At 64.7% G+C, this 230,686-nt stretch carries 197 protein-coding genes, 3 tRNA genes and 7 pseudogenes (2 of these 207 cut by a window edge); 105 read left to right on the forward strand and 102 right to left on the reverse strand.

All coding sequences use genetic code 11. The annotated features are described in order from the left end of the window. The 3 genes and pseudogenes from ACW179_RS17260 to ACW179_RS17270 all read left to right on the forward strand — a co-directional run. Positions 1-600, forward strand: the 3' end of a protein-coding gene (locus ACW179_RS17260; protein WP_492060692.1) for a hypothetical protein. The gene continues 3,195 nt to the left of window position 1, outside the view; only the last 600 of its 3,795 coding nucleotides appear in the window; its start codon lies beyond the left edge, outside the window; it ends in the stop codon at positions 598-600. 139 nt (positions 601-739) lie between these two features. Beyond that, a complete protein-coding gene (locus tag ACW179_RS17265; RefSeq protein ID WP_492060693.1) occupies positions 740-1,435 on the forward strand; it encodes an IS6 family transposase in 696 nt (231 codons plus the stop codon). A gap of 54 nt (positions 1,436-1,489) precedes the next feature. Beyond that, a pseudogene (locus ACW179_RS17270) lies at positions 1,490-1,696 on the forward strand (IS6 family transposase); the annotation flags it as partial. Between the two features lie 61 nt (positions 1,697-1,757). Here the strand turns inward: ACW179_RS17270 and ACW179_RS17275 are convergent. Next, positions 1,758-7,817, reverse strand: coding sequence for a Calx-beta domain-containing protein (locus ACW179_RS17275; RefSeq protein WP_492060694.1), 6,060 nt, complete (start codon positions 7,815-7,817; stop codon positions 1,758-1,760). A gap of 414 nt (positions 7,818-8,231) precedes the next feature. Between ACW179_RS17275 and ACW179_RS17280 the strand changes: the two are divergent. Continuing rightward, positions 8,232-8,878 (forward strand): annotated as a pseudogene (locus tag ACW179_RS17280) (IS6 family transposase). Positions 8,879-8,948: 70 nt separating this feature from the next. On the opposite strand, the gene ACW179_RS17285 reads toward ACW179_RS17280, so the two are convergent. The 3 genes from ACW179_RS17285 to ACW179_RS17295 form a co-directional block, all read right to left on the reverse strand. Beyond that, positions 8,949-16,763: a hypothetical protein gene (locus ACW179_RS17285; RefSeq protein WP_492060695.1), complete on the reverse strand. Its 7,815-nt coding sequence runs from the start codon at positions 16,761-16,763 to the stop codon at positions 8,949-8,951. Between the two features lie 593 nt (positions 16,764-17,356). Further along, a complete protein-coding gene (locus ACW179_RS17290; protein WP_492060696.1) occupies positions 17,357-18,109 on the reverse strand; it encodes an SOS response-associated peptidase in 753 nt (250 codons plus the stop codon). Positions 18,110-18,112: 3 nt separating this feature from the next. Then, positions 18,113-18,610, reverse strand: a complete 498-nt coding sequence (locus ACW179_RS17295) for a hypothetical protein (protein WP_492060697.1) — start codon at positions 18,608-18,610, stop codon at positions 18,113-18,115. A gap of 55 nt (positions 18,611-18,665) precedes the next feature. Here ACW179_RS17295 and ACW179_RS17300 point away from each other — a divergent pair, with 55 nt between their 5' ends. Continuing rightward, positions 18,666-19,865: an IS256 family transposase gene (locus ACW179_RS17300; protein ID WP_492059584.1), complete on the forward strand. Its 1,200-nt coding sequence runs from the start codon at positions 18,666-18,668 to the stop codon at positions 19,863-19,865. A gap of 261 nt (positions 19,866-20,126) precedes the next feature. Here ACW179_RS17300 and ACW179_RS17305 read toward each other — a convergent pair whose 3' ends face one another. Further along, positions 20,127-20,477 carry a DUF3606 domain-containing protein gene (locus ACW179_RS17305; RefSeq protein ID WP_492060698.1) on the reverse strand — a complete coding sequence of 117 codons (351 nt, stop codon included), beginning with the start codon at positions 20,475-20,477 and terminating at the stop codon, positions 20,127-20,129. Between the two features lie 111 nt (positions 20,478-20,588). Continuing rightward, positions 20,589-20,969 (reverse strand): hypothetical protein, encoded by a 381-nt coding sequence (locus ACW179_RS17310; RefSeq protein WP_492060699.1) that lies wholly within the window; start codon positions 20,967-20,969, stop codon positions 20,589-20,591. Positions 20,970-21,734: 765 nt separating this feature from the next. On the opposite strand from ACW179_RS17310, the gene ACW179_RS17315 reads away from it, so the two are divergent. Next, positions 21,735-22,430, forward strand: coding sequence for an IS6 family transposase (locus tag ACW179_RS17315; protein WP_492060700.1), 696 nt, complete (start codon positions 21,735-21,737; stop codon positions 22,428-22,430). A 57-nt stretch (positions 22,431-22,487) separates the two neighbouring features. Beyond that, a pseudogene (locus ACW179_RS17320) lies at positions 22,488-22,643 on the forward strand (IS6 family transposase); the annotation flags it as partial. Positions 22,644-22,801: 158 nt separating this feature from the next. On the opposite strand, the gene ACW179_RS17325 reads toward ACW179_RS17320, so the two are convergent. Next, complete coding sequence (locus ACW179_RS17325; protein ID WP_492060701.1) at positions 22,802-28,519, reverse strand: beta strand repeat-containing protein; 5,718 nt, start codon at positions 28,517-28,519, stop codon at positions 22,802-22,804. Between the two features lie 194 nt (positions 28,520-28,713). Here ACW179_RS17325 and ACW179_RS17330 point away from each other — a divergent pair, with 194 nt between their 5' ends. Beyond that, positions 28,714-29,409: an IS6 family transposase gene (locus ACW179_RS17330; protein ID WP_492060702.1), complete on the forward strand. Its 696-nt coding sequence runs from the start codon at positions 28,714-28,716 to the stop codon at positions 29,407-29,409. A gap of 77 nt (positions 29,410-29,486) precedes the next feature. Here the strand turns inward: ACW179_RS17330 and ACW179_RS17335 are convergent, their stop codons facing one another. Further along, a complete protein-coding gene (locus tag ACW179_RS17335; RefSeq protein WP_492060703.1) occupies positions 29,487-35,498 on the reverse strand; it encodes a hypothetical protein in 6,012 nt (2,003 codons plus the stop codon). A 267-nt stretch (positions 35,499-35,765) separates the two neighbouring features. Between ACW179_RS17335 and ACW179_RS17340 the strand changes: the two genes are divergently transcribed. Further along, the gene (locus tag ACW179_RS17340) at positions 35,766-36,461 is read left to right on the forward strand and encodes an IS6 family transposase (protein WP_492060704.1); all 696 of its coding nucleotides are present in this window, start codon (positions 35,766-35,768) and stop codon (positions 36,459-36,461) included. Between the two features lie 93 nt (positions 36,462-36,554). Here the strand turns inward: ACW179_RS17340 and ACW179_RS17345 are convergent, their stop codons facing one another. Then, a complete protein-coding gene (locus ACW179_RS17345) occupies positions 36,555-37,529 on the reverse strand; it encodes a hypothetical protein (RefSeq protein ID WP_492060705.1) in 975 nt (324 codons plus the stop codon). Between the two features lie 118 nt (positions 37,530-37,647). Here ACW179_RS17345 and ACW179_RS17350 point away from each other — a divergent pair, with 118 nt between their 5' ends. The 4 genes from ACW179_RS17350 (at position 37,648) to ACW179_RS17365 (ending at position 41,393) form a co-directional block, all read left to right on the forward strand. Beyond that, positions 37,648-39,012 (forward strand): hypothetical protein, encoded by a 1,365-nt coding sequence (locus tag ACW179_RS17350; protein ID WP_492060706.1) that lies wholly within the window; start codon positions 37,648-37,650, stop codon positions 39,010-39,012. A 306-nt stretch (positions 39,013-39,318) separates the two neighbouring features. Then, positions 39,319-40,014, forward strand: coding sequence for an IS6 family transposase (locus ACW179_RS17355; RefSeq protein ID WP_492060707.1), 696 nt, complete (start codon positions 39,319-39,321; stop codon positions 40,012-40,014). A 47-nt stretch (positions 40,015-40,061) separates the two neighbouring features. Further along, complete coding sequence (locus ACW179_RS17360; protein WP_492060708.1) at positions 40,062-40,469, forward strand: DDE-type integrase/transposase/recombinase; 408 nt, start codon at positions 40,062-40,064, stop codon at positions 40,467-40,469. A gap of 30 nt (positions 40,470-40,499) precedes the next feature. Next, positions 40,500-41,393, forward strand: coding sequence for a TIR domain-containing protein (locus tag ACW179_RS17365; protein ID WP_492060709.1), 894 nt, complete (start codon positions 40,500-40,502; stop codon positions 41,391-41,393). An 11-nt stretch (positions 41,394-41,404) separates the two neighbouring features. On the opposite strand, the gene ACW179_RS17370 is transcribed toward ACW179_RS17365, so the two are convergent. Both ACW179_RS17370 and ACW179_RS17375 read right to left on the reverse strand, forming a co-directional pair. Further along, positions 41,405-42,118: a hypothetical protein gene (locus tag ACW179_RS17370; RefSeq protein WP_492060710.1), complete on the reverse strand. Its 714-nt coding sequence runs from the start codon at positions 42,116-42,118 to the stop codon at positions 41,405-41,407. Between the two features lie 11 nt (positions 42,119-42,129). After that, positions 42,130-45,333: a hypothetical protein gene (locus ACW179_RS17375; RefSeq protein WP_492060711.1), complete on the reverse strand. Its 3,204-nt coding sequence runs from the start codon at positions 45,331-45,333 to the stop codon at positions 42,130-42,132. Positions 45,334-45,668: 335 nt separating this feature from the next. On the opposite strand from ACW179_RS17375, the pseudogene ACW179_RS17380 reads away from it, so the two are divergent. The 3 genes and pseudogenes from ACW179_RS17380 to ACW179_RS17390 all read left to right on the forward strand — a co-directional run bounded on the left by ACW179_RS17380 (position 45,669) and on the right by ACW179_RS17390 (position 48,748). Beyond that, positions 45,669-46,252: pseudogene (locus ACW179_RS17380) on the forward strand (IS6 family transposase). A 157-nt stretch (positions 46,253-46,409) separates the two neighbouring features. Then, positions 46,410-47,924, forward strand: a complete 1,515-nt coding sequence (locus tag ACW179_RS17385; protein ID WP_492060712.1) for an AAA family ATPase — start codon at positions 46,410-46,412, stop codon at positions 47,922-47,924. 83 nt (positions 47,925-48,007) lie between these two features. Next, entirely contained in the window at positions 48,008-48,748 is a 741-nt protein-coding gene (locus ACW179_RS17390) for an HNH endonuclease (RefSeq protein ID WP_492060713.1), read from the forward strand. A 137-nt stretch (positions 48,749-48,885) separates the two neighbouring features. Here ACW179_RS17390 and ACW179_RS17395 read toward each other — a convergent pair whose 3' ends face one another. From ACW179_RS17395 to ACW179_RS17425, 7 genes are all read right to left on the reverse strand, one after another. Beyond that, positions 48,886-51,111: a hypothetical protein gene (locus ACW179_RS17395; RefSeq protein ID WP_492060714.1), complete on the reverse strand. Its 2,226-nt coding sequence runs from the start codon at positions 51,109-51,111 to the stop codon at positions 48,886-48,888. Positions 51,112-51,262: 151 nt separating this feature from the next. Next, entirely contained in the window at positions 51,263-53,176 is a 1,914-nt protein-coding gene (locus ACW179_RS17400; protein WP_492060715.1) for a hypothetical protein, read from the reverse strand. Then, entirely contained in the window at positions 53,158-55,155 is a 1,998-nt protein-coding gene (locus tag ACW179_RS17405) for a hypothetical protein (RefSeq protein ID WP_492060716.1), read from the reverse strand. The genes ACW179_RS17400 and ACW179_RS17405 overlap by 19 nt, the downstream gene beginning before the upstream one ends. Further along, positions 55,152-55,802: a hypothetical protein gene (locus ACW179_RS17410; protein WP_492060717.1), complete on the reverse strand. Its 651-nt coding sequence runs from the start codon at positions 55,800-55,802 to the stop codon at positions 55,152-55,154. The genes ACW179_RS17405 and ACW179_RS17410 overlap by 4 nt, the downstream gene beginning before the upstream one ends. Positions 55,803-56,015: 213 nt before the next feature. After that, positions 56,016-57,656 (reverse strand): phage terminase large subunit, encoded by a 1,641-nt coding sequence (gene terL / locus ACW179_RS17415; protein ID WP_492060718.1) that lies wholly within the window; start codon positions 57,654-57,656, stop codon positions 56,016-56,018. Further along, complete coding sequence (locus ACW179_RS17420; RefSeq protein ID WP_492060719.1) at positions 57,640-58,038, reverse strand: DUF5681 domain-containing protein; 399 nt, start codon at positions 58,036-58,038, stop codon at positions 57,640-57,642. The genes terL and ACW179_RS17420 overlap by 17 nt, the downstream gene beginning before the upstream one ends. Next, positions 58,035-59,402, reverse strand: a complete 1,368-nt coding sequence (locus tag ACW179_RS17425; protein WP_492060720.1) for a site-specific DNA-methyltransferase — start codon at positions 59,400-59,402, stop codon at positions 58,035-58,037. The genes ACW179_RS17420 and ACW179_RS17425 overlap by 4 nt, the downstream gene beginning before the upstream one ends. Positions 59,403-59,707: 305 nt before the next feature. On the opposite strand from ACW179_RS17425, the gene ACW179_RS17430 reads away from it, so the two are divergent. From ACW179_RS17430 to ACW179_RS17445, 4 genes are all read left to right on the forward strand, one after another. Beyond that, positions 59,708-60,058, forward strand: coding sequence for a hypothetical protein (locus ACW179_RS17430; RefSeq protein ID WP_492060721.1), 351 nt, complete (start codon positions 59,708-59,710; stop codon positions 60,056-60,058). 234 nt (positions 60,059-60,292) lie between these two features. After that, entirely contained in the window at positions 60,293-60,769 is a 477-nt protein-coding gene (locus tag ACW179_RS17435) for a DUF3489 domain-containing protein (RefSeq protein WP_492060722.1), read from the forward strand. Next, the gene (locus ACW179_RS17440; protein WP_492060723.1) at positions 60,769-61,179 is read left to right on the forward strand and encodes a DUF2924 domain-containing protein; all 411 of its coding nucleotides are present in this window, start codon (positions 60,769-60,771) and stop codon (positions 61,177-61,179) included. Before ACW179_RS17435 ends, ACW179_RS17440 begins: the two co-directional genes overlap by 1 nt. Then, positions 61,179-62,825 (forward strand): recombinase family protein, encoded by a 1,647-nt coding sequence (locus tag ACW179_RS17445; protein ID WP_492060724.1) that lies wholly within the window; start codon positions 61,179-61,181, stop codon positions 62,823-62,825. Before ACW179_RS17440 ends, ACW179_RS17445 begins: the two co-directional genes overlap by 1 nt. Before the next feature lie 385 nt (positions 62,826-63,210). On the opposite strand, the gene ACW179_RS17450 is transcribed toward ACW179_RS17445, so the two are convergent. Beyond that, positions 63,211-63,301, reverse strand: a tRNA-Ser gene (locus ACW179_RS17450). Positions 63,302-63,588: 287 nt separating this feature from the next. Between ACW179_RS17450 and hfsE the strand changes: the two genes are divergently transcribed. The 4 genes from hfsE to hfsH are packed head-to-tail and all read left to right on the forward strand — an operon-like array spanning position 63,589 to position 68,124. After that, positions 63,589-64,968, forward strand: coding sequence for a polysaccharide biosynthesis protein HfsE (gene hfsE / locus ACW179_RS17455; RefSeq protein ID WP_492060725.1), 1,380 nt, complete (start codon positions 63,589-63,591; stop codon positions 64,966-64,968). Positions 64,969-64,976: 8 nt separating this feature from the next. Beyond that, positions 64,977-66,422 carry a polysaccharide biosynthesis protein HfsF gene (gene hfsF / locus ACW179_RS17460; protein ID WP_492060726.1) on the forward strand — a complete coding sequence of 482 codons (1,446 nt, stop codon included), beginning with the start codon at positions 64,977-64,979 and terminating at the stop codon, positions 66,420-66,422. Then, complete coding sequence (hfsG, locus tag ACW179_RS17465; protein ID WP_492060727.1) at positions 66,419-67,351, forward strand: polysaccharide biosynthesis protein HfsG; 933 nt, start codon at positions 66,419-66,421, stop codon at positions 67,349-67,351. The genes hfsF and hfsG overlap by 4 nt, the downstream gene beginning before the upstream one ends. Further along, positions 67,351-68,124 (forward strand): oligosaccharide deacetylase HfsH, encoded by a 774-nt coding sequence (gene hfsH, locus ACW179_RS17470; protein ID WP_492060728.1) that lies wholly within the window; start codon positions 67,351-67,353, stop codon positions 68,122-68,124. Before hfsG ends, hfsH begins: the two co-directional genes overlap by 1 nt. Before the next feature lie 58 nt (positions 68,125-68,182). On the opposite strand, the gene ACW179_RS17475 is transcribed toward hfsH, so the two are convergent. The 3 genes from ACW179_RS17475 to ACW179_RS17485 form a co-directional block, all read right to left on the reverse strand. Next, complete coding sequence (locus ACW179_RS17475) at positions 68,183-69,421, reverse strand: O-antigen ligase family protein (RefSeq protein ID WP_492060729.1); 1,239 nt, start codon at positions 69,419-69,421, stop codon at positions 68,183-68,185. Then, entirely contained in the window at positions 69,421-70,122 is a 702-nt protein-coding gene (locus ACW179_RS17480; protein ID WP_492060730.1) for a P-loop NTPase family protein, read from the reverse strand. Before ACW179_RS17480 ends, ACW179_RS17475 begins: the two co-directional genes overlap by 1 nt. 74 nt (positions 70,123-70,196) lie before the next feature. Continuing rightward, positions 70,197-71,696 (reverse strand): GumC family protein, encoded by a 1,500-nt coding sequence (locus ACW179_RS17485; protein WP_492060731.1) that lies wholly within the window; start codon positions 71,694-71,696, stop codon positions 70,197-70,199. 84 nt (positions 71,697-71,780) lie between these two features. Between ACW179_RS17485 and ACW179_RS17490 the strand changes: the two genes are divergently transcribed. Next, entirely contained in the window at positions 71,781-72,521 is a 741-nt protein-coding gene (locus ACW179_RS17490; protein ID WP_492060732.1) for a polysaccharide biosynthesis/export family protein, read from the forward strand. A 47-nt stretch (positions 72,522-72,568) separates the two neighbouring features. Here the strand turns inward: ACW179_RS17490 and ACW179_RS17495 are convergent, their stop codons facing one another. Then, positions 72,569-72,844 (reverse strand): sel1 repeat family protein, encoded by a 276-nt coding sequence (locus ACW179_RS17495; RefSeq protein ID WP_492060733.1) that lies wholly within the window; start codon positions 72,842-72,844, stop codon positions 72,569-72,571. Between the two features lie 533 nt (positions 72,845-73,377). Here ACW179_RS17495 and ACW179_RS17500 point away from each other — a divergent pair. After that, on the forward strand, positions 73,378-73,890 hold the full coding sequence (locus tag ACW179_RS17500; protein WP_492060734.1) for an RcnB family protein: 513 nt from the start codon (positions 73,378-73,380) through the stop codon (positions 73,888-73,890). A gap of 79 nt (positions 73,891-73,969) precedes the next feature. Here the strand turns inward: ACW179_RS17500 and gatB are convergent, their stop codons facing one another. From gatB to gatC, 3 genes are read right to left on the reverse strand one after another with little or no spacing between them, the layout of a single operon-like run. Beyond that, positions 73,970-75,463 (reverse strand): Asp-tRNA(Asn)/Glu-tRNA(Gln) amidotransferase subunit GatB, encoded by a 1,494-nt coding sequence (gatB, locus tag ACW179_RS17505; protein ID WP_492060735.1) that lies wholly within the window; start codon positions 75,461-75,463, stop codon positions 73,970-73,972. 5 nt (positions 75,464-75,468) lie between these two features. Next, positions 75,469-76,941, reverse strand: a complete 1,473-nt coding sequence (gene gatA / locus ACW179_RS17510) for an Asp-tRNA(Asn)/Glu-tRNA(Gln) amidotransferase subunit GatA (protein ID WP_492060736.1) — start codon at positions 76,939-76,941, stop codon at positions 75,469-75,471. Continuing rightward, on the reverse strand, positions 76,941-77,228 hold the full coding sequence (gene gatC / locus ACW179_RS17515) for an Asp-tRNA(Asn)/Glu-tRNA(Gln) amidotransferase subunit GatC (RefSeq protein ID WP_492060737.1): 288 nt from the start codon (positions 77,226-77,228) through the stop codon (positions 76,941-76,943). The genes gatA and gatC overlap by 1 nt, the downstream gene beginning before the upstream one ends. Before the next feature lie 102 nt (positions 77,229-77,330). Between gatC and ruvX (ACW179_RS17520) the strand changes: the two genes are divergently transcribed. Next, on the forward strand, positions 77,331-77,822 hold the full coding sequence (ruvX, locus tag ACW179_RS17520) for a Holliday junction resolvase RuvX (RefSeq protein WP_492060738.1): 492 nt from the start codon (positions 77,331-77,333) through the stop codon (positions 77,820-77,822). 76 nt (positions 77,823-77,898) lie between these two features. Here ruvX (ACW179_RS17520) and ACW179_RS17525 read toward each other — a convergent pair whose 3' ends face one another. Continuing rightward, on the reverse strand, positions 77,899-78,339 hold the full coding sequence (locus tag ACW179_RS17525; RefSeq protein WP_492060739.1) for a hypothetical protein: 441 nt from the start codon (positions 78,337-78,339) through the stop codon (positions 77,899-77,901). Between the two features lie 10 nt (positions 78,340-78,349). Between ACW179_RS17525 and ruvX (ACW179_RS17530) the strand changes: the two are divergent. From ruvX (ACW179_RS17530) to pyrC, 3 genes and pseudogenes are all read left to right on the forward strand, one after another. Next, positions 78,350-78,577, forward strand: a pseudogene (gene ruvX, locus ACW179_RS17530) (Holliday junction resolvase RuvX); the annotation flags it as partial. A gap of 868 nt (positions 78,578-79,445) precedes the next feature. Further along, positions 79,446-80,441, forward strand: a complete 996-nt coding sequence (locus ACW179_RS17535; RefSeq protein WP_492060740.1) for an aspartate carbamoyltransferase catalytic subunit — start codon at positions 79,446-79,448, stop codon at positions 80,439-80,441. 178 nt (positions 80,442-80,619) lie between these two features. Next, a complete protein-coding gene (gene pyrC / locus ACW179_RS17540) occupies positions 80,620-81,921 on the forward strand; it encodes a dihydroorotase (protein ID WP_492060741.1) in 1,302 nt (433 codons plus the stop codon). 25 nt (positions 81,922-81,946) lie between these two features. On the opposite strand, the gene ACW179_RS17545 is transcribed toward pyrC, so the two are convergent. Beyond that, positions 81,947-82,321 (reverse strand): hypothetical protein, encoded by a 375-nt coding sequence (locus ACW179_RS17545; RefSeq protein WP_492060742.1) that lies wholly within the window; start codon positions 82,319-82,321, stop codon positions 81,947-81,949. Between the two features lie 67 nt (positions 82,322-82,388). On the opposite strand from ACW179_RS17545, the gene ACW179_RS17550 reads away from it, so the two are divergent. The 5 genes from ACW179_RS17550 (at position 82,389) to ACW179_RS17570 (ending at position 85,734) form a co-directional block, all read left to right on the forward strand. After that, entirely contained in the window at positions 82,389-82,658 is a 270-nt protein-coding gene (locus ACW179_RS17550) for a type II toxin-antitoxin system ParD family antitoxin (protein ID WP_492060743.1), read from the forward strand. A gap of 665 nt (positions 82,659-83,323) precedes the next feature. After that, the gene (plsY, locus tag ACW179_RS17555) at positions 83,324-83,971 is read left to right on the forward strand and encodes a glycerol-3-phosphate 1-O-acyltransferase PlsY (protein ID WP_492060744.1); all 648 of its coding nucleotides are present in this window, start codon (positions 83,324-83,326) and stop codon (positions 83,969-83,971) included. Next, positions 83,968-85,065, forward strand: coding sequence for a DNA-processing protein DprA (dprA, locus tag ACW179_RS17560; RefSeq protein ID WP_492060745.1), 1,098 nt, complete (start codon positions 83,968-83,970; stop codon positions 85,063-85,065). Before plsY ends, dprA begins: the two co-directional genes overlap by 4 nt. Positions 85,066-85,094: 29 nt before the next feature. Next, complete coding sequence (locus tag ACW179_RS17565) at positions 85,095-85,334, forward strand: DUF4160 domain-containing protein (protein WP_492060746.1); 240 nt, start codon at positions 85,095-85,097, stop codon at positions 85,332-85,334. Further along, the gene (locus ACW179_RS17570) at positions 85,327-85,734 is read left to right on the forward strand and encodes a DUF2442 domain-containing protein (RefSeq protein ID WP_492060747.1); all 408 of its coding nucleotides are present in this window, start codon (positions 85,327-85,329) and stop codon (positions 85,732-85,734) included. The genes ACW179_RS17565 and ACW179_RS17570 overlap by 8 nt, the downstream gene beginning before the upstream one ends. Here the strand turns inward: ACW179_RS17570 and ACW179_RS17575 are convergent. Next, a complete protein-coding gene (locus ACW179_RS17575; RefSeq protein ID WP_492064345.1) occupies positions 85,731-85,904 on the reverse strand; it encodes a hypothetical protein in 174 nt (57 codons plus the stop codon). The genes ACW179_RS17570 and ACW179_RS17575 overlap by 4 nt on opposite strands. Before the next feature lie 179 nt (positions 85,905-86,083). On the opposite strand from ACW179_RS17575, the gene topA reads away from it, so the two are divergent. The 3 genes from topA to ACW179_RS17590 are packed head-to-tail and all read left to right on the forward strand — an operon-like array spanning position 86,084 to position 89,418. Further along, complete coding sequence (gene topA / locus ACW179_RS17580; RefSeq protein ID WP_492060748.1) at positions 86,084-88,774, forward strand: type I DNA topoisomerase; 2,691 nt, start codon at positions 86,084-86,086, stop codon at positions 88,772-88,774. A gap of 38 nt (positions 88,775-88,812) precedes the next feature. Next, on the forward strand, positions 88,813-89,178 hold the full coding sequence (locus ACW179_RS17585) for a hypothetical protein (RefSeq protein ID WP_492060749.1): 366 nt from the start codon (positions 88,813-88,815) through the stop codon (positions 89,176-89,178). A gap of 39 nt (positions 89,179-89,217) precedes the next feature. Further along, on the forward strand, positions 89,218-89,418 hold the full coding sequence (locus ACW179_RS17590) for a hypothetical protein (RefSeq protein ID WP_492060750.1): 201 nt from the start codon (positions 89,218-89,220) through the stop codon (positions 89,416-89,418). A gap of 305 nt (positions 89,419-89,723) precedes the next feature. Here ACW179_RS17590 and ACW179_RS17595 read toward each other — a convergent pair whose 3' ends face one another. Beyond that, positions 89,724-90,149, reverse strand: a complete 426-nt coding sequence (locus tag ACW179_RS17595; protein WP_492060751.1) for a hypothetical protein — start codon at positions 90,147-90,149, stop codon at positions 89,724-89,726. A 127-nt stretch (positions 90,150-90,276) separates the two neighbouring features. Here ACW179_RS17595 and ACW179_RS17600 point away from each other — a divergent pair, with 127 nt between their 5' ends. After that, a complete protein-coding gene (locus tag ACW179_RS17600) occupies positions 90,277-90,729 on the forward strand; it encodes a MaoC family dehydratase (protein ID WP_492060752.1) in 453 nt (150 codons plus the stop codon). Between the two features lie 60 nt (positions 90,730-90,789). Then, complete coding sequence (gene rnr, locus ACW179_RS17605) at positions 90,790-93,102, forward strand: ribonuclease R (protein WP_492060753.1); 2,313 nt, start codon at positions 90,790-90,792, stop codon at positions 93,100-93,102. Between the two features lie 117 nt (positions 93,103-93,219). On the opposite strand, the gene ACW179_RS17610 is transcribed toward rnr, so the two are convergent. Beyond that, positions 93,220-94,272 carry an SGNH/GDSL hydrolase family protein gene (locus tag ACW179_RS17610; RefSeq protein ID WP_492060754.1) on the reverse strand — a complete coding sequence of 351 codons (1,053 nt, stop codon included), beginning with the start codon at positions 94,270-94,272 and terminating at the stop codon, positions 93,220-93,222. 113 nt (positions 94,273-94,385) lie between these two features. Between ACW179_RS17610 and ACW179_RS17615 the strand changes: the two genes are divergently transcribed. Next, complete coding sequence (locus ACW179_RS17615; RefSeq protein WP_492060755.1) at positions 94,386-95,528, forward strand: pyridoxal phosphate-dependent aminotransferase; 1,143 nt, start codon at positions 94,386-94,388, stop codon at positions 95,526-95,528. A 107-nt stretch (positions 95,529-95,635) separates the two neighbouring features. Here ACW179_RS17615 and ACW179_RS17620 read toward each other — a convergent pair whose 3' ends face one another. Then, positions 95,636-96,934 (reverse strand): amidohydrolase, encoded by a 1,299-nt coding sequence (locus ACW179_RS17620; RefSeq protein WP_492060756.1) that lies wholly within the window; start codon positions 96,932-96,934, stop codon positions 95,636-95,638. Positions 96,935-97,045: 111 nt separating this feature from the next. Between ACW179_RS17620 and ACW179_RS17625 the strand changes: the two genes are divergently transcribed. The 3 genes from ACW179_RS17625 (at position 97,046) to ACW179_RS17635 (ending at position 99,350) form a co-directional block, all read left to right on the forward strand. Then, entirely contained in the window at positions 97,046-97,774 is a 729-nt protein-coding gene (locus ACW179_RS17625; protein ID WP_492060757.1) for an NUDIX hydrolase, read from the forward strand. Positions 97,775-97,906: 132 nt separating this feature from the next. Further along, entirely contained in the window at positions 97,907-98,074 is a 168-nt protein-coding gene (gene rpmG, locus ACW179_RS17630) for a 50S ribosomal protein L33 (protein ID WP_007673017.1), read from the forward strand. Between the two features lie 253 nt (positions 98,075-98,327). Beyond that, positions 98,328-99,350 carry a patatin-like phospholipase family protein gene (locus ACW179_RS17635; RefSeq protein ID WP_492060758.1) on the forward strand — a complete coding sequence of 341 codons (1,023 nt, stop codon included), beginning with the start codon at positions 98,328-98,330 and terminating at the stop codon, positions 99,348-99,350. Here ACW179_RS17635 and phoY read toward each other — a convergent pair. From phoY to ACW179_RS17650, 3 genes are all read right to left on the reverse strand, one after another. Beyond that, the gene (phoY, locus tag ACW179_RS17640; protein WP_492060759.1) at positions 99,333-101,021 is read right to left on the reverse strand and encodes an alkaline phosphatase PhoY; all 1,689 of its coding nucleotides are present in this window, start codon (positions 101,019-101,021) and stop codon (positions 99,333-99,335) included. The two genes, ACW179_RS17635 and phoY, sit on opposite strands and share 18 nt — an antisense overlap. An 84-nt stretch (positions 101,022-101,105) precedes the next feature. Next, positions 101,106-102,470: a PleD family two-component system response regulator gene (locus tag ACW179_RS17645; RefSeq protein ID WP_492060760.1), complete on the reverse strand. Its 1,365-nt coding sequence runs from the start codon at positions 102,468-102,470 to the stop codon at positions 101,106-101,108. Next, positions 102,467-102,844 (reverse strand): response regulator, encoded by a 378-nt coding sequence (locus tag ACW179_RS17650; protein WP_492060761.1) that lies wholly within the window; start codon positions 102,842-102,844, stop codon positions 102,467-102,469. The genes ACW179_RS17645 and ACW179_RS17650 overlap by 4 nt, the downstream gene beginning before the upstream one ends. Before the next feature lie 121 nt (positions 102,845-102,965). Between ACW179_RS17650 and ACW179_RS17655 the strand changes: the two genes are divergently transcribed. The 7 genes from ACW179_RS17655 (at position 102,966) to ACW179_RS17685 (ending at position 109,723) form a co-directional block, all read left to right on the forward strand. Next, positions 102,966-103,613: a hypothetical protein gene (locus ACW179_RS17655; RefSeq protein WP_492060762.1), complete on the forward strand. Its 648-nt coding sequence runs from the start codon at positions 102,966-102,968 to the stop codon at positions 103,611-103,613. After that, positions 103,610-104,500 (forward strand): ROK family protein, encoded by an 891-nt coding sequence (locus ACW179_RS17660; RefSeq protein WP_492060763.1) that lies wholly within the window; start codon positions 103,610-103,612, stop codon positions 104,498-104,500. The genes ACW179_RS17655 and ACW179_RS17660 overlap by 4 nt, the downstream gene beginning before the upstream one ends. A 7-nt stretch (positions 104,501-104,507) precedes the next feature. After that, positions 104,508-105,764, forward strand: a complete 1,257-nt coding sequence (locus ACW179_RS17665; RefSeq protein ID WP_492060764.1) for a DNA polymerase IV — start codon at positions 104,508-104,510, stop codon at positions 105,762-105,764. A 53-nt stretch (positions 105,765-105,817) separates the two neighbouring features. Further along, positions 105,818-106,309 carry a DUF3224 domain-containing protein gene (locus ACW179_RS17670; RefSeq protein WP_492060765.1) on the forward strand — a complete coding sequence of 164 codons (492 nt, stop codon included), beginning with the start codon at positions 105,818-105,820 and terminating at the stop codon, positions 106,307-106,309. A gap of 245 nt (positions 106,310-106,554) precedes the next feature. After that, the gene (gene clpS / locus ACW179_RS17675; protein ID WP_419255106.1) at positions 106,555-106,884 is read left to right on the forward strand and encodes an ATP-dependent Clp protease adapter ClpS; all 330 of its coding nucleotides are present in this window, start codon (positions 106,555-106,557) and stop codon (positions 106,882-106,884) included. Positions 106,885-106,897: 13 nt separating this feature from the next. Next, positions 106,898-109,234, forward strand: a complete 2,337-nt coding sequence (gene clpA / locus ACW179_RS17680) for an ATP-dependent Clp protease ATP-binding subunit ClpA (RefSeq protein WP_492060766.1) — start codon at positions 106,898-106,900, stop codon at positions 109,232-109,234. 105 nt (positions 109,235-109,339) lie between these two features. Continuing rightward, positions 109,340-109,723, forward strand: coding sequence for a hypothetical protein (locus tag ACW179_RS17685; protein ID WP_492060767.1), 384 nt, complete (start codon positions 109,340-109,342; stop codon positions 109,721-109,723). Here the strand turns inward: ACW179_RS17685 and ACW179_RS17690 are convergent. After that, positions 109,720-110,151: an HIT family protein gene (locus tag ACW179_RS17690; RefSeq protein ID WP_492060768.1), complete on the reverse strand. Its 432-nt coding sequence runs from the start codon at positions 110,149-110,151 to the stop codon at positions 109,720-109,722. The two genes, ACW179_RS17685 and ACW179_RS17690, sit on opposite strands and share 4 nt — an antisense overlap. A 208-nt stretch (positions 110,152-110,359) precedes the next feature. Here ACW179_RS17690 and ACW179_RS17695 point away from each other — a divergent pair, with 208 nt between their 5' ends. Next, positions 110,360-110,848, forward strand: a complete 489-nt coding sequence (locus tag ACW179_RS17695) for a pyridoxamine 5'-phosphate oxidase family protein (RefSeq protein ID WP_492060769.1) — start codon at positions 110,360-110,362, stop codon at positions 110,846-110,848. Between the two features lie 7 nt (positions 110,849-110,855). On the opposite strand, the gene ACW179_RS17700 is transcribed toward ACW179_RS17695, so the two are convergent. From ACW179_RS17700 to ACW179_RS17715, 4 genes are all read right to left on the reverse strand, one after another. After that, positions 110,856-112,016, reverse strand: a complete 1,161-nt coding sequence (locus ACW179_RS17700; protein WP_492060770.1) for a GNAT family N-acetyltransferase — start codon at positions 112,014-112,016, stop codon at positions 110,856-110,858. Beyond that, a complete protein-coding gene (locus ACW179_RS17705) occupies positions 112,013-112,786 on the reverse strand; it encodes a glycerophosphodiester phosphodiesterase (protein ID WP_492060771.1) in 774 nt (257 codons plus the stop codon). Before ACW179_RS17705 ends, ACW179_RS17700 begins: the two co-directional genes overlap by 4 nt. Beyond that, positions 112,786-113,247 carry a RidA family protein gene (locus ACW179_RS17710; RefSeq protein ID WP_492060772.1) on the reverse strand — a complete coding sequence of 154 codons (462 nt, stop codon included), beginning with the start codon at positions 113,245-113,247 and terminating at the stop codon, positions 112,786-112,788. The genes ACW179_RS17705 and ACW179_RS17710 overlap by 1 nt, the downstream gene beginning before the upstream one ends. Before the next feature lie 133 nt (positions 113,248-113,380). After that, entirely contained in the window at positions 113,381-113,815 is a 435-nt protein-coding gene (locus ACW179_RS17715; protein WP_492060773.1) for a phasin family protein, read from the reverse strand. A gap of 287 nt (positions 113,816-114,102) precedes the next feature. Here ACW179_RS17715 and ACW179_RS17720 point away from each other — a divergent pair, with 287 nt between their 5' ends. After that, on the forward strand, positions 114,103-115,398 hold the full coding sequence (locus ACW179_RS17720) for a serine hydrolase (RefSeq protein WP_492060774.1): 1,296 nt from the start codon (positions 114,103-114,105) through the stop codon (positions 115,396-115,398). 512 nt (positions 115,399-115,910) lie between these two features. Here ACW179_RS17720 and ACW179_RS17725 read toward each other — a convergent pair. After that, positions 115,911-116,336, reverse strand: coding sequence for a J domain-containing protein (locus tag ACW179_RS17725; RefSeq protein ID WP_492060775.1), 426 nt, complete (start codon positions 116,334-116,336; stop codon positions 115,911-115,913). A 39-nt stretch (positions 116,337-116,375) separates the two neighbouring features. Then, positions 116,376-117,212: a division plane-positioning ATPase MipZ gene (gene mipZ, locus ACW179_RS17730; RefSeq protein ID WP_492060776.1), complete on the reverse strand. Its 837-nt coding sequence runs from the start codon at positions 117,210-117,212 to the stop codon at positions 116,376-116,378. A 214-nt stretch (positions 117,213-117,426) separates the two neighbouring features. On the opposite strand from mipZ, the gene panC reads away from it, so the two are divergent. Beyond that, on the forward strand, positions 117,427-118,287 hold the full coding sequence (panC, locus tag ACW179_RS17735; RefSeq protein ID WP_492060777.1) for a pantoate--beta-alanine ligase: 861 nt from the start codon (positions 117,427-117,429) through the stop codon (positions 118,285-118,287). A gap of 3 nt (positions 118,288-118,290) precedes the next feature. On the opposite strand, the gene ACW179_RS17740 is transcribed toward panC, so the two are convergent. The 4 genes from ACW179_RS17740 to ACW179_RS17755 form a co-directional block, all read right to left on the reverse strand. After that, on the reverse strand, positions 118,291-118,689 hold the full coding sequence (locus tag ACW179_RS17740; protein WP_492060778.1) for a DUF1489 family protein: 399 nt from the start codon (positions 118,687-118,689) through the stop codon (positions 118,291-118,293). A gap of 9 nt (positions 118,690-118,698) precedes the next feature. Beyond that, entirely contained in the window at positions 118,699-120,660 is a 1,962-nt protein-coding gene (locus tag ACW179_RS17745; protein ID WP_492060779.1) for an acetyl/propionyl/methylcrotonyl-CoA carboxylase subunit alpha, read from the reverse strand. A 128-nt stretch (positions 120,661-120,788) separates the two neighbouring features. After that, positions 120,789-121,628, reverse strand: a complete 840-nt coding sequence (locus ACW179_RS17750) for an enoyl-CoA hydratase-related protein (protein WP_492060780.1) — start codon at positions 121,626-121,628, stop codon at positions 120,789-120,791. A 13-nt stretch (positions 121,629-121,641) separates the two neighbouring features. Continuing rightward, a complete protein-coding gene (locus tag ACW179_RS17755) occupies positions 121,642-123,234 on the reverse strand; it encodes a carboxyl transferase domain-containing protein (RefSeq protein ID WP_492060781.1) in 1,593 nt (530 codons plus the stop codon). Between the two features lie 167 nt (positions 123,235-123,401). Here ACW179_RS17755 and ACW179_RS17760 point away from each other — a divergent pair, with 167 nt between their 5' ends. The 3 genes from ACW179_RS17760 to ACW179_RS17770 all read left to right on the forward strand — a co-directional run bounded on the left by ACW179_RS17760 (position 123,402) and on the right by ACW179_RS17770 (position 125,906). Continuing rightward, the gene (locus tag ACW179_RS17760; RefSeq protein ID WP_492060782.1) at positions 123,402-125,183 is read left to right on the forward strand and encodes a patatin-like phospholipase family protein; all 1,782 of its coding nucleotides are present in this window, start codon (positions 123,402-123,404) and stop codon (positions 125,181-125,183) included. Positions 125,184-125,560: 377 nt separating this feature from the next. After that, complete coding sequence (locus tag ACW179_RS17765) at positions 125,561-125,725, forward strand: hypothetical protein (RefSeq protein ID WP_492060783.1); 165 nt, start codon at positions 125,561-125,563, stop codon at positions 125,723-125,725. 94 nt (positions 125,726-125,819) lie between these two features. Then, positions 125,820-125,906, forward strand: coding sequence for a hypothetical protein (locus tag ACW179_RS17770; RefSeq protein ID WP_492064346.1), 87 nt, complete (start codon positions 125,820-125,822; stop codon positions 125,904-125,906). A gap of 99 nt (positions 125,907-126,005) precedes the next feature. Here ACW179_RS17770 and ACW179_RS17775 read toward each other — a convergent pair whose 3' ends face one another. From ACW179_RS17775 to ACW179_RS17800, 6 genes are all read right to left on the reverse strand, one after another. Beyond that, positions 126,006-127,160, reverse strand: coding sequence for an isovaleryl-CoA dehydrogenase (locus ACW179_RS17775; RefSeq protein ID WP_492060784.1), 1,155 nt, complete (start codon positions 127,158-127,160; stop codon positions 126,006-126,008). A 79-nt stretch (positions 127,161-127,239) separates the two neighbouring features. After that, positions 127,240-128,526, reverse strand: a complete 1,287-nt coding sequence (spmX, locus tag ACW179_RS17780; RefSeq protein ID WP_492060785.1) for a lysozyme-family localization factor SpmX — start codon at positions 128,524-128,526, stop codon at positions 127,240-127,242. 102 nt (positions 128,527-128,628) lie between these two features. Then, entirely contained in the window at positions 128,629-130,083 is a 1,455-nt protein-coding gene (gene mgtE / locus ACW179_RS17785; protein WP_492060786.1) for a magnesium transporter, read from the reverse strand. Between the two features lie 149 nt (positions 130,084-130,232). Further along, positions 130,233-130,319 (reverse strand) — tRNA-Leu (locus ACW179_RS17790). Between the two features lie 90 nt (positions 130,320-130,409). Then, positions 130,410-130,805 (reverse strand): hypothetical protein, encoded by a 396-nt coding sequence (locus ACW179_RS17795; RefSeq protein WP_492060787.1) that lies wholly within the window; start codon positions 130,803-130,805, stop codon positions 130,410-130,412. A 42-nt stretch (positions 130,806-130,847) separates the two neighbouring features. Then, positions 130,848-131,099, reverse strand: a complete 252-nt coding sequence (locus ACW179_RS17800; RefSeq protein ID WP_004619996.1) for a FliM/FliN family flagellar motor switch protein — start codon at positions 131,097-131,099, stop codon at positions 130,848-130,850. Positions 131,100-131,170: 71 nt separating this feature from the next. Between ACW179_RS17800 and lipB the strand changes: the two genes are divergently transcribed. Beyond that, positions 131,171-131,896 (forward strand): lipoyl(octanoyl) transferase LipB, encoded by a 726-nt coding sequence (gene lipB, locus ACW179_RS17805; protein WP_492060788.1) that lies wholly within the window; start codon positions 131,171-131,173, stop codon positions 131,894-131,896. 3 nt (positions 131,897-131,899) lie between these two features. Here the strand turns inward: lipB and ACW179_RS17810 are convergent, their stop codons facing one another. Continuing rightward, positions 131,900-132,304, reverse strand: a complete 405-nt coding sequence (locus tag ACW179_RS17810; RefSeq protein WP_492060789.1) for a DUF805 domain-containing protein — start codon at positions 132,302-132,304, stop codon at positions 131,900-131,902. An 80-nt stretch (positions 132,305-132,384) separates the two neighbouring features. Further along, entirely contained in the window at positions 132,385-132,879 is a 495-nt protein-coding gene (locus ACW179_RS17815; protein WP_492060790.1) for a DUF805 domain-containing protein, read from the reverse strand. A 142-nt stretch (positions 132,880-133,021) separates the two neighbouring features. Between ACW179_RS17815 and ACW179_RS17820 the strand changes: the two are divergent. Continuing rightward, positions 133,022-136,902 (forward strand): annotated as a pseudogene (locus tag ACW179_RS17820) (LamG-like jellyroll fold domain-containing protein). A gap of 23 nt (positions 136,903-136,925) precedes the next feature. After that, positions 136,926-137,429, forward strand: coding sequence for a GlcG/HbpS family heme-binding protein (locus ACW179_RS17825; protein ID WP_492060791.1), 504 nt, complete (start codon positions 136,926-136,928; stop codon positions 137,427-137,429). Here the strand turns inward: ACW179_RS17825 and ACW179_RS17830 are convergent. The 3 genes from ACW179_RS17830 to ACW179_RS17840 form a co-directional block, all read right to left on the reverse strand. Beyond that, entirely contained in the window at positions 137,422-138,441 is a 1,020-nt protein-coding gene (locus ACW179_RS17830) for a peptidoglycan recognition protein family protein (RefSeq protein ID WP_492060792.1), read from the reverse strand. The two genes, ACW179_RS17825 and ACW179_RS17830, sit on opposite strands and share 8 nt — an antisense overlap. A gap of 97 nt (positions 138,442-138,538) precedes the next feature. Next, positions 138,539-139,132, reverse strand: coding sequence for a DJ-1/PfpI family protein (locus ACW179_RS17835; RefSeq protein ID WP_492060793.1), 594 nt, complete (start codon positions 139,130-139,132; stop codon positions 138,539-138,541). A 10-nt stretch (positions 139,133-139,142) separates the two neighbouring features. Next, entirely contained in the window at positions 139,143-139,463 is a 321-nt protein-coding gene (locus ACW179_RS17840) for a YbjQ family protein (RefSeq protein ID WP_492060794.1), read from the reverse strand. A 69-nt stretch (positions 139,464-139,532) separates the two neighbouring features. Between ACW179_RS17840 and msrB the strand changes: the two genes are divergently transcribed. Together msrB and ACW179_RS17850 are read left to right on the forward strand one after the other, a co-directional pair. After that, the gene (gene msrB, locus ACW179_RS17845) at positions 139,533-140,015 is read left to right on the forward strand and encodes a peptide-methionine (R)-S-oxide reductase MsrB (protein WP_492060795.1); all 483 of its coding nucleotides are present in this window, start codon (positions 139,533-139,535) and stop codon (positions 140,013-140,015) included. A gap of 106 nt (positions 140,016-140,121) precedes the next feature. After that, positions 140,122-140,721 (forward strand): alpha/beta hydrolase, encoded by a 600-nt coding sequence (locus tag ACW179_RS17850; protein WP_492060796.1) that lies wholly within the window; start codon positions 140,122-140,124, stop codon positions 140,719-140,721. A gap of 21 nt (positions 140,722-140,742) precedes the next feature. Here the strand turns inward: ACW179_RS17850 and ACW179_RS17855 are convergent, their stop codons facing one another. Beyond that, positions 140,743-143,103, reverse strand: coding sequence for a TonB-dependent receptor (locus tag ACW179_RS17855; RefSeq protein ID WP_492060797.1), 2,361 nt, complete (start codon positions 143,101-143,103; stop codon positions 140,743-140,745). A 278-nt stretch (positions 143,104-143,381) separates the two neighbouring features. Next, positions 143,382-143,466 (reverse strand) — tRNA-Leu (locus ACW179_RS17860). Positions 143,467-143,570: 104 nt separating this feature from the next. On the opposite strand from ACW179_RS17860, the gene ACW179_RS17865 reads away from it, so the two are divergent. Continuing rightward, positions 143,571-144,575: a P1 family peptidase gene (locus ACW179_RS17865; protein WP_492060798.1), complete on the forward strand. Its 1,005-nt coding sequence runs from the start codon at positions 143,571-143,573 to the stop codon at positions 144,573-144,575. Here the strand turns inward: ACW179_RS17865 and ACW179_RS17870 are convergent. The 3 genes from ACW179_RS17870 to ACW179_RS17880 form a co-directional block, all read right to left on the reverse strand. Then, a complete protein-coding gene (locus ACW179_RS17870) occupies positions 144,562-145,068 on the reverse strand; it encodes a MarR family winged helix-turn-helix transcriptional regulator (protein ID WP_492060799.1) in 507 nt (168 codons plus the stop codon). The two genes, ACW179_RS17865 and ACW179_RS17870, sit on opposite strands and share 14 nt — an antisense overlap. A gap of 157 nt (positions 145,069-145,225) precedes the next feature. Beyond that, a complete protein-coding gene (locus ACW179_RS17875) occupies positions 145,226-146,086 on the reverse strand; it encodes a hypothetical protein (RefSeq protein WP_492060800.1) in 861 nt (286 codons plus the stop codon). 84 nt (positions 146,087-146,170) lie between these two features. Then, positions 146,171-146,437, reverse strand: a complete 267-nt coding sequence (locus tag ACW179_RS17880; protein ID WP_492060801.1) for a hypothetical protein — start codon at positions 146,435-146,437, stop codon at positions 146,171-146,173. A gap of 99 nt (positions 146,438-146,536) precedes the next feature. On the opposite strand from ACW179_RS17880, the gene ACW179_RS17885 reads away from it, so the two are divergent. After that, positions 146,537-146,719, forward strand: a complete 183-nt coding sequence (locus tag ACW179_RS17885) for a DUF3606 domain-containing protein (protein ID WP_492060802.1) — start codon at positions 146,537-146,539, stop codon at positions 146,717-146,719. On the opposite strand, the gene ACW179_RS17890 is transcribed toward ACW179_RS17885, so the two are convergent. Together ACW179_RS17890 and ACW179_RS17895 are read right to left on the reverse strand one after the other, a co-directional pair. Beyond that, entirely contained in the window at positions 146,716-147,138 is a 423-nt protein-coding gene (locus tag ACW179_RS17890) for a hypothetical protein (protein WP_492060803.1), read from the reverse strand. The genes ACW179_RS17885 and ACW179_RS17890 overlap by 4 nt on opposite strands. Positions 147,139-147,140: 2 nt before the next feature. Next, complete coding sequence (locus ACW179_RS17895) at positions 147,141-147,395, reverse strand: DUF3297 family protein (RefSeq protein WP_492060804.1); 255 nt, start codon at positions 147,393-147,395, stop codon at positions 147,141-147,143. Positions 147,396-147,776: 381 nt separating this feature from the next. Here ACW179_RS17895 and ACW179_RS17900 point away from each other — a divergent pair, with 381 nt between their 5' ends. The 5 genes from ACW179_RS17900 (at position 147,777) to ACW179_RS17920 (ending at position 152,053) form a co-directional block, all read left to right on the forward strand. Next, a complete protein-coding gene (locus ACW179_RS17900; protein ID WP_492060805.1) occupies positions 147,777-148,382 on the forward strand; it encodes a YqaA family protein in 606 nt (201 codons plus the stop codon). Further along, positions 148,379-149,014 (forward strand): disulfide bond formation protein B, encoded by a 636-nt coding sequence (locus ACW179_RS17905; protein ID WP_492060806.1) that lies wholly within the window; start codon positions 148,379-148,381, stop codon positions 149,012-149,014. Before ACW179_RS17900 ends, ACW179_RS17905 begins: the two co-directional genes overlap by 4 nt. Further along, positions 149,011-149,571, forward strand: coding sequence for a demethoxyubiquinone hydroxylase family protein (locus ACW179_RS17910; RefSeq protein ID WP_492060807.1), 561 nt, complete (start codon positions 149,011-149,013; stop codon positions 149,569-149,571). The genes ACW179_RS17905 and ACW179_RS17910 overlap by 4 nt, the downstream gene beginning before the upstream one ends. A gap of 73 nt (positions 149,572-149,644) precedes the next feature. Next, entirely contained in the window at positions 149,645-151,432 is a 1,788-nt protein-coding gene (locus ACW179_RS17915; protein WP_492060808.1) for a M1 family metallopeptidase, read from the forward strand. A gap of 99 nt (positions 151,433-151,531) precedes the next feature. Further along, the gene (locus ACW179_RS17920) at positions 151,532-152,053 is read left to right on the forward strand and encodes a VanZ family protein (protein WP_492060809.1); all 522 of its coding nucleotides are present in this window, start codon (positions 151,532-151,534) and stop codon (positions 152,051-152,053) included. Between the two features lie 3 nt (positions 152,054-152,056). Here the strand turns inward: ACW179_RS17920 and ACW179_RS17925 are convergent, their stop codons facing one another. Together ACW179_RS17925 and ACW179_RS17930 are read right to left on the reverse strand one after the other, a co-directional pair. Beyond that, positions 152,057-152,254: a hypothetical protein gene (locus ACW179_RS17925; protein ID WP_492060810.1), complete on the reverse strand. Its 198-nt coding sequence runs from the start codon at positions 152,252-152,254 to the stop codon at positions 152,057-152,059. Then, positions 152,255-152,473 carry a hypothetical protein gene (locus ACW179_RS17930; RefSeq protein ID WP_492060811.1) on the reverse strand — a complete coding sequence of 73 codons (219 nt, stop codon included), beginning with the start codon at positions 152,471-152,473 and terminating at the stop codon, positions 152,255-152,257. It abuts the gene before it with no gap. Positions 152,474-152,584: 111 nt separating this feature from the next. Between ACW179_RS17930 and ACW179_RS17935 the strand changes: the two genes are divergently transcribed. Continuing rightward, entirely contained in the window at positions 152,585-152,893 is a 309-nt protein-coding gene (locus ACW179_RS17935; RefSeq protein ID WP_492060812.1) for a hypothetical protein, read from the forward strand. A gap of 9 nt (positions 152,894-152,902) precedes the next feature. Here ACW179_RS17935 and ACW179_RS17940 read toward each other — a convergent pair whose 3' ends face one another. The 4 genes from ACW179_RS17940 to ACW179_RS17955 form a co-directional block, all read right to left on the reverse strand. Beyond that, complete coding sequence (locus ACW179_RS17940; RefSeq protein WP_492064347.1) at positions 152,903-153,466, reverse strand: HNH endonuclease; 564 nt, start codon at positions 153,464-153,466, stop codon at positions 152,903-152,905. Positions 153,467-153,628: 162 nt separating this feature from the next. After that, a complete protein-coding gene (locus ACW179_RS17945; RefSeq protein WP_492060813.1) occupies positions 153,629-154,297 on the reverse strand; it encodes a DNA-3-methyladenine glycosylase family protein in 669 nt (222 codons plus the stop codon). Positions 154,298-154,329: 32 nt separating this feature from the next. Beyond that, positions 154,330-154,809 carry a transcription elongation factor GreA gene (gene greA, locus ACW179_RS17950; RefSeq protein WP_492060814.1) on the reverse strand — a complete coding sequence of 160 codons (480 nt, stop codon included), beginning with the start codon at positions 154,807-154,809 and terminating at the stop codon, positions 154,330-154,332. 214 nt (positions 154,810-155,023) lie between these two features. Next, positions 155,024-155,134, reverse strand: coding sequence for a hypothetical protein (locus ACW179_RS17955; RefSeq protein WP_492060815.1), 111 nt, complete (start codon positions 155,132-155,134; stop codon positions 155,024-155,026). Positions 155,135-155,292: 158 nt separating this feature from the next. On the opposite strand from ACW179_RS17955, the gene ACW179_RS17960 reads away from it, so the two are divergent. Both ACW179_RS17960 and gluQRS read left to right on the forward strand, forming a co-directional pair. Beyond that, complete coding sequence (locus tag ACW179_RS17960; RefSeq protein ID WP_492060816.1) at positions 155,293-155,913, forward strand: TetR/AcrR family transcriptional regulator; 621 nt, start codon at positions 155,293-155,295, stop codon at positions 155,911-155,913. A 4-nt stretch (positions 155,914-155,917) separates the two neighbouring features. Then, entirely contained in the window at positions 155,918-156,757 is an 840-nt protein-coding gene (gluQRS, locus tag ACW179_RS17965) for a tRNA glutamyl-Q(34) synthetase GluQRS (RefSeq protein WP_492060817.1), read from the forward strand. On the opposite strand, the gene ACW179_RS17970 is transcribed toward gluQRS, so the two are convergent. Next, entirely contained in the window at positions 156,754-157,488 is a 735-nt protein-coding gene (locus tag ACW179_RS17970) for a GNAT family N-acetyltransferase (protein ID WP_492060818.1), read from the reverse strand. The two genes, gluQRS and ACW179_RS17970, sit on opposite strands and share 4 nt — an antisense overlap. Beyond that, a complete protein-coding gene (locus ACW179_RS17975) occupies positions 157,485-158,114 on the reverse strand; it encodes a TlpA family protein disulfide reductase (RefSeq protein ID WP_492060819.1) in 630 nt (209 codons plus the stop codon). Before ACW179_RS17975 ends, ACW179_RS17970 begins: the two co-directional genes overlap by 4 nt. Between ACW179_RS17975 and argH the strand changes: the two genes are divergently transcribed. The 6 genes from argH (at position 158,115) to ACW179_RS18005 (ending at position 164,601) form a co-directional block, all read left to right on the forward strand. Further along, positions 158,115-159,539 carry an argininosuccinate lyase gene (gene argH / locus ACW179_RS17980; protein WP_492060820.1) on the forward strand — a complete coding sequence of 475 codons (1,425 nt, stop codon included), beginning with the start codon at positions 158,115-158,117 and terminating at the stop codon, positions 159,537-159,539. Further along, positions 159,518-159,838: a hypothetical protein gene (locus ACW179_RS17985; protein WP_492060821.1), complete on the forward strand. Its 321-nt coding sequence runs from the start codon at positions 159,518-159,520 to the stop codon at positions 159,836-159,838. The genes argH and ACW179_RS17985 overlap by 22 nt, the downstream gene beginning before the upstream one ends. A gap of 164 nt (positions 159,839-160,002) precedes the next feature. Further along, the gene (gene lysA, locus ACW179_RS17990) at positions 160,003-161,268 is read left to right on the forward strand and encodes a diaminopimelate decarboxylase (protein WP_492060822.1); all 1,266 of its coding nucleotides are present in this window, start codon (positions 160,003-160,005) and stop codon (positions 161,266-161,268) included. Positions 161,269-162,554: 1,286 nt separating this feature from the next. Then, positions 162,555-162,869, forward strand: coding sequence for an EthD family reductase (locus ACW179_RS17995; protein WP_492060823.1), 315 nt, complete (start codon positions 162,555-162,557; stop codon positions 162,867-162,869). A gap of 4 nt (positions 162,870-162,873) precedes the next feature. Continuing rightward, a complete protein-coding gene (locus tag ACW179_RS18000; protein WP_492060824.1) occupies positions 162,874-163,734 on the forward strand; it encodes an alpha/beta fold hydrolase in 861 nt (286 codons plus the stop codon). A 3-nt stretch (positions 163,735-163,737) separates the two neighbouring features. Then, positions 163,738-164,601 (forward strand): sigma-70 family RNA polymerase sigma factor, encoded by an 864-nt coding sequence (locus ACW179_RS18005; RefSeq protein WP_492060825.1) that lies wholly within the window; start codon positions 163,738-163,740, stop codon positions 164,599-164,601. 309 nt (positions 164,602-164,910) lie between these two features. On the opposite strand, the gene ACW179_RS18010 is transcribed toward ACW179_RS18005, so the two are convergent. Both ACW179_RS18010 and ACW179_RS18015 read right to left on the reverse strand, forming a co-directional pair. Further along, the gene (locus ACW179_RS18010) at positions 164,911-165,498 is read right to left on the reverse strand and encodes a phosphoribosyltransferase (RefSeq protein WP_492060826.1); all 588 of its coding nucleotides are present in this window, start codon (positions 165,496-165,498) and stop codon (positions 164,911-164,913) included. Next, positions 165,434-166,381 carry an MJ0042-type zinc finger domain-containing protein gene (locus tag ACW179_RS18015; protein ID WP_492060827.1) on the reverse strand — a complete coding sequence of 316 codons (948 nt, stop codon included), beginning with the start codon at positions 166,379-166,381 and terminating at the stop codon, positions 165,434-165,436. The genes ACW179_RS18010 and ACW179_RS18015 overlap by 65 nt, the downstream gene beginning before the upstream one ends. An 83-nt stretch (positions 166,382-166,464) precedes the next feature. On the opposite strand from ACW179_RS18015, the gene ftsE reads away from it, so the two are divergent. The 6 genes from ftsE to ACW179_RS18045 all read left to right on the forward strand — a co-directional run bounded on the left by ftsE (position 166,465) and on the right by ACW179_RS18045 (position 172,050). After that, complete coding sequence (gene ftsE, locus ACW179_RS18020) at positions 166,465-167,172, forward strand: cell division ATP-binding protein FtsE (RefSeq protein WP_492064348.1); 708 nt, start codon at positions 166,465-166,467, stop codon at positions 167,170-167,172. Beyond that, complete coding sequence (locus tag ACW179_RS18025) at positions 167,169-168,062, forward strand: cell division protein FtsX (RefSeq protein WP_492060828.1); 894 nt, start codon at positions 167,169-167,171, stop codon at positions 168,060-168,062. The genes ftsE and ACW179_RS18025 overlap by 4 nt, the downstream gene beginning before the upstream one ends. Further along, the gene (locus tag ACW179_RS18030; RefSeq protein WP_492060829.1) at positions 168,059-168,679 is read left to right on the forward strand and encodes a YdcF family protein; all 621 of its coding nucleotides are present in this window, start codon (positions 168,059-168,061) and stop codon (positions 168,677-168,679) included. The genes ACW179_RS18025 and ACW179_RS18030 overlap by 4 nt, the downstream gene beginning before the upstream one ends. Next, the gene (locus tag ACW179_RS18035; RefSeq protein ID WP_492060830.1) at positions 168,676-169,386 is read left to right on the forward strand and encodes a lysophospholipid acyltransferase family protein; all 711 of its coding nucleotides are present in this window, start codon (positions 168,676-168,678) and stop codon (positions 169,384-169,386) included. Before ACW179_RS18030 ends, ACW179_RS18035 begins: the two co-directional genes overlap by 4 nt. A gap of 99 nt (positions 169,387-169,485) precedes the next feature. Next, entirely contained in the window at positions 169,486-170,610 is a 1,125-nt protein-coding gene (locus ACW179_RS18040; RefSeq protein ID WP_492060831.1) for an IS481 family transposase, read from the forward strand. Positions 170,611-171,756: 1,146 nt separating this feature from the next. Then, positions 171,757-172,050 carry a GIY-YIG nuclease family protein gene (locus ACW179_RS18045; RefSeq protein WP_492060832.1) on the forward strand — a complete coding sequence of 98 codons (294 nt, stop codon included), beginning with the start codon at positions 171,757-171,759 and terminating at the stop codon, positions 172,048-172,050. A 290-nt stretch (positions 172,051-172,340) separates the two neighbouring features. Here the strand turns inward: ACW179_RS18045 and ACW179_RS18050 are convergent, their stop codons facing one another. Continuing rightward, positions 172,341-172,889: a gamma-glutamylcyclotransferase gene (locus tag ACW179_RS18050; protein ID WP_492060833.1), complete on the reverse strand. Its 549-nt coding sequence runs from the start codon at positions 172,887-172,889 to the stop codon at positions 172,341-172,343. Between the two features lie 29 nt (positions 172,890-172,918). Here ACW179_RS18050 and ACW179_RS18055 point away from each other — a divergent pair, with 29 nt between their 5' ends. The 3 genes from ACW179_RS18055 to hisC all read left to right on the forward strand — a co-directional run bounded on the left by ACW179_RS18055 (position 172,919) and on the right by hisC (position 175,989). After that, on the forward strand, positions 172,919-173,929 hold the full coding sequence (locus tag ACW179_RS18055; protein ID WP_492060834.1) for a DUF2125 domain-containing protein: 1,011 nt from the start codon (positions 172,919-172,921) through the stop codon (positions 173,927-173,929). Between the two features lie 92 nt (positions 173,930-174,021). After that, positions 174,022-174,822 (forward strand): chorismate mutase, encoded by an 801-nt coding sequence (locus ACW179_RS18060; protein ID WP_492060835.1) that lies wholly within the window; start codon positions 174,022-174,024, stop codon positions 174,820-174,822. Positions 174,823-174,867: 45 nt separating this feature from the next. Then, positions 174,868-175,989, forward strand: a complete 1,122-nt coding sequence (hisC, locus tag ACW179_RS18065) for a histidinol-phosphate transaminase (RefSeq protein ID WP_492060836.1) — start codon at positions 174,868-174,870, stop codon at positions 175,987-175,989. 8 nt (positions 175,990-175,997) lie between these two features. Here hisC and ACW179_RS18070 read toward each other — a convergent pair whose 3' ends face one another. Beyond that, complete coding sequence (locus tag ACW179_RS18070) at positions 175,998-176,165, reverse strand: hypothetical protein (RefSeq protein WP_492060837.1); 168 nt, start codon at positions 176,163-176,165, stop codon at positions 175,998-176,000. Here ACW179_RS18070 and ACW179_RS18075 point away from each other — a divergent pair. The 6 genes from ACW179_RS18075 to ACW179_RS18100 all read left to right on the forward strand — a co-directional run bounded on the left by ACW179_RS18075 (position 176,164) and on the right by ACW179_RS18100 (position 181,953). Beyond that, positions 176,164-177,102 carry a prephenate/arogenate dehydrogenase family protein gene (locus ACW179_RS18075; protein WP_492060838.1) on the forward strand — a complete coding sequence of 313 codons (939 nt, stop codon included), beginning with the start codon at positions 176,164-176,166 and terminating at the stop codon, positions 177,100-177,102. The two genes, ACW179_RS18070 and ACW179_RS18075, sit on opposite strands and share 2 nt — an antisense overlap. 62 nt (positions 177,103-177,164) lie before the next feature. Beyond that, positions 177,165-177,515: a hypothetical protein gene (locus ACW179_RS18080; RefSeq protein WP_492060839.1), complete on the forward strand. Its 351-nt coding sequence runs from the start codon at positions 177,165-177,167 to the stop codon at positions 177,513-177,515. Next, positions 177,512-177,838, forward strand: a complete 327-nt coding sequence (locus ACW179_RS18085; protein WP_492060840.1) for a DMT family transporter — start codon at positions 177,512-177,514, stop codon at positions 177,836-177,838. Before ACW179_RS18080 ends, ACW179_RS18085 begins: the two co-directional genes overlap by 4 nt. A gap of 457 nt (positions 177,839-178,295) precedes the next feature. Next, on the forward strand, positions 178,296-179,513 hold the full coding sequence (locus ACW179_RS18090) for an RtcB family protein (RefSeq protein ID WP_492060841.1): 1,218 nt from the start codon (positions 178,296-178,298) through the stop codon (positions 179,511-179,513). A 117-nt stretch (positions 179,514-179,630) separates the two neighbouring features. Next, positions 179,631-180,008 carry a potassium channel family protein gene (locus ACW179_RS18095; protein ID WP_492060842.1) on the forward strand — a complete coding sequence of 126 codons (378 nt, stop codon included), beginning with the start codon at positions 179,631-179,633 and terminating at the stop codon, positions 180,006-180,008. 76 nt (positions 180,009-180,084) lie between these two features. Beyond that, entirely contained in the window at positions 180,085-181,953 is a 1,869-nt protein-coding gene (locus ACW179_RS18100) for a glycoside hydrolase family 9 protein (RefSeq protein WP_492060843.1), read from the forward strand. On the opposite strand, the gene ACW179_RS18105 is transcribed toward ACW179_RS18100, so the two are convergent. The 10 genes and pseudogenes from ACW179_RS18105 to ACW179_RS18150 all read right to left on the reverse strand — a co-directional run bounded on the left by ACW179_RS18105 (position 181,950) and on the right by ACW179_RS18150 (position 194,522). Continuing rightward, a complete protein-coding gene (locus ACW179_RS18105; RefSeq protein WP_492060844.1) occupies positions 181,950-183,965 on the reverse strand; it encodes a methyl-accepting chemotaxis protein in 2,016 nt (671 codons plus the stop codon). The genes ACW179_RS18100 and ACW179_RS18105 overlap by 4 nt on opposite strands. A gap of 261 nt (positions 183,966-184,226) precedes the next feature. Beyond that, positions 184,227-185,462 carry an MFS transporter gene (locus ACW179_RS18110; RefSeq protein ID WP_492060845.1) on the reverse strand — a complete coding sequence of 412 codons (1,236 nt, stop codon included), beginning with the start codon at positions 185,460-185,462 and terminating at the stop codon, positions 184,227-184,229. Next, on the reverse strand, positions 185,455-185,721 hold the full coding sequence (locus ACW179_RS18115; protein ID WP_492060846.1) for a GntR family transcriptional regulator: 267 nt from the start codon (positions 185,719-185,721) through the stop codon (positions 185,455-185,457). The genes ACW179_RS18110 and ACW179_RS18115 overlap by 8 nt, the downstream gene beginning before the upstream one ends. Further along, a complete protein-coding gene (locus ACW179_RS18120; protein WP_492060847.1) occupies positions 185,718-186,602 on the reverse strand; it encodes an ROK family protein in 885 nt (294 codons plus the stop codon). The genes ACW179_RS18115 and ACW179_RS18120 overlap by 4 nt, the downstream gene beginning before the upstream one ends. Further along, complete coding sequence (locus ACW179_RS18125) at positions 186,599-188,440, reverse strand: alpha-amylase family glycosyl hydrolase (RefSeq protein ID WP_492060848.1); 1,842 nt, start codon at positions 188,438-188,440, stop codon at positions 186,599-186,601. The genes ACW179_RS18120 and ACW179_RS18125 overlap by 4 nt, the downstream gene beginning before the upstream one ends. 67 nt (positions 188,441-188,507) lie before the next feature. Continuing rightward, positions 188,508-190,961, reverse strand: a complete 2,454-nt coding sequence (locus ACW179_RS18130) for a TonB-dependent siderophore receptor (protein ID WP_492060849.1) — start codon at positions 190,959-190,961, stop codon at positions 188,508-188,510. A gap of 184 nt (positions 190,962-191,145) precedes the next feature. Further along, positions 191,146-191,925 carry a substrate-binding domain-containing protein gene (locus ACW179_RS18135; RefSeq protein ID WP_492064349.1) on the reverse strand — a complete coding sequence of 260 codons (780 nt, stop codon included), beginning with the start codon at positions 191,923-191,925 and terminating at the stop codon, positions 191,146-191,148. A gap of 81 nt (positions 191,926-192,006) precedes the next feature. Next, positions 192,007-192,168: pseudogene (locus ACW179_RS18140) on the reverse strand (LacI family DNA-binding transcriptional regulator); the annotation flags it as partial. A 242-nt stretch (positions 192,169-192,410) separates the two neighbouring features. Beyond that, the gene (locus ACW179_RS18145) at positions 192,411-193,691 is read right to left on the reverse strand and encodes a DUF5690 family protein (RefSeq protein ID WP_492060850.1); all 1,281 of its coding nucleotides are present in this window, start codon (positions 193,689-193,691) and stop codon (positions 192,411-192,413) included. Positions 193,692-193,802: 111 nt separating this feature from the next. Then, positions 193,803-194,522, reverse strand: coding sequence for a UTRA domain-containing protein (locus ACW179_RS18150; protein WP_492060851.1), 720 nt, complete (start codon positions 194,520-194,522; stop codon positions 193,803-193,805). 223 nt (positions 194,523-194,745) lie between these two features. Between ACW179_RS18150 and ACW179_RS18155 the strand changes: the two genes are divergently transcribed. Beyond that, positions 194,746-195,321, forward strand: a complete 576-nt coding sequence (locus ACW179_RS18155) for an HD domain-containing protein (RefSeq protein ID WP_492060852.1) — start codon at positions 194,746-194,748, stop codon at positions 195,319-195,321. Between the two features lie 26 nt (positions 195,322-195,347). On the opposite strand, the gene ACW179_RS18160 is transcribed toward ACW179_RS18155, so the two are convergent. The 5 genes from ACW179_RS18160 to ACW179_RS18180 form a co-directional block, all read right to left on the reverse strand. Further along, positions 195,348-196,298 carry an aspartyl/asparaginyl beta-hydroxylase domain-containing protein gene (locus tag ACW179_RS18160; RefSeq protein ID WP_492060853.1) on the reverse strand — a complete coding sequence of 317 codons (951 nt, stop codon included), beginning with the start codon at positions 196,296-196,298 and terminating at the stop codon, positions 195,348-195,350. 3 nt (positions 196,299-196,301) lie between these two features. Then, positions 196,302-198,209: a tetratricopeptide repeat-containing sulfotransferase family protein gene (locus ACW179_RS18165; RefSeq protein WP_492060854.1), complete on the reverse strand. Its 1,908-nt coding sequence runs from the start codon at positions 198,207-198,209 to the stop codon at positions 196,302-196,304. Continuing rightward, positions 198,206-198,835, reverse strand: a complete 630-nt coding sequence (locus tag ACW179_RS18170) for an aspartyl/asparaginyl beta-hydroxylase domain-containing protein (protein ID WP_492060855.1) — start codon at positions 198,833-198,835, stop codon at positions 198,206-198,208. Before ACW179_RS18170 ends, ACW179_RS18165 begins: the two co-directional genes overlap by 4 nt. Then, the gene (locus tag ACW179_RS18175) at positions 198,832-199,470 is read right to left on the reverse strand and encodes a sulfotransferase family 2 domain-containing protein (protein WP_492060856.1); all 639 of its coding nucleotides are present in this window, start codon (positions 199,468-199,470) and stop codon (positions 198,832-198,834) included. Before ACW179_RS18175 ends, ACW179_RS18170 begins: the two co-directional genes overlap by 4 nt. 65 nt (positions 199,471-199,535) lie before the next feature. Next, positions 199,536-202,322 (reverse strand): TonB-dependent receptor, encoded by a 2,787-nt coding sequence (locus ACW179_RS18180; protein WP_492060857.1) that lies wholly within the window; start codon positions 202,320-202,322, stop codon positions 199,536-199,538. A 447-nt stretch (positions 202,323-202,769) separates the two neighbouring features. Here ACW179_RS18180 and ACW179_RS18185 point away from each other — a divergent pair, with 447 nt between their 5' ends. The 4 genes from ACW179_RS18185 (at position 202,770) to ACW179_RS18200 (ending at position 209,440) form a co-directional block, all read left to right on the forward strand. Further along, entirely contained in the window at positions 202,770-203,891 is a 1,122-nt protein-coding gene (locus ACW179_RS18185; RefSeq protein WP_492060858.1) for a TIGR03364 family FAD-dependent oxidoreductase, read from the forward strand. Further along, entirely contained in the window at positions 203,888-204,697 is an 810-nt protein-coding gene (gene phnX / locus ACW179_RS18190) for a phosphonoacetaldehyde hydrolase (RefSeq protein WP_492060859.1), read from the forward strand. Before ACW179_RS18185 ends, phnX begins: the two co-directional genes overlap by 4 nt. Then, on the forward strand, positions 204,694-206,355 hold the full coding sequence (locus ACW179_RS18195) for an alkaline phosphatase family protein (RefSeq protein WP_492060860.1): 1,662 nt from the start codon (positions 204,694-204,696) through the stop codon (positions 206,353-206,355). The genes phnX and ACW179_RS18195 overlap by 4 nt, the downstream gene beginning before the upstream one ends. A 151-nt stretch (positions 206,356-206,506) precedes the next feature. Next, the gene (locus tag ACW179_RS18200; protein WP_492060861.1) at positions 206,507-209,440 is read left to right on the forward strand and encodes a TonB-dependent receptor; all 2,934 of its coding nucleotides are present in this window, start codon (positions 206,507-206,509) and stop codon (positions 209,438-209,440) included. A 218-nt stretch (positions 209,441-209,658) separates the two neighbouring features. Here the strand turns inward: ACW179_RS18200 and ACW179_RS18205 are convergent, their stop codons facing one another. Continuing rightward, the gene (locus ACW179_RS18205; RefSeq protein WP_492060862.1) at positions 209,659-212,607 is read right to left on the reverse strand and encodes a TonB-dependent receptor domain-containing protein; all 2,949 of its coding nucleotides are present in this window, start codon (positions 212,605-212,607) and stop codon (positions 209,659-209,661) included. Between the two features lie 490 nt (positions 212,608-213,097). On the opposite strand from ACW179_RS18205, the gene ACW179_RS18210 reads away from it, so the two are divergent. The 4 genes from ACW179_RS18210 to ACW179_RS18225 all read left to right on the forward strand — a co-directional run bounded on the left by ACW179_RS18210 (position 213,098) and on the right by ACW179_RS18225 (position 217,251). Beyond that, complete coding sequence (locus tag ACW179_RS18210) at positions 213,098-213,622, forward strand: RNA polymerase sigma factor (protein WP_492060863.1); 525 nt, start codon at positions 213,098-213,100, stop codon at positions 213,620-213,622. Next, on the forward strand, positions 213,607-214,626 hold the full coding sequence (locus ACW179_RS18215; protein ID WP_492060864.1) for a FecR family protein: 1,020 nt from the start codon (positions 213,607-213,609) through the stop codon (positions 214,624-214,626). The genes ACW179_RS18210 and ACW179_RS18215 overlap by 16 nt, the downstream gene beginning before the upstream one ends. 229 nt (positions 214,627-214,855) lie before the next feature. Then, positions 214,856-215,725, forward strand: a complete 870-nt coding sequence (locus tag ACW179_RS18220; protein ID WP_492060865.1) for an endonuclease/exonuclease/phosphatase family protein — start codon at positions 214,856-214,858, stop codon at positions 215,723-215,725. Further along, positions 215,722-217,251 carry a CehA/McbA family metallohydrolase gene (locus ACW179_RS18225; RefSeq protein ID WP_492060866.1) on the forward strand — a complete coding sequence of 510 codons (1,530 nt, stop codon included), beginning with the start codon at positions 215,722-215,724 and terminating at the stop codon, positions 217,249-217,251. The genes ACW179_RS18220 and ACW179_RS18225 overlap by 4 nt, the downstream gene beginning before the upstream one ends. A gap of 117 nt (positions 217,252-217,368) precedes the next feature. On the opposite strand, the gene ACW179_RS18230 is transcribed toward ACW179_RS18225, so the two are convergent. From ACW179_RS18230 to ACW179_RS18245, 4 genes are read right to left on the reverse strand one after another with little or no spacing between them, the layout of a single operon-like run. Beyond that, the gene (locus ACW179_RS18230) at positions 217,369-218,325 is read right to left on the reverse strand and encodes a helix-turn-helix domain-containing protein (protein WP_492060867.1); all 957 of its coding nucleotides are present in this window, start codon (positions 218,323-218,325) and stop codon (positions 217,369-217,371) included. 8 nt (positions 218,326-218,333) lie between these two features. Next, positions 218,334-219,410, reverse strand: a complete 1,077-nt coding sequence (locus ACW179_RS18235) for an acetamidase/formamidase family protein (RefSeq protein ID WP_492060868.1) — start codon at positions 219,408-219,410, stop codon at positions 218,334-218,336. A gap of 15 nt (positions 219,411-219,425) precedes the next feature. Further along, positions 219,426-220,214: a 4,5-DOPA-extradiol-dioxygenase gene (gene ygiD, locus ACW179_RS18240; protein ID WP_492060869.1), complete on the reverse strand. Its 789-nt coding sequence runs from the start codon at positions 220,212-220,214 to the stop codon at positions 219,426-219,428. Further along, the gene (locus tag ACW179_RS18245) at positions 220,211-221,419 is read right to left on the reverse strand and encodes an aromatic ring-hydroxylating oxygenase subunit alpha (protein ID WP_492060870.1); all 1,209 of its coding nucleotides are present in this window, start codon (positions 221,417-221,419) and stop codon (positions 220,211-220,213) included. Before ACW179_RS18245 ends, ygiD begins: the two co-directional genes overlap by 4 nt. Before the next feature lie 267 nt (positions 221,420-221,686). On the opposite strand from ACW179_RS18245, the gene ACW179_RS18250 reads away from it, so the two are divergent. The 3 genes from ACW179_RS18250 to ACW179_RS18260 are packed head-to-tail and all read left to right on the forward strand — an operon-like array spanning position 221,687 to position 223,902. Further along, positions 221,687-222,544, forward strand: a complete 858-nt coding sequence (locus ACW179_RS18250; protein WP_492060871.1) for a TauD/TfdA dioxygenase family protein — start codon at positions 221,687-221,689, stop codon at positions 222,542-222,544. Positions 222,545-222,553: 9 nt separating this feature from the next. Continuing rightward, complete coding sequence (locus ACW179_RS18255; protein ID WP_492060872.1) at positions 222,554-223,387, forward strand: oxidoreductase; 834 nt, start codon at positions 222,554-222,556, stop codon at positions 223,385-223,387. 23 nt (positions 223,388-223,410) lie between these two features. Beyond that, the gene (locus ACW179_RS18260; RefSeq protein ID WP_492060873.1) at positions 223,411-223,902 is read left to right on the forward strand and encodes a VOC family protein; all 492 of its coding nucleotides are present in this window, start codon (positions 223,411-223,413) and stop codon (positions 223,900-223,902) included. 41 nt (positions 223,903-223,943) lie between these two features. Here the strand turns inward: ACW179_RS18260 and ACW179_RS18265 are convergent, their stop codons facing one another. From ACW179_RS18265 to ACW179_RS18290, 6 genes are all read right to left on the reverse strand, one after another. Continuing rightward, positions 223,944-224,756, reverse strand: a complete 813-nt coding sequence (locus ACW179_RS18265) for a TauD/TfdA dioxygenase family protein (protein WP_492060874.1) — start codon at positions 224,754-224,756, stop codon at positions 223,944-223,946. 37 nt (positions 224,757-224,793) lie between these two features. Next, on the reverse strand, positions 224,794-226,191 hold the full coding sequence (locus tag ACW179_RS18270; protein ID WP_492060875.1) for a zinc-binding metallopeptidase family protein: 1,398 nt from the start codon (positions 226,189-226,191) through the stop codon (positions 224,794-224,796). A gap of 2 nt (positions 226,192-226,193) precedes the next feature. Then, complete coding sequence (locus ACW179_RS18275) at positions 226,194-226,856, reverse strand: cysteine hydrolase family protein (RefSeq protein ID WP_492060876.1); 663 nt, start codon at positions 226,854-226,856, stop codon at positions 226,194-226,196. Further along, a complete protein-coding gene (locus ACW179_RS18280; RefSeq protein ID WP_492060877.1) occupies positions 226,853-227,917 on the reverse strand; it encodes an LLM class flavin-dependent oxidoreductase in 1,065 nt (354 codons plus the stop codon). The genes ACW179_RS18275 and ACW179_RS18280 overlap by 4 nt, the downstream gene beginning before the upstream one ends. A gap of 11 nt (positions 227,918-227,928) precedes the next feature. Next, positions 227,929-229,221, reverse strand: coding sequence for an MFS transporter (locus tag ACW179_RS18285; RefSeq protein WP_492060878.1), 1,293 nt, complete (start codon positions 229,219-229,221; stop codon positions 227,929-227,931). A gap of 67 nt (positions 229,222-229,288) precedes the next feature. Next, positions 229,289-230,686, reverse strand: the 3' portion of a protein-coding gene (locus ACW179_RS18290; protein ID WP_492060879.1) for a TonB-dependent siderophore receptor. It continues 1,002 nt past the right edge of the window; the window shows 1,398 of its 2,400 coding nt (coding positions 1,003-2,400); its start codon lies off the right edge, out of view; its stop codon occupies positions 229,289-229,291.

The raw sequence follows: 230,686 nt of genomic DNA on the forward strand, positions 1-230,686 counted from the left end.
TGCATGGCGGGTGACGACGGCGCCGGCGCCGGCGCCGCGCGCGATCTATGCGCGCGCCTGGTCGCCGCCCTGAACGATCAATATGTGTCTCGTTATACCGTCGGCGGTCTCATCAAGGCTCTTTTGCTGGCTCAGCCCGACATCACGCTTGACGCCCTGCTTCTCGCCGGCCTGATGAAAAACGAGTTCGTTCTCGATTTCGCAGACGCTGAACGCTCGCCGTTCAGCGCCGTACCGGCGGAGACGCTCTGCGCGTGGGCGGATCGAGACGCCATCGCCCGCTATCAGCGTTTGGGCGAGGTGCTGCCTCTGTTTTCCGACATTCCTGGCGGCGATGACAACGTGATCTCGCCCACGTTCCTGGCCGTGCTCGCACGGGCTCCGGCCAAGGATCAATTCCTAGGACGTCTCGGCGTCCGCCTTCAGCCGAGTGGCTGGAGCGGATCCCTGGCCGATCTGCTGGAGCGGCGACTGGACATTCTCGCCGACTGCGGGGTGCCGGAAATCGTGGACTGGGCCAATCAGGGCGCAAGCTCGGTGAAAACCTGGATCCAGACAGAGAGAAAGCGTGAAGCGGCTCGGGAAGAGAGCTTTGAGTAGTGAGGGGGACGCGGCATGGCCGATGTCGATCGAAGTGACGAGTTTCCGTCTTGGCGTAGCTTCTGGAAGGGTGCTGTCAGTCTAACGCTAACTTGTCTCCACTTCCGGCCTCGACGGGGCTCGAGTTCGGAGATGGTTCGTGCAGCTCTCATTCAAGCGCCACCGGTTTCCAGCGGAGGTCATTAGACACGCCGTTTGGCTGTATTTCCGTTTCACCCTGAGCTTTCGCGACGTCGAGGAGATGATGGCCCAGCGGGGCGTCGACGTCAGCTATGAGACCATCCGCTGCTGGACGATCAAGTTTGGTCCGCAAATCGCCAGGAATCTCAAGCGTAAACGCCCTGCCCCGTCGCCGCGATGGCATCTGGACGAGGTCGTCTGCTCCATCGGGGGCAAGCGGATGTACCTCTGGCGCGCCGTTGATGACGAAGGCGAGGTACTCGACGTGGTCGTCCAAAAGCGGCGCGACACCGAGGCCGCTCTGAAACTTCTAAGACGCCTCCTGCGCAACCAGCCCGTGGAACCAGAAGTGATCACCACAGACGGACTGAGGTCCTACGGCGCGGCGCTCAAGGAACTGGGCCTGGAGGGCCTTCACCGACCAGGACGACTTAGAGAAAACAACAGAGCGGAGAACTCACACCTGCCGATCCGGCGACGGGAGCGGAAGATGCAGCTCTTCAAGTCTCAGCCTTCCGCCCAACGTTTTCTCACCACCCATGCAAGCGTTTACAACACCTTCTACACCCAGCGTCACCTGATCTGCCGATCAACCCTGCGCACCTTCCGCGCCGCGGCTAATGACGCCTGGCGCGAAGCGACCGCCTCCGCGTAACGAGGGCTCGCGCAGAAACAGCTTCAGCCGTCGGCATTAAGTTGACAGTGCTGAGCAGAGAACTCCCACATGCCGATCCGCCGACGGGAGCGGAAGATGCAGCTCTTCAAGTCCCAGCCTTCAGCCCAACGGTTTCTCACCACCCGCGCGAGCGTCTACAACACCTTCTACACCCAACGTCACCTGATCAGCCGATCAACCCTGCGCACCTTCAGCGCCGCAGCGAACGACGTCTGCCGCGAAGCGACCGTCGCCGCCTGATGAAACCTAGGCCAGAGATAGCTTCAGCCGACCGCATCAAGTTGACAGTGCTATTCCATGGCTAAACCACAAACATATCCCCCAGGCTCAGGGATGGCCTGCCGGTCAGAACAGCGATCTGGACCTGGTCGCTGTTGTCGCCACCGGTGGCGTCGAACCACAGAGCCCCGGTGGCCGTGTCATAGAGGAGGGTTGGCCTGGCGTCGGCTGCTACGGGCGCAACGCCCGAGACGAAGCTGAGGTCGGCGATCGTCGTCACCCCGAAGCCCGCTGCCCGAAGCTGGATGTGATCCACACCAGAGACGAAGTCGGTGATCCGATCGACGCCCTGGCTGGCCAACCCGCTGTCGAAGTAGAACAGATCGGCTCCCCCGCCGCCGGTGAGGGTGTCGGCGCCGCCCTGACCGCCCAGGAGGTCGTTGCCCGCACCGCCGACGAGGCTGTCGGCGCCGGCGGCGCCGAACACCGACGAGCCGGCCGCATTGGCGTAGCCCTGGAAGGCGCCGCTCCCGATGAACTGCAGAACTTCGGTGTTGTCAGCCGCCCGCGCATTGGCCAGCGTGGTCAGCACCCGATCCACGCCCTGCCCCGCCAGCTCGACCACCGTGTCGGAGACATGGTCGGTGAAATAGACATCGTCGCCCAGGCCGCCGACCAGCCGGTCTGCACCGGCTTTACCGTCCAGAGTATCGTTACCGATCCCACCGGTCAGGACATTGGCCAGTCCGTTGCCGAAGCCTTGGAAGGCGCCCGAGCCCGTATAGGTGAGGTTCTCGACATTGGAGCCCAGAACATAGGCCGCGATCGCCGTTTTGACCGTGTCCAGCCCCTCTCCTGCCGCTTCGACAATCACGTCGGCCAGATTGTCGACGATGTAGGTGTCGTTGCCCGCCAAGCCGACCAGACGATCTGCCCCCGCCCCGCCGTCAAGCTGGTCGATGCCGGCCCCACCGGTGATGACGTTCGCCAGGTCATTGCCCACGCCCTTGAACGCGGCCGCGCCGGTATAGGTCAGGTTCTCGAGATGAGCGCCCAGGGTATAGACCGGCGCCGTCGTTCTGACCGTGTCGAAGCCCTCACCCGCCAGCTCGGTGATCACGTCGGCGGTGGAGTCCGCGATATAGGTGTCGTTGCCCGCCCCACCGATCAGGGTGTCGGCTCCGGCCTTGCCGTCCAGGGTGTTGATCCCCGCATTGCCGACCAGCACCTGGGCGTATTCATTGCCGGTGAGGTTCAGGTTCAGGGCGCCGCCGGCTTCCAGCCGGTCGATCGAGACGCCCGCCGCCAAGACGTAGCTGACCGTGGTGACGGCCCGGTCCGTCCCGGACCCGTTACCTTCGACGATGACATCCTGGCTGTTGTCGATCCGGTAGAGGTCGTTGCCAGCGCCGCCGACCAGGGTGTCACGACCGATGCCTCCGTCCAGGGTGTCAGCCCCGCCACCGCCGTTCAGGCTGTCATTGGTCGCAGCGCCGGTCAGGCTGTCGGCGAAGGTCGAGCCGAACAGCGCCTCGATGGAGCGCAGGGTGTCGACCCCGTCGCCGCCAGTGTCCTGCGCGGTCGTCAGCGCCAGGGACACCGTCACGCCCGCCGCCGCGCCGGCATAGGAGGCCGTGTCGATCCCGCCGCCGCCGTCGAGGCTGTCGTCGCCCAGCCCGCCCAGCAGCGTGTCATTGCCCGTACTACCGGCCAGGGTGTCGGCTCCCTCGCGGCCCGCCAGCGCGTTGGCGAGGCTGTCGCCGGTGAAATTGTCGCCCGCCGTTCCGCCGGAGAGGTTCTCAATGCCGACCTGGTTCAGTCGACCAAAGCCGATCGACTGGAACGCGCCCTTGACCCCGAGATTGACCGTCAGCGCCGTCGTGATCAGGCCCAGCTCAAGCGTATCGATCCCGGCCCCACCGTCCACCACCGTGTCAGTCGCTTCGGGAGGATCGATCTCGTGCGAGAAACCGTATTGGAAGACGTCATCGCCCTCACCGCCATAGGCCTTGTCGAACCCGACCGCGATATGCAACCGGTCATTGCCGCCGTCGCCTTCCAGAAGATCCGCCCCTTGCCCTCCTATCAGCGTGTCGGCGCCGTCACCGCCGCGCAGCGTGTCACTGCCGTCGTAGCCGGATAGCAGGTTGGCGGCGCCGTCGCCGATCAGTGTGTCCTCATATAGCGACCCCCACAAACCCTCGATACCGATCAGAGTGTCGACGCCACTTCCTGTGTTCTGAGGCTCCGTGAGACTTAGATCAACAATCACGCCGACGTTTTGGAAAATATCTGCGAGACCATCAGGGTCGGAGTAAACATATACTTCAATATGTTGGCGATAGTCAGCAATATCAAACCCCACCCCGCCATCAAGAATATCATCATAATGCTCAAAATCGGGCAGTCGCATTACGCTCAAATTGTCTGTGTAGCCGCCAACGAGCACATCATTACCTTCACCGCCGTACAGACTATCGCCACCGCCCGCGCCATCCAGAGTGTCGTTTCCACCGAGGCCGTAGATATGCGCAGAGCGATTGATCGGCGGTTCGTTAACGTCGCGGAATCCGACTAGGTCCGTAAGCAGATCGTCGGCGGAAGTTCCGTAGATGTACGGATCGTCGTCGTCGAGGATGGTGCTCTGCGCCGTAGCCTGGATAATCTGATAGCCGACTGAGGCGTTGCCCAGCGTGACAGTCATGACCTCACTGAGCTCGGCGATGCCGTCGCGTACGGTGCTGAAAATCAAGGTGAGACTGTCGACGAAGGGGGGGAACTCCAGCGTTCCGCTTGGGAAAGCTCCGATGACGTCAAACGCGCCCATCTCGAAGACAATGGCTTGTGGACTGAAGTCCGACGCCGTGACGCCCACGCCGCCGATCGAATAGTCGACTGTGGCCACCTGGCTCACATCGCCCGTCCGGGTCACCGTGAAGCGGAAAGGCGCGAAGTCATAGCCGTACTCCATATGGCCTACGGACTCGTTGATTTCGGTCTGCAGCGCGCTAATCGCGAAGGTTCCGCTCACGTCGTCGTCAACAATCGTTCCCGCGGCGCTGGCCGTCGTGATCGTCGCGCCTCCGCCAGGGTTTGAAAGCGATACCGTGAAGGCCTCGCTGCCCTCGACCAGCGTATCGCCCGCAACGTCGATCGTGAGCGTTTTGCTGGTTTCGCCCGCGGCGAAGGTGATCGTCCCATTGGGAAGACTGCCCGCCCCAAAGTCGGCGCCATTCACGGCGCCGCCGCTTACGACATAGTCGACAGTATGGACGGCTCCGATATCTCCAGATCGCGTCACGGTGAAGGAGTAGGGCGTGAGCCCCGACTGGCCCTCCTCCTTTGTCGAATCCAGCGCCACAATCGCCAGATTGGTCACCACAGGCGCTGTGTCATCGTTGAGGATCGTGCCCGCCGCAGAGGCCGTCGTCGTCGCGGCCCCGGCGCTGGGGCTCGAGAGGGTCACAGTGAAGGCTTCGGAACCTTCGACCACGGTATCGCCCGCGACGTTGATTGTGACGACTTTGCTGGTCTCGCCCGCCGCAAAGCTCACCGCCCCAGATGGCAGGACGCCGCCGACGAAATCGGCGCCGGTCACTGCCGCGCCGCTTACCGTGTAGCTGGCCGTATGGGCGACCGTGGTATCCCCAGTCCGTGCGACCGTGAAGGTGAAGGGCGTGCTTCCCGACTGCCCTTCGGGCTTGCTGGCGCTCGTGGCCGCGATGGAGAGCGCGGCGTCGTCGTTGAGTATTGTCCCCGTGGCGCTCGCTGTCGCGAGGGCCGCACCGGTGCTAGGACTCGAAAGCGCTAACGTAAAAACCTCATTGCTCTCGACAACGGCATCCCCAGCGACATTGATGGTGATGGTCTTGCTGGTTTCGCCGGCGGCGAAGCTGACCGTACCGGTGGGTAAGGCGCCGCCCACGAAGTCCGCACCGTTCACCGCTGCGCCGCTCACGGCATAGGTTGCGCTGGGCGCGGCGCCTGTGTCGCCAGTGCGGCTGACGGTGAAGGTGAACGGGGTCGCACCGGACTGTCCCTCAGCTTTGCTGGCGCTGGTGGCGGAGACCGATAGGACCGCGTCGTCGTTGACGGGGGTCAGGTCCAGGGTGGCGCTAGCCGCCGTGGCCAGAGAGCCGTCGCTGACGGCGTAGGTGAAGCTGACGGCGGTGTCGTCATTGGCCGCCGGTTGGAAGGTCCAGGTTCCATTGGCATTGGCGGTCAAGCTGCCGCTTGAGGCGGTCAGGCCGGTGATTACGAGGGTATCGCCATTGGCATCTGTGGCGTTGGACAGCAGGGCGGCGGCGTTAATGACTCGAATAGTGTCTTCGGCCAGGGGCGCAAGGCTGACCGGCCCGCTGACCACCGGGGCGGCATTGAAGAGGCTTTCAAGCGCAATCAAGCCGTCGTCGAAATTCAGGAATTCGATGTTGGTCAGGGTATCGACCCCGTCCGGGCCGGTGACGGTTACGCCGCTGGCTGTGTTCGCAAAGCTATAGGCCGACCGCAGACCGGTGAAGACGGCCGTGTCGGCCCCTGCCCCGCCGTCGAGACGGTCATTGCCTGTTTTGCCGTATAGGGTGTCGTTGCCGTCGCCGCCGGAGAGGGTGTCGTTGCCGAAGGTCAGGTCCTTAACGAATATGTCACCCGTGCCGTTGGTGTCGCCGGCCACGAGGTTACTGGCATAGCTGATGAACGCCACCTTGGTGCCGTCCGCAGAAAAGGCCGGGTAGTAGGAAAGTGCATTTCCCGCAACGCCCGCGCCGCCGCTGGAGACTAGGGTGGTGATACCCGTCGTTAGATCTTTGATGAAGATGTCAGCCGCGTCATTGGTGTCGCCGGCCACGAGGTTACTGGCATAGCTATAAAACGCCACCTTCGTGCCGTCCGCAGACAGGACCGGACCTAGGGAGTATGAATTTCCCGCAACGCCCGCGCTGCTGCTGGAGACTAGGGTAGTGACACCCGTGGTGATATCCTTGACGAAGATGTCATACGTGCCGTTGGTATCGCCGGCCACGAGGTTGCTGGCATAGCTGATGAACGCCACCCTGGTGCCGTCCGCAGACAGGACCATGCCGCTGGTGCCACCTCCATTCCCAACAACGCCCCCGCTGCTGTTGGAAACCAGGGTGGTGACACCCGTCGTCAGGTCCTTGACGAAGATGTCCCCGGTTCCGTCGGCATCGCCAGCCACCAGGTTGTTGGCATAGCTATAGAACGCCACCTTCGTGCCGTCCGCAGACAGGAGGGGCCTTTCGGACCAGCCGTCCCCCTGTACACCGGCACTGCTGGTGGAGGCCAGGGTAGTGACTCCAGTGGTCAGATCTTTGACGAAGACGTCATGCGCACTGTTGTTATCGCCGGCCACCAGATTGCTGGCAGAGCTGGAGAATGCCACCTTTTTGCCGTCCGCAGATAGGAACGGGGTGTAGGAGTTCCCATCACCCTGGATTCCTGTGCTGCTGGCTGAGACCAGGGTGGTAACGCCCGTCGTCAGGTCCTTGGCAAAGACGTCATATTGGATGACACCCGGGTTCCAGACGTTGCTGGCTTGACTAGCGAAAGCCACCGTTGCGCCATCCGCAGACAGCATAGCTTGACTGGAACCGTAGAAGCCGTTTTCCCATACAACAGCCGAACTGCTTCCGGAGACCACGGAAGTGACACCCGTCGCCAAATCCTTGACGAAGACATCTACTACCGCAACGCGGCTATAGTTGGCCACGAGTGTGTAAGCATCGAACGTCACCTTAGTGCCGTCCGCAGACAGGGCGGGGATGTATTGGCCTATGTTTGCCGCACCGTATCCGCCAAAGGAGACCAAAGTGATGGCACCCGTGGTCAGATCCTTGACGAAGACGTCATGCGCGCTGTTGTTATCGCCGGCCACCAGATTGCTGGCCAGACTGGTGAACGCCACCTTGGTTCCGTCCGCAGATAGGACGGGGCTACGAGGTTCGGCATTCCCAGCAACACCCGCACTGCTGCTGGAGACCAGGATGATCTCGCCATTGCCCCCACTCCGCCCTGTCAGCACGTCGTTATAGGCCGAGCCGACCAGTCCTTCGATTGAGACCAGGATATCGGTCCCCGCCCCGCTGGTCGCCTGGGCCGTGTTGACGCCCAAATCTACCGTCACTCCCGATCCTGCGTTGTCATAGGAAACGGAGTCGTCAGCAGTCTGGCCGACGAACGTGTCAGCGCCAGAAGTATTGACAAAGGTAGTCACTTTTCTTGCTCCCGAGGTCATTCATCGACCATGTCGCGCTTAAGCGGCACCCGATTTAACATCGCGCGTCAAGCCACTGGCCCCGCAGCGTACTTGAGGGCGGTTCAGGTGCCTTTGCATCGCGCAGCGCGGCGCTTCAGAATGAAGCGTTAACGCGATTGCAATTTTACCTACACCGGAAACACGTCGGAGTTGTGATGACTTCTGAGGGTGCTGTCAGTCTAACGCTAACTTGTCTCCACTTCCGGCCTCAACGGGGCTCGAGTTCGGAGATGGTTCGTGCAGCTCTCATTCAAGCGCCACCGGTTTCCAGCGGAGGTCATAATGCACGCGGTCTGGCTGTATTTCCGCTTCACCCTGAGCTTTCGCGACGTCGAGGAGATGATGGCCCAGCGTGGCGTCGACGTCAGCTATGAGACCATCCGCTGCTGGACGATCAAGTTTGGTCCGCAAATCGCCAGGAATCTCAAGCGCAACCGCCCTCCCCCGTCGCCGCGATGGCATCTGGACGAGGTCGTTTGCTCCATCGGGGGCAAGCGGATTTACCTCTGGCGCGCCGTCGATGACGAAGGCGAGGTACTCGACGTGGTCGTTCAGAAGCGGCGCGACACCGAGGCCGCGCTGAAACTTCTAAGACGCCTCCTGCGCAATCGCCCGTGGAGCCAGAAGCGATCACCACGGACGGACTGAGGTCGTACGGAGCCGCGCTCAAGGAACTCGGCCTGGAGAGTCTTCACCGGCCAGGCCGGCTTCGAGAAAACAACAGAGCAGAGAACTCCCACCTGCCGATCCGCCGACGGGAGCGGAAGATGCAGCTCAAGTCCCAGCCTTCAGCCCAACGGTTTCTCACCACCCGCGCGAGCGTCTACAACACCTTCTACACCCAACGTCACCTGATCAGCCGATCAACCCTGCGCACCTTCAGCGCCGCAGCGAACGACGTCTGCCGCGAAGCGACCGTCGCCGCCTGATGAAACCTAGGCCTGAGATAGCTTCAGCCGACCGCATCAAGTTGACAGTGCTGAGAGTGCTATTCCCTGGCTAGACCACTAACACATCCCCCAGGTTCAGGGACGGCCTGCCGGTGAGGACGGCGATCTGGACCTGGTCGCTGTTGTCGCCGCCCGTGGCGTCGAACCACAACGCCCCGGTGGCCGTGTCATAGAGCAGGGTCGGCCTGGCGTCGGCTGCGGCGGGCGCAACGCCCGAGACGAAGCTGAGGTCGGCGATCGTCGTCACCCCGAAGCCCGCTGCCCGAAGCTGGATGTGATCCACACCAGAGACGAAGTCGGTGATCCGATCGACGCCCTGGCTGGCCAACCCGCTGTCGAAGTAGAAAAGATCGGCTCCCCCGCCGCCGGTGAGGGTGTCGGCGCCGCCCTGACCGCCCAGGAGGTCGTTGCCCGCACCGCCGACGAGGCTGTCGGCGCCGGCGGCGCCGAACACCGACGAGCCGGCCGCATTGGCGTAGCCCTGGAAGGCGCCGCTCCCGATGAACTGCAGAACTTCGGTGTTGTCAGCCGCCCGCGCATTGGCCAGCGTGGTCAGCACCCGATCCACGCCCTGCCCCGCCAGTTCGACTACCGTGTCGGAGACATGGTCGGTGAAGTAGACGTCGTCGCCCAGACCCCCGACCAGCCGGTCCGCCCCGGCCTTGCCGTCCAGGGTATCGTTACCGATCCCACCGGTCAGGACATTGGCCAGTCCATTGCCGAAGCCTTGGAAGGCGCCCGAGCCCGTATAGGTGAGGTTCTCGACATTGGAGCCCAGGACATAGGCCGCGATCGCCGTTTTGACCGTGTCCAGCCCCTCTCCTGCCGCTTCGACAATCACGTCGGCCAGATTGTCGACGATGTAGGTGTCGTTGCCCGCCAATCCGACCAGACGATCCGCCCCCGCTCCGCCGTCAAGCTGGTCGATGCCGGCCCCACCGGTGATGACGTTCGCCAGCTCATTGCCCACGCCCTTGAACGCGGCCGCGCCGGTATAGGTCAGGTTCTCGAGATGAGCGCCCAGGGTATAGACCGGCGCCGTCGTTCTGACCGTGTCGAAGCCCTCACCCGCCAGCTCGGTGATCACGTCGGCGGTGGAGTCCGCGATATAGGTGTCGTTGCCCGCCCCGCCGATCAGGGTGTCGGCTCCGGCCTTGCCGTCCAGGGTGTTGATCCCCGCATTGCCGACCAGCACCTGGGCGTATTCGTTGCCGGTGAGGTTCAGGTTCAGGGCGCCGCTGGCTTCCAGCCGGTCGATCGAGACGCCCGCCGCCAGGACGTAGCTGACCGTGGTGACGGCCCGGTCTGTCCCGGAGCCGTTGCCTTCGACGATGACATCCTGGCTGTTGTCGATCCGGTAGAGGTCGTCGCCAGCGCCGCCGACCAGGGTGTCTCGACCGAGACCGCCGTCGAGGGTGTCAGCCCCTCCGCCGCCATTGAGGCTGTCATTGGTCGCCGCACCCGTCAGACTGTCGGCGAAGGTCGAGCCGAACAGCGCCTCGATGGAGCGCAGCGTATCGACCCCGTCACCGCCGGTGCCCTGCGCGGTCGTCAACGCCAGGGACACCGTCACGCCCGCCGCCGCGCCGGCATAAGAGGCCGTGTCGACCCCGCCGCCGCCGTCCAGACTGTCGTCACCCAGCCCGCCCAGCAGGGTGTCATCGCCCGTACTGCCGGCCAAGGTGTCGGCTCCCTCGCGGCCCGCCAGCGCGTTGGCGAGGCTGTCGCCGGTGAAATTGTCGCCCGCCGTTCCGCCGGAGAGGTTCTCAATGCCGACCTGGTTCAGTCGACCAAAGCCGATCGACTGGAACGCGCCCTTGACCCCGAGATTGACCGTCAGCGCCGTCGTAATCAGGCCCAGCTCAAGCGTATCGATCCCGGCCCCACCGTCGACCACCGTGTCGGTGATCGTCGGCAGGTCTTCGGCAAATCCAAAGCCGTACTGGATGACGTCATCACCATCGCCGCCCAGGGCCGTATCGAGACCCACGGCGACATGGAGACGATCATTGCCGGATTCTCCCAGCAGGCGGTCATTCTCCGCCCCGCCCACCAGCGTATCGAGGCCGTCGCCGCCTTTGAGGGTGTCGGCGCCCGCACCGCCCTTGAGAGTGTCATTGCCCCCCAGGCCATCGGCCTGAACGCTTTCGGCCGATACCAGGCCGGACGCATCCAGCAGATCACCTTCGCCCGCTCCGGCGTACTGGATGTCGAGCGGGGCGAAGCTGGTCCTGGAGAAATCGCCAGCAACCACTACCCGTTTGCCGTCGAGGATGAGGTTGTCGATCCCCGAAATCGTCAGATCCGTCAGGCCGTCGCCGTCAAGGTCTGCCAGGATCTGAAGACCATCTGCGCTGACCGCGAAGGCGGGTGAACCGGTAACCGGCGGAAGAGCGATTTTCAGCGTATCGACACCGCCCGCTCCGATGATCGTCGAGATCGCTGACTCCGGATCATAGATCAACTCGCCCCCGGCCTCCGGGAAGCTGAACGTGCTGCCGGGTGCTGCAATAGCCTGGTCGCTGAAGATCAGGGTCTCGAAGCCCGTCAACGTGTCGACGCCGTCGAAAGCGTTCGCCCGGATATCTCTGACTGTTATCACCCCGGTGACATCCGTCGTGACGACATAGTTCGCCAGACTACCCGTATACTGAGCCGCGTCCCGCCCGAACCCGCCGATCAGCCGGTCATTGCCGGCACCAGCCAAAACGGTGTCCGCCCCGTTGCCGCCAATCAGGGTGTCGGCGCCGCCGCCGCCCACCAGAAAGTTGCTTCCGGCGTCGCCGGTCAGATGGTCTGCGGCGGTGGTGCCCGTGAGATTCTCGATATCGAGGAGGGTGACAATACCTTCGCTGTAGCCCTGCGGGCCCTGGATTCTCAAATCAATCGCAACGGCAAGCGCGGACTGAACGAAGCTGGCCATGTCCAGGCCAATCCCCCCCGCGAGGATGTCCGTTCCGGAGCCGGAGTAGAGGAAGTCATTGCCCTCACCGCCGTCCAGACTGTCGTCTCCAGCACCGCCGTAGAGACCATCGTTGCCGGTCTCACCGATCAGCGTATCGTTGCCGGAGAGGCCGAACAGGGCGTCGGCGCCAGCGAACCCGGACATGGAGTCGTTGCCGTCATTGCCATAGAGCACGTCATTGATGGCGCCGCCGGCGAGGGTGTCGTTACCCGATCCGCCGTAAAAGGTGACCTGCTCCACACGCGTGACCGAACCGGCGGCCACGCCGCCGACGGTGATCGTGTTGAGCGCATCGGGGTCCGCGTTGGAGAAACTGATGCCAGCCGTGCGATCGGTGTAGACGATGAGCCCCCGATCGACGCCGTCACCACCGTCCATCAAGACATTGCCCACGCCGACTGTTGTGGACAGCGAGTAGCCGAAACTGCCCGTCGCAGCGTTGTAGCTGGCATTGTTGACGACGGCCCCGATCAGCAAGTCATCGCCCGCGCCACCCACAAAAGTGTCGCGACCCCGGCCGCCTGCCAGGAAGTCGTTGCCGTCGCCGCCGTTAAGGTAATCGTTTCCGCCGGCTGCGGCCGTACTGCCTGGGTCGCCGAAAAGGATATCGGCGCCGGAGCCGCCTTCAACGACATCGCTTCCAGACTCACCCAGCAGCGTATCGCTACCGCCCGCTCCCCGGAGCGTATCCGACCAGTTGGCGCCGATAAGATAGTCGGAGCCTTCGCTTCCGCTCAGATTCAGCCCGAGACCTCCCAGGCTTGCGACAACGGTGTCGGTAAAGACCACGAGATCGCTGAAATCGAAGCTTGCGGCTACGCCGTCCCGATCAACCTGAAGCACGCTGTCAGCGCCCGACTGGACCAGCCTGAAGAAGCCTGACGCGAAAGGATCTGAACTGCTGACATAGCCCGTCAGGGCCGAGGCCAGATAGCTGTTGACGTTCAGCATGTCGCCGCCGAACCCGGTACTGAAGTCCCGCAGGGTGATCACGCCGATCCCTGCGGCGCCGTAGGTGATGTTCAGGACATCGGCGCCCTGACCCAGGCTAACGTCATAGGCGCCGCCATTGGCTTCAATGGTGATGTAATCCGCACCGGCGCCGGCGACGACTGTCGTCGCGCTCGCACCGGACGCCGTAATGGTGTCGTCACCGTCAGCCCCGTCGAGCGTGACTTGGTCGAGATAGCGGCCGTTGCCGGAGAAGTTCAGGACATCTGCACCGGCGCCGCCGTCGAGAACGACGGCGGTTGCAGCGAAGGCTCCCAACCGGAAGATGGTGAGCGTATCATTTCCAGCTTCGCCCGCCAGCGTGTCATTGGCGCCGCCGTTGACGAGATCATATTCGCTGAAGGCGTAGTCGCTGAGGCTATCGCCCCCTTCCCCGCCCAGAAGCAGATCAGAGCCGACCACCCCGTTGAGATAGTCCGTACCACTTGAACCGATCAGGGTGTCCCCAAAGTTCGAGCCATTCAGGACTTCAACATTCAGCAGAGTGTCCGTACCGGCCCCGCCCGTATTCTGGGCTACCCCAGACAGCGCCAGAGACACCGACACGCCGGTGGTCGCCTCGTAATAGGTGACAACGTCGAACCCTTCCCCGCCGTCGATGAGATCATCACCGACGCCGCCCTCAAGCTGATCGTTGCCCAAGCCGCCGCGAAGAGTGTCTTGCCCCTGACCACCGGCGAGATTGTCCCCACCGTCGCCGCCAGACAGGCTGTCATGGCCTGCGTAGCCGTAAAGCTGGTCGCTGGATGAGCCCCCGGTCAGGCTGTCGTTACCTGTCCCGGCATGGAATGTGATCTGTTCGACCTGGGTTACCGAACCCGCCAGTACGCCGCCGACCGTAATGTCGGCAGGTGAGCCAGGATTGGCGTTCGAAAAGCTTATGGCGCCGGTGCGGTTTGAGTAGACGATAAACGCCCGATCAAGCCCGTCTCCGCCGTCAATCGTAACGTCACCCGCCCCGATGATCTCGTTGCCGTACCAATTGTAGATGAATGAGTCGCCGCCTGCATAGCTGGCGTACAGGACGACGCCGGCGAACAGGGTGTCATTGCCCGCGCCGCCGCTCAGCGTGTCTGCGCCTTGGCCACCGCCGAGGAAATCCGAGCCGTCCCCGCCCTCGAGACGGTCATTGCCGCCGGGGGCTGTAGAGTTCGCAGGATCACCCAGCAGGATATCGTAACCGGCGCCGCCGACGAGCGTATCTCCGCCCAGTTCGCCATACAGCGTATCGTCCCCGTCCAGCCCTGAAAGACTGTCGTGGCCGCCGCCGCCGACGAAGAGATCGCTGCCGTTCGTACCCGTCCAGACAACGCCGGAGGTACTGAAGACGCGATCACTAAACCGTAGATACTCGACGTCGGTCAGGGTGTCCCGGCCGTCGGGCGCGCCGGCCCTCAGATCCTGCACCGTCAAGACGCCCGACGAATCGGTGGTGATCGAGTACTCGGCCCACAACCCGGTGAATTGCGCCGTGTCCGCTCCGCTCCCGCCGGCCAGAATGTCATTGCCCGCGTCGCCAACAAGAGTATCGGCGCCGTCGCCGCCCGTCAGGATGTCATTTCCACCACCACCGCTCAGGGCATTTGCGAGGGCGTCGCCCGTCAATCGGTCAGCAAAGCGGGATCCATAAAGGTTCTCGATCGAAACAAGCCGATCGGTTGTCGGCCCGGTGATCTGGGGCGCACCCTGATTTAGCAGGTTTACGACGACACCCGCAGACGCCGCCGAGTAGTTTGCGGTGTCGTTACCATCACCGCCATCGGCGACCGCATTACCTTCCGCCAGCAGAAGATAGTCAGCCCCGGCGCCTCCAACGAGACTATCCACGCCTGTGCCGCCGGAAAGGGTGTCATCGCCGTCGCCGCCAAGCAGGGTGTCGTTACCGGCGCCGCCAATCAGATAGTCTGGCCCCCCCAAGCCGGAGATATGGTCGGCGCCGTCGTTGCCCTGAAGGGGCTGATCCCCGAGCAGGCTGTTAGTCCCTACGATCACGTCGTCAAGGTTCGAGCCAACAAGGCCAAATTGCTCAAAATTCTTGAAAGCGCCGCCATATCGCTGGCCGAGGAAGGCCTGGACGTCGCCGACGGCAGAAAGGTCAAGATTCAGGGGTCCAGCCGCGACGGGCGCTACGACGAGCAAATCCGTTCCTGGGCCGCCGTCCGCGACATCACCCCTTCCGACATAAACAATATCATCGCCGGCGCCACCGCTCACGACATCAACGGCCCAATCGTCGACCGAGTCATCGAAATCGGCGCCGTGGAAGATCAGGTCATCGCCATCACCGCCGGAAATCGTATCCGACAGGGCGGAGCCTGTTAGGAAGTCTCGTCCGGCCGTTCCGCTGAGGCTCAGGCCCGTTGCCCCCCCGACAAGATTGAAGGGCGCGCCGCCAGAACCTTTAAAGGTTATCAGATCCGCGAGCGCGAACACCTCCCCGCCACCATCACGGTCGACGCGCAGAACGCTGTCGTCACCGACCTCTGCCCACTGCAGATAGCCGGCGGCGAACGGATCCGTCCCGGCGACGTAGCCGCTCAGGGCGCTGGCGAGATACGCCGTCAGATCCAGCCTGTCCCCGCTGCCGCCGGCGACGAAATCAAGCACAGTGATCGAGCCGGGGGACTCTGTCTCACCGGCGGCGAAGATCAGAGCCAGAGTGTCCTGGCCGTCGCCGAGACTGATTTCGTACGTCCCGCTGGTCGCGTCCACCGTGACGTGGTCAGCGCCCGCCCCGGCTAAAACCGTAGCGGCCCCCGCGCCGGCCGCAGCGATGGAGTCGTCCCCCTCGCCTCCATCGAGCGTCACCTGGTCGAGATAGCGGGAGAAGCCGGAGAATGAGAGACCATCATTCCCCTCGCCGCCGTCTAGGAGAACCTGTGTCGCGGCATATGTCCCACTGCGATAGACCTGTAGCGCGTCATCGCCGGCCTCGCCGTACAGTTCATCGTTCGCCCCGCCGTTGTGCAGGTCCGCGCTGCTGTAGGCCGCATCACTAAGGCCGTCATTGCCGCCGCCGCCGCGGAGCGTATCGGCGCCGCCGTTGCCGACGAGAGCGTCGGCCCCGGACGACCCAGTCAGAGCGTCGCCGAACGCCGAACCGACAAGGCGTTCTATGTTGGAGAGACTGTCGTGACCGGCCCCACCCGTGTTCTGAACGATACCCGGCGCATCCAGTGAAACCGTCACGGCTCCGGTTGCGTCAAAGTAAGAGGCCGTATCCAGCCCTTCACCGCCGTCCAGGGTGTCGTCGCCCGACCCACCCAGTAGGAAATCGTCGCCGCCTCCACCGTTGAGGCTGTCCGCGCCCGCGTTTCCGCGGAAGCTGTCGTAACTCGCGCCACCGACCAGCGTGTCTCCACCACTGCCGCCGAGGAAGTCTACCTGCTCAACGCCGGTTACGGATCCGGCCAGAACGCCGCCGACTGTTATTGTATTTGTGTTTTCCGATAGGTCGTTCGAAAAACTGATCCCCGACGTTCTGTCGGAATATACAATAACCGCCCTATCCACCCCCGAGCCACCGTCAAGGACGACATTCCCGGCGCCGTAGTTCGTATAAAAAGTGTAGCTAAAACCCGTCCCCCCCCAGGTACCTGAACCGACACCAGCGATCAGGATGTCGTCGCCGGCCTCACCGATCAGAGTGTCGCGCCCCCGGCCTCCGATGAGTAGGTCATTGTCGTCCCCACCGTTCAGGCTGTCGTTGCCGCCGACGGCGTCGACGTTTGCAGGATCTCCGAGCAGGACGTCGGAGCCGCTTCCGCCCGACAGGACGTCACTTCCAAACTCGCCGCGCAGCGTGTCCTCACCGGCGACACCGGATAGAGTATCGCTCCCGGAGGAGCCGATAAGCGTATCTGATCCGTCGGTGCCGGTGCTGATCATGAACTGCTCCTCAACGAAAGCGCCCGCATCACCGGCAATCGGAATACGACAGCTTAACCATTGCTTCAGCCATGAGTAACGGCAAGCAGGCTGGGCTAGAATGCATTTCTTGCCCCGCGCGAAATTTTTCGGGTAGAGCCGCAGCCAACTTCTGCTTTCCACCCGACTTTCGCGTTCTCCGGCCCTCTGGTGCCCTAATCCGGTGGGCGCGACACCAGTGTCCAGCCCGGCAAGTTTAGATTCGACACTGCCTGTTTGCGGCTGAGGTGGAAGGCTGCTGGTAGTCTATCGCTAACTTGCTCCACTTTGGGCGAAACGCGCTGATCAAAGCGGAGACGACGTGAAACGGACGTGACCCCCATTTCTCATCCAAGCATAACGAGAGTCCTAGGTTGGATTTGAGCGTTGGTGTTGGCGGGTAGCAAGAGGGCGCTGCGCGGAGATATCAGCCAGCGCGTTCAGCCGTCGCATCTGACACGTCCAGCCCGCCGTCCTTGGCCTTCCGCTTGTAGGAGGTCGGTGAGCTGAGCCCGTAGTTGCGGCACAGGTCCGCCACCGCCACGCGCTGACAACACCCTCTGAGCATCGGCGGATCACATCAGATCGCCGCGCACACCATCGGCTTTTAGTCCCATGCCTCGCTGCACGACTTGCAGCGTGCCATCTGGCAACGGGCGCTGAAGATCTTTTGCCTCCGCCCATGGCGCCCGCAACCAGGTTTCGCGCTCTTCCTCTGTGGTTAGGATCGCCGGCATGGCTTTGGGATGAACTGCGCCAACTTCAGCGTTCGGAGCCGTTGTCAGGAAGGCATAGGCGTCGAACGTCTCCCAACCGGTCTTCATCTTTCGAACGCAGCTCCAGCCCGTCCAGATTCCTGCGAAGAAGACCAGCGGCCGGGTTTCATCCAGGGCAAACCAGACGTTTTCCCCCGGGACACCTCCGGCTTGATTGGGCTCGGCGAAGGAGGTCATCGGCACCAGGCAGCGGCTCTCAGGGCCGAGCCAACGCTTCCAGTGCGAACTTGCGGTGTTCCTGACGTTCGTTGTGCCCTTGTCGGGCTCCATCTTCACCAACTCGGCAAACGCCGCCTCGTCGACTACCCTGCCCTTCGCCCTAAGCTTGTCGGCCCGGCTTGAGGCCGCGTCGTAGAGCGCCTTTGCTGATGATGGCATCCCCCAGCGCGCCAGGACGAGTTCACGCTGGCCGTCGGCTGCGTGCCGAACAATCGGCGCTTCATTGTCAGGGAAAATACCCGGCAGGCTCGGTTGGTTTATTTTCGCCTGCATCGCCTTGACCAGAGCGACGATGGCCGCCTGCCCAGCGGTCATGCTGTAGGTGTTGCACATCGATCAGGGCCTCTTGAGCCATATCTTCGCAAACCAGCTATCAGGATGCGGACCTTCACCATCGGTCCACACGTACCAGAGCGCCTCGACGTCGGGATGAACGGCAAAGATGTCGTAGCCCGGGTTGAGATAGCCCGACAGCTCAAGGTCGCAGTCCCGTCCCTCGATCTTTTGCGGCAAGGGCAAGTCAAAGAAGTCTTCCGGCAGCGGCGGCGCGGCGGGCAGTTCACGATGGGACCAGGGAGCGTCCTCAGGCGGTGGGTCCCTATGCGAGAGCCACACCCTGGTCGCGTGCTTGCAGGACTCGGACTCCGCCAATTCAGCGCGCTCAAAGTATGGATGGCGCTCGAAGAAATCCCCGATCTCGCTGTTTGATTCTGCCAAAAGGGTCGCCCGGTCGTGTCCCGGGACGTGGTGTAGCTCGTTGGCGATAGCGTAGCCGCTCGCGACGCGCGCCTTCCCCATGGCGCCGTAGCGAGCGAGCGGCGTAGCGGTGGTCATCCACGATCTTCGGTAGGGTTGGGTTGCGAAGCTCAACCTGAACCAAGGACCGAAGATGACCGAAGACACAATCGCCCTTCGCGGGCTGATGGAGAAGAGCGGCGACAGCGATTTTCTACGCGAGATGATCGGGTTCGCCGCCCAACGCCTTATGGAGCTGGAGGTGGGCGGCCTGACTGGGGCTGCGCACGGCGAGAAGAGCCCCGAGCGGCTGGCGCAGCGCAACGGCTACCGCGATCGCGACTGGGAGACGCGGGCGGGCACGGTGGAACTGCGGATCCCAAAGCTTCGCAAGGGCTCCTACTTTCCGGGCTTCTTGGAGCCGCGGCGGCTGGCCGAGAAGGCACTGACCGCGGTGATCCAGGAGGCCTACATCCAGGGGATCTCGACCCGCTCGGTGGATGACCTGGTCAAGGCGATGGGCATGAGCGGCATCTCCAAGAGCCAGGTCTCGCGGCTCTGCGAGGAGATCGACGAGCGCGTCCAGGCCTTCCTGACCCGGCCGATCGAGGGCGACTGGCCCTACCTGTGGATCGACGCCACCTATGTGAAAGACCGCACCGCCGGGCGTATCGTGTCCAAGGCCGTCATCGTCGCCGTGGGCGTCAACGCCGATGGCCGGCGCGAGGTGCTGGGCCTGGCGGTGGGCCCTTCCGAGGCCGAGACGTTCTGGACGGACTTCCTCAGAAGCCTGGCCCGGCGCGGCCTGCGGGGCGTCAAGCTGGTGACCTCCGACGCCCACGAGGGTATCAAGGCGTCGGTCTCCAAAATCATGAACTGCACTTGGCAGCGTTGCCGCGTCCACTTCATGCGCAATGTCATGGCTCACGCCGGCAAGAGCGGTCGCGCCATGGTCTCGGCCTTCATCGGCACGGCCTTCGCCCAGGACGACGCCCAGGCCGCCAAGACCCAATGGCGCGGCGTCGCCGACCAACTGCGGCCCAAACTCCCCAAGCTGGCCGGCTTCCTCGACCAGGCCGAGACCGATGTCCTGGCCTACATGACCTTCCCCGCCGCCCACCGCACCAAGTTGCACTCCACAAACTCCCTGGAGCGGCTCAATGGCGAGATCAAACGCCGGACAGAGGTCGTAGGCATCTTCCCCAACGAGGCCGCCATCATCCGGCTCGTCGGCGCCATTCTGCTCGAGCAGAACGACGAATGGGCCGTCCAACGATGCCGCTACATGACCCTGGAAAGTGTCGCTCCCTTGAGCGATGATCCCATCGTCAGCCTGCCCATCATGGCGGCCTGACCAATCCGGCTCAGCCGGAGAGCGCGGTGATCACGCCGACGCAGTTACACCACGCGATGGGACACGACCCGGTCGCCCCGTCAGCCCAGGCGAACTCGTAGCGTGATGGCTCCCAGTTAGAATAGGTCACCCTGGCGAACTTGGCCCACACCGGAGGCATGGGCTCGCTGACTTGGTCGACATCACTCATTGGTTCGGCCCCCTTTGGAGTGGTTGAAGCGAGCATAGGACGGCCGCGACGCTCCCGCCTAGACGGCTTGATCAGTCACCTGGATGGCCAGCCAAATACTCTCGCACGGCCTCTGCGCTGCTGCCGACCTCATCGACGGCACGCTGCAGCGTGTCTGAACTGACCCCGAGCGCCTCGGTCCAATACTGCACCTCATGGCCCTCGCTCATGTTGATCAGCGCGCGATCTTGGGCACCGCGATTGGTCAGGTCATCGGACATGGCTTGCTCCTTTGGTGTTGTCCCGGAATGTCGCTGGGCCGGATGGGGTTCCTCGGTGCCGCCGGTTACCGCTTTTCGCCGGCGATTGAGACTTTCGGCGGCCCCTTCGCCCCACAAGCCGAGCATCGAAGGCTTTGCCGCAACGTCGTCGGTCGCATCCACTCTCCTGCTTTCTGCACGATGGCGGCCTGCGGCCAGGTCACTCGGTATCCGCAGGTGCAGGAGATCGTCAGCGAGGTGAGCTTCCCGGTTCGCGGGTCCAGGTCGGCCATGCTAGCGGCCCACCGAGGGCTGATAACCATACCCGTAGTCGGACGGGTTCAGGCCGGCGTCGAGGAGCGTGGTGATCACGGCATAGCGAGCCTGCTCCGCTGCTGCCCCAAGTTCGAATGTTCCCGAAAACGTCAGCGCCGGCATGTGACCGGGGCAGCGGGGGCACACCACCCTACGCTGGATCTCGACCATCGTTGAGCCCAGCAGCGGCCTGGCCCGGCCGAGAAACACATCCCGACGCCAGGTCTTGCTGGTTCCGCAAAACTGGCAGCGGAAGGTCAGGGTCCAGCCGCGCTCCAGGGCGTCGACCAGCCGACAGCGGGCAAACTGTTGGTCGAGATCCGCAGCCTTCTCGCGATCACGGGCGCTGGGCTCGGGCATCACTGAGGTTCCACCTGTCGTACGGCGCGCAAGAAGGGCCACGGCTTGGCCCTGACCTCCTCCACCTCAAACCACGCCTCGTCGCCGTCAAAGGGGGGCACGTTCGCGGGGTCGATGAAGCTGCAGCGCGCTCTGGACGAGCGGCGTTGGCCGCCTTCGAAGGTGAAGTGCAAAGTGCGCAGGCCCTCGCCGTCGGGGCAGGTCATCCGTGTGAGCTTCACGACGCGGCGACTTCCGGGCAACACACCGTCTCCGGCGCGGCTTCCCTGAGGCCGGCGCATCAGTCGTACAGCGAGGCAGCAAAGCGCAGGGGAAGGCCAGACTGCCCTCGAGGCCCTGGCCAGATTTCGAAGCGAGCGCGACGGCTGCCGCATGGGCAGCGCAGGCTGCCGGAAAACTCGATCAGCGGCTTGAACCAAAGCCCCCGCTCAAGCCAGGCAGTGGCGTCAAATTCCGCCACCGTCCCACACGTACAGAGCGTCCGAATATGTCGATCCTCAGCGGTGGCCTCCGCCAAGGTCTCGTTCTCATCGACCTCGTACGGCAGCCAAACGGGCCGATACGAGGCGTGCGGGGTCAGCCGCTGTGGGGCGGATTGAGATAGCATAGCGGTCTCCGATGTTCCGCTAATGTTCTCATTCTTGCCGCCTGAAGAGTCAACGGGACTCATCGGGATCGCGGCGAAACGTCCCGTCGGTGCTGTCAGTCTAACGCTAACTTGTCTCCACTTCCGGCCTCAACGGGGCTCGAGTTCGGAGATGGTCCGTGCAGCTCTCTTTCAAGCGCCACCGGTTTCCGGCTGAGGTGATAAGGCACGCGGTCTGGCTGTATTTCCGCTTCACCCTGAGCTTTCGCGACGTCGAGGAGATGATGGCGCAGCGTGGCGTCGACGTCAGCTATGAGACCATCCGCTGCTGGACGATCAAGTTTGGTCCGCAGATCGCCAGGAATCTCAAGCGCAAACGCCCTGCCCCGTCCCCGCGCTGGCATCTGGACGAGGTCGTCTGCTCCATCGGGGGCAAGCGGATGTATCTCTGGCGCGCCGTCGATGACGAAGGCGAAGTGCTCGACGTGGTCGTTCAGAAGCGGCGCGACACCGAGGCCGCGCTGAAACTTCTTAGACGCCTTCTGCGCAACCAGCCCGTGGAGCCAGAAGCGATCACAACGGACGGGCTGAGGTCCTACGGCGCGGCGCTCAAGGAACTGGGCCTGGAGGGCCTTCACCGGCCAGGCCGACTTCGAGAAAACAACAGAGCAGAGAACTCACACCTGCCGATCCGCCGACGGGAGCGGAAGATGCAGCTCTTCAAGTCCCAGCCTTCAGCCCAACGTTTTCTCACCACCCACGCCAGCGTCTACAACACCTTCTACACCCAACGTCACCTGATCTGCCGATCAACCCTGCGCACCTTCCGCGCCGCGGCTAACGACGCCTGGCGCGAGGCGACCGCCGCCGCGTAACGAGGGCTCGCGCAGAGACAGCTGCGGCCGCCGACGTTAAGTTGACAGTACTAGCTCTTCAAGTCTCAGCCTTCAGCGCAACGGTTTCTCACCACTCACGCGAGCGTCTACAATACCTTCTACACCCAACGTCACCTGATCAGCCGATCAACCCTGCGCGCCTTCCGCGCCGCGGCTAACGATGCCTGGCGCGAAGCGACCGCTGCCGCCTGACGAAACCTCGGCCAGACATCGCTTCAACCGACGGCATCAAGTTGACAGGGCTTCGGCCAGAGATAGATTCAGCCGACGACATCAAGTTGACAGTGCTAGACGGCGGGCATTTCCTCTTAAAACGGTGTGGGCGGACCAGCCTGCTCCGCCCTACCACTCTAGACAACAAACACATCCCCCGCTGTGAGGGTGGGCTTGCCGGTGAGGACGGCGATCTGGACCTGATCGCCTTTGTCGCCGCCGGTGGCGTCGAACCAAAGGGCTCCGGTCGCCGTGTCGTAGAGCAGGGTCGGCCGGGCGTCAGCTGCAACCGGCGCGACGCCCGAGACGAAGCCGAGATCGGCGATCGTCGTCACCCCGAACCCGGCGGCCCGAAGCTGGATGTGATCCACCCCGGAGACGAAGTCGGTGATCCGATCCACGCCTTGGCTGGCCAACCCACTGTCGAAATAGAACAGGTCGGCTCCCCCGCCGCCGGTCAAGGTGTCGGCGCCGCCTTGACCGCCCAGGAGGTCGTTCCCCGCGCCGCCGACGAGGCTGTCGGCGCCGCCCGCGCCGAACACCGACGAGCCGGCCGCATTGGCGTAGCCCTGGAAAGCGCCCGTCCCGATGAACTGCAGAACCTCAGTGTTGTCGGCCGCCCGCGCGCTGGCCAGCGTGGTCAGCACCCGATCGACGCCCTGCCCCGCCACCTCCACCACGGTGTCGGAGACATGGTCGGTGAAGTAGACATCGTCACCCAGACCGCCGACGAGCCGGTCGGCGCCGGCTTTGCCGTCTAGGGTGTCGTTGCCGGCCCCGCCAGTCACCACATTGGCTAGCACGTTACCGAAGCCCTGGAAGTTGCCCGCGCCCGTGTAGGTCAGATTCTCGACGTTGGCCCCAAGCACATAGGCCGCGATCGCCGTCTTGACCGTATCTAGCCCCTCGCCTGCCGCCTCGACGATCACGTCGGCCAAATTGTCGACGACGTAGGTGTCATTGCCCGCCTGGCCGACCAACCGGTCTGCCCCCGCCCCGCCGTCGAGCTGGTCGATCCCTACGCCGCCGGTGATCACGTTGGCCAGATCATTGCCTGTGCCCTTGAACGCGGCCGTACCCGTGTAGGTTAGGATCTCCAGGTTAGCCCCTAGGACATAGATCGGGGCTGTGGTCTTGACGGTATCGAAGCCCTCTCCGGCCAGTTCCGTGATCACGTCAGCGGTAGAGTCCGCCAAGTAGGTGTCATTGCCGGCGCCGCCGATCATGGTGTCAGCCCCTGCCTTGCCATCAAGGGTGTTGATCCCGGCATTGCCGATCAGCATTTGGGCAAATTCATTGCCCGTCAGGTTCAGGTTCAGGGTTCCGTCAGCCTCAAGTCGCTCAACCGAGACGCCCGCCGCCAGGACGTAGCTGACCGTGGTGAAGGCCCTGTCCGTCCCGGAACCGTTGCCTTCGACGATTACGTCCTGGCTGTTGTCAAGGCGGTAAAGATCGTTGCCCGCCCCGCCGACCAGGGTGTCTCGACCGACACCGCCGTCCAGGGTGTCAGCTCCACCGCCGCCGTTCAGGCTGTCATTGGTGCTCGCGCCTGTCAGGCTGTCGGCGAAGGTCGAGCCGAACAGCGCCTCGATCAAGCGCAGGGTATCGATCCCGTCGCCGCCGGTGCTCTGGGCCGTGGTCAGGGCAAGGGACACGGTCACGCCGGCCGACGCCCCCGCATAAGAAGCCGTATCGATACCGCCGCCGCCGTCCAGGCTGTCATCGCCAAGCCCGCCCAGCAGGGTGTCATCGCCCGCTCCGCCGGCCAGGGTATCGTCCCCCTCGCGGCCGGCCAGCACATTGGCCAGGCTGTCGCCGGTAAAGGTATCGGCCGCCGTGCCGCCGGAGATGTTCTCGATGCCGTCCTGGTTTAGTCGACCAAAGCCGATCGACTGGAAGCCTCCCTTTACATCCAGATTGACCGTGAGGGCCGTCGTGATCAGGCCCAGTTCCAGCGTGTCGAGACCGCTCCCGCCATCCACAAAAGTGTCAGTGATCGTGGGCAGGTCGGATCCAGCGGCATAGCCGTACTGGATGACATCATTGCCCGCCCCGCCAAACGCTCTGTCAAAGCCGTCAGCCACATACAGTTTGTCATCGCCGCCGTCGCCATAGAGCAGGTCGTCGCCTTCGCCGCCCCGCAAGCTGTCATCGCCCTCGCCGCCCCTCAGGACGTCGTCTCCCCCGCCCCCTCCAAACATCTCATTCCGACTACCGCCAGAGAATCGGTCGTCGTAGGCAGTGCCGATCAGAAGAAACTGCTCAAACCCGTAGAAGTTGGCAGCGTTTCCGTCGGGACCGCTGAGTGCGTACCAGTCCGTACCTATCTGACCGAACGTGATTCCTTTGAGGCCGGAAGCTTGCACAAAGCCGCTATAGTCGCCGCTATATAGATCGCGCCCCAAGCCGGCTGAAATAGTGTTGGTTCGGCCGTCGGTAAGGATGGTGGCGTCGATCCGGATGATATCGTTGCCGGCACCCGTGAAGACGTCGTTGACCTTTTCGACGCCACGAAGGCCTGACGTTCCGTAGAGCAGTTGTGCATCTGCGGCGGCCAGATCCAAGGTGATGTCCACTAAAGCCGAACCCAGCCTTATATCGACCGTATCATTACCAAGGCCGCCGTCGAAACTGGTGACCGCTGTGGTGAAATCTACGTAGTCGTCGTAGGCAGTGCCGATCAGAACAAACTGCTCAAACCCGTAGAAGTTGGCAGCGTTTCCGTTGGGACCGCCGAGCGCATACCAGTCCGTGTCTATCTGACCGAACGCGATTCCTTTGAGGCCGGAAGCTTGCACAAAGCCGCTATAGTCGCCGCTATATAGATCGCGCCCCAAGCCGGCTGAAATAGTGTTGGTTCGGCCGTCGGTAAGGATGGTGGCGTCGATCCGGATGATATCGTTGCCGGCACCCGCGAAGACGTCGTTGACCTTTTCGACGCCACGAAGGCCTGACGTTCCGTAGAGCAGTTGTGCATCTGCGGCGGCCAGATCCAAGGTGATGTCCACTAAAGCCGAACCCAGCCTTATATCGACCGTATCAATACCAAGGCCGCCGTCGAAACTGGTGACCGCTGTGGTGAAATCTACGTAGTCGTCGTAGGCCGTGCCGATCAGAACAAACTGCTCAAACCCGTAAAAGTTGGCAGCGTTTCCGTTGGGACCGCCGAGCGCATACCAGTCCGTGTCTATCTGACCGAACGCGATTCCTGCGAGGCCGGAAGCTTGCACAAAGCCGCTATAGTTGCCGCTATATAGATCGCGCCCCAAGCCGGCTGAAATAGTGTTGGTTCGGCCGTCGGTAAGGATGGTGGCGTCGATCCGGATTATATCGTTGCCGGAACCCGTGAAGACGTCGTTGACCTTTTCGACGCCACGAAGAACCATCGCCCCGAATAGCAACTCAGGGCCAGTGGCAGCTAAATCCAATGAGATGTCGGTCAAAGCCGAACCGAGCTGCAGATCGACTGTGTCTATACCGAGGCCCCCGTCAAACCGGATGACCTTAGTCGTGACCTCGACAAAGTCGTCGTAGGCAGTGCCGATCAGAACAAACTGCTCAAACCCGGAGAAGTTGGCAGCGTTTCCGTTGGGACCGCCGAGCGCATACCAGTCCGTGTCTATCTGACCGAACGTGATCCCCCGCAATCCCGCCGCCTGGGTGAAACCGCTATAGTCACCAACGTATCGGTCCGATCCTGCACCGCCGCTGATCCAATCCGCTGAGCCGTTCGTCAGGACACCGGCATCGAAACGGACAATGTCATCGCCGTCACCGGCGTCGATGGTGCCGAAACCACCTTCGGCATAGACAAAGTCGGCACCGCGACCGGCCATCAGGGTCGCGTTTCCGGCTACGCGGACGACGAATTCCCCCCCGTCGTTAAATGGAAGACTCTCAAGCCCGAGAACATGCGCCGCCGCAAGCGTTGCCTGCCAGTCGCCAAGTACGAAACGACGCGCATCCGCGTCTGCGATATTGATGATCTGTAGGCCGTAAAGATACGGATCCACCTTGTGCAAATCATATACGTCGGCCACGCCCAAATCGACGAAGAATTGGTCGAGCGACGGGTTGTAGCTCAATCGTGTCAGCAGACTCTTGGCGTATTCATTGCCGCCAATCAAATCCATGGTCCGCAGCTGTGCTAGCACGCCAGCGGCCAGCATTTCCTCGGCATCCAAAAAGGCAATCCGACCAGCGCCGGCGCTGTAGGTCAGTTGGTCATTGAAGTGACCATATTCGAACCGTTGAACTCCCTTTATCTCACCGCCGATGATGAGCGATGCCATCTGGATGGAGCCCATGGCCGTCTCGGCCAGGCTTTGCGACAGCGCCACTTGGCCGTGGTCATCCTCGAAAACGAATTCGGTGACGAATTCACCGGTTGCAAGATCGTATCGAACGCTGTGGAACGAACGGGGATCACCGTCGAATAGGTCCCAGACGATCCCGCCCGCGACCTGACCGAGAAAGGCCCCAATGCCTGGCGCGATGAATTGACCGATAATGCCGCCGACGGAGGAGCCAAGATTTGAAAGATTAAATGCAGTCCAATTCTCATCTAGATAGCTGAAGACTTGGTTTATAAAAAAGTTTTCGAGTCCGGCCGCTGTAACTTTTAGGAACTCTCCGCCGAGTATTGCATACTGAAAGCTTAAATCAGTGTCTAATGGCCCGACGCCAAGATAATTCTTTACATCGTCGGGATTGAGTCCGAACAATTGACGCGCATCGAGCCCACGTATAACATTGTCCGCAAGAACGTTCGCGACGGTCGTGCTGAATGTGCCCGCGATAAACTGCCCAAGCGGGCTTTCTATGTCCAGCGTCTCAATAAGAGTATCCCGCAGAATGTCTGCAGCCAGCCTTTGGATTGAACCTACGAAATTGTTGACGAAAAGATCGAGCGTTTTCGCGGCATCAATTGAATTTCCACCGAGCCCGAATAGGATCGAATCCCCCAGGTACACACCGACCGTCTTGGCGAAAGATTCAGACACGACGCGGGATGCCACATCGGTACTACCGTAATATAGCGCCAATACGGAAGCAACTTGACCGGCAACGTTTCCAATATTGGTCAGAGGTGAGTGATAACTTTCGCCGCGCTTAAACGAAAAACTTAGTACATCTTCTGCAGTTATTGATGGGCCGAAGAAGTCAAACATATCGCCTGACTCTGGCACCAACCAATCAGCCGCACTTTTCGCGTAGGCGTCAAAGGCCATCACTATTGCAGATATTTCTACGCTAGCAAATCCATAAGCCTTATAATTTAGATTTTCTTTTTCGATAATTTTCCCGTTAGAATCAAATATATCGGGATGCCGACGAGCAAATTCCGGATCCTGAGAGGCCTTAAATTCTAAAATCATATTTAATGTAGTGAAGTTGTCGTGATCAATAGTTCCGGATACAAGGTATGGATTCTCCGCGTCATAAACAACATAACTGTCCGCTCCCGTGTATCCTTGACCCGCTAACCACTCAGACCATTGAGGTAGATCACCGCCGAAAAATGCACTCAACGGGCCAATGGCAAGAAGATGATTACTGTCATTGAATCTCCCTGGAAACGCAGCTTTAGAGTTTGGCTCTTTATTTTCATTAGCAAACGAATTAAAAAATGCACTTCCTGGATCGGACGCATTGGCTCTATAAATATCATATAGCGCGTCTATATAAGCACTCGAAGCAGTGCTAAGTATCCTGTCTACGCCGTACGTCATGTCACGCCCGGCCGCCTCGACGTCAGGTAAAGCGTTGTTTCTACCCGCAACTTCAGAAAGCCACGCTCGAACATCAAGATCGTTTGTGCGCTCGGCCCATTGATTTAAGGGAACGTCAGTCACTTGTCCGCCTCGCAGTCACCAGATTGATCCCCTTTGCATACCTCACGTTTTTCGGCGGAATTCAATTGAGATGGGGCACTAAAGATTAATCGGTTGAATTTTTCTCGAGGGAATGATGCGCGCAGGTGCTGTCAGTCTAACGCTAACTTGTCTCCACTTCCGGCCTCAACGGGGCTCGAGTTCGGAGATGGTTCGTGCAGCTCTCATTCAAGCGCCACCGGTTTCCGGCTGAGGTCATAAGACACGCCGTCTGGCTGTATTTCCGCTTCACCCTGAGCTTTCGCGACGTCGAGGAGATGATGGCTCGCCGGGGCGTCGACGTCAGCTATGAGACCATCCGCTGCTGGACGATCAAGTTTGGTCCGCAGATCGCCAGAAATCTCAAGCGCAATCGCCCTGCCCCGTCGCCGCGCTGGCATCTGGACGAGGTCGTCTGCTCCATCGGGGGCAAGCGTATGTACCTCTGGCGCGCCGTCGATGACGAAGGCGAGGTACTCGACGTGGTCGTGCAGAAGCGGCGCGACACCGAGGCCGCGCTGAAACTTCTAAAACGCTTACTGCGCAACCAGCCCGTGGAGCCAGAAGCGATCACCACGGACGGACTGAGGTCCTACGGCGCGGCGCTAAAGGAACTTGGCCTGGAGGGCCTTCACCGGCCAGGCCGACTTCGAGAAAACAACAGAGCCGAGAACTCACACCTACCGATCCGCCAACGGGAGCGGAAGATGCAGCTCTTCAAGTCTCAGCCTTCCGCCCAACGTTTCCTCACCACCCACGCGAGCGTCTACAACACCTTCTACATCCAACGTCACCTGATCGGCAGATCCACCCTGCGCACCTTCCGCGCCTCGGCTAACGAAGCCTGGCGCGAGGCGACCGCCTCCGCGTGACGAAGCCTCGGCCAGAGATAGCTGCGGCCGCCGACGTTAAGTTGACAGTTCTGGCCCGCTTGCTCCGCCCTACCACTTTAGACCACAAATACATCCCCCACTGTGAGGGCGGGCTTGCCGGTGAGGATGGCGATCTGGACCTGGTCGCTATTGTCGCCGCCGCTGGCATCGAACCACAGGGCTCCGGTCGCCGTGTCGTAGAGCAGGGTCGGCCGGGCGTCGGCCGCGACCGGCGCAACGCCCGAGACGAAGCCGAGGTCGGCGATCGTCGTCACCCCGAACCCAGCGGCCCGAAGCTGGATGTGATCCACACCAGAGACGAAGTCGGTGATCCGGTCGACGCCTTGGCTGGTCAGCCCGCTATCGAAATAGAACAGATCGGCTCCCCCGCCGCCGGTCAGGATGTCGGCGCCGCCCTGCCCGCCCAGAATGTCGTTGCCCGCGCCGCCGACGAGGCTGTCGGCGCCGGCTGCGCCGAACACCGACGAGCCGGCCGCATTGGCGTAGCCCTGGAAGGCCTCGGTCCCGATGAACTGCAGAACCTCAGTGTTGTCGGCCGCCCGCGCGCTGGCCAGCGTGGTCAGCACCCGATCGACGCCCTGCCCCGCCAGCTCCACCACGGTGTCGGAGGCGTGGTCGGTGAAGTAGACATCGTCACCCAGGCCGCCGACGAGTCGGTCGGCGCCGGCCTTGCCGTCGAGGGTGTCGTTGCCGGCCCCGCCGGTCACAACATTGGCCAGCACGTTTCCGAAGCCCTGGAAGTTGCCTACGCCCGTATAGGCCAGGTTCTCGACATTGGATCCCAGCACGAAGGCCGCGATCGCCGTCTTGACCGTGTCCAGACCCTCGCCTGCCGCCTCGACGATCACGTCGGCCAAATTGTCGACGATGTAGGTGTCATTGCCCGCCAGCCCGACCATCCGGTCTGCCCCCGCCCCGCCGTCGAGCTGGTCGATCCCTACGCTGCCGGTGATCACGTTGGCCAGGTCATTGCCCGTACCCTTGAACGCAGCCGTACCGGTATAGGTCAGGATCTCGAGGTTGGCGCCTAGAACATAGACCGGCGCCGTGGTCTTGACGGTATCGAAGCCCTCTCCAACCAGTTCGGTGATCACGTCAGCGGGAGAGTCCGCGAAGTAGGTGTCATTGCCGGCGCCGCCGATCATGGTGTCAGCCCCTGCCTTGCCATCAAGGGTGTTGATCCCGGCATTGCCGACCAGCATTTGGGCAAATTCATTGCCCGTCAGGTTCAGGTTCAGGGCTCCGTCGGCCTCAAGTCGCTCAACTGAGACGCCCGCCGCCAGGACATAGCTGACCGTGGTGATGGCCCTGTCCGTCCCGGAACCGTTGCCTTCGACGATCACGTCCTGGCTATTGTCGAGGCGGTAAAGGTCGTTGCCCGCCCCACCGATCAGGGTGTCACGGCCGACGCCCCCGTCCAGGGTGTCGGCCCCTCCGCCGCCGTTCAGGCTGTCATTGGTCGCAGCCCCCGTCAGGCTGTCGGCAAACGTCGAGCCGAACAGCGCCTCGATGGAGCGCAGGGTATCGATCCCGTCACCGCCGGTGTTCTGGGCAGTCGTCAGGGCCAGGGACACGGTCACGCCGGCCGCAGCACCGGCATAGGAGGCGGTATCGATGCCGCCGCCGCCGTCCAGGCTGTCGTCGCCCAGCCCGCCCAGCAGGGTGTCATCGCCCGTACCACCTGCCAGCGTGTCTGCCCCCTCCCGGCCAGCCAGTACATTAGCCAAGCTGTCGCCGGTAAAGGTGTCGGCCGCGGTACCGCCGGAGATGTTCTCGATCCCGACCTGGTTCAGTCGACCAAAGCCGATCGACAGGAAGCTTCCCTTCACATTCAGATTGACCGTCAGCCCCGTCGTGATCAGGCCCAGTTCCAGCGTGTCGATACCGCTCCCGCCATCCACAACCGTGTCGGTGATCGTGGGTAGGTCGGATCCCGTGCCGTAGCCATACTGGATGACATCGTCGCCATCACCGCCGTAGGCCTTGTCCAGGCCGACGGCGACATGCAGGCGGTCATTGCCGGCTTCGCCATAGAGCAGGTCATCGCCGAGCCCGCCGCTCAGAGTGTCGGCGCCGTCGCCGCCCAACAAGGCGTCAGGCCCGGCGCCGCCCTTCACGAGGTCCGCACCGCCCAGACCCTTGGCGTCGATGCTCTCGATGGAAACCAGGCCCGAGGCGTCGAAAACGTCAGCGCCGCTGGTCCCGGTGTAGTGGATCGTGTGGGGCGCAAGGCCTGTGCGAGACAAGTCGCCGGCCACTGTGACGCGCGAGCCGTTCAGCACCAAGTCCTCGACCCCGGAAATGGTCAGGTCGGTGGCGCCGTCACCGTCCAGATCAACCAGGATCTTCAGACCGTCGGGGCTGACCCTGAACGCGGCAGGCGTCAGGGCCGGCTGGTTGATCTGCAACACATCAAGGCCCGCACCGCCGACCACGGTTTGCACTGGACCGGCGGGATCATGGACCACGGTTCCGCCACTGGCCCCGAAGCTGTAAATCACGCCCGGAGCAGCAATCGTCTGATCGCTGAACTTCAACCACTCGACGCTTGAAAGCGTATCGGTCCCGCTCGGCGATCCGGCCCTCAGGTCGGTGACCGTGACGATCGCGCCCACACGACTGACCGTGTAGTCGGCCCGTGCGCCGTCATAGACGGCGGTGTCGGTGCCTATTCCACCGTCTATCTGGTCATCGCCCGCCCCGCCGACAAAATCGTCGTCGCCGCCGTTGCCCGTCAGGAAGTCGCGGCCTTGACTGCCGATCACGCTATCGCTTCCCGAGACGCCCCAGTATTCGACGCGGTCAGCGGCGCCCCAATCGGCGAAACTCCAGCCGGACAGGTCCAGGTGTTGACCGGATGATCCCAGGATCTGGATAGTATCGGAGACTACAGAGCCGAAGACCGCAAGGTCATGGCTAAGGCCCGTGGCCGCCTGGGTCGCCGACAGAGTGACCCGCAGGCTCGTCTGCCCCTCAAGCTCCTCAAGGGAAAGTGCTTCGATGCTGACAACCGTTCCGGTGAACAGGTCGGCGTCGCCATTGACCGCGAGCGTGTCAAACCCTGCGCCGCCATCGGCCAGCTCGCCGCTGACAAGTTGGAATCCGAAAATCTCGATAAGGTCGTCGCCCTCGTCGCCATAGAGCTGATCCAGCCCCCCGCCGCCGTCGATGACGTCATTGCCGCCGCCGCCGTGGATCAGGTCGCCGCCGCCTGAGGCGTCTTCCTCGCCGCCGACATAGCGGTCGCCGTCGATGATGTCGTTCTGGCTGGAGCCGGTGATGGTGTCGGCGCCGATCGAGCCGAGCACCGTGATGGCGTCGCCGACCTCCTCGTCCTCGTCGAAGAATGTCCATTGGCTGAAGGTCAGGCCTGACAGGTCCAGCGCGCCCGGCGTGGACACGTCGAACGCGATGATATTGTCCTGGGTGTCGCCGGTGACGACCAAGGCGGTCGCGAGCCCCGGGCCAAGCTGGCTAGCTGAAAACAGCGCCGTGCCGCGCGCCGTGGCCTGGAAGGTCAGCGCCTCGAGGCTAGATAGGCTGCCCCCCCGGAAGTCGGAGATGAGGCCCGCCAGCAGATCAAGATCGAAGCCGAAGGGGGGCGCGTTGGTCCCGTCGGTGACCACCAGGGTGTCATATCCCGCGCCGCCGTCGTAGGTTTCCCCGGTTTCTGGCTTAGTGGCGACCAGACGGTCATTGTCCGCGCCGCCGAGCAGGGTGTCCCGGCCGGCTCCGCCGTCTACGAGGTCATCCCCGTCGCCGCCACGCAGCAGGTCGCTACCCAATCCACCAGTCAGACTGTCTTTGCCGCCGAGACCGTCGAGTATATTGTCGCCGTCCGCTCCGACGACCAGGTTCGCCAGGCCATTGCCGATTCCTCTAAAATTCGCGATGTCGGGCGTGGAGACGAGGTTCTCGACATTGGACGCAAGAGTGTAGACGGCAAGGTTCGCGCGGACGGTGTCGCTACCGCCCGCCATGTCCGCCTCGACGACCACGTCTCCGGCATGATCGACAAAATAGACGTCGTCTCCACCGCCGCCTGTGAGGGTGTCGGCGCCGGCCTTGCCATCTAAGACATCGCCCCCGGCCCCACCGGTGATGGAATTTGACCGCGAATTGCCGTTCCCAAAAAAGTTCGATGCGCCCCCGTAGAAGAGAGCCTCGACGTTCTCGGACAGGGTGTAGGTCGCGAGGCTCGTGGCAACGGTGTCAAAGCCTTCGTCGCTCGCCTCGCGGACCTCCACGCCTTCGACATGGACCACATAAATGTCCGATCCACCGCCACCGGCGACCAGTCGGACATTACTGCCGCCCGAGATGGTGTCATCTCCACTGCTGCCCACGATCTCATGGAATAGCCCGAATAGACGGTCGAGCCCGCCGTATCCGTCTGAAGCGAAGCCAGCGCCGACATCAATGTAAGCGCCGGTGGGAGAGCTTGAGTAGTCGAGAATGTTGATGCCAGCCCCGCCCTCGAGCCAATCATCGCCTGCGTCGCTGAAGAAGGTGTTTCGCTGGAAGAAGTAACCGCCGCCACCGTAGAGCCGGTCGTTCCCGGCGCCGCCATAGAACAAATCGTCACCGTCGCCGCCCGTGAGCGTGTCATCGCCGTCGTCACCCGACAGAATGTCACCGCCGAGGCCCGCGTTGAGGATGTCATCGCCTGAGCCGCCCGATAGAAAGTTGCGGCTCTTTCCACTGTCCGTGTCGAATATGTCGCCGCCGGTTAGAGTATCGTTGCCGGCGCCGCCGAATAGGGTGTCGGCTCCACCGTTGCCGTAGAGCTTGTCATTCCCTTCCTCACCGCCGAGGTTGTCCGCACCATCACCGCCGCTCAAGGAGTCAAAGCCTTCCTGGCCGTAAACCACGTCGTCGCCGGCTCCGCCGTAGAGGCTGTCGTCGCCCGCGTTCCCGTTGAGCTGGTCGTTACCGGATTCGCCGCCGAGGATGTCGCTATCAGATCCGCCGTTCAGCGTGTCGGCGTCGTCCCCGCCATAGACTCTGTCCTCGCCGGGGCCGCCATAGAGGGTGTCGGCGCCGGCGCCCCCGTGTAAATCATCATTCCCATCATCGCCGCCGATGATGTCCTCGCCGTCGCCCCCGCTGAGTGAATCATCGCCCTCCTGTCCGTAGACCACGTCGTCTCCGGCGTCGCCGTAGAGGGTGTCGTCGCCCGTGTCTCCGTATAAGTGGTCGTTGTCCTGGGCACCACGCAGAGTGTCGTCGCCCGCGCCGCCGTGGAGTGTGTCCGCGCCGCTGTCGCCATCGAGAGTGTCATTGCCGTCCTCACCGCCGAGGTCGTCCGCGCCGTCGCCGCCGCTCAGTAAATCATCGCCCTCCTGTCCGTAGACCACGTCCTCGCCGGCACCACCGTATAGGCTGTCGTCGCCCTCATTTCCATTGAGCTGGTCGTTACCAGTGTCACCGAACAAATGGTCGTTATCTTGGGCGCCGTTCAGGGTATCGGCACCGGTGCCGCCGTAGAGGGTGTCAGCACCAGCATCGCCGTAGAGCTTATCATTCCCGTCGTCGCCGCCAATGGTGTCTGCGCCCTCTCCACCACTCAGAGAGTCATCGCCCTCTTGGCCGTAGACGCCGTCGTCGCCGACACCGCCGTAAAGGTTGTCGGCGCCGTCATTGCCGTTGAGCTGATCGTTTCCGGAATCGCCGCCCAGCGTGTCACGGCCACCGCCGCCGTTCAGTGTGTCGTTGCCGTCCCCGCCAAACACTTCGTCGGCACCATCGCCCTCGCCGCCAAAGGCTAGGTCATCACCGATGTCTCCAAACAGGAAGTCGTTTCCGGCGCCGCCGTTGAGGTCGTCATCCCCCGCCCCACCATTCAGCGTGTCACGGCCGCCGTCCTCACCCCCGTAGAGAAGGTCGTCCCCGCTGGCGCCGAACAGGTTGTCGTCGCCCGTGCCGCCATTAAGCGTGTCGGAGCCGACATTGCCGTTGATCTGGTCGTTCCCACCGGCACCGAACAGGTTGTCATCGCCACCGAGGCCGTCGATCAGGTCGGTGCCCGGACCACCCGAATAGTTATTGTTACCATTATCCAGATTCACGGTGCCGCCCAATCCAAGCAAAGATGCTGTCAGTCTAACGCTAACAAGTCTCCACTAGCCAAGGAGCCGAGGCCGTTTAGGCAGGCTGAGTCTAAAGCTGCTTTCTTTGAAGCGCCACCGGTTTGAGGCGCTCATCAAACGACCGGTAGTGCCTGCTGCCCGCGACCCATACGTCGCCGGCCCGCGAATGACCCCAGTGGTGCTGTCAGTCTAACGCTAACTTGTCTCCACTCCCGGCCTTATGGGGTTCGCGTTCGGAGATGGTTCGTGCAGCTCTCATTCAAGCGCCACCGGTTTCCAGCTGAGGTCATAAGACACGCTGTCTGGCTGTATTTCCGTTTCACCCTGAGCTTTCGCGATGTCGAGGAGATGATGGCCCAGCGAGGCGTCGACGTCAGCTATGAGACCATTCGCTGCTGGACCATCAAGTTTGGTCCTCAGATCGCCAGGAATCTCAAGCGCAAACGCCCTGCCCCGTCGCCGCGCTGGCATCTGGATGAGGTCGTCTGTTTCATTGGCGGCAAGCGGATGTACCTCTGGCGTGCCGTGGATGACGAAGGCGAGGTCCTCGACGTCGTCGTTCAGAAGCGGCGCGACACCGAGGCCGCACTGAAACTTCTAAGACGCCTGCTGCGCAATCAGCCCGTGGAGCCAGAAGCGATCACCACTGACGGGCTGAGGTCTTACGGCGCAGCGCTCAAGGAACTGGGCCTGGAGGACCTTCACCGGCCAGGACGACTTCGAGAAAACAACAGAGCAGAGAACTCACACCTGCCGATCCGCCGACGGGAGCGGAAGATGCAGCTCTTCAAGTCTCAGCCTTCCGCCCAACGTTTTCTCACCACCCACGCGAGCGTCTACAACACCTTCTACACCCAACGCCACCTGATCAGCCGATCCACCCTTCGCACCTTCCGCGCCGCGGCTAACGACGCCTGGCGCGAAGCGACCGCCGCCGCCTAACCAGGGCTCGCGCAGAAACAGCTGCAGCCGCCCGCGTTAAGTTGACAGTACTCGGCAGCTCGACCGGCAGACCGATGGCTAACACGATAAACTCTAAGCAGGATTGGCCTGTAGTTCCTCGTTTAACTCATAGACTAAAGCGCGCGCGTCCGCATCAATTCCAGTGAGAGCATCCAGGTCAATGGATGAGCAAGGTGGATGGGGGCGCAATCTCATCTCGCGGATAGGCATGAACATCTCTTGGCCATTTGGCGCGATCGCGGTCACCGTGACTTGTGTCATGTACAGCACCAAGGGACGGGCGTGCTTTCCAGCAAACAGGTTGATCCAATCCTGGTCCGCCGTCCCCTCCCGCACGGAATCAATGATGCGTCCGGTCTCCGCACGCAGCGCCGCCTTAGCCGCCGCCACCGTAGGGAACGGAGACAGCGCCTCAAGGGCAAGCCGATCGACAGCATTCTTCAAGTTGATCAGAACAATGCCAGGGCGGTTTGCTCGCTCAATCTGCTTGACCGCTCCTTCAATATTCCCCCAGATCGACCTAGGCTTGTCAGTGAAGGGTGTCTTCACCGCGATTGCCCACTCCCGCCCACGATGCTCCAATAGGAGATCAGGGTTCTTGCCGTTGGCACTTGCGACAGGGTCCTCCAGTTCAACCGTCATTCCCGCGTTGATAGCAAGCGCACCGACGTACAGCTCGCTCGTCTTGTTGGCCGCTGCGTCGTCATAGGCGCTCCAGGCGTTCATACGAACGCTACCTTCCAGCATCGCGGCGATGTGAGGCTCTAGAGATCCAGATTCGGCCGCGCCTAGCGCTCGATTGAGCTTGTCGGCCATGTCGCCTAGACCAGCCAGCGCAGCGCCTGCAAGCAACGTGTCGGCCGGCGAGGTGATGGGGCGCTCAGCTACAAAGGTTGAATAGTAGAGAGCGGCGAACGCACGCGTAGAATCGGCCGAGAAAGCCGAGTCCGACGGCACCTTAAGGCCTGACTTATTCATCCGCGTTTCGAACGTCCGGAGCGCGTTATCGAAAAACGAAAACGGAACGATTTCATCTCTGGGGTGCATAGGCACATCGCTTAACGAGCCTGCCTCTTCCTGTCGAGGCTGGGAGCGGTGGCGTGCTTCCTGTGACTACAGCGTACTTCTGGATACAATTTCGCGAAAGAGCGTAGGGGGAAGAACGATGGCCGAAGCACTGAAGATTAACTGGAGCCGAGAGGAGACGCTTATCGCGCTCGACTTCTACCTTCGCCACAAAGGGAAGATTCAAAAGGAAGGACCCGACGTGCGCCGCCTCTCGCATCAATTGCGGGCGTTGGCCGTCACCAAAGGGGTCAAGCTGACGCCCAAGCATCGGAACGCCGCAGGCGTTTATATGAAGCTGATGAACCTCAGGGCGGCTGACCCAACGCTGAACGTGAAGGGCTTGCCCCATGGCGCTGCTATCGAAGAGCAGGCGTGGAGCGAATTCGGCGGCCGGCCCAAGGAGCTGTCGCGCCATGTCGATGCCATTTTGAGGGCGCTTTCATCGCGGCCGCAGCTGCCGGCGGTCGAGGGAAAGATTGCCCTACGGCAGGCCCGCAAAGACTGGGAGCGCACTTTTTCGGAAGGCACCACCCATATCGGCCAAGCCAACGGGAACGTATTCTGGTCCGAAGATCAGCATTATTGGACTAACTTTAAGAAAGAACAACCCAACGCCTCTCGATTCGTTACATTTCTTGGCGTTGTGCAATCAAGCTTCCACGAGAATACTCTGGTGGAGATCAATCTTCCCTATCAAGGAAACGAACAGAACATCCAAGGCGCGGTTGCCATCGACGATGACGGAAATCGTTGGATCTTACATCAGGGGCGGTTGCATCCGGGTGGGCGACGTATTTCCTCTGAAGAGTTCGCGCTCGTCGCTGGCGACAGCGCCCAGGTACTCGTGCAGTTTAAGAACGGCGACCAACGCCCGTATTTTCAAGTCGCCAACATCGACGCGGCACCGGCTGTTATGCGTGCTCAATTGGGCGACTTCCTGCGCCTGTGTGAGCGGATCCGTGTCCACTACACGCGCGGCAGCGCCTTGGCGGAAGCGATAGCTGATGTTGAGCGGAAGGAGCGCGGCCTCTTCCCGGAAACCAGCGGGACCTATGAACGAGCAGGTCAAGAAGCGGGAACGGGTGAGCGATCACATGGCGCGGTCTTTGCGGCTCTCGTCGCCTCCCTGCGCGCCCTGGGCATGAGCGTTGCCAATGAGCGTATCGGCCGTTACGGACCAGATCTGTATACGGATTGCGATACTCCAAAACTCTTCGAGATCAAAACAAGCCCTGCCCCTGCCGCAGTCCAACAGGGGGTGGGACAGCTCTACCTTTACGAAAAGATTCTAGGGCGTCGTCACCTCAAGATATTGGTGCTGCCAGAGCGTCCTTCGCAGACGCTCGAAAAATGCCTCGCTGACCTGGGGATAGGGCTCCTCGAATATAAGCGCCGAGCAAAAACGATCTCCTTCGATGACGACGATCTCCGTAGCGCTATCTCCGCAGCGAGCGCCGAATGATTGGTTCGAGGCTCCAATGGTCATCGAAACGCGAGAAGCGGGCGAGGGTTAGAGCCGAGAGACCGACATTTCCGCGAGGGTCACGCCGGGGGCGGCTGTCGCGGCCGCCAGAATTCGGCTGATCGTTGGCTGGCTGGCCCGGTAGAGCCGGGCCATCTGCGCGGCGGTCTTGCGACCCGAAACCACGTTCTCGACGACGTCGCCGCATTGGGCCGGCGACAGCTTTGGCCGCCATCGGTGCTGTCAGTCTAACGCTAACTTGTCTCCACTTCCGGCCTCAAGGGGGCTCGAGTTCGGAGATGGTTCGTGCAGCTCTCATTCAAGCGCCACCGGTTTCCAGCGGAGGTCATAAGGCACGCCGTTTGGCTGTATTTTCGTTTCACCCTGAGCTTTCGCGACGTCGAGGAGATGATGGCCCAGCGTGGCGTCGACGTCAGCTATGAGACCATCCGCTGCTGGACGATCAAGTTTGGTCCGCAGATCGCCAGGAATCTCAAGCGTAAACGCCCTGCCCCGTCGCCGCGATGGCATCTGGATGAGGTCGTCTGCTCCATTGGGGGCAAGCGGATGTATCTCTGGCGCGCCGTGGATGACGAAGGCGAGGTGCTCGACGTGGTCGTTCAGAAGCGGCGCGACACCGAGGCCGCGCTGAAACTTCTAAGACGCCTGCTGCGCAACCAGCCCGTGGAGCCGGAAGCGATCACCACTGACGGGCTGAGGTCCTACGGCGCGGCGCTCAAAAAACTTGGCCTGGAGGACATTCATCGGCCAGGCCGGCTTCGAGAAAACAACAGAGCCGAAAACTCCCACCTGCCGATCCGCCGACGGGAGCGGAAGATGCAGCTCTTCAAGTCCCAGCCTTCCGCCCAACGTTTTCTCACCACCCACGCCAGCGTCTACAACACCTTCTACATCCAACGTCACCTGATCGGCCGATCAACCCTGCGCATCTTCCGCGTCGCGGCTAACGACGCCTGGCGCGAAGCGACCGCCTCCGCCTGACGAGACCTCGGCCAGAGATAGCTTCAGCCGTCGGCTTTAAGTTGACAGTGCTCGACAAACTGGCGTCGTACCGCGCAGCGATGAAGGTGCTCGGGCTGCATGAGCGTCATCATCCCGGCGGGATGCGCCAGAACAATCGCGCCGAAAACTCCCATCTGGTCATCCGACGACGAGAACGAAAGCAGCAGAAGTTCAAATCCCAGGGCTCAGCCCAACGCTTCCTCGCCAGCCACGGACCAATCTACAACGCCTTCAACCTCCAGGCTCACTTGATCTCCAGGCCCGGGCTCAGAACCCTCCGGGCCAAGGCGGAGCTCGCCTGGGCGGCGGCCACCGCCGCGGCCTGGCTATCCCCTCCCCTGCGCTTCTCGCGGCCGATGACGGTTAACTTGTCAGTTCCTCGGCATCGGGTTGATGATTGGGCAAGCCGAGCTTATGAAGGTGAACAAAGATAGAATCTCCATCCGCTAGCTAAGACGAGAGACATGGCTCGATCCAGTCCGCCCGTAACCGCACCGTCAAAAAAGCTAAGCAACGATGAGATTTCAGCAGGCATAAATCGTCTAAAAAAGCGCATCGAGGAGCTTCGCGGCATCGATGTTTCGCTAATTGACGAATGGAAGCCTAGCTCACTTGTCTCACTTGAGAAATCAATTGAGCAAACTCTCGATAGAGTTTTCGGAATCAACACCAACGATTACAATCGTTACGTCGCAGCTGCGTCCCTGACTTATAGCGAATCCTTCGGATTCTTCGTTATCGGCGGTCCTCCCACGCCCCAAACGCCGATTAGTGCCGTAAGGCAGGCAATCTCCAGCTATGTTGAAAGAGCGATCACGCTGCTGACGCAAGCCGTCGAGGGCCTAGGCGAAGACCTCGCCGATTTGGCTCCCACCGCAAAGCCCCTGGCGGTGGAAAATCGGGCTGCTAAGCTCTCCATGAAAGTCTTCATCGTGCATGGACACGCAGACGGCGCACGGGAAACGGTGGCCCGCTTTCTCCAGCATATGGGCTTTCAGGCCATCATTCTTCACGAACAATCCAACAGCGGTCGCACAGTGATCGAGAAGATAGAGCACCATGGCGATGTAGGTTTCGCAGTGGTCCTACTCACGCCAGACGATATCGGCGGTAAACAAGGGGAAGATCAATTTCCCCGGGCTCGTCAAAATGTCATCCTTGAGCTTGGCTATTTCGTTGGACGACTCGGGCGTGACAAGGTTTGTGCGCTGAAGTCAGGCGAGCTAGAAGTACCCTCGGATTTCGGGGGTGTTGTTTATCAATCGATGGACAACGGTGGCGGATGGAAAATCGCGCTGGCTCGCGAGTTGAAGGCGGCAGGCTACGCGATTGACTGGGAGCGAATGGCCGACGCCTAGTGCGAGCTGGCTCACGAAGCTTGTGGTAGCTGCGCGTCGGGTAATCCGAACATCGCCCGTAGAGTACGTATGATTCCTACAACGCCGCCAAGGTCAGCGAGTACGGCATGACGCTGTACGAGCTGATGCAGTTCGCGTTTTCCTGTCTTCGTTAGCTCATGGTGCGTCCGACCGCCGCGAGTGTCTCGCCGGAGGACATCGGCAGGCCGTTGCTTAGCGAGTTCGGCCAACAAGCCCGCAGACAGAACGTCTTCGACCTCCCAATCGAGACCTCCGAACGGTAGGTTTGCCAAATTGCTAGCCGCCCGGAGCTGTTGCGGATCGGCGCCCGTAATGACAGGCATTACAGGGCGGAGTCGGACAATGTCGCGAAACTCCAATACGCCTCTATCAATATTCGCAATGTCGGTGATGACTTTGCGTCCCGCATGGTCGTCGTCGACCACACCGATCACCCGGTACATAGGATCACCGCGAGCATCGAGAATGCTCGCCGCCATGGATCGCAGAGTAATCAATTCACGACCCACGCCGAAAGTGCCACCGAGATCTCTTTCTCCCGCCGCCACGATGGAAATCTCCTGCCCAAGCAATTCGACCTGGACGCGGTTTGCAAAGTAACTCGCTAACTCGAAAAGCGCCTCGTCAGTGGAACCTTCAACGACAACTATATTGCGCTTTAGGGTCCATCCTTTCGAAGCTGCGTAAGCTGTGATCGCGTCCATCTGCCACAACCTCAGCTGCGTTTCGTGCGCGCGCCAAGCGGGCGCAAAAACGGACCGTTGTGGCCGAACGACACATGAGCTCGAAAGCGATAGCCGGGCTGCATACTGTGAACGCCGAACTCTTCAGGTCTGAACGGAGCGGTTCGATTTCCGAACTCCTGAACCCTGGCCATTTGCCTGTAGCTTTGGTCAGATCCCATCGTTGCCTGAACCGTCGCCAGCGCCTCAGCTTCGCCGTCACGCAGCCAACTGAGGGGCTCAGGGACGCGAACGAAATGCTCAGAGTTCCTCCACAGGCTTCGAAGCTGTGCAAATTGAGCATCGGCTTCCGCGGCACGACCAACCTGATAAAGCAAAAGCGCGTACTCAAGCCGGAGCTGCGGCGACGGCCGATTGTCTGTTTGCTGCAGATTCTGCAACAGTTCGACACGGCGCAAAAACTCAAACGGCCTCGCCGAACTGAGGATGCCGTAACGCAGGCGTAGAACCTGAATATCGCCACGCGCTACCGGATGCTCGAGCGCGGCTAGTACCTCATCCGCGAGATCCAGAGACAGGTGCGCAAACGACTCTTCCAGATTGGCGGGTCCGGCTCGGGACAGAATGCGCCATGCATTGATCAGGACGTCGATCTCTGTCTGCGGCTCGCTCTGACTGGCTTCCGGCGGGACATTCGCAAACAGGATGTCGAGCGCTTGCTCTGCTAGGCGCGCAAGCTGTGGCGTGCGCAGACGGTGATCTTCGCCGCGAAGGGCCTCGTACAAAGCTTGCAGGGCTTCAAGGCACGATGGAACTGCTTGATCTGGCTCCGACTTCGCGATGCTCAGCAAGTTCTTGATATGAGTTTCCACCACGAACGGGTTCGTAGGGTTCTCACCGTAAGCCCGCCGGGTGGCGTCGTTGGCCAACGCGCGCAAGCGAGCGACCTCATCGCGCGGGGCCGATGCAGCAGCCTTAACATCCGCTAAATTCAAGTATGCGTTGGCGAGAGAATTGTAGAGATTTAGATCCGGTTCATCGCCAGGGGTACGTTCAATTGACGAAATCGCATATTCTATGTCGATGATTGCCTGCTCTAAGAGTACGAGCTGGTCGGCAGGCCTTACATCATAGATTGGACTTTCAAGCAGCGCGATCCGTCGTCTTGAAATTGCAGTGTGGTGCCGGAAGAGACGGCTAGTGTCTCTTAGAGGCTTCGGCATGCTATCCAGCGCCTCTAGAACCTCACGCCATATAGTCGCAAAAGCTCTCAGGCCATGCGCCGGATCAACCTTGAAAATTACAGTCGGAAACTCGTCTGCGAGGGCGCGGTATCGTAGCTCCGCCATGGCGGGCTTTACGGCGATATCCTTCAGAGCGAGGAAACGAAGATGCTCAGCATCCCGAGCCTCTCCATACCCCAACTCAACTCTACTGTCGTGGTCATGAAACAGCGCGTTTATGAGCAGACGCCCTAAAATATCATGCGCGAGCCCCCAGTGCTGATCGCCGGCGGCTGAGACCCGAATTAGCCCCAGGGCTGCTAGGTTAGTGCGCGAGTCTTCGAGGCGAACTCCGAGAGGCCATTCGGTGTCAGATTGCGGCAAGAGCCCTTCGTTCAAAGCGAGGCGCTCCGAACTGAGAGCCGCGATTTCGACGAGAGCGCGTTTCATCGCCAACGTTCCGCCATGCTCTTGAAACGCCGCATAGATCCATTCCTGGATAGATCCGCTCAGATCTCGGCTGCTGCGAAGCCAGAAGGAAAGAGCAATCCAGAACGCAGCATTGGCGCCCATTCCTCGGACACTATGGGCGCGGTAGAAGCGCTCCCATTCTTCTGCCGACCGCTCTTTTCCGTAAGTACGCAGGAATACGTTGAGATGCCGGCCAAGGCCGACGGCATCCGACGAGTCGACGATGTGGGTAAGCGCGGCGATCTCGCGGGCGAAAGCCTCGCTGTAAAAGGCGGTTGGCTTGATCGGACCAGTGACCACCAGCACGATCGCCGGCCTACCCGACCTTTCCAGTTCGGAGAGAAACCGGCGGAGTTCACCTTCCCGGTGTTCCCAGTGAGCGCGATCAAAGACGATTACCCAAGGCGTTTCGTACAGCCGCTGGTCTTCGACATCAGGCCTATCGGCAGAGCCGGCCACTTGGTCGGCCTTGGTCAGAAAGCCCACGAGCGGCAACGCGTCGGGTGCGAAAGGCGCTGGCTTTGCCACCAGGGCCGGATAGCCAGCCCTAGCGGCTTCCCATGCGAGCTTGCGGATTAGAGTAGTGCCGCCCGCCCCCGGTTCGCTCGCGATGTAAGCAATCTTATTCTCGGCCGATCCAACTGTGTCGAGACGGCGAAGCAACCTCTCCAGCGGTCGATAGCTGTCATCGTTCCGTAGCCAAGGCACACCGGCAGCGAATGGGCGCCATGACGCCTCTCCCCCTTCGAAGAAGGCGCCAAACTCTTCCTCAGAAAGCTCTTCTGGCGAGATCGAAGCCAGATCCCGTTCTTGGATAAGGTCATAGTTTGCAAGGATCGGCCGCTCGACATTGTCCGCGTCGGTGAGGTCGACAAGTACCGTTTCCCCGCCACTGCGACGCATACGGACAAGCGTCGTCTGACTTGGATAGGCTTCAAGGTAGCGCCGCGTCAGATCTTCGACGAACGCACGGGGCTTCAGTCCGAATAGTTGTGCTGGGGGACCCTTTGTTACCGCCTCAGCCCAAGCGGTAGCGTCGGCAAACGCGTTATCATCGTCGGAGACTAGAGTGACGTACGGATGAAAACTTGCGTCGAGCAGGTTTGCCAGCTCGTTCGGCATTTCGATTCGATCGCCGGAAAGCACGAGCAGACGGCGCACATTCGACCGCCGTAATATCCCGAGCATCGCCATCCGTTTGAGCGTGGCGTCAAACCCAGAGTCTCCAGCGTCGAGGACATAGAGAGGCAGGGATCGCGGTGGAAGCGGGATAAGCGAGGGATCGCTTCTGATGATCTGGATGAAGCCCCGCTTCCGCGTCAGGTCAGCATCGCTATCGCTTGCGAGGATATTGAGAAGCGCTTCGTGTGCGTCGGTGAGGAAAACTTCGCGCCAGGGCAACCGGATAAAGGCAGCAAGGCTCTCCGCATCCAACCCGTCCGGCACTTTATGCAGCCACAGCGAAACATCGCGGCTACCCAACGCAGAGAGGAGGCCGTCAGGAACCGCATCGGTCGCGATAAGAGAGTGCATGGATTGCATGGGGCGAAGATTCTCGTTTTCCGATTAAGCTTGGCCGTCGGAGCTGCTTTAGCAAGTCAAGAATATGTAGCTGCGCTTTCTAGCCCACAATCTGGCGGTGCCGCCGCCGGGTCGCCGGATCACGATGGGCCGAGGAACACGAAATTCGGCATGCTTTTTCCGATCCGAGGGGATTCCTGTTGACGGCAAGATTGAAGCGTCCGCCACGTTCGGGCCTTACGCGATTGTCTGCACACTGGATTTTCCAGGCCCGATGCCTTGGGTGGGTGCTGTCAGTCTAACGCTAACTTGTCTCCACTTTCGGCCTCGACGGGGCTCGAGTTCGGAGATGGTTCGTGCAGCTCTCACTCAAGCGCCACAGGTTTCCCGCGGAAGTCATAAGGCACGCCGTCTGGCTGTATTTCCGCTTCACCCTGAGCTTTCGCGACGTCGAGGAATTGATGGCCGAACGCGGCGTCGAGGTCAGCCGCGAGGCCATTCGATGCTGGGTCAACAAGTTTGGCCCGTTGATCGCCTCAAATCTGCGGCGCGGCCGTTCTGCGCCAACCGGCCGATGGCATCTGGACGAGGTCGTGGCCAAGATCGGCGGGCGGCGGATGTTCATCTGGCGCGCCGTCGATGACGAGGGCGAAGTCCTCGATGTCTTGGTTCAGAAACGCCGCAACAAGAAGGCCGCTCTGAAGCTGCTATGTCGGCTCCCAGAACAACCGCGCCGAAAACTCCCATCTGGTCATCCGACGACGAGAACGAAAGCAGAAGGAAGTTCAAATCCCAGGGCTCAGCCCAACGCTTCCTCGCCAGCCACGGACCAATCTACAACGCCTTTAACCTCCAGCCCCACCTCATCTCCCGGCCGGGGCTTCGAAAGCTCCGAGCCGAGGCGGAGCTTGCCTGGACGGCGGCCACCGCCGCGGCCTAGCTATCCCCTCCCCCGCACGCCTCGCGGCCGACGGCGGTTAACTTGTCAGTTCCGGATGAAATGCTCCAACGCGGATCCTGCTTCAACCTCAGGTCCAAGATCGGACCTACTCGCGGTGCCCCTAGCTTAGCCATAGGCAGAGGGGCATAGTGCCCCGATGCAGTTTCTTGTCTACCGCGCCCGGTCGACCCCGACGCTAAAGGGTCTGACCTATCCGTATGTCAGCCTCTACCAGGACGCCTGGGACGATTTCGGCTGGAAGTGCCGGTTCATCGCTACGCTGCATCGTACCAAGGACGATGAGATCGACCTAGGCGCCGTTCGCATCGCCGTGGGCGACAAGGGATTTCGGGGCGGTGAACTGCCGGCGCTCATCGACGAACTGCCAGCCAAGGCGGCTTCGCTGGGCGAATCCATCGCCTATTACCGACGTATCGGCGAGCTTCCCGAGAGGCTGCGGAAGAGATACCTCACCGCTCTACGCGACATCGTCGCCAAACCCTCACGCCAGAAACGCATCACTGCGATTAAGCTTTGGGAGGACTCCTTCCTACGTGAGGCCTCGTCGCGGCACGCGCTCAAGCGCGGCGGCCACTACATCGACGCGCCGAGCGAGAAGATCGAACCGCCGGTCTTCAAGTTCACGATGAAGCTCAAGGGCGCCACCGGGTCACACGTCGTTGACCTGGATTTTTCGGCCCACAACGGCCTCCCCAACAGAACCATCCTGTTGGTCGGCCGTAACGGCACCGGCAAGACGCGCGCGCTTTCCAGCTTGGCGGCCACCGTCATGCCGCCCCAGGTCTTCACCGAAGTCACCCGCAAGGGCATGCCCAAGACCGAGATCATCCCGCCACCCGAAATCAGCCGGGTGATCACCATCTCCTATAACGCTTTTGACGAGTTCCCCCTACCGAGTGAACCGGCGCGGGCGCCGCGACTACTGGGGGTCTCCTACCGCTCCAGGGCCTCCTACAAGTACTGCGGTCTACGAACGGCCGATGGGACGATCAACGCCGACGAAATCGGCAAAATGCTGGGCGAGGCGCTCCAGCCTGTCGTCGAAAGCGACCGGGAAGACGTTCTCCAGCGCGTCCTGTCCACACTGCTCGACCCCGCCCGCGCCGAAGCCTTGAGCTCTGGCGACCAGGACGTTCGGGACGAGGCCGTGCGCGCCCTGAGCGCCGGACAGCGCCTTGTAGCGGCGATCTTCAGCAACATCGTCGGCTTCATCGAGGAAGGCTCTTTGCTTTTGATCGACGAGCCCGAAACCAACCTCCACCCCGGGCTGCTCACAACTGTCATCGCGGCGTTGAACCAAACGCTGGAGGAGTTCGATTCCTACGCCGTCGTAGCCACGCATTCGCCGATCCTGCTGCAGCAGATCCCCAGCCGCTATGTTCGCGTCTTCACGCGAGATGGCACCGATCGCCCGAATATTCGGACGCCCAGGTTCGAGAGCTTCGGAGAGGACCTGGGAGAACTGACCCGGCGAGTGCTGGGCCTTGCCGATCCGGAAACCGACTTCACCCATGTGCTCGACGCCCTGTTCGAGCAACATGGTAGCGCACAGGCCGTCGAGGCGCTTTTCCCCTACCCGCTGGGCGTACCCGCCCAAATGCACCTCTATGGGCTGGACGAGGCCCGTGCAGACCAGGACGGTGAGCTGTGAGGCGGCTAGGTCCCTACGCGGCGAGAGCGGTTCCCTCGTTCGCCGACCTAGTGGAAGAATCCACACCAGAACGCAAGGAAGCCATGGAACCGCTCGTGGCCGCTGTCGCAGTGGCCTGCGGCGCCTACGACGCCGCGTCGCCCAACGTCCATACGCTGGTGGCGATCACGATGAGCAAGGCTGATCGGACCAAGCTGATCGACGGCTATGACGGCCGCACCGTCGCCATGAAGCGACGGCTCGGCAAGATGATCGGGTCCTTGCCAGCCGCAGACGCCGACCTCTGTCCCTACTGCTCACTCGACACCAATCCTGACCTGGATCACTTCCTTCCCAAGGCCGTGTTCCCGGAATTCTCGCTGCACGGCCGCAACCTCGTTCCGATCTGCACGCCATGCAATCGCAAGAAGCTCAATGCAATCAAGGCTAAGGTCACCAACGCACGGCTCTTTCTGCACCCCAGCGCGGAGCCGTCCAACAACGCTCGAGTGTTGGAAGCCGACCTCAGCTTCGACGCTGGCAAGATGACGGTCACCTTTCACATCGACGACGGCGGGGCGTTGTCGGATGACGAGCGAGAGCTGGTGGAACGCCATTTTGCTCGCTTGGGTCTGGGCGATCGCTACAGTCGCCGGGCGCACAGCTACATGGCCTCGTTCAAGGCCAGCGTTAAAGGTCACCCGGCAGCGGCGGTTGCGAAAGCGCTGCATTCGAAGATCAAGAATCCCGAATTTGGCGAACCCGTAAATGGTTGGCGGCCAGCGCTCTTCCGCGCCGTGAATGTTCAACCTCAGGAAACACTCGACTGGCTGACTACGCCTTAGCTCCATCGGCTAGCTTGTAGGATGTTGAACGGGTCGAAGCACTCCTGGCGGACTTGGTCACGGGCCAGGGTAAGGCTTGATGTCGGCGGGCTGATCCTGGTTTTCCAGAGCGCTTCTGGTCCGTTCATGGGCGGACATCACATCTGGCGAGCTGATGCCTCGATCTGGCCGGCGGTCCGCATCACGCCGATGAAGTCGTAGGCGTGCCCCGTCTTCGGGAAGAACCAGTAGAGCAGCAGCAAGCTGTCCTGCCCGCCCTGCAAGCCCGCCGACCGTGAGGCGTGACCGATGTTCTTCTGAAACTGCTCTGGGGAGTTTGGGGCGCCTACCGCGAAGGCGATCGTGTGTCTGAGGTTGCGGCTCCCGAAAGTGATCCCAGTCGTAAAGAAGTGGTTCGGCTTGCGCTCCACCGCTCGCCAGCCTTGCCGCACCAGGCCCTCGAAGGTCTTCTGTCCCTTCAGGTCTGCGCACAGAAGGCGGTAGCCGAACCGCGTCCATCCGACCGGCCGAGCATCTTCCAGGGCGTGGAGCAGTCGGCTCCATAAGTTCGAGCGCGTGATGGGGAACGCCAAGGTTCCGGCGGCGCGCCGCTCGCTGTAGCCCGCCGCCAGCGGGATCGAGGCTCCGTAAAGCTCGAATGGAGTGCCGTCGAACTCGGCCTCACCGACATTGAACTGAGTTTCCAGATAGAAGGCGAGGAGATCGAGTTCGTCCGCCGTGTACCGCGCGTTCTTCTCAAAATCCGAGCGCCGGTGCAGGTAGTGACAGCGCTCAAGTTCGAGCGTCAGCACCTCGAACACGGTTTCGAGCTCAAAGACGCTCATGGTCGGGGCGATGTCGATGGTGGATGGCAATAGGCCGGCTTCGACCAGTTGCGGCCAGTGCGCCGACAGCGAGCCCAAGGAATCGAAGACCACGGTGACCCGCGTAATCCGGCGGACTGCCTGCGGGTCCAAGGTTAGGGGGCCGTCAGCTGTTGTGAAGGTAACGGGTAGGCTGGCCTCGGCGACACAGTCTCTGAATCGTTCGGACTGTTCCGAGCCATCGACGACCAGCTTCTTCAGGTCGCTCTTCAGGCGCTCGGGCGCGCCCCGGCGGGCCGGGGCGCTGAGACGTCCCGACTTGGCTTCGAACACCAGCACGGTCTTGTCGATGACGGCGACAACATCGGATTCCCATTCCTTGCCCTCGTCGTCGACCCATTTGGCCTTTGACCAGACGTCGGCATGGGGCAGACCAGCCTTCACGACCTGCTTGAGCTTGATCTCCAGCCAGTCACCTTTAGCCCGCTCCCATCGCTCTTTGAGCCTAGCGTCATCGGCGCACAGGTCTTCGATCACTTCGACCAGACCGGTACCCAGGCTGGCAGAATTGGCGGCGAAGTAGCTGTCGTCATCCAGCCGCACAAATGGCCTCAGACGGACGGGATTGGCGAGCTGGATGCGGTCCGCCGACACCTGCGCCAGATCACCGAAGCGATAGGACAGTCTGTCTAGGAAGGCCCGTAGCGCGGTCTCCTCGCCTATCCGGAAGCGCGCGTCGATGTCCTCGTATCGAAACGTAAAGACGCCGGCCAGCAGGCGCTCTGCAGTGACCCACATGAGACCGAAGAGGTGTTGCTCCGACAGCCCGGGGTGAGCCGCCTCTGCGCGGAACCGCTCAGCGGCCTCTTCCGGAAACCGGGCGCAGAACGCGTCCACCTTGTGGGCGCGCGACCCGCGCTTCCACATCCATTTCCGGCGCCAGTCCCGATCCGCATTGAAGCGCTGAGACAGAAGATCGAAGAAGCCCTCGATCAACTTGACAACCTCGTCCAAGGTGCAGCCGAACTTCCTCTTGAAGGCCACGTCGAGTGAGGGCGACACGTCTTTGAGAAACCCGAGCGTCTGGTGGATGTGCCGCGCGCCCCGGACTGCCAGTGACCATCGCTGGACCTGATCGACGAGCGCCAACCGGGCGTCTTCGGTCGGATCGTCGGCGACCCGGCCGCTGGAGCGGCCGAGAAAGGCTGTGGTATGTTCGGTGATCAGGGTCATCGCCCGCCCGGCCATGGCGGCGTGATCGGCATCCGCGTCGGTCGCGGTCCTCGGCTTGGACAGATAGAGCGCCTGCAACAGCTCCAGGTGAAACACCTGCACCGTTTGGCGCTTTTGGCGCTGCGGATCGCGGCCCAGGGAATAGAGAAGCGAGAACGCCAACCGCGCCATTACTTCAACGCCGTCGCTCTCATTTACCAGCTGTTCTAGCTCGGCCAACGTCGCCTTGAAGCTGGACTGCGCCCAAGCGCCCTCAGCGCGTGTGGCGGTAGCCTCGGTGGAGCTGAGTTTACGCAGAGGACTCATCGGACGGCGCGTCTTAGCCATGGATCCTCGCTGGAGGGTAACGACCCGGAGGCCGCCGCTCAGTCTCGTAAGCCATTTGCCCTCTATATAGGGAACCGCTATCGCACGACCGCAGTACGATTTGGTCCCTGTAGCCGAAGCTAAGTCGCCCCGCCGCGTTATTGTACCGGCGTCATTGTACCGGCGTCGTCACCTTCGACGGTGCCTGTCGGCCGCCGGGGATACGCCAGACACACACCATGCGCGGTGTACTGTCCTGAGACGTTTGCAGCGCCTCGACCCAGCAGTTGTCTTGAAGCGTAAGGGGCCACCCACGTTGGGAAACGAGATCTAAGACAATCAGAAAACCGATTCGCGGCCCAGTGAGTTCGTAGGTCGCCACTTGCCCGAGGTACTGGCGTATCGCCTGTCGGGATGCGTCCACCAGCTCGCGCTTGACTTCGATGATCATGCGAAATCCTGGTCGCACGATGGCGATGTCAGCGCGCCCGCCACCGACATCGGGCAGCTCGCGCGAGATCTGATGCTGGGGGAACCCGTTGGCTTGGAGTCGCAAGAAGTGCCAACAGGCGCGTTGCAATTCGACCTCGAGCGGCGTCGTTGCGTCCTTAGCGAACAGGAAGTCGAACGTGCCCTTGGCCATCGCTGGGGTCATGTCCAGACAATGGCTAAGGAACAGATGTAGATAGGTGATGAGACTGCGTGCATCGCCGCGCATGTCTCCCGTGTAGTCACTATGGCCTTCCAGCGCCTTGTCCATCGCCAGATAGGCGCGCTCGATGGGACCGGTGAAACTGGACGGCGTCGACAGAGCGACCATTCCGTCAAGCGGCGGCCCGGCCTGAGCGGGCGATGCGATCGCGGGAGCACGCCCGAGCGAAGACCGCCGCCGCTCATCGGCCAAAGCCGAAACGGCAGCGATCAACGCCATGGCCTCGGCGCGGTCATCAGCCGTCGTGGCGTCGTCGTCGCACCATGCGGCCAGGTGACTACGCAGGCCCTCCTCGCGAAGAAAGCTCAAGGCGACGGTTTCTGTAACGGCTTCTCGCAGCCTATCGCCGCTTGAGGTCGCCAGCGGGACCATCGTGCGACGGAGCCGCGCGATCTGTTCCAGGACGGGAACCGCGCGCAACCAACTAGGCTTGGCTAGATCAAACGAGAGCCCCTTCAGGGCCGAGGCCAACGACCACCAGGCGATCTCGGCGTCTACCCGTGGGCGAAGCCAGGTGCGCAGAGCCGCGCGATCCATCTCCATCGTCCTCGCCGCCGTCGCGGCGGTGGCCTGCGCCAACAGGATCTCCAAATCCTCGGGCTCGTCCGAGCAGAAACTCACGAGCGCCGTCAGCACCCTGGAAAGCGCGAAAGCCTCGACCAGTTCTGGTCCGGCCACGGCAGCGGCTGCAAACTGACCCGCGGCGACCTCAAGGCCGCTTAGAAGCGTCGCCTTGTCATCTGCGGTCAAGGCCCGATCTAGGGAAATCAGGGCTAGTTCGTAGAGCGCTTGCTCACCGGCTTCGGCGTCGACACTTAAACGCCGAAGAAGGTCCTCCAAGTCCGGCGATCGGTTCCACAACCAAGCCAAGCCTGCCAACAGCGCCCCTCGACGCAGCACCACTTCGGCCTCGCCCGCATGGAGGTCATCCAGGGCCGCTATGGCGGCAGGTCGTGACGCGCCCGGGAGGTCAGCCAAGAGGAAGGCGCCAGCAAGGCACTCCGACGCCATGAGCGCGGCGGGCACAGTGTCGCGCCTGCTGGCGCGCTCCAACAAACGCCGTTGCAGCAAACGCTGGTCCCGTGCGTCCAGCGGCAGCTCCAGAACGCCTTGGGCCGCCGCTGAGACTACGAAGGGGTGCGGATTATGGCCAAGAATGTCGCTGACCAGCGCGACGGCCTGCATGCTCAAGGGTTCGCTGGATCCCGCCAGCGCCGTGATCGCGCGATCGGCGTAGAGGCTTTGAGCCAGGGCGTCGGATGCGGCGACCAGGCTATCGAGCCCGCCAAGATCCGCTAGCGTGGGCACCGTGAAGTTTACGAGGCGACGCGCCAGTTCCTCCTGCGATATCGCGGTCAGAACATCGCTCCGCATTCAGCGGGCGCTTTGATGTTCTTCGGAGCGATGGCGGGCGCGAGGATGTCGTGTCTCGCCGAGGCGAGAAAGATCTGAAGGTTGAGCGTCTCGCTGGCCACCTGCCCAATCTCAGCCATCATCGCCACTAGGTCCGCATCACTCAGCTCTTCGCTGCCCGGGGAATCGATGAAGAGAACGCCTGGATGGTTGCCGAAGCCGCTGCGGGCCGCCATCCGCATCATCGCGATCACCAAGGCGATCCGCAGACGAAGCTTCTGCCCAGCGGTTTGTCTGGAAAAGCCGCTGGTCGAGCCTGAAACGGTGACCGAGATGGCGTTACCGCGGATCTGAATGGTCTGGAGCCCGCGAAAGCCAAACCGCTGGGCGATCGCGACAACTTCGCTTTCGAGATCCTGAAACAGCTCGGCGCTAGCGGACTTCATGCGCGATTCAGCGATTGCCTCGGCGATCCGCAGGATGCGTAGACGGTCGTCGCTGGGCGGCGCGGGAGGGGCATGCGCCATCAAGGCCCCCAACTGTTCCAGCTTCCCGGCTACGCGGAGTAGTTGGCCCTCCAACTCGCGCCGCGCCCGCAAGGCCGCTGCCTGGGCTTCGATCGCCTTTAGCCGCGTCACCGCCTCGGCCCGTCGGCGCTCGGTGTCTTTGGCTGACAGAGCGATCTCGTCACCCCGCTTACGCGCCGCAGCCTCGGCGTCACCAAGAGACTTCACCCGCTCCATCGCGGCGGTTAGCGCGTCATTCAATGCATCTTGGTCGTCCTTGAGCGTCTCGCGGTCACAAACAGCGCAACGTCCATCAGCCTCCTCCGTCTGCGAACGGCTATCCGGGATCGGGTCCGCGCAGCGTGGACAGCAGACCGGTTTGAGGCCGGCGAAGATGCGCTTGGAAGCTGCGCCCTCTTCGAGCCGACGCTGGGTGGCGCGTGCCTCGTTCTTCTCTTGGCGAAGCGCGGTGACGGCCCATTCAGCCTCCGCCGAGCGCGCCTGCAGTTCGCTGCCCTCCCGTGAAAGCTTGGCGTGCTCGAGCGACAGCGCGTCGATCTCGTCGAGCTTGAGCGCACCATCGCTGAGGGCTTTGAGCTTGTTCTCCAAGGCCTTGCGCTCGGACTCGACGCGCTGGAATTCCACCGACAGCGCGTCTTGTTTCGACTTGCCTTGGGTGGTGCCTTCTCGCTGGGCTTGCTCGAGTGTCACGGCGTTCCTCAGCGCCATGTGCGTGGCGGCATAGGGCATGCCGACAAAAAGGTGGAGCATGCGCCACCACAAGGCCCCTACGGTGATGTCGCCGAGAATGGCCGGGTGGGAGCCCTCGATGAACATCGACCCGGCGTAGGCGGTCCAGGAATGGAAATACTGGGAGGCCTCATCACCAGTGTGACTGACATTGGGGATCGGCTGCAGCGCAAAGCGCCGCATCATAAGGTCGCCCATCGTGTTTTCGAAGTCGTCGTCGCCTTCAAAGGTCTTCAGAATTCGGGCTGGCCCAGGGTAGACTTGGACGAGTTTTCCCCGCGGAACGGCGTCGAAGTCCATGAAGTCGACGCTGTAGCGATCAGGTCCTATCGAGAACTCAAGCTCGACGGTGTCGATCCATGATCGAACCTCGGGCTTCAGCGCCCGGGTGTCACCGCGCAACGCCCAGAGCGCGACTTCCAGGATCGTACTCTTGCCGACTTGGTTGGTGCCATTGCTCAGGGCCGCATACAACCCCACACCAAGGTCCTTCCATTCAAAGGTATAGGCACCGTCGGTATGGCCCGTATCCCTCTTCGTTCCGCTGAACATCAGGCGGCGGAGCGTCAGGTGATCGGCACGTCGGCTTGGCGCTTCCTCTTCGACCTTCAGTTCATCCAAAAGTAGGTCGACCACGGCGAGCGTGACTTTCGCCTTGTCCGCGACGGCCTCGCGAAATGGCGCGATCGGAGCTGGTGTGCCGGCCGGGGCGCCGTCCTTATGATCGATCACCGGTTTAGTCACGAGCGCCCCTCAAGATTGGCCAGCCTTGCTCGAACTTGGGCGGCGATGGACGCAATGGTCTCGCCATTGGGCGCGCTGGCGTACTCTGGTTGTTGGTATTGCATACGGGCCAGGTCCTCCCCCGAACGCCCGCTGCAAAGCTCTCCGACCAAGCAGGCGCGATCGGAGTACCACTGTGCCTCTGCCAGTTCGGCGACCATCCGGGCAGCAACCTCGGCGCCCCGCTGGAGAAGGAAGTAGCGCTGACGCCGGGTTTGTGGGTGACGCAAAGCCTGGGCAAGACCGTAACTGATCAAGGGGGCCAAACCCGTATCGATCGGCTCGAAAGCACCGTAAAGGTATTTAGCCATGGCATCCCGACGAACTTCTGGTTCCTCGGTACCCAAAATCGCCTGGGTGTGCCGCAGCCACTTGGCCTCGTTGGTATCGATGTAGACGTCGAGCAGCGCATGCGCGAGGTGATCTGGATTTCGGACCCAGAAATCCAGTTTCTGCAGACGCTTCTGAGAGCCGATGACGCGAACCGCCAGCGGAACTGGCGGGGGGTCGGCCAAAGCGTCGCCGCACTCGGCCAGAATGAAGAGCAGGCGCAGGGCGTCGCGAAACTGCCGGGTCGGCTCGTCGGTATAGACACTGGAAACGGTCAAGACGCCGGGAGCCCCCGCTCTCTGTTTGTAACAGGCTAGCCTCACAACGTACGCGCGACAACGTCGGATAGTCACGCCCCGCACTGAATGGTCGAGGTCGGCCCGAAAGGACGGAATGGTGCGGAAGATCAATCGATACTGTCCGACCGTAAGCGGACCTTCCCAAGGTCCGAGAAAAGTCATCCTTTCGCGTTCCCCGGCCCCATGATGCGCCTACTCCGGCGGGCGCGATACCAGCGTCCAGCCCGGCAGGTTCAGATTCGGCACTGCCTGTTTGCGGCTGAGGTAGAAGCAGCCATCCGGCATAGGTCGGTGCTCATACCCTTCAATGTCGTAGTGGCAATTGACGGCCGGCGGCGGCTTCAGGACCCAGACGCCCCCGTCGCGGCCTTGCAGCGCCTCGGCCTCCTGCCGGTAGTATTCCATAAGGTTCTCGCCCGGCCCGAAGCTGAAGATGTTGTCCAGGGCTTGCGAGGTCGAGTCGACCTGATCGGCATGTTTGCCATTGGGGAAGACCGTCAGCTCATGGAGGTAGTCGTCTAGCCAGGGCGCTTCCTTGGGCAGATGCACAAACCCCGCCTCAATCTTCGCCGTCTGATTGGTCATCCGGATCTTCTTGTCGGCAGTCGGCTTGATCGGCCGCAGCTTGCCAAAGCCCTCGGCGCGAAGCTCCTGATAGATCTGCGTGCCCGAGGCCTTGTCCTCGATGTAGACGACGCCGGCGTCATGCATCTGCGCTTGGCGCAGCACCGCTTTACGAAGATCGGGATAGGTCAGGCGCTTGCGGAAGACGTCGAGAAGATAGACGTGTTTGCCCTTCACGCCCCAGGTCGTGCAGACGCTGTAGTCGTGCCACTCCTCGGTCTTGTTGGCCGTGTCCCAGGACTGCACGATCCGGTCAAAGCCGGCGTGTAGATCGCCGGCATCGTAGCGCCGGAACCAGTCGACCTTGACCAGCCCCCCGCCTGCGGGCGTGGGCCGTTGCTGGTACTGCGTCGCCCACACCCCCTCCCCCATCGCCGAGCGGATATGGGCCAGCTCCTCAAGGGGCACGCGCGCTGGATGCAGAGCCTGTCCTTGCAGGCGCCGATAGGTCGGCGATCCAACGAGGGTCTTATAGGTGATGACCTCGTCTTCTTCGGCGATGGCGGGCAGGTTGATGACCGTCCAGTCGGCGCCGCCTTTGGCCTGGACGTGGGCGACAAAGTCATCGTCATGCAGTCGCTGCATGACGATGACGATGCAGGCGGTTGAAGGGTCGTTGCGTCGGCTCAGGAACGTACCTTCGTAGGCAGCGTTGGTCGCGCCGCGAACGGCGTCCGACAGCGTCTCGCCAGGCTTTTGTGGATCGTCGAAGATCAGCAGATCACAGCCCAGACCCGTGGCCGTGCCGTCGATGGAGGTTGCCCGGCGCACGCCCCCCTCCCCGGTGGTCAGAAGATTGGCCTGCTGGCGATCCCTGGTCAGAACCGGACCGAAGAGGTCCAGGAAGGCCGAGCTCTTCATCAGGGTCTGAGTGTCCTGACTAAACTTGCGAGCCAGATCCTGGCCGTAGCTGACGCACAGCACCTGCTTGCCGGGATAATGCGCCAGGTAATAGGCCGGCAGGGCGACCGAGACGCAGAAGGACTTCAGGTGCCGGGGCGGCATGGTGATGATCAGATGCCGCATAGTACCGTGCGCCACAGCCTCCAGATGACCGCAGACCAGATCCAGATACGGCGCCCAGACCAGGTCCACCTCAGGCTGGACGGCCCTGAAAGCGAGCTGGGTGAAGCTCGAGAAATCAGTCCGGTTGAGGGCGGCGATGGCGTCTGTCAGCTCCAGATCTTCCAGCTCAGTTCGCGTCTTCATAGTCGCCCCCCTTGAGCCGAGCCGCGAAGACTTTAAGCGTCTTCAGATCGCTCGCCCGCCGGGCCTGGGCGGTTTCCTTGTCCGGGGTTGCATCGGCCGGATTGTAGGCGTTGAGCAGATCCATGATCAGCCGCATGGCCTTGCCGTCGCCGGCAGCGGCCTTGTTGGCCTGCTGCATGAAGGCCGCCTCCATTTTGCTGACCTTGCGCCGCTTGCCGTTCTCGTTGATCACCACCGAGCTCTCCAGAGCGGCGCTGATGAGCGAGCCCACATTGCGAGACCCCCTCGGGCGCCCGCGGGGATTACCGGACTGTCCCTTGCGGAACCGAGTGGCGATGGGCGGCCGGCCGTAGCCGACGTCAGCCTTGTCAGAGCCGCTCATTGGGCCGCCTCCGTGGAGACCGTGGCTTTGTCCGCCAGATCGTTGAACGTGGCGCCGTCGGCCCTGACCGCCACATCGCCGGTCAGCCGCTGCCACCGGCGGATCGCCAGATCGACATAGGCTGGATCAAGCTCCACGCCTCGGGCGCGGCGGCAAATACGCTCTGCGGCGATGAGGGTCGAACCTGATCCCAGGAAGTTGTCGAGCACCACGTCGCCGCGCGCCGTGACGTCGAGCAGGGCGTCGGCCACCAGCGCTACGGGTTTGGGGGTCGGATGCTGGGTTAGGAGATCGCCCTCCTCAGACGAACGCACAAAGCTGTTGGCCCCAGGATAGGACCAGACATTGGTGCGAGAGCGCCCAAACCGGCCAAGCTGCACGTTATTGCGATGCTGAGTTCGGCCATGTCGGAAGACGGCCACCAGCTCGTGGGCCGAGCGGTATAGCGAGCCCATGCCGCCGTTGTTCTTAGCCCAAACGCAGATGTTGAGCAGACCGTCATAGGCGCGATCCCCGGCCGCCAGCAGCTCAAAAGCGTGGCGCCAGTCGATGCAGACGAAGTGCACCGATCCGTCCTGGCTGGCCGCCGCCGCCCGCTCCAGCGCCTTGGCCAGGAACAGTGTAAACTCCACGCTCGACATCTCGCCCGTCGCCATCGCGAACTCACGGTGCCGGTTCTTGCCCTTGCCCGTGACATGGCCGTCGATGCGGACGTTGTAGGGGGGATCCATGAACACCGCCGCGGCGAGATCCTCACCCATCAGCTTTTCATAGGTCGCCGCCTCCAAGGCGTCGCCACATAGGATGCGGTGCGGGCCCAGGGTCCAGAGGTCGCCGGGTCGACAGACCGCAGGGCCAGCAGCGGGCGATTCATCATCAGGATCGCCGGCCTTGGCGGCGCCATCGTCCAGCCCTTCGATCCGAAGATCGATCTCGCCCATCGAGAACCCGATCACCTCCAGATCGAAGGTGAGGTCGGCGGCGGCCAGGTCCTTCAGGTGAACCGCCAACGTCGCGTCGTTCCAGGTCGAAAGCTCGGTCAGACGATTGTCAGCGATGGCGAAGGCGCGGGCTTGATCGGGGGTGAGGTGATCCACGCGGATCACGGGTATCAGCTCATGGCCCAGGGACTTGCAGGCTAGCCAGCGGCCGTGGCCTGCGAGGATCTTTTGGTCGCTGTCGATCAAGAGAGGGCAGTTGAACCCAAACGTCTCGATGCTTTGGGCTAGCTGGCGGATCTGGAGTTTGCCGTGGTCGCGAGCGTTCTGAGGATTGGGCGTTAGGGCGTCGATTGGAAGGTGTTCGACGTGGAGCCTGCGCTCGGTGGGTGTCGCATCGGGCTTGGCTTTTGGGCGGGCGGGCATTTGGGTCTCCTCACGATCTGAGGAGACCCATTGAGTGCACGTCGACGTCGCAAACTAGGGGCAGTTTTTCGTTTGAACTAGATTCTGAACCTAATCAGCTCCGCCTCAGTCACGGGCAGATCGCTCCGGTCCACAATCGCTTCTAACCGCTGGGACTCCGCGATCAGCGCATTCGCAAAAGGCAAGTCTGTCGCAATCCGCAGCAAGTCGTCTTGGCATAACCCCTGCAGTCTTCGTCGGCCCAACAAGCCTGACCAAGCTGATGCAATATGGATGACGGGCCTGCTAGGGATCACGACCCTTCTATGGAAATCCCGTTCATGCATCCCGTGTTGATGGGCGGCGGCACGAACAGCAGAACTTTGGTTCCAGCGCCGACCTCTGCGCCGCAGAGGCAGCTCGCCGCGTTCGGCCGCCAAGATTGGTTGAAGCGCCAGATAGCCCGCGTCCAACTTTTTGCGCAGCACCCGCTGAAGGACCTTCTGCCCCCCATCGATGAATTCGAAATTTCGAGACTCGGTCTGGACAAGTTGGGGGAGGATTGCGCGCAACTCGTCGGACATGAGCCCAAAGCGCCTAAGGCTCAGACGAAAGAAAGTCTTTTGCCGGATTTCGCCTTCGTCCAACCCTGGAAACGCCAACGTCGCGAGGACTAAAGCGGACCTTAATCCAGGGCCCAACGCGCTGAGATCAACGATGTCGCGTTCAATGATTTTACGGTGATTTGCCATACAGTTTTCGTCCTCGAAAGGTTCAAAACACGCTGGCGACGGCTGGACTTCACCTGAAAACGGAGCGTTCGTCTAGTCGTCCTTTTTCGACGCCCGGCCCGCTCCGGGCTCGCTCTGGTAGAGGCCGCAGCCTGCGAGCCTCTCGCCAACGAGGATGTCATGACCAAGCTCAGCCCCACCCACCGCGATCTTCTGGCGGCGATCGCCGCTAACCCGACGGGCGCAGCACCGGCGCCAGAGGGAGCCCGAAACGCCGTCAGAGCCCTGATCAAACGAGGCCTTCTAATGGCGCCGCCCGAAACGAGCGGTGGCGACCAGATTATGATCACCGAGGCTGGTCGCGCGGCGGTTGGCCGAGCGGCCGAGGCGCCGGACGAACACGCCCCAGCCCCGTCACCAGCTTCGACGCCTGGCGCCCCGGCAAACCCGACCGGTAAGATCGGCGCGCTCGTCGACCTGCTTCGCCGGGCCGAAGGCGCGCGGATCGAAGAGATGATGGCGGCCACAGGCTGGCAAACCCATTCGGTCCGAGGAGCGATCTCTGGCTCGATCAAGAAGCGCCTGGGCCTGACGGTATCGTCCAACAAGATCGACGGCGCCCGGGTCTATCGGATCGTCGAACAGGCTGGCGCGTAATGGCCGCCTCGGACCTGGCCGAAGAGGTCAGGAGCCTGGAGGCTTTAGACCTCGAGGGCCTTCGCATGGCCTGGCGGCAGCGATACGGGCCGCCGCCTAAGACCAGGTCGCCGGAGTTTCTTCGCCTGTCGCTGGCCTGGAGGCTTCAAGCAGCGGCGCTTGGCGGGCTGGACGCGGCAACCCGCCGACGCTTGCGGGAGATTGGCGCCGGAACACGCGATCATGTCAGCCAGGGCCTGACCATCACCAAACGCTGGCGTGGTGACCTCCACGAAGTCCGGCGGGTCGCCGACGGCTATGATTGGCAAGGCAGGGTCTATTCCAGCCTTTCAGCCGTCGCTCTGGCCATGACCGGGGTAAAGCGAAACGGTCCGAGGTTCTTTGGGCTTCGAGAGGAGGCGGGCGCCTGATGGCCGCCCTCCTCCGCTGCGCGATCTACACCCGCAAGAGCTCTGAGGAGGGCCTCGATCAGAGTTTCAACAGCCTGCACGCGCAGCGAGAGGCTTGCGAGGCCTACGTCCTTTCCCAGATCGGCGAGGGCTGGCGGGCGCTGCCCGCTATCTATGACGATGGAGGCTTTTCCGGCGGCTCGATGGAGCGGCCGGGGTTGAAGCAGCTTCTGGCAGACATCGCCCAGGGCCGGATCGATGTGGTGGTGGTCTATAAGGTTGACCGATTGACACGGTCGCTTACCGACTTTGCCCGGATTGTTGAAGCTTTCGATGCCAAGGGCGTCTCGTTCGTATCCGTGACCCAGGCCTTCAACACCACCACCAGCATGGGTCGGCTGACACTCAACGTCCTGCTGTCCTTTGCCCAATTCGAGCGCGAGGTCACAGGCGAGCGCATCCGCGACAAGATTGCCGCCTCCAAGAAGAAGGGCATGTGGATGGGGGGCAATCCGCCGCTTGGATATGACAAGCCGTCCGATCCGCTGACGCGCGCCCTTGTGGTCAACAGTGAAGAAGCTACCCGCGTCATCCAGATCTTCGAGCGCTACCTGGCCCTGGGTTCGGTCCATGCTCTTTGCGAGGCGCTCCGCCGTGAAGGCGCAAAGACGAAGGTCATCGTGTCCGCCAAGGGCGCCTCGCGAGGCGGGGTCGCGTTCAGTCGGGGTGCGGTCTTCGCGCTGCTGAAGAACCGGGTTTATCTGGGCGAGATCGTCCATCGCGGCGTCACGGCGGCGGTCGGCGCTCATCCGCCGATCATCACGCCAGAGCTTTTCAACCAGGTTCAAAAGCTCATGGCCGGCCATGCGCATCGCCACACTGATCGCCGGACCAGCGTTACGACCATGCCCCTGAAGGGCCTGACGTTCGATGCGGACGGGGCGCCGATGTCTCCGGTCTACAGCAAGCGGCGCGAGGGGCGGGTCTACCGCTACTATGTGTCCACCTCCCGTCTGACCGGCCTACCCGAGACGGACCACGACGTTGTCCGGCGCGTCCCGGCAAACAAGATCGAGTCTCTAGCAATGTCCCTGGTGGCGAGACTCACCAAGGACATTGGAAGCCCGCTGCGACCGGCCTTAAAGCGCATAGAGGTGCATCCCGAACACCTGCAGATTTTGCTCGATAAGTCCCATCTCCTGAGGCGCTGCGGAGACCCAGCCGCCGACCTTAAGACCCTGAGCCAACGGCTTATTCCTGGTGAGCAGCTCGCCGCTGAGATTGGAGATCTAGATCTCGTCAGAGTGATCGTGCCCTGCCGCCTTAGGGCGCAAAATGGACGCGTCTGGGTCAGCGACCACTCCGGCCAGATTTTGGACCGTGTGCCCCGGGCCGATGCGACCTTGATCCGTGGACTGCAAGCCGGACACAAGCTTGTCGCCACGGCCGGCGACAGTCCTTTTGGTCGACCCGAGCTGGTCAGTTTTCAGAAGAGCCTACCGAGCCCTTATTTCCGCGCCCTGATGCGGTTGAGCTTTTTGGCTCCGGACCTCCAGGCGATGATTTTGGAAGGTCGTCAGCCAGCGACCCTGTCCCTGGCCCTTCTCTTGGCCGGGGACATTCCGATTCTCTGGGAAGATCAGCGGCGCATGTTCGCCATCGTCTGAAACGGCCTTAACTCGCGTACAGCCATTCCCTGATTGGAAATCGATGCGGCCTGTTCCCGAATCTATTTTCCCTGTTCGGCTGAGAAATTGGGAGGTCTCTTTAGAGACCTTAAGTCCCCATGGTGATTGGCTTTTTCCAAGCGGGTCACTGCTAGAAACGGCCCAAACTGGCGGGCAATTCAAACCATTCCCTGTAGATTTCCCTGTTCGCAGGGAAACTCACCTGGATCACAGCGGCGCGGAGATATGCCGCGCCTTCTGGCCCGGTCAAAGGGCTGTTCGAAGGGGAAACGGCGACCGTGCTGAGCGATTGTCGTCGAAAAGACGCGCGTTCTCGGTCGCTTAGGAGCGTCGAGGGCCGTTTGAGAGAAATTACCGGGGTGGTTGGCGGAGACGGAGGGATTCGAACCCTCGATACCCTTTTGGGGTATGCCGCTTTAGCAAAGCGGTGCCTTCAGCCTCTCGGCCACGTCTCCTCCTGAGAGGGAGCGGCTGGATAGCCTGTTCGCAGCGACATGACAATCACGCGTTGTCGGAATTTGCCGGTGTTAACGTGAAGCTCAGAGGACGGCGGTAGTTTGAACCTCGTTTTTCCGGTTCGGACCCGATGCCGCCCGCCATCACCCGCGATACAGACGCCCCGAAGGCCGAGAGCCCGGCGGCCCTCCATGAACACAAGGCGCCCCCGCCTGCGGCTCATGCAAGGGCTGCGCGTCCTTCGCTGTCGAGCGCACAGCGTGGGCCGTTTCGCCCAGGCCAGCTGGTGCCGGCCCGGGCCCGGATCGAGGCCCGAACCCTGGCGCGCGCTTTTCGCAGCCTGGACAACCTGGCCATCGCCCTCTCCTGCCTGGCCATATTCGGCATGGTCCCGACCCTGGCGACGGGCGCGGCCCTGACCGTTGGCGGCGGCGTGCTGCTGCTGGCCCTCAGGACCCTGGACGCCTATGTCTTCGCCCGTCGCGAGCGGTTGGGACGCCACCTGATGCGAGTGATCGCCGCCAGCGGCGGCGCGGCGGCGGCTGTGCTGTTCGTCAGCCTGATTCTTCCGGTGGCCCCGACGACCCTTTGGACCTTTCCCGGGCTGGCCGCGATCCTGGCGGCCTTGCACGGCCTGTGGTGGGGTCTCGTGGCCCATGGCCGCAAGCAGGGTCACCTGACGCCCAATGTCGTGATTGTCGGGGCGACAGCCAACGCCCAGCGCCTGATCGAGGCGGCCATGCGCACCGGCGAGGTCAATGTGCTGGGCATCTTCGACGACCGCCTGGACCGCGCGCCCGAAAACATCCTGGGCGTGCCGGTGCTGGGCGATACGACCGCCCTGATCGACCACCGGGTCATGCCCTATGTCGACCGCGTGGTCATCACTGTCACCTCGGCCGCGCAAGGCCGGGTGCGACAGCTGGTCGACCGGCTGGACGTCCTGCCCAACCCCATCAGCCTGTTCGTCGATGTGGGCCGCGACGCCGACAGCGAGGCGGCCTTGTCACGCATCGCCGACGCCGCCCTGGCCGACCTGTCGGGTGCGCCGACCGACGCTCGCAAAGCCGCAGTCAAACGCGTCCAGGACCTGGTCCTGGGCAGCCTCGGCCTGGTCGTCGCCGCGCCTATCATGGCGATCATCGCGGTGGCCGTGCGCCTGGACAGCCCCGGCCCGATCTTCTTTCGCCAGCGTCGTCACGGATTCAACAACGAAGAGATCCTCGTCTGGAAGTTCCGCTCAATGCGGCACGACTTGACCGACGCCACCGCCGCCCAGCAGATTCAGGCCAATGACGCCCGCGTCACGCGCGTGGGTGGCTTCATCCGCCTGACCAGCCTGGACGAGCTTCCGCAGCTGTTCAATGTTCTGAAGGGCGAGATGTCGATCGTCGGCCCGCGCCCCCATGCCGTGGGCATGAAGACCGGCGACGTCGAGTCAGCAAAGCTGGTCGCACAGTACGCACATCGCCATCGCATGAAGCCTGGCGTCACGGGCTGGGCCGCCATCAAGGGCTCGCGCGGCCCCGTCGATACGCCCGAACTGGTGCGCGAGCGCATCGCTCTCGACGTCGACTACATCGAGCGCCACTCGTTCTGGCTGGACCTCTACATCATCGCCATGACCCTCCCCTGCCTGCTCGGGGATCGGTCGGTGGTGCGTTGAGGTCCGGCATGTTCTGGCGCGGCGTCCTCGGCTATCTGCCGGTCAATATCGCACAGGGCGTGGTTGGCCTTCTGACCATCGTGCTGTTCACGCGGGTGCTTAGCCCGCAGGCCTATGGAACCTACGCCCTGGCCTTCTCGGCCCTGAGCCTGACCCAGACGATCCTGCTGACCTGGACCGAAGCGGCCATGGCCCGGTTCCAGGCGGCGCGCGAGGCCGATGGCCGTTTGCCCGACCATTTCGCCACCCTCTATCGCCTGTGGGGCGCAGCAGCCCTGGCGACCCCGGTGGTCGCGGCCCTTGTGCTGCGCTTCGCTCCCCTCGACGCCCCGATGAAAGTGGCCCTGGCGGCCGCCTTCGCGACGGTAGTCATCAAGAGCCTGACCAAGCTGTCGCAGGAGCGCCGCCGTGCGGCGGGCGACGTCTCGGGTGCGGCCCTGCTGGATATCGTCCAGACGGTGGGTGGATTTGGGCTGGGCCTGATCCTGGCCCTGATCGGCCTGGGCGGCGCGGCCCCGATCCTGGGCATGGGCGCGATCTCGCTGCTGTGCCTGGTCTTCATCTTGCCTGCCGAACTGGCGCGCATGGTCGGTGGCCGGTTCGACAAGGCTATGGCGCGTGACTACGCCGCCTATGGCCTGCCCGTGTCGCTGTCGCTGATCCTGGCGCTGGTGCTGTCCACAACCGATCGCTTCCTGCTCGCCGCCTACCTCGACGAGGCTACGGTGGGCGTCTATCACGCCGGCTATTCGCTGGGCAGCCGTACCCTGGATGTGGTGTTCATCTGGCTGGGCATGGCCGGCGCCCCTGCCCTGATTGCCGCGCTAGAACGCGGCGGACCGGCAGCCCTGAAGGACGCCGCCCGCGAGCAGGCTTCGTTCATGGTCCTGCTGACCCTGCCGGCTGCAACGGGCCTGGCCCTGGTGGCCTCGCCCTTGGTCGAGTTGATGATCGGCGAGTCGCTGCGCTCAGGTGCGGCGCACGTCACCCCCTGGATCGCCGCAAGCGGCTGGCTGTCGGGCGTGACCACCTACTATCTGCTTCAAGCCTTCACCCTGGGCCGGCGCACACCGATGCTGATCGCCAGCATGGCGGTTCCGGCGGCGGCCAACCTGATCCTGAACCTGTTGTTGATCCCGCGCTTTGGCCTGAACGGCGCCCTGTGGGCCACCACCGCCAGCTATGCGCTCGGCGCCGTCGCGGCCTGGGTTCTGGGCCAGAGCGCCCAGCCCTTGCCTGTGCCCTGGAGCACCCTGGTCAAGGCTGGTGGCGGCTGCGCCGTGATGGCCGGTGCCGTGCTGCTCCTGCCCTCGCCCGGCGGACTGTTTGAACTGATCCTCAAGGCCGGTGTCGGCGCGCTCGTCTATGGCGCAGTCGTCCTGGCGCTGGATGTTGACGGCCTGCGCGCGCGTATCGCCGCCCTAATCGCGAGCCGGAAGGTGCGCCCCGCATGACCTCCCCCGCCACCGAGACCCTGACCGACAACGCCGCCTGGGCCAGCGCCCAGCCGCGCCTGTCGGTGCTGATCCCCACCTATCGCGATGACCCCTCCGCCCTGCTCAAGGCGCTGGATGATCCCAGCGCCCGCGCCGAGATCATCGTCCTGGACGACGGCGGCGGCGACGCGGACCTGGTCGAACGGATCGCCAGGCGCGTTGAGCGCCTGCGTGTCCCAGCACGTCTGATCCGCCTCTCCCATAATGAGGGCCGCGCTCGGGGGCGAAATCGCCTCGCCAGCCACGCCCGCGCTGGACACTTTCTGTTTCTGGACAGCGACATGCTGCCCGACCCGCAAGATTTCCTGGCCCGCTGGAGCGCCTTGGTCGAAGGCGAGAACACACCCGTTGCCTTTGGCGGCTTTACCCTGGACCAGACCCCGCAAAGGCCCGAGCACGCCCTGCACCGGGCTATGGCACTTAAAAGCGACTGTACCCCGGCGCCTGAACGCGCCCGGGAGCCGGAAAAGCATGTCTTCACGTCCAATCTTCTGGTCCGCCGAGATGTCTTCGAAACCGTCGGTTTCGACGAGGGCTTCGCCGGCTGGGGCTGGGAGGATGTGGAATGGGCCATGCGGGTGGGGCGCCAGCACCCGATCCTGCATGTGGACAATTCGGCCAGCCATCTGGGCCTCGACACCGCTCCGGCCATGGCGGCCAAATACGAGCAGTCGGCCGCCAATTTTGCGCGGGTCGTCGCTGCCCACCCCGACATCGTCAGTGGCTATCCCAGCTACAAGGTGGCCAAGGTCCTAAGGTCGCTGCCCCTGCGCGGGGTCTGGCGACCGTGGCTGAAGGCCTTCGCCCTGATGGAGGCCGCGCCCTTGCCGCTGCGCGCCTTCGCCCTGCGGCTCTATCGCGCCGCCCTCTATGCCGAGGCTGTCTGATGCAGGTTTCCCACGACAAGGTCGACGCCTACGAACCCGACCGCACCCTGAAAGGCAAACTGCGCCGCCGGCTGATCCGCCTCGCCCATCGCCGCCCGGCGCGGGTAAGACTGGAGCGGCCGATGGTGTCGTTCAGCTTCGACGACGCCCCGGCCACGGCCTGTGAGACGGGCGCGGCGATCCTGGAAGCCCGCGGCCTGCGCGGCACCTACTATTTCGCCGCCGGCCTGACTGGGCGGGACGGCCCGATGGGCCGGTTCGCGACGGGACAGGACGCCGCGCGACTGCACGCCGCCGGCCACGAAATCGGCTGCCATACCTTCTCGCACCTGGATTGCGGACAGGCCTCGCGAGAGACGACCCTGGCCGATATCGACCAGAACGCACAGGCTCTGACCGACTGGGGCGCGGGCCAGCCCGTCAGCTTCGCCTATCCCTACGGCGACGTCGGCGCGCCGGCCAAGACCCTGCTGGCGACGCGATTCAAGACTGTTCGCGCCCTTCACCACGGGCTGATCGCCAATGGCGCAGACCTCAACCAGGCCCCCGCCGTCGGCGTCGAGGGTGAGGACGGTGAGGCGGTGGCGCTCAAATGGCTGGACCGGGCCCATGCTCGCAAGGCCTGGCTGATCCTCTATACCCACGACGTCAGCGAAACCCCCTCGCAGTGGGGCTGCTCGACGGGCGCGCTGGAGCGGCTGGTGGACGGGGCGATCAATGCCGGGTTCGATGTCGTCACCGTCGCCGAAGGCGCTCGGCGGATCGGCCTCTAAACTCCCGGTCTCGCATCGCTATCGCGGAAAACCGGTTCCCACTTTTCCGCACGATGCTTTAGCGCGCCAGTTCGCGGTCCGGAAAGGCCAGCTTGGCTGCGAAGGCCACGAACAGCACCCAGCGGAAATCATTGTAGCCGACGGCGATGCTCTCGGTCAGCGACACCAGGCTGAACACGACGAGGAACGGGAAGACCAGCAGAGCCCCACGGTCACGGAACACCGAGATGATCGCGAGGGTCATCGTCTGGATATAGAACAAACCCCAGGCGGCCAGCCCCAGCAAGCCCATGCCCAGCCACTGCTCCAGCCAGGAATTATGCGCGTGCTGGGCCTGAAAGCCGGCGTCCTTGCTAATCCAGGCAAAGGGACCCCAGCCGCTCTTGTCGTCCCACACGGCGGCATAGCCATAGCCGAGCCAGGGTTTTTCCTCGATCTGACGCATGGCTGCGGCCCAGATCTTGGTGCGACCGGTCAGGGTGGCGTCCTTGCCCAGTATGGCGAAGAAGACGTCTGACGCGACCAGCAGGAAGGCGACCAGCAGGACGACGCCTGTCACGCCGGTCCAGGTCACCGCTGCACCGGCCGCCGGATTGCGTTGCGCCGCCAGCACGAAACCCAGCGCGCCGAAGCCCAGCATCAGCGAGACCAGCGAGGTTTTCGACGTCGACATCAGCACCAGCACCACCGCCAGGCCTGCAAACGGCCACCACAGCCTGGCCCGCCTGGGATTGAGCAGGGCGGCGGCAGCCAGGATGCAAAATCCGAAGGCCATCACGCCGCCGAGTGCGTTTTTCTCCATCCACAGGCCGCGCCAGGCGCCCGGAAACAGCTCTGTCATCACGCCGATCGACGGAACCGCCAGGCAGACGCCAAAACAAAGCACGATCAGGATCGCGAAGGTCGCAGCCACCACCTCGGCCAGTTGCGCCCAGGTAAACCGCGCGGCCAGGACAAGTCCACCGAGCGTGGTGCAGATGACTGCGAATGCCCGGCGCGAGGTAACGTCGGGCGCGATGGACCACAGTACCGATCCTGCCACCACCACCATCAGGAAGACCAGGAACGGTTGCCGTAGCGTGGCGCGGATCAGGTTGCGTGGATCCAGGGCGATCAGGGCGAATCCGGCGGCATAGGCCGGCAGATAGGCCACGCGCATGAAACCCGAGGCCGAGACGCTGGCGGTTTCGCCAAACAGGGGCAGCTCCCATCCCCGGCTATAGATCAGCAGCAGGAACACGGCAGCCGAGACAGTGGCGATCTGGGGCAGGAGGAGCCGGGCCCTCCCGGGAGACATCACGGCAGGATCGCTTTCAGGAAGCCGGGAGGCTGCACCGAGACCTGGTTGAAGAACACGCCGGCGCAGCGACCTCCGGCCGCCGCCAGGGCGTCGCGAAGCTGGGCGGGCGGCTTGACGTCAGGCTGCTGGGCCGAGACCACCAGCACCGTCTGGTCCATATGCTGGGCTATGGCCAACCCGGCTTGAGAGCGGTCAGCCGAGGGGCTGTCGATGATCACTACCTCGGCATGCTGGCGAAGGGCGGCCCAGTATTCCGCGCCGGGGATGACATGGACCTTCTGCGGGCCGCGCAGGGCCTCACGGTTGAAGCGCGTCACCCAGAAGCGCGAACCGCCCACCCCGTAGGCGGACAGATAGCGTGCATCGGGCCAGACGCCGCCGTCGGGACGCGGCGCAGGCGGCTGGACGGTGAAAAAGGCTGACCCGTCTGGTGAAGCAGCGACCGGCGGCCCCAACGCGCCATAGCGCTCCGCGTCGCTTGAGATCGCCTGATACTGGGCGGCTGTTCCCAGGTCCATGTCGACCAGCCAGGTCTTGCGAGCCGCCCGACGGGCGGTGAACAGCGCCAGTTCACGAGCAACGGTCGAAGCCCCCTCGCCGCGACGCGCCGAGATGACCTGGAGCACATAGGGGCGACCGGGCGGGGGCGCACCCAGGGAACCCCACAACTCCGCCATTTCGGCGTTCAAATCCACCATTCGTCGAATCGCCGCGCGTTCAGGGCTTACAGGCTAACGTTATTCGCCCAAGGCGCGAAAGGCGACCAAAGCACTCACCGCTTAACCCCGGCCGTTGCCAGCACCGGGAGGCCCAGGGTGCGCGAGGCGGAGGCCGCCGTCTGCAGGCCCGGCCGCAGGAACATTCGCACCAAACCGGCGCAGGCGGCGGTGAAGGCTGCAAACAACAGGGTCAGGGCCAGGATCGGCTTCTTCAGGCTCTTGCCTTCTGAGGGCGCGACGGCGCGCTGAACGATGCGGATATTGTCGCTACCCTCCGACGACATTCGCCGCTGGGCCTCGTCCTGCTGCTCTTTGACGGTGTACTCCCGCACATTGGACGACAACACGTCGCGGTCCCGGGTGAGTTGGTTGAACTGGGGCTCCAGCTCTGACAGGCGCAGCAAGCGCTGGTTCACATCCAGAACCTGCTGGCCATAGGTGTTTAGCGACTCGCGCAGGGCGGCCACTTCGGCGCGCAGGTCGTTGCGGGAGGTCTGAAGGGTCTGCCAGATCGGATTGGGTCCGCTGCGACGGGCGCTTTCGCCCGTGGTGCGCCCCGCCGCCACGCCCTGTTCCAGCTGGGCGATCTGGGCCTCAAGATCGCGGACCGGCTGGGCGTCGGGCCGATAGCGCGACAACAGCCCCTCGCGATCCAGGCGCATCTGCGCCAGTCGCGATGACGCCGAGGTGTCGGTGTCGCGATAGAGCACCGTCTCGGCCGGGGTGCGGGCCAGTTCCGACTCGATGGCGTTCAGCCGTCCAAGACGGTCCTGAAGCTGGGCCTCGATGGCGTACTTCTGCTGTTCCGCCTGAGACTGCAATTGGTTGAGCGTGGACTTCTGGGCGGTGAAATCGCCAATATCATTGGTCGACAGGAAGGCCTGATAGCTGGCGTCGGTCTCGGCCAGCTTGCGCTCGAACAGGTCTCGCTGGCGTTCCACCACGCGGTCGTCAGCACCGATCAGCAGGCTGCGGCGATAGATCAGGTACTCTTCCAGAAGGGTGTTGAGCACCTTCTCGGCCATCTCGGGGTTTTCGTGCTGGTAAGACAGGCGAATGATCGAGTTATCGGGCGCGGTCTCGATCTTCAGGTTACGGGCGATATTGTCCCGGCCCTTGGCGATCAGGCGGCGCTTACCCTCAGGCGTCGCGGTCACATATTGATGGCCAAGGCTGGGAAACAGCGCCGCAAAGCCGATCTTGCGGATTGCCCGTTCGCGCAGTTCACCGCTGCCCAGGATCTCGGCCTCGGACTGGATCACCTGATCGACATCAGGCACCGCGCCCCGCGCGGCATCACCGGCCAGGGGCTCATAGACATATTCCTGGCCCAGGCGAACGAACAGGCTGGACTGGGCGGTGTAGCTTTTCTTCAGCGTCATGGAAAAAGCGACGCCCAGCGCCACGATCACCAGGAAAACCACCAGCATCAGATAGCGCTCGCGCCACAGTAAAGTGACGAAGTCGGTAGGCGCATAGTGGGCGCGCGTCGCCCAGTCGCGGCGCGACGGCGGGTCATGCGGCACACTGGTCCAGGCGCTCGTCGTCGACATGCGAATCCGAAGGGTTCAATCTCACCTTCAAACTGGCCACCCGGCCTTAAGGCTTCGTTACCCATTCCTGTTAAGACTTGTCGCATGCAAAGGCGCACGCACATCTCAACGGCTTTGGCCCTCCTGCTCCTGGCGGGCGGCGCAACCGCTTGCGGCCACGTGGACAGCGAGCCCCTGACCCCTGCCCCGCGCCCGACGGCAAATTTCCCCAACATCGGTTATGCTGACTGGTCTGAAGCCGAGCCGGCCTATCGCTTCTATCCGGGCGACGAGGTCGAGGTGACGGTGCCGTCGGCGGCCGAGTTGAACAAGTCGGTGGTGGTGCAGCCTGACGGCCGAATCGCCCTCCCCCTGATCGCACCGGTCATGGCGGCCGACCGCACAATCGGCGAGCTTCAGGGCGCGATAACCCAGGCCTACTCCGGCCAGCTTCTGCGGCCGCAGGTGCAGGTTTCGGTCAAGGCTGCGACGCCGCTCAAGATCTTTGTCGGCGGCGAGGTGGGCAATCCCGGCGTCTATGACATGGCCGGCGACGGCGACGCCCTGCGCGCCATCATCCAGGCCGGCGGCTTTAAAAGCACGTCCCGGCGCAATCAGGTCGTTATCATTCGCCGCGGCCCTGACGGTCGCGCCATGATGCGCACGGCTGATCTGCTCAAGGGCCTGAGTCGCCCTGGCGAAGCCGATCTGGTGCCGCTTCGCCGGTTTGACGTCGTCTATGTCCCGCGCAGCGGCGTGGCCGAGGGCGGATTGTTCATGCAGCAGTATTTCCGTGACCTGCTGCCGGTCAGCTTCAGCTACGCCATCAACGGCTTCGGCGGCTAGGCCGGGGCATCGTCAACAGCGCCCAGCGCTGAACCCGAAAGCCGGGTTCAGCCGTGGGCCAGCCATTCCCGCGCAGCGCGCTGGGCTTCAGCGACATCTTCGCTGGCCATCTCCTGCGAGATTTCCTTGCGATAGATCTTGGCTTCAAGCGACCCGCGCATGGCGGCGAGGTTGAACAGCATGTGCGCCGACACATAGTCCAGCGGCGCGCCGCCCTGACCGGTCGAATACAGCAGGCCCATGCGGAACAGCTCGTCACCCGACGACTCGGCGGACGGCAGCGGCAAGGCGTGGGCGGCGGGGGGTTCGATGCTCATCATCATGACTTCATCTCCTGTCAGGCCCCTCCAGCGTTCTGCCAGATCCCGAGCCTGAAAGCAGGAAAGTCCATCGCCACTGAATATATAGTTAAATGGCGAAACATCATGAACTAGAGACCGAATACACACCTTATTCACGGACGTTACTAACCGTAAATCGCGGTATACAGCGCATTAACGCGCATGCAGGCCAAACGCCCTTCAACGACCCTATTGGCGGCTTTTCCCGCGCCTTGAAGGGATTTAGGCCGCGATCCCGGGGGGCGCTTCCGCTTTAGAACCACCAGGCCACGGATCTCAGTGCCTCGAAGGATGCTCCGGTTGCTCGAGGGCGCAAGCCAGAGCCTGCTGCCGAAACGACCAATGGACAATTGGCCGCACATTAAAGGGACAGCGCCGGGGACGACGGCACGCCCGGAGGGGCCCAGCCTGACAGCCTCATTCAGGCGCGGTTCAGCCGGCCGGCGCGAGGATCGTCTCCAAGGTCGAGGGACATGGCGGGGTCAAAGCCGCACGACCAGGAAGGAGACGAGAAGATGAAACGTCTTTTGCTCACCATCGCTGCCATCGCTTCGGTGGCCGGCCCCATGGCTGCCATGGCCACGGATGCGTCTGCGCAGGATCGCGGGCGCTGGGACCGCCGGGAAGATCACTGGGACCGCCGCGAGGATCGCCGCGACGCCCGTCATGACGGCGGACGCTGGGATCGCCGCGAAGATCGCTGGGATCGCCGCGAGGACCGTTGGGATGCCCGCAGCCGCTGGGATGGTGGCCGCCACAACGGCTACTATTACAACGAGCGCTTCCACTACGGCGCGCCGCCGGCTCACTACTATGGCCGTCCGGGCTATCGCCCCGGCTATGAGTCGTGGCGTCGAGGCGGCTATCTGCCGAGCTACTATCGCGGCGGCGGCTATGTGGTGCGTGACTATCGCTACTATCGCCTGCGCCCGCCGCCCCGGGGCTACTACTGGTACCGCACCGGCAATGACTACGTGCTGGCCGCCATCGCCACGGGGCTGATCTTCGACGTTATCGCCAATCACTAGATCTGGCGACCTGGGTGCATAGCGAAAAGGCCCGCCGCGAATGCGACGGGCCTTTTGTCTGTTCAGAGCCACAAGGCCCTTACAGGCCCAGCTTGGCCTTCAGCAGGTCGTTGACGGTGGCCGGATTGGCCTTGCCGCCCGTCTCCTTCATCACCTGGCCGACGAACCAGCCGATGGCCTGGGGCTTTTCCTTCACGGCCGAGGCCTTTTCAGGATTGGCCGCGATCAGCTTGTCGATGGCCGCCTCGATGGCGCCGGTGTCGTTGATCTGCACGAGGCCGCGCGCCTCGACGATCTCCGCCGGACGCCCCTCACCGGCCCACATGTGTTCGAAGACCTCCTTGGCGATCTTGGAGCTGATGGTGCCGTTCTCGATCAGCTCGACCAGCTGGGCGATGTCCGACGACGGCAGCGGCGAGTTGGCGATCTCGTGGCCGCCCGCAGACAGCTTCGAGAGCAGCTCATTGGTCACCCAGTTGGAGACCAGCTTGGCGTCACGCCCCTTGGCGGCGGCCTCGAAGTAATCCGCCCGGTCACTCTCGATGATCAGCACGCCGGCGTCGTAGGCCGACAGGCCATACTGGCTCTGCAGGCGCGCCTTCTTGGCGTCCGGCAGTTCCGGCAGGGTCTCTTCGATGCGCTTGACCCAGGCCGCGTCGAGGATCAGCGGCAGCAGGTCGGGATCGGGGAAGTAGCGATAGTCGTGCGCTTCTTCCTTGGACCGCATCGAGCGGGTCTCGAGCTTGGTCGGATCGAACAGGCGGGTCTCCTGGTCGATCTTGCCGCCGTCTTCCAGGATCTCGATCTGGCGACGGGCCTCGTACTCGATCGCCTGCTGGATGTAGCGATACGAGTTGACGTTCTTGATCTCGCAGCGGGTGCCCAGGTGGCTGAAGCTGCCGGTCTCGCGGAACTTCTCGTAGTCGCCTGGGCGGCAGACCGAGACGTTGACGTCGGCGCGAAGGTTGCCCTTCTCCATATCGCCGTCGCAGGTGCCCAGATAGACGAGGATCGTGCGGATCTTCTTCACATAGGCCGCTGCCTCCGCCGAGGTGCGCATGTCGGGCTTGGAGACGATCTCCATCAGCGCCGTGCCTGCACGGTTCAGGTCGACATAGGTGGCGTTCGGGTCCTGGTCGTGCAGCGACTTGCCGGCGTCCTGTTCGAGGTGCAGGCGCTCGATCCGCACCTCGAAGGTCGAGCCGTCGTCGTGCTCGACGCTGATCACGCCCTCGCCGACGATAGGCTGGTCGAACTGGCTGATCTGATAGCCCTGCGGCAGGTCGGGATAGAAGTAGTTCTTGCGATCAAAGCGGCTCTTCAGATTGATCTTGGCGTTCAGGCCCAGACCCGTCTTGACCGCCTGCTCGACGCAAAAACCGTTCAGCACCGGCAGCATGCCGGGCATGGCGGCGTCGACGAGGCTGACCTGCTCGTTGGGACCGGCGCCAAAACCCACGGCGGCGCCGGAGAATAGCTTGGACTTGCTGGCCACCTGGGCGTGGATCTCGAGGCCCAGAACGATTTCCCAGGGGCCGGTGCGGCCTTGAATGGTTTTGGATTGATCGGTCATCGCGCTCACCACCACTTCGCGGCCTTGGCCTTGAAGCCGGCCGCTTTTTCCAGCGCCCCGGCCACCGAAAATACCGTGCCCTCATCCAGCGGCTTACCGATGATCTGCAGCCCCAGAGGCAGACCGTTGGCGTCGAGACCCGCAGGCAGCGACAGCCCCGGCAGACCCGCCAGGTTGGTCGTCACCGTGAAGACGTCGTTCAGATACATAGCGATCGGGTCATTGCTGTTCTCGCCCAGACCGAACGCCGCCGAGGGCGCGGTCGGGGTGAGGATGGCGTCGCAGCGCTCCCAGGCCTTGTCGAAGTCCTCGGCGATGCGGCGACGCACCTTGAGGGCCTTCAGGTAGTAGGCGTCGTAATAGCCGGCCGACAGCACATAGGTGCCGATCAGGATGCGGCGCTTGACCTCGTCGCCAAAGCCTTCGGCGCGGGTGTTCTCATAGATCTCGGTCAGGTTGCCGCCCTCGGCACGCAGGCCGTAGCGCATGCCGTCATAGCGGGCCAGGTTCGACGAAGCCTCGGCCGGAGCCACGATATAATAGGCCGGCAGGGCGTATTTGGTGTGCGGCAGGCTGATCTCGACGATCTCGCAGCCGGCGTCCTTCAGCCAGGCGATGCCGTCGGCCCACAGCTTTTCGATCTCGGCGGGCATGCCGTCGACGCGGTATTCAGCCGGAACACCGATCCGCAGACCCTTGACCGACTTGCCCACGAACTGGGTGAAGTCGGGCACCGGCACGTCGAGGCTGGTCGAGTCCTTGGGGTCATGGCCGCACATAGAGGTCAGCAGCAGGGCCGCGTCCTCGACGGTCTTGGCGATGGGCCCGGCCTGGTCCAGCGAACTGGCGAAGGCCACGACGCCCCAGCGCGAGCAGCGGCCATAGGTCGGCTTGATGCCCACGGTGCCGGTGAAGGCGGCCGGCTGGCGGATCGAACCGCCGGTGTCGGTGGCGGTGGCGCCCAGGCACAGGTCAGCGGCCACGGCCGCAGCCGACCCCCCCGACGAGCCGCCCGGGGTCAGGGCCTTGTTGCTGGCGGTCGAGCGCCAGGGATTGGTCACCGGGCCGAAATAGGAGGTCTCGTTCGACGAGCCCATGGCGAACTGGTCAAGGTTCAGCTTGCCCAGCATCACCGCCCCGTCGCGCCACAGCTGGCTGGTGACGGTCGACTCGTATTCCGGAACAAAGCCTTCGAGGATCTTCGAGCAGGCCGTGGTCTGCACGCCCTTGGTGCAGAACAGGTCCTTGATGCCCAGCGGCGCGCCGTCCAGCGGGCCGGCCACGCCGAGGGCGCGACGGGCGTCGGAGGCCGCGGCCATCGACAGCGCCTGCTCGGGCGTCTCGACGATGAAGGCATTCAGGGCGCGCGCGGCCTCGATGGCTTCGATATGGGCCGTGGTCAGTTCGACCGAGGTGAACTCGCCCTTCTCAAGACCGTCAACGGCGGCCTTCAGGGTCAGGGAGGTAAGGGCGCTCATTATTCGACCACCTTGGGCACGACGAAGAAGCCGTCGACGGACTTGGGCGCGTTGGAGGTGATCACCGAGGCGTCGCCGCCCATGGTCACAACGTCGTCACGCAGCGGCGCGCCGGCCCCGACCACGCTGGTCAGGGGCTCGACGCCGTCGGTATCGACCTGCGCCAACTGCTCGATCCACGCCATGATGCCGTTCAGTTCCTGGGCCAGGGGCTCCAGGCGATCTTCGGGTGTGGCGATCCGCGCGAGCCGCGCGACCTTGCGCACTGTGGCGACGTCAATGGCCATTGGGGGCCTCCTGAATTCCAAGCGGGTGGGTTAGCCGCCGAAGGGGCGCTTTGACAAGGGTTCCCTTGTTGGGAGGGCGCTTCCCCGTGTTATGACGCGTTCATGCCTGTTCTCGACATCGAAGATTTCGCCGCCGCCATTCCCGATTACCTGCCCATCGTGGGTCTCGATCCCGGCGAGAAGACCATCGGCGTGGCCGTGTCCGACGTCACCCTCACCGTCGCCAGTCCCCTGGCCCTGATCAAAAAGACCAAGTTCAGCGAGGACGCGCAGACGCTGTTCAAGCTGATGAGCAGCCGCAAGGCGGCCGGCATCGTCATCGGCCTGCCGATGAACATGGACGGCACCGAGGGCGTCCGCTGCCAGTCCAACCGCGCCCTGGGCCGCAACCTGCTGCGCCTGCAACCCCATGTGCCGATCACCTTCTGGGACGAGCGCCTCTCAACCGCCGCCGTCACCCGGGTGCTGATCGAGGAGCACGACGTCAACCGCAAGCGCCGCGCCGAGGTGGTCGACAAGATGGCCGCCGGCTGGATTTTGCAGGGGGCGCTGGAGCGGATGCGGGGGATACGGGAAGCGGCGGGCAAGGTTTAGGTGGGAAGTAAGGTGATACGGCACCGCACTGCACAATCCGCCCAAACACGAATTGTCGATTACTATTGTGTATTCATCAGGGGCGTTTGTTCTGATCAACCCCGTCCCAGTGTTCCGGCTTAATCAGATATTGAAACGGCCATACTCCCTTACGTGATCTACCGCATCGAGGGCAATTCTTGTCGGGCACATATTCTAGCCCATAGCCTAGCGAGCCTTTGCTACGAACACCTAATCTACAGCGGGGACATTTTACGCTATTGGCAATTAATATTGCCATAAATGTAACAACAAAAGGAATGAACGTTTTGATATTATTCGCATCAAAAGCGCCAATTCCAATTATAAATGAAAACGCTGCAAGCATCATAAACAATAAAATGAATATCTGCACCACCTTTAATCCCCCACCACCATCTGAGTAAATATTTATCTCAACCAGCATTTGCGACCAAATACTTTGGAACAATATTAATTGCACACTTAATATCGTTTCCATATGGGAAATATTCGCCAAAACTGCTTTAGCAAGACGCGCCCTGGGCCGCAACCTGCTGCGCCTGCAACCCCATGTGCCGATCACCTTCTGGGACGAGCGGCTCTCCACCGCCGCCGTGACCCGGGTGCTGATCGAGGAGCACGACGTCAACCGCAAGCGCCGCGCCGAGGTGGTCGACAAGATGGCCGCCGGCTGGATCCTGCAGGGGGCCCTGGAGCGGATGCGGGGAATGCGCGAAGCGGCGGGCAAGGTATGATCGGCTGAAATCCTCTCCCTGAAGGGGGAGGTGGTCGCGTAGCGACCGGAGGGGGTAGTCGGCTGAGCCCGCATCACTCCCCTCTCCGTCGGCTTCGCCGACACCTCTCCCTTCAGGGAGAGGATTTAAATACGCGCGGCACCGCGACCTCACGCGACATCTCGCTGAGCTATGGGAAGGGCTACGGAGCGTCCGAGCCTCGCCCGGATGAGAGATAGAGAATACCGTTTCGACGAAGATCAGACGCTCCGAGCAGTCGTTCTTTCAGAGGCGTGCGGCGCTTGAACCCTGTTCGGGCCTCGCCGCCTTTAAGCCTCCGACGGGCGGACCGGGGCGCGACCCCGTTCCGGACTGCCGGTTCTCCCGAACCGGCCTGCTGCTCGCCCGACCCCTGACGTGACGTCGTTTTAGTGTTCCACGGCCGACCGCCGCCAGACACGAAAGGGTTGGCAGCCCAGAGCACAAGGCACTCGTCCCGCCATCGTTTGAGCTTCCCGCTCGACCACCCCGAACAGCCGCAACGGTCGCTGGCCTTGCGCCCTTCCCGTGCTGTCCGGTGAAGTCATTATGCGGGGCGTTTTGAGCGCGTCTGACGGCGCGGTACGAGATTTTTGCAGGGCGTTGATTGGGTTGAGTTTTGTGGGTGATCCGCCGGGGATGGAGGGCGCTGTATCCCCGCACTTGCCCCCTACGGGTCACTTCGCGACCGTCTTCCCCCAGAGGGGGAAGATGATCTCATCCGCCCCCTTTGGGGGAGGACGACCTGCGCAGCAGGTCAGGAGGGGGCCTGCGGCGACGGCCGGTTATCCCCCATCGCACGCACCCGCCGCCTTCCCTCGCCCGGCAAAGCCGCCTATGACACCGTTTCATGACGGCCAAGCCCCATGATCCCGCCCGCGTCGCCCTCGACGCGATCCGCAAGCGCGCCTTTGCGTTTCCCAGACGCCATTTCCTGTCCGCCGGCGACCTGAACGCCCCCCAGGCGGCCGACCTGCTGGACCTGGCCGAGGCGTTCGTCGCCTTCAACCGCCAGACCACCAAGTCGCTGGACCTGCTCAAGGGCCGGACGCTGATGAACCTGTTCTTCGAGAACAGCACCCGCACCCAGTCCAGCTTCGAGATCGCCGGCAAACGTCTGGGCGCCGACGTCGTCAATATGAGCCCGCGCACCTCGTCGATCACCAAGGGCGAGACCCTGATCGACACCGCCGTGACCCTGAACGCCATGCGGCCCGACCTGCTGGTGGTGCGCCACGCCTCGTCCGGCGCGGCCTCCTTGCTCAGCCAGAAGGTCAGCGGCCACGTGATCAATGCCGGCGATGGCCAGCATGAGCATCCTACGCAAGCCGTGCTGGACGCCCTGTCGATCCGCCGCGCCTTTGGCCGCGTCTCGGGCCTGACCGTGGCGATCTGCGGCGATGTTCTGCACAGCCGCGTGGCGCGCTCGAACGTTTCCCTGCTCCACACCCTGGGCGCCAGCGTGCGTCTGGTCGGACCGCCCACCCTGATGCCGGCCCAGGCCGAGCGCTGGGGCGTGACCGTGCACCACGACATGAAGTCGGGCCTGGCCGGGGCCGATGTGGTGATGATGCTGCGCCTGCAGCTGGAGCGGATGCAGGGCGGCTTCGTGCCCTCAACCCGCGAATATTTCCGCTTCTATGGCCTGGACCGCGAAAAGCTGTCCCGCGCCGCGCCGGGGGCCAAGGTCATGCACCCGGGCCCCATGAACCGGGGCGTCGAGATCGACAGCGACGTGGCGGATGATCCGGCCGTCAGCCTGATCCAGGATCAGGTGGAAATGGGCGTCGCCGCCCGGATGGCGGTGCTGACCAGCCTCGCAGCCCGGCTGGAGGCCGACCAATGAACGCGCGAAACGAGCCCTCCCCCTCGATGGGGGAGGGTTGGGTGGGGGTGTTGGCACAGCGTTCGGGCGCTTGGCACCCCAGGGCTCCGAGCCTCTCGGACCCCTACCGTCACCGCCTCGCCAACACCCCCATCCCCGGCCCTTCCCCCATCGAGGGGGAAGGGAGAGGACATAGACCATGAACGCGCCCCAGCCTTTCGCCTTCGTGAATGCCCGCCTGGTCGATCCCGAGAGCGGCTATGACGGCCCCGGCGGGGTCATCGTCTCCGAGGGCGTGATCGCCGACGTGGCCAAGGGCCGCGAGTTTGGCAAGCTGGGCAAGGGTGTGCGCGTTGTAGATTGCGGCGGGGCGCTGCTAGCGCCCGGCCTGATCGACCTGCGGGTCAAGACCGGCGAGCCCGGGGCCGAGACCAAGGAAACCCTGGCCAGCGCAGCCCGCGCCGCTGCGGCCGGAGGCGTGACCAGCATCGTCGTGCAGCCCGACACCGATCCGGCCATCGACGATCCCAGCGTGGTCGACTTCATCCTGCGCCGCTCGCGCGACATCGACAGCGCCCGCATCCTGTGCGCCGGTGCGGCGACCAAGGGGCTGCGCGGCGAGCAGATGGCCGAGATCGGCCTGATGCGCGAGGCCGGCTGCGTCTACATCACCGATGCCGACCGCCCGATCGTCGACAGCAAGGTGATGCAGCGCATCCTGACCTACGCCAAGGGCTTCGACACCCTGCTGGCCCATCGCCCGCTGGACATGTGGCTGGCCAAGGGGGGCGCGGCGATCGGCGGCGAATTTGCCGGCCGCATGGGCCTGCCCTCGATCTCGCCGATGGCCGAGCGGATCATGCTGGAGCGTGACATCGCCCTGCTGGAAGCCACCGGCGGGCGGCTGCTGGTTGACCAGATCACCAGCGCCGGCGCGCTGGAAACCCTGGCGCGCGGCAAGGCCAAGGGCCTGCGCCTGCATGCCAGCGTATCGATCAACCACCTGTCGTTCAACGAACTGGACATCGGCGACTATCGCAGCTTCGCCAAGGTCACCCCGCCCCTGCGTGGCGAGGACGACCGTCAGGCCCTGATCGAGGCCCTGGCGTCCGGCCTGATCGACATCGTCGTTTCCGCCCACGCCCCGGCCCCGGCCGAGGACAAGCGCCTGCCGTTCGACGAGGCCGCCCCCGGGGCCATCGGCCTGGAAACCCTGCTGCCGGCCCTGCTGTCGCTGTATCACGATGAGCGCCTGCCGCTGGTGGATTTGATCCGCACGGTGACCCTGGCCCCGGCCGAACTGCTGGGCCTGCGCGGCGGCCGCATCGCGCCGGGGGCGCCGGCCGATCTGGTGCTCTGCGACATCGACGCGCCGATCATCGTCGATGCGGGAAAGCTGCTGTCCAAGTCGAAAAACTCACCGTTCGACGGGCGCAGGCTGCAGGGCCAGGTGCTGATGACGCTGGTCGATGGACGGGTGGTGCATCGGGCGGAGGGGTGAGGCCCGTGTCGGACAGTCGACCGCGCTACCCAAAGTTCGGCGGATAGAGAGACATCAAAACGTAAAAGGCACCAATTGCTCCGACCGCGAAGCACACCGTCTGCCCCAGCAACGCCAAGGCGTTCGCGGTGAATGACGGCCTGACCTCGCGACGATTACGCCATAGCCAGGTAAACAGTCCGAGCAGTCCCAGGTTAGAGAGCCCAATCAGGTATGGATGGCTGATATCGATGTAGAAGCGCAGCGCTGGGATTACGCAGGCGGAAGCAACAAATACGCCCAGCACGAAGGCCGCGATCAGCCATGGCGCGGCCCTGTTTCCGTTAGAAGTGGGCATTCTTGTCATCAGGCCTTCTTTAGCAAAACCGCAGCGACCGCGCACGGATTGGTGCGAGGACAAGCGGAGCGCCCGACGCGCTGAAGCGAAGCCGTCCATCCCCGTCAAAAATTGACAATTTTTGCCAAAAATGCCTCAATCACATGAGAGGTACATGATGGCGACCATGAATGTTTCCCTGCCCGACGCCATGAAAGACTGGGTTGAAGGGCGCGCCGAGACCGGGCGGTACAGCAACGCCAGCGACTATGTGCGCGACCTGATCCGCCGCGACCAGGAACGCGCGGAAAAGATCGCCGCCATGCAACGCCTGATCGACGAAGCCGAGGACAGCGGCGTCAGTTCCAGCTCGATGGACGACATCCTAGCGGTGGCCGGCCGCCGGATCCGGGCCTTATGACGCCTGAGTTGGCCGACCAGATAAGATCTGGACGGTGGCCATCGCCCCTGACGAAGATGTGGGTGATTTTCCTGATTGGTGGCTCAATAGCTGCAACGGTAGTTTTGTGGATTTTCAGCCACGGCTATGCACTTGTCGCAAAGCAAATACCGCCGGGCATGTTTGACGTAGCTTGGGCTTTCTGGCTGCACCCTCTCGGTCTGACTTTAGCGCTTCTCTATCCGCCATATTGGGTGACTTTCTTCTTTCTTCCCGCGCTAGCAGTAGGCCTGGTCGCAACACGCCCCATGGTTCTGAGGTCATCGACGCCAGTATATCTCGCCTCCTGCATGGGTGTTGGATTGCTAGCCGCTGCAGCGCTTTACAGCATCGATTGGGAGCTGAGCGATCTTGCAGCTACTCAGGTTCGAGAGGCCTCTTTTATACCCGCCGTTGCTGGCTTGGTCGGCGGATGCTCCGGTATGGTCTGCGGCCTTCTTACAATGCGGCTTCGTCGCTCCCTCGGGTGATTTTATCTGTTGGCGGACAAACTTGCTCGTATCGAGGCAAGGCTGTTCTCACCCTTCTCCCCTTTTGCCCCCGCCCCGAGTCTGCTGCTACACCTGCGCCAACCAAACCTTTGCGTAGCGGTTGAAATCGCGCGCAACTCGCCTTAGGGTCGAAACGTGCAAGATCTCGCTCAAGCCGTCTATCTCACGCTCGCGATCGCCGTCGTCGGAGGCTACCTCCTCGGCTCGATCCCGTTCGGGCTGATCGCCACCCGCCTCGGCGGGGCCGGCGACATCCGCCAGATCGGCTCGGGCAATATCGGCGCGACCAATGTGCTGCGCTCGGGCCGCAAGGATCTGGCGGCGATCACCCTGCTGGGCGACGCCGGCAAGGGCGTGGTCGCCGTGCTGCTGGCCCGCTGGCTGACCCACGACAGCGCCGCCATCGTGGCCCTGGCCGGCGGGGCGGCCTTCCTGGGCCACCTGTTCCCGGTCTGGCTGAAGTTCAAGGGCGGCAAGGGCGTGGCCACCTTCTATGGCGTGCTGCTGGCCGCCTGCTGGCCGGTGGGGGCGCTGGCCGCCATCACCTGGATCGCCATGGCGGCGATCTTCCGGATCAGCTCCCTGGCCGCCCTGACCGCCGCCGCCCTCGCCGCGCCGTTCGCCTTGGCTACCGACCAGCCCTATCCGATGCTGGTCCTCGCCCTGTTCATGGCGGTGCTGATCTTCATCCGCCACCGCGAGAACATCGCCCGCCTACTGAAGGGCGAAGAGCCGAAGATCGGCAAGAAGAAGACGGCGGAGACGCCGCCTCCAGCCGCGTGATTTCGGGCCGCCTCTCGGACATCCAGCGCCTGGCCTGGCTTAGGCTGGCACGCACCGAGACGGTCGGCCCCGTCGCTTTCGAACATCTGTTGACCCGCTACGGCACCCCCGAGCGGGCCCTGAGCGCCCTGCCCGACCTGTCGCGGCGCGGCGGTCGGCCCACGCCCCTCACCGCCCCGCCCCGCGAGGCGATCGAGCGCGAGCTTGAAGCCGGCGCACGGATCGGCGCGCGGCTGCTGTGCGTGTGCGAGCCCGACTTTCCCGCCCGCCTGGCCGCGCTCGACCCGCCGCCGCCGGTGCTGTGGGCACTGGGCCGGGCCGAGCTGCTGCCCCAGTCCAGCGTCGCCATCGTCGGAGCGCGGATCGCCTCGGCCGGCGGCCAGCGCTTTGCCCGCCAACTGGCGGCCGAACTGGGCCAGGCCGGTCACGTCATCGTCTCGGGCCTGGCGCGCGGCGTCGACGGCGCAGCACACGAGGGCTCGCTGCGCACCGGTACGGTGGCGGTGCTGGGCGGCGGGGTCGGTGACATCTATCCCCCCGAGCATGCGGCCCTGCACGCCCGCATCGCCGCCGAGGGCTGCGTGGTTTCCGAAAGCGCCCCCGACCGCCGGGCCCAGGCCAAGGACTTCCCGCGCCGTAACCGCATCATCTCGGGCCTGTCGCTGGGCGTGGTGGTGGTCGAAGCCGAACTGAAGTCAGGCTCGCTGATCACCGCGCGCCTGGCCGCCGAGCAGGGCCGCGACGTCTTCGCCGTGCCCGGCTCGCCGCTGGACCCGCGCGCCAGGGGAACCAACGACCTGATCCGCCAGGGCGCGATCCTGTGTGAGGGCGCCGAGGACGTCCTGCGCAACCTGTCGGGCCAGGCCCATCTGCGCGAGCGCGAGCGCTCCTATGATCAGGGGCCCGAGGCCGACCACGACCTGGACGCCCTGCGCGAACAGCTGGCCGCCCTGCTCTCGCCCACCGCCGTCTCGCGCGACGAGCTGGTCAGGGCGACGGGCGCGCCGACCTCGGCGGTGATGGCAGCCCTGGTGGAACTGGCCCTGGCCGACCGGGCCGAACTTCTGGCGGGCGGGATGGTGGCGGGGGTTTGAAAAACCCATCACGATAGGTTATTCTGACGATGGTCACCGTCTATCGCGCCTACGGCCTGCGCGTCGTCATCTTTACCAACGATCACGAGCCGGCCCATGTTCACGTGTTCGGCGACGGCGAGGCGAAGATCAATCTGGCCGGGCCCGATGGCTCGCCGGAACTGGTATGGGCGGTCGATATGACCCGGGGCGAAATCCGCCGCGCCTTCTCGATTGTGGTGGAACAGCGCGACGCCTTGCTCGCGCACTGGAGCGCTATCCATGGCTGAACTGACCGACGCCCAGATCGACGCCGCCCTGGTCCGTGGCGCCCGGACACAGCAGGAAGAGCCCCGTGCGCTGTCGGCGCTCTACGCGCCGGCTGACGGACAGGTCACCGTGACCCTGACAAACGGGGCGAGTTTCGCCTTTCCTGCCGGCCTGCTCCACGAACTTCAGGGCGCGAGCGCCGCGCAGTTGTCTGACGTGGCGGTTCTGGGGCACGGCTATGGCCTTCGCTGGGAAGCTCTGGATGTCGATCTGACGGTTCCGGGCCTGCTGGCGGACATCTTCGGAATGCGGTCGCACATGGCGCGAAGGGCTGGACAGGCGACGTCTGAGGCTAAGGCTGCGGCGGCCAGGGCCAATGGCGCGCGGGGCGGAAGGCCTCGCACCGCGAAAAGCGCCTAAACCGAAAGGTCTACCAAAACACCCATGCCCTGGGCCGGGGCGGCGCGCACGGCTTCACGCAGGCGGTCGGCGATCTGCGCGCGTTCCGCGTTGGAGGTCACCGGCTTGACGGGCTGGATCGGCGAGACATAGGCCTCGGTGGCGATCCGATTGAAGCTCGAGACTTGCATATTGGCCAAGGAGGCAGGGGTTTCAGGCTCGCATCTTGCCCGTCGAGCCTTAACAACCACCTACCAAATCAGGCAAACGGCTCCGTCAGACACAGCCCGCGTTGACATTGCCCCCGTCCCGCCCCCACTTTCCGGCGCTCGCCTCCCGGGCGACCCTTTCCCCTGATCCAAGAGTCGTAATGAACGTCGTCGTCGTCGAGAGCCCGGCCAAGGCCAAGACCATCAACAAGTATCTCGGGTCCGACTACACGGTTCTCGCCTCCTATGGTCACATCCGTGACCTGCCATCGAAGGACGGCTCGGTGGAACCGGACAACGATTTCGCGATGAGCTGGGAGATCGACGCCAAGTCGTCCAAGCGCGTCTCCGACATCATCGACGCGATGAAGGGGGCCGATCGCCTGATCCTGGCCACCGACCCCGACCGCGAAGGGGAAGCGATCAGCTGGCACATCCTGGAGGTGCTGAACAAGAAGAAGGCGGTCAAGGGGATGACCGTTCAGCGGGTCACCTTCAACGCCATCACCAAGTCGTCCGTGCTGGAGGCCATGGCCAATCCGCGCGACATCGACATGGAACTGGTCGAGGCCTATCTGGCCCGCCGGGCGCTTGACTACCTGGTCGGCTTCACCCTCTCGCCCGTCCTGTGGCGCAAGCTGCCGGGAAGCCGGTCAGCCGGCCGGGTGCAATCGGTCTGCCTGCGGCTGATCGTCGAGCGCGAGATGGAGATCGAGCGCTTCAAGACCCAGGAGTACTGGAGCGTCGATGCCGACATCTCGGCCGGCGCCGATCCGTTCCTGGCCCGCTTGGTCAAGCACGACGGCAAGAAGCTCACCAAGTTCGACCTGAACAACGAAGGCTCGGCCCTGGCTGCCAAGGCGGCGGTCGAAAAGGCGGTGTTCAAGATCGCGGCGGTCGAGAAGAAGCCCGGCAAGCGCTCGCCCGCCCCGCCCTTCACCACCTCGACCCTGCAGCAGGAAGCCTCGCGCAAGCTGGGCTTCTCGGCCCAGCGCACCATGCAGGCGGCCCAGAAGCTGTATGAAGGCATCGACATCGGCGGCGAGACCGTCGGCCTGATCACCTATATGCGAACCGACGGTGTGTCGGTCGGCCCCGAGGGCATCGCCGAGGCCCGCGACGTGATCGGCAAAGTCTATGGCAAGGACTACGTTCCCGAGACGCCGCGCTACTACAAGGTCAAGGCCAAGAACGCGCAAGAGGCCCACGAAGCCATCCGCCCGACCAGCCTTTCCCGCAACCCCGGCTCGCTGCGCCTGGAGCCGGATCTGGGCCGCCTGTACGAGCTGATCTGGAAGCGGATGATCGCCTCGCAGATGGAAAGCGCCCGTATCGAGCGCACCACGGTCGACATCGAAAGCCACGACGGCCTGACCGGCCTGCGCGCCACCGGCCAGGTGGTGCTCTTCCCCGGCTACCTGACGGTGTACGAAGAAGGCCGCGACGATGACGGCGATGAGGACAGCGCCCGCCTGCCGATGATCACCGAAGGCGCAGCCGCCAAGGTGATCGACGCCCGCGCCGACCAGCACTTCACCGAACCGCCCCCGCGCTATTCGGAAGCCAGCCTGGTCAAGAAGATGGAAGAGCTGGGGATCGGCCGTCCGTCGACCTATGCCTCGGTCCTGACCGTGCTGCGCGACCGCGAATATGTGAAGATGGAGAAGAACCGCTTCATCCCGGAAGACAAGGGCCGCCTGGTCACCGCCTTCCTGGAGCAGTTCTTCCGCCGCTATGTCGAGTATGACTTCACTGCCGGCCTCGAAGAGCAGCTGGACCTGGTGTCGGACGGCAAGCTGGACTGGAAACAGTTCCTGCGCGACTTCTGGAAGGACTTCGCCGCCGCTGTCGGCGAGATCGCCGAACTGCGCGTCACCAACGTGCTGGACGCCCTGAACGACGCCCTGGGTCCGCACATCTTCCCTGACAAGGGCGATGGCACCAACCCGCGTATCTGCCCGACCTGCGGCACCGGCCAGCTGTCGCTGAAGGTCGGCAAGTTCGGGGCCTTTATCGGCTGCTCAAACTATCCCGAATGCCGGTTCACCCGTCAGCTCGCCACGTCGTCCGATGGCGAGGGCGAGGCGGAAACCGCCGACAAGGAGCTGGGCATCAACCCGGAAACCGGTCGCGCGGTGTGGCTGAAGAACGGCCGCTTTGGTCCCTATGTCGAAGAGCCGGCGGCCGCCGACAGCGGCGACAAGCCCAAGCGATCCAGCCTGCCCAAGGGCTGGACCCCGGCCGGGCTTGATCTGGAAAAGGCCCTGCGCCTGCTGTCCCTGCCCCGCGAGGTCGGTCTGCACCCCGACGACGGCAAGAAGATCACCGCCGGCCTTGGCCGCTTTGGGCCCTTCGTGCTGCACGAGGGCACCTATGCCAATCTGGAGACCGCCGAAGAGGTATTCGACATCGGCCTGAACCGCGCCGTCGCGGTGCTGGCCGACAAGCGAGCCGGTGGCGGGCGTCCGCAACGTGGTCAGGCCGCGGCCCTGGCCGAGCTGGGCAATCACCCCGAGGACGGCAAGCCGGTCAAGGTGCTCTCGGGCCGCTTTGGCCCCTACATCAAGCACGGCGACACCAATGCCAACGTCCCCAAGGGTGCCGATCCGGCGGCCCTGACCCTGGAAGAAGCCGTGGTCCTGCTGGCCGAACGCGTCGCCAAGGGCGGCGGCAAGAAGCCGGTCAAGAAGGCTGCCGCCAAGAAGGCCCCCGCCAAGGCCACCACCAAGGCGAAAGCCGCCACTGACGGCGAGGCTCCGGCCAAGAAGGCAGCCGCGAAAAAACCGGCGGCCAAGAAACCTGCCGCCAAGAAGGCCGCGCCCAAGAAGACCGCCGCTAAGGCCGAGAGCTGAGGCTACCCATGACGGCGATCCAGGATTAGATTGCGCCCATGACGTCGCTTGAACGGCCCCTGCCCCTGCCTGTCGTGGTCGCTGGACTGATCCTGATCAGCGTCGGCGGCTTCGCCCTGGGCCTGACCAACGCCATGAAGGGCGGCGGCTCCAACGCCAGCGCCTCCACCGCGCCCCTGGCCGAGGTCTCGGGCGTGGCGATCAAGGACGCCACGGCCGCGCCCCTCTACGTGCCGACCCCGCCTGAAAAGCCCAAGCCCAAGGTCGTGGAAGAGGTCCTGACCGAGGAAGCCGAGGCACCCCCGGTCGTCGAAGCCCCGCCGGTCGACACCACCGCACCCCCCGAAAAGAAGCCCGACACCCCGCCCCCGGCCCCGCCGACGCGGATCGAGGATTTATACTAGCGACGCTGGGCGCCCTCGCGCCGCGCCTCTTAGGTTTAGATGAAGGCTCACCTCTGCCTGTCGGCTCTGCTGCCGCTGGCCGCCGCCCCGGCCCTGCCCCAGGATCCTGAGCCGGCCAAGGTTCCCGCTGCGCTGCGCGCCCTGGAAGGGCGCAGGCGTGGGGACGGCGGCGTGAAGGAACAGGCCTTCGCCCGCTATGATCTGGTGCGGACGGCATGCTGGAGCGGCGGGGCGCGCTAAGTGCAGCGAGCGGACCTTTCCAAGGTCTGCTTGGGGTGGTTCTCGGACGTTCGATCCGATAGGGGTTCAAAATGGCTCTTATAATGCGCTGGTCGGCCCTGATCGCCGGGCTTCTATTGATCGCAATATTCGCGACGGTGTTTGTAACGTTCGCTGTCGTTATGGCACCTTTTGGTGGCATTCCTTATAGCTGGAACCTTCTCTTTATCAATATTCACTGGATCATCATGCTCGCGGCGGGCGTGCTGCTTGTCATAAGCGCGGCAGCCATGTTCCGACGCGCCAAAAGCCGCACCCCCATCCCGTCAGCCGGCGCCGACCACCAGCATGCTCACCAGCACGATGCCCAGACCGCCGGCGATGCTGGTCGTCAGGCCCGTGCCTCTGGACCGGGACCATCCTACTAGGGCCAGGCTAGACAGCAGGGCGTAGAGCCCCAGGATAAAGCTGAGGGTCATAAATGCTCGCGCCCCTCCTGAAGCGGCGGCCTGCACCGAGGCCGGGGCCTGCGGGTGCGTCGCCGCCACCAGAGTGGTCGAGGCCACCACAGCAACGATGAAGGCCACAGAGGAGCAAACGGCGAATCCGATGGCGACAGACGCGGTTTTGCCGCGCACCCCCATCGCCAGCATCGTGCCCAGGAACGTCGCTGCAAACCCGCCCAGAAAGGCACTCAGGGCCGCAAGCTGGGACGCTATGGCGGAAAGGTAGGCTGGCGAAAGCGTTTGCATGGGGCGAGGTTAGCGCAGAACGCCGGGCGGGCAACCGAGTCGGTCAATCAGGGCACGGATCACGGACCACCGCCCCGGCCCTGCCTTTTCACTAGCCATGGCGGCCCATCACGGCTAACCGCGCAGCATGATCCAACCTCACGCCTCGGGCGGCTATATCCTCGACGAACTGGTCGTCGGGATGGTCGCTGAAAAGCACGTCACCGTCACCGAAGAGCGCATCGGCCAGTTCGCCGAGGCTTCGGACGACTTCAACCCCGTTCACATGGACGAGGCGTTCGCCTCGCGCACAGCCTATCGCGGCCGGATCGCGCACGGCCTGTTGTCGGCCTCGTTCGGCTCGGCCGTGGTCGGCACCATCCTGCCCGGCGCCGGGGCCATCTATCTGAGCCAGACCCTGGCCTTTCACCGCCCGGTGCGGATCGGCGACGTCGTGATCGCTCGCGTCACCGTGGCCTCCATCGACGAAACCAGCGCCCGGGTGGTGCTGCGCTGCGAGGCCCTGATCGGTGACGAGATGGTCATGGACGGCGAGGCCACGGTCCGGGTTCCGCGTCGCCGGCGCCCTGCCAGGGGCTGAAACAGCCACCACGCCGCCTTTCCCTTGGCCATTAGACCCGTCTCCGGGTTATGGCAGGACATGGCCAAACCGCGCACGCCCAAGTCGTCCAAGTTCCCTGCTGCTCCCAAGCCGCCCGCCGGCCTGCCGGATCGCGAAACCCTGCTGGCTTTCCTGCGCAGCGCCGGCGAATCCGGCAAGGCCGACATCGCTCGCCATTTCGGCCTCAAGGGCGCTGATCGCCGGGCCCTGCGCGAGATGCTGCGAGAGCTGGAAGCCTCGGGTGCCCTGGGCAAGCGCGGTCGCAAGGGCTTTGCCGAGGCCGGCTCCCTGCCGCCGGTGGGCGTGGCCGATGTGGTCGAGCGCGACACGGACGGCGACATGTTCGTGCGCCTGACCAAGTCTGAAGATACCCCGCTGGTACGGCTGTCGCCGTCGCGCAATGCCGACGCCGGCGGCGCGCCGGGCATGGGCGACCGCCTGCTGGTGCGCTTCGAGCGCCTCGAAAACGGCGAGATGGAAGCCCGGCTGATCAAAAAGCTGGGCCAGAGCGCCCACAAAATCCTGGGCGTGATCCGCAAGCATCGCCGCGAGACGCGGGTGGAGCCTGTGGACCGCAAGTCCAAGGAAAGCCTGATCCTCAATGAGCAGGAAGCCAAGGACCTGAAGGACGGCGATCTCGTTCTGGCCCAGGTCGGTTCGGCCTCCGGCCGCTACGGCCCCAAGATGGGCAAGGTGCTGGAAGTGGTGGGTCGCGAGGACCATCCGCGCGCCGCATCCTTGATCGCCATCCACAGCCACGGCATCCCGGTAGGCTTCTCCGAAGAGGCCGAAGCCGAGGCGGCCGCCGCCAAGCCGCCGACGCTGGAAGGCCGCGATGACCTGCGCGACCTGCCGTTCGTGACCATCGACCCGGTGGACGCCCGCGACCACGACGACGCCGTCTATGCCCATCCTGATCCCGACGCCGGCAATCCGGACGGCTGGATTGTCTGGGTGGCCATCGCTGACGTCGCCGCCTATGTGCGGCCGGGCTCGGCCCTGGACCGCGAGGCCCGCGAGAAGGGCAACAGCGTCTATTTCCCGGACCGGGTCGAGCCGATGCTGCCAGAGGTGCTGTCCAACGGCCTGTGCAGTCTGCGCGAAGGCGAGAACCGCGCGACTCTGGCCGTGCGGATGGTGTTCGACAGCGCCGGCCGCAAGAAGAGTCACCGGTTCGTGCGTGGCCTGATGCGCAGCGCCGCCAAGCTCTCCTACGAGCAGGCCCAGGCCGCCATTGACGGCGTCATCCCGCCCGACGGCCAGGACGGCGACAAGGCCCCGCCGCTGCTGGATCCGATCCTGAAGCCCCTGTGGGCCGCCTTCCGCCTGATGGGCAAGGGCCGCGAGATCCGCTCGCCCCTGGCCATCGAGAGCGACGAGCGCAAGATCGTCATCACCAAGGACGGCGAGATCGCCTCGATCAATCGTCGCGCCAGCCTCGAGGCTCACAAGCTGATCGAGGAGATGATGATCCAGGCCAATGTCTCAGCTGCCGAGAGCCTGGAAGCCAAGCGCACGCCGCTGATCTATCGCGTCCACGACACGCCCAGCCAGGAGAAGGTGCAGAACCTGGCCGAGTTCCTGGCGACGCTGGAGATCAAGTGGAACAAGGGCGAGGCCCCGCAGACCTCGCGCTTCAACAAGCTGCTGGACGAGACCCGCGAGGGGCCGCACGCCGCCATCATCAACGAGGTGGTGCTGCGCACCCAGATGCAGGCCCATTACAGCGCCGACAATCTGGGCCATTTCGGCCTGAACCTGGCCAAGTACGCCCACTTCACCAGCCCGATCCGCCGCTATGCCGACCTGATCGTTCACCGGGCCCTGATCCGGGCGCTGGGGCTGGGCAGCGACGGCCTGACCGACCAGGACATCAGCCAGATCAAGGACACGGCCGAGACCATCACCTATGCCGAGCGCCGGGCCATGGCGGCCGAGCGCGACGCCACCGACCGCTACATCGCCGCCTTCCTGTCAGACCGGGTGGGGGCGACGTTCAATGGCCGCATCACCGGCGTCACCCGCTTTGGCCTGTTCATCAAGCTGGACGACACGGGTGCCGACGGCCTGATCCCGATCTCGTCGCTGGGGGCCGAGTTCTTCGTTCACGACGAGCGCATGCACGCCCTGGTCGGCGAGCGCACCGGCAAGCGCTGGCCGCTGGGCCTGCAGGTCGAGGTCAAGCTGGTGGAAGCCACACCCGTCACCGGCGGCCTGCTGTTCGAGATGCTGACTGAGCCCCTGCCGGCCGATCCCAGAGCGCCCCTGCCCCGGCTTGGCGCGCGGCGTCAGGCGGCGGTAAAGCCGCGCGGCGGCCTGCCCAAGGGCGTCCGGCGCGGCAAGCGGCGATAGAAGAGACGCTGCTCCCCCTCTGGGGGAGCTGTCCCAGAGGGACTGAGGGGGCCTCCTCGGCATGGGCCGCGCTGCCCCCTCCGGCGCTTCGCGCCACCTCCCCCAAGAGGGGACGACCTAGTTCAGCGTCTTGATCGCCGCTTCCAACGCGTCGGCCATCAGCAGCTGATCCGCCACCGACGGGTGAGCATGGCAGGCCGTCTGGACCATGCCGGTGATCCGCACCGGCGTGGCCAGACCCGGCACAGCGGCATTGACGCGTTTGGCCACCTGCGCGACATCATCGGCGAACAGGTCGCCTGCGATCAGCAGGAACCGCGCCTGCGGCTGTCGCTGCGCCAGCCGATTGACGAAGGTTACATAGCCGTCGCGATAGGCCTCGTGTAGCGCCGCCTCACTGGCCCAGGCCTCGCCCGGATTGACCGGGGTCGAGAAATCGTTGGTGCCCAGGCCGACGACGATCAGCTGCGGCTTCCAGCTGTCATCGCCTGCGAGACGCGGTTCCGCATCACCCGGGATCATGCGGTCATAGAGCGCCGGAAGCGGCTCGCCCGCTGCCATGCCTGAATAGTTGCGCACCACGCCCCGGCCCGAGAAGGCGACGATGCGATAGTCGGCCTCAAGGCGCCTGGCCAGCACCGGGCCAAAGGCCAGACTGGTATCGGTCAGGTCATGCACCTGCTGCTGGCTGCAGTCACGCGAGGTCCCACGCACGCCGTAACCAACAGTGTGGGAGTCGCCGATAAATTCGATGCGCCGCTCACGCTGCACCTCGGGCATGAGACGGCTGCCCTTGCCGGCAAAAAGGCCCACGACCTTCGCCGAACCGGACTGGCTCTCGGTGAGCTTGTCGATGCGGATGACGTGCGGGCCGTCTGACAGCCCTTCGAAGCTGAGCCGGGCCAGGCCCGCCTTGGTCAGCTCGGCGCGGCGCTGGCCGTCAATCGAGACCGCCAGATGCTCCTGGCCGGTCTCGACCGCAACCTCGACGGCCGGGCCCGAGAAGCGACCCTCGACATAGACGCCGGGCCAGCCGAAGCGCAGCGCGCCGCCAGACTCGGTGACGACCCGGCCGCCGACATGCAGCGGCAGGGGCTCGCCGGCGAGGCCCGGGGTCGCGCCCAGCATCAGGGCAGCGACAGACGCGACTAAAGCCAAACGTACACGCACAGACCGACTCCCCCGGCAGAATTCCGAAACGTGTTTTTGTCATGCCAGGGCCTGCCGCGCCAGCCGGGCGGCCCTGCTTGGGTGCGGCCCCGAATATCGCTAACAGAGATCGCATGCGCCCAGACCTCGACCCGTTCCACGCCATCGCCATCAGCCGCCTGGCCCATCAGCTAAAGGCCGAGGGGCGCTCGGTGATCCATATGGAGTTTGGCCAGCCCTCTACGGGCGCGCCGGCTGCCGCCATTGCCCGGGCCCACGAGGTCCTCGACAGCGATCCGATGGGCTATTGGGAGAGCCCTGCCCTTAAGGACCGGATCGCCCGCCACTATGCCGACCAGTACGGGATCACCATCGAGCCCGAACAGCTGATCCTGACCTGCGGCGCCTCGCCGGCCCTGGTCATGGCCCTGGCCTCCAGCTTCAACGCCGGCGACCACGTGGCCCTGGCCCGCCCGGGCTACGTCGCCTATCGCAATACCCTGAAGGCCCTGAACCTCGTGCCCGTCGAGATCGCCTGCGGGCCGGAGGATCGCTACCAGCTGACGGCCGCGCATCTGGCGGCTCTGGAGCCGGCTCCGGCCGGGGTCATCGTGGCCAGTCCCGCCAATCCGACGGGCACGATCATCGAAGCTGACGAACTGGCCGCCATCGCCGCCGTCTGCCGGGAGCGGGGCATCCGGATCATCAGCGACGAGATCTATCACGGCCTGTCCTATGTCGGCCCGGCCCGCTCGATGCTGGAGTTCGCGCCCGACGCCCTGATCGTCAACAGCTTCTCCAAATACTTCAGCATGGTCGGCTGGCGGCTGGGCTGGCTGCTGTCACCCGCCGACCACGTGCATCGCGCTCGCGCCTATATGGGCAACCTGTTCCTGACCGCGCCGTCGCTGAGCCAGCATGCGGGGCTGGTGGCGATGGATTGCCGCGACGAACTGGAAGGCCATGTCGAGGTCTATCGCACCAACCGCCAGCTGCTGCTGGACGCCCTGCCCGCCCTCGGCCTGGCCCGCATCGCGCCGCCCGACGGAGCCTTCTATATCTGGGCCGATATCGGCCACCTGACCGACGACTCGATGAGCTTCTGCCAGCAACTGCTGCGCGACACCGGCGTGGCCACCGCCCCGGGCATCGACTTCGACCCCGTCGACGGCCACCGCTTCATGCGCTTCTCCTTCGCCGCCTCGACGGCGGAGATCGAGGAGGCGGTGAAGCGGCTGGTTCCGTGGTTTGCGGGGCGGGCGAAATCCTCTCCCTGAAGGGAGAGGTGTCGGCCGAAGGACGACGGAGAGGGTGGTTTCATCCCCCCTCCGGTCGCTTCGCGACCACCTCCCCCTTCAGGGGGAGGATCTGTGGCCGGCTCCCCCTACTTCTTCTCCAGATAATCCAGGGCCATGAACACCTCGGCCTTCACGCCGGTCTCGAACACGGCTTCGTCGACGTCGAAATAGGGCGAGTGATTGGCCGGGGCTCCGGCGGCGGGGACGCTGGCCTTGCGGCCGCCCAGTTGCACGAACACCCCGGGCACCTTTTCCGCATACATCGAGAAGTCCTCGGCCCCGGTCACCAGGGCGCCGTTGTCATCGACCTTGCCGGGCGAAGCCTTGAGCAGGCTGGCCTTCACCCACTTGGACAGTTCGGGATTGTTGTAGGTCACCGGATAGGGCTGGGTAAACACCGCCTCGGCCTTGGCCCCGTAGCGGTCGCCGATGGCGGCGACGCTCTTCTGGACCTTGTCGATCAGGTCGGCGCGGCGCTCGGTCGAGAACGTCCGCATGGTGCCGCCCATCACCAGATCCTCGGGGATGATGTTCTGGCGCATGCCCATGTGAATCGTTGCAATGGTGAGCACCGAGGGCGAGGCCCCGACATCCACCTGACGGGCGGCGATCTGGTTCATGGCCTGGACGATGTCGGCAGACACACTGGCCATGTCGATGCCCGCCCAGGGGCGTGCGCCGTGGGTCTGCTTGCCCTTGACGGTGATCGTCAGACGGTCGGAGCTGGCATAGAAGCCCATCGGCCGATAGTTGAGCAAATGCCCGTCCAGCGGGCCGATATGCAGGCCGAAAATGGCGTCGACTTTGGGCTGGTCCAGCGCGCCGTCGCGGATCATCAGCTTGGCACCGCCTTCCTCGCCGGCCTGCGGGCCTTCCTCGGCCGGCTGGAAGATCAGGACGACCGTGCCCTTGATGTCGGCCTTCATGCCAGCAAGCACCGTGGCGGTTCCCAGTAGCATGGCCACATGGGTGTCATGGCCGCAGGCGTGCATCACGGGAACGGTCTTGCCCTCCCACGTCGCCGTGGCCTTGGAGGCGAAGGGCAGCCCGGTCTTCTCCTCGACCGGCAGGGCATCCATGTCGGCGCGCAGGGCCACCACCTTGCCGGGCTTGCCGCCCTTGAGGATGCCAACGACGCCGGTCTTGCCCACGCCTTCGCGCACTTCGAAGCCCAGGGCCTTCAGTTCCTTGGCAACGATGGCGGCGGTGCGGACCTCCTGGTTGCCCAGTTCGGGATGCTCGTGGAAATCGCGGCGCCAGGCGATGACCTTGGGCTGCACCGCCTTGGCAGCGGCCTCAATCTGGGCTTGGGACGGCGCGGCCAGGGCCGGGGCGCCGAAAGCCAGACCCGCCGTGATCGCCAGCATCGAAACCCGTCCAAGCATCGTCTTCTTCCTTCCAGAAATGCGGGCGGAGAGTGGAGTGCTTGCAGCAAGGCGGTCAAGCTGACTTAAGGGGCGGCTTTGCGAATGGCGCGATCGGACTAAGCTTGGGCCATGGACGAGCCCATCGACGCCAAATTCGACACGATCAATGACGCCGCCGTGCGCGAGCCGGGCACAGGCGTTCTGAAGCCGCGCCACGCCGCCACCCTGATTATCGTGCGCACCGATACCGGCAAACCGCAGCTGCTGATGGGCCGGCGCAATCGCGGCCATGCCTTCATGCCCGACAAGTGGGTGTTCCCCGGCGGCCGGGTGGATCGCGGCGACTATACCGCGCCCTCGGCGACCGAGCTGGCTCCAGAGGTCACGGCGCGCCTGACCCATCAGCCGCGTCATCCCAATCCGCCGTCCCTATCCCGCGCCCTGGCCCTGGCGGCGGTGCGCGAGACTTTCGAGGAGACAGGCCTGCTGCTGGCCCGCCCGGCCCCTCCACGCCCCGGCGCAGGGGCCTGGCGGCCGTTCCTGGCTCAGGGTGCCCTGCCCGACCTGGCCCCCCTGGCCTTTGTCGCCCGGGCGATCACCCCGCCCTACCGCACCCGCCGCTTCGACGCCCGGTTCTTCATGGCCCCCGCCGAGGCCCTGCTGAGCCTGGATCGCCAGCCTGACTGCGGCGAACTGGACGAGATCGCCTGGGTCGATTTCAAGGAGGCCATGGCGCTGGACCTGCCCAATATCACCCGCTTCGTGGTCAGCGAGATCGGCCAGAGGCTGAAAGACCCGACGCGCCCGGCGCCGTTCATGCGATTCCTCAACGGGGCGCGGAATCTGACCTATGTCTGACCCCGAAGCCCTTGTGGGAACGGAGTAAAATCGCGGCCCTGACCGCAATTGACTTTGCGCCGTTCATGAGTATGTTCCGCGCCTCTTATTTCCAACGCGCGGGAACCTGCGCGACACCGCAGGGATTCGACTATGGCCAAACCGGCTTCAATCAAGATCCGCCTGAATTCGACGGCGGATACCGGCTTCTTCTACGTCACCAAGAAGAACGCCCGCACCAAGACCGAGAAGATGGTGCTGAAGAAGTACGACCCGGTCATCCGCAAGCACGTCGAATTCAAGGAAGGCAAGATCAAGTAGATCTGCCTTTCCGAGACGACCGATCAGAACGCCCGGCCAGCGATGGCCGGGCGTTCTTGCTTTGCGGGCTGCTGACGACGCCCGCATCCTGGCATCCCCTGCGTCTGCTTGAGGCGCCCGCACGGCCACCGGGCGGTAAAAGACTTGCCGGGCGCCTATCGGCTCCTCAGGGAACGTCGTTCGCTGTAATGTGCGCCTGGGTTGATCCCTCGCGAACCCCTCGCGCTGGTGCTCGCCCCAGCGGGAGGCCGAGATGACCCAGAACGCAAAGCGTACGCATGGGCTGGTGCTGCAAGGCGGCGGCGCACTGGGCTCGTTCGAACTGGGCGTGGCCCGCGCGCTGGGTGCGCCCGCCTGCCGCTTCAGGCCCGATGTGATCTCCGGCGTCTCGATCGGCGCGATCAATGCGGTGCTGATGGGTCGTCCGCGTACGGGAACCGGGCTTGAGACCCTGGAGCGGTTCTGGAGCGAGGTACAGGTCAAGGGCTGGCTGGCGAACGTTCTGGGCGGTGGCGCATCGGTCTGGGGCGTTCCGGGCTTCTATAGCCTCGACCTGCCGTGGAGTCCGTTCAGCACCAGCCTGTATGACGTAGGGCCTTTGCGAAAGACGCTGGAAGACCTGGTCGACACCGACGCCCTGGCTCGGCAGGGCTTGCGGCCACAGTTGCTGTTCACCGCACTGGACGTCCGCGAAGGCAAGCTGGCCCGCTTCGACAGCGACGCCCAGCCCCTCACCCTGGACCACGTTCTGGCCAGCGGCAGCTTGCCGCCGAGTTTTCCGCCCACCGCCATCGGCGGAACCCACTATTGGGACGGCGGGGTGTTCGACAACACGCCGCTGGGCGAGGTGATCGCCAATCTCGACGGCGACGATCCAGCCGTGATGGTGGTCAACCTGTTTCCCAACCAGAACCCCCTGCCCCGCAGCCTGGCCGAGGTGTCGCAGGTGTTCACCAACGTCCTGTTCTCCAACAAGACCGACAGCGACATCCACCTCATGGAGCGGTTCACCACAGTGGCCGCCTTCATGAAGCAACTGGACGCGGATCTGGACGAAAACTCGCCGATCCGCGCCTATCCGCAGTTTGGAGCGCTGCTCAAGTACAGGCCCATGCCGACGACGATGAACGTCAATCGCGTCGCCACGACCTCGGCGATGGAGGGCTCGGACTTTTCCGCCAGGGGCATCGAGGCGCGCGCCGCAGAGGGCGAGCGGCTGACCCGCGAGGCGCTGGCGATGGCCGGCCTGATGGCCCGGTCAGCAGTCGTGGCCTGACCCCAACGGCCGGCAGCGGCCGTCGATGTCGGTCGGCGGCTTGACGCCCGTGACCGCCGCGATAGTCGGCGCGATGTCCACGGTGTCGAGCGGCAGGATGCGCTCGCGCGGCGTCCCCTCCTTCCACCAGAAGATGATCGGCACCCGGCGGTCATAGTCCCACGGGCTGCCGTGGGTGGAGACATAGGTCGGCCCGGCGCTGGCGGGCACGAGGTCGGGCTTGAAGGCGACGGCGATATCGCCCGAGCGGCCGGGATAGGCGCTGAGGCGCATGCGTTCCTTCACCGAGTATTCCTCGGGCGAGGTGTCGGCCGGCGGAGGCTGGGCCACCAGCAGGCCGGCGACATCAAAGGCCTCGACCACCTCGGGCTGGCGCGAGACCAGGGCCAGGGCAGCAGCCTTGATCCGCAGATATTCAATCAGCGGCAGGGCCTTCTTGTCGGGCCCCACGATGTCGATTGTGTTGATGCCGCCATCGGCGATCAGGGGATCGAAGTCCAGATCCAGGTCCTTGCGCAGCGTCGCGTTCAGATTGGCCAGCCAGGCGCGGGTGTTGATACGTCCGGCATCATAGCCCTCGTCGTGCAGGCGCTCGGGCATGTCAGCGCCGCCATGGTCGGCGGCCAGCACCACCAGCACCCCGCCCTTGGCCTTGCCGATCCGGTCCAGAAACTGGCCCAGCCCGGCGTCGAGACGGGCGATCTGGTCGCACATCTCGGGGCCGCGTGTGCCGTAGCGGTGACCGATATAGTCGGTGGCCGACAGGCTGACGGTCAGCACGTCAACCTGCGGACCATCGCCCAGGCCATAGCTGTCGCGCAGCTCGGCGGCCAGATCCAGGGTGGCCTTGTCGGTGAAAGGGCTGGCGGACAGATCACGCAGCTTGTCGGCCTCGCTGGTTGCGGCGGGGATCGGCAGGGCCGCGCGCCATTTGCGGCCGCCGGTCTCGTAGTCGGCCTCGAGCGCCTTGCAGCGCTTGGCGGACTTTTCGGCATAGGTCCAGGTGAAGGGGTGCTTCTTCAGATCGGCTGCCAGCCGGGCGTTGAACGCCGCCACGGGCTTGAGCCGCGCCTCGGCGCTGTCGCCGGGCGAGACGAAGGTGGTGAAGCCAAAGCCCGGCTGGAACCAGAAGGCGCCGTCAGCGTGGTGGCCCGACATGGTGATCGCGCCGCGATCCTTGCCCGAAACGCCAAACACCCGGCTGGCGGGCGACACGGCCTTCAACCAGTCGCCATAGGTGGTGGCCACTAGGTTCCTGGGGCTGACCGGACGGCCCTTGGGATCATGGGCCAGGGTGACGCTATCGTCACTGAGACAATAGACCTGCTTGCCCAGGCCGGCGTCGTACCAGTCGTTGGCGCTTATGCCCGTCTTGTTGGGATGCTTGCCCGTCAGCAGGGTGGAATGCCCCGGGCAGGTCTCGGTCATGGCGTGCGACTGGTAGCCGTTGGGATAGACCACGCCCTGGCTGGCCAGCGTGCCCAGGCCACCGGTGAACTCCGCGCGATGCTGGGCGAACAGGTTGGCGCTGAACTGGTCGATCGAGATCACGACCACCAGTTTCGGGTCTGGCCGGGCGATCGGCTTGCCGATGGGCTGGGCCAGCGCGGCTGTAGTCAGGGTCAGCGACAGGCCGGTCGCAGCGGTCAGGGAAGTTAGAATACGCTTCATTGCGGCAAATTGCCTGAACCCGGCGTAGGCGCAAGTTCCGAAGATCGTCAGGCTGCGGAGAAAACGCTGACGCCGCGAAAACCGTCAGGCGGCGCGACCGACCACAGTGTTCCGGCCCGAAGCCTTGGCTTCATAGACACCCTCGTCGGCCCGCTTGAGCAGGGCCTCGGGCGTGTCGTCGGCACCGAGGGTGGCTGAGACGCCGACCGAGATCGTCACCGTCAGCAGTTCCTTGCCGCCCGCCACCCGGAAGGGCGAGCCGGCCACGTGCATGCGGATCCGCTCGGCGATGCGCATCGCGTCGGCCAGCTGCGTATCGGGCATGATCACCGTGAACTCCTCGCCGCCATAGCGGCAAGGCAGGTCAATGGCCCGGACGTTGGAGGCCAGCCGCAGGCCAAATTCGCGCAACACCTCGTCACCCACATCGTGGCCGAAGGTGTCGTTGATCTTCTTGAAGTGGTCGATGTCGATCAACAGGGCCGCGACCGGGTCGCCGCCCAGGGCCGCGCGCTTGGCCAGAGAGTCGAGCTGGCCGGTCATGTAGCGACGGTTGTGCAGGCCCGTCAGCTGGTCGGTGACGGCCAGTTCCAGGCTGTGGTCGAGATTGTTGCGCAGATAGTCGGTGTAACGCTTGCGCTGGATCTGGGTCTTGACCCGTGCCGCCAGCTCCTGGGGGTCGACGGGTCGGGGCAGGATGTCGTTGACGCCGATTTCCAGCGCCTTGACCATACGGGGCCGCTCGTCGGGATCGACCAGGGCCAGGATCGGCAGGTGACGGCTGCGCTCGTCCGACCGCAACGAGGCGGCGAAACGCAGGCCATCAAAGCCCCGCGCGGCGGCGTTGATGATCACAAGATCCACCGGGCCACAGGCGCTGATCCGGGCCTTTTCAGGATCGGACTCGACGACCGGGCGATGCTCGATGGCCAGTTCGGTGGCCAGGCGCTGGGCCTGGCGCTCATTGTCGTCGACGATCAGAACCCGGCCACCCAGGCCGTCCAGGCGGGTGGCGGCGCCGGCGATCACACCGATGCGACGGCCCGAGGCCTCGCGCTGGCGCAGTTCGTCGATCACCAGCTTCAACCGGGTCAGGCTGCGCACGCGGGCCAGCAGCATGACGTCGTCGATGGGCTTGGTCAGAAAGTCGGAGGCACCCGCCTCCAGCCCCTGGATGCGGTCGGCGCGACCGTCGAGAGCCGTGACCAGCACCACGGGAATGTGGCGGGTGACGGCGTCTTCCTTCAGCTTCCGGCATACGGTGAAACCGTCCATGCCGGGCATCATCACGTCCAGCAGGATAATGTCGGGCAGGTCATTGGCGGCCATGGCCAGGGCGGTCGGACCGTCGTGGGCGCAGGTGACCTGATAATACTCGGCAGAAAGCTTGGCCTCGAGCAGGCGAACATTGGCCTCGATGTCGTCGACGACGAGGATGCGCGCGCTCATGCCGGCGTCTTTTCCAGCAGACGCCTGATGGTCTCAAGGAAGTGGGCAACCGAGATGGGCTTGGAGATATAGGCCTCGCAACCGCCCTCGCGGATACGCTCCTCGTCACCCTTCATGGCGAAGGCGGTGACGGCGACCACGGGGATGTGTGCCAGGTCCTCGTCTTCCTTCAGCCACTTGGTGACCTCCAGCCCGGAAATCTCCGGCAGCTGGATATCCATGAGGATAAGGTCGGGACGATTGTCGCGGGCGATGGATAGCGCTTGCAGACCCTCGCGGGTCTGCAGGGTTTCGTAACCCTGGGCTTCGAGCAGATCATGAAAGAGCTTCATGTTCAGCTCATTATCCTCCACGATGAGGACCTTCTTCGTCATCCTGACCCCGACCATACGGTCCGTGGCGACGCCAAAGAGATTCGCGTCGTCTTCTTCGTCCAGATCGCACGAATATCCTTAAGCCCGCGCTAATCGCATCAACACCGGCCGATCGCAGATCATGGAACTTCGTTACACTGACCTTCAGGCCTGCACCGTCGCCCCGGACAGACCCCTCGTGATCGTCGATGTCGACGAGGTGCTGGCCCAGTTCATGCACGGTTTCGGGGCCTTTGTCGGCCGCCACGGCTTTGAGCTGCGGGTCGACCGCTTCGCCCTGTTCCAGAACATCTATCGGCCGGGAGAGACCCAGCACGTGGACATGATCGCCGGCAAAGCGCTGTTCGACGACTTCTTCCGCGATGGCGGCGATGACCTGGCACCCGCCGAAGGTGCCGCCGACGCCCTGGCCAGCCTGTCGACCCGGGCTGGCATCGTGATTCTGACCAATGCCCCCGAGCATGGCCGCCAGACCCGGGCCCGCTGGCTCAAGACCCACGGCTTCGACTACCCCCTGGTGATCAACAGCGGCCCCAAGGGCCCGCCCGCCGCCGAACTGGCCGGACGCACGACCGGGCCTTCGGTGTTCATCGACGACCTGTTGCCACAACTGGAGTCGGTGGCCGCCAGCGCGCCGGGCGTCACCCGTTTCCAGATGGTCAGCGATGAGCGCCTGCGCCCGCTGGCCCCCAGCGCGCCCGACCGCCATGAACGGATCGACCTTTGGCCTGACCTCCAGACCGCCATCGAGGGACGCCTGTTCGCATGATCCGTTTCGGCGTCGATTTCGGCGGCACCAAGATCGAGGCCGCCGCCCTGGACCGCGACGGCCGCTGCATCGCCCGGGTGCGCAAGCCCAATCCGGGAAACTATGACGACGCCCTGACCGTGGTCGCCGACCTGCTGGCCGACGCCGAGACCATGGCCGGCGCGAAGGCGCAACGGCTGGGCATGGGCATTCCGGGCTCGATCTCGCCGCGCTCGGGCCTGATCCGCAACGCCAACAGCGTCTATCTGAACGGCCGGCCTTTTCAGGAAGACCTGGCTGCGCGGCTCGAACGGCCGGTCAGACTGGCCAATGACGCCAACTGCCTGGCCTTGTCGGAAGCCGTTGACGGCGCTGGCGCGGGGGCCGGTGTGGTCTTCGCCCCCATCCTGGGCACCGGCTGCGGCGGCGGGCTGGTGGTGGAGGGCCGGATTATCGAGGGCCGCAACGGCATCGGCGGCGAGTGGGGCCACACCTCCCTGCCCTGGCCCCGCCCGGAAGAGTATCCCGGCCCCGCCTGCTGGTGCGGTCGCAAGGGTTGCCTGGAAACCTGGATCGCCGGTCCGGCCTTTGCCCGTGATGCAGGCCACCCCACCGGCCAGGCAGCCATGGCCGCCGTCGAAGCCGGCGACGCCTCGGCCATTGCGGCGCTGGACCGCTATGTGGATCGTCTGGGACGTGCCCTGGCGGCGCTATGCGACATCGTCGATCCCGACGTCATTGTGCTGGGCGGTGGCATGTCGAACATCGAGGCCCTCTATGAACGCCTGCCGGCGGCCATGGCCCCGCACGTCTTCTCCGACGCCTTCGAGACCCCTGTCCGCAAGGCCGTGCACGGCGACAGCTCGGGCGTAAGGGGCGCGGCCTGGCTGTGGCCGGCGGAAGACTGATACGGCCATGAAGGCCCTGTGCCGCGACTGCTCCTGGACCGGCGAAACGCGCGCGGCGCGCTGCCCGGCCTGCGGCTCGCCCCGTACTGTCTTTCATGAGGAGTTGGGTGCCCTGTCGATGGCGCACCTGGACTGCGACGCCTTCTACGCCTCGGTCGAGAAGCGCGACGATCCTTCGATCCGCGACCAGCCGGTGATCATCGGCGGCGGCAAGCGCGGGGTGGTCACCACCGCCTGCTACATCGCCCGGATGAGCGGCGCCCGCTCGGCCATGCCGATGTACAAGGCCCTGAAGCTTTGCCCGCAGGCCGTGGTCATCAAGCCCAACTTCGCCAAGTACAAGGCCGCCAGCCGCCATATCATGAGCAAGCTGGAGGCCCTGACACCACTGGTCCAGCCCCTGTCGCTGGATGAGGCCTGGGTAGACCTGTCGGGCACCGAACGGCTGCACGGTGCGCCGCCGGCCGTGATGCTGGCGCGCTTGCAGTCCCAGATCGAGGCCGAGATCAGCCTGACCGTCTCCATCGGCCTGGCGCCCAACAAGTTCCTGGCCAAGATCGCGTCGGAACTGGACAAGCCGCGCGGCTTCTCGGCCATCGGCGCGGCCGAGGCCCAGAGCTTCCTGTCGACCAGGCCAGTCTCGATCCTGCCGGGCGTTGGGCCCGCGACCGTCTCATCCCTGGAGGATGCAGGCCTGCGCACCGTGGGCGACATCGCCGCCGCCGACCTCAAGATGCTCGTCGCCACGCTGGGCGCAGGCGGCCTGCGCCTGCATCACCTGGCCCATGGCCGTGACACGCGCGCGGTCGATCCCGATCAGGTGCGCAAGACGATCAGCGCCGAGACCACGTTCAACGACGACCTGTTCCGCCGCGAGGACCTGGAAGATCAGCTCTGGCCCCTCTGCGAGAAGGTGGCCCGTCAGGCTCGGACCGAGGGCGTGGCCGGCCGCGTGGCGACGCTGAAGCTGCGCACCCCCGACTTCAAGATCCTGACCCGTCGCCGGACCCTGGCGGTGCCGACCCAGACCGCCCGCACCCTGTTCCAGGTGGCCCGCGAGTTACTGGCCGCCGAGCCGGGCGGCCGCTATTATCGCCTGATCGGCGCGGGCCTGACCGAGTTCGTCCCGGCCCAGGGCGCGGCCGACGACTTTTTCGCCGGCGACGAGCGCCGCGCCCTGAAAAGCGAAACCGCCATCGACGCCCTGCGTGGCAAGTTCGGCGCCGGCGCCGTGATCACCGGACGCGCGCTGAAGCAGAAATAGGTGCCGCGCCCCGGCTTCGTGCTACCCAGACCTGCCCCACCGTCGGAGACCCCATGTCGCGCTTACTGATCATCGCCTTGGCCGTCTTGAGCCTCACTGGCGCTTCCACGGCGGCTCTGGCGCAGAGCCCTTCGCCTTCGCAACCCGCCCTGCATCACGCAAAGGGCGCCTTCGAGGTCAAGATGGCCCCGCAGGAGCAGGACAAGGCCGAGGGCTCGACCCTGGGCCGGCTGTCGCTGGACAAGGTTTTTCACGGCGACCTTGAGGGTGTCGGCAAGGGCCAGATGCTGACCATCATGAGCGACACGCCCGGATCAGCCGTCTATGTGGCCGTCGAGCGCGTCACCGGATCGCTGAACGGCAAGGCCGGCAGCTTCGCCCTCGCCCACCAGGGCGTGATGCGTGGCGAGTCGCGGCAGTTGACCGTGGAGATCGCGCCCGACTCCGGTTCGGGAGCACTGAAAGGCATCGCCGGGCGCCTGACCATCGACGCCACGGGCGGCCAGCATCTCTACGACCTGGAATACACGCTGCCGAATCCCTAGGCGCCGAGTCGGTCTCTGGAGGCGTCGTCAGCCTCTTGCGCGACGCCTTGCCGCGCCCCATCTGCGCTCCTCGCCACAGGAAACCGTCGGACTGCAGCCTGCGATTTCCCAATGGCGAAGCCGTTTTCGAGGGCGCCCCTGTGTTAAAGCGGCGCAGCGGCGCGTCGGCCCCTTCCAAAGCCGGCGAGTTTCCATATCTAATCCATGACAGGCGGGTGGTTCGTCCCGCCGGGAGAGAACGGTCAATGGCCGAGCGGAAGCAAGGCGGACAGAATAACGGTTCTGGATCTTCGGTCATCACTGAGGTGAAGCCGAAGACACAGAAGCCTTCGCTCTATCGAGTACTGATTTTGAACGACGACTACACGCCGATGGAATTCGTCGTGTACGTCCTCGAACGGTTCTTCAACAAGTCACGCGAAGACGCGACCCGGATAATGCTGCTCGTTCATCAACACGGTGTTGGTGTGTGTGGCGTATACACCTACGAAGTCGCTGAAACGAAGGTTGCGCAAGTCATCGACTCGGCGCGCCGTCATCAGCATCCCCTGCAGTGCACCATGGAAAAAGACTGAGGAGCCTCCCCCCTTGCCCTCGTTTTCTCGCCCCCTCGAAGAGTCCCTTCACCGCGCCGTCGCCTTCGCCAACCAGCGAAAGCACGAGTACGCCACCCTGGAGCATCTGCTCCTCTCACTCACCGACGACGATGACGCCGCGGGCGTGATGCGCGCCTGCGACGTCGATCTGACCGCGCTCAAGAAAAGCCTCGTGAACTATCTCGATGTCGAACTGGCCTCACTGGTCGTCGATGACGAAGAAGACGCCAAGCCCACCGCCGGCTTTCAGCGCGTGATCCAGCGCGCCGTGATCCATGTGCAATCGTCGGGTCGCGAAGAAGTCACCGGTGCCAATGTGCTGGTGGCCATCTTCTCCGAACGCGAGAGCCACGCCGCCTATTTCCTGCAAGAGCAGGACATGACGCGCTATGACGCGGTGAACTTCATCGCCCATGGCATCGCCAAGAAGGCCGGTGCCTCCGAGCCCAAGGTCGTCAAGGGTGCCAACAACAGCACGGCCGAAGACGACGCCGAGAAGCCCAACACCAAAACGGGTGGCGAGGCTCTGGAAGCCTATTGCGTCGACCTCAACGAGAAGGCCCGCCAGGGTAAGGTCGACCCGCTGATCGGCCGCGCGAGCGAAGTGGAACGCGCGATCCAGATCCTGTGTCGCCGCACCAAGAACAACCCCCTGCTGGTGGGCGAACCCGGCGTGGGCAAGACCGCTATCGCCGAGGGCCTGGCGCGCAAGATCATTACCCACCAGGTTCCTGAAGTCCTTGCCGAAGCCACGATCTTCTCGCTCGACATGGGCGCGCTGCTGGCCGGCACCCGCTATCGCGGCGACTTCGAGGAACGCGTCAAGCAGGTGGTCAAGGAGCTCGAGAACCACCCCAATGCGGTGCTGTTCATCGACGAGATCCACACCGTTATCGGTGCCGGCGCGACCAGCGGCGGAGCGATGGATGCTTCGAACCTGCTGAAGCCCGCTTTGGCCTCAGGCAGCCTGCGCTGCATGGGATCGACCACCTACAAGGAGTTCCGTCAGCACTTCGAGAAGGATCGGGCCCTGGTCCGTCGCTTCCAGAAAATCGACGTCAACGAGCCGTCGGTGGAAGACACCATCAAGATCCTCAAGGGCCTCAAGAGCTACTACGAGGACTTCCACAAGCTGAAATACACCAACGACGCCATCAAGGTCGCGGTCGAGCTGTCGGCCAAGTACATCACCGACCGCAAACTGCCCGACAAGGCGATCGACGTGATCGACGAAGCCGGCGCGGGCCAGATGCTGCTACCCGAAAACCGTCGCAAGAAGGTCTTGGGCGTCAAGGAGATCGAGGCCGTCGTGGCCAAGATCGCCCGCATCCCGCCAAAGTCGGTTTCCAAGTCGGACACCGAGGCGCTGAAGGAACTGGAAACAGATCTGAAGCGCACTGTGTTCGGCCAGGACGATGCAATCATGCAGCTGTCCTCGGCCATGAAGCTGGCCCGGGCGGGTCTGCGCGATGCCGACAAGCCGATCGGCTCGTTCCTGTTCAGCGGCCCGACGGGCGTCGGCAAGACCGAAGCCGCCAAGCAGCTGGCCCAGACGCTGGGCATCGAGATGATCCGCTTCGACATGTCCGAGTACATGGAACGCCATACCGTGAGCCGCCTGATCGGCGCCCCTCCCGGCTATGTCGGCTATGATCAGGGCGGCCAACTGACCGACGCCGTCGATCAGCACCCGCACGCCGTGGTGCTGCTCGACGAAATCGAGAAGGCCCACCAGGACGTCTACAACATCCTGCTGCAGGTCATGGACCACGGTGTGCTCACCGACTCCAACGGCAAGAAGGTCGATTTCCGCAATGTGGTGCTGATCATGACCACCAATGCGGGCGCCTCGGACGCCCAGCGCCAGTCCATCGGCTTTGGTCGCGACAAGGTGGTCGGCGAGGAAGAGGCCGCCCTCAAGCGCCTGTTCACGCCGGAATTCCGCAACCGCCTCGACGCGGTGGTGGCCTTCAAGCCGCTGACGCCGGAGATCATCCGCATGGTCGTGCAGAAGTTCGTCATGCAGATGGAGGCCCAGCTGGCCGACCGGAACGTGACGATCGAACTGTCCGACGACGCGGCCGACTGGCTGGCCAAGAACGGCTTCGACGAGCTCTACGGTGCCCGCCCCCTGGGCCGGGTCATCCAGGAGCACATCAAGAAGCCCCTCGCCGACGACATCCTGTTTGGACGTCTGGTGCGCGGCGGCCACGTCAAGATCATCCTCAAGGACAGCAAGATCGACTTCGAGATCGAAAGCACCCCGGAAAAGCCCGCCAAGGGTGCTGCGGCCACCGAGACCGAAGCCGAACCGGCCCTGGTCGAATAGGCCAAGACCTCAACGAAAAGGCCCGGAGCGATCCGGGCCTTTTTTGATGCCAGCCGACACGCAAAACGTGTAGACAAAACGAGAACGCCCGACTAGCGTGTACCCATGACCGCGATAGCCTTCGACACCCTCAGCGCGTCAAAGCGCCTGCGTGAAGCGGGGATGGACGAGCGCGCGGCCGAGGCCATCGTAGAACTGGTTCAGCAAACGGCACAGATGCCAGACATCAGTGATCTCGCCACCAAAGCCGATATTCGCGACATGGCCACCAAGGCCGACATTCGGGATATGGCGACAAAAGCAGACATCCGGGATATGGCGACCAAGGCCGAGTTGCTCGCCACGAAGCTGGAACTCAAGGGCGAAATAGCCTCTCTGGAAGCGCGCCTGAGCGAGAAACTTCGCGTTCAGGGCTGGGCATTGATGGGCGGAGTAGCTGTGCTGATGACCATATCCACCGCCCTGATCAAGCTGGTTCCCGGTGCCTAAAGCGCCGCCGCGATTTTCTCGGCCAGGACCTTCAGGTCCTCGACATCCGCCATGCCCTCGCCGTGCCGGCCCATGGTCTCGCCCTCGTAGCGGGGGATCACATGGAAATGCAGGTGAAACACGGTCTGACCGGCCGGGGCACCGTTGAACTGGGTGACGATGACGCCGTCAGGTTTGAGCGCGGCGGTCACAGCGGCTGCGGCCTTCTGGGTGGCGCCGATCAGCCGCCCCAGGGTCTTGGCCTCGGCCTCGAGTAGGTTGCGGGCTTGGCTGGTCTTGGAAATCACCAGCATGTGCCCCTTGGCCTGGGGGAACACATCCATGAAGCACAGGACCTGATCGTCCTCGAACACCTTCACGGCCGGCATCTCGCCCCGGATGATCCTGGCGAAGATGTTGTCGGCGTCGTAGGTTCCGTGAAGGCTCATGGCCGTCTCCTGTCACGCCGCGCAGCTGACCGGGAACGCCGGTTCAAGGCCTGTCGTGCTTAGATCAAAATGCTTCTGCTGGTGGTAGCAAACCAGGGGCCGCGCGCAAGCAGCGTCCGCAATCTGGCCCTGGCTCGGGCGAAGACGGAGCCATCCCAAAGGGAACATCACCAGCGCTGCTTCGTTGGCTTCTCGAACGGAGACTGCCATGTCGAAAGATGCCGAACTTACCCAGACCTTCTGGAAAGCCCTCAAGGCGGACCGCACCGTGATGCTGGGCCTTCCCGGTGATCCCGACGGCAAGGGCCAGCCCATGACGGTTCAGTTTGAAAGCGACCAGGGTGGCCCGCTGTGGATCTTCACGTCCGCCGCTAATGATCTGGTCGTGTCCATCGGTGACAATGAGCGCGATGGCCTCTTCCAGTTCGTGTCGAAGGGCCACGATGTGTTTGCGACGGTCGAGGGCAGGATCACGGTCGATACCGATCCCGCCACTGTCGAGCGCCTCTGGAACCCGTTCGTCGCGGCCTGGTATGACGGCAAGACCGACCCCAAGCTTCGCCTGTTACGGTTCGAGCCCGGCCAAGCGCAGATCTGGCTGAACGAGCACAGCCTGTTCACGGGCCTCAAGATGCTGCTCGGCACCGATCCCAAGGCCGAAGTCAAAGACAAGGTCGCCAAGCTCGACCTGCGATAAGGCGCGCCTATTGCGCCTGCCGGAACGGCGAATACTCCTCGCTGAGCATCTGCATGTCGCTGGCAACCGCCTCGCGCTCGCGGTCCAGATAGTCGGCCACGGGCTTGCGCAGCATGGGGTCGGCGATCCAGTGGGCGGAATAGACCGCGCTGGGCAGATAGCCCCGGGCAATCTTGTGCTGCCCCTGGGCACCGGCCTCGACGCGGGGCAGGCCCAGGCGGATCGCGTGCTCAATGGCCTGATAGTAGCAAAGCTCGAAATGCAGGAACGGCACGTCCTCCGCGCAGCCCCAGTGGCGGCCATAGAGGCAGTCGCGGCCCAGCAGGTTCAGAGCTCCAGCGATCCACGGACCGCCCGGCCGACGCGCCATGACCAGGATCACCTTGTCGGCCATTCGCTCGCCCAGCAGGGAATAGAAGGCGCGGTTGAGATAGGGCCGTCCCCACTTGCGGCTTCCGGTGTCCATGTAGAAGCCGAAGAAGGCGTCCCAATGCTCTTCCGTCAGGGCGTCGCCCGTCAGGGACACGATCTCCAGCCCGTCCTGCGCGTCACGACGTTCGCGGCGAATGGCCTTGCGCCGGTTGGACGACAGGGCGGCCAGGAAGTCGTCAAAGGTCGCGTAGCCGTTGTTCTCCCAGTGATACTGCTGGTCCTGCCGCAGCAACAGGCCCCGCTCCCCCATCCAGGCCCACTCGTCGGCCCGGGGAAAGGTCACATGCAGCGACGAGGCCTCCATGCGCTGGCACAGGGTCAGGGCTCCCCCCAGCAGGGCCGAGCGGCCGTCATCGAGATCCACATCTGGCCGCACGATCAGGCGCGAACCCGTCACCGGCGAAAACGGCGAGGAGCATTGGAGCTTGGGATAGTAGCGCCCGCCCGCCCGCTCATAGGCGTCGGCCCAGGCATGGTCGAAGACATATTCGCCCTGGCTATGAGACTTCAGATAGAGCGGCATGACGCCCGCCACGACGCCGGCCTCATCCTCGACCGAAAGATGCTGGGGTGCCCATCCGGTGCGGGCGGCGACGCAGCCGCTCTCTTCCAGGATCGACAGGAAATCGTAGCTGACGAAAGGATCGCCCGTCGGCGCAGCGCAAGCGTCCCAGGCGCCTCGCCCGATCTCGGCGATCTCGCGATGAACGCGAACCGCCGCCTTGACCGAAGTCACGCCTCAAAGCCCTCGAAGATCAGATTATCGCAGTGGTCGCTGACCGCATCCCACTGCTCGGGCGAGCGAACAGTCCAGGCGATCACCGGCATGCCCTTGGCGCGATAGACGTCGGCGCGGGCGCTGGGCAGCATGTCCAGGCCAAGGGCCAGGAAGTCCGGACGGGCGATCTCGACCTGCTCCAGGGCGGCCAGGGACCGGCGCATCTCCGGGGCTAGCTTGCGCGCGCTGTCGTCGTTCCAGCTGTAGGAATCGAGCCCGCGCAGGATCTGCGGATGATGGTCGGCAAACCAGGCATGGGAATAGGGATTGAAGCCGATCACGGCGGTGGGCCCGTTGTGGTCGATCAGGATTTCCGAGACCACCTTCTCCAGATCCCCCACCTCGCCAAACGGGGTCTTCAGCTCGATATAGACCATGGCCCGATGGCCGATCAGCGTCAGGGTGTCGGCCAGGGTGGGAATGGTCTCGTCAGTGCCCGACAGGGTCATGGACCCCAGATCGGCGGCAGTGTGGTCGCGCACCCGGCCCAAGATGCCAGTCAGGCGATCCAGCTTGTCGTCGTGAAAGACCACAGCCTGGCCATCGGCGGTCAGCTGCACGTCGAGCTCGATGGCGTAGCCGCGCGCGCAGGCCGCCTGGAACGCGGCCAGCGAATTTTCCGGTGCGCCGCCCGGCGCCCAAAGGCCTCGGTGGGCGATGGCGGGCTCGAACAGTCGCTCCCAGGCCTCGCCAAACACCTCGGTCGAAGGACGCTCGTGCGCGCGCATCAGGAAATCTCCACCACCGCATCGACCTCGACCGCAAAGCCCAGCGGCAGGCGATACACCCCGACCGCCGAGCGGGCGTGGCGCCCGGCGTCGCCCAGCACCTCGACCATCAGGTCCGAGCAGCCATTGACCACCTTGGGAATGTCGATGAAGTCTGGCCCCGCCTGGACGAAACCGCCCAGCTTGACCACCTTGACCACACGATCCAGGTCACCGTCGCAGGCGGCCTTCATCTGGGCCAGCAGATTGATCCCGCACAGACGCGCCGCAGCCTGGGCCGTCTCCAGATCAACATCGACGCCCACCGTTCCCTTGATACCACCAGAGGCGTCCAGCGAGATCTGGCCGGAAATGTGGATCAGGTTCCCGGACCGCACAAACGGTACATAGTTGGCCACCGGGGCAACCGGTTGCGGCAGCGTCAGGCCAAGCTCGGCCAGGCGGTCTTCAATCTTCGACATCACGCACTCCGTTCACGAGCCGCAATGCTTAACCTCGCCAAGGGCAGGCACAAGAAAAAAGGCCCGAACCGTTACCGGCGCGGGCCTTTGATCGTAATGTCCGGCCCGCGCGAGGCGGGCCAGCGGGGTCGCCTTAGCGGGCGGCCTGGAACTTTTCAACGGCGGCGCTGGCGCGTTCGTTGAGGGGCTTCATCGAGTCCTTGATCGAGGCCGAGACGATCTCGGAGGCCTTGGTCATCTGGGCGATATAGGCTTCCATCGCCGACTTGGCGAAGGTCGTCTGCAGTTCCATGGCTTCCTGAACGCTCTTGGCGCCGGCCAGCGACTTCACGGCGGCGACCTGATCTTCGGCGGCCTTCTTGGAGTAGGCGAAGGTCTCGGCACCCAGGGCTTCAGCGCCCTTGGTGGCGGCGGTCACCGAAGCGACGACGGCTTCGAGGTTCTTCTTCGACAGGGTGTTGGCTTCCGCGAGGGCGGCCAGCGACTTCTCTACGCCGTCCTTGAACGCTTGGTTCGAGGCGGTGCTGAACTGTTCGACGGTCTTCTTCATCGTTTCGGCGGCGGCCATGGGGAGTCTCCTGGCAGATGGCGGGGCATGGCGAAGCTGAGCGGGCAGCCCCATGCGCTTGGGACAACGTTGATTTGCCATGCTGCAGTGCAGCAGTCAACAAAATTGTGCAGCGCACCATGACCAAGCGTCAACGCAAGCCTGGCCGCAACACGCCCGAATTTTTCGCACCTGCGGCGTTGTTGCTCACTGGTTGTTTACTTTGACGAAAGGCGCAGGAGACCATGCTAGGGTTACGCGTGTGGCGGTGCGGAACCGCTCAGTATCAAATGACGGACGCTCATCGCATGTTCGCCAAGCTTCACTCCGCCCGCTCCCTGGTCGCCGCTGCCGGCCTGGCTTTGGCCTGCCTGACCGGCATGGTCACGCCGACCACCGCCCTGGCCCAGATCCCCTATCTGCAACTGAAGGCGTCAGAGCCGAAATATGCAGCCATCGTGATCGACGCCAATTCGGGTGAAGTCCTTTATGATCAACGGGCTGACAGCCCTCGCTACCCCGCTTCGGTGACCAAGGTCATGACGCTTTACCTGGCGTTCGAAGCGATGAGCGAAGGTCGCCTGAAGCCCACCGACCGCATCGTGATCTCGCCCCGCGCAGCCGCCCAGGCCCCCACGAAGCTGGGTCTGCCCGCCGGCGACAGCCTGACGGTCGACGAGGCGATCCGCGCCATGACCGTGAAATCGGCCAATGATATCGCCGTTGCCATGGCTGAAAAGCTGGGCGGCAGCGAGTCGCGATTCGCCGCCCTGATGACCCTGCGCGGCCAGGAACTGGGCATGCGCAACACCCGCTTCGTAAACGCTTCCGGCCTGCCCGACAGCCGCCAGATCAGCACGGCCCGCGATCTGGCCATCCTGTCGCGCGCCACCATGCGCGACTTCCCGCAATACTACAGCTATTTCAGCGTCAGATCCTTCTCGTTCCGGGGCACGACGATCCGCGGCCACAATCGCCTTCTGGACAGCATGGACGGCTTTGACGGTCTCAAGACGGGCTACACCAACGCCTCGGGCTTCAACCTGGCCGGCTCGGCCGTCCGCGACGGTCGCCGCCTGATCGCCGTGGTTCTGGGCGGCCAGTCCACCGCCTGGCGCGACAACAATATGGAAGACCTGCTGCTGACGGGCTTCGACGTGCTCAAGCGCCGCTCCAAGGGAGACCGCACCACCATCGCGGCCAATCTCTATGAGGACGAGCCACGCGGATCGGTCATGCGCCCCTCGGTCGAGCAGGGCGACGGCGAGCAGTCGGGCCTGAAGATCGTGCTGACCGAAACGCCGCGCGCCGCGACGGCGCTGAAGGTCTCGCCCAGCCTCAAGACCGCACAGGCCACCTCGAAGGCCAAGGGCAAGTGGAGCGTCCAGGTCGGCGCGTTCAAGTCCAAGAGCCTGGCCAAGGAACAACTGTCCATCGTGCGCAAGCGCTTCACCAAGGTGGTCGCCGACGCTGAAGGCGCCGTGGAAGGGGCCGGCGGTTCGTTCCGAGCGCAGTTCCAGGGCCTCACCGCCGAAGCCGCCCGCAGCGCCTGCGCCGCAATCACCGCCAAGCGCCAGCCTTGCATGGTGTTGTCGCCGGGTTAGGGTTTTCTCCGAAGCCGGGCATCGATACGAACGGCATCATCAGCCAAGAGCCAGCCCTGGACGGCCAACTTTCCGGATTTGCGTCCAAGATAGATCGCGACCTTTTGCCCCTTCGTCACGCGGGGACTTCTGGGAGGGCACATGCCCGGCCCGAAAATTGCTCCCCAGCTGAGTGTGTATTGCGTTCGCTTGAAGCGGCCGACTGCGACTTGATCAACGGCAACTCTCGCTTCAGTGATCCCTGACGTCGCGACCACATCAACGACATGACCCAGCAAGATAACCTCGGATGGTTGTGCTCGGGGGTCAAATCGCGTCGGGGCCACCCTGCATGCGTGGGCAGGCTTGGCCACGACGAAAAAGAGGATTGCAAGACAAACGACTACCCTTGTCGCGTTCACCTCTGCTGATCCTTTTGGTCATCGCCGTCGGGTTCGGCTACCATAATTCGATCCATGCGCAGGCCTCCGTCGATAGGGGAAAATAATGGCTGATCGAGACAGAAGTCAGCCTTACCCCTTCAGCAGCCGATCCCGCGCCGCATTGAGCTGGGCCGCAAGACCTGCAGTGCCTCCTTTGTCAGGATGGGCCATGCGGATCAGGCGGGCATGGGCGGCCTTGATTTCATTGGCGCTGGCGTCGGGCGCAACGCCGAGGATCGCGCGAGCCTCGGTCAGGCTGGGCCCCTGCACTTCTGGCGATGCGACCTTGCGGACAGGGGAGCGGCGGCGGGCTTCTGAAGCGCTCCACAGGCCCACGACGCCCAGCACCAGTCCTGTACCCCAGCCGCCTCGAATGGTGGTGTAGGCCGCGCCCGCAAAAGCGACCAGGGCCAGCACGCCCGCGCCTATGCGCCAGCCGTCACCCTTGAACAGGGGGCGACCACCGCGCCAGAACACCAGGGCCAGCACGGCCGCGCCAAGCAACAGATAGATCATCACGGTTCCGGACGCGCTCAGGCTGCCCCCGAGGGGCCCCTACTGAGCGGCGAGCAGAGTTTCTCCGGAATAGGCCGAAAGGCCAAGCGAATGCATCAGGGCGCGTAGCTCCTGGCGCGCGGCCAGATGCTGCAGCGAAACCGGCACGGGCCGAACCTGAGGCGACAGATCGGCGATCGTCAGGCCGAACGGGAACAGTTCGCGGTAGATCACCCGATCGCGCAGTCCGGGACCCATGCGGAAACCGACCCGCTTGGCCAGGGCCGTAAGCCGGTCTTCCAGGCGTTTGCGGTTACGGGCCTCGGTGGTGGCCAGGCGGTTGCGCAGCACCACCCAGTCCAGGGCCTGCCGCTGTCCGCTCATGGCGCGGGCCTTGCGGGCTTCCCAGACCGACTGGGAATAGAGGCTGGGGGTGGTCAGTTCCATCGTCACCGGATCGACGTGACCCAGCATGTCGAAATCGACGAAGCTGTCGTTCAACGGGGTCACGATCAGGTCAGCGCGGCCATGGGCCAGGCGCGAGATGGCCGTGTCGCCGCCGGGGGTGTCGATAAGCACGAAATCGGCCTCTTCCCGACCCCGGGCGAAGGCAATCTCGAAACGTTCGATCTGTTCGGCCTCGGGCGCGGCGGCCAGGGCAACGTCGTCGTCGCTCAGGCGAAGCTGGATCGGCTCCGGCAAGGGCAGCTTCTTGTTCTCCAGCCAGGTGCGACGGTTCTCGAAGAAGCGCATGGAGGTGCACTGGCGCAGATCCAGATCGATCACCGCCACCTTGGCACCGCCGTACAGCAGGGCCGTCACAAGATGCACGGCGATGGTTGACTTACCGGCGCCGCCCTTTTCGTTTCCAACGACGATCACGCGCGTTTCGGCCATGTGCTCGCTCCTTCTTCCGCCGCGACTCGCGCAGGCGATGAAAAGTTAACACGAGATTCATAACCTCGCCGAGCGGACATCACTTTGATCCACAGCACCTTTTGTCGCAGGTAGCGACACAGCAAGCTCTGCCGGAAGCTTCACCACAGCGGCGATGTGGACGCCGTCGCGGCCCTCGGCCATAAGCCACGCCTGCGCTTACAGGAGGCCGTCGATGCCCCAAGATCCATTGACCATCGTTCGCACAGTCGCCGAACTGCGCACCCATGTGGCCGCCTGGAAGGCCGCCGGCGAGCAGGTGGCCCTGATCCCGACCATGGGCGCCCTTCACGAGGGGCACCTGACCCTGGTCAAGCTGGGCCAGACCCACGCTCGCCGCACTGTCGCCAGTGTCTTCGTCAACCCCAGGCAGTTCGCACCGCACGAAGACTTCGACGCCTATCCGCGCGGCGAGGCGATCGACGCTGAAAAGCTGGCCTCGGTCGGCTGTGACCTGATGTTCGCGCCGACGGCCACCGAAATGTACGCCCCCGGCTTTTCCACCGCGATCAGCGTATCGGGCGTCTCCGAGCCGCTGGAAGGGGCCGCTCGTCCGCAGTTCTTCGGCGGCGTCGCCACCGTGGTGGCCAAGCTGCTGATCCAGAGCCAGGCCGACTATGCGGTGTTCGGCGAGAAGGACTATCAGCAGCTGCAGGTCATCAAACGCCTGGTCCGCGACCTGGACATTCCGGTCGAAATCATCGCCGCCCCGACGGCGCGGGCCGACGATGGCCTAGCCCTGTCATCGCGCAACGCCTACCTGTCATCCGAAGAGCGGGCCATCGCCGCCGTCCTGCCCCGCGCCCTGCGCGAAGCCGCAGCGGCCGTTGCGGCCGGCGGTCGGATCGATGAGGCGGAAGCTGCCGGAAAGACCGCCCTGTCCGCCGGCGGCTTTGGCCAGATCGACTATCTCGACATCCGCGAGGCGTCCGACCTGTCGAAACTGGGGCCCGGTCCCATCGGCGACGCCACCGGCCGGATCCTCGTGGCGGCCTGGCTGGGTCGAACACGCCTGATCGACAACATCGCCGTCTGACGCCTACCAGGCTCCCAGTTCGCGCAACTGCCGGGCCAAGTCATGGGGCATCTCCGCCGCTTCACTGTCCGCCAGATCGGCGGGCGCATCCTCGGTCGGCAGATAGCGCCAGCCCTGGAAAGCCCGCCTGGGCTGCGGAACCACGCGGATAATCGGCGGATCGACCGTCACCTCACAGCGCTTGGCCGCCCCCTCGCCCACCGTGTCGATGGCCAGGATCTTCTGGCGGCACAGAATCTGGCCCTTAAAGACGCGATACAGCGAGCCGCCGTCCAGCACCTCGTCGATCCGTTTTGGCGTCATGCGGGTATGCATGATCCACGGCTCCTCGCCCTTATGCCAGGCCTGCAGGTCCTCGATCGTGTCGCAGCCGACGACCAGCTTGATAATGTGAAGCGCCATGGGGCCTAACTAGTCGGCAGGGGCCAGGCGCGCCAGCACCACGCCTTCGCTGACCTGACCGCCGGCCACGGCCGACAGCTCGGCCACCACCCCGTCGAACGGCGCGGCCAGGGCGTGCTCCATCTTCATGGCCTCCAGCGTCAGCAGGGTCTGCCCCTTGACGACGCTCTGACCGGCCTCGACCGCCACCGAAACGATCTTTCCCGGCATGGGCGACAGGATTGCGCCGTCCGAGGCCGCGGAATGGCTGGCGACCGCCTGATACTCGAACTCGAACGCCTGGACGTCGCCACCCTCGAAAACCAGCAGCGGGCCGTCACCATGTACGGTCGGCAGCACATCGACGTCGTCCAGCGCCCGGCCATCCTCGACCGTGATGTCCCACGACCAGTCATCGCCGACGCCTCCGGCCAGGGCGACGCGCAGGGGAACCTTGCGGCCATCCACGCTCATCGGCAGGTCCATGGCGGCGCGCGGGGCGTTCATCCGAAAGCCCAGCAGGCGCGAGGGCGCGCTGGCGAACGGATCGGCGCGCGGCTCGTCGGCGGCCATGAACCCTTCCAGGCGCTGGCCGATGGCCGCCAGGGTCGGCGCGTCGGTGAAGGGGCGCTCCAGCAGTTCATCCAGCCGCGCCTCGATGAAGCCGGTGTCGATCCGCCCTTCGACGAAGTCGGGATGGCTCGCGCACCGGGCCAAGAACGCCGCATTGGTCTTGACCGGCCACACCTCGACCAGTCCGCAGGCCTCGGCCAGGCGCGCGGCAGCGTCCTCACGATCCACGCCGTGGGCGATCAGCTTGGCGATCATCGGATCGTAGAAGGGCGTGACCTCGCCACCCTCCTCCACCGCGCTGTCGACGCGCACGTCGCCCTCGGGCAGGCGGAAGTGCTTAAGCTTGCCCGTCGAGGGCAGGAACCCCGTCTGCGGGTTCTCGGCATAGAGGCGCGCCTCCATGGCCCAGCCGTCCAGGGTGATCTCGTCCTGCTCCAGCGGCAGGGGTTCGCCCGAGGCGACCAGGATCTGCCACTCGACCAGGTCCTGCCCCGTGACCATCTCGGTAACCGGATGCTCGACCTGCAGGCGGGTGTTCATCTCCATGAACCAGATGCGGTCAGCGCGCAGGCCCTCACTGGCGTCGGCGATGAACTCCACCGTGCCGGCCCCGACATAGCCCACGGCCCTGGCGGCCTTGACCGCTGCGGCGCAGACAGCCTCACGGGTCGCGTCGTCCATGCCGGGGGCCGGAGCTTCCTCGATCACCTTCTGATGGCGGCGCTGCAGCGAGCAGTCCCGCTCGAACAGGTGAACGACATTGCCATGGCTGTCGCCAAACACCTGCACCTCGATGTGGCGCGGGCGAGTGACATATTTCTCCAGCAACACTCGGTCGTCGCCGAAGCTGGCGGCGGCCTCGCGGCGGCACGAGGCCAGGGCCTCGGCGAAGTCAGCGGCCGCCAGCACCTTGCGCATGCCCTTGCCGCCGCCGCCGGCCACGGCCTTGATCAGCACGGGATAGCCGATCGCGGCCGCCTCGGTGGTCAGGCGCTCGACCGACTGGTCGTCGCCCAGATAGCCGGGCGTCGTGGGTACGCCGGCGGCGATCATCAGCGTCTTGGCGGCGTCCTTCAGGCCCATGGCCCGGATCGCCGACGGCGGCGGACCGATCCAGACCAGACCTGCGTCCAGCACCGCCTGGGCAAAGTCGGCGTTCTCGGACAGGAAGCCATAGCCAGGATGGATAGCCTCTGCGCCCATCTGCCGGGCGGCCGCCAGGATCTTCTCCGGAACCAGATAGCTTTCCCGCGCCGGCGCAGGGCCGATCAGGATCGCGGAGTCGGCTTCCATCACGAAGGGCGCGTCGGCGTCAGCCTCCGAATAGACGGCGATGGTGCGCACGCCCATTTCACGCGCCGTGCGGATGATCCGCCGCGCGATCTCGCCCCGATTGGCGATCAGGACGGATTCAATCATCGCCCACCTAATCCTGTTTCTTCGCCACGCGACCCGAGATCGGATCGCGTGGCCATTTTTGAAAGAAGCGGATCTCTATGCCCCAGCCGGCCGGCTGCAAGCATGAACCCTTCGAATTGCGAGCGAGGTCAGGTTGTCCAAACCGGCTTGCGGCGCGCCAGGAACGCCCGAACGCCTTCCTGCCCTTCTTCCGAGACCCGGCGGCGCGCAATGCGCTTGGCCGTTTCCTCGATCAGGCCGCGATCAAGCTTTTGGCCGGCGAAGTCATTGACCAGGGCCTTGGCGTCGCCGATCGCGCCCGGGGCGCAGGCGACCATCTCCTCGATCAGGCTGTCGCGCGCCACCTCCAGCCCGGCGACATCGTCGAACACCTCATCGACCAGGCCGTAGCTCCAGGCCGCATCCGCATCAAATACCCGGCCCGTGGCAAATAGCAGCTTGGCCGTGCGCGGGCCCAGGGCGGCAATGACATAGGGGCTGATGGTGGCCGGGGTCAGGCCTAGCTTGACCTCCGAGAAGCTGAAGGTGGCGTCCGCCGTGGCCATGGCGTGATCGCAGGCCGCAACCAGACCGGCGCCGCCGCCAAACGCGGGGCCTTCGACCAGCGCCACGGTCAGGGCCGGAACGTCGTGCAGGGCCTTGAGCATGTGGGCCAGTTCAAGGGCGTCCTGGCGGTTGTCATCCTCGTCCCACTCAATGGCATCGGCCATCCAGCTCAGGTCGGCGCCGGCGCTGAACGCCCCGCCCATGCCGCGCAGGAACACCACCCGGACGCCCTCGGCGCCGTGCAGGGTCTCGAACGCCTCGCGCAGGGCCGCGATGGTCGCCGCATCGAAGGCGTTCTTCTTTTCGGGCCGGTTGATCCAGACGGTAACCGCCCCTTCGGGCGTGCTTTCCAGCTGAACCAGCGGGCTCACCGCGTCAGTGTCTGGGACTTCGACGATGGGGTCGGCGATGGGATTGGTCATTGGATCCTCCAGATCACATCCTGAACACGCCAAAGGTCGTTTCGGGTATGGGCGCGTTCAAACTAGCCGAGATAGCCAGACCCAGCACGTCACGGGTTTGCGCCGGATCAATAATGCCGTCGTCCCAGAGCCGCGCGGTGGCGTGATAGGGGTTGCCCTCGTCCTCGTACTTCTGACGGATCGGGGCCTTGAAGGCCTCAGCTTCCTCGTCGGACCATTTGGCGGCGTCGCGATGGACAGTGGCCAGCACACTGGCGGCTTGCTCGCCGCCCATCACCGAGATGCGGCTATTGGGCCAGGTGAACAGGAAGCGCGGGCTGTAGGCGCGGCCGCACATGCCGTAGTTGCCGGCCCCGAAGCTGCCACCGATCAGCACGGTGAATTTGGGCACCTCGGCCGAGGCGACCGCCGTGACCAGCTTGGCACCGTCCTTGGCGATGCCGCCGGCCTCGTATTTTCCGCCGACCATAAAACCCGAGATGTTCTGCAGAAAGACCAATGGAATCTTGCGCTTGCAGGCCAGTTCTATGAAGTGCGCGCCCTTGACGGCGCTCTCGCTGAACAGCACGCCGTTATTGGCCAGGATCGCCACCGGCTGCCCCCAGATGCGGGCGAAGCCGCAAACCAGGGTCGTGCCATACAGGGCCTTGAACTCGTCGAACTCGCTGCCGTCGACGATGCGCGCGATGACCTCGCGCACGTCATAGGGCGCGCGCACATCGATCGGGACGATCCCGTACAGCTCCTCGGCGTCGAAGCGGGGCGGCTTGGCGTCAGCCACGACCATTTCGGCCGGCTTGGTCGTGTTGAGGTTGGCGACGATGGAACGGACGATCTCCAGCGCGTGCTCATCGTCATTGGCCACGTGGTCGACGACGCCCGAGCGACGGCCGTGGGTGTCGGCTCCGCCCAGTTCCTCAGCGCTGATGACCTCGCCCGTTGCCGCCTTCACCAGCGGCGGGCCGGCCAGGAAGATGGTGCCCTGGTCGCGGACGATGACGGTCTCATCGCTCATGGCCGGCACATAGGCGCCGCCAGCGGTGCACGAGCCCATGACGCAGGCGATCTGGGCGATGCCCGCCGCGCTCATCCGGGCCTGATTGAAGAAGATGCGGCCGAAATGGTCGCGGTCGGGGAACACCTCGGCCTGGTGGGGCAGGTTCGCCCCGCCGCTGTCGACCAGATAGACGCACGGCAGCCGGTTCTGGGCCGCGATCTCCTGGGCGCGCAGATGCTTCTTCACCGTCATCGGATAGTAGGCGCCGCCCTTAACCGTGGCGTCGTTGGCAACGATCATCACCTCTCGCCCCGAGACCCGGCCGATGCCGGTGATCACCCCAGCGCCGGGGGCCTCGCCGTCATAGAGGTCGCAGGCGGCCAGTTGGCCGATCTCCAGGAACGGCGAGCCAGGATCCAGCAGGCGCTCGACCCGCTGGCGGGGCAATAGCTTGCCGCGCGCCACGTGACGCTGGCGCGTGGCTTCCGAGCCGCCCAAAGCGGCCCGGGCCACCTTGTCTCGCAGGTCCTGGACCAGGGCGCGATTATGGGCCGCATTGCGAGCGAAGGTCTCGCTGGAGGGGTCGATAACGGAGTTCAGCTTCGGCATAGGCGAGGCATAGCCTTTTCCATTCCAACCCGGAAGGTGGTTGTTTTCACCTACCGCATTGCACAAATTCGCAAAATCCCTCCGCGAACCAGGGCCCGGGAGGCGCGACAGTCGGACCGATCGGGGCCAGATGGTCAAGCCTTGGCATTCACGCTAGCGTCGCCGCTGTGGGAAAGCCTCTCGACGCCTTCGATGACTCGGCCCTGGCGCGCTTGTTCGCCCGGGAGCGCCGTGACGGGGTTGCAACCTGGTTCTCTTTGCCTGGCGGTGCCACGCTTTACGCACCGGGCGAAACGGCCGACCAGCTCTACTTCCTCCGCACCGGCCGCCTTGGCGCTTTTCGCCGCGACGAGGGCCAGGAGCCGCAGTTCCTCGGCGTAGTCCGGCCCGGCGAACCGGCCGGCGAAATGGCGCTGATCGGCGGCACCCCGCATTCGGCCAATCTGGTGGCCCTGCGCGACAGCGAGGTGCTGGCCCTGCCCCGCGCCGACTTCTTCGAGGCCGCCGAAAGCGATCCGACGGTGATGCTGGAACTGTCGCGCCTGATGATCCAGCGCGCCCGCCAAGCCCAGACCCACGCAGCCATCGGCGATCCGTCAGTGTTCGGCTTTATCGCGGTCGAGGCGGGCGAAGCCATCCGGCCAGTCATCGAACGCGTGGCCCGGGCCATGAGCGCGCTGGGCTATCTGGTGACGGTTGAGGGCGGGGAGTCGCTGCTGGCTCCCACCGAGTGGTTCACCCATGTCGAGCGCGACCACGACTTCGTCCTCTATGTCGCCGAGGCCAATGAGACGGCCTGGAAACATGTGGTCGGCCGCCAGGTGGACCGGCTGTTCCGGGTCGGACGCGGCGACCGCGCGCCGCCAGCCGAAATTCCCTCCTATGCCTCGGGCGCGCTGCAGGCCCAGAGGCTGGTGGACCTGATCCTGCTGCAGTCGGCCAATCTCAAGCAGCCTACCGGCTCGGAGGCCTGGATGGAGGCCACCCAGGCTGCGCGTCTGTTCCATTTGCGCGAAAATGGCATAGCCGACGTTCAGCGCCTGGCGCGGGTGCTGACCGGCCAGTCGGTAGGACTGGTTCTTTCAGGCGGCGGCGCGCGGGCCTATGCCCATATCGGGGCCATAGAAGCGATGCGCGAGCGCGGGATTCCCATCGACTTCGTGGGCGGCGCCTCCATGGGCGCGGTGATCGCGGCCGGCCTGGCCATGGGCTGGGACGACGGCGAGATGGAGGCCCGGATCCGCAAGGCCTTCGTCGAGTCGAGCCCCGTCGACGATATCGCCTTTCCGATGATCGCCATGACCCGTGGCGAGAAGGTGCGCGTCCGCTTGGAGGAGCACTTTGGAAACATCGAGATCAGCGACCTTTGGCTGCCGTTCTTCTGCGTGTCATCCAACCTCACATCGGGCTCCTATCACCTGCATCGCAGGGGACCCTTGCACAATGCCCTGCGCGCCTCGATCTCGCTGCCCGGGGTTCTGCCGCCGGTTTGCGAAGACGGCGCGGTGCTGGTCGATGGTGCGGTGATGAAGAACTTCCCCGCCGATGTCATGCGCGCCTTCCAGCTGGGGCCCATCGTGGGCGTCGACGTCACCCGGGGGCGCAGCATCACCGACGAGGATGTCCAGCCCCCGCGCTCGCTTTGGACATGGCTCTGGTCGGGTGAGTGGCGCAAGGGCCCGCCCATCGTGGCCTTGCTGATGCGGGCAGCCACCGTGTCGACCGGGCGCGATCTGGCCGCCAGCCGTGAGGCTTCCGACGTTCTGATCACACCCAAGCTGGACAAGGTCGATATCCGTGACTGGCGCGCCTTTGCCCCGGCGGTCAGCGCCGGCAAGATCGCGGCCGCCATTGCCCTGGATGGCCTGGACCGCCCCGTCACCGACCTTCGCCGCCGCCCCAGCCTGATCGAGCGGGCAAGGGTGGCCCTCAGGCCTGCCGGACGATGATGAAAAGCCATGCCGAACCTCTCGGCGCGGCCCGAAATTTCGACAATTGAGTCAATTCCCTTCTCGCGGGAACGGAGATATCGCGCCGCGCGAGTGACGACCGGGTCGCTCGCCCCATCTCCAATGCCCGATATTGACATTTTCGTCAAATTACAGGGAAATCCGAACATTAGATCGAGAAAAGAATACCCCCGAAATCACCGATGGAGAGCGCGCCTTCCCAACTTTCGACCCTCGGCTGGCATTTTCTCTCCAGTGCGACAAATTGCGCAAAGGTCGCGCGCAAAATTTATCCCAATCCCTTTGTGAATTGACGATTCACCATATATTTTTGTCGAGAGCTTCCGTAGATGAGGTTCATGGGAAGGACGCCAACAATGCAACAAGCCGCCAAACTCGTCATGGTCATGGACCGCCGGTCGAAATCGGCGAGCTTCATGCCCGAACATCATCGCTTCTCGCTGCTGCGCCCGATGGTGCTGGGCGGCACCATGCTGTTCTGGGCTGTCGTCGTCGTGGGTATCAAGCTGCTGCTGTCCTGATTTCAGGCACCGCGCCCGCGACAAGCCGTCGCGCGAGTATCCTCTTTCCACAGACACAAAATGGCGCTCATAGTCTCCTGGTGTTGTTCAACAACTGAAAGGAGGTGATCCAGTGTCTCATTGTCTCCAACCGCGGTCGCACGTCGTGACCTGGAGCCTGAAGCGCGAGGTATCCGCCTAAGACGGCGTTGAATCGCGAGGTTCAGTCACACCGCTGCGAAGCGGCCATGACGATGGAAGGGCCGCCCCGATCGGGGCGGCCCTTTTTCATGTCCTGTCCCTAGCCGCCGACCAGCTCGCGGCCGATCAGGAAGCGGCGGATTTCATTGGTACCCGCACCGATGTCGTACAGCTTGGCGTCGCGCAGGAAGCGTTCGACCGGCCATTCCCGGGTGTAGCCAGCGCCGCCCAAGGCCTGAATGGCCTCCAGACAGGTCTGCACAGCGTTCTCGCTGGCCAGCAGGATCGCGCCTGCCGCATCGAAGCGTGTGGTCTTGCCCGCATCGCAGGCTCGCGCCACGGCATAAACATAGGCCCGGGCCGAGTTCAGCGCGACATACATGTCAGCCACCTTGCCCTGCATCAGCTGGAACGAGCCGATCGCCTGGCCGAACTGCTTGCGCTCGCGCACATAGGGCAAAACCACGTCCAGGCAGGCCTGCATGATGCCCAGCGGTCCGGCCGACAGCACGGCGCGCTCATAGTCCAGCCCGCTCATCAGCACCCCTACCCCACCGCCGACGGGGCCCATGACGTTCTCTTCAGGGACCTCGCAGTCCTCGAACACCAGTTCGGCAGTGTCGGAACCGCGCATGCCCATCTTGTCGAGCTTCTTTGAGACGCTGAAACCCTTCATGCCCTTCTCAATCAGAAAGGCGGTGATGCCGCGGTCACTGGTTTTGGCATAGACCACGAGCGTGTCGGCATGGGGGGCGTTGGTGATCCAGAACTTCGTGCCGTTCAGCACATAGCGATCGCCCTTCAGCTCGGCCCGCAACTTCATCGAAACGACGTCCGATCCCGAACCGGCTTCGCTCATGGCCAGAGAGCCGACATGCTCGCCGCTGATCAGTTTGGGCAGGTAACGATGCTTTTGCTCCGGCGTACCCCAGCGGCGGATCTGGTTGACGCAGAGGTTGGAGTGGGCGCCGTACGACAGTCCCACCGAAGCCGAGGCGCGGGAAATCTCCTCCATCGCAATGACATGCTCGAGATAGCCCAGGCCCAGGCCACCGAACTCTTCCTCGACGGTGATGCCGTGCAGGCCCAGGTCGCCCATCGGAACCCACAGCTCGCGCGGGAAGGCGTTGGTCTCGTCGATCCTGGCCGCGATCGGCGCGATCCTGTCAGCGGCGAAGCGGGCCGTAGTGTCGCGAATGGCGTCGGCCGTCTCGCCCAGGGCGAAGTCCATTGAGGGTGCGGAATTTGTGATCATGCCCCATCCCATAGCACAAACGCCCGCAGATCAAGCAGACCTGCGGGCGTTTGTGCCGTCGAAAACAGGGGACGCGAAACTAGTCTTCGTCGAGCTCGTCCGAACCGGCCAGGCGGCGCAGTAGCAGATAGGCCGCCACCACGAAACAGATCGCGCCGATCATGCTGGCGCCATAGCCAAACATCTTGACCTGCGAGAGCCCGGGTCCTGACGCCACCGTGAGGATCCACAAGACCCCGCCGCCAAACATCGCCAGACCCAATACGCCCAAGCTGACCAGCAGGCTGAGATTGCCAAAGCGCGGGGCTTCGGACTCGACGAACGGAACGTCCATGGGGCTCAACGACACGGTGTCGCTGGTCGAAAATCCATCGAGGTTAAACACTGACGAGGATGAGCGTCCGCTGGTTTCAAACAGCGAAGGCTCCATAACAGGCCGCGCCAGCGGCGGCGGCGGCGGGAACGAAGCCGCCTCGACAACGGACTGTGGCGTCGTCGTGGGCGCAGGCTCCGGGGTCAGTTCGAACAGCGACGGCTCGGGGGCCGGCGGCGGCGCGGCGGGCGCTTGATAGACAACGGCCTGGGGCGGTGCCTGGACCGGCACGGGCGGTTCAGGCAGGATCAGGTCGTCGCGCGGTTCCACCGGACGGACAGGGATCGGAGGCTCGTCAGGCAGGATGGCTTCCAGACGGGCGGTGACCGCGGCGGCAGCCTGTTCGCTGGCGCTGGGGCCGTTGTCGTCCAGCGGCGAGATCGCTGCAGAGGGCGCGCCCTCCTCGCGCTCAATCAGGGCCTTGTCGCCCTCGAAACGGGCAGTAACCGACGTCGGGGTCTGGCTGGGCACCGCGCAACTGGCGTCATAGTCGACACGCGGACGCAGGATGGGACTTGGCGCGGCTACCCAGACACCGTCGGGCGGCGAGAGGAACAGCGACTTTTCCGCCGAGCGGCGGCGCACCAGGGCGTCGATGACGATGCGCTCCCCCTCGAAATCGGCCTTGCGCCACATCTCCATCGCGCAGGCGGCCTGCAGCAGCGAGCCCTCATTGATCCGGCGCAGGACGCCCGACCGCTTGAAGCTCTCGACGCCGATATTGAAGGCAAAGCAGCTCAGGGCGTCGAACTGGTTCTGATTCAACGGCGTGAAGGTGTTTTCATTGACCGCATGGGCCACAGAGATGAGGTCGTAGAGCAGGAGAGCTTCAGCGTCCTGTTCTGAGACACTCGCCCCACTGCGGGCGGTCAGGGTATGGCCGTAGCCGATCGTCCAGCGGCCATCGGGCAGCTGAGCGGCCTTCATTCGGTAGCCCTCGAACCTCTTGATGAGATCGACGGCGGCGCGGGAGACCTGATGACGCGGTTTCATCGCGGAGAATGACCCAATTTGAGACAGACGCATGTGCGTTCGCCTCTCTCCTCGCAAGATAGGGGCCGTACGCGGCGCTCCCCTGACGCGGGAGTCGCCGGTTCAGTGCAGAAGCAGGGCCGCGATCAGCAGAACGGCAAAAAATCCTGTAAAATCAGTCAAGAAGGTCACAAAGATCGAGGAGGAGACGGCCGGGTCGCGCCCCATCTTCTCCAGCGCCAGCGGCGCCAGAATGCCCCCGACCGCAGCGGTGAAGATGTTGGTGACCAGGGCCAGGCCGACGATGATCGCCAGCTTGCCGTGCTGCTCCTCGGGCCCGAAGACCAGATAGGTGGCGGTCCCCATGACCAGCGCCAGACACAGACCGTTGACCAGCCCCACCGACAGCTCGCGCAGCACGATGCGGCGGGCATTGGCCGTGGTCAGCTCCTTGCTGGCCAGGGCCCGCACAGCGACGGCCAGAGTCTGGGTGCCGGCATTGCCGCCCAGGGACGAAACGATGGGCATCAGGATGGCCAGGGCCACCAGCTGGGCGATCTCGTCCTGAAACACCGCTACGCCGCTGACGGCGATGGTGGCTGTAACGAGGTTCAGCATCAGCCAGGGCAGGCGCGCGCGCACGATGTCGACCACGCTGGCGTCCCGGCCAGCATCAGACACACCGGCCAGAGCGAGGATGTCGGCCTGAGCCTCGTCGCGGATGACCTCGACGATGTCGTCAACGGTGATCTGGCCTACCAGCCGGCCGCCCGCCTCAACGACCGGCGCACTGATCAGGTGGTATTTGTCGAAGATATAGGCGACCTCTTCCTGGCCCATCTCGACCTGGATTTCGGTAACGGCCTCCATCAACTCCGACAACCGCGTCTCGCGGCGACTGCGTAGCAACAGGCTGATCGGAATGGCACCGACAGGCTTGTAGGTGGGATCGACCACATAGACGTCGAAGAACAGCTCCGGCAGGGAGTCGCCGGCCTCGCGCACATGGTCGATCGTGTGCCCAACGCTCCAGAACTCCGGCGCGGCCAGGAATTCCCGCTGCATCAGGCGGCCGGCGGTCTCGTCCTCATAGGAGAGAGTCGTCTCGATGGCGGCCCGGTCGGTCTCGTCCATGGCGGCCAGCACCTGGAAGCGCCGGGTGTCGTCTAGGTCGTCGATGACGTCGGCGGCGTCGTCGGTATCCAGTTCTTCCAGCGCGCGGGCCAGGGTCACCGACGAGGTGGCCTCGAGCACCTCCTCGCGGATATTGTCCTCCAGCTCGGCGATGATCTCGCCCAGCGCCTCGGGGTCGAGAAGCGGAATCACCTCTTCGCGATAGGCCGCCGAGAGAAACCCCATCAGGTCGGCGACGTCGGCGGGCTCCAGCGCACCCACCAGTTCGCGCAGGCGCTCGGTATTGCCGCTGTCAGCGGCGTCGACGACCATCTCGACATATTCAGGATTGAGCGCGTAGTCATCGCCCAGGGCGAGGTCTTCGAGATCCTCGGGCGTGGCGGCCTTGGGAAATGCGATATCGTCCAGCGCCTCGTCGTTCAGTTCGGCAATGTCCCGGGTCATGGGGGCCTCCTGAGCTGGCGTGGATTCGCGGCGCGTGTTCCGCGTGACGGGAGCTGGCTTGCGCTACGAAAGCCAAGCCCAGAAACGATTAGAGCGCGCCCAGCGAGTCGGAAACCGATTTCGCCAAGCACGCTCTAGTAGGTCTCACCTGGTGCGGTCGAGAAGACTCGAACTTCCACGCCCTTTCGGGCACAGCGACCTCAACGCTGCGCGTCTACCAATTCCGCCACGACCGCACGTGGTGAGGGGCGGCTGGTAGCAAACTGAATCTGGTTTGGGAAGTGCAGAGTTGAGAGTCGGCCGCGAATGAGGCGACGCGATCGGTCTTATGGCCTGGTGGGTCGCCGCAAGCGAAGCAACTCGGGAGGCGCATCACCGATTTTCAGCCAAATCCCGCGCCGCACAAATCGACCTGACACCGCTACAGGGTCGCTGCCAGCCTGACCGTTTTCACTCACCCACCTGGATTGATAGGTAAAGCTGATCGTGCTTCCGTCGATCCTGGCCGGAAAGACTTCCGAGCCATTGCACCATCCCTCGCACAGCTCGAATTCGACCGAGGGCTTTGGGCCGTCACGCACATCCAGGCGGATGCCGACATAGTCATCGGCCTCCGCGATATAGCGAAGATTGTCGTAGAATCCCGACTGATCTGGCTTTGCAGACCACCCGGCAGCGGGAACTGCAGCGAGGATAATCGCCAGAAAAAGCGCTCTGATCATGACAGTGAGCCTAGCCGCACAATGGCGGCGGGCAACCTGTCGTCAGGCACCGCCGGCCATGTAGTCATAGACGTCGGCGGCACGCGTCACCTGGATGGCGATGCGGTCGTCGCTGATCTGGATCTCGCCCCGGGCGATGGGGTGGTTGTTGGCCAGGATCCAGACCTCGTCATTGGTCTTGGCGTCCAGCGGGATCACCGCGCCGCGTCCCATGCGCAGCAATTGCTGCATGGGCAGGATCGAGCGTCCCAGAAGAACTGAGATCTCGACATTGACGGCGTTGACCTGGCTCACGAACTGAGGCCCCTAAAATCGACTCTCGACCATTCTTGGTCGCGGGTTCGAGACTGCAAGAATAGGGCCGTATGCTTGATCTCCCGTTAAACCTTGAAAACAAAGGCCTGCCTTCGATCCGGCGCCCGGACGACGCGGTCGTGGGCTGGGCGGTTTCGACCGATTATGTCCCCTACCCGGCAGCCGTTGCCGCCATGGAGGCCCGCGCAGCCGCCATAGCCGAGGGCACGGCGGGCGAGCTGATCTGGCTACTGGAGCATCCGCCGCTCTATACGGCGGGCATTTCGGCCAAGGGCGCCGACCTGATCGAGCCCGACCGCTTCCCCGTCTTCGAGAGCGGCCGGGGCGGCCAGTACACCTATCACGGCCCCGGCCAGCGGGTCGCCTATGTGATGCTGGACCTGACAAGGCGCGGCCGCGACGTGCGCACCTTTGTCTCAGCCCTGGAGGCCTGGATCATCGATGCCCTCGCCGCCTTCAACGTGATCGGAGAAATGCGCGAGGGCCGGGTCGGGGTCTGGGTCGAGCGCAAGGGCGCGGGCTGGTCGCGCGAAGACAAGATCGCCGCCATAGGTGTCAAGCTGCGCAAGTGGGTCAGCTTTCACGGCATCAGCTTGAACGTGGAGCCCGACCTTTCCCACTTTTCCGGAATCGTGCCGTGCGGCCAGACAGAGCACGGCGTCACCAGCCTGGTCGATCTGGGCCTGCCGGTGACGATGGATGAGGCTGATGCAGCGTTGAAAGCCAGTTTCCAGCGGATGTTCGGGCCGGTGGAAGATGTGGCGGCGCCGGTCTGAAGCCTAAATCGAAACCGCCTTCAGCGGCGGCGGGCCATAGCGGTTGGCGCCCTGCTCTCCGCCCATCACGCCCAGTTCGACGATGGCCCACAGGATGACCAGCGAGAACACGAAATCCAGAAAGTGCTCGGGTTGAGGCCAGACTGCGATGATCGCCGCCAGGATCAGCGCCGCCCACCAGCCCGAGCGCCCCCGGTCATGAAGGCGCTTGGACAGCAGGCAAACGCCCGAGAACATCAGCGGCGGATAGACGAACCAGCCGGTCAGCAGGTGCAGCGTGTGATTGGCGATCGCCTCATAGACCGTAGCCACACCGATCAGTACGGCGGCGGCGATCAGAAACGGAGTCCGCGACAGACGCCCGTTGGACGACAGGAAAAGCTCCGCCCATTCACTTTGACCGTTCATGCGCTCCGAAAGCTCCTGCGAGTCGTCTCGCCAACCTAGGCACCTGCGCGCCGCGAAGGAAGCCTCGCAAACGCTACAGGTCAGGCAAAAACGTCAGCGACCTGGCGATCTTCCGGCCCGATCAGGCCTTTGGGTGACAGGCCGTAGCGGTTGCGGCCCTTGGTGCCCTCCAGAAATCCGTAGTCGATGAGCGTGTAGATCGCCACCACCACGATCAGCAACACCGCGCCGATCATCCAGATGCTGTCTTCCTCGTTCGCGAACAGAACCATGACCATGCTGAGAATGAACATCGCCATGATCAGGCTGATCGAGTAGAGCGCCGGCCGGTTTCGGTCATGTCCGCGCTTCACGAAGATCGCAGTCGTGGGCCACAGGAAGATCAACGAGACCAGGGCCTGCGCGGCCTCGACCCCTCCCATCTCCAGACCCGACAACACCGTGGCCAGAACGAAGGTCAGTACGGCCTTCACGACACCCAGGCCGATATTGATCAACCAGTATTCGGAGCGCCTGAACCGGCCGTCCATGCTGAACAAGCCATCGACGAGCAGGTGGGAAGATTTCTTGGCCATGGGTCACCCTAGGCAAGACTGGCCACGGACTTCAAGCCCTGGTTGCGCATTGAGCTGACTCCGCAATCACTTGATCGGCGGCGACGGGTCGCGGGCCGTTTGCCCCCTTCCGACGGAGGCGGTTTAACCCGCCCGCTGTCAGATGCCGGTTTGCAACCGCGCCCCTGCGGCGGTACATCTGGGCCAGGGCATGACACCGGTTACCAGAACAATGCCCCTCTACGTCCCGTGGGAGGTGCGTGCGTGATCAAGTCCCTGCTTCTGGGCGCGGCCTGCGGCCTGATCCTGGCCTGCGCGGCGCGAGCCGACGAGCCGACCCTGCTGTTTCATGTTTCCGGCGAAAAGGGCCTCAATGCCGACTTGGCGCGCGGCGAAGCGACGCCCAACTTCCTCGACAAGGTCACCCCCGTCTCCGACGGTGCCTTCGGCAAGGGCCTGCACGCCGAGGACGACGGGGTGGTGTCATGGAACGCTCCGGGCAATATCCAGGCCCAGCGCGGCACGCTGTCGTTCTTCTGGCGCTCAGGCTACCCCGTTGGCGTCGCACCGTTCGTGATTTTCCGCGTCGGCTATGCCGACCATTCCAGCTGGGACATGGCCTTCCTGCGGATCGACTGGAACGGCCACGGCTTCGACGCCTTCGTCACCGACAACGGCCTGGCCCGCACGCGCGTGTCATTCAAACTTGCCAAGCCACCCACCGGCGACGCCTGGACCCATCTGGCCTTCACCTGGGACGAGACCACCGGCGTGCAGCTGTTCGTCGACGGCAAGCTGGCGGCGAAAAAGGAGACCAAAGCGGTCTATGACGCGGGTCTCGACCAGTTCGGCATCGCCGGCCGCGTGGTGGCTCCGCACCAGGTGCAGAGCCGATACAACTTCCTGCGCGGTGGCGAACTGGATGAACTGAAAATCCACGACCGCGCCCTGGACGCCGCCGCTGTTGCGGCCCTGGCCCGCAATTCGCCCGTTGAGGTCCCCGCCCCGATCGCCACCGTGGATGATCCGGCAACACGCGCCGCCTGGCGGTTGCGCTATGGCTGGAACCGCCCGGGCGATCTGCCGCCCTATCTGGCCGCGCCCGCAACCACGATCCGCAAGGTCGAATTCACCGACGCCAAGGACCTCAAGCAGTGGATGTGGCGGGCCAATGACGGCATCCCCGAGACGACCTGGCCGGGGGTCTATAACCGCTCGCGCCTGGAGGGCCGGAATGACTATTTCCCCCTCCCCGACTGGAACGTCTATGTCGAGGGCGGCAAGGCGCTGCGCTTGTCATTGCCCGACGAACCGGTCAACCGGATCGAGATCCAGGGCCCGGCCTATGGTGACCTGACCTGGGCCCCCACCGGCGGCGCGGCCACCCGGGTCGGCACGCGCGCAAGAGGTCAGGCCCGCACTGTCCTGTCGCTGGATCAGCCCCTGCAGGGTGGCGCGCTGACCTTTACCAATACCGACCAGGAAACCCCGATCCAGGAGCTGTGGGCCTACAACGTGACCGCCGGCGAAGAGCCCAAGGCCGCGTTCAAGATGAGCTACACGGTGCGCGCCGATGCGGCTGCGGACTATCTCAACCTGTCTGACCTGAACGCCTTTATCGTCGGTCGCCACCCGGCCGGCGAGCGCGCGACGGTGGTGGCCCTGCCCGAGGGCGCGCCCGTTCGCAAGCGCCCCGCCCGTGACCGGGAGGCCCATGGCCTGCCGATCGTGCACGTCCTGATCCCTTCAGGGTTTGGCGACGCGCCCGCAGCCCAGCCTCTGGCCCGCAACTGGGCCTATGGCTGGGAGAACGCCCGTGACGGCCTGGACGGGATCGCCATCGACATCCCCGCCCTGCCCGGCGCCACCGACGGCGCGCTGATCCCGCTGAACATCCAGGTGAAGGATCCGATCTGGCCCGGCCGCAACATGATCGACGTCAGCCTCTCGGTGAAGCCGGGCGAGGCGCGCACCGTGTGGCTCGACCTGCGCGACCGCATCCTGACCGCCGACAGCCTGTACCTGTCCATCGCCGCCGACAGCCCAGCCTTTGGCCCCAAGGCGCTGGACGGGGCGAAAATCCGGCTGGTGCTGAAGGATCGCGAAGCCGCCAGGGCCGAGCACGTGACCGACCGCCTCAACCAGGTGAAGGACAACTGGGCCTTCCTGGTCGAGGAGCACACCACCTCCAAGCGCCAGGGCCTCTATCGCCGGCTCTATGCCGATATCTCCGACCTGCTGAAAGTGGATCCCGACAACAGGATCGGCCGCGAATACTGGGGCGACATCACCTATGGCAGCCAGGGATGGCCGGCCTTCGAACAACCCCGGCCCACTGACGACACCCCGTTATGGGCCTTCCGCCAGACCCGGGACCTCAAACTGGTCAGCCAGTTCATCACCTGGTGGATCGACGAGCGGCAGGTCGACTACGGCGATTTCGGCGGCGGCATTTCTGACGACAGCGACCTGACCCAGCAGTGGCCGGGCGTGGCCCTGATGGGCGTCGAGCCGGACAAGATCCGCAACTCCCTCAACCGCCTCGCCGACGCCGCCTACAAGAACGGCATGTTCACCAACGGCCTGTCGACCATCGCGACCGACGAACTGCACGCCTATGAGGAAGGCATCAATTCCAACTCGGAGGCGATGTATCTCGACTATGGTGACCCGCTGGCGGTCGAGCGGCTCTTCACGACCGTCAAGGCCCTGCCCCGCATCATCGACAGGAATCCGGCCGGCCACATCCACTTCAACACCAACTGGTTCAGCGGCGCGATCTCGTACCGGGAAGGCCCCTGGGAGTGGCAAAAGCCCTACTCATTCGGCGTGGTTCATCCCGCCATCCTGATCGGCGACTACAACAACGACCCGACGGCGCGCGGCATCGTCACCGGCCTGGCCGACGGCTATCTGGCGCATGTGAAGGCCGACGGCTCCTATCCCAACGAGATCAACTGGCGCAGCGACGCCGAGCGCGGCGGCACGGTGCTGCAAGGCTCGGGCGCCAGCGGCCCGTTCCAGGTGTTCTGGGCGGCGTGGAAGCTGACGGGCGATCCCAAATACCTGACGCCGATCCAGTGGCGGATCGGCAAGAACGGCATCAGGTCGCTGGGCGACATCAACGAAAACGTCCTCGCAGCCCTGAAGCTGGATGTCGCCAACAAGGACGCGATCCTGAAATCCGCTGCGCGCGGCGGAGCGCTGGACCGCTACCTGGCCTGGACACTGACCGGCGACAAACGCCATCTCGAAGACCTGTACGCCGCAGAGATCCAGTGGGCGGCGCAGCACATGTACATGCATACCGAAGGCCACTGGTGGTCTGATCGGGTGGAGATTCCCAGCGACATGCTGCAGCGCTCGCGCCTGGGCGGCATTGCCAACAAGCGCGGCCAGATGACGCCCGGCCACACGGTCAGCTGGCGTTTTCAGGACGGCGTGAAGGGCGAGGACGTGGCCATCCTGGTCAAGGGTGCCGGTCCCGAAGCCTTCAAGGTGCTGGCCTATAACCTCAGCGACAAGCCGGTTGTCGCGACGATGACCGGCTGGGGCGTCGCGCCCGGCCAGTGGAGCCTGACGCAAGGCCTGGACGCCAATGGCGACGACGCCATTGACGGCCGGGGCGACAGCCGTTCAGTCACCTTCGAGCGCACCAGGTCCGTGACCCTGACCCTGGTGCCGCGCCAGACTACGGTGGTCGACATGGCCCTGACGACGCCGGGCGATGATCCGGCAAAGCGTGCTGACCTGGGTATGGGTCGCGGCGACGTCACGGTGAAGGGCACGGCGCTAACCGCAAAGGTTCACAGCCTGGGTGCCCGGGACGCGGTTGCGGCCAAGCTTCAGCTCATCGACGCTACGGGCAAGGTGCTGGCCTCTGCGCCAGTCCCGGCCCTGAAAGCCCCGACAGACCTGCTACCCAAGGTCGCCAGCGTGAGGCTGAAGATTCCCGGCGGCCTCAAGGCTGCGGGACTGCGTCTGCGTATCGTCAGCGACCAACCGCAGATCACCGCCCTCAATGATGAGGTGGCGTTGCCATGACCCGCTCCAAGGACACAAAGCCCATGAAGACCTCTGCTGCGCTTCTCGCCGTTCTGGCCCTGGCCATCGCCGCGCCGGCCATGGCCCAGAGCGCCACCACCGCTGCCCCCGCCGCGCCGCCGGTCTATCCGCCCTATGGTCGCTCCATCACCCTGGCCGAGGCCAAGCTGGCGGTCGCCGCCGCCGAAGCTGAGGCCCGCAAGAATGGCTGGAACATGGTCATAGCTGTGGTCGAGCCCAACGGCGCACTGGTGCTCAGCCAGAAGATGGACGGGGCCCAGTACGGCTCCAACGACGTCGCGCGCCGCAAGGCCGAGACCTCGGCCAATTTCCGCCGTCCGACCAGCTTTTTCCAGGACGCCGTCAAGGGCGGCACGCTGAACGCCATCTTCACCGGTGCCCTGGCGATCGAGGGCGGCGAACTGCTGATCACCGACAGCAAGGTCGTGGGTGCCATCGGCGTCTCAGGCGGTACCGGCGCCCAGGACGGTCAGGTCGCACGGGCCGCCGCCGGAGCGGTCAAGTGAACGTCTTCAGATAGGCTCTAAACTCGATCATGGTCATCAGACGGGCGGGGTCTGCAAGGGCTCCGCCCGGATCGTTCTTGCGGTCGGGCGCGACCTCGTCGTGGCCGAAAACCCGGTCGAGGCTGAAGGAGGCCGGGAAGGTCTTGGCCAGGTACAGGCACAGATTGGTCAGGGCCTCGAACTGGTCGAAGCTGTAGGGAAGATAGACCCCGGCCTTGATATTGCCCCTGGCCGCCACCTTCCGAACCGCTGAGGCCGGATACCACTCGTCATTGGCCGACTTGCGCGTGCAGCGGCCGCGCGCATCCAGGATCACCGCGCCCTTGTCGGTGCGAAGCGAATTGAACCAGGGACAAAAGACGCCGTCCTCCTGGGCCTCGTGCAGCAGGCCCGGATTGTTCATCTCAAAGCCGACATAGTAGCGCGAGACGCCGGTGCGGCCGGTGACCGGGCACTTGCTGGCCCCGGCGTGCGAGCCCCACTCGCCCCACTCGAAACCCTCCGGCAGATAGATCTTCCCGGTCCGGCTGATCTCTCCATAGTGATAGCCGTTGTCGCGACCCGACCGCATCATGTCGAGCGTGCGGCGGTCGGAATCTTCAGCCCCGTTGCCCGCCGCCTTGATGCGATAGGCGTCGAAATGCACGATCAGGCCTTCCAGGCCGTTAGGGCGTTTTCCCTGCGAAAGGTGTCGAACGCCGGTCGCCGTTTCGAACACGGGAGGGGCATAGTCGCCCTGCCGACTGCGTCCTGGTCGTTCGCCGTCGTCCTCAACCGGCGAAGGCTGGAAGGCGCGGCAGCCGCCAGCCCAGACATACTGTCCGCCATCCAGCTCGAACCACTGGCTGGTGCCAGAGACAACCTCGCCGGTCACCGAACCCTTGACCGGAAATCGCACCCCGGCCTCGATCATGCGGAGCTTGGCCACCGTGGTGCGGGGCTTACCGCTGCGGACGTTCAGTCGTCCGGCTGCCTCGACCGTTCCCGGCCCTTTCGGAAATGGATCGGCCATGACCTCCCCCGCTCTGGCACGTCACCGCCGCCATGGCGACAAACGCAGCCGGAACGCTAACACAGGACGCACCAAACACAATCCTTGAGGGAGCACTTCAATCCAGTCGCGCGCTCTCGCCCGCAAACTCCCGCGCGAACATGGCCTCATAGTCTGCGATAGCAGCCTGAGCCTCAGGCGCGACCAAACGGGCCACGCTGGCGGCGAAACTGATGGGCGCGAGGCCCGATGCGCTGACCAACCGACCGCTGGTAACTGCCCGGGCGCTATCGACATACGCCTCTCCCGCCGCATAGGCAGGTGCCTGAGCCTTCAGCCAGTCCAGGCCATTTGAGGTATGGGCCCGCCCGTCGAACAGCCGCGCCCGGGCCGCCGCCACGGTCCCTGCGCAGATGGCCCCGACGATCTTGCCGTCGGCGAGCGCCTGGCGCAGCAGGCCAAACACGGCCTCGTCCTCATAGGTCATCCAGGCGTCCGAGCCGATCAGCAGGAAGACGTCGGCATCGGCCAGAACAGGATCGTCAAACCGGTAGTCAGCGGCCGCCAGCACGCCGCCGATGGAGGTCTGGGGTTCGCCGTCCGGAGTGGCGATCTCAATCTGGACGCTGAACTCGCGCCGCAGCAGGGCCAGCACGGGCCCGGCCTCCCAATCGGCCCAGCCGGGTTGCAGGAAGGCGACAGCGACGGTCATGGGCAGGTCCTCAGCGCAGCTTCACGGCGGTTCCGGCGGCGGTGACCATCAGCATGCCACCGTCGGGGCCCAGCGACTCATAGTCCAGATCCACACCGATCACAGCGTCCGCGCCCAGGCGGCGGGCTTCGTCGTTCATTTCCTGCAGGGCGATGTCGCGTGCCTCGCGCAGGGCCTTCTCATACCCGCCCGCCCGGCCGCCGATGATGTTGGTGATCCCGGCGAAGATGTCGCGGAAGATGTGGGCGCCGATGATCGCCTCGCCCGACACCACGCCCAGGGTGGCGGCCGTCTCGCGCTCGGCGATGGAGGGCGTCGTGGAATTGAGCATCGGGTCGTTCCTTCCTTCTTGTGGCCTTGCTTCTACCGCAACGGCCCAGGACGTCTTACATTGGGCATCATGACCGACATCGCCACCCACTCGTCCACAGGTTTCGACCTGACCCCGCCCACTGAGGCCGAACGCGAACGCCTGGAGGCCGACCTGACGGCCGAAGAGTCCCGCGTCCTGCTGCATCACGGCACTGAGGCCCCGTTCTGCGGCGGCCTGCTGGGCGAGAAGAACGCCGGGGTCTATTGCTGCCGGATGTGCGGCCTGCCGCTGTTTCGCCACCAGACCAAGTTCGAGAGTGGCACCGGATGGCCCAGCTTTTACGCGCCATTCGACGAGACGCACGTCAAGGCGATCAAGGACAGCTCCTACGGCATGGTACGTATCGAGACCGTCTGCGCGCGCTGCGACAGCCACCAGGGCCACGTGTTCCCCGACGGGCCCGCCCCGACCCGGCTGCGCTACTGCATCAACTCGGTATCGTTGCAGTTTGTAAAGGCGGGCGATCCCCTGCCCGACCCGCTGCACCGGGGCGATCCCACGCCGGCGTGAAGACGGCGATCAGCTTCTCTATATTCCTACCAAATTGATCTGATTTGAATGAGCACCTCTGAACGGGTTTGGGTCTTGTCACCCCACACCCGCCGGAGGTCGCATAATGATCAGCATCGACACGCCGTGCCAACCGCGTCGGTTGCAAGATGACGCACCGCCGATCCTGATCGTCCCGGGCCTCTACAACTCCGGTCCTGATCACTGGCAGACCCATTGGGAAATCGCTCTGGGCACCCAGCGGGTGGAACAAACGGACTGGGAGCGCCCGGCCCTGGGCGACTGGACGATCAGCCTGGCTGAGGCCGTCCGGCAAAACCCCGGCGCGATCCTGGTAGCCCACAGCCTGGGCTGCGCGCTGGTCGCGCATCTGGCGCAAGTGACGGGCGGGCGCGGCATCGGCGGGGCCCTGATGGTCGCCCCGGCCGACGTCAATCGCGAGGGGCCGGCGGGGCGACTGTTGACGGGATTCTCGCCGATCCCGCGCCAGAGACTGCCGTTTCCGACGACGGTCGTGGCCAGCCGCAATGATCCTTATGTCGAGATTGAAAGGGCCCAGGCCTTTGCGCGGGGCTGGGGCGCGAAGTTTGTGGATCTGGGCCAGGCGGGCCACATCAATGTGGCCTCGGGCCATGGTCCTTGGACCAAGGGTCGTGCATTGCTGGCCGAGCTTATCCGCGATGTCGAAGCCGCCCGTCCTCGCTGAGGGCGGGCGGCTCCGGTCGTTTTAGAAGTCCGCCGAGAGGGTGAACTGGATCGTGCGGTGCGAACCCGGGCGGAAGGTCGCCAAGGTGTTCACCGTGGTGCCGATCGTGCCCAGATAGTCGGTGTCGAAGATGTTATCGATATTGACCCGAGCCTTGACCTGCTCGAACGGGCCAAAGCCGAAGCCTTCGCCCATGTCGATATAGGCGTTCCAGATCATGTAGCCGGCCGTGTGCTCGCTATTGACGAAGTTGGTGAAGCGGTCGTCGATCAGGCGGCCCGAAAGGTTGAACACCAGTCCATCGGTCGGCTCGACCGTAACCCCGCCCTGGAAGATCCATTCGGGGAAGTCGGGGACCTGCTTTCCCTTGATGACCAGGGTCGTCGGCGTCGCCGTGGCGCTGGCGCGGTAGTTGAGGACGTTATCCTGGAACTCCGACTTGTTGTACGAGATGTTGCTGTTGAAATAGACCTTGCCGCCCAGCAACTCCGGCTTCCACTGACCGCTGAACTCGACACCCGAAGCTTCCACAGCACCGACGTTCTGGAAGAAGCTCTCCACCGTCGTGCTTCCCGGCACGATGCTGTTGAACTGCTGCAGACGGTTCTTGAACTCGGTCTTGTACACCACCAGCGAGGCGTTGAAGGTCGGGCGGTTGGCGCGATAGCCCAGTTCGATATTGGTCGAGGTCTCCGCTTCCGGCGGGGTCACAGTCGGGCTGGCGGCAGACAGCACATCGTCAGCGCCGCGCGGTAGGGCCATGTTTTCCGAATAGGAGGCAAAGACCTGGTCGCGCGCGCCCACCGAATAGACCAGGCCCACCTGCGGCAGGAAGCTGTCTGACCAGTTGGTCCTGATCGTCGGCTGGCGGCTGTTGATATAGTCGTTGGGATTGCGATAGCCGCTGATCTTGTAGTCGACGTCGAGGGTCTTGAAGCCCAGCTCCAGCTTCAGGTCATCGTCCATCAGGCTCACAGTGTCCTTCAGGAACAGCTGCACGGTCTGGCGGGTCGAGACATAGTTGCGCTGCAGGTGAACCGGCTGGTTCAGAAGCGGCGTGCCGTCGGGATCACCATTCTCGACATTGTAGCGCGCCTGGGTGCGGTGATAGTCGTCGTCCTCCAGCCAGACGCCGGCCGAGATCGTGTTGATCCCCAGATGCCAGTCGCCCTTGACGGTGACGCCCTTGCGCTTGCCGTCGACGCCGGACAGCCCGTACTGCAGACCCTTGGGCGCGGTCAGACCGGCCACAATCAGGCGTTCGGCATTGTAGCTGGTCAGGGAGGTCGCATAGGCCTCGGGCGAGACGCCGTAGCCACCTTTGTCTTCGTAGTAGGCCGTCGAGGTCAGGTCGATATTGTCGCCGATGGCGGTCTTGAAGGTCAGGCCGTAGAGGTGGTCCTTCCGCTTGTTCACAGCGAACTTGTAGTACTGGTTGTAGTTGGCGTTGGAGAACGGAACTCTCGCCGTGGACGGTGCCAGCACAGGCACATAGCCCAGATAGGCGAAGTCGCGACCCGAACGACCGAAGATGTCATTGGCGCGGCCGTCATACTGGGCCTTGGTGATCGACGGCGAGTCGTAGTCGTAATAGTCGTTGTGGACGGTCTGGAAGGTCAGGCTGGTGTCTTCGCCCATGTCCCAGCGCAGTTTGGCCTCATAGTGGGTGCGGTCGATGGTGCCCGGACCACGCCACAGGTCGCCCTCGATCCACGATCCGCTGACATAGCCCGAGAAGGGACCGACCTTGCCGCTCTCAAGCCGCAGGAAGGTGCGCTTGAGGGCGTCGCTGCCGCGCGTGTAGCTGGCCGAGCCGCCGGCCTCCTCGCTGGGTGCCTGGGTGAAATAGTCGACGATGGGACCCAGCGAGGCATAGCTGGGCAGAGCCACGTCGCCGGCCCCGGCCGAGGCTGTGACCCGCAGCAGGTTCTCGTTGTCGACATAGCGATAGATCGGGCTGCCGCCGAACTGGTCGCTGCGGCCCATGGGGATGTCATCCAGCAGGAAGCCGATCTGCTGGAAGTTGAAGGCCCGGACCGAGACCGAGTTGCCGAACTCGTACATGCCCAGGGCGTCATTGGCCTGAACGTTGAAGCCCGGCAGGCTCTCCAGCATCTTTAGCCCGGTAACGCCGGCAGGGGCTGACAGCAACGCCTCTCTAGTAATGGAAACCGTTGCGGTTGCGTGGTCGGTCCCGATGGCGACGCTGGCCTCGGACACCCGCTTGCCCGTGACGACCACGAGGTCGACTTCATTGGGCGCGGCATCCTGAGCAAAAACGGGAGTGGCGGCGGCCAGGATGGTGGCCGACAGAAGCGCTAGGCGCAGGCGCGATTGTGCGCGCGAGGCGCGGTTCGGTTTGATGGTCAAAACTATCCCCATTCGTCTTGGACGGCCCTTCGCGGCGGGGAGGCGCCGGTCGGAACCTGATTGGTCAGAAGGCTGACGGGTTCCATGAGGCGCGCGATTGCGGCTCTGCGCCGCTCTCAAAATGTCAGATTAAGACTGTCATGCGTGACTGCACGATTGCTGCACCGCGCAAGCGTCCCTGCACGGGCCGACGCACCAATATTGGGCGAAGTGCCGGCAACCTCCGCCAAAGCCCCTGCCCGGGGTTGAACCGGGCGGGGTTTGATCAAGTCAGCCATTTCAGAGAGATCTGGTGCGGGCGGTCGGGGTCGAACCGACACTCCTTTCGGAACCGGATTTTGAGTCCGGCGCGTCTACCAGTTTCACCACGCCCGCAAACTTCGCGTCTCGCGAAGGGCCGTCTCTCTAGCAGGCGTCGACAGCGAATTCCAGTGGCGAGGCGACAGGTCTAGAGTCTTCGCGCACAGGAGATTCCCGCCATGCCTCGCCCCGGCCCCCGCAACCTTATCACTGACGTGGCGGGCCTGACCGTGGGCTCGGCCCAGGACGAGGCCGTGCGCACCGGCGTGACCGTTCTGCTGTGCCCAGAAGGCTGGAGTGCGGCCGTGGATGTGCGCGGCGGCGGCCCGGGCGTGCGCGAGACCGAGACCCTGTCGCCGGAAAACAGCTTCAGCCAGGCCCATGCCATCTGCCTGTCAGGCGGGTCGGTGTTCGGCCTGGGCGCGGCGGACGGCGTGACCAGCGCCCTCTCCGTACGCAATGTGGGGCTGCGGCTGACGCCAGACACGCTGGCAATCCCCATCGTGCCCGGCGCGGTACTGCACGACCTGCGCAATGGCGGCGACAAGGGCTGGGGAATCGATCCGCCCTATCGCGCCCTGGGCATGGCGGCCGTTGAGGCGGCCTCCGGGCACTTTGAGCTCGGCGCAGTCGGCGCCGGACGCGGAGCGATGGCGGGCCTGGTCAAGGGCGGGCTGGGCTCGGCCTCGATCGACCTGGGCGGAGGCCTGATCGTAGGCGCCCTTGTCGCCGCCAATCCCGTTGGCTCGGTCTACATGCCCGACGGTGAAACCTTCTGGGCCTGGCCGTTCGAGATCGACGGAGAGTTCGGAGGCAAGTTTCCGACGGGTCCAGTCAGTGCGACCGAGCCCCTGCCGGACGACTCAAAGCTCGGTGCCGCTGGCCGGCTGCGCGCCGGAGCCAACACCACCCTGGCCGTCGTGGCGGTCAGCGCCGATCTGACCACCGCTGAGGCCAAGCGGGTGGCGATGATGGCGCATGATGGCATGGGCCGCGCTGTCCGGCCCGCTCACACGGCTTTCGACGGCGACGTGGTGTTTACAGTGGCGTCGGGCGCGACGCCTCTGGGGGTCGGCCAGGGACGATCGCTGGAGGTCTCGCGACTCGGGTCAGCCGCCGCCGACTGCCTGGCGCGCGCCATTGCCAGGGCTGTTCATGCGGCGCGCGACTTCAGGGAATCGTAGTCTCGCCCCCGGCCAACTGGGTGGCTGCGGCTTCCAGGCGTGAGAGCAACCGCTTCAGCCCGGCAACCTCGCTGGGTGCCAGTCCCGACAGCAGCGCGGCCTCATAGGCCAGGGCCAGGGGCGCGATCTCGGCGAACAGACGACGACCTGCCGCCGTCAGCTCCATCTTGTGAGAGCGCCGGTCAGCCCGGACGGTGGTTCGGGCCACCAGCCGCCGCTCGACCAGGTCTTGCGCAGCGCGACTGACGCGAACCTTGTCCATGGCGGTGCGGGCTACTGCCGCGTGCTGGGTCAGCCCGCCCTCGACCAGCACAGACATCAACCGCCATTGAGGAATGGTAAGCCCAAAGCGGTCTTCATAGGCCCGCGCGATCAGCCGGCTAACGGCGGCCGCAGCCGTCGACAGTTGGTAGGGCAGATAGTCGGCAAGACTCAACGCGTCTTCCGGGGCGTCGGGCGCCAGCGTCGTCAAGGGAGAGACCGTTGCGGTCATGACCCGTTCCTTTTCGTCCTCCCAGGCGTGGCCGCCTTGTAGAGGACGACCTTTCGCCAATCCTGTGCGGTGTTGATCAAGCCGAATCGAACCGGCCCGCTCCCCGCCCTGCGATGTGGCGCCCCTGACAGGGCCGCCTCAACGCTCGCTCTACACACTACACTGAAACATCGGGTTTCGCTCGTCGGTTGTGCAGACCTTGCTCGCTGCGCTCGCCTGGGCGGCGCCCTTCGCTGGCGGGGCTTGAATCCTGGGGAAGAAGATCACCCGTATTCAGAGCCAATTGGCAGGCCTGCAACTCCTTGAGGCAGTCACCACGGCTCCAGAAATCAGACACGTCGATCACAGCCATACGCACCTGTCGCGTGTATTCCTTGTGACTGAGAACCTTGGGCTCGTCATGGTCATGCTTGACCGGCTCGCTGACCGGCGGAGCGGGCGGCGGCGGCGTGATCACCACGGTCTGGGCGCCGACCCGCGGGCCCACGATCGAGACTCCGGGAGCGGCCAGGCCGATGGCGATCACCAGACAGGCCTCGCACTTGCAGCCCGCGCCGTGTCCCGCGTGCCCGCCGCCGTGGCCATCTCCCTCGCCATGCGGCTTTGTGTCGGGCTTGTGCGCAGCGTGGCCGTGCCCCCCCTCAGCCTTGTGGGGTTTTTCCTCGACTGGAGCCTTGTCTTCCAGCGCCTTCTTCAGCGAACCGAGAGCCTTGGCGCAGGGGCCTCCGAACTTGAGCAGCGGGCCGATCCGGGCCTCGACCTCCTCGATCAGTTCCTGGGTCTTGAGCAGCAGTTCGCCGGACGGCGCGCTACTGGCAGCCACGCATTTGGCCTTGATGGCGTCGTGAATGACCTTGGGCGCATGGGCGTTGACGCCGCCCTTCTCCCGACGCCCTAGGAGCCGGCCGGCCGCAAAGGCCAAGCCGGCGATCAGCAGGGCGGCCAGGATCAGCCCGACCAGCAGGGTCGGGTCGAACACGGGCACGGGCTGCTCTACCGGAAACTCCGACTGGTACACCCCACACTCCCCCTATTGCGTCGCCGCCATGATGGCGTGGCGGATGGTTAACGCAACCGGCGATCTCGTGAACGGTAAAGGTTGTCAGTCCCTGCGGGAAATAATACCGCGAACGCGCGCGCCCTGATCGTATCGCGACGCCCCGCCATAGACGACGACCTCGCACAGGATGTCGCCGCCCGTATCCGTCGCCCAAAGATAGCTGCGCTCGACCTCGACATTGCGGCCGCCCGGCGAAATGCCCTCGAAGGTGTCGCCCCAGGGAATCACCTTGGACAGGTCGCGCCAGGTGAGGGTCATGCCGCGCGACAGCTCGTCCTGGGCCATGGCCTCCAGATCGGGATCGCTCATCGGGCGTCTTTCCTTATGGCATCGGGATGGAAGGCGAGCCCTCGCCTCGACAAGGCGACAGGCGCAGGATAGGCCGCGCAGCGAACGCAGGAGACGAACATGGGCATTCCCAAGGGCAAGCGCGACTTTCGCGACGAAGACCGGCTCGACCCCCGCGAGCGCCACCAGCTGGAATACTGGATGAAGCGCTGGGGCGTTACCAAGGACCAGATGGTGGCCGCCCATCGCAAGGTCGGCAACTCGATCAAGGACATCGGCGCGGAGCTTGGGAAAAAGCGCTAACGCTTGTCGCGCTGAAAGGCCTTGGCCTCGGCCGCAAGGGACGAGGTCGACGGATCATAGGGCTCGGGCTCCGGCTCGAACGGCAGGCTGCCGGCCACGCCGCGCAGGGCCAGCCATAGCGGATGACTGAAGTGGCCCAGAATACGCAGCGGCCGGCGCTTGTCGTCGGTGACGTCCCAGCCCTCCAGCTCGAACTGATCGGCCTGCTGGCGCATCGACTTGACGTCGATGCAATCCCAGCCCTCCGGATCAGGGATCAGGGCGGCCTCGTCGGCCGTGAGGCCAAAGGTGTCGCGCGCCAACTGGTCGATCTCGGGAAACTCCGCGCGCGCCTGGGGCTCGGCAAAGGCCGGCTTCATCAGCGCCCGGTGTTCCAGGTCAGCAAAACCCGGCAGATCGATCAGTCGACGCAGCGCCACGATCAGGACTCGGCTTCAGCGATGTCGCGGAAATAGGGCACGACCTCGCCCTGCAGCTTGATGGTCATGGGGTTGCCCTTGCGATCCATCGTCTTGCCGGCGGTCACCCGCACCCAGCCTTCGCTGACGCAGTATTCATCGACATTGGTCTTCTCGACGCCCTTGAAGCGGATGCCCACGCCGCGCTCCAGCAGTTCGGCGTTGTAGAAGGGACTGTCGGGGTTGGTGGCCAGGCGGTCGGGAGGGGTATCGCTCATCGGATCGGCTTTCGAATTTCTGTGGGCGTTCGCCCTCGAACGGCGGTGATAGCCATCCGCCGCCACAAATCCAAGCGCCGCGACGTCGCGTCCGTCCCTCCCCTCGCCTCAGCGGGTCTCAGGCTTGACCGGATCGGGGTCCGAAACGACCCCGCCCTTGCTGGCCCTGCGGGTCGCGAACATCCTCCGACCGGAATAGTCATGCTCAGCCACCATGACAGCGCCCGCCGCTGACCCCCGCCCCTGACCCATGGCTGCGGAAGGCGGTGAAGTTCTGCACAAATGGCCCACAGGGCCTTGTCGATGGCGCATCGGCAATCTTGGGCCGGGACAAGAACCGCGCCCCCTGCTAGCTACGGGCGTCAGCCATCTGGAGCTCGCATGCTGCGTCGTATGTACGATTGGGTCATGGGCATGGCCGCTTCGCGCCACGCCCCAACCAGCCTGTTCGCGGTGTCATTCTCGGAAAGCTCGTTCTTTCCGATCCCGCCCGACGTCATGCTCGCGCCGATGGTGCTGGCCCGACCGGACCGCGCATGGCACTACGCCGCCCTATGTAGCCTGGCCTCGGTTTTGGGCGGCATATTGGGCTATGCCATCGGCTTCTTCCTGCAGGACATGGGCCTTTGGCTGATGAAGATCACCGGCCACGCCGGCGGTCTGGCCGAGTTCCAGTGCTGGTACGGAAAATACGGTGTCTGGGTAATCCTGGCCAAGGGCCTGACGCCCATCCCCTACAAGCTGGTGACCATCGCCTCGGGCCTGGCCGCCTTCAGTTTCCCGATGTTCATCATCGCCTCGGTGATCACGCGCTCGGCCCGCTTCTTTCTGGTGGCCTATGTGGTCAAGAAATTCGGCCCAACCCTGCTGCCGGTGATCGAGCGTCGCCTCGCCCTGTTCGCAGGCGGCCTGTTCGTGCTTCTTGTCATTGGCCTAGCGGCTAGCCATTTCCTGGGTGGGAGCACCGGAGGCGCCTGCGCGGTATGACGACGACGATCAACACACCTTCGGCGACCAACGCTGGACCCGCATCGACGGACTCGCCTACCGCGACCGAAGTTCGCGGTCCGCCCCCGGTCGAAGTGGTGGCCACGCCGGTCCTGACCGTTGTGGTCGACGCGGTTCTGGCCTGGTGGCCCATTGTGGCCCTGGGCGTGAGCGCCGCCATGCTGGGAGCCGCTCACGCCTTCGAGACCTTCGGCAAGCTGGCACCCTGCAACCTTTGCCTCAAGCAGCGCGAAGTCTTTTGGGTGGCGGGAACGGTGGCCCTGGTCGCCATCGCCGCAGGCCGCTCGCCCTGGGCAGCGAGGGCCCGGCGACCGTTCAATCTTCTGCTGGCCGCGATCTTCCTCTACGGCGCGGGTCTTGCCGCCTTCCATGCCGGCGTGGAGTGGAAGTGGTGGCCAGGCCCGACCACCTGCACCGGCGGCTCGGCCGCTGCTGCGGGCGATCTCGTCGCCATGTTGAAGGGCGGCAAGGTCAAGCCACCGGCCTGCGATACGGCCGCCTGGGTCTTTCTGGGCCTGTCCATGGCAGGCTGGAACGCTATAGCCTCGCTAGGCCTTGCCGTCGCCTCGCTGACGGCAGGCCTGCGCAAGCCCCCCCCGGTCGCGCCATGACCGCCCCCGCTCCTCGCCGCCCGGGAACGGGTGCCGCCAGGGCCCGGCTGGCCGAGATCCTGCGGGTCGATCAGGCCGGCGAGCTGGCCGCGGTGCACATCTATCGTGGCCAGGCGGCTGTGATGCGCGCCAGCCCCGGCCGCGAGCGCCTGGCCCAGCAACTCCAGGACATGGAGGGTCACGAACAGGTCCACCTGACCCGGTTTGACCAGCTCCTGACCGAGCGGGGCGTGCGCCCTACCCTGATGTCACCCGTCTGGCGCGCCGCAGCCTTCGCCCTGGGCGCGGGCACCGCCCTGCTGGGCGACAAGGCCGCCCATGCCTGCACCGAGGCCGTCGAGACGGTGATCGAAAAGCACTATGCGGGCCAGATCGACGAACTGCGCGACCGCGATCCCGATCTTGCGGCCGAGCTCTCGCAGTTCCGCGACGACGAACTGGCCCATCGCGACCTGGCTGTCGAGGAAGGTGCCCACGAGGCGCCCGGCTATGGCCTGCTGACCGCCGTGATCCAGGCCGGTTGCCGCGCCGCCATCAAGATCAGCGAGAAGATCTGAAGCTTCGGCTTGGCACCCTGCCCGGCGCGCAATACCCATGGCAGGCTGAAAGCTTGCCTCGGGAGAGTGCCGTTTGCCCGTTCGTCATCGTGTTCTGGCCGCCCTAGGCGCGGTGTCGATCCTGGCCCTGAACGGCACCGCGAGCGCCCAGGAGCCCGCAGCCAAGCCGATCGTCACCTCGCCGCTCAGCTTCGACACCGGCGGCGCGATCCCGGCGCAGCAGGCCGCCCTGTCGTTCGAGCACGCCGACTTGAGCTTCAAGATCATCCCCGACCGCAAGGCGCTGGAAGGTCGGGCGGTCCTTACGCTCAAGGCGCGATCGCCTCTGGACCGGATCGTTCTGGACCTGGACCGCGTATTCGTCATCCGCGCCATCACCCTCGACGGCAAGGCACTGAAGCCCTCGGCCTGGAGCAATCCCGAAGGCCGCCTGATGATCACTCCGCACCGGAAGCTGGCCAAGGACCAATCGGTCACGGTGGCCATCACGTATGACGGAATCCCGCACGAGGCCAAGCGCGCGCCCTGGGACGGCGGCTTTGTCTGGAGCAAGACCGAGACCGGCGAGCCATGGATCGCCACCGCCGTCCAGGGCGAGGGTTGCGACCTTTTCTGGCCCTGTATCGACTACACCACCGGCGAGCCCAAGCGGGTCGATCTGCACATCACCGTGCCGGCCCCGCTGGTGGCACCGGCCAACGGCACCTTTCTGGGCATGACCGAAAAGGACGGCTGGCGAACCTATAGCTGGCGGGCCCGCAACCCCAACACCTACGCCATCGCTCTGAATGTGGGCCCCTATGAAGAGCTTTCAGCCACATACAACAGCCGGTTCGGCGACAGCTTCCCGATCCAGTACTGGTATCTGAAAGGGCGCGAAGAAAAGGCCAAGGCCCTGTTCGCCGAATTCGCGCCGATGATCGATTTCTTCGAGCAGATGATCGGCCCCTACCCGTTCCGCGACGAGAAGATGGGCGTGGTCGAGACCCCGCACCTGGGCATGGAGCACCAGACCATCAACGCCTATGGCAACAACTACGCGAAGGATGCCTATGGCTTTGACTGGCTGCTGCAGCACGAGTTCGCCCACGAGTGGTTCGGCAACCAGCTGACCGATCTCGACAACGACGACATGTGGCTGCACGAGGGTTTCGGCAGCTACATGCAGCCGCTCTATTCCCAGTGGCTGCACGGCGACATGGACTATATGGCGCGCCTGAACGCCCAGCGGGCGGGCATCAGAAACAAGTCGCCCATCGTCTCCGGAAAGCCCCTGCGCGAGGACGACGTCTACAATGCCGACCGGGGCCCGGGGAACGACATCTACGCCAAGGCCAGCAACGTGCTGCACACCCTGCGCACGCTGATCGGCGACGAGGCCTTCTTCAAGGCCACGCGCCTGATCGTCTATGGTCGCGACGACCCCAAGCCCGGCAATTTCACGCCGCGCTTCGCCAGCACCCAGGACTTCGTCAAAACCGTCAACCAGGTGACCGGCAAGGACTATGGCTGGTTCTTCGACGCCTATCTCTATGAGGCCACGCCGCCGGAGCTCGTCGAAACCCGCGAGGGCGGTGACCTGATCCTGCGCTGGAAGACGCCCAACGACCGCCCGTTCCCGATGCCCGTCGAGGTCAAGCTCGGCGGCCAGATCGTGACCTTGCCGATGGCGAACGGCACCGGCCGGCTGGCGCTGGGCGACGCGATGCCCGTGATCATCGATCCCGCCTCGAAGATCCTGCGCCGCCAGCCTCATGTCGAGACTTTCCGGGCCTGGCAGAAAGTGCGGGACGACGCCGCCAAGGCTGCCGCCGAGGCCAAGAAAAAGGCCGAGGACGAAGCCAGGGTGGCCAAGCCCTGAGGCCATGAACCGGAGACGGTCATCTTTGATTGACCGTCTTCCTTCACGGAAAATCCTTCACGTCAGGCCTATCGAGGGGCGCGCAACGAGAACCCCCGCATGCTGACGCCCAATCTTGTCGTGAACACCGCCCGAGCTGTGCTCGTGTTGGGTGCCTTGTCGGCCGCCACCCTGATGCTGGGCCCATTTCAGGGGCTGGAGGGCATGATCGGCCTCGGCGACAAGACCGCGCACGCCATCGCGTTCGGCGGCCTGGTGGCGATCTCGTTCATCGCCTTCCCCCGTATGCGCCGATCGGATCTGGCCATAGCCGCGCTGCTGCTCGGTGGAGGCGTCGAAGCGGCGCAGCTTTTTGGCGGCCGTACCGCAAGCCTGACCGACTGGATGGCCGACGGGGCCGGAATCGGCGTGATCTATGGTGCCAGTATTCTTGAAGGCCTGCGCAAGATGGCGCGCGAGCACGGCGATCTGTCGTTCTCGGCCATTGCACAGCTTGACCGCCGCCGGTCGCGCAGGCCCGCCAGGGCCACCTTCGCGCCATCGCCAGCTGCGGCCGAAGAAACAAAAGAAGCCTTCGCCCTTCGCGCAGCTCGAAAGTTTCCTGCCGGCACAAGACCCTGACGCTCAATCTTCAGGTGTGTCCGTTACCTTCAGCGCCGCCTGACCTTCCGGAGTAATGGTCCAGCCCGCCCGTTCGCGCTGGGCGAAACCCAGGTCGGTCAGGGCCCGGGCGTCTGCGATATTGATCCAGTCGACATCCTCACCGGCCTGCTTGCGGGCCAGGTTCGAGAGCGCCAGGCGTTGACCTTCGGAAAGCGTCATCTATTGCGCTTCCATCACGGGTTCGACAGTCTGGACCTCCGGGCGAGCCTCTTCGCAAAGCTTGCGCAGTTGCTTGAGCATTGACGGGCCGCTGATTTGACTCGGAGCGTCAGAAAAGCCTTCGATCTTCAACTGCTTGCGAATGTCGGAGATGGTCGGATACTCGCCGGACCGCGCCAGGGCGAAGGCGCGTTCCAAGGTGGTGGGTCGATGGGTCATAAGCCATCTCTACAGCAGACGGCACCTTACAGCGAGGCGTTGTTGTAGCCCCGGCTCGCGGAACAAGACGCGGCGCGACACGTTGTTGAGCCTCATAACAAGGAGGCCAACATGACCGACACCCCGCAACGACAGGACGGCTCAGCCCCCGGCGTCTTGGGCGACTGGTCCCAGGCCCAGGATCTGGGTCAGGCCGGCCACCCTGAGGACCGTGTCAGCGAGACCGACGTCAAGGATGCCTTCCAGAATGAAGACACGCCCGCCACACGCTTGGTCGAGCCCCTTGCAGAAGGCGAAAAGCACGACCAGCTGGCCGACCGTGTGGAGCAGGCCGAAGACCGCCAGGAAGCCCTGATTGACGAAAGCCTCGACGAGAGCTTCCCCGCCAGCGACCCACCCAGCGCCAAACGCATCACCTGAAGCCGGCCTCTACGCCTCCAGCTCGATATCCCAATAGAGATAGTCGAGCCAGCTGGCGTGGAGGTGACCTGGTGGGAACCGGCGTCCACGGTCCTGAAGTTCGTGCATGCTTGGACGACGCGCCGTGCGGAACGGGATCATCCCCGCTTCGCGCGGCGTCCGGCCGCCCTTGCCCAGATTGCAGGGAGCACAAGCCGTGACGATGTTCTCCCAGGTCGTGCGTCCGCCGCGTGATCTTGGGATGACGTGGTCAAACGTCAGATCCTCGGGCGAGCCGCAATACTGGCAAGAGAAGCTATCGCGCAGGAACAGATTGAACCGCGTGAAGGCAGGCGGCCGGTCCTGGGGGACGTACTGCTTCAGCGACACGACACTGGGCAGCTTCATCTCAAATGAGGGCGAATGGACGACGTGGTCGTAGGTCGAAACGACATCGACACGTTCCAGGAACACCGCCTTGATCACCTCCTGCCAGGGCCAGAGGGACAGCGGGTAATAGCTGAGCGGCCGAAAATCGGCGTTCAGAACAAGCGCCGGCATGCCGGACGGGGGACGGGACAGCACCTGCATCAGGGCCTCCCTCCAGACCCCAACAGGGTCGTTTGAAACACATACGCGATCGGACTGAAGACGGGCCTCCTTCCTACGCATTCTCAGGAATCGCCATTCATTCCCGAACGCAAGGAAAGGATGAGCCAACTCCGCGACGGAACCAAGACATCTCGCGCCCCGTCGTCAGAAAGGTGGGATTTCGCCGCGCTTGACGGCGCCATAGCAGCGCCACAACAGGTGGGCGGCGACGGCACGGTGAGGCTTCCAGGCCCGGGCGCGCAGATAGGCCTGTTTCTCGTCAGGCCGGATCTCGGCGCCGTCAGCCCAGCGCATGGCCTCCTGCAGGGCCACATCGCCGCCGGGAAACACGTCCATCCGGCCCTCACAGAACATCAGATAGGTCTCGGCGGTCCAGCGGCCGATACCGGTGATCGACATCAGGGCAGCCGTGGCCGCCTCGTCGTCCAGCCGGCGCAGGCCATCAAAGTCGCACAGCCCCGAGACATGGGCCTGCGCTATGGCCCGGGCGTAGCGAACCTTGGGCCGCGACAGGCCAAAGGCCTGCAGGTCAATGTCCTCAAGCGCCAGCACGGCGGCAGGCGAGACCTCGCCCAGGCCCGCCTCGACCCGCGCCCAGATAGCGGCGGCCGAGGCCAGCGAAACCTGTTGCTCGACCATGAGCTTGAGCAGACCGGCAAAGCCGCGTTCCCGCATTCGCCAGGGGAATTCCGGGGTTACAGCGTCGATCCGCGCGATGGCGGGATCAAGCGCGGCGAGCGAGGCGCGGGCGGCGCGGATTTCGTCGGGGGTGGGACAGGTGTCGGGGGTCACACGAAGACCTGAACACCGCATCACCGCTCGAGCAACCCGATCCTTGCGGTGGTTCAGGCGATTGAGACGATCTCGACCTCGCCGCCGGCCACCATGGCGGTGTCGCCGATGATCTTGCCAAGCAGGGCCCGCGCAAGCGGTGAGACGTAAGACACCGAACCTTCAGCAGGATCGGCCTCGTCCTCGCCGACAATACGGAAAGTCTGGCGACGACCGTCCTCGCGGTCGAAGGTCACGGCCTGGCCAAAATGCACGACGTCGGCGGGACCGGTCGGCTCGGTCAGTTGGGCGCTGGCCCGGCGGGCGGCGTAGTAGCGCAGGTCGCGGGTCGCCCGGGCCATGGCCGTGCGGTCTTCGGCGACGCCGCCGGTCGCCTGCGCGGCGCTGTAGGCGGCGCGCGCATCCGCCAGCCAGGCCTCGAGCTGGGCCAGGCCTTTGGCGGTGACCAGGTTGGGGTTGGACGAGATGGGCCGGTCGAGCAGGTCGGCGGCGAAGGCCTCGCTGTCGCCTTCCTTCGTGAAGGCGACGCTCATGACGGGAGGCTTTGAACTGAAATGGACATGAGGAAGAAATCCGGAGACCGACGGGATGTTCCCGGCGCGGGTCTCAAGGCTCCCGGCGCATCGGCACCTTTTGCTAGCGGCCAGAGCGCCTCAGTTCAAGCGCGGGCGAGCCAGAGCAGACGGCGAACGCGACGGCGGGTCGGCTGAACCCAGCCTTTCCCGCCGCTCGCGGACAAATCGAAAGTTACAGGACAACGCCGACGACGGCACCGGCGAGAGCCAGGGCGAGCACAAGGAAGTAGCCACCGGCCAGGCGGTCGAAGGCGCTTTCAAAGGCGGAAAGCGAGCGGAACATGGAGAGATCCCTTGGGTTAGCGTTTTGCCCCGCCGCTTTTGCGGACGTGGGCCCGTCCAATCTGGACAATGCTTAAATAGCACCAATCTGAACGCCGTCAAGATGATCTTTACAGCGTTTGGATGAAATTTTAGAAAGGATTCGCTAGAGTGAGATCGATGACCAACCCAGCGCCCGAAAACCGTCCGTATCACCATGGCGATCTGAGCCGCGCCCTCGTCGATGCCGCGCGCCGCATCCTTGAAAAGGACGGCCCCGCCGCGCTGTCCCTGCGTGCGGTCGCGCGGGAGGCCGGCGTCAGTCCCGCCGCGCCCTACCACCACTTCAAGGACAAGAGCGAGCTGCTGGAGGCTATCGCGCACGAAGGCTGGGTGGCACTCGATGCGGCGCTCATGCAAGCCCGGGCCAAGGCCAGCAATGCCCGCGACCGAATGACCAGCATCGGCGTGACCTATGTGCAGTTCGCACGCGACAATCCGGCGCTGTATCGCGTCATGTATGACTGCTCGCGCGACAAGGATGCCCTCCCAGAGCAGATGAAGGAAGAAGGTGCCTATTGCCAGGTGCGCAACACCATTGCCGAGCAGTCAGGCGGGGATGTCGGCGACCTGGATCTGGAACTGGCCACCATCGCCGCCTGGTGCGCCGGTCACGGCCTGGCCGAGATGATCAGCTTCAAGCAGTTCGAGCCGCTGAAGGAGGTCCTCGGCGGCGAAGACGCTTTCCTGCGCGCCGTATTCGAGCACCTGGGAATGTTCGCCAAGTTCGACCGGGGCTGACTCCTTGAGCCTCGTGACCCGGTTCGCGCCGTCACCGACGGGGCTGCTGCATCGCGGCCATGCCTTCTCGGCCCTGACCGCCCATGATGCTGCCATGGCGGTGGGCGGGCGGTTCATCCTGCGGATCGAGGACATCGACGCCACGCGCAGTCGCCCGGACTACGAGGCAGCCATCCTCGAGGACCTGGCCTGGCTGGGCCTGGGCTGGGAACAGCCCGTGCGCCGACAGTCCGACCATCTGGATGACTATCACGCCGCCATCGACAGCCTGAGGGCGCGCAGCCTCGTCTATCGCTGCTTCCGCACGCGCAAGGAGCTGGACATCGGCCGCGCGCCGCATGAACCCCAGACGCCCTTCGTCGGCGGTCCCCTCCCCTCCGCCGAGGAAGCCGAACGCCTTGCACGTGGCGAAGCCTTCGCCTGGCGGCTATCGCTGGCGGCGGCCCGCGAGGCGCTGGGCGGCTTCAACGGACTGGCCTTCGTCGAAGAGGGCGCTGGGCCTGCGGGCGAGACCGGGGTCATCAAGGCCCGTCCGGAGATTGCCGGCGACATCGTGCTGGCCCGCAAGGACGTCGGCGTCGCCTATCATCTGGCCGTTGTTCTGGACGACGCGCTGCAAGGGATCACCCACGTCATCCGGGGCGAAGACCTGTTCGAAGCCGCACACATCCAGCGCCTGCTACAGGCCCTGCTGCACCTGCCGACCCCGACCTATCGACACCATCGCCTGCTGACCGGGCCGGACGGCAAGCGCTACGCGAAGCGCGACAGGGCCCAGACCCTGCGCGACCTGCGAGACACCGGCGTCACGGCTGCGGCCTTGCGAGCCGAGATGCGCCTCTAGCGAACCCAGTAACGATAGGCATAGGCCGGGCGGAATCCCTCAGCTTCGTAGAGTGCGATAGCCGGCGCATTGTCAGCCTCAACTTGCAGATAGGCTTGGGCGGCCCCCAGCGCCGCAGCCTGCTCCAGCAGGGCGCCCAGCACCCGACGGGCCAAACCCTTGCGACGGTGCTGCGGCAGGGTGCGCATGCCAAATAAGCCGGCCCAGTCCCCCTCGACGGCGCAGGCCCCCAGGGCTGCAACCTCGCCGTCGATCATCAGGCTGGCAAAGCGGGCCGGGGCCGGGATCCGCGCCAGGGTCTGGAGCCGTTCGCGTGCGTCAGCCAGGTTGCCGCCCGCCGAAGCGGCAAATACCGCCTCAAACCCGGCGTCAGGCGTAGCTGACAGAACCACCGCCGGATCGGCCCGCCCGGACGTCGGTCCGACCATCACCCGCGTCTCCTTGCAAGGGCGATAGCCCCGCTGCATGAGGCACTGGGGCAGGTCTTGCGGCGCAGTTGCCCCGTCCGTCAGCTTGAAGCGCGGTGGAAGGCCGCGCTGGGAGAACCAGGCCTCTGAAGCATCAAGCGCCGCCTCGACGTCGCGATCCGGCGCACCCAGAGTCCAGCAGGCGTTGCTCCGCATCGACCAGCCGTCGGCGGCGTTCAGCCGCCAGCCGCCCAGACTGGAGCGCTCCCGCGCCGGCCACGCCCGGTCGGCGATGGGTTCCAGAACGGCCGGACCTGCGCTCACTCGGCCAGCAGCTTTTCGACCAGGGCCCGCGCTTCAGGGCTCGACCAGTCAGCCTCGCCAGCCAGCCGGGCCCGCTCGCGGCCCTGCTTGTCGTAGACCACCGTGGTCGGATAGCCTTGGGCGCGCGGCTCCAGGTCGAACGAGATCTTGTACGACGGGTCGCGATACAGCTTCAGCGGCGCATTGGCGGCCATTTCGGCCTGGGCCAGGTTGAGGTCCGAATCCCGGTCGACACTGACGGGCAAGACCTTCAGCGGCTGGACGGCATAGACGGCCGCCAGCTTGGCCAGGGTCGGCATCTCTTTCTTGCAGGGCGCGCACCAGGTGGCCCAGAGGTTCATCACCACCACCTGGCCCTTGAAATCGGCAAGGGTCACCGGCTTTCCGGCCTCGTCAAAGAAGGTTGTGCCCGGCGCGGCGCGGGGTTCCGCAGGAACCTCCAGCTTGGCCAGCGAGCCTCTCTTGAATTCGTTCAGGTTGGCAGGCCCTGAGGATTTGAACGAAGCCGCGACCATGACGTATAGAACCGCCGCGACGCCGATGAGCATCGCACCGCCGATCGCCCATTTCAGAACACTGCGCTTCGGCGCGACCGTCCCGTTATCATCCGACTGGATTTCGCTCATATGACCGACAACGCCTCCAACAAACCCGACGCCGCCAAGGGCGGAGAGGGTCAAGCCATGTGGGGCGGCAGGTTCTCGGCCAAACCGGCGGAGCTGATGCAGGCAATCAATGTCAGCATCGGCTTCGACAAGCGCCTGTGGGCGCAGGATCTGGCGGGCTCCCGCGCCCATGCTCGGATGTTGATCACCCAAGGCGTCATTGCAAGTGCCGATGGCGAGGAAATCCTCGAGGGCCTGGCCCGCATCGAGGACGAAATCACGACCGGGGCCTTCCCGTTCCGTGACGAGTACGAAGACATCCACATGAACATCGAGGCGCGGCTGCGCGAGCTGATCGGCCCGGTCGCCGGTCGCCTGCACACCGCCAGGTCGCGCAATGACCAGGTGGCGGTCGACTTCCGCCTGTGGGTTCGCGAGGCGTGCGACCGATCTGCAGCCCAGCTTGAGGCTTTGCAAGAAGCCCTGCTGGCCCAGGCCGACGCCTATGCCGACACCCTGATGCCGGGCTTCACCCACCTGCAGCCGGCCCAGCCGGTGACTTTCGGCCACCACCTGATGGCCTATGTCGAGATGTTCGGCCGCGATGCCTCCCGCTTCCGCGATGCCCGGGCCCGGATGAACGAATGCCCGCTGGGCGCGGCCGCCCTGGCCGGCTCGCCCTTCCCCATTGATCGCCATGCCACGGCCTCGGCCCTGGGCTTTGCCCGCCCGACCGCCAATTCGCTGGACAGCGTCTCGGCCCGCGACTTCGCGCTGGAAGCCCTGTCGGCCGCCTCGATCACCGCCACGCACCTGTCGCGCCTGGCCGAAGAGATCGTGCTGTGGACGACGCCGATGTTCGGCTTCATCAAGCTGACCGACGCCTTCACGACCGGCAGCTCGATCATGCCGCAGAAGAAGAACCCCGACGCGGCCGAGCTGATCCGCGCCAAGGTCGGCCGCATCCTGGGCAGCCTGACCACCCTGACCGTGGTTATGAAGGGCCTGCCGCTGGCCTATTCCAAGGACATGCAGGAAGACAAGGTCCCGACCTTCGAGGCCTTCGACGCGCTGGAGCTCTCGCTGCTGGCCATGGCCGGCATGGTCGCCGACCTGACGCCCAACATTGAAAAGATGGCCCAAGCGGCCGGCGCCGGCTTCTCGACCGCCACCGATCTGGCCGACTGGCTGGTGCGGACGCTGAACATGCCTTTCCGCGACGCCCACCACGTGACAGGCTCGGCCGTTAAACTGGCCGAAGGCCTGGGCCTTGATCTGGCGGACCTGTCGCTGGAGCAGTTCCAGTCGATCGAGCCGAAGATCACCGAGGCGGTCTATGCCGTTCTCACCCCGGCCGCCTCGGCGGCCAGCCGCATGAGCTATGGCGGGACCGCCCCCGCCCAGGTCCGCGCCCAGATTGCGCGTTGGAAGGAACTGCTCGCATGACCCTGCGCCCCCTCGCCCTTCTGACCCTTGCCGCCCTTTCCCTGGCGGCCTGCGGCAAACAGGCCGAGCTGGAACGCCCGGCCCCGATGTGGGACCCGGTCAAGAAGGCCGCCTGGGAAGCCGAACGCCGCGCCGCCTCGGGTGCCGCCAACCAGCCCGCCCGGGCCGGCGGCACGCAGGAAATCATGGACCCGGCCTCCAGCAACCGCACCGTCCGCGCCGCGCCCTTGGCCGGCACAGCCCCCAATCCGTTCGGCGGCCCCTCTGCGGCAGGCTTCCCCGGCGCGACGCCCAACTGACGGCAAACACCGCACGTCATCGGCCCCGTCCACGCGCGCCGTCATCCCGGCGAAGGCCGGGATCCAGATGACGACCTGCTGATGCTCATGATGAATCTGGGTCCCGGCTTTCGCCGGGAAGAGCGGAGGCTGAGGGGGCTTGTTATGAGAAAGTTTCGAGTCTCGTGAACCACTTTGAGTACGGCCCGCAGGGCCTGGCCTGTGAGGGCGTTCCGCTGGCGCGCATCGCGGCCGAAGTCGGCACGCCGGTCTATGTCTATTCCCGCGCCACGCTGGAGCGGCACTTCACGGTGTTCCGCGACGCGCTGGAACTGGCCGGCGTCGTCGATCCGCTGATCGCCTATGCGGTCAAGGCCAACTCCAATGTCGCGGTCCTCAAGGTGCTGGGCGAGTTGGGGGCCGGGGCCGATACGGTCTCGGAGGGCGAGGTGCGCCGCGCGCTGGCCGCCGGCATCCCGGCCGAGCGCATCGTCTTTTCCGGCGTCGGCAAGGCCCGGCGCGAGATCGAGTTCGCGCTCAAGGCCGGCGTCGCCGAGATCAATGTCGAGTCCGAGCCCGAACTGAACCTGGTCGCCCAAGTCGCCGCCGAACTGGGCGTCCGCGCGAAAGTGGCCTTCCGGGTCAATCCGGATGTCGCGGCCGGCGGTCACGCCAAGATCGCCACCGGCAAGGCCGAAAACAAGTTCGGCGTCTCGTTCGCCGAGGCTGCGCGCCTCTATGCCAATGCCAGTAACAACGCCAATCTGGAGCCCATCGGGGTGGCCTGCCACATCGGCAGCCAGATCACCGACCTGACGCCGATGCGCGAGGCCTTCAGCAAGATGCGCGGCCTTGTCGAGCAACTGCTGGGCGAGGGCCTTTCGGTCGAGCGCCTCGACCTGGGCGGCGGCCTGGGCGTCCCCTATTTCAACATGCCCGAACCGCCCTCGCCCGCCGATTTTGCGGCGATGGTCGGCGAGGTCACGGCCGGCCTGCCCGTCAAGCTGGCCTTCGAGCCGGGCCGGGTGATCGCTGCCAATGCCGGGGTGCTGGTCTCCGAAGTCCTGCACGTCCACGAACGTCCCGAAGGCCGCAAGTTCCTGGTCATCGACGCAGCCATGAATGACCTGCTGCGCCCGGCCATGTACGACGCCTTCCACGACATCCGCCCCCTGACCAGGCGTGAGGGCGAGACGGTCTATGACGTGGTCGGCCCGATCTGCGAAACCGGCGACACCTTTACACGCGATAGGCCCATGCCGCCGCTGGCGGCAGGCGACCTGGTGGCCTTCATGTCGGCCGGCGCCTACGGCGCGGCCATGGCCAGCGAATACAACACCCGCCCGCTGGTGCCCGAGGTACTGGTCGACGGCGACCGGTTCGCGGTGATCCGGGCGCGGCCGAGTTATGATGAGATCATCGCGCGGGATCTGGTGCCGGGCTGGGTGTAGGTCAGCGGACTTGCCCCCACCTGACCTGCTGCGCAGGTCGTCCGCCCCCAGCAGGGGCGGACGAGATCATCTTCCCCCTCTGGGGGAGGAGGATGCGCAGCATCCGGAGGGGGCCAGTGCCGAGCCTGAACCCAGACACGGCTTTCCGACTTCACGCGGTTGACCCGCTGAAGGTTGGGGAGGCGGCGGAGCGTCCGGGCCAGGCCCGGAGGGAGTTGTAGAGGAGTACCGTTTCGGCCTGAGCCGGAGCGCTCCGCGCGATCGTTGTCCGATGAGCCCTCGGGGCGCGGGGTTTTAACCCGCTTCCGATCAGAGGCCCCAGGCGGGCGGAGGGGAAGCGACCCCTCCGGTCCGTCCGGGCGATTTCAGCCCGGACCTGGTGCGTTTCCGGCAAATCCGTCGCTCGGGGACTGATCCCTTCCCCGGCACAAGGCGCTCGCCTTCCCTGGAGGGACAGGCCTCACCTCGCAACCAGGCCCCGGGGCCCTTCGCGACGGCCGCCGGGACACTACCCGCTCGACCGCCCCCACCGCACGTCAGGTCGCCAGCTGAACGCCCTCCCCCGCGATGGGGCGAGGAGAAGTATGCGGGCGTTTTGGGGGGTGATGCGTCGATTTTGCATCGTGACGCTGGGTGGTGGGGTTAGGGCGTTGATTTCGTTGGGGTCAGGGGGCGGTTATGCCCGTGCGCGCACGGGGATTGGCGAGCACGGCCGGCTCACGGCATCCCCCGAAAACCAGCAGCCGGCCACCCGCTGCCTAAGGCTGCACCGACGTAGCTACGACCCGGATCTCATTGGGTGGCGGCGATGCCGTGGCGAATGCTGCGCCGGTGATCGCGAGGGCAACGACCACCCCGACCAAGAGCCCCAACCGCCGCGAGCGGTCATTTTCGGAATCGGGCTGAAGCATACTCATCTGAACTGCCTCTCGACTGAGCCACCACGCTACGTAGCGATTTGGCGTGATCGTAAGGTGGCGCTTTGTCGCGGGCTCAATCACGCGCCTCCCGCCGCCATCATCCTCAACTCACCGCCGTTTGTGCTGGGTCGAGCTATGGACGTGGTGTCTACTGGGCGGACTTTCCGAACTGCGGTTGTGGGTGGAAGTCGGACGCTAGTTCTGCTTCATCAGGCTGAAGTTCCTGAGGATCGGCTATTGCTCGCCGATTTGCCCTGGATCCGGGGGGCGTGATCGTTCAACGCATTCTTTGAAAAAATTTCTGGAGCCGCGATCCGTTTGCCGCCGTCGGTTCGTCCTTGGTCTGTCTGCATAAGGAGAGACCCCATGGCCGCATTGGTCGCCATCTACAAGACGCCTGCCGACGTCGAAGCCTTCGAGAAGCATTACTTCGGCACACACATACCGCTCGCCAAGACCATGCCAGGGTTCAGAAAATACGAGGTCAGCTCCGGACCGATTTCTACGCTGGCCGGACCAACGGATATCTATCTGATCGGGACCGTGCACTTCGACGACTTGGCGGCGATGCAAAGGGCGTTTGCCAGCCCAGAGGGGCAAGCAACCGCAGCAGATCGCCAACTCTATGCGCCCGCTCATACGGGTGTCCAAATCTTCGCTTTCGACACTCGGGAAGTCTGAGCTGATGACCGCCCCTAAAGCCACCTATGTCCTCGTCCACGGCGGATGGCACAACCGCTCGCACTGGCACAAGGTAACCCCGACCCTGGAGGCCGAAGGCCACAGGGTGCTGACGCTCGATCTTCCCGGCGCCGGGGCTAACACGATCGCGCCAAAGTCACTCAGCGCCCGCCCGTTCGACCTCGCCGCCTTTGCCGCGGAGCCTTCGCCTGTCGCTGGCGTCACGCAGGAGAAGCGGACCCAAGCGGTTGTCGCTCTGGTGAGAGAAGCAGCCTCGCTTGGCGACAAGGTCATCTTGGTCGGCCACTCGGCCGGCGGCATGACAATTTCGGCTGTCGCTGAGCAAGTTCCTGAGTTGCTAACTGCGGTCGTTTATCTCGCCGGCTTCCTGGTTCCGAAGGGCCAGTCGCTACTGATGATGCTCCCGCATGAAACCATGGCCTCCGCCCTGTCTCTTGGTCTGTTCGTCGGCGATCCCGCCGCGATCGGCGCCACCAGGATCAACCCGGGACCCTCGGATGACGCTTACCGCTCACTCCTGAAAGCGTCCTTCTACGCGGACGTGACCGAGGCCGATTTCGCCCAGGCGGCGTCCCAGTTGCATTGCGATGAACCGAGCGGCGGCGCCCTGGCTCCATCTGAAATAACGCCAGGCCGGTTCGGCTCCGTGGCGCGCCATTACATCCGCACGACGCAGGATTGTGCGGTGCCCCTGGCCGGTCAGGACTACATGATCTCAGTGGTGGACGAGACGATCGGCGGCGCGACGGTCACGCACACCATGGAAAGCAGCCATTCGCCTTTCCTGTCACAGCCGGCGGCTTTGTCGAAGATCCTTCTCGATATCGGAGGAGCGGGAGGTTGATCCATGAGCACTGACGACTTCGACGATCGGCTGAACGCGCTCCGGCCACGCCTGCACCGCTATTGCGCCCGCATGACGGGCTCGACCTTCGATGGCGAGGACGTCTTGCAGGATACCCTCGTCAAGGCGCTGGCCGCCCGGGCCGAGGGCGCCAACGTCGACAATCTCGAGGGCTGGCTGTTTCGCATCGCCCACAATACCAGCCTCGACCTCCTTCGCCGCCGCTCCCGCAACACGGTCGTTCCGTTGACAGAAGACGTCGGGGCGGCCCCGATGCCCGAAGCAGATATGGTCGCTGTCAGCTTTCAAACCTTCCTGCAGTTGCCTGAGCTTCAGCGCTGCGCCGTGATTCTAAAGGATGTGCTCGGTCATTCGGTCGATGAGGTGGCGAGCATCGCTGACTGCACACCGGCGGCCGCGAAGTCAGCCCTCCAACGCGGCCGCGCCGCGCTGCGTAGCCTCGCTCAAATGCCCGCCGATACCCGGCTGCCGCTCATGCCTGATGCGGCCCGACAAAAGATGGCCGCCTTTGTCGAACTGTTCCGCAGGGGCGATTTCGATGCGATCCGCGCCACGCTCGCCGACGACGTAAAGCTTGAGCTGGTCAATCGTTTGAAATGGGAAGGCCGCGACAAGATCGCCCCCTACTTCACGCGCTATGCGCAGGAGACGAAATGGCGGTTTGCTTTCGGTGCAGTTGAAGGCCGTCCGGCGATGCTGGTTTTCGACAGTAGCGCGATGCAGCAGCCCGCGCATTTCGTGCTGGTCGATTGGCGGAATGACGAAATCGAGGCGATCCACGACTTCTTGTTCGCCCCGTATGCGCTTGAATCGGTGGATTGGGCGAGACTGGATTCAATGGCCTGAATCCCGACAACGAGGGACGGCCCGGCGCATCTGACGGTCTGCAAGCGGACCCTTTCACCGTCATCTAAGGGTCGGGAACAGAAATCAGCCCACAGCCCGAAACCGGACCTTCGCGGCACCCCACCGCCTGATCAGCCTAACGCGACGGCTGACAACAGGCCGGCACCCGCGGCGCGTCTCGACGCCTCATGGCCGAAAGGCTGCGAAAACAGAGTCTTCCGGCCAGCGGTGAAACCTCTCACCCTGCCATCGCGGCCTTCGCCGGGACGGGCCCTGCCCTCTCTCAAAGAGAGAGGAAAGTCGCAAGCCTCAGTCCAGCGCGCCGATGTACGGCAGGCCTCGGCTCTTGCCCTCGTCATCCAGGCCATAGCCGACCAGATACCGCGCCGGGGCTTCCCAGGCGACGAAGTCGGGTTCCATGCCGCGCTGGGTGGGCCAGGGCTTGCGGGCGAAGACGGCGGTCAGGACTTCGCTGGCACCGGCGTCCTTCACCAGGCGCGAGGCTTCGCTGAGCGACAGGCCGGTGTCGAACACATCGTCCACCACCAGGGCGCGGCGGCCAACCAGCGGGCGCTGCAGGTCGGCGCGGACCTCGCAGCGGCCGGTGCTCTTGCGCTCGTCATGATACGAGGCCAGCCACAGGGCGTCGAAGCGGACATTGCGGCCCACCTTCCACAAGGCGCGGGTCAGGTCGGCGGAGAACCACAGGCCGCCGGTCAGCAGGCAGATCACGACGGTGTCGTCGTCGATGCGCGGGGCGATGGCCTGGGCCAGGGCCTGGACGCGCTGGGCGATGTCGGCTTCCGAAATCAGGACTTCGGGCTGGGTCTTGTCAGTCATGGTGCGCGGGTTCGTGAGAGTCGGAGGGAGGGGGAGCTTCTGCCGCTCCGGTCTCATGCCCGGGGGTCTCGTGTCCAGAGGTCTCGTGTCCGGCAGCTTCTGCGTGATCGGACGCGGGCTGGGTTCCGCGAAGGTCCAGCTGCGGCTCGGCGGCCGGCGTGTGCCCTGTCTTCAGCACGGCCTTCACGGCCTTGGCCGCGCCGGCTTCGGTGGCGAAGGCGATGACCACGTCGCGCGCGGTGCGGGGCGGATCGACGATGGTGATCGAGAAATGGCGCACCTCGCCGGGGGGAACCTTGGGATCGGCGGCGGCGGCGATGCGGCCGGCCACCCGCTTGTCCGTGGCGTTGCGCAGCTCCACGCGCAGCGGCGGGGCCACAACCTCGTGCTCGGTGATGTTGCGCATGACGCCCGAGATGGTCACGACCGCATGGCCACCCTCCATGGCGGGCTGGGCCTTGAGGCTGTCCTTGTCGATGACCAGGCCCACCGTATTGACCGGCAAGCCGACGCTGGCATAGGCGCCGGCGGTGGACGGCATCAGCTTAACCACGTCCATGCGGAAGATCAGGGCCGAGACGATCATCACCGCCATCACGGCGGCCATGCCGGCCCAGACCACGCCGGTGGCGGTGGCGGCTTTCAGGCGTCGCTCGGCATCGGCCCGGGCGCGGAACACCTTGGGCAGTTCCTCGCCCGGCAGGGCGCTGACCGGGGGTTCGGCCTCGCCCTCTACGGGCGGTTCGGCGTCAAGCGGCGCAGGAGACGGCGGCGGCGCAGTGAGAGACGAAGGCGGGTCGTCGAAGAGGTCGATGGCCTCTTCGTTACGGGCGGTCCAGCGGTGGCCGCACGACGCGCAACGCACGACGCGGCCCTCCGCCCCGACCTTGGAGTCATCGACGAAATAGCGGCTGGCGCAGTCCGGGCAGGTCAGTATCATGGCCGCGAATCTTACGCTCCCCACGTTAACAATGTGGGTCGCCGATTTTGTCCCTCATGTCCAGAAACCCCGGCGACACCTCCTTGCGGATCGACGCAGCACAGGGCGACGACGCCCTTCCCGTGGTTCGCTTCGAGGGCGTATCGATGCGCTATGGCCGCGCGCCGGAAACCCTTCTGGATGTTGGGTTTTCCCTGATGCCGGGGTCGTTCCACTTCCTGACCGGCGCCTCGGGGGCGGGCAAGAGTTCGCTCCTTAAGCTGATCTATCTGGCCCACCGTGCGTCACGGGGTCGCGTGGAGCTGTTCGGCCGCGACATCAGCCTGTTGCCGACCGGCGACCTGCCGTTTCTGCGCCGCCGGATCGGGGTGGTGTTCCAGGAATTCCGGCTGCTGGAGCACCTGTCGGTGTTCGACAACGCCGCCCTGCCCCTGCGCATCCAGCAGCGCAAGCCGGCGACCTATCGCGAAGACGTGGCCGAACTGCTGAACTGGGTGGGCCTGGGGCATCGGATGCACGCCCTGCCCGCCACCCTGTCGGGCGGCGAAAAGCAGCGCCTGGCCATCGCCCGCGCCGTGGTTGACCGGCCCGACATCCTGCTGGCCGACGAGCCGACGGGCAATGTCGATCCGGCCATGTCGCTGCGCCTGCTGCGGCTGTTCGTCGAGCTCAACAAGCTGGGCACCACGGTGCTGATCGCCACCCATGACGAGGACCTGGTGGCCCGCGCCGGTCGACCGACCCTGCACCTGGAGCACGGGCGACTGCTGGGACCGGAGGACCAGCCATGAGCGACACCTTCCGCGTGGATCGCTGGAAACCCGGCCCGCTGCTGCCGCCCACCGACGCTCGCGACGGCTCGCTGGTCTTCGTGGTGGCGGTGCTGTGCTTCCTGGCCTGCCTGACCGCCCTGGCCGCCTTGGCCGCCAACCGCGCCGCCAACGGCTGGACCGGCCAGCTGACCGGCTCGGCCACGGTGGTGGTGCGGGCCGGACCCAAAGAGACGCCCGATTCCGCCGCCGCCCGCGCCGCCGAGGCCCTGTCCGGGGTCAAGGGCGTGACCGAGGCCCGCGCCCTGCCCCGCGAAAAGGCCGAGGCTCTGCTTGAACCCTGGATCGGCAAGGACGCCCTGGTCGAGGACCTGCCCACCCCGCGCCTGGTCACCCTGGACCTCGACCCCAAGGCCCCCGCCAGGGCCGACGCCCTGACCAAGGCGCTGAAGGCCGCCAATATCGACGCCGTGGTCGATGACCACAGCCGCTGGATCGCCGATATCGAGCGGGGCGCGAGCCTGGCCCGCTGGGCGGCGCTGGGGGTGTTCTCGCTGATCGCGGCGGCCACGGCGGCGGTGATCGCCTTCGCCACCCGTGCCGGTTTGGCGGCGCGGGCCGACGTGATCGAGGTGCTGCACCTGTCGGGCTCGGAAGCCGGCTTCATCGCAAGCCTGTTCCAGGGCCGGTTCGCGGCCATGGCGGCCCTGGCCGGCGCGCTGGGCGGGCTGGGCGCGGTCGGGGTCGGCGCGGCGGCGCGCCTTGTCAGCGGCGGAGCGGGCCTGGCGCCGGTTCTGCCCCTGGCCTGGATCGACCTGCTGGCACCCCTGCCCTGCCCGCTGATCGCGGCCCTGATTGCGGCGATCACCGCCCGCCTGGCCGCCGTCCGCATTCTGAGAGCCATGCCATGAAGAGCCTGGCCGCCCTGCTGATCGCCGCCATGGTCTGGGCCGTGGGCCTGCTGGCCTTCTGGGGCCGGATCGAGCAATCCACTCCGGCGGCAGAGCCGCCGGTCGCCGACGGCGTGGTGGTGCTGACCGGCGCCTCCAACATCCGGCTGGAAGCGGCGACCCGGCTGCTGGAAGCCGGCAAGGGCAAGCGGCTGCTGATCTCGGGCGTCAATCGCGAGGCCACGCGCGACGACGTGCTCAACGTCACCAAGGCGGTCAAGCCGATCTATGACTGCTGCGTCGACCTGGGTTTCACCGCCGCCAACACCGTGGGCAACGCGGTCGAAACCGCCGAATGGGCCAGGGCCAAGGGCTATGACAGCCTAATTGTCGTCACAGCCGACTATCATATGCCCCGCTCGATGCTGGAGCTTCGCGCGGCCATGCCGACGACCAAACTCCATGCCTATCCGGTGGTCACCGAGGGCCTGGACGCCCATCGCTGGTGGAAGAAGGGTTCAAGCGCCCGGCGGATGATCGTGGAATACTGCAAGTACCTGGCGATCCTGGGCCGTGAGGCGTTCCTGAAGCTGGGCCCGAAAGAAGAAGCCGGTTCGCCGGCGAGGAAAGCGTCTTGATCTATCTGCGTTCAACCCTGTTCCAGCTGTATTTCTGGATCTGGTCGATCTTCACCTCGGTCTGGATGGTGCTGGTTCTGCCCCTGCCGCGCCGCCTGAACACCGTCGCCCTGTCGCTGTGGTCGCACGGGCTGATCTTCGGCCTGCGCTGGATCGCCGGCATCAAGATCGAGGTTCGCGGCCGCGAGAACCTGCCGACCGGCCCCGCCCTAGTCGCCGCCAAGCACCAGTCGATGTTCGACGTCTTCAGCCAGTTTGGCCTGCTGCCCGACGCCTGTTTCGTGATGAAGAAGGAACTGCTGAACGTGCCGCTGTTCGGCTGGCACGGCCTGAAGGCCGGCATGATCGTGGTGGACCGCGCCGGCCACTCGACCGCCCTGAAAAAGCTGGTCCGCGACACGCTGGACCGCATGAAGGAAGTGCGCCAGGTGGTGATCTTCCCCGAAGGCACGCGCGGCGACGTCGGCGTTCCGGGCGACTACAAGCCCGGCATCGCGGCGCTCTATCGCGAGCTGGACATGCCGGTCACGCCCCTGGCCCTCAACTGCGGCGTCCACTGGCCCAAGGGCTGGCTGCGCCCGCCCGGCACCATCGTCTTCCACTACCTGCCCCCCATCCCCGCCGGCCTGAAGCGCGGCGAGTTCATGCGCGAGTTGCAGACGCGGATCGACACCGCGACCAAGGCGCTGGAGGATGAGGGGATTTAGCTGATTTCCCTCTCTCATAGAGTGTTTGGACCGGGGACATCCGTGACAGGTGTTCGGAGACATCCGTGACACATTTTCCGATCTCAGAGGGAGGTCGGGATGCCGTTCACGGGGGTGTCTGCGATGGATCGCAAACGGGAGTTTGTACGGCTGGCCTTGGTTGAAGGCTGTAACAGGCGGGAGCTTTGCCGGCGGTTCGGGGTCAGCGCGACGCTGGGCTACCGGCTCCTGGCGCGCTATCGGGAGCAAGGCGATGCGGGCCTTGAGGCGCGATCTCGCCGACCGCGGACCTCGCCCCGGCGCACGGAGACGGCGGTTGAGGATGCGACGCTTCAGGTCCGTGCGGAGCATCCGGCCTGGGGTGGCCGCAAGATCGCGGCGGTGCTGCGGCGTGAGGGGCTTGAGGCTCCGGCCCCCTCGACGGTGACCCAGATCCTGCGCCGGGGTGGTGTGGCGCTGGGCGGTGAAGGCGGCGGCGCTCAGCCTTTCATCCGCTTCGAGCATCCCCAGCCCAACGACCTGTGGCAGATGGACTTCAAGGGCCATGTGGCCCTGGGCTCAGGGCGACTGCATCCCCTGACGGTGCTGGACGACCACTCGAGGTTCGCCGTGGTCTTGGCCGCCTGCGCCAACCAGAAGACCCAGACCGTCAAGGATCAACTGATCCAGGCCTTTACCCGCTATGGTCTGCCCTGGCGCATCGCCACCGACAACGGCTCGCCCTGGGGCAACGGCCCCGGCGATCCCTACACCCCGCTGGGCGTGTGGCTGATCGAGCTGGGCGTGCGCATCAGCCACTCCCGGCCCTATCATCCCCAGACCTTGGGCAAGGACGAGCGCTTCCATCGCACCCTAAAGGCCGAGGCCCTGAGCGCCCCCTTCGAGACCCTCGACCATGCGGCCCGCGCGCTCGATCACTGGCGTGACATCTACAATCTGGTCCGGCCTCACCAGGCCCTGGACATGGCGGTTCCCGTCGATCGCTACCGACACAGTCCAAGGCCCTACCAGCCCGTCATCCCGCCCTTCGAGTACGGACCCGACGACCAGGTTCGCCGGGTCCAGCAAGGGGGCCATCTCAGTTTTGCCAACCGTCCGCTCAAGGTCCCAAAAGCCTTCGCTGGAAAAGCTGTCGCCCTGCGAGCCACCCAGACCGATGGCGTCTTCGACGTCTTCTTCCAGACCCAACGTCTCAAAACCATCGACCTGAGGACCGCAAAATAGCATCCTCAACCTGTCACGGATGTCTCCGAACACCTGTCACGGATGTCCCCGGTCCAAACATAGAGAGAGAGGGGGGGGGCCGCCGCGAAGCGGTGGGAGGGTGAGAGGTTTCAGACTAGCAGGATGAAGCGCTGGCGGCGTTCGGCACTCAGCGGACCTTCAGCGGTCCCGGCGGAAGGGTCGAAAGATACTCCCCGATAGCCGCGACTGTAGCTTCCGCTCTGCTCCGCATCGTCTCGTTTGGCGTCAGCCCGATGGGGCCGGTTTCGGTGTCTTCCAGATAGGCCACAACCTCCGATGCGGGCTCGCCTTTCCGCAATTTGCCTACCACTTGCAGAAGATCGCTGTCGTACTCTTCCGCGCAGGCTCCGCCCTCTTGCCAATCGCCATCGCTGATTTCCCTCAGCCCAATTGGGTCCCACAGAGACCAGCCAATCTCGCGCAGCCGAGACAGCTTAACTTTAGAGGGCTCATTCATCTGCGGATGCTGCCATCCAGCTCCGACGTCCGCAATTCAGCATTGCGTCGAATGTCCTGTTTCGGGCGCGCGCCCAATTCCTGCACCCGACCCGTTGGCGACGTTCGCAAGGTCGGCTAGCGTTGCATTACCATGCTTACCCACATTGTATTTTTGGCGATGGCCGCCATTAGCTTCGCGGGAGCCATGTATGCATGTCTTCGTGCAAATGCCGCCGTCTACGAGATTGTTAGAGTGATCAATCAACAAAGTCGAGTTGAGGATCAGGAGTCTATCTACGTTTGGCATCCTTCCAAATGGAAGCGCGTGACAACGAGATATAAGGCGCTATTTCCCGGGGCGGAATTGCTCAAGAAGTATTGGTGGTTTACGGGCTTAAGCGCGGCTGGGATGCTTGGGGTTTTGCTTTTTTTGATAGCCGCTGGAGGCCGCGAGCCCACACCCTAAAGTCCAACTTCCACCCTAGTCAGACCTTCGCAAAGACCGCTTTCTAGGCGACCCTCGAACGTTCCGCTTTGCAGGCTTCCACCTCGCCCCAAAATCTTGTCATCCCGGCCGTAGCGCAGCGAAGAGCCGGGACCCAGGGGCAACCGCACCGCACTGGCTCCAGGCGCTTTTGAGCCTTTGACCGAGATGACAGCGGAATAGACACGCCTCATGATTGCAGAATGCCCCGTGAGTACATCGTCTACATCCTCACCAGCCAGCGGAATGGAACCCTGTATGTTGGGGTGACCGGTGACCTGTCGGGTCGGATCTGGCAACATCGTGAAGGTTCACCCAGCGGGTTCACCCAGAAATATGGCGTCACCCGACTGGTCTATTACGAGAGCTTCCAGGATATCGGCGACGCCATCCGACGTGAAAAAGCCCTCAAACGTTGGCGACGAGCCTGGAAAATTCAGCTGATCGAGGCGGAGAACCCGCAGTGGCTGGACCTTTACGAGACTCTGAACTGCTGAAAGGCCATCTGACAATTGGGCCATGACGTTTGATGCAATTGGCGAGGGAAGCCGTGGCGGGCACAAAGCGGTTGCCCCTGGGTCCCGGCTCTTCGCTACGCTACGGCCGGGATGACAAGGGTTTTGGGATTGGCGAGGAATGTCTTGTTCTTGCCGTGCTCGCGCCTCCTAACAACCCTCTCCGCCCGATCAGCAGCACCAACCGAGCTTTTCCGGCCAAAGGTGAAACCTCTCACCCTCCCACCGCCTGCGGCGGCGGGCCCCTCCCTCTCTCTCAGAGAGAGGGAAACCTAAGCCGACGCCTCCCGCGCCTGCACCAGCTTGAGCAGCGCCTCCATGGCGTGGTCGCGCACGCCGTCCTCGCGCAGGTGTCCGACGAGGTCACTGAGGTAGTCGATGTTGCGGCCTGACAGCCCGCTGGCCCCGGCGATCAGCTCGGCCTGGGCTTCCAGGCTGAGCGCGCCCGCCCACTGGCTGTGCTTCATGTCCGACAGGAAGACGAGCGAGGAGACCTTGCCGGACTCGCCGTCGATCTTCAGATCGCTCCAGGCCTCGAAATAGGTCTCGGTCGGCTGTTCGCGTTCGCGCAGATAGGCATAGACGCCCTCCCACTCGGCGGCCGCCACGCGATAGGCCGCGCCGCGTACCGAGCCGCCAGGCGCGAGGCCCAGAACCAGGCCCGGACGCTCATAGGTGCCCCGGTGATGCACCGAATAGATGCAGAAGGCCCGACGACGGCCGTGGAGAACCGCGCGTCTTCGCTCTACAAACGCAAAGCCGGGACGCCACATCAGCGATCCGTATCCGAACACCCAGCGATCACCGCTATCAACGCTCATTACCCATCCCGACCGGACTCGCCCGCTTCATGACCCATACCGACGCCGCACCGTCCCGCAAAGTCCGTCGGCGCGGACTTTGGACGCCTTTCGTCATCGCGCTGATCTTTGCGACGGCCTGGTGCATCGGCTGGTTCTGGCTGCGCGGCCAGGCCGAGCAGAAGATGGACGCCGCCGCCGCTTCGCTGAAGGCCAAGGGCTATGACCTGTCGTGGAGCGCCCGCACCTTTTCGGGCTTCCCGTTCCGTCTGGACGTGACCCTGACCGACGCCCGCGTCGCCGAGCCCTCGGGCTGGGCCCTGCGCCTGCCGGAACTGAACGGTGAGGCAATGATCTATGGTCTCGACCACTGGGTGGTGATCGCGCCGCGCGGGGCGCTGCTGACCCGGCCACAAGCCGGCGACGTCGCCATCACCGGCCAGGCCCTGCGCGCCAGCCTGGCGGGCTTTGACCAGCACCTGCCGCGCATCTCGGTCGAGGGTGCGGGCCTGGTGTTCACCACCGCATCCGACGCCCAGCCGTTCCCGCTGCGCACGGCCACGACCATGCAGATGCACCTTCGCCCCGGCCCCAACGATCAGGGCGCGATCCTGTTCAAGGCGCAGGGCGCCAAGGCCAACTTCACCGGCCTGCTGGGCCGTATCGCGCAAGCCAATACCGCCGACATGGTGCTGGACGCTCGCCTGACCCGCGTCTCGGCCCTGCGCGGCGACAACTGGGCCGACGCGGTGCGTGACTGGAGCGCGGCCGGCGGCGCGATCACCATGCAGAACGCCAAACTGACCGCCGGCGAGGCCGAGGGCACGGCCAAGACGGGCGCCCTGACCGTCGATGCCAATGGCCGCCTGCAAGGCGTGCTGGAGGTGGCCCTGAAGGAGCGCCTGGACCCCAAGGCGAAGATCCGCACGCCCGAGCAGGCCCTGGCGGCCGCAGCGCAGGCCCTGGGCCGCGAGCCGGTCATCGAGGCCAGTCTGACCTTCGAGAACGGCCGCACCCGTCTGGGCAGCATCGACACCGGCCCTTCACCGCGCGTCTACTAGGCGAAGGCCGCGCAAGTTTCTTCCCATGAACGCCGCCTATTGCGCCCACGGCGGCAAGGACTATGGTCCGGCCTCCAAATTTGGGGATAAACATGGGTAGCGACGCGGCGGATGCGCCTCCGTCTCTGGACGAGGTCCGATGGCGACTGGACGCCATAGACGGTGAACTTCTGAAACTGCTCGACGAGCGGGCCGCCCTGGCCAGTTCCGTCGCGGCGGCCAAGCAGGCGGCGGGCGACACGGGCTTTGGCCTGCGTCCGGCGCGCGAGGCGATGATCGTCCGCAAGCTGCTGGCCACCCCGCGCAAGGCCGCCACCGACGCCCTGGTGATCCGCATCTGGCGCGAGGTGATGAGCGACAACCTGGCCCGCCAGGGTCCCTATCACCTGTCGGTCTGGGGCGGGAAGGACACGGCCCGCGCCGTCGAGCTGACCCGCCTGCGCTTTGGCGCAGCGCCCCGCATGCAACTGCTGGCCGACGCCAAGGACGCGCTGGCCGCCGCAAAGACGCCGTGGGGCGTGGGCGTCCTGGCCCTGACCCCGGACAACGCCTGGTGGGGCCGCCTGCTGGCCGAGCCCAGGCTGAAGGTCTTTGCCGCCCTGCCCTGCCTGAACCGCTGGGGCCCGCAGGCCGCCCTGGCCGTCGCCGAGGTCGAGGTCGAGCCCACCGGGGCCGACCAGACCTTCTGGGTGACCGACAGCGCCAAGAGCCCCGCCGCCATCGTCGAGGCCCTGAGCCTGGACGGGGTCGCTGCCGAGCTGGTGGCCGAAGCCGGCGGGCTGAAGCTGCTGTCGCTGTCGGGCTTCTTCATGCCGGGCGACGAGCGCCTGGCCCGCGCGCCGGGCAAGCTGACCGGCGTCATCGGGGCCGCGCCGACACCGTTCGACGTCTAAAGGCGCGCGGTGTAAGACGACCCCAAGTTCGACCTGAGTAAGCCGATGACCGCTCCGACCTCCGACCGCTTCGCCGCGCCGCGCCCCACGCCCAAGCCGGGCATCATGGACATCCACGCCTATGTCGGCGGCAAGTCGAAGATCGAAGGCGTCGCCCATCCGGTGAAACTGTCGAGCAACGAGAACGTCCTGGGCTGCAGCGAAGCGGCCAAAGAGGCCTATCGCAACGCGGTGGATCGCCTGCACATCTATCCCGACGGCAAGTCCAACGGCCTGCGCGCCGCCGTGGCCGAGCACTATGGCCTGGAGCCCGAGCGCCTGACGTTCGGCGACGGCAGCGACGAGATCTTCGCCCTGCTGTGCCAGGTCTATCTGGAGCCCGGCGACAATATCGTCCAGGGCGAGCACGGCTTTGCCGCCTATGCCATCGGAGCCCGCGCCTGCCAGGGCGAAGTGCGGATGGCGCGCGAGCCCAACCAGCGCATCGACGCCGACGAAGTCGTCAAGCAAATCGACGAGCGCACGCGGCTGGTGTTCATCGCCAACCCCGCCAACCCGACCGGCACCTGGCTGACCGGCGAAGAGATCCGCGCCCTGCACGCCGCCATCCCGCCGTCAGTGGTGCTGGTGCTGGACGGGGCCTATGCCGAATTCGCCACCGATCCGCGCTTCGAGGACGGCCTTGATCTGGCCCGCACGGCCCAGAACGTCATCGTCACCCGCACCTTTTCCAAGATCCACGGCCTGGCCGCCCTGCGGGTCGGCTGGGGTTATGGCCCCTCGCACATCATCGAACCCATCGAGCGCATCCGTCCGCCGTTCAACACCTCGATCCCCGGCCAGGAAGCCGCCGTCGCGGCCCTGGCGGATGTCGAGTTCCAGGCCCGTTCCGTGGCTCTGGTCGAGCAGTGGCGGCCGTTCCTGACCCAGCAGCTGGGCGGACTGGGGCTGGAGGTGACGCCGTCTGCAGCCAATTTCGTACTGGTCAATTTCCCCAATGTGCCCGGCAAGACCGCGCCGGAGGCCGAGGCCTTTCTGGCGTCGAAAGGCTATCTGGTCCGCGCCGTCGGCAACTATGGTCTGCCGGATGCGATCCGCATCACCATCGGGTTCGAAGAGCATAACCGCGCCGTGGTGGATCTGCTGACGCAGTTTGTGGGGCTGTGATGACCCTTTCATTGTCCGCTCTCCCCGGCGAAAGCCGGGGTCCAGATCGAACCCACAAACGCCCCGTTGGTGAGCGCCGCCGCATGGCGCGTCATCCCCAGTCGCTCTGGCTGAATCTGGGCCCCGGCCTTCGCCGGGGAGAGCGGGTTGAAGAGCTGGTCGAGGGTCGTATCCATGCCTAACCCCGGTATTCTCTATCCCAAGATGACCGTGATCGGCTGCGGGCTGATCGGCGGTTCGGTGATCCGCGCGGCCCGCGCCCAGGGCGTGGTCGGCGAGATCACCGTGGCCGACGCCAGTGAGGCGCACCGGGCCCGCGTGGTCGAGCTTGGCATCGCCGACCACGTGACCGGCGACATCGCGCAGGCTGTGAAGGACGCCGACCTGGTGGTCATCGCCACCCCCGTGCTGTCTGTCCCCGAACTGGCCTCGCTGGTGATCCCGGCCATGAAGCCCGGTGCCACACTGACCGATGTCGGCTCGACCAAGGCCAATGTCGCCGAGGCCTTCCGCGCCCAGGATATCTCGAAGATCTTCGCCATCCCCGGCCACCCCATCGCCGGCACCGAGCAATCGGGTCCCGATGCGGGCTTTGCCGAGCTGTTCGAGAACCGCTGGACGATCCTGACCCCGTTCGAGAGCGACGACGAGCATTACGCCGCCGCCGTCGCCAGGCTGTCGGCCTTCTGGCGCGCCTTCGGGGCCCAGGTCGAACTGATGGACGAGAAGCACCATGACCTGGTGCTGGCCGTCGTGTCGCACCTGCCCCACCTGATCGCCTACACCATCGTCGGCAGCGCGGCCGATCTGGAGAACGTCACCGAGAGCGAGGTGATCAAGTTCTCGGCCTCGGGCTTCCGCGACTTCACCCGCATCGCCGCCAGCGATCCGACCATGTGGCGCGACATTTTCGTGGCCAACAAGGACGCGGTGCTGGAGATGCTGGGCCGCTTCACCGAGGACCTGCAGGCCATGAGCCGCGCCATCCGCTGGGGCGACGCCGACACCCTGCACAGCCACTTCACCCGCACCCGCGCCATCCGCCGGGGCATCGTCGCCGCCGGCCAGGAAAGCGCCGAGCCGAACTTCGGCCGTGATCGCGGGAAGCATTGAAAGTCTCCGGGCCGCGCCTCCTAATCGGCACCGCCATTGTCGGAGTGGTGCTTGTTGGGAGTTTGATCGCCGGCGCCGCGACGGGGGTCATCCGGGTTGGAGTCTCTGTCGCGCCGCCAAGGTACGAGTCGGTCGCCGGCGCCGCGCGGTATCTCGCCTTTCATCAGAGCCTCGATCTGGCTTCGGATGGTTCGCTGAAATTGAATGGGCGAGCCACGACTCTGGCCACCTTGGAAACCGATCTTCAACGGGCCTTCGAAAGGGCTGGCGCGCCCGCCGAGCGATCCAGCCAACCCGTGATCATCTGGGCTACCTCTGACACCCACCAGGGCCATCTGGATATCTTGAGGGCCAAACTCGCCGAGTCTGGATGGACCGACGTCGAACTGTCGATGATGGCGAAGCTCAAGTGAACGGATACGCCTGGCTAGCCATCGCCATCGTCGCCGAAGTGATCGGAACTTCCGCCCTAAAAGCGGCGGAAGGCTTCACGCGGCCCCTGCCGTCGCTGATCACGGCGGTCGGCTATGGCGTGGCCTTCTACGCCCTGTCGCACACCCTCAAGACCCTGCCAGTCGGCATCGCCTATGCCATCTGGTCAGGGGTCGGGATTGTGCTGGTCACCGGCATCGCCTGGGTGATGTATCGCCAGCGTCTGGACGCCGCCGCCCTGCTGGGGATCGCCCTGATCCTGGCCGGCGTGCTGGTGATCAACCTGTTCTCAAAGAGCCACTAAGCCAGATCCTCCCCTCTTGGGGGAGGTGGCCCGAAGGGCCGGAGGGGGCGGCGCGGCATGCGCCCAGATGACCCCCTCCGGCCCTCCGGGACAGCTCCCCCATAGGGGGAGCATCTGCCAAAGCGGGCAACAGCGGTGTGGCCAACGCAGCACACCCCACAACTTCCACGTCATCGCCTCTGGCGCGCGCTGGAAGAACGCTGTAATCGCCCGCCTCCCGAAGGACTGAGAACCATGGCGCACAAAGCCCCAACCTATTCGCCCGCCTGCAATCTGCTCGACCGTCAGGTCGAATGGATGAGCGCGCGCGCGTGGGAGGGGGTTACGGTCTAGGGTTCGATCCGAACTCGGGAAGTCCGAAAAAGCCCCTCCTGGCCTTGAGCCGGAGGGGTTTTTCGTTTGTGCGGAAATCTTGCCGGTCTCGTCGCCAGGAGGGGGAGCAAGAGGAGAGAAGCCCATGAGCGGCTTCACACATATCGAAAGCGACGGCGCGCCCATCAAGGCGTGGACACAAGGCGTGCCCCTCGAGGACGCCGCCCTCAAGCAGCTGCGCAATGTCGCCAGCCTGCCGTTCATCCACAAGCACGTCGCGGTCATGCCCGACGTGCACTGGGGCATGGGCGCGACCGTGGGCTCGGTGATCCCGACCCTCGGCGCAATCATCCCGGCGGCCGTGGGCGTCGACATCGGCTGCGGCATGATGGCGGTCCGCACCTCGATCCGCGCCGAGCACCTGCCCGACAACCTGTTCGGCATCCGCTCCGACATCGAGGCGGCGGTCCCACACGGCCGGACCGACAATGGCGGGCGCAACGACAAGGGCGCCTGGCAGGTCGATCCCCCGACGGTGGCGACCGACAAGTGGGCGGGCCTGAAGGCCGGCTATGACGACGTTGTGGCCCGGCACCCGAAAGCCGGTCACCAGCGCGGTCTGGGCCACCTTGGCACGCTGGGCACCGGCAACCACTTCATCGAGCTGTGCCTCGACGAGGCGGGTGACGTCTGGGTGATGCTGCACTCCGGTTCGCGGGGCGTGGGCAACCGGTTCGGGACCTACTTCATCGAGCGGGCCAAGCACGAGATGCGCCGCTGGTTCATCAACCTGCCCGATGAGGACCTCGCCTACTTTGCCGAAGGCAGCGAGGGCTTCATCGACTATGTGCGGGCCGTGTCCTGGGCGCAGAAGTACGCCCGGGCCAACCGTGAAGTGATGATGGACCAGGTGCTGGAGGTGCTGAAGCGTACCTTCCCCGACCTTGTGACCACGCAGCATGCGGTGAACTGCCACCACAACTACGTGTCGCGGGAAAAGCACTTCGGCAAGGACGTCTACCTGACCCGCAAGGGCGCGGTGTCGGCCAAGGACGGGGAGCTGGGGATCGTCCCGGGCTCGATGGGCGCCAAGTCGTTCATCGTGCGCGGCCGGGGCAACCCGGATTCGTTCTGCACGTGCTCACACGGAGCCGGACGGGCGATGAGCCGTAACGAAGCCAAGCGCCGTTTCACGACGGCAGACCACATCGCCGCCACGGCCGGCGTGGAATGCCGCAAGGACGAGGGCGTGATCGACGAAACGCCGATGGCCTACAAGGACATCGACGCCGTCATGGCCGCCCAGAGCGACCTGGTGGATATCGTCCACACGCTGCGCCAGGTGGTGTGCGTCAAGGGCTAGCGGACGCCGTCCGGTCGTATCGACCGGGCGGCGTTTCGCGTTCCGCGCGCACGCTACAACCGGCTTTCGCCGTGTCCGAATCCTGCGAAACATTGGCGCCGAAGACGGGAGACCCGTATGCTGAGATACATCGACTCGATCCGCGAGCTTCTGCTCCTCTATGTCATCGTGCTGCTGGCCTCGGCCGGCGGCTACGCCCTGCTCGAGCACAAGCCCTTCCTCGACTCGCTCTGGTGGGCCTGCATCACGGCCACGACGGTCGGCTATGGCGACGCCTATCCGACCACCTTCGGCGGCAGGCTGATCGCCGTGTTTCTGATCCACCTGATGCTGCTGTTTATCCTGCCCCTGCTGATCGGCCGGATCTGCTCGCAATTCATCAAGGACCAGAACGCCTTCACCCATGACGAGCAGGAAAGTCTGAAAGCCTCCCTGCGGCGACTTGAGGCGCGATTGGACAAACTGGGCCAGATGGACACCGAAAAAGACCAGTGACAACGTTGTCAGTTATACGCTAGCCTCCAGGCTGGACGGTGCGCGCTACGACGTGCCGCGATGGTTGGAAACGCACATGATCCAGTCCCGCCTGCCGCTGTTGGCGCTTGTCCTGACATTGGCCCTTAGCGGTGCAGCTGCGGCTGAAGCGCCGCCAAGCGCCATTCGCCTGAACCAGTTGGGTGTCGAGACTTCTGGTCCCAAGCGCGCCGTACTGGCCGATCCGTCGGCCACGCCCCAGGCCTGGACCCTTCGCGACGCCAAGGGCGCAGTTGTGGCCAGCGGCCAGACCCGGGTGTTCGGCGACGACGCGGCCTCGGGCGAGCATGTCCACCAGATCGATTTCACAAGTTTCATGGGCCAGGGCGAGGGCTATCGCCTGGTCGTCGGTCAGGCTGAAAGCCATCCCTTCAGCATCGGCGGGCGTCGCTATGGCGCGCTGAAAGCCGACGCCCTGGGCTTCTTCTACCAGAACCGTGCGGGCGTCCCGATCGAGACCCGCTTCGTCCAGCGCCCGGACCTGGCGCGCCCGGCGGGCCATGTCTCCGACAAGGCCACCTGTTTCAACAAGGCCGACCAGCGCGGCCAGGTCTGGGCGGGCTGCGACTACAGCCTGGACCCGCGCCACGGCTGGTACGACGCCGGCGACCACGGCAAGTATGTGGTCAATGGCGGCATCTCGGTCTGGACCCTGCTGAACGCTCACGAGCGCGCCGCCGTGCTGGGCAAGGCCGCAACCTTGGCCGCCTTCGCCGACGGCAAGGGCAAGATCCCCGAGAACGCCAACGGCGTCTCTGACCTGCTGGACGAGGCGCGCTGGGAGATCGAGTTCCTGCTGGCCATGCAGGTTCCGCAGGGCAAGACCCTGGACCTGCCCGTAGGCCCGCAGAAGGTCGGCCCGCAAGGACGCCTCGTTCTGACGCCGCTCGACGCCTCGGGCATGGCCCACCAGAGACTGGCCGACGAGCGCTGGACCGCCCTGCCCACCGCCCCGGCCGAAGACCGCGAAACCCGCTATCTCTATCACCCCACCACCGCCGCCACCCTGAACCTGGCCGCCACGGCCGCCCAGGCGGCGCGGATCTGGAAGACGATTGATCCCGTCTTCTCCGCCCGCAGCCTGGAGGTCGCCCGCAGCGCCTTCGCCGCCGCCCGGCGCAACCCCGAGGTCTATGCCCTGGGCGCCTTCACCGGCAGCGGCGGCTATGGCGACGGCAATCTGGAGGACGAATTCTACTGGGCCGCCGCGGAACTCTACGCCACCACGGGCGCGCCCGAATACGAGACCGCCTTACGCGCCTCGCCCCTGTTCCTTGCCGGCCCATCGACGGGCGGTGCCAAGCCGACCGGCGACATCAGCTGGGGTTCGGTGGGGGCGCTGGGAACCATAACCCTTGCCCTAGCGCCCAACGGCCTGAAGTCCGCCGAAATCGCCGCCGCCCGCACCCATCTGGTCGCCAGCGCCGACCGCTACCTGGCGGACGGCGCGACCCAGGGCTATGGCCTGCCCTATGCGGCACCGGGCTATCCGTGGGGATCAAACTCGTCGATCCTGAACCGCGCGATGGTTCTGGGACTGGCCGCTGACTTCACCGCCAAGGCCGCCTATCGCGACGGCGCGGTCGATGCGATGGACTATGTGCTGGGCCGCAATCCGCTGGATCGCTCATACGTCACGGGTCACGGCGCGCGGCCGATGCTCAACCCTCACCATCGGTTCTGGGCCAAACAGGCCGACGCCCGATATCCCGCACCGCCCCCCGGCGTGCTGTCTGGCGGCCCCAACTCGACCAACTTGGGCGACCCCATCGCCGCCGAGATGAAGGGCAAGTGCCGGCCCCAGACCTGCTGGACCGACGACTATCGCGCCTTCACCCAGAACGAGGTCGCCATCAACTGGAATGCGCCGCTGTTCTGGGTCGCAACCTGGCTGGATGAGCCTTAAGCGGCCACCACTGAGGGCCTGAGACGCGCTACGGCGGCCTCGAGTTGCGGCATCTGCTCAGGCGTCGGGCGGAACTTGACGTGGGTCAGACCCGCATCAAGCCCCAGGACATCGGCAAGCAGAGCGTCTGAAACACCGCTGAGCCTGAAGCTGACCGAGCCTCCCCCCTGGCCCAGCCCCTCGACGAGAGCCCCGCCCTCCGAAAGATTTCGGATGATAGCGCGCACCGATCCGCTGACCGTTTTGACATCAACAGACATGTTGGCCGGGAACCGGGGCAGACGGCGGCGCTCCACCTCGTCGGTGGAGGTTCGGACGACCCGCACCAGGGTCTTGCTCAGGGCCGCGATATCGGCACCGACCGCCTGCGAAAGCTCATCAACCTCGCGGGAGATCGAACCGGCAGACCGGGCCTCACGCGAGACATCTCGGATCTGGGCGACCATGCGTTCAGCCATCAGGCTGGTCTCTGCCAGGCTACGGCTGATGGCCATGGTGGCACCGGCCTGTTGCTGAACCGCGCCGGCGATGGCGACGGAAGCTTCGTCCATGATCACGATACGGCCATTGATGCCGCTGACGGCCTGGACGGTTTCATCAGCCGAACGCTGAACGCCGCCGATCAGGCCGCGAATGTCGGAGGTTGCCGCCGCAGTCTGTTGCGCGAGGTTACGAACCTCACCGGCCACGACCGCGAAGCCAAGACCGGACTCGCCGGCCCGCGCCGCCTCGACGCTGGCATTGAGCGCCAGGAGATTGGTCTGGCGTGCGATGTCGGAAATCAGGTCCGTCACGCGACTGATCTGGTCTACCGCATTGGTCAGTCGTCCAATGGCACCATCGGCCTCCCCGGCCGCGCCGGCGACCTCGCTGGCGGCCAGTCGCGCCTGGTCGACCTGACGCGTTATGTTCTGAATGGCCACATCGAGCTGACCCGCTGTGGCGGCAACGGACTGAGTCTGGGCCAGGGCTTCCTGGGCGGAGTCAGCAACCGCATTGCTGCGGTCCTGCACGTCCGTCGACAGGCGCGCCATGGCGTTGGCCTTTTCCGCCACAGCCGCCGTGGTCTCGGCGACGCTCTGGACGGCGCCCCGGGTCTCACGCTCGACCCGCTCGGCCATGGACTGAAGCGCCGCTGACCGCCGGTTGTCGCTGGCCTTGCGATCAGTCGCCACCTGCGCCTCAGCGGTTTCCCGCTCGCGCAGAAGAGTCACGGTTTCACGCCCCTGGTCACGGAAGGCGACCAGCGCCCGGGCCATGGCCCCCAGTTCATCTGTCCGATCCCCCCGACGTATGTCGACGGTCAGATCGCCTTCCGCAAGCCGGCTCATGGTGGCGGTCATGTCCGCCAGCGGATCAACCACCTCTGAGACCACGCGGGCCGCGCCCCGCCGGACCGCCAGAACAGCGCCGACCAAGCCGCCCGTCATCAGAACAATGACAACCAGAAGGCCAAAAAATGCAGTGCGCTCGCTTCGGGCACCCATGGCGGTGGCGTCCGTCACCAGCTTGTCGATGGCGAGGCGATGCTGGGCGTAGTCTGCGCTCAGCGCCTCGTAGCTGGCCAGGGCGGTCGCCTGATCGCCGCGCGAGAGCGCCGGAAGATAGTTTTTTTCGATCTCAGCCCAGAAGGTCGAAGCCGGATCGTTTACGGGCCCCAGGATCTGCGCCTTCAGATCGCCATCCAGGTCAGACTGAGACCATACGGTCTGACGCTCGTCGTACTGGGCTTTCAGAACTTTCAGGCGCTCAGCCCGCGCCTGAATCTGCTGTGGCGGCTCGTGCAGGGCCAGGGTCGCTTCGAGATAGGCCTCAAGCACATATTCCGGCGGCGGCAGGATATCGGCGACCAGATCCTTGCCCATGGCAATCTGATGATACAGCGGGCCATTGACCCGCAGCAGGGCCAAGGACGCGATCGAGACAGCTGCAAGGGCGATGATGACGATCAGGACCGTCCTGCGAAAGCCGTCGACCGCGCCCCTGAAGCCTCCGCCCGCCCCGATGCTCATGCAATCCTCCGCTGTGCGGAGAAATTAAGACACGCCAGCGCTGACCAGAGTTTTAACGTTACCAGCAACCGCTGCGGCAAATCGACACCGCGCTAGTCTTGCCGAACTTTTTTGCACGAGCACGGCAGGGGTCGAGCAGGAGCAACGCCCAGTGGCAGACTGGTCGCCCCTCCCCGGTGACCTCGACCAACGCGTGGCCAGGCTGATTCGCGCGCAGTGCGAAGGGGCGCTTTGCGCGCGCCGTTTAGCCTGGCTGCCCCCTCAAGCCGCGTATTCGCTTTCGTCACAGGCCTGCAACCGCGCCTTGGCCGGGTCGAGCAGCAGGTTGGCCACGGCCGCCAGGGCCAGCAACACCGCCAGGCCCGTCGCCAGCACGAAGCCATAGACCGGTCCGCCAAAGGCGTCGCTGACCGCGCCCATCGCCAGGGGCGAAATCACGGCGCTGACGCAGGTAAAGAACAGGATCACCCCGGCCACGGCTCCGTGCTCGGCCTTGGGAAAGACGCTGATGCCCTTGGAGTTGATGGTCGGATAGACGATCGACATGAACAGGCCCGAGGCCGGCAGCAGGAACACCGCCGTGTCGCGTCCGCCGATCAGGGCACCGACGAAACAGACCAGGATGGCAACCGCGCAGATCGCCAGCACCAGGGTCCAGCGCAGTCGGGCCAGCATCCAGGCGCCCAGGAAACGTCCGGCGGCGCGCAGCACGAAGAAGATCGACAGGGCGTAGAGCGCCATGAAGGCGGCCGGGCCTTGGTATCCGGCCAGCAGGGTTGGCATCCAGACATAGATCGCCGTCTCGACGCCCACATACAGCATCGCGCCCAGGCTGAACGCCAGGGCATAGGGATCGCGACCGGCGCGCAGCACGCTGCGGAAGTCGACGCGCGCCTCCGGCGCAATCTTCGCGCCCGGATAACGGATGGTCAAAGCCGTCAGCATCAGCATCAGGCACATGACCCCGGCGATGACGTAGAGCCACTTCCATGACGCGCCGGTGGCCAGCAGATAGGCCACGATCGCCGGGCCGATGATCGCGCCGACGCCGAAGAAGCCCTCGACGGTGTTCATCGTGGCGGTGTGGTTGCGCGTCGAGGTCGAGATGTCGCCGATCAGGGCCAGGGCCCCGGTCTTGAACACGCCGATCGCTGCACCCGACAGGAACAGCAGCACCAGGAAGGCGACGAACTGGCTGGTGAAGGCAAAGGCCAGGGCGGTGATAGCGAACACCGAAAGGCCCAGAATGATCGTGAACTTGCGGCCCATGCGGTCGGCCAGGAAGCCCAGCCCCACCCCGCCCAGGGCGATGCCGCTCATCGTGGCATAGTGAAACGATCCGGCGGCGGTCATGCCCAGATCGAAGCTCTTGATGATCTCCGGGATGATTACCCCCACCGAGTCGGTGGTCATGGCGAACATCATGAACATCATGAAGGTCAGGCCCTTGATCAGGCCGATATTACTTCCGCCTGTCGCGCGTTCCGTCTCAGACATCGCCATCTCCCCGCGCCGCATGGTGTGTGATGATCGTACCGATGCGCGTGCGGCGCGCCACCAGCTTGTCCCGGGCCAGGCCCTCAAGGGCAGCCCGTACGGTAATGCGCGACACGCCGCATCCTCGGGCCAGGTCGCGTTCGGTGGGCAACCGGTCACCCGGCCGCAGGCGGCCATCCCGGATGGACTGGACGATGGCATCGCGCAGCGACCGGTAGAGCGGACGCGGCATCTGCGAGGCCGTCGGCAGGACGATCACGCCCCGTCCCCCAGGCCCAGGGCGATCGCCCCGAGAATTCCGGCCCGGTCGCCCAGGGCCGGGGTCACCAGATAGGCCGCCAAAGCCTCGGGACCGGCCAGGGCCTCGATATAGCCGCCCATCCGGCGCGCCAGGGCCTGACGGGCCCGTTGCAGCAGGGCCGGGCTTGCAACGCCGCCCCCGACGATGATCCGCCGGGGTGAGGTAGTCAGGGTCAGGCTCATCGCCATCTGGGCCAGGTAGTCGGCAACCACATCCCAGACGGGATCGTCCGCCGGCAGGGTTTCGCCCGGCTGTCCCGTCCGGGCGGCCAGGGCCGGGCCGCTGATCAGGCCCTCCAGGCAATCGCCATGAAACGGACAGCAGCCGGCAAAGGGATCCAGCGCCGGGTCACGACGCACCAGCAGGTGGCCGGCCTCGGGATGCATCAGGCCGTGGGCCGGGCGGCCGTTGACCACCACACCGACGCCGACGCCGGTGCCGATGGTGACATAGGCATAGTCCGAAAGACCTCGGGCCGCGCCCCATCGCCCTTCGCCCAGCGCCGCACCGGCGACGTCGGTATCGAAGGCCACCGGCACGCCGAAGGCTTCGCCCAGGGGGCGGGCGATGGCGGCGCCGGTCCAGCCGGGCTTGGGGGTCTGCAGGACGCAACCCCAGTCCTCGGCCGCCCGATCCAGCCGAACCGGGCCAAAGCTGGCGATGCCGATGGCGTCGAACTGTCCGCGCCGGGCCTCCAGAACGGCGTGAACGGCCATAAGGGTTTCTGCCGGGCCTGTGGTCGGGATCCGCACCGGCTCGGACAGGTCGTCTGGACCTGAGCCGAAGGCGACCAGCACCTTGGTGCCGCCCAGTTCAATACCGGCGACCCGGCCCGTCACAGCGTCACCAGCCAGACCAGGCCGTAGGCTGGCAGCGTCAGGGAGCCGCCGCTGGGCGGAGCCCCGCCCAGCAGGTCGCTCGCGCCAACACCAAAGCCATAGGGCAAGTCCAGGCTCACCGCCGCTCCCGAAAGGTTGGCGAGGCACAGAAAGCCCCGCGCGCCGCCGGTTCGTTCATAGGCCAGAACCGAGGCCACGCCGAGATCGAGCGGCCGCGCCGGGCCGGCTACGCCGTGCTGGTCCAGCTTGCGGGCATGGTCGGCCAGCGAACGGAACCGCTTGAACAGCGCCCCCTCCAGCGTGGCCTCATCACCACGACGGCCTGCCAGCGACCAGTCCATCATCGGGCGGTGCAGCCAGCGACCGTCGCCGGCCCGCAGCGGATCCTCCGCATAGGCCGTATCATCGGCAAGACCGATCTCGTCGCCCATATAGATCAGCGGCCAGCCGTCGAGCCCATGGATGATGCCGTAAAGCAGGGCCAGGCGCCCTGCCCCGGCGGACCCAGCGCCCTCCTCCGGCCCGATCCCGGCCAGGGAAGCGGCCATGCCGTTGGTCGAGGGGACGCCGCCGGCCGCGGTCTGAAAGGCCCGGCCGCGGGAGAAGCTTTGGTCCTGGCCGCCATAGAACCGCGACCAGCGGGCCAGATCCTCATGCGGCGCATAGGTCGCCAGGGCGTTCCAGATCACGTCGTCATGGCAGCGCACATAGTTCAGCCAGGCCGCCCGGGCCGGCTTGCCGGCCGAGGCTGACAGGCAGCGCCGGAAGATGCCGGCGTCCTCATCAGCCAGCGCGCCCCAAAGCGCAGTCATGACGCCGTTATTATAGGCCAGATCGCAGCCGCCGCTGCCTTCGCCAAAGAAGGGCAGCACGTCTTCGAGGCTCTCGATCGCCTCGGCCACCAGAACCACGCCCGGTGCGACGATCGACAGGGCCGCGCGCCAGGCCTCGACGATGGCATAGGTCTGCGGCAGGTTCCGGCAGGTCGTTCCGTCCTGCTTCCAGAGGAAGGGGGCACTGTCCAGACGGAAGCCCTGCACCCCTTGGGCGGCCAGGAACACCAGCACGTCCAGCATCTGCGCGAACACCGCCGGGTTGGCATAGTTCAGGTCCCACTGGAACGGATAGAAGGTCGTCCAGACATGCCCGCCCAGTTCAGGGCATGGGGTGAAGCTGCCCGGAGCCGTATCAGGAAACACGTCGATCAGCTCGGCATCGCGGCGAGCAGCCTCTTCCGGCGAAACCACGATGTAGAAGTCGCGATAGGCGGGATCGCCGGCCCGGGCTGCCACAGCCCAGGCGTGCTCGCGCGCTGTGTGATTGCAGACCACATCCAGGATCAGCCCCATGCCCCGGGTGCGCAGGTCGTCGGCAAGGGCCGAAAGGTCCTGCATCTGGCCCAGCCGGGGATCGACCTGGCGATAGTCCTTCACCGCAAAGCCACCGTCGCTGTCACCCTCGCGCGGTTCCAGCAGCGGCAGGGGATGCAGCCAGCGCACGCCCAGATCGGTCAGATAATCCAGGCGTTGACGGACCCCGGTCAGGTCTCCGGCAAAGCGGTCGACATAGAAGGTGTAGGTGGTCTGGCCGGATACGCCGAGCCAGTCGGGTCGGGCCTCGCGCTCGGCGTCCAGGGCCTGCAGGGCCACGGGCCGCGCCTCAGCCGCCTCGAGAACAGCCTGCCGAAGCCGGGTGATAAAGTCCGCCCAGCGCGAATCCTGTCCATAGACGCCCGATAGCAGGGACTCGATCGTGGGCCAGTGCGCTTCGAACCGCCGCTTGACGGCTTGCGCATGCGACAGCGCGCCCGGCGGGACTGTCGCGGTCAGAGAAGTCATGGACCCACTCACATCAGAAAAAAGCCGCCGGACGCACGAGGCGTCCGGCGTAGCCCGCAGGGGTGGTTTAGAAGCTGTACCGGAGCGTAGCGGTGACGGTCCGGCCATTGATCGACCGTGCACGGATCGCATTGACCGATCCGGCGGTGATCGCGCCCTCTTCAGCTTCGGTCAGGCCAACTTCGTCGAAGAGGTTGTTGGCGTTGAGCGACAGGCTGAGGCCCTCCGACACCTTGTATTCGGCAAAGGCATTGACCTGGGCGAAGGCCGGGAAGACCAGCTGGTTGTCATCCTGGGCATAGGCCTTGGCGGTCCCGATCACGCTGGCGCCGACCGTGACCTTGTCCCAGACATAGGTCGGGGCAACTTGATAGATCCACTTGGCCTGACGGCGTGGCGTATTGCCGACGACGGCGGGGCTGAGCGCATCCTTGTCGATCGTGGCGTCGGTATAGGTAGCACCGCCGGTCACCGAGAAGCCGCCGGTCCGGTAGCTGGCTTCCAGTTCGATACCCTTGGCCAGATAGGTCCGGTCAAAGAACTTCTGGGTGGTGGCCTCGAAGTTCTGCTCCTCGGTCTTGGCCCAGAAGGCGGTGGCGAACAGGCCAAAACCATCGCGGCGATACTTCACGCCGGCTTCCATCTGATCGACCATGTCGACGGCGTCGGCCTTGGCCACCGAACCGTCGGCCGCCACCTTGCCAAACAGCAGGCGGTCGGCATTGGCCCGGCCACCGCGGCTGGCGCGGGCGAAGGCGGCCAGATCAGGATTGAACTGGTAGTTCGCGCCCACCGACCACGAGGTGTAGTTCCACTCGTAGTTCACCGGCGAGGAATTGGCGTTGTCGATCACCGAGACGCTCACCTCGGTCGGCTGGATGACGCCGTCGCCATTGACGTCGAAATTAGCCGCCTGCTTGGCGCCGGCGTAGCGACCCCGGGCCTTGCCGCTGTCATGGCGCAGGCTGGCGTCGAGAGTCAGGGCCCCGACCTTGGTGCCCAGGCTCAGATACGGCGCATCGATGTCATAGGTGACGTCATAGCGACGGGTGCAGCAGTTGCCCCAGAACGGCACCCCGTAGGCGACCAGGCCGCCCTGAGTGACCAGCGAGCCGGCACCGTTATAGACGTTCAGCAGGGCGGCATTGTCGCCCTTCACTTCCATGAGGAAGGTGTTCCACAGCCAGTCCATGGCGATGGTCTGGCTGGACTTGTAATAGCCCACCGTCACGTCGATCGGCGACAGGCCGGCGACGTCGAAGCTGCGCGACAGCTTCAGGTCGTTCATGGCGTTGCCGAAGTCGTTGATCTCGACGTCGAACATGTGAACGCGCATGGCCAGGCCGTTGCCGTTCAGGCTGGCGGGCGACGCGATGGTCTGACCGGCCTGGGGACCGTTGGCATAGCGCAGGGTCGCGCCGGTGCCGCCGATGGAGGTCGCCAGGCTCGAGGCCGTGGCCACCTCGGCCGGGAACGGCGAGACGAAACGACCCGAGGTCTTGGCGACCTTGAAGCGGTTCTCCAGGGTCCATCCGCCGGCGATGTCGAACTTGGCTTCCGCGCCGAACTGCAGGCTGTTGGGGTGCATGCCGTCCGAGACCTTGCTGATCCGGCGATTGCCGTCACCGTCCAGGCCCGGGTTTGTCGACAGATAGATCGACTGGATGTCGTCATGACCGATGTCGAAGCCGGCGAAGGAGCCGATGTCGGCGTTGCCGTTCGTGCCCGTCGCCCGGACCGGCATCGGCAGATAGCCGACGGCGCGGTCATTGAGGTACTTGGCGTTCAGGCGGATATAGCCGTTCTCGAAGTCCTTGGTCAGGTTGGCCTTGATCTGGCCGCCCTTCTCGGAGGTATAGCCCGACTGACGCGGACCTTCGCCCTCGCGGTAAAAGCCGCCGAGGTGGAAACGCAGGGTGTCGCTGATCGGCGCGCCATAGTCGAAATCAAGGCGTGTGTGGTCATAGCCCAGGCCCTTGGTCAGGGCGACCGCGCCACCTTCGGTCTCGCCGGTCTTGCTGATGAAGTTGATCACGCCGCCGGGCGAGTTGGAGGCGAAGGTCGAGGACGAGCCACCGCGAACCGACTCGATACGGCTGACATTGGCATCGGCCCGCAGGAAGATGTCGGCGTTACCGAAGGCAATGTCGCCAAATTCCATGACCGGCAGGCCGTCTTCCTGCAACTGCAGGAACTTGGCACCGCCCGAGGCGACCGGCAGACCGCGCACGGCGATGTTGGCGTTGCCTTCGCCGCCCGTCGATTCCGAGCGGATACCCGGCAGGCCCCGGAAGATCTCGGCGGTCGAGCGCGGGGCCTGGGCCTCGATCTGCTCGGACGACAGCGAACTGACCGAGACCGACGAGCTCATCTTGGTGACCCCGGCCCTCGAAGCCGTGACGACCACCGCGTCTAGTTCAAGCACGTCGTCCTTGGCGGCCTCAGCCGTCTGGGCGTGAGCCGAACCCGCCGCCAGCAGCGCCAGGGCCGCACCGGCCATCAAGAATGTTTTGGTCCCCATCTCATTTCCTCCCGCACGCGCTCATCCGGCGCTGATTTCCGCGCCCTAGGTTCACTCCCGAGCATCTGAAGACAGAGAATGACGATTACGCAATCGATTGCAAGTTACATTTCAGGGCCGATTGCCCTCGTTCTGGCAAATCCCTTTGTGGATAAGGAAAAAACAGTGCCGGCGGCCGGGCCGTTCAGGTCTGGCGGACCACCAGCTCGGGCTGCATGACAACCGAAGGCGTGTCTTCGCCGTCAATCCGGCGAAACAGCAGGTCAACCATTTCCCGCGCCCCACGGCCCAGATCCTGGCGCACCGTGGTCAGCGGCGGCCAGCTGTGGCGGGCCACAGCCACATCGTCGAAGCCGACCACAGACACGTCTTCCGGCGTTCGCATTCCGGCCGCGCCTAGGGCCCTGATCGCCCCCAGAGCAATGACGTCCGAAGCGGCGAACACCGCGTCGAAAGCCACGCCCGAGGCCAGGAGATGGTCGATCCCCTCAAACTCGGCCTCGGCGCTGAAATGGGCCGGCGCACTCAGTTCAGGCTCGGCGGCGATCCCGGCTGCGGCCAGGGCGGCAAGATAGCCTTGCCTGCGCAGGGCCACTTCGGGCGCCTCGGGCATGCCCAGGAAGGCGATTCGCCGACGGCCCAGCCTCAGCAGGTGCTCGACGGCAAGGCGCGCGCCGGTGATGTTGTCGACGCCGACGGTGCAGTACTGCTTCTCGGACATGTCGCCGCCCCAGACCACCAGGGGGCCATAGCTCTTGGCGGCCAGGTTCAGCGCCGCATGCTGGTCGCTCTGACCAATGATCAGCAGGCCGTCCGAGCGATGCGACTGGATGATCCGGTCCAGCCAGCCCGGGGTCGGCGCCATCACCTTGGTCAGCAGCACTTCATAGCCGCGCAGGGTGATTTCATCGGCCAGCCGTCCGACCATCTCCAGAAAGAAGGGGTCGGAAATCAACTGGCCCATATCGTGGCCAAGCGGGATGACGACGTTGATCGTATTGGTGCGCTGCAGCCTCAGACCACGCGCCTGCTGGTTGACGACATAGCCATGGGCACGGGCCAGTTCGCTGATCCGTTCGCGGAGCGGCAGCGGTATCAGCGGATTGCCGGCCAGTGCGCGCGAGACTGTAGAGCTCGAGACACCCGCCATGCGTGCGATGTCAGCCATCTTCAGTCTTGGCGTCGGATTCGCGGTTCTGGCGCTCATTGGAGCAATGATAGGCTAGGCCACGTGAGAGAACACCCAAAAAGGATGCGTTCGTCGCACAAATGCAATCTGGAAATCATCACCCACTCCAAGCTTCCCGAAAAGCGTGGAGAGAATGCCTCCCCCGCCATAGCGGACGGGCGGAGGCGGCGGGACCGCAGCTGGACCACACCGGGGTTGCCCGGTCCACGCCCTTACCGCCGGCTTCAGGCGAATGTGTCCCTGGGTTTGATCATCGAGGCCTATGGGTTGCCTGAACGTCGGTGCAGGAAATAGAGCCCGGCCAGGATCGTGCAAACGGCACCGACAACGCTCGTCGCGTAGACGCTGGCGATAAAGAAGCCCAGCCAGTCCAGGCTGACCATCGCGAAGTTGCGCCAGAGCAGCAGGGCGACGCTGCCCAGATAGCCCGAGGCGTCGGCGACATAGATCAGGAAACCCGCCGTGCCGACCTGGCCACTGAAGGCGATCATCCTGTCGAACAGCATGGCATTGAAGGGCGTGTAGGCCATGTAGAGACCTGCGCCGGTCAAGATCATCCAGGTCAGTGGCGACACCAACTGGGCCTGGAAAGCCAGGGTCGCCAGGCCCAGCAGGAGGAAGCCGGCCAGGATGACGCCATGCATCACAAGAAGCGCCCGCAGGTTGTCGCGCACCAGCATCACCGCGGCCATGACCGCCAGGGCGATGGCGGCGACAGGCAATTCACTGGTGGTGAAAACGCTGGACGTTTCGCCAAAGCCCAGGGCGATCCAGATTTCGGCGGCGAAGTTGTCGCGAAAGTCGCGCAGGGCGGTCAGCAGCACATAGGCCATCACCAGCAAGACGACGCCGGGCGCGTAGGCGGCCAGAAACGCCCGGCGCTGGGCGCGATCCATCGGCTGGCGACGCACCCTGGCGGCCTCGTCGGCGGGACTGGGCGGCGGCAACTGCACCAGGGCCCAGACCGAGACGAACAATAGCGGCAGAAAAAGAGCGCCGGTCGCAGCGGGCATCCAGAACGGCGAGACGTCGAGATCAACCATCAGCCACTTGCCGACCGACTTCACGACGCCGGATGACACGATGAAGCTGGCGCAGAGGATGGAGCCCAGGACCTCAGACGTCCGCCGCCCCTCCATGAAGCCGAACACCAGCCCCCAGATCATGCCGAGAGGCAGACCGTTCAGCACCAGGGCCAGGACGTTCCACGGGGCCGGAATAACGGCGAAGGCCAGCAAGGCCAGCCAGGACGCGCCGATCAATCCCAGAATGGCAGCGCCGCGCCGTGAAGGCGCGATCTCGGAGATCACCTTGACCCCGATCAGCTTGGAGGCCGCGTATCCAGCAACCTGAGCCAGCACCAGGGCGATCTTGTAGTCGATCGCGAAGGTCCAGCCTTCGACCACGCCGAAGGTCGCCGCCGCGAAAGGCTTGCGGAAGGCGTACATCGAGAAGTAGGCGCAAAAGCCCGCCAGACCCGCGAACAGGGTGAAGACCAGAGGATTGGCTCGCTCCAGCCAGCTTCGCGGATCTGAACTCATCTGAACGCCCCTTAGAGGCGCTTGGTCTATACCACACCCATGGCGTTTCGATGACGGGCCGGTGCCCCGCAGACGTGGAGGCCCCTGCCTGCCAGCGACGGGCGAACGCCGTCACCGCACGCGGATATCGACGCTGACCTTCAGGGCGTCATGACGCCAGTATTCGCGATCGAACTCTACCACGCGGCCCCGCGCGTCATAGCAGGTGCGCTCGACGCTCAAGCCAGGCAGGCCAGACTTGACCCTCAGGGCTTCGGCCTCGCCCAGGGTCAGGGCGCAGGGGCGCATATCGACCTTGTTGCGTGCGACGCCGATCCCGTAGACCGACTTCAGCACGCTGGTCAGCGAACCATCCAGATCGTGGTCGATCAGCCCCGGTGCCAGGGATGCATCGACGACGATGCTCTCGATCAGTACGGCCCGTCCGTCGATAGAGCGCCGGCGTCGGATCCAGTACATCGGCGCTCCGACCGGGCGCGAAAAGATCTGGCTCAGCATGGCGTCGCAGGCAATCACGGTCTTGCTCAGCGTCTCGGTCGCCGGCTTGCGCCCTTGCGCCTCGACATACGACATGAAGCCTTCCCAGCGCGTCGGATCATAGACCACGGGCGGCGGAGAAACATACCACCCGCTGCGGTTTCTTCGATAGATCAGACCCTCGGCTTCCAGCTGGAAGAGAGCCTCGCGAATGGTGCCCCGCGCCACGCCGCCGCCGACCTGCAACTGCCGCTCCGAAGGCAAACGCTCACCAGCCTTGAGTTCTCCTCCGACGATCCGCTCGGCGATGTCGTCGCGGACTCCAAGATAGTGGAGGCTGTCTGGTTGCTGCATTGTCGGAACCTGCCAGCGGTCAGAGTCCGCCTTCCGCAAGGATGGGAGCCCGCCACGCCCAGGTCAAGAAACGGGATCGGCCCGTGACGGGAAATCTCGTCGCGATCGCCGCGTCACGAAAGATTCGCGGAAATCGAGGTGATTCTGGTCTATACCAATGCTGCCCGCCCTAGGGTGAAACTCGCCCCACCGTCGCGTACGCCGCACCGCCTACGGATACCCTATGAACTCTCTCTCTGCGGCCGACGCTTTCGTGGCCGAACTTGCCGATCTTTTTGCCCGCTTTGGTGCCCTGCATTATGGAGAAGACGTCAGCCAGCTGGAGCACGCGATCCAGACGGCCCATCACGCCCGGGTCGATGGCGCGCCGCCCGCGCTCGTCGTCGCCGCCCTGCTGCACGACGTCGGACACCTGATGCAGAAGGTCGGCCACAACGCCGCTGACCTGGGCATTGATACGCGCCACGAGCACATCAGCGCCGGCTATCTGGCGCGGGCGTTTGGACCTGAGGTGACAGAGCCTGTTCGGCTGCACGTGGCGGCCAAACGCTACCGGGTCGCTGTGGATCCCGCCTATCTTGAGCGTCTCAGCAAGGCGTCATTGCAGAGTCTGGCGCTGCAGGGCGGCCCGATGAGCCCGGGTGAAATCGAGGCTTTCCTGGCGGAGCCGGCGGCCGCCGCCGCGAAGCAACTCCGCAGCTACGACGAAGCGGGCAAGGCGCCAGACGCTGAGGTCGCCAGCTTCGAGTCCTACTACGACCTTCTTCGGGATCAGATCGATCGCGCAGGCAAAATCTAGATCCACTAGCCCCTCTTCGACGCGTTTTATGGCCCTGGCGCTTCCAGGACCAGATGCTGAAGCACCCGCTTTTCCAGAACCAGTAGCGCGCTGACCTGGTTGGTGCGCATGACGAGCCCGGCGGCAAGCGGCCCGGCGGCCTGATGCACGGCACCGGCCAGGCGCAGGAATTCCGCCCTCCCCCGCCCGCCGACGCCATGCAGCGCACAGAGCTGACGCCAGTCCTGCACGAAGCTTTCCAGCATCAGGGCGAACCGCGCGGCACGACTTCTGGCTTCGGCCGTGTCCGTCGCGACCGCCAGTTCTGAGCATAGGTCATCGACCAGCCATTCCACTTCAGCAGCGGGCATGACCGGCGAGCGCTGATCGGCTTCGGCGAGAAGCCTTGGTCGGGCGCCGGGATCCCACGGCATTTTGCGCCAATGCTCGCGGGGCGGCGCCTGCCCGCAAGCGAACCGCCAGAACGCAGCCGTGCCGGTCGTGTCGGCAACCAGATGGATGCGCTCGGCGGCGGCGTTGTTCTCCACATGGTGCCGACGCCAGTTGTCGAAGATCCACGCTTCGCCCGCGCCCATGTGCACGGCCTGACCATCGCAATGGAAACGCACCTCCGGCCAGGTCAGGACCGGGATGTGCAGCCGCACCCGCTTATGCCAGTGATAGTTGATGTCGGCATGCTCGGGCACGCCCGCGCCCGGTGCCAGCCGCATCAGTCGCGATCGGCTCCACACCACACCAAAGCCCGCCAGAACCTGGCAAAGATAGGGCATGGCCTCAAGCCAGGGCGTCGGCAGCATCTGTCCGTGGACGGAGTCCGTCTCTTCCCCGCCGGCGCTGATCAGGCGTGCCGCGCTGTTGCCGCGCAGCTGATCGGGGTGGGAAACCCAGGCCTTGGCCGGCAAGGCCGCGACCTCGGCCTGCATGCGCGCCACGTCGAACAGGACCGGGAGCTGGAAAAAGGGGCGCGACAACCGCATCGATCAGTCCCTGTAGCCGGCCAAGGCGTCGCCGAGCGCAGTCTGCAGGGGCGCGAGCCAGGGCTCATAGTGTTTCCACTGATCGAGGCCCTCACGGCCGATCGGCCGGCGAACCTGTTCTGAACTGGGCGTGCGCACACTGCGACGGGTCTCGTGGAACGCCAGGCAAGCGGCCTCGAACGGCAAGCCGCAGTGGTCCAGCAGGCGTCGCACGCCGCCCTCCAGATCCTCGACCAGATCTTCGTACTGCACTCTCAGCACTCGCCCCGGCAAGACGTCGTTCCAATGCCGCATGAGGTCCAGATAGGTGCCGTAGTAACGCGCGGTGTCCTCGACGCCGTAGGCAAATTCCTGGTTGGTCGTTCCAAACAGCTGCTTGAGGTTACTGAAGCAGCAGGCCATGGGCTCGCGCCGCACATCGATGATGATCGCGCGGGGCAGAATCAGCTGAATCAGGCCGATGTGCCAGAAATTGTTGGGCATCTTGTCGATGAAGAACGGCTGGCCAAGCCGCCGGTAGGTCTGGGTCTCGGCCAGAAAGCGTTGACCCAGCGCCCGGGCCTGCGCCGCTGTCAGCCGCAGCAGGAGGTCGGGGTCCAGAGGCAGGCCGCAATCGGGATCACGCCCGCACAGTTCGCCGGCATAGCGGCCGATCTCGGTCAGCTCCTGGGTGCCCTCCACGCCGGAGTGAGAGGCCAGGATCTGCTCGATCAGGGTCGAACCCGAACGCGGCAGGCCCAGAATGAAGATCGGGGCCGGATCAGCCAGCCCCCAGCCGGCGCGCGCAGCGAAAAACCCGGCGGTGAAGACCCGCTTCAAGCGGCCGGCGCAGGCCTGCGCCACCTCCGGGCGGTAGCGGCCGCTACCGCGCCGCACCGCATTGCCGCGCTCGTAGTATCGCCAGGAGGCGGCGTAGTCGGCCCGGTCCTCCAGCGCCTTGCCCAGGGCAAAGCACAGATAGACGCGATCCATGTCCTGCAGGGCGGGCCGAGATTCTGCGGCGCACATCTGCGCGACATCCTCGTCGGTGAAACGATAGGTCTTGAGGTTGGCGAGGCTGAACCACGCCACACCGTAGTCGGGCCTGGCAGCCAGGGCGGCGCGATAGTCGGCGATGGCCTCGGCCGGCCGGCCCGTGATCTTCAGGGCATTGGCCCGCCACAGGCGCAGGTCAGCGACCTCAGCCCCGGATTGAGCGGGCCCCGCCAGCAGACAGGCATAGATTTCGATCACCGGTTCATGGTCACCCAGCGCGATACAGGCAGCGCCGTACGACTTGAGATAGTTGCGGTTGTCAGGCTCTTGCGCGAGCAGGTGTTCGGCGTGCTCTCGGGCCTGAAGGGGTTTTTGCTGTTGCAGCAGCAGCATGGTCAGGTCGAAGCGCGCGGCGTGATAGTCGGGCGCTCGCGCGATCACCGAGTGCAACAAGGCCTCGGCCTCCTGAGGAGCCCCGCGTTCCTGACGGATCCGGGCCAGCAGGCGCAGGGCCCCGACATTGTCGCCATCCCTAAGCAGATAGCCCCGGAGAACCTCTTCCGCCGGCGACAGGTCGCCATCGGCCAGCAGGCTGTTGGCCGCCACAATCTGCGGCGGCAGTTGCCGCAACAGGGCCAGATGCTGCGCCGCCATGGCCGCCTGGGCCATGTCGCCGGCCATACGACAGAGCTGCTCCAGCATGTCCCAACTGGCCGGCAGGGTCGGGTTGAGGCGCACGGCTTCGTTCAGGGACTCGATCGCCCTCCCTGCCTCGCCCAACAGCACGTAGCAGTGGCCGCGCTCCTGATAGAGACGGCTGAACCGGGAATGCAGCGTCTGCAGCCTCTCCAGGACGATCAGGGCCTCTGCAACCCGTTGATCCGCGCGCAGGGCCATCGCCTCGCGCAACAGCCGGTCGCGGTCAAAGGTCGTCATCGCGCCGGGCTCGAACTCAGGAATGGCTCCAGCCAGTCCGGGTCAGGCTGGTCGGCATCGTAGTATTCGAAGATCAGATGCACACGGTGGGTGTCACCATCATTGCGCACCCAGTGCGGGCCCAGATTGTTGACCTCTACCGCCTCGCCCGGCGGGAAATAGTGCTCTTGCCCGCCGAAGAACGACACGACGCCCGGATTGGTCGACAGCGGCACATGGATCTTGTGGGGCCACTTGGCGGCGGGATTGGCGTCGATATGCGGGTGGATCACCCCGCCCGGCGGCATCCTGGCCAGCATCACGCGCGGGAACACGCCGCGCTGATAGCCATAGGCGCGGACGGCCTGGGCCAACACAGGTTCCAACCGCCCGCGCCACTCTGGCCAGGCGGCGCGATCATGCGAACGGCGCCAGTCGCGCGGACTGTCGATGAAGCGGAAAACGATATGGCTTGTCGCGTCCAGCACGTCGAACCTGTTGGGCTTGCTGGCGTTCTCGGCGGTCCAGACCGCCTCAGGGATCGCCAGCACCGCCGCCTGCAGGGCCGCGATCTCCACCGGGCCCAGTTTGCGTACCGCCGTGGTCTTGCGCGGATTGGCGGCGGGCCCCAGCACGGCGGCGGTCATTTCAGACCTTCGAAGCTGTAGCCGAACAGGTCCAGATCCTGCGCATAACGCGCGGCCACGCCGTCGATCAGGGCCTGGTCGTAATAGCGGCGATAGTCATCATGTCGGCTGCCATTGACGCGGTCCAGCGGCCGCGAGCCTATGCCGATCCGCGCGCAAATCGCCTCATACGAGCCCTGCATGTCCTCGACGCGGCCGATGCTGTCAGTCAGCAGGGTCTGCCCGTCGTCGTCCACCAAGAGCGACGCTTGCGGCTGGAACAGGATATGCTGCGCGGGCGGCGCATCGAACAGGAAGTGACGCATCGCCTCGCGCGGCTGCTGCTGGAACACCGTACCGCCGCGCAGCATGAAGGCGCAGTACGAGACGAAGCGGTCGAACGGATTGCGCACGAACGCAAACTTGAAATATCGGCTGAAGGCTTCGTCGCCGAGATAGGGGCGCACCTGGCGCAGCGAGAGGTGGCCATGCCGGATCGCCGCCAGATCCTCCCAGGGAAAGCGCTTGTCGACGAACAGACCCACCTGCTCGAGGTCGTCGTCGCCCATTTGCTCGCGCAGCGCCTGTCGCACGGCGTGGGTGCCGGTCTTGGGCACGGCGGCGAAGATGAAGCTATGGCGATGGGAAACGATCATGTTTCAGGACACACGGAAAAGCGCCCCCTCCATGGGAGGGGGCGCGGTCGAGACATGGGATCGGCTTAGAACTTGTAGCTGAGCCCGACCATGTAGGTCGTGCCGCTCTGGTTCTGGTTATAGAGGTAGCGGTTCTGCCCCCAGAACTGGGTATCTTCCTGGTTCGTCAGATTGATGGCGTTCAGCGTCAACTGAAGCGCGCTCGTGACGTTCAAGAAGGCAGAGGCATCGATATAGGTCGATCCCTCAAAGCCGCGCGTGCTGGCACTCATGACAGTGGCGCTATTGCCGCTGTACCAGCGATTGCGATGGCTCATCGAACCACGGACGCCCCAGCGCGAGGTTTCGTAGTACAGCGTGGCATTATAGCTGGTGTTCGAAATGCCGGTCAGGGCCTCGTCGGCATCGACATAGGTGTAGTTCGCCACCATCCCCAGCTTGTCGAAAGGTGCCGGCAGGAACGAGAACTGACCCTGCGCGGCCAGCTCCACCCCAACCAGCGTCTTCGTGCCCTCGATATTGATGGGCATGGAGAACTCTTTGACGATCGTATTGGCGGTCGCACCCGGGATTGAGGTGAACGGCACACCCGTCTGGCTGAAGGGGATGTTCTCGAGCGTCTGTGAACCGATGAAGTTCTTGATACGCTTCTGGAACACGCTGGCCGAGATCAGGCCATCGACGCCGAAATAGTACTCGGCCGCCAGATCCAGCGTGTTGTCCTTGTAGGGCTCGAGATTGGGATTGCCGCGCGACGCACTGATGTCGCCGCTGTCCGAGTTCTGGAAGGCGCTGCCCTTGGCCGCCATCGAACCCAGGCCCGGACGGTTGAGGTTCTGCGTGGCCGAGAAGCGCACCAGCACGTCGGGAGCCACCTCAAGGACCGAGTTCATGGCCGGAAGGACGCCGGAATAGCTGCCCTCGACCTCAGATGTGCCCAGATAGGCGTAGCTGTCGCCCTGGATCCAGCCGGTGCTGTGCGTGTCGGTCTGATAGCCGCGCAGGCCGATATTGCCGCGGAAGCTCTTGCCGAACAGCTCGCCGTCCCAGTCGGCCTGCACATACTCGGAGAAGGTCTTTTCCGAGGTCTCATAGACGTTTTCGATATCCTGCAGCGCGCCGCCGGTACCGTCCTTGTTGGGGCCGAGGCGGTGGTACTCGTTGTACTTCTTGAAGGCCTTGGCATAGTCGCCGACCAGCCATGACCCAAAGCTGTTGGTGAAGACCGAAGTGACGTCGGCAACAGACGTGCCCCGCATCTTGGACCGGGTTCCATTGACGTTGTCGTCATAGAACAGGTCGATCCCGCCCTGGGTGAACTTGTGATAGGCGACGCCTGCGCGAAGGGTCCAGATCTCGGACAGTTCGAAACGCCCGTTCAGAACGGCCTCTTCCAGCTGGGATTTGTTGTTGAAGCTACGATAGTAGAACGAGTCCATGGCGTAGTTGGCGGGGTTGGTTCGGTCCCAGCCCGGATACTGGAACGTCGCCGAACGGCCGTCGCTGCCGTAGTTGGCAATCAGGTTGCCCTTGGCGCGCATATAGAGCTTGTCGTCATAGGGCGTCTCATAGGTCGACTTTTCGTAGCCGACATGCCCGTCGATCGTAAGGCGATCCGTGAGGTCCCACTTGCCGGTCAGCGCCACCTGGTCAAAGCGGTTTTCGTTCAGCGAGCGGCGGTGCTCGCTGCCGAAGGTCGTGCCCGTGACATCGGTCATGGTCACATAGTTGCTGTTGTCCCAGGCCAGGTTGTTGATGACCGACGGCTTCTGGAAGGCGCTCGGCCAGACCGTGCTGGCGACCGTGTCGAAGGCGACTGAACCGGTCGAAGCAAGCGGACGCGTCGCCAGATGCAGCTCGTTGCGATGGGTGGTGTACTCGCCGTGCAGCACATCAAGCGTCAGCAGCAGATTGTCCACCGGACGCCATTGCACGGCGCCCGTCAGGCCCAGGCGCTCCTGCTTGGAATTCCACGAGGATATGCGGTTGCCGTCGGCAAAGTAGAGATCGCCCGACAGGAACTTGGCCTGTTGCGCCGTGCTCAGCTTCGAAATGTCCAGGCCGCGGGTGACCAGGCTCTGAAGGGTTCCGGCGCTGGGGCGCGAATAGTTGTAGGTGTTGTGGCCCTGTTCGGTGGTTTCGCGCTTGCTGTAGGCGACCGAGAAGGCCACGCCGAACTTGTTGTCCCAGTTCTGGCTGAACAGGGCCGCGATGCGCGGCTGGGCGTCCTCGGTGTATTCGTTGGTGCCGAGCTTTAGCGAAACCGCACCCTTGGAGCCCGACGCATAGTCAAAGGGCTTGCCGGTGAAAAGGCCGACCGTGCCGGCCATGCCACCCTCGTTCTGGGCGGCCTGGAAGGTCTTTTCGACCTCCACGCGCGAGAACAGTTCCGAGGCGAAAATGTTGAAGTCAAAGGCGCGGTCGCGTGAGCGCTGGCCGCGGCTGTCCTGTGCCGAGTCGACGTTACCCAGAACTTCCATGCCGTTGAGCTGCACCCGCGCAAAGTCCGGACCCAGGCCCCGCAGTGAAATGCGGCGGCCCTCGCCCGCTTCGCGGGTGATCTGAACGCCCGGCAGGCGCTGCAGGGATTCGGCCAGATTGAGCTCCGGGAACTTCGCCATGTCTTCGGCGACGATCACGTCTTTCTGAATGATCGCGTCCCGCTTGATCGCGCGCGCGTCGCTCAGCGACTTCCGGTAGCCGGTGATGACAACTTCCTCGACCAGATCTCCGGACGCCTGCTGCGCGTACGCTGCCGAGGCATTCGCGCCGACGGCCAGCGTCGCGACCGTCGCCAGCAAAAAGCTCTTCAGGTTCAGGCGCGTGGCCCGCAAGGAGTGTAGCTTTGACATGTGTGGACTTGCCCCCAACTGGTATGAACCAGTCAGGTTAAAGCAGGTGGCCACGACACCCGCGTGACAGCACCAACCTTTGGCCATGAATTTTTCAAACTCGCGGCAATGGCGCAGGACGCAGAGACTTTTCTGCGTCCTGCGCCTTCGGGAAAGCCATGGCGGTGCCCCGCTTCACTGCGGAATAGAGCCGAGAAATAGCCAAGCCACACCCTCTGCCTTCTCCAGGACAGGCGGCATGAGCCTGAAGGGTGGCCGAAAACGCAGGGAAAGCGCCGCTGTCGCCGCCCCACGCACCGTCGCAAAACTGCAAACTTAGAGTGCTATTTTGGTCTATACCAAAGTGTGACGTCGGGGCGGCCCCCTGGATGCATTGCACAGACCGCGTCAGGCGATGAGGTCGGTGCCGTCGCCGATCATTGACGCCAACAGAAACGGAACGACCTTTTGCCCAGCCATGATCTGATCATCGTCGGTGCCGGCATTGTCGGCCTGGCCCATGCCCTGGCTGCGGCGCGACGCGGCAAGCGGGTGCTGGTGCTGGATCGCGACGCCCGGGCCAACGGCGCTTCCATCCGCAATTTCGGCTTCGTCACTGTCACGGGCCAGGAGCGCGGACACGTCTGGAAGCTGGCGGCCCGCAGCGCCGCGATCTGGCGCGAAATCGCTGGTCCGGCCGGCATCGCCATCGAGCAACAGGGCCTGCTGCTGGTCGCACAACGCCCCGAGGCTGTGGCCGTCATTGATGCGTTCCTGGCCACCGAGATGGGCGCGTCCTGCACGCGGCTGGGTGCCGATCAGATCGCCGCCGGCTGGCCGATGGTGCGCGGCGCCCGCGCCGGACTGCTCAGCGACCAGGACCTGCGCATCGACTCGCCCCTGGCCATCCCGGCCCTGTCGCGATGGCTGAGCACAGAGCATCAGGTCGAGTTCCTGTACGGCGTGGCCGTACAAAAGGTGGAAACCGGCCGCGTTCATACCGCCACCGCCACCCATGACGCAGACGCCGTGATCGTGTGTCCGGGCGACGACTGGGCGTCGCTGTTCCCGCAGAGCTTTGCCCAGGCCGGGGTCACCCGCTGCAAGCTGCAGATGCTGCGGCTGGCCGCCCCGGGATGGCACCTGCCCTCCCCCGTGATGAGCGATTTGAGCCTGGTGCGCTATCTGGGCTATGCCGCCTTGCCCGAGGCGGCGGCCCTTCGCGCCCGCTTGGACGCTGAAGCCGCAACCGCAGCCGCCCTGGCCCGGGGCATTCACCTGATCGCCGTGCAATGCGCCGATGGATCGCTGGTGGTCGGCGACAGCCACGACTATGCGCAGACCCCCGATCCCTTCGCCGATGCCGCGACCGAAGACCTGATCCTCGACAGTTACCGGGACGTGCTGGGCCAGCCGCCCCAGGTCGTCGCGCGCTGGACCGGGACCTACGCCTCGGCCGCCGGCCACAGCATCGTCCACACGCCGCAGCCCGGTGTCCGGCTGGTGGTGGTCACCAGCGGCACAGGGGCCTCGACCGCCTTCGCGCTGGCCGAGGACGTGATCACAGACTTGCTGGGAGAAAGCGCATGAAGCCGCACCTGAAGGCCGTGATCTTCGACTGGGCCGGCACCATGATCGACTTCGGCAGCCGCGCCCCGGTCATCGCGCTGTGCGACCTGCTGGGCACGGCCGGCGTCCCGATCAGCGAGGCCGAGGCGCGCACCCATATGGGCCTGGCCAAGCGTGACCATATCCGCGCCCTGCTCGACCTGCCACGCATCAGCGCGGCCTGGACCGCTCAAAACGGCGCGCCTGCCACCGAGGCCGACGTCGACGCGCTTTTCGCCAGGGTCGGTGCCTTGATGCGCACGGCGGCCAGCGCCTGCAGCGACCTGATCCCCGGCGCAGCCGAGCAGGCGGCGCGGCTGCGGGCCGCCGGCGTCGCGATCGGCTCCTGCACGGGCTACACGCGCGAGATGATGCAGGACATCCTGCCTCGGGCCGCCCAGCAGGGCTACAGCCCCGACGTCCTGGTCTGCGCCGGCGACACCGCCCATGGCCGCCCCTCGCCGCTTATGGTGTGGAAGAACCTGGTCGAGCTCGGGGTGTGGCCGGCCTCGGCCTGCGTCAAGGTGGACGATGCTGAGGTGGGCATTGCCGAGGGTCTGGCGGCCGGCGTCTGGACCATCGGCATTGCGGCCAGCGGCAATGGCGTGGGGCTGTCACGCGAGGCGCTGGACGCCCTGCCGATCCACGAGCGAGCCGAACTCATAGCCCTGGCTCGGCAAGCCCTGACCGACGCCGGAGCCCACGTCGTGATCGACACCGTCGCCGAGCTTTCCCTGGCCCTGGCAAGACTTCCCATCGCATTGCCCCAGTCCTGGAGCCTGTCATGAACACCCCGATCCGGCGTCTTTCTCTCCTGGTGGCGCTGCTGGCCGGCCTGGCCGGCGCGGGTGGTGCCCAGGCCGCCCCGCCAAAGGCGCAGCACGTGATCGTCATCGGCGTGGATGGCCTGAGCCCCGATGGGGTGGTCAAGGCCGACGCACCCACCCTGCATGACATGATGAAGCGCGGCAGCTGGAGCCTTCACGCCCGGGGCGTGATGCCGACGACCAGCGGGGCCAACTGGGCCTCGATCATCAATGGTGTAGGACCCGAACAGCACGGCGTCACCAGCAATGACTGGAACGTGGGCGAGTTCAACTTCCCCACCGCCGTGGCCGGCTCCGGCGGCTTCTTTCCGTCCATCTTCCAGGTTCTCCACGATCAGAAGCCGGAACTGGAAGTGGGCTCGGTGTATGAATGGGACGGGTTCGGAAACCTCTATGACCACCGGTTCGTGGACTACGACCAGCGTGGCAAGGACGAGGACGAAACCACCGCATTGGCGGTCGACTACATCAAGGCCAAGCGGCCTGACTTCCTGTTCGTGCACCTCGATCTGGTTGACCATGCCGGCCATGCCTATGGCCATGGAACGCCGCGCTACTATCAGTCCGTCACCAAGGCCGATCAGCTGATCGACCGGATCCGGCAGGCCACCGTGGCGGCCGGCATCGCGGACGAGACGGTTATCCTGGTGACATCGGACCATGGCGGCGTGGGCAAGGGACACGGGGGCGAAAGCCTGGCCGAGCTGGAAATTCCGTGGATTGCCTATGGCAAGATCATCAATCCAGGCGTCGAGCTTGATCTGCCCATCAATACCTTCGACACCGCCGCCACCGTCGCCTGGCTGCTCGGCGCAAAGATCCCCTATGCCTGGCTGGGCCGGCCGGTGACGCTCGCCGTGAAGGGCGAAAAGGCGCCGGAGCAGGCCTACCGTTCCAGCAGCTTCTACGCTTCGCCGGTGATCGAGCCCGCGGCCAACGGCAATGCGCCGCCCGGAGGGCTGTTCATCAATCAGCCGGCGCAACTGACCATTCGCAACCCCAACGCCGTCGGCGAGGTGCGCTATACGCTGGACAACTCCATACCCACCGCAGGGTCTGCGCTTTACACCGGTCCGGTTGAGATCGCCCGCAACACCATCGTGCGCGCAACGCTGTTCGTATCGGGCAAGCCGGCCAGTGTTCCGGCCACCGGCTATTTCCGCATCCTCAAGTCAGAGGGCCCCGAGGCGCGCGGCGTGAACTACAGGGTCTATCTGCTCCCGGAAGGGCCCGTGCGGTTGCCCGAGTTCTCGCGTCTTCAGCCTGCAGCGTCGGGCCTGTCCCATGAGCTGACCACGGATGGCTTGACCCTGCCGCGCGGCGACAGCGTCGCGGTGGCGTTCGACGGCTTCCTCCACCTCACGGCGGCCGGAGCCTATCGCTTCGCGCTGGCCTCGGACGACGGCAGCAAGCTCTATATTGATGGCAAGCTTGTGGTGGACAATGACGGCGACCACGGCGTGCTGATGGTGAACGGTTCGATCGACCTGCAACCGGGCAAGCACGCCATCCGGGTCGAATGGTTCAACGGCGGCGGCGGTGCCTGGCTGGGCACCTATTTTGAAGGTCCTGGGCTTCCCCGCCAGGTCATCGATCCAAACCTGCTGACGCCGCAGTAAGGCTTGCGCAGGGCGTGGTCAGGGCAACCAGACCTCCGTTCTGAGCCGCTCGCTCCTGGGGCGCGCAGTTCTGGTTCAGGCGTGGGCCGGATGTGATCGTGAAAGATTTGCAAAGATTCAGCGGGTTGCTGGCCGCGCTGCGTCCCTTGGCATGAGGCCGTCTTTCCGGCCCGACACTGGGGATAGCTTGATCATGAAACCGCTCTCTTTGAAACAGGCCCTGCTTTTGACCGTCGCGGGTCTGAGCCTGGGCACAACACCTGCCTTTGCGGCGCCCGATGCCGATACGGCCATCGCCACGGCGGCCGACGAGACCACGGTCAGCGAGGTGGTTGTCGCCGGACAGCGCCGCAGCCAGGCCCGGGCGGTCGAGGAGCAACGCGAGAGCCTGACCATTGCCAACGTCGTCTCGGCCGAGGAACTGCAGGCCCAGCCGACCGCCAACCTCGCCGACCTGCTGTCACGCCTGCCGGGCCTGTCCTCGGCGGTCGATCAGGCGCGTAACCAGGCCGGCACCGGCGAGGCGCAGTATGTGACCATTCGCGGCCTCGACAGCGCGTGGAACGCCTACTCGATGAACGGCGTCCGTCTGGCCCAGACCGACTCCAAGGCCCGCACCATCTCGATGAACCTGCTCTCGCCGTTCGCCCTGTCGTTCGTGCGGGTCGACAAGGCTCCGACCGCCGAGATGGATGGCGACGCCCTGGCCGGCACGGTCGACTTCCGCACGGCCTCGGGCTTTGATTTCGCGTCGAGCTACAACCGCCTGCGCCTGCAGGGCCAGCTGGCCGATCGCGCCATCCAGCGCGATGTGGACGGCCTCGGCTACACCGCCCAGCTGGAACTGGCGCGCACCTTCGGCGACGCCGGGCAATTCGCCGTCTATGGAAACCTGTACTATCAGGACAAGGACAATGCCGGTGAATCCCGCGCCGTCCAGGCCGACTATGTGAAGAAGGACTCCACCGCGCCCGGCCTGATCCGCGATCAGGGAGCCAATCTCTATGCCCGCGGCCCGCAGTGGAACTTCTACCGCAACAGCGTCAAGCGCCAGGGCGCAACCCTGTCGCTGGACTACAAGACCGACGTCCAAAGCCTCTATGGCCGCTTCACCCACGGCGAGTTCAAGCTGCTGACCAGCATGGATCAGTCCTCGGCCCGCCTGGGCCTGGCCACGGCTCCGAGCGGCTCCAGGGAACTGGTCGACTTCCTGACCTCGGTCCGCCCCTCCAGCGCCTGGCAGACCAACGGCGACTCCGACCCGAAGAACATCAGCCTGTATGGCGCGATCCCGGGCCAGTACAGCCGCACCGAACACTCGACCCAGACCCTGACCACCGCCCTGGTCGGCGGCGAGACCAAGCGTGACGCCCTCACCCTCGACTACGCGGTGTCGTACTCGAAGGGCCGTACCGAGTATCCGTTCCGGATGCAGGCTGGCTTCTATGCCTTCCCGTTCATCGGCACGCCCGACCAGGGCGGCAGAGCCGTGGTGCCGCTGATCACCGACATCTCGGACCCGAAGGACCCGCGCGCGGTGCTGACGCCGGAAGGCCTGCGCTACATCGGCCGCACCGACATCACCCGCCAGTGGTACATCACCTATGGCTATGAATATGCCGAGGAATCCAAGGCCGACTTCAAGAGCAACCTGACCTGGGAGCTCGACCATCCGGTCATCAAGTCGATCAAGGGCGGGCTGAAGTACGAAACGGCCGACCGGGAATCGAATGATGTCGGCACCGGCGACGAGAACCGCTTCTATTTCTACAAGAAGGACGCCAGCGGCAACTGGACCACGAACCCCGCGCTCCTGAGCAACGGCAGCAACCGCTGGGCCGCCCAGGGCGATTACCTGTTCGACCTGCCGGGCCAGACCCTGACCGGATTCATGATGGGCGGCCTTCAGGTGCCGATGCGCCTGGTCGATCCGGACTATCTGAAGAAGCAGGCCTATCAGTATGCCGCCACCATCCCGTGGACGGATGAAGTCCTGAAGCGCAACCTGCTTTCGGGCGAAGAGACCCGCGCCTCGGCCTATGTCCAGTCGACCCTGACCTTCGGTGACACCCTCACCGTGGTACCGGGCCTGCGCTATGAGGACAACGGTTTCAAGGGCACCTACTGGCGTCCTGAAAGCGTCAAGGGTGCCGATGGCAAGACGACCACGGCCCGGGTCCGCGCCTCGTCGGACCGCAGCATGGGCATAGCTCTGCCCAGCGTCGTAGCCACCTGGCGTCCGAATGAGGAGATCGTGGTGCGCGGGGCGGTGCGCCGCGCCTATACCCGCCCGGCCTTCGACCAGATGATCGGCGCCACCAGCATCTCCAAGGATGCCGACGGCAAAATCATCGCCATCAGCATCGCCAACCCGGACCTCGAGCCGGTCACCGGCATCAACTACGACCTCAGCGTCGAGAAGTATGGCGAAGACGGCCAGTACCTGATGGCTTCGGTCTACTACAAGGACCTGAAGAACGTGATGTTCGTGTCGGGTTCGACCAATACCGGCTCTGACTTCAACGTCTGGACCGGCGATGTGATCAAGGACGCCGGCGGCGCCGAAATCACCCGTCTCGACAACGCCAAGAACGGTTCGGTTTTGGGTCTGGAACTGGGTCTGCGCCAGCGCTTCACCACCCTGCCGGGTCTGTGGAACGGCTTTGGCGTGTCCGGCAACGTGACCTTCCAGAAAACCGAAGCCGACATCCGGATCGGCAATCTGGGCAAGGCCCTGAGCCGCCGTCTGATCAATGCGCCAGACAGCATCATCAACACCTCGCTGTTCTACAACAAGTACGGCGTCCGGGCGGAGCTGGCCTACAGCCGCGTGGGCCTGATCTACAAGGACGTGCGGACCGACAACGGCGACACCTGGGTCCAACCCATGCGTCGCCTGAACTTCAACGCCAACTATCAGCTGCCCCATGGCTGGCAGATCGGCGCGGCGGTCGAGAACATCCTCAACGACCAGTCCTACTGGGCCACCCAGGGCAAGGCCGAAACCCTGCTCTCGCATGACCGCAAGGGCGGCTATGTCGAGACTGGCCGTACCTACATGGTCAACGCGTCCTGGACGTTCTGATCCCCTAGAGCGGGTTGCGATCTGATAAAATCAGATCGCAACCCGCTCTAGTCTTTTGTTTTCACGCGCGTTTCATTCCGAAAACCGGTTGCCACTTTTCGGAACGCGCTCTGGCCCCCCCAGGGGCTTCATCGTCAGATGAAGCTCCTAACTTCGGGCTGGAACGCCCCTGTTCCAGCCCGCTTTTTCCCATCGAGACTTGAGGCCCGTTTTCGCGTTCAGCGTGTGATGCGCAAGGCGAGGCGAACCTGACGGCCCGTATTGACCTTGTTTGAAATCACCCGACTGTTTCGACCCACATGGGCGTCATAGCCCAGCGCATCCGTCAGATTGGCAACCCCGAGTTCCAGGCGGGCTTGATCGCCAAACCGGTGATGCAAACTGAGATCCGTCTGCAAGGTTGGACGAACCCAGAGATTGTCCCAGGCGCCGGGCGCGGCGAGCACGTTGTAGTCCGACAGAAACGCGCCCGAATAGCGGGCATTGAGAAACAGCGTCCAGGGTCCGCGATCCAGGGTCAGCCCTGCACTGGCCCGCCAGTCCGGCGCCGACTGCATCGGGATATTCCGGCCCAATTCCGCAGACCCCAGGTCCGCCCGGGTCCACTGGCGGCTGGCGGTCGCTGACAACTCCAGCCGCGTGGCCGGATCAAGCTCGGGTCGGTAGGTCTGGTGCCATTCGACCTGAATGCCCTTCACCTGGGCCTTGCCGCCATTTTGCGGACTAATCAGCCGATAGCTGCCCGTGGCGCTGGTTCTGGTACCGGCCTCGCCCCATGTGCCATCAAACAGATAGTGATCCAGCCACTTGTTCCACACCGACAGGCCCCAGCCGCCCTGGGGGGTGCGCGCCTGATAGAGCAGATCGAGATTCAGGGCGGTCACGGGCTTGAGCTCGGGATTGCCCTGTCGAAGCGTCACCTCACCCCCGTCAGAAGTCTGCAGCGAGGCGCTTCCCCCCAGTTGATAGAGGGCAGGTCGACTATAGGATTGCCAGAGCCCCGCCCGAACGACGTGGTTCTGATCTGGGCGCCACGCCGCAAAGACCGAGGGCAGGGTCACGTCGAACTGGCTGCGGCTGGTCTGCCATTCGCCCAGCTGCTCTCCGGCTGCGGTCTCGGGAAACAACCAGTACCGGCTGTGAACCCGCGTGGCCTCCTGGCGCAGCCCCGTCAGGGTTTCCACCGGTCCGAACGTCGCCTTGACCATCACAAAGGCCGCTGCGACCCGCTCCTGCCCCCACTGGGTGCCGCAGTTCTGATTGTTCGCATAGAGCTCGCCACAGCTGTCGAAGCTCTGTGGAGACCGATAGCGTTCGAACAGAGCCTCAAGAGCCTGATGATCGACACGGGGTGTCCGCCAGCCATAAACGCCTGGCCAGGCTTGAGGCCAGTAGCGCCCGTCGGTGACGCCAAGGTCGCGCCAGTTCGCTCCTGCCCGGCCAGTCAGGTTTCCGACATGGTCATTGGTCCAGTTTCGCTCGCTCACATCACGGGTGCTGCTGGAAAGGCTCATGCCGGTCTTGATGCTGGTCAGTCCTGTCGCCACCGGCCGTACCCACTCTACGTCGAGTGAGGCGACCAAGCGGCTCTGGCTACTGTGTTGTTCCGTTTTCTGTCCGGCCCGGCGCGCCAGCAATCTGAGATCGGCCTGGTCGAGGTCGGCAAAGAGCTCGGGCGTCAGTCGGGGTTGGGGAAAGCCGCCGCTATAGTCGATCAACAGGCCCGAATAGGGCCGCGCCGATTGCGCGGTATTGAAGCGGTCATTCTGATTGAACCGCATGGAAGCTTCTATGCGGTTAGGGCGGTCACTGGTTCCATGGCTGAAAGCCAGCCTTGGCGTGATGACCCAGTGCCCCCCCTGACTTGGCCCGCCGCTCGAGAGAACAAACCGCCCTCCCATATCGGCCGAGGTCAACCCGACCACATCGGGATTGGTCTGATACCAAAGCCGGCTGGACACCTCACCCAGGGAAAGCCTGTAGCCGCCCGCCGGATCCGGCTGCCACTGCCGGGCTCCGCCGACCAGCTGGCCCAGGGTCGAATTCTGCTGTGTGTCGGCCTTCAGATCGACCACCGATAGCCAGAATGACCGGTTGTTGGCGGCCCGCCAGTCGACAGAAAGCATGGTCGAGGCGTTGCGTGACGCGACCTCGGAGACGCCGACATTGAGCGCCGTCAGCACAAGGCCCCGCTCGGGATGGCTTGGGTCCATGGGCGAACCATAGAAGGTGGGGCCGGCCGTTGCCGACCGGCCCCATGCCCAACCGGCATCGTTCTGCGCAGACATGACCCCGGCCATTTCCGTGCTCACCGTCCGCCGTTTCTCCTGTCGCAGGCTGAGCATCACGCCCAGTTCATCCTGCGCCCCGAACCGGCCCGAGAGGAGAACGGCATAGCTGCCGCCGATCCCGTCTTTGCCATAGCGCCGCGCCTGTAGCTCACTCCGCCCGGAAACGACCAATTCAAGGCGGCGTCTTTGCGGAATGTCACTCGCTCTCAGGGCGCGGAAATCAAGCGCGCCGGCAATCAGATCGCCCTCCAGATCCGGGCGGCCTGTGCGGTGGATCTGGACGGCCGAAAAGCCCTCCGGCGGGATCAGGTTCAACTGAACCCCTCGCGAACGCGGCAGGGCCTGGGCGACCGGGGCACCGTTGATCAGGGTCAGGCTGTATTCGGGGTTAAGTCCGCGAAGCCCGACGAACAGCCCCTCGCCCCGGGTCGCAGAGTCGACACCGGCGACAAAAGATCGTCCGGTCGTCAGCACAGTCGTGTCCGGCAATGCCGCAACGGCATCGGTCATGTTCAGGGCCATGCCGCCCTCAAACCGGTCGCGCGACATCTGGCTCATCGGCAAGGCCGCATCGAACGTGTCTGCAAAGTCACTCAGGGCCAAGCCGCGTCCACTGCGGCCGGCCTTGTGGCCATAGACGGTGACCTCTGCCACCAGTGAAGGCGGCATCGGTTCCGCCGGCTTGGGTCGAACCGCGCCGCCCGCCCTTTCGGTCGTCGCACGCGGCTCGTTCCTGACGGGGGCGGACGAACGCGAGCCGGCGACAACGACATAGGTTCGCGCATCCAGTCGCACAACCCGAAGCCCGGCCGGCTCGACGATGTGCCCCAGAGCGTCGGCCGGCGACAGAACACCCGACAAGGGCCGGGTGCGCACGGCCGGCAAATCCCGGGCCGAAAAGAGGATCTGAAACCGCCCCCTGATCGCCACCCTTCGTAACGCCTCGTCCAAGGGAAGCGACGGGATCTGGTAGGACACCTGGGCCTGAACGCCCGAGAGCGGGGTCGTCCGAGGCGTGGCAGCGGCCGCCTGCGGACCGAAAACCAAGGCTGTCGAGGTCAGAAGCGCAAGGAGGCTCACCTGACCGCCCTTCCAAAGACAGCCTCGACCACGCCCATTCATCGTCAGGTCTTCACAGCGAACTTCACCAAAGCGACTTCCTAGCGGCGCTGTTCAATGAGTTTATGACATCCTGCGGCCGTCCCACCGGTCGCGAGGTCCGGACAGAAGGTTTCAGGCCTGCGACACGCCCGCCAGCCGGGGCTTCGCGACAGCTATTTTGGCGGCTTGGGGCGTCTGCCCCGTTATTCTGTTAGAGGGTCGCGCGCCTTTCCGCGGCGATAGGGTTCACAGAAGGCCATCAGGTTTGCAGACGGCAACCGCGACGGAAAATCTGAGTGATCTGATCGCCCGGTACGACGCACGGCTGCGTCGCTACCTGTGCCGGGCCCTGAATCCTGTGGATGCCGAGGACGCGCTGCATGACGTCTATGCCCGCCTGGCCCGTCAGGCCAACAGGATCCCCCCGCCGGTCTTTAACAGCACCTATGTGTTCAAGACCGCTGATGGCGTGCTGTTTGACCTCTATCGCCGGCAAAAAAGCCGCAGCGCCGGCCAGCACATAGAACTGAGCGACGACATCGCGGCCGAATCTCCGACGCCCTTCGATCAGATGCGCTGGAAGCAGAACGCCAGCTTACTGCAGGCGGCTATCCTTAGCTTGCCGCGCGAGGAGCGGCTGGTCCTGATGCTGCACCGGATCGAAGGGCAGAAACTGACAGACATCGCCCAAACTCAACGCATCCCGCTGCGGAGCGTCCAGCGGCTCCTGGCCCAGGCGCTGGCCCGATGCCGTGTTAAACTGAAAGATAGCGGATGGTACGAGCTGTGATTGTCTTGCCGTTCCTGCGCAAGGCCGCGCCTGCCGTTGAACCACGGCTAACAGAGGCCGATGTGGCCGCCGCCGAAGCGGTGTGCCAAGCGCTTGCCGCCGAAGAGTCCGGCGACACCCGGCCGGTCCTTGGCCTAGACGATCCTGGATTGGAAATGCGTCAGGTCTGGGATGCTCTCGGCACACTGGATGCCCGGGACTTTGACCTTGAGACCAGGCCGGCAACGCGCGTCATGACGCGACGGGTGGCCTGGGCGTCAGGCGCTGCGGCCCTGGCCGCCTGTCTGGTGGCCGGCATTTGGCTGCACGACCAGGCAGGCTTCGAAAGCTACAGCACCGCCATTGGCCAGCAGAGGGTCATTGCCCTGAGCGACGGTTCCGAGCTCCGGCTCAACACCGCAACGCGCCTGCGGGCCCGCATCACCGACTCCCGTCGCGAGGTGCAACTGATCTCTGGCGAGGCCTGGTTTGCGGTCAAACAGCGACCCGACCGGCTGCCGTTCACTGTGGCGGCCGGCCCCGCCCGGATCCGCGTGACCGGGACGCAGTTCAATGTCCGCCACCTGACCGGCCAGACCCGGATCGACCTGCTTGAAGGCCATGTCCAGGTTTCCAGCCGCAAGGACCCCAAGACCAGCAGCCTGAAGGCGGGTGAAGCGATCCGGCTTGATGCTCAGGGACGCATGGCTCCGCTTGAGGCGGCGGAAAAAGCCCGGATCGACGACTGGCGTGCAGGGCGGGTCAGCTTCTACCAGACCTCGCTCAAGGATGCCGTGACAGAAATCAACCGCTACGCGGTCAAACCCATAAGGCTGGCCAGTCCAGCCTTGGGGGCGCTGGCTGTCGATGGCGTCTTCGATGCCACCGACACGGTCAGGTTCGCTCGCGCCGCCGCCGCCGTGCATGGACTGCCCCTGAGACAGACAAGCACGGGACTGGAGATTCAGCCCCCCGCTGCGGGCGCAGTCCAGCCGCGGTCTTCATCCGCCTCAATACCCGATTAGACACATTGACGGCTGCGTTCAGGCCTACGGAAACTGAAACAACCTTCTGATTTAAAACTCTTTTCGCCCCGTTCCAGCAAAGCTTTCAGGTCGAAAAGGCGTCCAGGCCTGATCCGACCTGCGGATACGAACAGGGTCAACATCTGGCTGACCGACCGCAAACGAAACGCACCAGTCGCCGGGATGGTCTCCAACACGAATGTCGCCTTCGCGCTGTAAACCAAGGACCATGACCTTGAAAACTCACGCCCTCGCCTTGGCGGCGATCCTGTTCGGCGGCGTTGCGCCGCTCCCCGCCGCCACCGTCGCCGAACAGGCCTCGATCCGGGTGATGAGCTACAATATCCGCTACGACAATCCCGATGACGTCCCCGATTGGCGCGCGCGGCGCGGACCGATGGCCGCCCAGATCCTCAAGGTCCAGCCCGACATTCTGGGGGTCCAGGAAGCGCTCCTGCCCATGGTGGACGACCTGATCCGCGCCCTGCCCGGCTACGACCACTATGGCGTGGGTCGCGACGACGGTGCCTTACAGGGCGAGACCGCCACGGTCTTCTTCAGGGCCGACCGCTTCACGCAGATCTCCGCGCGCACGTTCTGGTGCTCACCCACGCCCGACGTCCCGGCCAAGGCCTTTGACGCCGCATTGCCGCGCACCTTTACCCGCTTGGTCCTGCGCGACCGCCGTAGCGGAAGCCTGCTGGATATCCGCAATGCGCATCTCGACCATGTCGGCAAGGTGTCTCGTGAACGCTGCACCCAGCAAATCCGGGACCTTCCGGCCTGGCCCGGCGCCGCCCTGATCATCCTGGGCGACTTCAACAGCGCGCCGGGCGACCTGCCACATCGGGTGCTAACCGCGCCTGATGCGCCATATGTGGACGCCCGGGTCGCCAGCCCCGTGGTGGAGGGGCCGGCCGGCACCTTCAACGACTTCTCGCCGCACCCCGAGGCCGCCCAGGCCCAGATCGACTTCATCTTCGCTGATCGTCGCCTGCGCGTAGAGCGCTTCGCCACCCTGACCGAAGTCTCTCCGCTTGGGGTGATTTCCGATCACTTTCCGATCGTTGCCGACCTGACCCCGAGGATCCGCCCGTGAGCCTTTCCGCCCGCTTGGGCATCGCGCCGGCCCTCGGATCCTTGGTGCTGTTGGCCTCGGCCTTCGGCATCTGCCCATCGCCGACCCGCGCGGCCGAGACCAGCATCGTCCTGACGGGCGTCGTGCACGACAGCGACAGGCAGGCCTATCGCCAGTTGCCGTTCACCGTGCCGGCCGGCGTCAAGAAGATCACAGTCGACGTCACCTGGGAGGGCCGCGACCAGGGCACGATCCTGGTGTTGGGTGTTCACGACCCCGAGCGCCTTCGCGGCTGGGGCGGCGGCATCAAGCCGCATTTCGTGGTCGCTGAGTCCTTCGCCACCCCGTCCTACCTGCCCGGCCCACTGCCGGCCGGCGTCTGGACCCTGGACATGACCGTGGCCAGCATCCGCAAGGGCGTGTCCTCGCCCTACAAGGTGAAGGTCACCTTCGCCGACGGACCCGAGGCCCAGGTGATCACGGACACGCCGGTGCGCGCCGAAGCGGGCTGGTATCGCGGCGACCTGCACAGCCACACCGGTCACAGCGACGCCAGGTGCGCCAGCCTGTCGGGCAAGCCAGCGCCCTGCCCGCTGTTCATGACCCTGAAGGCCGCCGTCGACCACGGCCTGGATTTCGTGGTCGTCAGCGACCACAACGTCAGCGACCATGTCGCCGAAATGGCCGCCCTGGCCCCCTATTTCGATACTCTGCTGCAGATCCCCGGCCGCGAGATGACCACCTGGGTCGGTCACTACAACCTGATTGGCGTGACCGACTTCGTGGAGTTTCGCCTGGGCTCACCGGCGACACCGACCATCAACGCCATGTTCGACGCCTCCAGGGCCACCGGCGCCCTGATCTCGGTCAATCACCCGGAACGGTCCACAGGCGAGGACTGTCTGGGCTGCGGCTGGAGCGCGCCGGACACCGACTATGGCCGTGTACAGTTGATCGAGGTGGCCAATGGCGGCGTGGCCGCCGACACGGGCCGGTTCGACGACGGCCCCCGGTCAGGCGTCGCCTTCTGGGAAGCGCAGCTGAACCGGGGGTTCCATCTGACCGGCGTCGGCGGCAGCGACAACCATGACGCCGTCAACGGCGTCCAAGGCGTCTCGCCGGTCGGCGCGCAGTCGCCCGTCGGCTATCCCACAACCGTCGTCTATGCCGAGGCCCTGTCCCAGCCTGCCATCCTAAAGGGCATCCGCAGCGGCCGAGTGTTCATCGACCTGGAGGGTGCTCATCCCGGGCGGATCCTGGACCTCGTCGCCCGCTCGGGCCAGGCCAGCGCCGTCATGGGCGGAACCCTGACCCGTCCCACCGGCGAGATCAACGCCCAGGTGCGCGTGGCCGGCGCCCAGGGTGCCCGCGTCGAGCTGATCGTCGACGGGCAGGTCCGTCCGCTCCTCGCCGATCCCATCCTGCATTCAGCAGATCAGACCCTGGACTTCGTCGCGCCCAACGACGCCCACTGGTTCCGCGCCGATGTCCGGCGCGCTGACGGGCAGCGTGTGCTGATCGGAAATCCGATCTACGTCGCCTATTAGGCTTCGGCCATGGTGCGAAACGCCTCCCTGGCCGGCCGCCCAAGCTAAGAGGCCTGAAACGGCCAAGGACGGGGTCGCTATGACTGGCCACTTTTGGTCGGACAGCCACAATCAAGCCTACGCTCCGGTTGACTGGCGAAACTCCCTCGGCGACACGCCGTACTGGTCTCGGAACACCCGGCTGAAGTGGGCTGAACCATTAAAGCCCCAACGGAAGCAGATCTCGGAGATCGACAACCGGCCGTACTGCGGACTGGCGAGGTCGATACGGCAGCGCTCCAGGCGTCGCGTGCGCAGGTAGTGGCTGAAGGTCTCGTCGGCACCGGCGAACAGCTTCTGAACGTAACGGGGGGAGACACCCTCTTCATCGGCCACGCGGCGTAGCGACAGGTCAGGATCCGGCAGCAAGGTTTCGATCGTCTGGCAAAGGCGCTGCAGGTGAGCGGTTGGAGCGCCGGCGCCGAGACCCGTCCCGGTGGCGTCGGAGGCCGCCCTGCCCTCGACCAGACAGGTGGCCAGGAACTCGGTCAGGGCCAGTTCGACCGGCCGCAGTTGATCAGCGGTCAGTTCCTCCAGTCCATCGGCGGTGGCCCGCAACAGGCCCGAAAGGATGTGAGCGACCCCGCTGGCGCATTCAAGTCGCCCAACCCGCAAGCTGACCGGCCCAATAAGCCGGTGGTCCAGCGCCACGCGCGGGGCGCGGACGAACATCAGGCGGCACCGCGTTTCCAGCCTTAGCGCCGCAGCCTGACCTGTCGGACCATAGGCGATGTCGCCGGCCGACAGCTCCTCAGCCAAGTCTTCGGTGACAAGCAGAGCCTGACCGCTGAGCAGCACGGCCAACCAGATCGCGGCCGGCTGACCAGTGCGGCGGCCGGAAATCGTCTGAGCGCCCGCTTCGACCAAAGCGAACTCAATGCCGAGAGGCGAGGTCAGGCAAACGACCGATGCACTGGCCGGCTCGCCATCGGACAGACCTTCGATGGGCAGGCCAAGGCGGCTCATCGCCTCGCGCCAGGCTTCCGCGCGCTCGGCGCGGGGGTGACTGTCGGTGCTGAACGACCAGGCCTTCACGATGCTGCCTAGCCACCCTTCTTGGGGAAGATGTCGCGCGGGATCCGCACATGGCAGCCCTGCTTGCCGTCAACCACCTGGGTGACGCCGAAGTCAGCAGCGACGCTCATCAACGAATAGGCGTCGTTCTTGCTCAGGCCGACATGGTCGCTAAGCAGGGTCAGCATGTTAAGCGAAGCATCCCGCATGGCGACATTGAGATCCTCGTTGAAGCCGTGAACAATCCACCACTTGGGGGTTTCCAGCAACGGCCCCGGGGTCTCGACATCCTTGCGCAGCACGATCTGCATCAGGACGTTCAGAGACGACTCGATCGCGGTTCCAGAAAGCTCGCCGTCGCCCTGGCTTACATGGGGGTCACCGATCGAGAACAGCCCGCCCTCGACCTGGACGGGATAGTACATCGTCGCCCCCGCCCCGATGCGCCAGTTGTCGATATTGCCACCGTGGGCACCGGGCGGAATGGTGCTGGTGCGGCCATTGATCGCCGGGGCCACGCCGGCCGTGCCCAGGTGCGGGCGGGCCGGGATACGGATACCCGCCAGGGCCGGCTGGCGGTCACATTCAGGGCAGTTGGTGATCGTGCCGGGGATCAGATACTTGCCCTCGAAATCATAGGCATAAAGGGCGCTGGCGGTATTGGCGTTGGGGTCCAGCTCATAGATGGTGACCCGCTCCTTCTCGCCGAACTCCTTGTAGAGATAGCCCCAGTTGGCGGCGAGGTTGGAGCCGTAGTTATTGCGCGGAACCATGCGAAGATAGCGCACTTCCAGCACGTCGCCGGGCTTGGCGTCTTCCACATAGATCGGGCCGGTCATGATGTGGACACCAGGATTGCGGTCTTCTTCGGGGATCTCCCTGAAGATCCGCGTCACGCCCTCGTCCATCATCAGGTGCGGCGCGTCGCCGGCGTGATGGGTGATGGCCTCGGCCGAAACCAGATCACCGCTCTTGATGCGCAGGGTCGGGGCGGTGGCCGGATCGAAATAGCCCCAGTGCACGGTTTCAGGTGTAGCACGCAGGGTGTGCAGGGCGCCGGGAGCCACGTCGGGGCGGGTCTGGCCGGGTTCGCAGATGAAGGGCATCGCAGTCTCTCCGGGTCAGGTTGCGGCCAGCGTGACGCTGGTCATGCTCAGCGAGCCGTGCTCGATATGGTCGGGGGCGAAGGTGGGCTGATCACCGGGCAGTCGAGCCCCCAGCACATAGAGCAGCGGCCAGTAGTGATCGGGTGTCGGCACGGCGCGGACGGCGTCCTGGCCCTGCGAGGCAAAGTCGATGGCCTGCTGCGGCGCATCGTCGAGGATGGCCTGCTTGATCTGGTCGTTGAATCGCTTCGACCAGTCATAGGGCGCGCAGTGACGCTCGCCCCAGTTCATGGCCGGCAGGTTGTGGACGATGTTGCCGGTGCCGATGATCAACACGCCCTCGTCGCGGAGCGGTGCCAGGCGCTTGGCCAGGTCGAAATGCCATTGCGGGGGCTTGGTGGCGTCCATGCTCAGTTGCACCACCGGCACGTCGGCCTCGGGATAGGCCTTGCAGAGCACCGACCAGGTTCCGTGATCCAGGCCCCAGGCCTCCTGGTCCAATACCACCGGCTGGGGGGCCAGCAGGTCTTTCACCCGCGCCGCCAGTTCGGGCGAGCCGGGCGCGGGATACTGCATGTCGAACAGGGCCTTGGGGAAACCCGCGCCGAAGTCGTGGATGGTAGGCGGCGCGGTCATGGCCGTGACGCCCACGCCCTGGGTCAGCCAGTGGGCCGAGATGCAGAGGATGGCCTTGGGCTTGCCGATCGCCTCGCCCATCGCTTTCCACGTCGCCGTGGTGTCGTTGGTTTCCAGCGCGATCATCGGGCTGCCGTGACCGAAAAAGACGACAGGAAGCCGGCTCATGCGGCGACCTCCGAACCGGAATTCATCGCCGCCCAGGCCCTTTGATAGCGCGGCGTCAGCCAGCGGTTGAACTGCACCTGGGCCCCCTCCTGCCAGGAGTAGCGGCCCCGCACGGCGAACCGCGACCGCAGGCCCACCTGCACCAGCTCATCCACATGCATGTCCTGGGCGATGATCTTGCCGGCCGAGGTCATGATCATCTCCAGCCGCTCCTCAAAGCCGGGAGTCTCGGTGGCGCCGGGGGCCACCAGGATGCCGGTGTCCTGCTCCATGGTCTCCGGGCCGGTCGGGCGCAGGATCAGGTAGATGACCATGTCTGACGTCATCACCAGCGACAGGGTCGGCGGAATATTGGCGAAGGTCGCGCGGTTGCGATCCTCGTCGGTCAGCTTGGGGAAGATCGGCAGGACCGCCTTCTGGGTGGGATTGAAGCTGGCGTCCGGGTGGAGCGTGCCGTTGTAGCGCAGGAAGCCGGCGTCATCGGGCTCGGCCTCGGGGAAGCTGCACAGCTCGCTGGGAATGAAGTCATGCAGCGGACCCCGGTGCAGCTTGTTGGCGTGATAGCCGTCGTTGTTGTTCTCGAACATCACCTTCCAGTTCCAGGCGAACTGCCCGGTCATGGGCGGGCTGAGGCCCTCGGCCGCCGACAGATCGAAATTGGCGATGGCCGCCTCCACATTCGCCAGGCGGGGGGCCAGGGGCGGAGCGTCCGCGTCGAAATTGATGAAGATAAAGCCCAGCCAGATCTCGACCTTGAAGGTCGGCAGCTTGATGGTCTTCTTGTCGAAGTCGCAGGTGCGCTCCATCGCTGGTGCGTTCACCAGGTCGCCGTTCAGCGAATAGACCCAGTGGTGATAGGGGCAGACGAAGCCGCGGGTGTTGCCACGCCCCTCGGCCACCAGCATGGCGCGATGCTGACACACGGCCGACATCGCCTTGATCTCGTCGGAGCGATTGCGCGTGACGATGATCGGCTCGCCGATGATCGAGGTCGTGAAGTAGTCGCCCGGTGCCTTGACCCAGTCCACACGGCCCACACAGAGCCATTCGTGATTGAACAGGGCTTCCTTCTCGAAGTCGTAGAAGGCCGCATCCGTGTAGCAGGCTGGCGGCAAGGTCTGAGCCGTCTCGACCCCCTCCATTGAGCGCGAGAGCCCGTCGATGAAGGCGTCGGTGAGCAGGCCGGCCGGTGAATTGAGGCCCATGACAGAGGCGCTCCCTGAAGGATTTCGACCATCAGGCTAGGCGCGGGACGCCCCGTGGTCTTGCACCAGCGCGCACGATCTGTTGGTCAGCTTCTGGGGCGGTGCCCACCAACGCTGCATTCTCGGGCGCGTTTGAGCAAAAGGCGCGCAAGCGGGGCCTTAAGTCCCCGTCCGGTGCCCTGGCGGGCAAAAGCGTGGGGCGCGCTGAGACAAGACCGTATCGCCGGACACCTCTAGGGTCGGTTTGACACTACGCTTGAGGACACCATGACGCTCGCCGCCGAACTCGCGATAACGGACCTGAAGCCCGGCTTCGGTGCCCAGATCCAGGGGATCGACCTGCCCACGGCTTCCGACGCCGCCATCGACGACGTGGTCGCGACGTTCCACCGACACGGCGCCATCGTCGTGCGGGACCAGAAGATGACGCCGGATGACCTGATGCGCTTCATCGGCCGGTTCGGTGATCCCGAGGACCATACCCAGACCCGCTTTACCCTGCCCGGCTATCCGAAGATCTTCATCCTCTCCAACCGGATCGTCGACGGTCAGCCCATCGGTGCTCACAACGACGGCGTGGGCTGGCACACCGACTACAGCTACAAGCCAGAGCCGGTCATGCTGACCATGCTCTATGCCGTCGAGGTTCCCGACGAGGGCTCAGACACCCTTCTGGCCGATGGCTGCGCCGCCTGGAATGCGCTGCCCGCCGACAGGCAGGCGATGCTGGAAGGCCTTAGACTGCACCACAGCTACAAGCATTTCATGGCGACCCGCGCCTTCGGCGACCAGCAGACGCTGTCGCCGGAAATGGAGGCCGCCAATCCCGATGTCGAGCACCCACTGATCCGAACCCACCCAGCCGATGGCCGGAAGGCATTGTGGCCCTCGACCGGGACGGTAACAGAAGTGATCGGCATGCCGGGTCCTGCGGGCCTGGCCCTGCTGGACGATCTGGTCGAGTTCATGACCCAGGAGCAGTTCGTCTATCGCCACAAGTGGAAGGCCGGTGACCTGCTGATGTGGGACAACCGCTGCACCCTGCACACCGGCACGCTGTATGATGACACCAAGTACTTCCGGACCATGCACCGGCTGTGGGTCAAGGGCGACAAGCCTTACTGAGGCGGGTCGGTGACCAAAACCTGGCTTGTCACCGGCGTGTCCGGCGGCCTGGGGCGGGAGATCGCCGCCGCCGCCCTGGCGCGGGGTGACGTTGTCGTCGGCACGGTGCGAAAGCCGGAAGCGGTCTCGATCTTCGAAGCCATGGCCTTCGGCCGCGCCCACGCGCTGGTCCTGGACGTGACGGATGAAGCCGCCGTGCGCCTGGGCGTTGCGACAGCGGAAGGCTTGACCAACGGGATCGACGTGCTGGTCAACAACGCCGGCTACGGCCTGGTCGGAGCAGTTGAAGAGGCCTCACTGGATGAGGTTCGCGCCCAGTTCGAAACCAATGTCCTGGGTCCGCTGGCGATGCTGAAGGCCGTGCTGCCTGCCATGCGGGCGCGGCGCGCGGGCCGGATCATCAACATCACCTCGGTGTCGGGCCTGGCGACCTGGGCCGGCACCGGCGTCTATTGCGCCAGCAAGTGGGCGCTGGAAGGCCTGACCCAGACCCTGGCCGCCGAAGTCGCCGAACTGGGGATCAAGGTCGTCAATGTCGCGCCGGGCGGCCTGCGCACCGACTTCGCCGCCGGCTCCAGGACCATCGTGAAGACCAAGATCGCCGACTATGACGGTCTGGCGCGCGACGCTGAGCGGCTCATGGCCGACCACGCTGGCCATGAGCCCGGCGATCCGACCAAGGCGGCGCAGGCCATACTGCAGGTGGCGGACCTCGACGAGCCACCGATGCACCTGCTGCTGGGCGAGGACGCCCTGAAATACGCCGGCTACGCCGCCGCCGCCCTCCAGGCCGATATCGACGCCTGGAAGACCATCACCCTCTCCATCGGCTTTGACGCCTGACCCTTCACCGAGAGATTTCGACCGTGAACAAGCCCAACACCCTGATCTTCGTCGACCTGGCCTCGGATGACCCGTCGGCCGCCGGCGACTTCTACGCCAAGGTCTTCGGATGGCAGAACGACGCCCGCCCTGAAGGCCTCTATCACCGCATGGTGCCCGGCGGCTTCTTCGCCAGGCCAGACGGCACCGACAGCGAGATCGGCAACCTGCATCTGGGAATCTTCAAGGCCGACAACGCCCGCCCTCACCCAGAGCCCGCGAGCGTCGAGCCGCGAGCCCTCAGCACCGAGGGCCGCAAGCCGCGCATCTGGGTGCTGATCAGCGACGACGACAGCGCTGAGCGCATCCTGGGAACCGCCGTTGAACTCGGCGCGGAAGTGCTATGGCGCGACCACTACTGGGCCGAATTCAACGGCTATAACCACGCCTTCCGCGACCCTTGGGGCAACGAGATCGTGCTGTGGGGCAAGGCGGGGCAGAACCCGACCATCCCCGACAGCTTCACGCGGGAATAGGGACAAAAAGCCCAGGCGCATCAAACGCCTGGGCTTTCTGCTTAGAACGGCTTGTCGCCCGCCACCGTCACCCGATAGCCGGTGCGCGTATCGGGGAAATAGTCCCAGATCGCCTGGTGCCAGGTACAGCGGTTGTCCCAGAAGGCCACCGAGTTTTCCTTCCAGCGGAAGCGCACCTGAAAATCCGGGTTGCTGGCGTGCTGGTAGAGATAGCTCAAGATCGCCTGGCTCTCGGCCTTGGGCAGGCCGGCGATGTGGGTGGTGTAGCTGGGATTGACGAACAGGCTCTTGCGACCGCTGATCGGATGCGTACGAACGATTGGATGGGTCGAGCAGTTATAGGTGCGGTCGATATCCGGGAAGATCGCCTTATAGACCGGATTGGCGTCATGCACCGCTGACAGACCTTCCAGATAGGCCTTCATCTTGTCCGAGAGGGTCTCATAGGCCGCGTACATGCTGGCGAAGCAGGTGTCGCCGCCAAACTCGGGCAGGACCTTCATGTAGAGAATTGAGCCCAGCGGCGGCTCGGGATCGCAGGTGAGATCAGAGTGCCAGCTCTCGCCGGCCACGAACTTGGAATTGGCGTCGGCATGGATGGCGACGATCTCGGGATGGTCGGGCAGTCCCGGCACGCCCGAGTGGATCGCCAGATTGCCGAACCGACGGCCAAAGTCCTTGTGCGCGTCGTGGGTCATCTCCTGGTCGCGAAAGAAGATCACCTGATATTGGGTCAGGGCCTGGTGGACCTCCTCGAACTGACGGTTCGAGAGCGGCTTGCCCAGGTCGACCCCGAAGACCTCGGCACCGATCCGGCGCGTCATCGGCTTTACGTCAAGCACGTCATAGGCCATCGGCCCGTTCTCCTACACTTGCACGGGGCTTGGCCCCCTATTCGTTCCCGAACGGATTGTCGGGATAGACAGCCGAGGCAGCCCGGGCCGCGTCCTGGTCGGGATCAGCCCGGCCGCACACCGCCAGTGCGGTCAGGGCATAGACCAGGGCGCTGTCGACCAGGTCCTGCGGGGTCGGACGCCAGCGCTTGAACCCCGTGGTGATGGCCGGGATGCGGTGCATGTTGAACACATTATGGTCGCGCCACATGCTGGAATAGACCGGATCGGCCAGGGCCACCGGATGGCCCAGGGTCAGCTGGGTGGCGACATCCACCGCCCCGACCAGCGGCGCCACGTCGCGGGCGTCGGCTTCGAAGCCATGGCGCACGACCACCGGCTCGATGTCGATGCGGCCCAGCCCCGCCTCGCGTACCATGGCCTCCAGCGCATGCTGGACGTCGGCGACGCGCTGTTTGGGATTGAGGCCCACCTCCAGATAGAGGTTCACCAGCTCGGTCCCCGCCCCGAAGGCGAAGGGAATGCCGCCCCGGATCGAGGCGATCTGCGACCTGGGCTGGGCCACGCCGCCGGGGCTGTCATAGCGGCTGGCCTTCTCCCACTCACCGCTCCAGGCGTGGATGGCGTCGGTCAGCTTGCCGATCCTGTAGATCGGATTGGGGTGCTGGGCAGCGGTCTCCGGGTGGTCCAGCAGGGGCGTGAACACCCCCTCGCCCCAGACCTGGAACCGGAACACGGCATAGCCGCAACCTACCCAGGTCAGGCCAAAATCACAGCCCTCGGCGGCTATGGCATAGTCCGGCGCCACGCCACCGTGGTGGAACAGGTAATGGGCTCCGATGTCCTTGCCCATATAGGCTATGCCCCGGTGCTCCTCGATCGGCTCGGGGCCGATCTCGCCGGGACAGGCGGTCAGATACATCTTGCCGGCCAGCGCGTAGCCGGCCGTCTTCAGGGCCTTGGCCGCGATCAGAAAGCAGCTCATCGGGCCACGATCATTGGCGATCGGATAGCCATACAGCTTGCCGTCCTCCAGCCAGCACTTTTCCCATTCGGGGTTGGCCAGGGTTTCAGGGCTGTACTTGTAGGCGTCCAGATCGGGGTTCCAGGTCGGGGCCTCGGTGTCGAGGTGGGCGGTGAACAGCAGGTTCTTGCCCCCCACCGTATTTGGACCCTTGCCGCCGTAGGTGCCGATGATGTTGGGCCGCTCGGGCGTCGCCCCCACCTTGCGCGGCGAGAAGCCCTCGCGCGCCATCCAGTCATGGACGTAGTTGGCGACCTCCAGCTCCTGGCCCGACGGGGCGGGGATGTTGCCCAGGGTCAGGGCCAGTTCGACGAGCTCGTCCTGGCTGATGGCGGCGGCGATGGCGTCGCGGTCGGCCTGGGTGACCGTATAGGGCGCAGCGGCGCCCATCGGGGGAAATCCGTCGGCCATACTCAGGCAGCCCCTTTCCAGGCGGTCGCGACCGCTGAGGTCTCCGTCAGGATCGCGCTGTTCAGTTCCATCACCTTCAGCGAGGCCGCATGGATATCGGCCTCATAGGCGGCGCAGGCGTCGGCCACGACGAAGACGTGATAGTCGAGGCTGAAGGCGTCGCGCACGGTGCTGTCGACGCAGCATTCGGTGGTCAGGCCGGCCACCACCAGGGTGTCGACAGCCAGGGCCTTGAGCCGCTCGTCCAGGTCCGTGCCCAGAAAGCCGCTATAGCGGGCCTTCTCGATCACCAGCTCGCCCTCCAGCGGCTGGGGGCCATAGAAGTCTGCGCCCAGGGTTCCGGCCCGGCACAGGGCGGCGTCGGAGTCGGGATCGCCGCCGCGACGCCGCATCCGCTCGTTCCAGGCGGGCGAGTCGCTTTGCGGCGTCGTGAACAGGCCCACAAAGATCACCGGCACGCCGGCCGCACGGGCGGAGGCCACCAACAGCTCGGCAGCGGCCAGGGCCGGCTCGACCCCGCTCATGTCCACGCCATAGCCGCCCAGCACGCCATGCGGCGCGGCGAAGTCCACCTGCATGTCGATGACCAGCACGGCGGTGCGGCCCGGCGCGATCCAGGCGGCCAGGCCGTCAGTTCCTGTGGCAGCGGCGGTCTCAGCGGTCACGAGAACACCGAGCGCAGGCCCGGCAGGATCTCCGAACCGAACATGGTCAGGCCCTCGACATAGTCCGGGAAGATCAGCATCAGGCCGTCCAGCTCGCAGGAGGTGACAAAGTCCTCGATCTGGGCGGCGCAGGAGGCGGGCGACCCGACCACCGTCTGGGTCATGAACGCGCCCTGCTGGGCCGCCACGCTGGACAGCTTCTCGGCCGGCACGCCCCAGCTTTGCAGCATGGCCAGGATCGCGCCCATGTCAGCGCCGTCCTTGTAGTGCTCGACCAGGGCGTGGGCCCTGGCGTCGGTCTCGGCGTGGACCACCGTGCACATGGCGTAGGTCTTGATGGTCTTGCCCATGCCCTCGGCGGCCAGCTTGGCCCGGCGCGAGGCGTCACGACGCTCTTCGGGCGTGCGACCGCCGATGAAACAGGCGTCGGCCTCGCGCACCGAAAACTGGAACCCGCGGTCCGACATGCCGGCGCAGATCAGCTCGGGCCGCGGCCGCGACAGCGGCTTGGGCCTGGACTGGCAGTCCTTCATCGTGAAGAACTTGCCGGCGAAATCGACGCTGTCCTCGGTCCACAGGCGCTTGACGATCGTGGTCCATTCCTCGGTCAGGGCATAGCGGTCGTCATGGCTGAGGCTGTCGTCCCAGGCCCCCATCTGGTCGAACTCGCCCTTGTAGGCACCCGCCACAATGTTGAGCCCCGCCCGGCCGCCGCTGATGTGATCCAGGGTGGCGATCATCTTGGCCGCCACGGCCGGGTTCTGCAGCAGGGGATGGATGGTGGCCCAGATGCGCACGGTCTTGGTGGCCTCGGCGATGCCCGCCATCATGGTCACCGATTCCAGGGCCGTGCCCCAGTGGTCGGTCTCGCCGCCAAAGCCCCGGAACTTGCCCATGGACATCACGAAGTCCATGCCGACCTCGTCGGCGATAACCGCAGCGGCCCTGTTCTGCTGATAGAGGCCGTCGAGCACTGGCGCCGTCTTCGAGATGATCCAGCCCCCATTCGCGACCGGCAGGAAAACCCCGAAATCCTTGTGCTTGGATGGACTGTGGAACATGGCGCTCTTCCTTACGCGGCGTCTTGTAGGAGTATGGCGGAGGGCTCGACGGCGGCTTCCGGAGCGGCCTTGCGCGGCGGACGCATGAACAGGGCCGCCACGAAGATCACCCCCACCACAACGGCGAAGATCTGGAGGGTCGGCGTAAAGCCGCCCAGGCGGTCGCGCATCAGGCCGGCGATCACCGGTCCCAGGGCCGAAACAGCGCCCACCATGCAAAGCAACGAAAACAGCTCCAGATTATTGCGTCGGCCATAGTAGTTCAGGAGCAGGATGCTGACGGCCAGAACGGTCATGCCGAAACCGGTTCCTACGCCGAGGGCGAAGACCATCATCATCGGCCAGCTGGTGGCGCCGCCCATGGCCAGCAGGCCTACCGCCATCATTCCCTGAGAGCCGGCCAGGAGCCAACGCGGGTCCACACGGTCGCCAATCAGCCCCCCGCCCAGCCGCGCTGCGACCTGCATCAAGGATTCAAGGCTAAGCGCGCTGACGGCGACGGCCGAGGCGACGCCAAGCTCCCCAAAGTGGCTGGGGGCCAGGCTGACAGCGGTGACTCCGCCCAGCAGGTGGGCGAAATAGGCGGCCATGATCACATAGAACTGCGGGGTGGCGAGGGCCTCCTTCACGGTCCAGTCGGTTGTGGTTCGATAAACGCGGCTGGTGCTCGTCGCCGTTAGGGCATCCTCGGCTACGGCCTTGTCAGTGTCGACAGCGGCAGCGTCCAGCCAGGCCCGGCCACCCACCAGAGCCGCGCACAGGGCACCGACTACGGCCGCGGCGATTGCCTGGGCCATCCAGTAGGGCCGCCAGCCGCCGCCGGCCGCTTCCATGCCGGCCAGGGCCATCCAGGGTCCGGCGACACCGCCCAGCGAACCGATGGTGAAATAGATGCCGAACGGCAGGGCCCGCTTCTTGAACAGCATCGACAGCACATGGGTGCCGGGGATCAGCGCCATCATCTGATAGCCCACGCCCAAAAGCGCCGTACCGACCAGATAGACTGGCAGACCCCGCGTTGTTGCCAGACACAGGAAGCCCACAACCATCACAGCCGACCCGATGATGATCGTGGCCCGCACACCGATGCGCCGGATCAGTATGGCCGGCAGCCAGGACGAGCCCCCGCAGAAGGCCCCCAGCAGGGTGAAGCCGAGGAAGGCGGAGGCAAAGCTCCACTGCTGTTCCTTGATCATCGCAGGCAGCACAACGCCCAGCGACGAGAAGGTCGAAGCCGTGATCAGGAACAGCAACAGGCTCAGCGCGCCCAGCAAAAGCCAGGGCCGCATTTGGGTCTTCGACATCACCATATCGAGCCTCCTGACATAAGCTTGGCCCGGCGCCGCCGCCTGCGGCGGCGCCGGGTGGGAACTAGAACTTGCGCGAGAGGGTCACCCGCCACTCACGACCCTTGCTCGGCAGGGCGCCAAGGTTGGCGTAGCTGTCGGCGTCGGGCGTGAAGTAGAGCTCGTCGAACAGGTTATCGATGTTGAGCGTGGCGGTGTAGGGACCCCTCTCGTAGTAGGCCGAGCCGCTTACCACCGCATAGGCCGGATAGGTCACCGCGTTCTGGACCGTGCCGGAGGTCTTGGTCACATGGGTCACGCCCAGCGAACCGCCGCCCCTGCCCCAGTCATAGGCGTCGCTGGTATAGGAGCCATAGAGGCTGACCACCGACTTGGGCATGAGGGTGTAGGCATAGTCGCCGCCGCGCCCCGGCAGGCCCGCAAAGCTCCACACCACATAGGTGCCGCCATAGGCGCTGGCGCCGGGCACGCCCGCCGTATAGGCCGGAATATACTGGAACGAGGTGTCCGGGCCCTTGATCGTGGTGCGTTGCGAGTTGCCTGAGAAGGTGAAGCTGAGGTTCTCGCTGGCCAGCCAGCGGACTTCCAGCTCGACACCCTTGGCGCGGGTACCCTGGACCGAGATCGGCGGGCCGTTGACCAGCTGGGTGCGGTTCTGGCGATAGGCCGCCAGCGAGCCGACCAGCGTGCCCTTCAGCCACTGGAACTTGAAGCCTGTCTCGGCCAGGTCGGAATCCGACAGCCAGGCGTCGCTGGCCACCAGACCCGGCGCGATGTCGCCCGCCTGGCTCATTTCCAGGGCCGAGGCCTTGGCGTAGGTGATGTAGGGCATCACGCCCAGCGGAGCCTTGTAGGACAGACTGGCTGTGTAGGTGCCCTTGGTATCGCTGGCCTTCTGCTCTCCGGCCACGGTGTAGCTGAGAAATCCGGTGTCCTTGGAGGTGACTTCATAATCGTCATAGCGACCGCCCAGCATCAGGTTCACGCGCTCGCCGATCTGGATATCGGTGGTGAAGAAGACACCGGCCTGAGTCCAGTCGCTCTTGTTGTCGTTCTCCCACTGCACGCCGTCACCGGCGTTGAACGGGCTGCCGATGATGTCCGTACCTGTGGCCCCGAAGGCAATGTCGCGGCGGTCCAGGGCGATCAGGCCGCTGTTATAGCTTTCGCGGCGGCGGCCCTCGAAGCTGCGGTACGAGGCGCCAACGAACGACCTGGCGGTGACCAGGCCAGCATCGATCTCAAAATTATAGGTCCCGCGCGCTTCCCAGACCGAGCTGTCGAACCAGGCCGGATAGCCATACGAGACGAAGCGCTTGTTCTCCTGGTCGTCGTAGAACAGCTGCAGCTTCAGATCGCTGGTCGGGGTCAGCGACTTAGCTAGGTCATAGTAGAAGGTATTGGTGCGGGTCTTCGAGAAGTCGGCGCTGCTGATATAGACCGTGCGCGGGTCGAGCTTGGT

This window comes from Caulobacter sp. AVps18 (genome assembly GCF_058681425.1).

What these genes read in the sequence shown, in the direction of transcription:
- ACW179_RS17285 (WP_492060695.1), bottom strand. Translation starts at nt 16,763, where the DNA reads ATGATCAGCACCGGCACCGACGGATCAGATACGCTTATCGGCTCCTCC.
- ACW179_RS17290 (WP_492060696.1), bottom strand. Translation starts at nt 18,109, where the DNA reads ATGTGCAACACCTACAGCATGACCGCTGGGCAGGCGGCCATCGTCGCT.
- ACW179_RS17295 (WP_492060697.1), bottom strand. Translation starts at nt 18,610, where the DNA reads ATGACCACCGCTACGCCGCTCGCTCGCTACGGCGCCATGGGGAAGGCG.
- ACW179_RS17300 (WP_492059584.1), top strand. Translation starts at nt 18,666, where the DNA reads ATGACCGAAGACACAATCGCCCTTCGCGGGCTGATGGAGAAGAGCGGC.
- ACW179_RS17310 (WP_492060699.1), bottom strand. Translation starts at nt 20,969, where the DNA reads ATGCCCGAGCCCAGCGCCCGTGATCGCGAGAAGGCTGCGGATCTCGAC.
- ACW179_RS17345 (WP_492060705.1), bottom strand. Translation starts at nt 37,529, where the DNA reads ATGCACCCCAGAGATGAAATCGTTCCGTTTTCGTTTTTCGATAACGCG.
- ACW179_RS17350 (WP_492060706.1), top strand. Translation starts at nt 37,648, where the DNA reads ATGGCCGAAGCACTGAAGATTAACTGGAGCCGAGAGGAGACGCTTATC.
- ACW179_RS17365 (WP_492060709.1), top strand. Translation starts at nt 40,500, where the DNA reads ATGGCTCGATCCAGTCCGCCCGTAACCGCACCGTCAAAAAAGCTAAGC.
- ACW179_RS17370 (WP_492060710.1), bottom strand. Translation starts at nt 42,118, where the DNA reads ATGGACGCGATCACAGCTTACGCAGCTTCGAAAGGATGGACCCTAAAG.
- ACW179_RS17375 (WP_492060711.1), bottom strand. Translation starts at nt 45,333, where the DNA reads ATGCAATCCATGCACTCTCTTATCGCGACCGATGCGGTTCCTGACGGC.
- ACW179_RS17385 (WP_492060712.1), top strand. Translation starts at nt 46,410, where the DNA reads ATGCAGTTTCTTGTCTACCGCGCCCGGTCGACCCCGACGCTAAAGGGT.
- ACW179_RS17390 (WP_492060713.1), top strand. Translation starts at nt 48,008, where the DNA reads ATGGAACCGCTCGTGGCCGCTGTCGCAGTGGCCTGCGGCGCCTACGAC.
- ACW179_RS17395 (WP_492060714.1), bottom strand. Translation starts at nt 51,111, where the DNA reads ATGGCTAAGACGCGCCGTCCGATGAGTCCTCTGCGTAAACTCAGCTCC.
- ACW179_RS17400 (WP_492060715.1), bottom strand. Translation starts at nt 53,176, where the DNA reads ATGCGGAGCGATGTTCTGACCGCGATATCGCAGGAGGAACTGGCGCGT.
- terL (WP_492060718.1), bottom strand. Translation starts at nt 57,656, where the DNA reads ATGAAGACGCGAACTGAGCTGGAAGATCTGGAGCTGACAGACGCCATC.
- ACW179_RS17420 (WP_492060719.1), bottom strand. Translation starts at nt 58,038, where the DNA reads ATGAGCGGCTCTGACAAGGCTGACGTCGGCTACGGCCGGCCGCCCATC.
- ACW179_RS17425 (WP_492060720.1), bottom strand. Translation starts at nt 59,402, where the DNA reads ATGCCCGCCCGCCCAAAAGCCAAGCCCGATGCGACACCCACCGAGCGC.
- ACW179_RS17430 (WP_492060721.1), top strand. Translation starts at nt 59,708, where the DNA reads ATGGAAATCCCGTTCATGCATCCCGTGTTGATGGGCGGCGGCACGAAC.
- ACW179_RS17435 (WP_492060722.1), top strand. Translation starts at nt 60,293, where the DNA reads ATGACCAAGCTCAGCCCCACCCACCGCGATCTTCTGGCGGCGATCGCC.
- ACW179_RS17440 (WP_492060723.1), top strand. Translation starts at nt 60,769, where the DNA reads ATGGCCGCCTCGGACCTGGCCGAAGAGGTCAGGAGCCTGGAGGCTTTA.
- ACW179_RS17445 (WP_492060724.1), top strand. Translation starts at nt 61,179, where the DNA reads ATGGCCGCCCTCCTCCGCTGCGCGATCTACACCCGCAAGAGCTCTGAG.
- hfsF (WP_492060726.1), top strand. Translation starts at nt 64,977, where the DNA reads ATGTTCTGGCGCGGCGTCCTCGGCTATCTGCCGGTCAATATCGCACAG.
- hfsG (WP_492060727.1), top strand. Translation starts at nt 66,419, where the DNA reads ATGACCTCCCCCGCCACCGAGACCCTGACCGACAACGCCGCCTGGGCC.
- hfsH (WP_492060728.1), top strand. Translation starts at nt 67,351, where the DNA reads ATGCAGGTTTCCCACGACAAGGTCGACGCCTACGAACCCGACCGCACC.
- ACW179_RS17475 (WP_492060729.1), bottom strand. Translation starts at nt 69,421, where the DNA reads ATGTCTCCCGGGAGGGCCCGGCTCCTCCTGCCCCAGATCGCCACTGTC.
- ACW179_RS17480 (WP_492060730.1), bottom strand. Translation starts at nt 70,122, where the DNA reads ATGGTGGATTTGAACGCCGAAATGGCGGAGTTGTGGGGTTCCCTGGGT.
- ACW179_RS17485 (WP_492060731.1), bottom strand. Translation starts at nt 71,696, where the DNA reads ATGTCGACGACGAGCGCCTGGACCAGTGTGCCGCATGACCCGCCGTCG.
- ACW179_RS17490 (WP_492060732.1), top strand. Translation starts at nt 71,781, where the DNA reads ATGCAAAGGCGCACGCACATCTCAACGGCTTTGGCCCTCCTGCTCCTG.
- ACW179_RS17495 (WP_492060733.1), bottom strand. Translation starts at nt 72,844, where the DNA reads ATGATGATGAGCATCGAACCCCCCGCCGCCCACGCCTTGCCGCTGCCG.
- ACW179_RS17500 (WP_492060734.1), top strand. Translation starts at nt 73,378, where the DNA reads ATGAAACGTCTTTTGCTCACCATCGCTGCCATCGCTTCGGTGGCCGGC.
- gatB (WP_492060735.1), bottom strand. Translation starts at nt 75,463, where the DNA reads ATGACCGATCAATCCAAAACCATTCAAGGCCGCACCGGCCCCTGGGAA.
- gatA (WP_492060736.1), bottom strand. Translation starts at nt 76,941, where the DNA reads ATGAGCGCCCTTACCTCCCTGACCCTGAAGGCCGCCGTTGACGGTCTT.
- gatC (WP_492060737.1), bottom strand. Translation starts at nt 77,228, where the DNA reads ATGGCCATTGACGTCGCCACAGTGCGCAAGGTCGCGCGGCTCGCGCGG.
- ruvX (WP_492060738.1), top strand. Translation starts at nt 77,331, where the DNA reads ATGCCTGTTCTCGACATCGAAGATTTCGCCGCCGCCATTCCCGATTAC.
- ACW179_RS17535 (WP_492060740.1), top strand. Translation starts at nt 79,446, where the DNA reads ATGACGGCCAAGCCCCATGATCCCGCCCGCGTCGCCCTCGACGCGATC.
- pyrC (WP_492060741.1), top strand. Translation starts at nt 80,620, where the DNA reads ATGAACGCGCCCCAGCCTTTCGCCTTCGTGAATGCCCGCCTGGTCGAT.
- ACW179_RS17550 (WP_492060743.1), top strand. Translation starts at nt 82,389, where the DNA reads ATGCCTCAATCACATGAGAGGTACATGATGGCGACCATGAATGTTTCC.
- ACW179_RS17565 (WP_492060746.1), top strand. Translation starts at nt 85,095, where the DNA reads ATGGTCACCGTCTATCGCGCCTACGGCCTGCGCGTCGTCATCTTTACC.
- ACW179_RS17570 (WP_492060747.1), top strand. Translation starts at nt 85,327, where the DNA reads ATGGCTGAACTGACCGACGCCCAGATCGACGCCGCCCTGGTCCGTGGC.
- ACW179_RS17575 (WP_492064345.1), bottom strand. Translation starts at nt 85,904, where the DNA reads ATGCAAGTCTCGAGCTTCAATCGGATCGCCACCGAGGCCTATGTCTCG.
- topA (WP_492060748.1), top strand. Translation starts at nt 86,084, where the DNA reads ATGAACGTCGTCGTCGTCGAGAGCCCGGCCAAGGCCAAGACCATCAAC.
- ACW179_RS17585 (WP_492060749.1), top strand. Translation starts at nt 88,813, where the DNA reads ATGACGTCGCTTGAACGGCCCCTGCCCCTGCCTGTCGTGGTCGCTGGA.
- ACW179_RS17590 (WP_492060750.1), top strand. Translation starts at nt 89,218, where the DNA reads ATGAAGGCTCACCTCTGCCTGTCGGCTCTGCTGCCGCTGGCCGCCGCC.
- ACW179_RS17595 (WP_492060751.1), bottom strand. Translation starts at nt 90,149, where the DNA reads ATGCAAACGCTTTCGCCAGCCTACCTTTCCGCCATAGCGTCCCAGCTT.
- ACW179_RS17600 (WP_492060752.1), top strand. Translation starts at nt 90,277, where the DNA reads ATGATCCAACCTCACGCCTCGGGCGGCTATATCCTCGACGAACTGGTC.
- rnr (WP_492060753.1), top strand. Translation starts at nt 90,790, where the DNA reads ATGGCCAAACCGCGCACGCCCAAGTCGTCCAAGTTCCCTGCTGCTCCC.
- ACW179_RS17615 (WP_492060755.1), top strand. Translation starts at nt 94,386, where the DNA reads ATGCGCCCAGACCTCGACCCGTTCCACGCCATCGCCATCAGCCGCCTG.
- ACW179_RS17620 (WP_492060756.1), bottom strand. Translation starts at nt 96,934, where the DNA reads ATGCTTGGACGGGTTTCGATGCTGGCGATCACGGCGGGTCTGGCTTTC.
- ACW179_RS17625 (WP_492060757.1), top strand. Translation starts at nt 97,046, where the DNA reads ATGGACGAGCCCATCGACGCCAAATTCGACACGATCAATGACGCCGCC.
- rpmG (WP_007673017.1), top strand. Translation starts at nt 97,907, where the DNA reads ATGGCCAAACCGGCTTCAATCAAGATCCGCCTGAATTCGACGGCGGAT.
- ACW179_RS17635 (WP_492060758.1), top strand. Translation starts at nt 98,328, where the DNA reads ATGACCCAGAACGCAAAGCGTACGCATGGGCTGGTGCTGCAAGGCGGC.
- phoY (WP_492060759.1), bottom strand. Translation starts at nt 101,021, where the DNA reads ATGAAGCGTATTCTAACTTCCCTGACCGCTGCGACCGGCCTGTCGCTG.
- ACW179_RS17645 (WP_492060760.1), bottom strand. Translation starts at nt 102,470, where the DNA reads ATGAGCGCGCGCATCCTCGTCGTCGACGACATCGAGGCCAATGTTCGC.
- ACW179_RS17650 (WP_492060761.1), bottom strand. Translation starts at nt 102,844, where the DNA reads ATGACGAAGAAGGTCCTCATCGTGGAGGATAATGAGCTGAACATGAAG.
- ACW179_RS17655 (WP_492060762.1), top strand. Translation starts at nt 102,966, where the DNA reads ATGGAACTTCGTTACACTGACCTTCAGGCCTGCACCGTCGCCCCGGAC.
- ACW179_RS17660 (WP_492060763.1), top strand. Translation starts at nt 103,610, where the DNA reads ATGATCCGTTTCGGCGTCGATTTCGGCGGCACCAAGATCGAGGCCGCC.
- ACW179_RS17665 (WP_492060764.1), top strand. Translation starts at nt 104,508, where the DNA reads ATGAAGGCCCTGTGCCGCGACTGCTCCTGGACCGGCGAAACGCGCGCG.
- ACW179_RS17670 (WP_492060765.1), top strand. Translation starts at nt 105,818, where the DNA reads ATGTCGCGCTTACTGATCATCGCCTTGGCCGTCTTGAGCCTCACTGGC.
- clpS (WP_419255106.1), top strand. Translation starts at nt 106,555, where the DNA reads ATGGCCGAGCGGAAGCAAGGCGGACAGAATAACGGTTCTGGATCTTCG.
- ACW179_RS17685 (WP_492060767.1), top strand. Translation starts at nt 109,340, where the DNA reads ATGACCGCGATAGCCTTCGACACCCTCAGCGCGTCAAAGCGCCTGCGT.
- ACW179_RS17690 (WP_492060768.1), bottom strand. Translation starts at nt 110,151, where the DNA reads ATGAGCCTTCACGGAACCTACGACGCCGACAACATCTTCGCCAGGATC.
- ACW179_RS17695 (WP_492060769.1), top strand. Translation starts at nt 110,360, where the DNA reads ATGTCGAAAGATGCCGAACTTACCCAGACCTTCTGGAAAGCCCTCAAG.
- ACW179_RS17705 (WP_492060771.1), bottom strand. Translation starts at nt 112,786, where the DNA reads ATGCGCGCGCACGAGCGTCCTTCGACCGAGGTGTTTGGCGAGGCCTGG.
- ACW179_RS17710 (WP_492060772.1), bottom strand. Translation starts at nt 113,247, where the DNA reads ATGTCGAAGATTGAAGACCGCCTGGCCGAGCTTGGCCTGACGCTGCCG.
- ACW179_RS17715 (WP_492060773.1), bottom strand. Translation starts at nt 113,815, where the DNA reads ATGGCCGCCGCCGAAACGATGAAGAAGACCGTCGAACAGTTCAGCACC.
- ACW179_RS17720 (WP_492060774.1), top strand. Translation starts at nt 114,103, where the DNA reads ATGTTCGCCAAGCTTCACTCCGCCCGCTCCCTGGTCGCCGCTGCCGGC.
- ACW179_RS17725 (WP_492060775.1), bottom strand. Translation starts at nt 116,336, where the DNA reads ATGATCTATCTGTTGCTTGGCGCGGCCGTGCTGGCCCTGGTGTTCTGG.
- mipZ (WP_492060776.1), bottom strand. Translation starts at nt 117,212, where the DNA reads ATGGCCGAAACGCGCGTGATCGTCGTTGGAAACGAAAAGGGCGGCGCC.
- panC (WP_492060777.1), top strand. Translation starts at nt 117,427, where the DNA reads ATGCCCCAAGATCCATTGACCATCGTTCGCACAGTCGCCGAACTGCGC.
- ACW179_RS17740 (WP_492060778.1), bottom strand. Translation starts at nt 118,689, where the DNA reads ATGGCGCTTCACATTATCAAGCTGGTCGTCGGCTGCGACACGATCGAG.
- ACW179_RS17745 (WP_492060779.1), bottom strand. Translation starts at nt 120,660, where the DNA reads ATGATTGAATCCGTCCTGATCGCCAATCGGGGCGAGATCGCGCGGCGG.
- ACW179_RS17750 (WP_492060780.1), bottom strand. Translation starts at nt 121,628, where the DNA reads ATGACCAATCCCATCGCCGACCCCATCGTCGAAGTCCCAGACACTGAC.
- ACW179_RS17755 (WP_492060781.1), bottom strand. Translation starts at nt 123,234, where the DNA reads ATGCCGAAGCTGAACTCCGTTATCGACCCCTCCAGCGAGACCTTCGCT.
- ACW179_RS17765 (WP_492060783.1), top strand. Translation starts at nt 125,561, where the DNA reads ATGCAACAAGCCGCCAAACTCGTCATGGTCATGGACCGCCGGTCGAAA.
- ACW179_RS17775 (WP_492060784.1), bottom strand. Translation starts at nt 127,160, where the DNA reads ATGATCACAAATTCCGCACCCTCAATGGACTTCGCCCTGGGCGAGACG.
- spmX (WP_492060785.1), bottom strand. Translation starts at nt 128,526, where the DNA reads ATGAAACCGCGTCATCAGGTCTCCCGCGCCGCCGTCGATCTCATCAAG.
- mgtE (WP_492060786.1), bottom strand. Translation starts at nt 130,083, where the DNA reads ATGACCCGGGACATTGCCGAACTGAACGACGAGGCGCTGGACGATATC.
- ACW179_RS17795 (WP_492060787.1), bottom strand. Translation starts at nt 130,805, where the DNA reads ATGATCAGAGCGCTTTTTCTGGCGATTATCCTCGCTGCAGTTCCCGCT.
- lipB (WP_492060788.1), top strand. Translation starts at nt 131,171, where the DNA reads ATGCTTGATCTCCCGTTAAACCTTGAAAACAAAGGCCTGCCTTCGATC.
- ACW179_RS17810 (WP_492060789.1), bottom strand. Translation starts at nt 132,304, where the DNA reads ATGAACGGTCAAAGTGAATGGGCGGAGCTTTTCCTGTCGTCCAACGGG.
- ACW179_RS17815 (WP_492060790.1), bottom strand. Translation starts at nt 132,879, where the DNA reads ATGGCCAAGAAATCTTCCCACCTGCTCGTCGATGGCTTGTTCAGCATG.
- ACW179_RS17825 (WP_492060791.1), top strand. Translation starts at nt 136,926, where the DNA reads ATGAAGACCTCTGCTGCGCTTCTCGCCGTTCTGGCCCTGGCCATCGCC.
- ACW179_RS17830 (WP_492060792.1), bottom strand. Translation starts at nt 138,441, where the DNA reads ATGGCCGATCCATTTCCGAAAGGGCCGGGAACGGTCGAGGCAGCCGGA.
- ACW179_RS17835 (WP_492060793.1), bottom strand. Translation starts at nt 139,132, where the DNA reads ATGACCGTCGCTGTCGCCTTCCTGCAACCCGGCTGGGCCGATTGGGAG.
- ACW179_RS17840 (WP_492060794.1), bottom strand. Translation starts at nt 139,463, where the DNA reads ATGCTCAATTCCACGACGCCCTCCATCGCCGAGCGCGAGACGGCCGCC.
- msrB (WP_492060795.1), top strand. Translation starts at nt 139,533, where the DNA reads ATGACCGACATCGCCACCCACTCGTCCACAGGTTTCGACCTGACCCCG.
- ACW179_RS17850 (WP_492060796.1), top strand. Translation starts at nt 140,122, where the DNA reads ATGATCAGCATCGACACGCCGTGCCAACCGCGTCGGTTGCAAGATGAC.
- ACW179_RS17855 (WP_492060797.1), bottom strand. Translation starts at nt 143,103, where the DNA reads ATGGGGATAGTTTTGACCATCAAACCGAACCGCGCCTCGCGCGCACAA.
- ACW179_RS17865 (WP_492060798.1), top strand. Translation starts at nt 143,571, where the DNA reads ATGCCTCGCCCCGGCCCCCGCAACCTTATCACTGACGTGGCGGGCCTG.
- ACW179_RS17870 (WP_492060799.1), bottom strand. Translation starts at nt 145,068, where the DNA reads ATGACCGCAACGGTCTCTCCCTTGACGACGCTGGCGCCCGACGCCCCG.
- ACW179_RS17880 (WP_492060801.1), bottom strand. Translation starts at nt 146,437, where the DNA reads ATGAGCGATCCCGATCTGGAGGCCATGGCCCAGGACGAGCTGTCGCGC.
- ACW179_RS17885 (WP_492060802.1), top strand. Translation starts at nt 146,537, where the DNA reads ATGGGCATTCCCAAGGGCAAGCGCGACTTTCGCGACGAAGACCGGCTC.
- ACW179_RS17895 (WP_492060804.1), bottom strand. Translation starts at nt 147,395, where the DNA reads ATGAGCGATACCCCTCCCGACCGCCTGGCCACCAACCCCGACAGTCCC.
- ACW179_RS17900 (WP_492060805.1), top strand. Translation starts at nt 147,777, where the DNA reads ATGCTGCGTCGTATGTACGATTGGGTCATGGGCATGGCCGCTTCGCGC.
- ACW179_RS17905 (WP_492060806.1), top strand. Translation starts at nt 148,379, where the DNA reads ATGACGACGACGATCAACACACCTTCGGCGACCAACGCTGGACCCGCA.
- ACW179_RS17910 (WP_492060807.1), top strand. Translation starts at nt 149,011, where the DNA reads ATGACCGCCCCCGCTCCTCGCCGCCCGGGAACGGGTGCCGCCAGGGCC.
- ACW179_RS17920 (WP_492060809.1), top strand. Translation starts at nt 151,532, where the DNA reads ATGCTGACGCCCAATCTTGTCGTGAACACCGCCCGAGCTGTGCTCGTG.
- ACW179_RS17925 (WP_492060810.1), bottom strand. Translation starts at nt 152,254, where the DNA reads ATGACGCTTTCCGAAGGTCAACGCCTGGCGCTCTCGAACCTGGCCCGC.
- ACW179_RS17930 (WP_492060811.1), bottom strand. Translation starts at nt 152,473, where the DNA reads ATGACCCATCGACCCACCACCTTGGAACGCGCCTTCGCCCTGGCGCGG.
- ACW179_RS17935 (WP_492060812.1), top strand. Translation starts at nt 152,585, where the DNA reads ATGACCGACACCCCGCAACGACAGGACGGCTCAGCCCCCGGCGTCTTG.
- ACW179_RS17945 (WP_492060813.1), bottom strand. Translation starts at nt 154,297, where the DNA reads ATGCGGTGTTCAGGTCTTCGTGTGACCCCCGACACCTGTCCCACCCCC.
- greA (WP_492060814.1), bottom strand. Translation starts at nt 154,809, where the DNA reads ATGAGCGTCGCCTTCACGAAGGAAGGCGACAGCGAGGCCTTCGCCGCC.
- ACW179_RS17955 (WP_492060815.1), bottom strand. Translation starts at nt 155,134, where the DNA reads ATGTTCCGCTCGCTTTCCGCCTTTGAAAGCGCCTTCGACCGCCTGGCC.
- ACW179_RS17960 (WP_492060816.1), top strand. Translation starts at nt 155,293, where the DNA reads ATGACCAACCCAGCGCCCGAAAACCGTCCGTATCACCATGGCGATCTG.
- ACW179_RS17975 (WP_492060819.1), bottom strand. Translation starts at nt 158,114, where the DNA reads ATGAGCGAAATCCAGTCGGATGATAACGGGACGGTCGCGCCGAAGCGC.
- argH (WP_492060820.1), top strand. Translation starts at nt 158,115, where the DNA reads ATGACCGACAACGCCTCCAACAAACCCGACGCCGCCAAGGGCGGAGAG.
- ACW179_RS17995 (WP_492060823.1), top strand. Translation starts at nt 162,555, where the DNA reads ATGGCCGCATTGGTCGCCATCTACAAGACGCCTGCCGACGTCGAAGCC.
- ACW179_RS18000 (WP_492060824.1), top strand. Translation starts at nt 162,874, where the DNA reads ATGACCGCCCCTAAAGCCACCTATGTCCTCGTCCACGGCGGATGGCAC.
- ACW179_RS18005 (WP_492060825.1), top strand. Translation starts at nt 163,738, where the DNA reads ATGAGCACTGACGACTTCGACGATCGGCTGAACGCGCTCCGGCCACGC.
- ACW179_RS18010 (WP_492060826.1), bottom strand. Translation starts at nt 165,498, where the DNA reads ATGAGACCGGAGCGGCAGAAGCTCCCCCTCCCTCCGACTCTCACGAAC.
- ACW179_RS18015 (WP_492060827.1), bottom strand. Translation starts at nt 166,381, where the DNA reads ATGATACTGACCTGCCCGGACTGCGCCAGCCGCTATTTCGTCGATGAC.
- ACW179_RS18025 (WP_492060828.1), top strand. Translation starts at nt 167,169, where the DNA reads ATGAGCGACACCTTCCGCGTGGATCGCTGGAAACCCGGCCCGCTGCTG.
- ACW179_RS18030 (WP_492060829.1), top strand. Translation starts at nt 168,059, where the DNA reads ATGAAGAGCCTGGCCGCCCTGCTGATCGCCGCCATGGTCTGGGCCGTG.
- ACW179_RS18040 (WP_492060831.1), top strand. Translation starts at nt 169,486, where the DNA reads ATGCCGTTCACGGGGGTGTCTGCGATGGATCGCAAACGGGAGTTTGTA.
- ACW179_RS18045 (WP_492060832.1), top strand. Translation starts at nt 171,757, where the DNA reads ATGCCCCGTGAGTACATCGTCTACATCCTCACCAGCCAGCGGAATGGA.
- ACW179_RS18050 (WP_492060833.1), bottom strand. Translation starts at nt 172,889, where the DNA reads ATGAGCGTTGATAGCGGTGATCGCTGGGTGTTCGGATACGGATCGCTG.
- ACW179_RS18055 (WP_492060834.1), top strand. Translation starts at nt 172,919, where the DNA reads ATGACCCATACCGACGCCGCACCGTCCCGCAAAGTCCGTCGGCGCGGA.
- ACW179_RS18060 (WP_492060835.1), top strand. Translation starts at nt 174,022, where the DNA reads ATGGGTAGCGACGCGGCGGATGCGCCTCCGTCTCTGGACGAGGTCCGA.
- hisC (WP_492060836.1), top strand. Translation starts at nt 174,868, where the DNA reads ATGACCGCTCCGACCTCCGACCGCTTCGCCGCGCCGCGCCCCACGCCC.
- ACW179_RS18075 (WP_492060838.1), top strand. Translation starts at nt 176,164, where the DNA reads ATGCCTAACCCCGGTATTCTCTATCCCAAGATGACCGTGATCGGCTGC.
- ACW179_RS18070 (WP_492060837.1), bottom strand. Translation starts at nt 176,165, where the DNA reads ATGGATACGACCCTCGACCAGCTCTTCAACCCGCTCTCCCCGGCGAAG.
- ACW179_RS18090 (WP_492060841.1), top strand. Translation starts at nt 178,296, where the DNA reads ATGAGCGGCTTCACACATATCGAAAGCGACGGCGCGCCCATCAAGGCG.
- ACW179_RS18095 (WP_492060842.1), top strand. Translation starts at nt 179,631, where the DNA reads ATGCTGAGATACATCGACTCGATCCGCGAGCTTCTGCTCCTCTATGTC.
- ACW179_RS18100 (WP_492060843.1), top strand. Translation starts at nt 180,085, where the DNA reads ATGATCCAGTCCCGCCTGCCGCTGTTGGCGCTTGTCCTGACATTGGCC.
- ACW179_RS18105 (WP_492060844.1), bottom strand. Translation starts at nt 183,965, where the DNA reads ATGAGCATCGGGGCGGGCGGAGGCTTCAGGGGCGCGGTCGACGGCTTT.
- ACW179_RS18110 (WP_492060845.1), bottom strand. Translation starts at nt 185,462, where the DNA reads ATGTCTGAGACGGAACGCGCGACAGGCGGAAGTAATATCGGCCTGATC.
- ACW179_RS18125 (WP_492060848.1), bottom strand. Translation starts at nt 188,440, where the DNA reads ATGACTTCTCTGACCGCGACAGTCCCGCCGGGCGCGCTGTCGCATGCG.
- ACW179_RS18130 (WP_492060849.1), bottom strand. Translation starts at nt 190,961, where the DNA reads ATGGGGACCAAAACATTCTTGATGGCCGGTGCGGCCCTGGCGCTGCTG.
- ACW179_RS18135 (WP_492064349.1), bottom strand. Translation starts at nt 191,925, where the DNA reads ATGGGCCAGTTGATTTCCGACCCCTTCTTTCTGGAGATGGTCGGACGG.
- ACW179_RS18145 (WP_492060850.1), bottom strand. Translation starts at nt 193,691, where the DNA reads ATGAGTTCAGATCCGCGAAGCTGGCTGGAGCGAGCCAATCCTCTGGTC.
- ACW179_RS18150 (WP_492060851.1), bottom strand. Translation starts at nt 194,522, where the DNA reads ATGCAGCAACCAGACAGCCTCCACTATCTTGGAGTCCGCGACGACATC.
- ACW179_RS18155 (WP_492060852.1), top strand. Translation starts at nt 194,746, where the DNA reads ATGAACTCTCTCTCTGCGGCCGACGCTTTCGTGGCCGAACTTGCCGAT.
- ACW179_RS18160 (WP_492060853.1), bottom strand. Translation starts at nt 196,298, where the DNA reads ATGCGGTTGTCGCGCCCCTTTTTCCAGCTCCCGGTCCTGTTCGACGTG.
- ACW179_RS18165 (WP_492060854.1), bottom strand. Translation starts at nt 198,209, where the DNA reads ATGACGACCTTTGACCGCGACCGGCTGTTGCGCGAGGCGATGGCCCTG.
- ACW179_RS18170 (WP_492060855.1), bottom strand. Translation starts at nt 198,835, where the DNA reads ATGACCGCCGCCGTGCTGGGGCCCGCCGCCAATCCGCGCAAGACCACG.
- ACW179_RS18175 (WP_492060856.1), bottom strand. Translation starts at nt 199,470, where the DNA reads ATGATCGTTTCCCATCGCCATAGCTTCATCTTCGCCGCCGTGCCCAAG.
- ACW179_RS18180 (WP_492060857.1), bottom strand. Translation starts at nt 202,322, where the DNA reads ATGTCAAAGCTACACTCCTTGCGGGCCACGCGCCTGAACCTGAAGAGC.
- phnX (WP_492060859.1), top strand. Translation starts at nt 203,888, where the DNA reads ATGAAGCCGCACCTGAAGGCCGTGATCTTCGACTGGGCCGGCACCATG.
- ACW179_RS18195 (WP_492060860.1), top strand. Translation starts at nt 204,694, where the DNA reads ATGAACACCCCGATCCGGCGTCTTTCTCTCCTGGTGGCGCTGCTGGCC.
- ACW179_RS18200 (WP_492060861.1), top strand. Translation starts at nt 206,507, where the DNA reads ATGAGGCCGTCTTTCCGGCCCGACACTGGGGATAGCTTGATCATGAAA.
- ACW179_RS18215 (WP_492060864.1), top strand. Translation starts at nt 213,607, where the DNA reads ATGGTACGAGCTGTGATTGTCTTGCCGTTCCTGCGCAAGGCCGCGCCT.
- ACW179_RS18220 (WP_492060865.1), top strand. Translation starts at nt 214,856, where the DNA reads ATGACCTTGAAAACTCACGCCCTCGCCTTGGCGGCGATCCTGTTCGGC.
- ACW179_RS18235 (WP_492060868.1), bottom strand. Translation starts at nt 219,410, where the DNA reads ATGCCCTTCATCTGCGAACCCGGCCAGACCCGCCCCGACGTGGCTCCC.
- ygiD (WP_492060869.1), bottom strand. Translation starts at nt 220,214, where the DNA reads ATGAGCCGGCTTCCTGTCGTCTTTTTCGGTCACGGCAGCCCGATGATC.
- ACW179_RS18245 (WP_492060870.1), bottom strand. Translation starts at nt 221,419, where the DNA reads ATGGGCCTCAATTCACCGGCCGGCCTGCTCACCGACGCCTTCATCGAC.
- ACW179_RS18250 (WP_492060871.1), top strand. Translation starts at nt 221,687, where the DNA reads ATGACGCTCGCCGCCGAACTCGCGATAACGGACCTGAAGCCCGGCTTC.
- ACW179_RS18265 (WP_492060874.1), bottom strand. Translation starts at nt 224,756, where the DNA reads ATGGCCTATGACGTGCTTGACGTAAAGCCGATGACGCGCCGGATCGGT.
- ACW179_RS18270 (WP_492060875.1), bottom strand. Translation starts at nt 226,191, where the DNA reads ATGGCCGACGGATTTCCCCCGATGGGCGCCGCTGCGCCCTATACGGTC.
- ACW179_RS18280 (WP_492060877.1), bottom strand. Translation starts at nt 227,917, where the DNA reads ATGTTCCACAGTCCATCCAAGCACAAGGATTTCGGGGTTTTCCTGCCG.
- ACW179_RS18285 (WP_492060878.1), bottom strand. Translation starts at nt 229,221, where the DNA reads ATGTCGAAGACCCAAATGCGGCCCTGGCTTTTGCTGGGCGCGCTGAGC.